The 229,983-nt window shown below is 60.8% G+C and carries 210 protein-coding genes, 8 tRNA genes and 1 other RNA gene (1 of these 219 running past the window's edge); 161 read left to right on the forward strand and 58 right to left on the reverse strand.

Features of this window, described 5'->3' with window-relative positions; translation table 11 throughout:
* Nucleotides 1-28: 28 nt before the first annotated feature.
* The 5 genes from ACR3YK_RS10545 to ACR3YK_RS10565 all read left to right on the forward strand — a co-directional run bounded on the left by ACR3YK_RS10545 (nt 29) and on the right by ACR3YK_RS10565 (nt 4,518).
* On the forward strand, nt 29-1,018 hold the full coding sequence (locus ACR3YK_RS10545; protein ID WP_486174831.1) for a methionine ABC transporter ATP-binding protein: 990 nt from the start codon (nt 29-31) through the stop codon (nt 1,016-1,018).
* Nucleotides 1,015-1,716, forward strand: coding sequence for a methionine ABC transporter permease (locus tag ACR3YK_RS10550; RefSeq protein ID WP_341619732.1), 702 nt, complete (start codon nt 1,015-1,017; stop codon nt 1,714-1,716). Before ACR3YK_RS10545 ends, ACR3YK_RS10550 begins: the two co-directional genes overlap by 4 nt.
* A 70-nt stretch (nt 1,717-1,786) precedes the next feature.
* Complete coding sequence (locus ACR3YK_RS10555) at nt 1,787-2,614, forward strand: MetQ/NlpA family ABC transporter substrate-binding protein (RefSeq protein WP_486174832.1); 828 nt, start codon at nt 1,787-1,789, stop codon at nt 2,612-2,614.
* A 210-nt stretch (nt 2,615-2,824) separates the two neighbouring features.
* Nucleotides 2,825-2,901, forward strand: a tRNA-Ala gene (locus ACR3YK_RS10560).
* 204 nt (nt 2,902-3,105) lie between these two features.
* Nucleotides 3,106-4,518 carry a DUF2130 domain-containing protein gene (locus ACR3YK_RS10565; protein WP_486174833.1) on the forward strand — a complete coding sequence of 471 codons (1,413 nt, stop codon included), beginning with the start codon at nt 3,106-3,108 and terminating at the stop codon, nt 4,516-4,518.
* Nucleotides 4,519-4,568: 50 nt separating this feature from the next.
* Here the strand turns inward: ACR3YK_RS10565 and ACR3YK_RS10570 are convergent, their stop codons facing one another.
* On the reverse strand, nt 4,569-5,354 hold the full coding sequence (locus tag ACR3YK_RS10570) for a FadR/GntR family transcriptional regulator (RefSeq protein ID WP_486174834.1): 786 nt from the start codon (nt 5,352-5,354) through the stop codon (nt 4,569-4,571).
* 153 nt (nt 5,355-5,507) lie between these two features.
* Between ACR3YK_RS10570 and ACR3YK_RS10575 the strand changes: the two genes are divergently transcribed.
* The 5 genes from ACR3YK_RS10575 to pxpA are packed head-to-tail and all read left to right on the forward strand — an operon-like array spanning nt 5,508 to nt 11,435.
* Nucleotides 5,508-6,587 carry a sugar ABC transporter substrate-binding protein gene (locus ACR3YK_RS10575; RefSeq protein ID WP_486174835.1) on the forward strand — a complete coding sequence of 360 codons (1,080 nt, stop codon included), beginning with the start codon at nt 5,508-5,510 and terminating at the stop codon, nt 6,585-6,587.
* A gap of 2 nt (nt 6,588-6,589) precedes the next feature.
* Nucleotides 6,590-8,158, forward strand: coding sequence for a sugar ABC transporter ATP-binding protein (locus ACR3YK_RS10580; RefSeq protein ID WP_486174836.1), 1,569 nt, complete (start codon nt 6,590-6,592; stop codon nt 8,156-8,158).
* Nucleotides 8,155-9,189: an ABC transporter permease gene (locus tag ACR3YK_RS10585; RefSeq protein WP_486174837.1), complete on the forward strand. Its 1,035-nt coding sequence runs from the start codon at nt 8,155-8,157 to the stop codon at nt 9,187-9,189. Before ACR3YK_RS10580 ends, ACR3YK_RS10585 begins: the two co-directional genes overlap by 4 nt.
* 13 nt (nt 9,190-9,202) lie before the next feature.
* Nucleotides 9,203-10,708 carry an amidase gene (locus ACR3YK_RS10590; RefSeq protein ID WP_486174838.1) on the forward strand — a complete coding sequence of 502 codons (1,506 nt, stop codon included), beginning with the start codon at nt 9,203-9,205 and terminating at the stop codon, nt 10,706-10,708.
* A 1-nt stretch (nt 10,709) separates the two neighbouring features.
* A complete protein-coding gene (pxpA, locus tag ACR3YK_RS10595; protein WP_486174839.1) occupies nt 10,710-11,435 on the forward strand; it encodes a 5-oxoprolinase subunit PxpA in 726 nt (241 codons plus the stop codon).
* Between the two features lie 121 nt (nt 11,436-11,556).
* Here pxpA and ACR3YK_RS10600 read toward each other — a convergent pair whose 3' ends face one another.
* The 4 genes from ACR3YK_RS10600 to ACR3YK_RS10615 all read right to left on the reverse strand — a co-directional run bounded on the left by ACR3YK_RS10600 (nt 11,557) and on the right by ACR3YK_RS10615 (nt 15,057).
* The gene (locus tag ACR3YK_RS10600; protein WP_486174840.1) at nt 11,557-12,756 is read right to left on the reverse strand and encodes a cation:proton antiporter; all 1,200 of its coding nucleotides are present in this window, start codon (nt 12,754-12,756) and stop codon (nt 11,557-11,559) included.
* Nucleotides 12,757-12,765: 9 nt separating this feature from the next.
* Nucleotides 12,766-13,260, reverse strand: a complete 495-nt coding sequence (locus ACR3YK_RS10605; RefSeq protein ID WP_486174841.1) for a cation:proton antiporter regulatory subunit — start codon at nt 13,258-13,260, stop codon at nt 12,766-12,768.
* Nucleotides 13,261-13,333: 73 nt separating this feature from the next.
* Nucleotides 13,334-13,573 (reverse strand): hypothetical protein, encoded by a 240-nt coding sequence (locus ACR3YK_RS10610; RefSeq protein ID WP_486174842.1) that lies wholly within the window; start codon nt 13,571-13,573, stop codon nt 13,334-13,336.
* A 5-nt stretch (nt 13,574-13,578) separates the two neighbouring features.
* Nucleotides 13,579-15,057 carry an SDR family NAD(P)-dependent oxidoreductase gene (locus ACR3YK_RS10615; protein ID WP_486174843.1) on the reverse strand — a complete coding sequence of 493 codons (1,479 nt, stop codon included), beginning with the start codon at nt 15,055-15,057 and terminating at the stop codon, nt 13,579-13,581.
* Between the two features lie 142 nt (nt 15,058-15,199).
* Here ACR3YK_RS10615 and ACR3YK_RS10620 point away from each other — a divergent pair, with 142 nt between their 5' ends.
* Entirely contained in the window at nt 15,200-17,749 is a 2,550-nt protein-coding gene (locus ACR3YK_RS10620) for a DEAD/DEAH box helicase (RefSeq protein ID WP_486174844.1), read from the forward strand.
* A 77-nt stretch (nt 17,750-17,826) separates the two neighbouring features.
* Complete coding sequence (locus ACR3YK_RS10625) at nt 17,827-19,212, forward strand: DHA2 family efflux MFS transporter permease subunit (RefSeq protein ID WP_486174845.1); 1,386 nt, start codon at nt 17,827-17,829, stop codon at nt 19,210-19,212.
* 4 nt (nt 19,213-19,216) lie between these two features.
* On the opposite strand, the gene ACR3YK_RS10630 is transcribed toward ACR3YK_RS10625, so the two are convergent.
* Nucleotides 19,217-20,038: a UbiA family prenyltransferase gene (locus ACR3YK_RS10630; RefSeq protein ID WP_486174846.1), complete on the reverse strand. Its 822-nt coding sequence runs from the start codon at nt 20,036-20,038 to the stop codon at nt 19,217-19,219.
* Nucleotides 20,039-20,106: 68 nt separating this feature from the next.
* Here ACR3YK_RS10630 and ACR3YK_RS10635 point away from each other — a divergent pair, with 68 nt between their 5' ends.
* Nucleotides 20,107-20,577 carry a hypothetical protein gene (locus ACR3YK_RS10635; protein ID WP_486174847.1) on the forward strand — a complete coding sequence of 157 codons (471 nt, stop codon included), beginning with the start codon at nt 20,107-20,109 and terminating at the stop codon, nt 20,575-20,577.
* 33 nt (nt 20,578-20,610) lie between these two features.
* Nucleotides 20,611-21,801 (forward strand): glycoside hydrolase family 3 N-terminal domain-containing protein, encoded by a 1,191-nt coding sequence (locus ACR3YK_RS10640; protein WP_486174848.1) that lies wholly within the window; start codon nt 20,611-20,613, stop codon nt 21,799-21,801.
* Here the strand turns inward: ACR3YK_RS10640 and ACR3YK_RS10645 are convergent, their stop codons facing one another.
* From ACR3YK_RS10645 to ACR3YK_RS10660, 4 genes are all read right to left on the reverse strand, one after another.
* A complete protein-coding gene (locus ACR3YK_RS10645; protein WP_486174849.1) occupies nt 21,802-22,845 on the reverse strand; it encodes an FUSC family protein in 1,044 nt (347 codons plus the stop codon).
* Entirely contained in the window at nt 22,842-24,638 is a 1,797-nt protein-coding gene (locus ACR3YK_RS10650) for a glycoside hydrolase family 15 protein (RefSeq protein ID WP_486174850.1), read from the reverse strand. The genes ACR3YK_RS10645 and ACR3YK_RS10650 overlap by 4 nt, the downstream gene beginning before the upstream one ends.
* Nucleotides 24,639-24,719: 81 nt before the next feature.
* Nucleotides 24,720-25,772 carry an App1 family protein phosphatidate phosphatase gene (locus tag ACR3YK_RS10655; RefSeq protein WP_486174851.1) on the reverse strand — a complete coding sequence of 351 codons (1,053 nt, stop codon included), beginning with the start codon at nt 25,770-25,772 and terminating at the stop codon, nt 24,720-24,722.
* A 59-nt stretch (nt 25,773-25,831) separates the two neighbouring features.
* Nucleotides 25,832-26,515, reverse strand: coding sequence for an SOS response-associated peptidase (locus ACR3YK_RS10660; protein WP_486174852.1), 684 nt, complete (start codon nt 26,513-26,515; stop codon nt 25,832-25,834).
* 132 nt (nt 26,516-26,647) lie between these two features.
* On the opposite strand from ACR3YK_RS10660, the gene ACR3YK_RS10665 reads away from it, so the two are divergent.
* The 5 genes from ACR3YK_RS10665 to ACR3YK_RS10685 all read left to right on the forward strand — a co-directional run bounded on the left by ACR3YK_RS10665 (nt 26,648) and on the right by ACR3YK_RS10685 (nt 30,562).
* Nucleotides 26,648-27,268 carry a TetR/AcrR family transcriptional regulator gene (locus ACR3YK_RS10665; RefSeq protein ID WP_486174853.1) on the forward strand — a complete coding sequence of 207 codons (621 nt, stop codon included), beginning with the start codon at nt 26,648-26,650 and terminating at the stop codon, nt 27,266-27,268.
* A 129-nt stretch (nt 27,269-27,397) separates the two neighbouring features.
* Complete coding sequence (locus ACR3YK_RS10670) at nt 27,398-28,225, forward strand: ABC transporter ATP-binding protein (protein ID WP_486174854.1); 828 nt, start codon at nt 27,398-27,400, stop codon at nt 28,223-28,225.
* Nucleotides 28,222-28,899 (forward strand): ABC transporter permease, encoded by a 678-nt coding sequence (locus tag ACR3YK_RS10675; RefSeq protein WP_486174855.1) that lies wholly within the window; start codon nt 28,222-28,224, stop codon nt 28,897-28,899. The genes ACR3YK_RS10670 and ACR3YK_RS10675 overlap by 4 nt, the downstream gene beginning before the upstream one ends.
* Nucleotides 28,896-29,648 carry an ABC transporter permease gene (locus ACR3YK_RS10680; protein ID WP_486174856.1) on the forward strand — a complete coding sequence of 251 codons (753 nt, stop codon included), beginning with the start codon at nt 28,896-28,898 and terminating at the stop codon, nt 29,646-29,648. Before ACR3YK_RS10675 ends, ACR3YK_RS10680 begins: the two co-directional genes overlap by 4 nt.
* Nucleotides 29,649-29,650: 2 nt before the next feature.
* Nucleotides 29,651-30,562, forward strand: coding sequence for an ABC transporter substrate-binding protein (locus tag ACR3YK_RS10685; RefSeq protein WP_486174857.1), 912 nt, complete (start codon nt 29,651-29,653; stop codon nt 30,560-30,562).
* Between the two features lie 83 nt (nt 30,563-30,645).
* On the opposite strand, the gene ACR3YK_RS10690 is transcribed toward ACR3YK_RS10685, so the two are convergent.
* Nucleotides 30,646-31,341: a DedA family protein gene (locus tag ACR3YK_RS10690; protein ID WP_486176405.1), complete on the reverse strand. Its 696-nt coding sequence runs from the start codon at nt 31,339-31,341 to the stop codon at nt 30,646-30,648.
* 58 nt (nt 31,342-31,399) lie between these two features.
* Nucleotides 31,400-32,164, reverse strand: a complete 765-nt coding sequence (locus ACR3YK_RS10695) for an aminotransferase class IV (RefSeq protein WP_486174858.1) — start codon at nt 32,162-32,164, stop codon at nt 31,400-31,402.
* 11 nt (nt 32,165-32,175) lie between these two features.
* Here ACR3YK_RS10695 and ACR3YK_RS10700 point away from each other — a divergent pair, with 11 nt between their 5' ends.
* The 5 genes from ACR3YK_RS10700 (at nt 32,176) to holA (ending at nt 40,461) form a co-directional block, all read left to right on the forward strand.
* A complete protein-coding gene (locus ACR3YK_RS10700; protein ID WP_486174859.1) occupies nt 32,176-33,594 on the forward strand; it encodes an anthranilate synthase component I family protein in 1,419 nt (472 codons plus the stop codon).
* A gap of 175 nt (nt 33,595-33,769) precedes the next feature.
* The gene (gene leuS / locus ACR3YK_RS10705) at nt 33,770-36,376 is read left to right on the forward strand and encodes a leucine--tRNA ligase (protein WP_486174860.1); all 2,607 of its coding nucleotides are present in this window, start codon (nt 33,770-33,772) and stop codon (nt 36,374-36,376) included.
* 62 nt (nt 36,377-36,438) lie between these two features.
* Nucleotides 36,439-37,029, forward strand: coding sequence for a ComEA family DNA-binding protein (locus tag ACR3YK_RS10710; protein ID WP_486174861.1), 591 nt, complete (start codon nt 36,439-36,441; stop codon nt 37,027-37,029).
* Nucleotides 37,026-39,401 carry a ComEC/Rec2 family competence protein gene (locus ACR3YK_RS10715; RefSeq protein ID WP_486174862.1) on the forward strand — a complete coding sequence of 792 codons (2,376 nt, stop codon included), beginning with the start codon at nt 37,026-37,028 and terminating at the stop codon, nt 39,399-39,401. Before ACR3YK_RS10710 ends, ACR3YK_RS10715 begins: the two co-directional genes overlap by 4 nt.
* 31 nt (nt 39,402-39,432) lie before the next feature.
* Entirely contained in the window at nt 39,433-40,461 is a 1,029-nt protein-coding gene (holA, locus tag ACR3YK_RS10720; protein ID WP_486174863.1) for a DNA polymerase III subunit delta, read from the forward strand.
* Between the two features lie 162 nt (nt 40,462-40,623).
* Here the strand turns inward: holA and rpsT are convergent, their stop codons facing one another.
* Nucleotides 40,624-40,884 carry a 30S ribosomal protein S20 gene (gene rpsT / locus ACR3YK_RS10725; protein ID WP_486174864.1) on the reverse strand — a complete coding sequence of 87 codons (261 nt, stop codon included), beginning with the start codon at nt 40,882-40,884 and terminating at the stop codon, nt 40,624-40,626.
* A gap of 148 nt (nt 40,885-41,032) precedes the next feature.
* On the opposite strand from rpsT, the gene ACR3YK_RS10730 reads away from it, so the two are divergent.
* From ACR3YK_RS10730 to ACR3YK_RS10745, 4 genes are all read left to right on the forward strand, one after another.
* Nucleotides 41,033-41,164, forward strand: a complete 132-nt coding sequence (locus tag ACR3YK_RS10730) for a hypothetical protein (protein WP_486174865.1) — start codon at nt 41,033-41,035, stop codon at nt 41,162-41,164.
* Nucleotides 41,165-41,292: 128 nt separating this feature from the next.
* Entirely contained in the window at nt 41,293-41,799 is a 507-nt protein-coding gene (locus ACR3YK_RS10735; protein WP_486174866.1) for a DUF4190 domain-containing protein, read from the forward strand.
* Nucleotides 41,800-41,908: 109 nt separating this feature from the next.
* Nucleotides 41,909-43,777: a translation elongation factor 4 gene (lepA, locus tag ACR3YK_RS10740; RefSeq protein WP_486174867.1), complete on the forward strand. Its 1,869-nt coding sequence runs from the start codon at nt 41,909-41,911 to the stop codon at nt 43,775-43,777.
* A gap of 4 nt (nt 43,778-43,781) precedes the next feature.
* Nucleotides 43,782-44,378 (forward strand): DUF1990 domain-containing protein, encoded by a 597-nt coding sequence (locus ACR3YK_RS10745; protein ID WP_486174868.1) that lies wholly within the window; start codon nt 43,782-43,784, stop codon nt 44,376-44,378.
* A 44-nt stretch (nt 44,379-44,422) separates the two neighbouring features.
* Here ACR3YK_RS10745 and ACR3YK_RS10750 read toward each other — a convergent pair whose 3' ends face one another.
* Nucleotides 44,423-45,094: an HAD family hydrolase gene (locus tag ACR3YK_RS10750; RefSeq protein ID WP_486176406.1), complete on the reverse strand. Its 672-nt coding sequence runs from the start codon at nt 45,092-45,094 to the stop codon at nt 44,423-44,425.
* 104 nt (nt 45,095-45,198) lie between these two features.
* Here ACR3YK_RS10750 and hemW point away from each other — a divergent pair, with 104 nt between their 5' ends.
* Nucleotides 45,199-46,449, forward strand: a complete 1,251-nt coding sequence (gene hemW, locus ACR3YK_RS10755) for a radical SAM family heme chaperone HemW (RefSeq protein WP_486174869.1) — start codon at nt 45,199-45,201, stop codon at nt 46,447-46,449.
* 32 nt (nt 46,450-46,481) lie between these two features.
* Here hemW and ACR3YK_RS10760 read toward each other — a convergent pair whose 3' ends face one another.
* Together ACR3YK_RS10760 and ACR3YK_RS10765 are read right to left on the reverse strand one after the other, a co-directional pair.
* The gene (locus ACR3YK_RS10760) at nt 46,482-46,856 is read right to left on the reverse strand and encodes a DUF4870 domain-containing protein (protein ID WP_486174870.1); all 375 of its coding nucleotides are present in this window, start codon (nt 46,854-46,856) and stop codon (nt 46,482-46,484) included.
* 91 nt (nt 46,857-46,947) lie between these two features.
* The gene (locus ACR3YK_RS10765) at nt 46,948-47,316 is read right to left on the reverse strand and encodes a DUF4870 domain-containing protein (protein WP_486174871.1); all 369 of its coding nucleotides are present in this window, start codon (nt 47,314-47,316) and stop codon (nt 46,948-46,950) included.
* A 211-nt stretch (nt 47,317-47,527) separates the two neighbouring features.
* Between ACR3YK_RS10765 and hrcA the strand changes: the two genes are divergently transcribed.
* The 9 genes from hrcA (at nt 47,528) to leuA (ending at nt 56,493) form a co-directional block, all read left to right on the forward strand.
* Nucleotides 47,528-48,550, forward strand: a complete 1,023-nt coding sequence (gene hrcA / locus ACR3YK_RS10770; RefSeq protein ID WP_486174872.1) for a heat-inducible transcriptional repressor HrcA — start codon at nt 47,528-47,530, stop codon at nt 48,548-48,550.
* A 23-nt stretch (nt 48,551-48,573) separates the two neighbouring features.
* Nucleotides 48,574-49,674, forward strand: a complete 1,101-nt coding sequence (dnaJ, locus tag ACR3YK_RS10775) for a molecular chaperone DnaJ (RefSeq protein ID WP_486174873.1) — start codon at nt 48,574-48,576, stop codon at nt 49,672-49,674.
* 6 nt (nt 49,675-49,680) lie between these two features.
* Nucleotides 49,681-50,412, forward strand: coding sequence for a 16S rRNA (uracil(1498)-N(3))-methyltransferase (locus ACR3YK_RS10780; RefSeq protein WP_486174874.1), 732 nt, complete (start codon nt 49,681-49,683; stop codon nt 50,410-50,412).
* A gap of 17 nt (nt 50,413-50,429) precedes the next feature.
* Nucleotides 50,430-50,780: a histidine triad nucleotide-binding protein gene (locus ACR3YK_RS10785; protein ID WP_486174875.1), complete on the forward strand. Its 351-nt coding sequence runs from the start codon at nt 50,430-50,432 to the stop codon at nt 50,778-50,780.
* Nucleotides 50,770-51,819 carry a PhoH family protein gene (locus tag ACR3YK_RS10790; RefSeq protein ID WP_486174876.1) on the forward strand — a complete coding sequence of 350 codons (1,050 nt, stop codon included), beginning with the start codon at nt 50,770-50,772 and terminating at the stop codon, nt 51,817-51,819. The genes ACR3YK_RS10785 and ACR3YK_RS10790 overlap by 11 nt, the downstream gene beginning before the upstream one ends.
* Nucleotide 51,820: 1 nt before the next feature.
* A complete protein-coding gene (ybeY, locus tag ACR3YK_RS10795) occupies nt 51,821-52,282 on the forward strand; it encodes an rRNA maturation RNase YbeY (RefSeq protein WP_486174877.1) in 462 nt (153 codons plus the stop codon).
* A gap of 6 nt (nt 52,283-52,288) precedes the next feature.
* Nucleotides 52,289-53,599, forward strand: coding sequence for a hemolysin family protein (locus ACR3YK_RS10800; RefSeq protein WP_486174878.1), 1,311 nt, complete (start codon nt 52,289-52,291; stop codon nt 53,597-53,599).
* Nucleotides 53,596-54,495: a GTPase Era gene (era, locus tag ACR3YK_RS10805; RefSeq protein WP_486174879.1), complete on the forward strand. Its 900-nt coding sequence runs from the start codon at nt 53,596-53,598 to the stop codon at nt 54,493-54,495. The genes ACR3YK_RS10800 and era overlap by 4 nt, the downstream gene beginning before the upstream one ends.
* A gap of 219 nt (nt 54,496-54,714) precedes the next feature.
* A complete protein-coding gene (gene leuA / locus ACR3YK_RS10810; RefSeq protein ID WP_486174880.1) occupies nt 54,715-56,493 on the forward strand; it encodes a 2-isopropylmalate synthase in 1,779 nt (592 codons plus the stop codon).
* A gap of 108 nt (nt 56,494-56,601) precedes the next feature.
* Here leuA and ACR3YK_RS10815 read toward each other — a convergent pair whose 3' ends face one another.
* Entirely contained in the window at nt 56,602-57,258 is a 657-nt protein-coding gene (locus tag ACR3YK_RS10815) for a trimeric intracellular cation channel family protein (protein ID WP_486174881.1), read from the reverse strand.
* A 411-nt stretch (nt 57,259-57,669) separates the two neighbouring features.
* On the opposite strand from ACR3YK_RS10815, the gene recO reads away from it, so the two are divergent.
* From recO to ACR3YK_RS10850, 7 genes are all read left to right on the forward strand, one after another.
* Nucleotides 57,670-58,398 (forward strand): DNA repair protein RecO, encoded by a 729-nt coding sequence (gene recO / locus ACR3YK_RS10820; RefSeq protein WP_341619780.1) that lies wholly within the window; start codon nt 57,670-57,672, stop codon nt 58,396-58,398.
* Nucleotides 58,395-59,207 carry an isoprenyl transferase gene (locus ACR3YK_RS10825; RefSeq protein ID WP_486174882.1) on the forward strand — a complete coding sequence of 271 codons (813 nt, stop codon included), beginning with the start codon at nt 58,395-58,397 and terminating at the stop codon, nt 59,205-59,207. Before recO ends, ACR3YK_RS10825 begins: the two co-directional genes overlap by 4 nt.
* A gap of 81 nt (nt 59,208-59,288) precedes the next feature.
* Nucleotides 59,289-60,005, forward strand: coding sequence for an NUDIX hydrolase (locus ACR3YK_RS10830; RefSeq protein WP_486174883.1), 717 nt, complete (start codon nt 59,289-59,291; stop codon nt 60,003-60,005).
* On the forward strand, nt 59,992-61,281 hold the full coding sequence (gene nadA / locus ACR3YK_RS10835) for a quinolinate synthase NadA (protein ID WP_486174884.1): 1,290 nt from the start codon (nt 59,992-59,994) through the stop codon (nt 61,279-61,281). The genes ACR3YK_RS10830 and nadA overlap by 14 nt, the downstream gene beginning before the upstream one ends.
* 2 nt (nt 61,282-61,283) lie before the next feature.
* Entirely contained in the window at nt 61,284-62,849 is a 1,566-nt protein-coding gene (nadB, locus tag ACR3YK_RS10840) for an L-aspartate oxidase (protein WP_486174885.1), read from the forward strand.
* A complete protein-coding gene (gene nadC, locus ACR3YK_RS10845; RefSeq protein WP_486174886.1) occupies nt 62,846-63,703 on the forward strand; it encodes a carboxylating nicotinate-nucleotide diphosphorylase in 858 nt (285 codons plus the stop codon). The genes nadB and nadC overlap by 4 nt, the downstream gene beginning before the upstream one ends.
* Nucleotides 63,703-64,911 carry a cysteine desulfurase family protein gene (locus ACR3YK_RS10850; RefSeq protein ID WP_486174887.1) on the forward strand — a complete coding sequence of 403 codons (1,209 nt, stop codon included), beginning with the start codon at nt 63,703-63,705 and terminating at the stop codon, nt 64,909-64,911. The genes nadC and ACR3YK_RS10850 overlap by 1 nt, the downstream gene beginning before the upstream one ends.
* On the opposite strand, the gene ACR3YK_RS10855 is transcribed toward ACR3YK_RS10850, so the two are convergent.
* On the reverse strand, nt 64,881-65,843 hold the full coding sequence (locus ACR3YK_RS10855; RefSeq protein ID WP_486174888.1) for a LysR family transcriptional regulator: 963 nt from the start codon (nt 65,841-65,843) through the stop codon (nt 64,881-64,883). The two genes, ACR3YK_RS10850 and ACR3YK_RS10855, sit on opposite strands and share 31 nt — an antisense overlap.
* An 81-nt stretch (nt 65,844-65,924) precedes the next feature.
* On the opposite strand from ACR3YK_RS10855, the gene ACR3YK_RS10860 reads away from it, so the two are divergent.
* The 5 genes from ACR3YK_RS10860 (at nt 65,925) to ACR3YK_RS10880 (ending at nt 71,144) form a co-directional block, all read left to right on the forward strand.
* The gene (locus ACR3YK_RS10860) at nt 65,925-66,971 is read left to right on the forward strand and encodes an aminotransferase class V-fold PLP-dependent enzyme (protein ID WP_486174889.1); all 1,047 of its coding nucleotides are present in this window, start codon (nt 65,925-65,927) and stop codon (nt 66,969-66,971) included.
* A gap of 55 nt (nt 66,972-67,026) precedes the next feature.
* Entirely contained in the window at nt 67,027-68,412 is a 1,386-nt protein-coding gene (locus ACR3YK_RS10865; protein WP_486174890.1) for a glycine--tRNA ligase, read from the forward strand.
* A gap of 508 nt (nt 68,413-68,920) precedes the next feature.
* Nucleotides 68,921-69,868: a hypothetical protein gene (locus tag ACR3YK_RS10870; protein ID WP_486174891.1), complete on the forward strand. Its 948-nt coding sequence runs from the start codon at nt 68,921-68,923 to the stop codon at nt 69,866-69,868.
* Nucleotides 69,869-70,321: 453 nt separating this feature from the next.
* Complete coding sequence (locus ACR3YK_RS10875; RefSeq protein ID WP_486174892.1) at nt 70,322-70,987, forward strand: DsbA family oxidoreductase; 666 nt, start codon at nt 70,322-70,324, stop codon at nt 70,985-70,987.
* Nucleotides 70,988-70,991: 4 nt separating this feature from the next.
* A complete protein-coding gene (locus ACR3YK_RS10880; RefSeq protein ID WP_486174893.1) occupies nt 70,992-71,144 on the forward strand; it encodes a hypothetical protein in 153 nt (50 codons plus the stop codon).
* Here the strand turns inward: ACR3YK_RS10880 and ACR3YK_RS10885 are convergent.
* On the reverse strand, nt 71,141-71,581 hold the full coding sequence (locus ACR3YK_RS10885) for a hypothetical protein (protein ID WP_486174894.1): 441 nt from the start codon (nt 71,579-71,581) through the stop codon (nt 71,141-71,143). The genes ACR3YK_RS10880 and ACR3YK_RS10885 overlap by 4 nt on opposite strands.
* Entirely contained in the window at nt 71,581-72,060 is a 480-nt protein-coding gene (locus ACR3YK_RS10890) for an aminoacyl-tRNA deacylase (protein ID WP_486174895.1), read from the reverse strand. Before ACR3YK_RS10890 ends, ACR3YK_RS10885 begins: the two co-directional genes overlap by 1 nt.
* 17 nt (nt 72,061-72,077) lie before the next feature.
* Between ACR3YK_RS10890 and dusB the strand changes: the two genes are divergently transcribed.
* The 14 genes from dusB to ACR3YK_RS10960 all read left to right on the forward strand — a co-directional run bounded on the left by dusB (nt 72,078) and on the right by ACR3YK_RS10960 (nt 87,258).
* Nucleotides 72,078-73,283: a tRNA dihydrouridine synthase DusB gene (gene dusB, locus ACR3YK_RS10895; protein ID WP_486174896.1), complete on the forward strand. Its 1,206-nt coding sequence runs from the start codon at nt 72,078-72,080 to the stop codon at nt 73,281-73,283.
* Nucleotides 73,273-74,517: a deoxyguanosinetriphosphate triphosphohydrolase gene (locus ACR3YK_RS10900; RefSeq protein WP_486174897.1), complete on the forward strand. Its 1,245-nt coding sequence runs from the start codon at nt 73,273-73,275 to the stop codon at nt 74,515-74,517. Before dusB ends, ACR3YK_RS10900 begins: the two co-directional genes overlap by 11 nt.
* 32 nt (nt 74,518-74,549) lie before the next feature.
* The gene (dnaG, locus tag ACR3YK_RS10905) at nt 74,550-76,457 is read left to right on the forward strand and encodes a DNA primase (protein ID WP_486174898.1); all 1,908 of its coding nucleotides are present in this window, start codon (nt 74,550-74,552) and stop codon (nt 76,455-76,457) included.
* A gap of 160 nt (nt 76,458-76,617) precedes the next feature.
* On the forward strand, nt 76,618-78,240 hold the full coding sequence (locus ACR3YK_RS10910) for an ABC transporter substrate-binding protein (RefSeq protein ID WP_486174899.1): 1,623 nt from the start codon (nt 76,618-76,620) through the stop codon (nt 78,238-78,240).
* A gap of 108 nt (nt 78,241-78,348) precedes the next feature.
* Nucleotides 78,349-79,443, forward strand: coding sequence for an ABC transporter permease (locus ACR3YK_RS10915; RefSeq protein ID WP_486174900.1), 1,095 nt, complete (start codon nt 78,349-78,351; stop codon nt 79,441-79,443).
* A gap of 2 nt (nt 79,444-79,445) precedes the next feature.
* Nucleotides 79,446-80,474 (forward strand): ABC transporter permease, encoded by a 1,029-nt coding sequence (locus ACR3YK_RS10920; RefSeq protein ID WP_486174901.1) that lies wholly within the window; start codon nt 79,446-79,448, stop codon nt 80,472-80,474.
* Nucleotides 80,471-82,150, forward strand: coding sequence for an ABC transporter ATP-binding protein (locus ACR3YK_RS10925; protein ID WP_486174902.1), 1,680 nt, complete (start codon nt 80,471-80,473; stop codon nt 82,148-82,150). Before ACR3YK_RS10920 ends, ACR3YK_RS10925 begins: the two co-directional genes overlap by 4 nt.
* Nucleotide 82,151: 1 nt before the next feature.
* Nucleotides 82,152-82,973 carry an ABC transporter ATP-binding protein gene (locus tag ACR3YK_RS10930; protein ID WP_486174903.1) on the forward strand — a complete coding sequence of 274 codons (822 nt, stop codon included), beginning with the start codon at nt 82,152-82,154 and terminating at the stop codon, nt 82,971-82,973.
* Entirely contained in the window at nt 82,960-83,982 is a 1,023-nt protein-coding gene (locus tag ACR3YK_RS10935) for a lactonase family protein (RefSeq protein ID WP_486174904.1), read from the forward strand. Before ACR3YK_RS10930 ends, ACR3YK_RS10935 begins: the two co-directional genes overlap by 14 nt.
* 51 nt (nt 83,983-84,033) lie before the next feature.
* A tRNA-Asn gene (locus ACR3YK_RS10940) sits at nt 84,034-84,106 on the forward strand.
* 125 nt (nt 84,107-84,231) lie between these two features.
* Complete coding sequence (locus ACR3YK_RS10945) at nt 84,232-85,536, forward strand: sensor histidine kinase (protein ID WP_486174905.1); 1,305 nt, start codon at nt 84,232-84,234, stop codon at nt 85,534-85,536.
* On the forward strand, nt 85,533-86,198 hold the full coding sequence (locus ACR3YK_RS10950; RefSeq protein WP_486174906.1) for a response regulator transcription factor: 666 nt from the start codon (nt 85,533-85,535) through the stop codon (nt 86,196-86,198). Before ACR3YK_RS10945 ends, ACR3YK_RS10950 begins: the two co-directional genes overlap by 4 nt.
* Before the next feature lie 11 nt (nt 86,199-86,209).
* A complete protein-coding gene (locus ACR3YK_RS10955; RefSeq protein ID WP_486174907.1) occupies nt 86,210-86,956 on the forward strand; it encodes an AzlC family ABC transporter permease in 747 nt (248 codons plus the stop codon).
* Complete coding sequence (locus ACR3YK_RS10960; RefSeq protein ID WP_486174908.1) at nt 86,953-87,258, forward strand: AzlD domain-containing protein; 306 nt, start codon at nt 86,953-86,955, stop codon at nt 87,256-87,258. The genes ACR3YK_RS10955 and ACR3YK_RS10960 overlap by 4 nt, the downstream gene beginning before the upstream one ends.
* 91 nt (nt 87,259-87,349) lie before the next feature.
* Here ACR3YK_RS10960 and def read toward each other — a convergent pair whose 3' ends face one another.
* Complete coding sequence (def, locus tag ACR3YK_RS10965) at nt 87,350-87,913, reverse strand: peptide deformylase (protein WP_486174909.1); 564 nt, start codon at nt 87,911-87,913, stop codon at nt 87,350-87,352.
* Between the two features lie 40 nt (nt 87,914-87,953).
* Here def and ACR3YK_RS10970 point away from each other — a divergent pair, with 40 nt between their 5' ends.
* Both ACR3YK_RS10970 and ACR3YK_RS10975 read left to right on the forward strand, forming a co-directional pair.
* On the forward strand, nt 87,954-88,895 hold the full coding sequence (locus tag ACR3YK_RS10970; RefSeq protein ID WP_486174910.1) for a DMT family transporter: 942 nt from the start codon (nt 87,954-87,956) through the stop codon (nt 88,893-88,895).
* 129 nt (nt 88,896-89,024) lie between these two features.
* Nucleotides 89,025-90,272 carry a glycosyltransferase gene (locus tag ACR3YK_RS10975; RefSeq protein WP_486174911.1) on the forward strand — a complete coding sequence of 416 codons (1,248 nt, stop codon included), beginning with the start codon at nt 89,025-89,027 and terminating at the stop codon, nt 90,270-90,272.
* A 53-nt stretch (nt 90,273-90,325) separates the two neighbouring features.
* Here the strand turns inward: ACR3YK_RS10975 and ACR3YK_RS10980 are convergent, their stop codons facing one another.
* Nucleotides 90,326-90,868, reverse strand: a complete 543-nt coding sequence (locus tag ACR3YK_RS10980; RefSeq protein ID WP_486174912.1) for a Dps family protein — start codon at nt 90,866-90,868, stop codon at nt 90,326-90,328.
* 177 nt (nt 90,869-91,045) lie between these two features.
* Here ACR3YK_RS10980 and ACR3YK_RS10985 point away from each other — a divergent pair.
* Nucleotides 91,046-91,119, forward strand: a tRNA-Ile gene (locus ACR3YK_RS10985).
* A gap of 9 nt (nt 91,120-91,128) precedes the next feature.
* Here ACR3YK_RS10985 and ACR3YK_RS10990 read toward each other — a convergent pair.
* The gene (locus tag ACR3YK_RS10990; RefSeq protein WP_486174913.1) at nt 91,129-91,797 is read right to left on the reverse strand and encodes an HAD family hydrolase; all 669 of its coding nucleotides are present in this window, start codon (nt 91,795-91,797) and stop codon (nt 91,129-91,131) included.
* 60 nt (nt 91,798-91,857) lie between these two features.
* A complete protein-coding gene (locus ACR3YK_RS10995; RefSeq protein ID WP_486174914.1) occupies nt 91,858-92,520 on the reverse strand; it encodes a Pr6Pr family membrane protein in 663 nt (220 codons plus the stop codon).
* 220 nt (nt 92,521-92,740) lie between these two features.
* On the opposite strand from ACR3YK_RS10995, the gene ACR3YK_RS11000 reads away from it, so the two are divergent.
* Nucleotides 92,741-92,866: a hypothetical protein gene (locus tag ACR3YK_RS11000; protein ID WP_268249120.1), complete on the forward strand. Its 126-nt coding sequence runs from the start codon at nt 92,741-92,743 to the stop codon at nt 92,864-92,866.
* Nucleotides 92,867-93,035: 169 nt separating this feature from the next.
* On the opposite strand, the gene ACR3YK_RS11005 is transcribed toward ACR3YK_RS11000, so the two are convergent.
* Nucleotides 93,036-93,224 (reverse strand): PLDc N-terminal domain-containing protein, encoded by a 189-nt coding sequence (locus tag ACR3YK_RS11005; RefSeq protein ID WP_100388830.1) that lies wholly within the window; start codon nt 93,222-93,224, stop codon nt 93,036-93,038.
* Between the two features lie 34 nt (nt 93,225-93,258).
* On the opposite strand from ACR3YK_RS11005, the gene ACR3YK_RS11010 reads away from it, so the two are divergent.
* From ACR3YK_RS11010 to ACR3YK_RS11020, 3 genes are all read left to right on the forward strand, one after another.
* Complete coding sequence (locus tag ACR3YK_RS11010; RefSeq protein WP_486174915.1) at nt 93,259-94,617, forward strand: CoA transferase; 1,359 nt, start codon at nt 93,259-93,261, stop codon at nt 94,615-94,617.
* A gap of 77 nt (nt 94,618-94,694) precedes the next feature.
* A complete protein-coding gene (locus ACR3YK_RS11015; RefSeq protein WP_486174916.1) occupies nt 94,695-95,522 on the forward strand; it encodes a DUF1684 domain-containing protein in 828 nt (275 codons plus the stop codon).
* Nucleotides 95,523-95,583: 61 nt separating this feature from the next.
* Entirely contained in the window at nt 95,584-97,266 is a 1,683-nt protein-coding gene (locus ACR3YK_RS11020; protein ID WP_486174917.1) for a bifunctional 3'-5' exonuclease/DNA polymerase, read from the forward strand.
* Between the two features lie 32 nt (nt 97,267-97,298).
* Here the strand turns inward: ACR3YK_RS11020 and ACR3YK_RS11025 are convergent, their stop codons facing one another.
* Nucleotides 97,299-97,937, reverse strand: coding sequence for a PadR family transcriptional regulator (locus tag ACR3YK_RS11025; RefSeq protein WP_486174918.1), 639 nt, complete (start codon nt 97,935-97,937; stop codon nt 97,299-97,301).
* 475 nt (nt 97,938-98,412) lie between these two features.
* Here ACR3YK_RS11025 and ACR3YK_RS11030 point away from each other — a divergent pair, with 475 nt between their 5' ends.
* The 3 genes from ACR3YK_RS11030 to ACR3YK_RS11040 all read left to right on the forward strand — a co-directional run bounded on the left by ACR3YK_RS11030 (nt 98,413) and on the right by ACR3YK_RS11040 (nt 100,098).
* Nucleotides 98,413-98,916, forward strand: a complete 504-nt coding sequence (locus tag ACR3YK_RS11030) for a DUF3145 domain-containing protein (RefSeq protein WP_100388847.1) — start codon at nt 98,413-98,415, stop codon at nt 98,914-98,916.
* Nucleotides 98,917-98,918: 2 nt separating this feature from the next.
* Complete coding sequence (locus ACR3YK_RS11035) at nt 98,919-99,074, forward strand: hypothetical protein (RefSeq protein WP_486174919.1); 156 nt, start codon at nt 98,919-98,921, stop codon at nt 99,072-99,074.
* Between the two features lie 286 nt (nt 99,075-99,360).
* Nucleotides 99,361-100,098, forward strand: coding sequence for an SDR family oxidoreductase (locus ACR3YK_RS11040; RefSeq protein WP_486174920.1), 738 nt, complete (start codon nt 99,361-99,363; stop codon nt 100,096-100,098).
* Between the two features lie 155 nt (nt 100,099-100,253).
* Here the strand turns inward: ACR3YK_RS11040 and ACR3YK_RS11045 are convergent, their stop codons facing one another.
* From ACR3YK_RS11045 to aceE, 6 genes are all read right to left on the reverse strand, one after another.
* Nucleotides 100,254-101,489, reverse strand: a complete 1,236-nt coding sequence (locus ACR3YK_RS11045; protein ID WP_486174921.1) for a beta-ketoacyl-[acyl-carrier-protein] synthase family protein — start codon at nt 101,487-101,489, stop codon at nt 100,254-100,256.
* Nucleotides 101,490-101,602: 113 nt separating this feature from the next.
* Nucleotides 101,603-101,851 carry an acyl carrier protein gene (locus tag ACR3YK_RS11050; RefSeq protein WP_010202791.1) on the reverse strand — a complete coding sequence of 83 codons (249 nt, stop codon included), beginning with the start codon at nt 101,849-101,851 and terminating at the stop codon, nt 101,603-101,605.
* Nucleotides 101,852-101,919: 68 nt separating this feature from the next.
* Nucleotides 101,920-102,924 carry a beta-ketoacyl-ACP synthase III gene (locus ACR3YK_RS11055; protein WP_486174922.1) on the reverse strand — a complete coding sequence of 335 codons (1,005 nt, stop codon included), beginning with the start codon at nt 102,922-102,924 and terminating at the stop codon, nt 101,920-101,922.
* Nucleotides 102,921-103,841: an ACP S-malonyltransferase gene (locus ACR3YK_RS11060; RefSeq protein ID WP_486174923.1), complete on the reverse strand. Its 921-nt coding sequence runs from the start codon at nt 103,839-103,841 to the stop codon at nt 102,921-102,923. Before ACR3YK_RS11060 ends, ACR3YK_RS11055 begins: the two co-directional genes overlap by 4 nt.
* A 98-nt stretch (nt 103,842-103,939) precedes the next feature.
* On the reverse strand, nt 103,940-105,088 hold the full coding sequence (locus ACR3YK_RS11065) for a PucR family transcriptional regulator (RefSeq protein ID WP_486174924.1): 1,149 nt from the start codon (nt 105,086-105,088) through the stop codon (nt 103,940-103,942).
* Between the two features lie 51 nt (nt 105,089-105,139).
* Entirely contained in the window at nt 105,140-107,866 is a 2,727-nt protein-coding gene (gene aceE / locus ACR3YK_RS11070) for a pyruvate dehydrogenase (acetyl-transferring), homodimeric type (protein ID WP_486174925.1), read from the reverse strand.
* A gap of 178 nt (nt 107,867-108,044) precedes the next feature.
* On the opposite strand from aceE, the gene ACR3YK_RS11075 reads away from it, so the two are divergent.
* From ACR3YK_RS11075 to rnpB, 7 genes are all read left to right on the forward strand, one after another.
* Nucleotides 108,045-108,518, forward strand: coding sequence for a redoxin domain-containing protein (locus ACR3YK_RS11075; RefSeq protein ID WP_486174926.1), 474 nt, complete (start codon nt 108,045-108,047; stop codon nt 108,516-108,518).
* A gap of 78 nt (nt 108,519-108,596) precedes the next feature.
* Nucleotides 108,597-108,669 (forward strand) — tRNA-Val (locus ACR3YK_RS11080).
* A gap of 107 nt (nt 108,670-108,776) precedes the next feature.
* Entirely contained in the window at nt 108,777-109,700 is a 924-nt protein-coding gene (locus ACR3YK_RS11085; RefSeq protein WP_486174927.1) for a DMT family transporter, read from the forward strand.
* 9 nt (nt 109,701-109,709) lie between these two features.
* Nucleotides 109,710-115,523: a purine-cytosine permease family protein gene (locus ACR3YK_RS11090; protein ID WP_486174928.1), complete on the forward strand. Its 5,814-nt coding sequence runs from the start codon at nt 109,710-109,712 to the stop codon at nt 115,521-115,523.
* Nucleotides 115,524-115,532: 9 nt separating this feature from the next.
* Complete coding sequence (locus ACR3YK_RS11095) at nt 115,533-116,351, forward strand: Nif3-like dinuclear metal center hexameric protein (RefSeq protein ID WP_486174929.1); 819 nt, start codon at nt 115,533-115,535, stop codon at nt 116,349-116,351.
* Between the two features lie 30 nt (nt 116,352-116,381).
* Nucleotides 116,382-117,122, forward strand: a complete 741-nt coding sequence (locus tag ACR3YK_RS11100) for a zinc ribbon domain-containing protein (protein ID WP_486174930.1) — start codon at nt 116,382-116,384, stop codon at nt 117,120-117,122.
* A gap of 32 nt (nt 117,123-117,154) precedes the next feature.
* Nucleotides 117,155-117,526: RNase P RNA component class A (rnpB, locus tag ACR3YK_RS11105), an RNA gene on the forward strand.
* Nucleotides 117,527-117,587: 61 nt separating this feature from the next.
* On the opposite strand, the gene ACR3YK_RS11110 is transcribed toward rnpB, so the two are convergent.
* Genes ACR3YK_RS11110 through map form a run of 3 tightly spaced genes read right to left on the reverse strand, consistent with a single transcriptional unit; the run spans nt 117,588 to nt 119,968 of the window.
* Complete coding sequence (locus tag ACR3YK_RS11110; protein WP_486174931.1) at nt 117,588-118,298, reverse strand: VIT1/CCC1 transporter family protein; 711 nt, start codon at nt 118,296-118,298, stop codon at nt 117,588-117,590.
* Nucleotides 118,299-118,300: 2 nt separating this feature from the next.
* Nucleotides 118,301-119,047 carry a polyphosphate--glucose phosphotransferase gene (ppgK, locus tag ACR3YK_RS11115; protein ID WP_486174932.1) on the reverse strand — a complete coding sequence of 249 codons (747 nt, stop codon included), beginning with the start codon at nt 119,045-119,047 and terminating at the stop codon, nt 118,301-118,303.
* A 54-nt stretch (nt 119,048-119,101) separates the two neighbouring features.
* Nucleotides 119,102-119,968: a type I methionyl aminopeptidase gene (gene map / locus ACR3YK_RS11120; RefSeq protein WP_486174933.1), complete on the reverse strand. Its 867-nt coding sequence runs from the start codon at nt 119,966-119,968 to the stop codon at nt 119,102-119,104.
* A 49-nt stretch (nt 119,969-120,017) separates the two neighbouring features.
* Here map and ACR3YK_RS11125 point away from each other — a divergent pair, with 49 nt between their 5' ends.
* Nucleotides 120,018-120,185, forward strand: coding sequence for a methionine aminopeptidase (locus ACR3YK_RS11125; RefSeq protein WP_341619839.1), 168 nt, complete (start codon nt 120,018-120,020; stop codon nt 120,183-120,185).
* 56 nt (nt 120,186-120,241) lie between these two features.
* Here ACR3YK_RS11125 and gdhA read toward each other — a convergent pair whose 3' ends face one another.
* A complete protein-coding gene (gdhA, locus tag ACR3YK_RS11130; RefSeq protein WP_486174934.1) occupies nt 120,242-121,591 on the reverse strand; it encodes an NADP-specific glutamate dehydrogenase in 1,350 nt (449 codons plus the stop codon).
* Nucleotides 121,592-121,637: 46 nt separating this feature from the next.
* Nucleotides 121,638-122,468, reverse strand: coding sequence for a 3-methyl-2-oxobutanoate hydroxymethyltransferase (panB, locus tag ACR3YK_RS11135; RefSeq protein WP_486174935.1), 831 nt, complete (start codon nt 122,466-122,468; stop codon nt 121,638-121,640).
* Nucleotides 122,469-122,619: 151 nt separating this feature from the next.
* Here panB and ACR3YK_RS11140 point away from each other — a divergent pair, with 151 nt between their 5' ends.
* From ACR3YK_RS11140 to ACR3YK_RS11160, 5 genes are all read left to right on the forward strand, one after another.
* Nucleotides 122,620-123,957, forward strand: coding sequence for a glutamine synthetase family protein (locus ACR3YK_RS11140; RefSeq protein WP_486174936.1), 1,338 nt, complete (start codon nt 122,620-122,622; stop codon nt 123,955-123,957).
* 16 nt (nt 123,958-123,973) lie between these two features.
* A complete protein-coding gene (locus ACR3YK_RS11145; RefSeq protein WP_486174937.1) occupies nt 123,974-126,907 on the forward strand; it encodes a bifunctional [glutamine synthetase] adenylyltransferase/[glutamine synthetase]-adenylyl-L-tyrosine phosphorylase in 2,934 nt (977 codons plus the stop codon).
* Nucleotides 126,908-127,455: 548 nt separating this feature from the next.
* Nucleotides 127,456-128,946: a glycosyltransferase family 2 protein gene (locus ACR3YK_RS11150; RefSeq protein WP_486174938.1), complete on the forward strand. Its 1,491-nt coding sequence runs from the start codon at nt 127,456-127,458 to the stop codon at nt 128,944-128,946.
* On the forward strand, nt 128,930-130,396 hold the full coding sequence (locus ACR3YK_RS11155; RefSeq protein ID WP_486174939.1) for a glycosyl hydrolase: 1,467 nt from the start codon (nt 128,930-128,932) through the stop codon (nt 130,394-130,396). Before ACR3YK_RS11150 ends, ACR3YK_RS11155 begins: the two co-directional genes overlap by 17 nt.
* Before the next feature lie 22 nt (nt 130,397-130,418).
* Nucleotides 130,419-131,870 carry a UDP-glucose dehydrogenase family protein gene (locus ACR3YK_RS11160; protein WP_486174940.1) on the forward strand — a complete coding sequence of 484 codons (1,452 nt, stop codon included), beginning with the start codon at nt 130,419-130,421 and terminating at the stop codon, nt 131,868-131,870.
* Between the two features lie 68 nt (nt 131,871-131,938).
* Here the strand turns inward: ACR3YK_RS11160 and glnA are convergent, their stop codons facing one another.
* Nucleotides 131,939-133,375, reverse strand: coding sequence for a type I glutamate--ammonia ligase (glnA, locus tag ACR3YK_RS11165; RefSeq protein ID WP_486174941.1), 1,437 nt, complete (start codon nt 133,373-133,375; stop codon nt 131,939-131,941).
* 152 nt (nt 133,376-133,527) lie between these two features.
* Between glnA and ACR3YK_RS11170 the strand changes: the two genes are divergently transcribed.
* The gene (locus ACR3YK_RS11170; RefSeq protein WP_486176407.1) at nt 133,528-133,917 is read left to right on the forward strand and encodes an RDD family protein; all 390 of its coding nucleotides are present in this window, start codon (nt 133,528-133,530) and stop codon (nt 133,915-133,917) included.
* A gap of 16 nt (nt 133,918-133,933) precedes the next feature.
* Here the strand turns inward: ACR3YK_RS11170 and ACR3YK_RS11175 are convergent, their stop codons facing one another.
* Entirely contained in the window at nt 133,934-134,650 is a 717-nt protein-coding gene (locus tag ACR3YK_RS11175; protein ID WP_486174942.1) for a DUF4191 domain-containing protein, read from the reverse strand.
* Between the two features lie 178 nt (nt 134,651-134,828).
* Here ACR3YK_RS11175 and ACR3YK_RS11180 point away from each other — a divergent pair, with 178 nt between their 5' ends.
* A complete protein-coding gene (locus ACR3YK_RS11180) occupies nt 134,829-136,334 on the forward strand; it encodes a hypothetical protein (RefSeq protein ID WP_486174943.1) in 1,506 nt (501 codons plus the stop codon).
* 11 nt (nt 136,335-136,345) lie between these two features.
* Here the strand turns inward: ACR3YK_RS11180 and sucB are convergent, their stop codons facing one another.
* The 3 genes from sucB to ACR3YK_RS11195 form a co-directional block, all read right to left on the reverse strand.
* Nucleotides 136,346-137,875, reverse strand: a complete 1,530-nt coding sequence (gene sucB, locus ACR3YK_RS11185) for a 2-oxoglutarate dehydrogenase, E2 component, dihydrolipoamide succinyltransferase (protein ID WP_486174944.1) — start codon at nt 137,873-137,875, stop codon at nt 136,346-136,348.
* A gap of 60 nt (nt 137,876-137,935) precedes the next feature.
* Nucleotides 137,936-139,309 carry a dihydrolipoyl dehydrogenase gene (gene lpdA, locus ACR3YK_RS11190; RefSeq protein ID WP_486174945.1) on the reverse strand — a complete coding sequence of 458 codons (1,374 nt, stop codon included), beginning with the start codon at nt 139,307-139,309 and terminating at the stop codon, nt 137,936-137,938.
* A 99-nt stretch (nt 139,310-139,408) separates the two neighbouring features.
* Nucleotides 139,409-140,896: a leucyl aminopeptidase gene (locus ACR3YK_RS11195; RefSeq protein ID WP_486174946.1), complete on the reverse strand. Its 1,488-nt coding sequence runs from the start codon at nt 140,894-140,896 to the stop codon at nt 139,409-139,411.
* 101 nt (nt 140,897-140,997) lie between these two features.
* Between ACR3YK_RS11195 and ACR3YK_RS11200 the strand changes: the two genes are divergently transcribed.
* From ACR3YK_RS11200 to ACR3YK_RS11210, 3 genes are all read left to right on the forward strand, one after another.
* Nucleotides 140,998-141,933, forward strand: a complete 936-nt coding sequence (locus ACR3YK_RS11200) for a proteasome assembly chaperone family protein (RefSeq protein ID WP_486174947.1) — start codon at nt 140,998-141,000, stop codon at nt 141,931-141,933.
* 211 nt (nt 141,934-142,144) lie between these two features.
* Complete coding sequence (locus ACR3YK_RS11205; RefSeq protein WP_486174948.1) at nt 142,145-143,485, forward strand: RNA polymerase sigma factor; 1,341 nt, start codon at nt 142,145-142,147, stop codon at nt 143,483-143,485.
* A 7-nt stretch (nt 143,486-143,492) separates the two neighbouring features.
* Nucleotides 143,493-144,191, forward strand: a complete 699-nt coding sequence (locus tag ACR3YK_RS11210) for a coenzyme F420-0:L-glutamate ligase (RefSeq protein WP_486174949.1) — start codon at nt 143,493-143,495, stop codon at nt 144,189-144,191.
* A gap of 47 nt (nt 144,192-144,238) precedes the next feature.
* Here the strand turns inward: ACR3YK_RS11210 and ACR3YK_RS11215 are convergent, their stop codons facing one another.
* Both ACR3YK_RS11215 and ACR3YK_RS11220 read right to left on the reverse strand, forming a co-directional pair.
* Nucleotides 144,239-145,240 carry a sugar-transfer associated ATP-grasp domain-containing protein gene (locus ACR3YK_RS11215; protein WP_486174950.1) on the reverse strand — a complete coding sequence of 334 codons (1,002 nt, stop codon included), beginning with the start codon at nt 145,238-145,240 and terminating at the stop codon, nt 144,239-144,241.
* A gap of 74 nt (nt 145,241-145,314) precedes the next feature.
* Nucleotides 145,315-145,533, reverse strand: a complete 219-nt coding sequence (locus tag ACR3YK_RS11220) for a DUF7455 domain-containing protein (RefSeq protein WP_100388879.1) — start codon at nt 145,531-145,533, stop codon at nt 145,315-145,317.
* A 219-nt stretch (nt 145,534-145,752) separates the two neighbouring features.
* On the opposite strand from ACR3YK_RS11220, the gene ACR3YK_RS11225 reads away from it, so the two are divergent.
* Nucleotides 145,753-147,831: a DNA gyrase/topoisomerase IV subunit B gene (locus ACR3YK_RS11225; RefSeq protein ID WP_486174951.1), complete on the forward strand. Its 2,079-nt coding sequence runs from the start codon at nt 145,753-145,755 to the stop codon at nt 147,829-147,831.
* Nucleotides 147,832-147,971: 140 nt separating this feature from the next.
* On the opposite strand, the gene ACR3YK_RS11230 is transcribed toward ACR3YK_RS11225, so the two are convergent.
* Nucleotides 147,972-150,431 (reverse strand): DNA gyrase/topoisomerase IV subunit A, encoded by a 2,460-nt coding sequence (locus tag ACR3YK_RS11230; RefSeq protein ID WP_486174952.1) that lies wholly within the window; start codon nt 150,429-150,431, stop codon nt 147,972-147,974.
* Nucleotides 150,432-150,443: 12 nt separating this feature from the next.
* Between ACR3YK_RS11230 and ACR3YK_RS11235 the strand changes: the two genes are divergently transcribed.
* Nucleotides 150,444-151,595, forward strand: coding sequence for an alkaline phosphatase family protein (locus ACR3YK_RS11235; RefSeq protein WP_486174953.1), 1,152 nt, complete (start codon nt 150,444-150,446; stop codon nt 151,593-151,595).
* A gap of 22 nt (nt 151,596-151,617) precedes the next feature.
* Here the strand turns inward: ACR3YK_RS11235 and sepH are convergent, their stop codons facing one another.
* The gene (sepH, locus tag ACR3YK_RS11240; protein ID WP_486174954.1) at nt 151,618-152,628 is read right to left on the reverse strand and encodes a septation protein SepH; all 1,011 of its coding nucleotides are present in this window, start codon (nt 152,626-152,628) and stop codon (nt 151,618-151,620) included.
* 200 nt (nt 152,629-152,828) lie between these two features.
* Here sepH and ACR3YK_RS11245 point away from each other — a divergent pair, with 200 nt between their 5' ends.
* Nucleotides 152,829-153,122 carry a DUF4193 domain-containing protein gene (locus ACR3YK_RS11245; protein WP_339620362.1) on the forward strand — a complete coding sequence of 98 codons (294 nt, stop codon included), beginning with the start codon at nt 152,829-152,831 and terminating at the stop codon, nt 153,120-153,122.
* Here the strand turns inward: ACR3YK_RS11245 and ACR3YK_RS11250 are convergent.
* The gene (locus ACR3YK_RS11250) at nt 153,097-153,552 is read right to left on the reverse strand and encodes a DUF3093 domain-containing protein (protein WP_486174955.1); all 456 of its coding nucleotides are present in this window, start codon (nt 153,550-153,552) and stop codon (nt 153,097-153,099) included. The two genes, ACR3YK_RS11245 and ACR3YK_RS11250, sit on opposite strands and share 26 nt — an antisense overlap.
* Nucleotides 153,553-153,621: 69 nt before the next feature.
* Here ACR3YK_RS11250 and dut point away from each other — a divergent pair, with 69 nt between their 5' ends.
* The 5 genes from dut (at nt 153,622) to dxs (ending at nt 160,507) form a co-directional block, all read left to right on the forward strand.
* Entirely contained in the window at nt 153,622-154,086 is a 465-nt protein-coding gene (gene dut / locus ACR3YK_RS11255; protein ID WP_486174956.1) for a dUTP diphosphatase, read from the forward strand.
* A complete protein-coding gene (locus ACR3YK_RS11260) occupies nt 154,083-154,691 on the forward strand; it encodes a DUF3710 domain-containing protein (RefSeq protein ID WP_486174957.1) in 609 nt (202 codons plus the stop codon). Before dut ends, ACR3YK_RS11260 begins: the two co-directional genes overlap by 4 nt.
* Nucleotides 154,688-155,419, forward strand: a complete 732-nt coding sequence (locus ACR3YK_RS11265; RefSeq protein WP_486174958.1) for a DUF3159 domain-containing protein — start codon at nt 154,688-154,690, stop codon at nt 155,417-155,419. The genes ACR3YK_RS11260 and ACR3YK_RS11265 overlap by 4 nt, the downstream gene beginning before the upstream one ends.
* A 181-nt stretch (nt 155,420-155,600) precedes the next feature.
* Nucleotides 155,601-158,417 (forward strand): aconitate hydratase AcnA, encoded by a 2,817-nt coding sequence (acnA, locus tag ACR3YK_RS11270; protein WP_486174959.1) that lies wholly within the window; start codon nt 155,601-155,603, stop codon nt 158,415-158,417.
* 143 nt (nt 158,418-158,560) lie between these two features.
* Nucleotides 158,561-160,507 carry a 1-deoxy-D-xylulose-5-phosphate synthase gene (dxs, locus tag ACR3YK_RS11275; RefSeq protein WP_486174960.1) on the forward strand — a complete coding sequence of 649 codons (1,947 nt, stop codon included), beginning with the start codon at nt 158,561-158,563 and terminating at the stop codon, nt 160,505-160,507.
* A gap of 106 nt (nt 160,508-160,613) precedes the next feature.
* Here the strand turns inward: dxs and ACR3YK_RS11280 are convergent, their stop codons facing one another.
* The 4 genes from ACR3YK_RS11280 to ACR3YK_RS11295 form a co-directional block, all read right to left on the reverse strand.
* A complete protein-coding gene (locus ACR3YK_RS11280) occupies nt 160,614-162,737 on the reverse strand; it encodes a 3-hydroxyacyl-CoA dehydrogenase NAD-binding domain-containing protein (protein WP_486174961.1) in 2,124 nt (707 codons plus the stop codon).
* Nucleotides 162,738-162,739: 2 nt separating this feature from the next.
* Nucleotides 162,740-163,936, reverse strand: coding sequence for a thiolase family protein (locus ACR3YK_RS11285; protein ID WP_486174962.1), 1,197 nt, complete (start codon nt 163,934-163,936; stop codon nt 162,740-162,742).
* A gap of 77 nt (nt 163,937-164,013) precedes the next feature.
* Nucleotides 164,014-165,273: an HRDC domain-containing protein gene (locus ACR3YK_RS11290; RefSeq protein ID WP_486174963.1), complete on the reverse strand. Its 1,260-nt coding sequence runs from the start codon at nt 165,271-165,273 to the stop codon at nt 164,014-164,016.
* On the reverse strand, nt 165,266-165,862 hold the full coding sequence (locus ACR3YK_RS11295) for a DUF3000 domain-containing protein (protein WP_486174964.1): 597 nt from the start codon (nt 165,860-165,862) through the stop codon (nt 165,266-165,268). The genes ACR3YK_RS11290 and ACR3YK_RS11295 overlap by 8 nt, the downstream gene beginning before the upstream one ends.
* Before the next feature lie 79 nt (nt 165,863-165,941).
* Here ACR3YK_RS11295 and ACR3YK_RS11300 point away from each other — a divergent pair, with 79 nt between their 5' ends.
* Nucleotides 165,942-167,138 (forward strand): alpha/beta hydrolase family protein, encoded by a 1,197-nt coding sequence (locus ACR3YK_RS11300; RefSeq protein ID WP_486174965.1) that lies wholly within the window; start codon nt 165,942-165,944, stop codon nt 167,136-167,138.
* Between the two features lie 76 nt (nt 167,139-167,214).
* On the opposite strand, the gene ACR3YK_RS11305 is transcribed toward ACR3YK_RS11300, so the two are convergent.
* Together ACR3YK_RS11305 and ACR3YK_RS11310 are read right to left on the reverse strand one after the other, a co-directional pair.
* Complete coding sequence (locus tag ACR3YK_RS11305; protein ID WP_100388894.1) at nt 167,215-167,652, reverse strand: SufE family protein; 438 nt, start codon at nt 167,650-167,652, stop codon at nt 167,215-167,217.
* 9 nt (nt 167,653-167,661) lie between these two features.
* On the reverse strand, nt 167,662-168,561 hold the full coding sequence (locus tag ACR3YK_RS11310) for a sulfurtransferase (RefSeq protein ID WP_486174966.1): 900 nt from the start codon (nt 168,559-168,561) through the stop codon (nt 167,662-167,664).
* A gap of 138 nt (nt 168,562-168,699) precedes the next feature.
* Here ACR3YK_RS11310 and zapE point away from each other — a divergent pair, with 138 nt between their 5' ends.
* Nucleotides 168,700-169,710: a cell division protein ZapE gene (zapE, locus tag ACR3YK_RS11315; protein ID WP_486174967.1), complete on the forward strand. Its 1,011-nt coding sequence runs from the start codon at nt 168,700-168,702 to the stop codon at nt 169,708-169,710.
* Between the two features lie 292 nt (nt 169,711-170,002).
* Nucleotides 170,003-170,878 carry an ammonium transporter family protein gene (locus ACR3YK_RS11320; protein WP_486176408.1) on the forward strand — a complete coding sequence of 292 codons (876 nt, stop codon included), beginning with the start codon at nt 170,003-170,005 and terminating at the stop codon, nt 170,876-170,878.
* Here the strand turns inward: ACR3YK_RS11320 and ACR3YK_RS11325 are convergent.
* Nucleotides 170,774-171,631 carry an EI24 domain-containing protein gene (locus ACR3YK_RS11325; RefSeq protein WP_486174968.1) on the reverse strand — a complete coding sequence of 286 codons (858 nt, stop codon included), beginning with the start codon at nt 171,629-171,631 and terminating at the stop codon, nt 170,774-170,776. The two genes, ACR3YK_RS11320 and ACR3YK_RS11325, sit on opposite strands and share 105 nt — an antisense overlap.
* A 77-nt stretch (nt 171,632-171,708) precedes the next feature.
* Nucleotides 171,709-171,784: transfer RNA gene (locus tag ACR3YK_RS11330), tRNA-Val, on the reverse strand.
* Between the two features lie 115 nt (nt 171,785-171,899).
* On the opposite strand from ACR3YK_RS11330, the gene ACR3YK_RS11335 reads away from it, so the two are divergent.
* The 18 genes from ACR3YK_RS11335 (at nt 171,900) to ACR3YK_RS11420 (ending at nt 188,918) form a co-directional block, all read left to right on the forward strand.
* Nucleotides 171,900-171,971, forward strand: a tRNA-Gly gene (locus ACR3YK_RS11335).
* A gap of 40 nt (nt 171,972-172,011) precedes the next feature.
* Nucleotides 172,012-172,082 (forward strand) — tRNA-Cys (locus ACR3YK_RS11340).
* A gap of 65 nt (nt 172,083-172,147) precedes the next feature.
* Nucleotides 172,148-172,219, forward strand: a tRNA-Val gene (locus ACR3YK_RS11345).
* Between the two features lie 126 nt (nt 172,220-172,345).
* Nucleotides 172,346-174,205, forward strand: a complete 1,860-nt coding sequence (locus tag ACR3YK_RS11350) for a glycosyltransferase (RefSeq protein ID WP_486174969.1) — start codon at nt 172,346-172,348, stop codon at nt 174,203-174,205.
* On the forward strand, nt 174,198-175,352 hold the full coding sequence (locus ACR3YK_RS11355; protein ID WP_486174970.1) for a hypothetical protein: 1,155 nt from the start codon (nt 174,198-174,200) through the stop codon (nt 175,350-175,352). Before ACR3YK_RS11350 ends, ACR3YK_RS11355 begins: the two co-directional genes overlap by 8 nt.
* A 96-nt stretch (nt 175,353-175,448) precedes the next feature.
* A complete protein-coding gene (thrS, locus tag ACR3YK_RS11360) occupies nt 175,449-177,362 on the forward strand; it encodes a threonine--tRNA ligase (protein ID WP_486176409.1) in 1,914 nt (637 codons plus the stop codon).
* A 3-nt stretch (nt 177,363-177,365) separates the two neighbouring features.
* Entirely contained in the window at nt 177,366-177,929 is a 564-nt protein-coding gene (locus ACR3YK_RS11365) for an HIT family protein (RefSeq protein WP_486174971.1), read from the forward strand.
* A gap of 50 nt (nt 177,930-177,979) precedes the next feature.
* On the forward strand, nt 177,980-178,882 hold the full coding sequence (gene pdxS / locus ACR3YK_RS11370; protein ID WP_486174972.1) for a pyridoxal 5'-phosphate synthase lyase subunit PdxS: 903 nt from the start codon (nt 177,980-177,982) through the stop codon (nt 178,880-178,882).
* A complete protein-coding gene (gene pdxT / locus ACR3YK_RS11375; protein WP_486174973.1) occupies nt 178,872-179,483 on the forward strand; it encodes a pyridoxal 5'-phosphate synthase glutaminase subunit PdxT in 612 nt (203 codons plus the stop codon). The genes pdxS and pdxT overlap by 11 nt, the downstream gene beginning before the upstream one ends.
* Nucleotides 179,484-179,501: 18 nt before the next feature.
* Entirely contained in the window at nt 179,502-180,116 is a 615-nt protein-coding gene (locus ACR3YK_RS11380; RefSeq protein ID WP_486174974.1) for a hypothetical protein, read from the forward strand.
* Nucleotides 180,117-180,167: 51 nt separating this feature from the next.
* Nucleotides 180,168-180,926 (forward strand): YebC/PmpR family DNA-binding transcriptional regulator, encoded by a 759-nt coding sequence (locus ACR3YK_RS11385; RefSeq protein ID WP_486176410.1) that lies wholly within the window; start codon nt 180,168-180,170, stop codon nt 180,924-180,926.
* A gap of 9 nt (nt 180,927-180,935) precedes the next feature.
* Nucleotides 180,936-181,565: a crossover junction endodeoxyribonuclease RuvC gene (ruvC, locus tag ACR3YK_RS11390; protein ID WP_486176411.1), complete on the forward strand. Its 630-nt coding sequence runs from the start codon at nt 180,936-180,938 to the stop codon at nt 181,563-181,565.
* Nucleotides 181,562-182,179, forward strand: coding sequence for a Holliday junction branch migration protein RuvA (gene ruvA / locus ACR3YK_RS11395; protein WP_486174975.1), 618 nt, complete (start codon nt 181,562-181,564; stop codon nt 182,177-182,179). The genes ruvC and ruvA overlap by 4 nt, the downstream gene beginning before the upstream one ends.
* Nucleotides 182,179-183,213 (forward strand): Holliday junction branch migration DNA helicase RuvB, encoded by a 1,035-nt coding sequence (ruvB, locus tag ACR3YK_RS11400; protein ID WP_486174976.1) that lies wholly within the window; start codon nt 182,179-182,181, stop codon nt 183,211-183,213. Before ruvA ends, ruvB begins: the two co-directional genes overlap by 1 nt.
* Nucleotides 183,214-183,278: 65 nt before the next feature.
* A complete protein-coding gene (locus ACR3YK_RS11405) occupies nt 183,279-183,698 on the forward strand; it encodes a preprotein translocase subunit YajC (RefSeq protein WP_486174977.1) in 420 nt (139 codons plus the stop codon).
* 108 nt (nt 183,699-183,806) lie between these two features.
* Complete coding sequence (gene secD / locus ACR3YK_RS11410) at nt 183,807-185,543, forward strand: protein translocase subunit SecD (protein WP_486174978.1); 1,737 nt, start codon at nt 183,807-183,809, stop codon at nt 185,541-185,543.
* Nucleotides 185,543-186,559 carry a protein translocase subunit SecF gene (gene secF, locus ACR3YK_RS11415; RefSeq protein ID WP_486174979.1) on the forward strand — a complete coding sequence of 339 codons (1,017 nt, stop codon included), beginning with the start codon at nt 185,543-185,545 and terminating at the stop codon, nt 186,557-186,559. The genes secD and secF overlap by 1 nt, the downstream gene beginning before the upstream one ends.
* 112 nt (nt 186,560-186,671) lie before the next feature.
* Entirely contained in the window at nt 186,672-188,918 is a 2,247-nt protein-coding gene (locus ACR3YK_RS11420; RefSeq protein WP_486174980.1) for a RelA/SpoT family protein, read from the forward strand.
* Nucleotides 188,919-188,925: 7 nt separating this feature from the next.
* Here the strand turns inward: ACR3YK_RS11420 and ACR3YK_RS11425 are convergent, their stop codons facing one another.
* From ACR3YK_RS11425 to ACR3YK_RS11435, 3 genes are all read right to left on the reverse strand, one after another.
* Nucleotides 188,926-189,489 (reverse strand): hypothetical protein, encoded by a 564-nt coding sequence (locus ACR3YK_RS11425; protein ID WP_486174981.1) that lies wholly within the window; start codon nt 189,487-189,489, stop codon nt 188,926-188,928.
* 81 nt (nt 189,490-189,570) lie between these two features.
* Nucleotides 189,571-190,800: a DUF349 domain-containing protein gene (locus ACR3YK_RS11430; RefSeq protein WP_486174982.1), complete on the reverse strand. Its 1,230-nt coding sequence runs from the start codon at nt 190,798-190,800 to the stop codon at nt 189,571-189,573.
* Between the two features lie 83 nt (nt 190,801-190,883).
* Nucleotides 190,884-191,678 (reverse strand): peptidylprolyl isomerase, encoded by a 795-nt coding sequence (locus ACR3YK_RS11435; protein WP_486174983.1) that lies wholly within the window; start codon nt 191,676-191,678, stop codon nt 190,884-190,886.
* A gap of 152 nt (nt 191,679-191,830) precedes the next feature.
* Here ACR3YK_RS11435 and ACR3YK_RS11440 point away from each other — a divergent pair, with 152 nt between their 5' ends.
* The 40 genes from ACR3YK_RS11440 to ACR3YK_RS11635 all read left to right on the forward strand — a co-directional run.
* The gene (locus tag ACR3YK_RS11440; RefSeq protein WP_486174984.1) at nt 191,831-193,162 is read left to right on the forward strand and encodes a replication-associated recombination protein A; all 1,332 of its coding nucleotides are present in this window, start codon (nt 191,831-191,833) and stop codon (nt 193,160-193,162) included.
* A gap of 253 nt (nt 193,163-193,415) precedes the next feature.
* Nucleotides 193,416-194,045, forward strand: coding sequence for a 30S ribosomal protein S4 (gene rpsD, locus ACR3YK_RS11445; protein WP_486174985.1), 630 nt, complete (start codon nt 193,416-193,418; stop codon nt 194,043-194,045).
* Nucleotides 194,046-194,162: 117 nt separating this feature from the next.
* Nucleotides 194,163-194,525 carry a DUF948 domain-containing protein gene (locus tag ACR3YK_RS11450; protein WP_486174986.1) on the forward strand — a complete coding sequence of 121 codons (363 nt, stop codon included), beginning with the start codon at nt 194,163-194,165 and terminating at the stop codon, nt 194,523-194,525.
* A gap of 57 nt (nt 194,526-194,582) precedes the next feature.
* Nucleotides 194,583-194,807, forward strand: a complete 225-nt coding sequence (locus tag ACR3YK_RS11455; protein WP_486174987.1) for a hypothetical protein — start codon at nt 194,583-194,585, stop codon at nt 194,805-194,807.
* A 50-nt stretch (nt 194,808-194,857) separates the two neighbouring features.
* Nucleotides 194,858-197,512, forward strand: coding sequence for an alanine--tRNA ligase (gene alaS / locus ACR3YK_RS11460; RefSeq protein ID WP_486174988.1), 2,655 nt, complete (start codon nt 194,858-194,860; stop codon nt 197,510-197,512).
* A 3-nt stretch (nt 197,513-197,515) separates the two neighbouring features.
* Nucleotides 197,516-197,977: a Holliday junction resolvase RuvX gene (gene ruvX, locus ACR3YK_RS11465; RefSeq protein ID WP_486174989.1), complete on the forward strand. Its 462-nt coding sequence runs from the start codon at nt 197,516-197,518 to the stop codon at nt 197,975-197,977.
* Nucleotides 197,978-197,980: 3 nt separating this feature from the next.
* Nucleotides 197,981-199,477, forward strand: a complete 1,497-nt coding sequence (gene mltG / locus ACR3YK_RS11470; RefSeq protein ID WP_486174990.1) for an endolytic transglycosylase MltG — start codon at nt 197,981-197,983, stop codon at nt 199,475-199,477.
* On the forward strand, nt 199,471-200,355 hold the full coding sequence (locus ACR3YK_RS11475; protein ID WP_486174991.1) for a shikimate dehydrogenase: 885 nt from the start codon (nt 199,471-199,473) through the stop codon (nt 200,353-200,355). Before mltG ends, ACR3YK_RS11475 begins: the two co-directional genes overlap by 7 nt.
* Nucleotides 200,356-200,398: 43 nt before the next feature.
* Complete coding sequence (gene aroC / locus ACR3YK_RS11480) at nt 200,399-201,604, forward strand: chorismate synthase (RefSeq protein WP_486174992.1); 1,206 nt, start codon at nt 200,399-200,401, stop codon at nt 201,602-201,604.
* Complete coding sequence (locus ACR3YK_RS11485) at nt 201,594-202,103, forward strand: shikimate kinase (RefSeq protein ID WP_486174993.1); 510 nt, start codon at nt 201,594-201,596, stop codon at nt 202,101-202,103. Before aroC ends, ACR3YK_RS11485 begins: the two co-directional genes overlap by 11 nt.
* Complete coding sequence (gene aroB, locus ACR3YK_RS11490; protein WP_486174994.1) at nt 202,100-203,176, forward strand: 3-dehydroquinate synthase; 1,077 nt, start codon at nt 202,100-202,102, stop codon at nt 203,174-203,176. Before ACR3YK_RS11485 ends, aroB begins: the two co-directional genes overlap by 4 nt.
* 26 nt (nt 203,177-203,202) lie before the next feature.
* On the forward strand, nt 203,203-203,658 hold the full coding sequence (locus ACR3YK_RS11495; RefSeq protein WP_486174995.1) for a type II 3-dehydroquinate dehydratase: 456 nt from the start codon (nt 203,203-203,205) through the stop codon (nt 203,656-203,658).
* A gap of 71 nt (nt 203,659-203,729) precedes the next feature.
* Nucleotides 203,730-204,293, forward strand: coding sequence for an elongation factor P (gene efp, locus ACR3YK_RS11500; protein ID WP_486174996.1), 564 nt, complete (start codon nt 203,730-203,732; stop codon nt 204,291-204,293).
* A complete protein-coding gene (gene nusB, locus ACR3YK_RS11505; RefSeq protein ID WP_100388927.1) occupies nt 204,294-204,707 on the forward strand; it encodes a transcription antitermination factor NusB in 414 nt (137 codons plus the stop codon).
* A 91-nt stretch (nt 204,708-204,798) separates the two neighbouring features.
* Complete coding sequence (locus ACR3YK_RS11510) at nt 204,799-205,620, forward strand: ABC transporter ATP-binding protein (RefSeq protein WP_486174997.1); 822 nt, start codon at nt 204,799-204,801, stop codon at nt 205,618-205,620.
* A gap of 47 nt (nt 205,621-205,667) precedes the next feature.
* The gene (locus ACR3YK_RS11515) at nt 205,668-206,708 is read left to right on the forward strand and encodes an aliphatic sulfonate ABC transporter substrate-binding protein (RefSeq protein ID WP_486174998.1); all 1,041 of its coding nucleotides are present in this window, start codon (nt 205,668-205,670) and stop codon (nt 206,706-206,708) included.
* The gene (locus tag ACR3YK_RS11520) at nt 206,695-207,546 is read left to right on the forward strand and encodes an ABC transporter permease (RefSeq protein ID WP_486174999.1); all 852 of its coding nucleotides are present in this window, start codon (nt 206,695-206,697) and stop codon (nt 207,544-207,546) included. Before ACR3YK_RS11515 ends, ACR3YK_RS11520 begins: the two co-directional genes overlap by 14 nt.
* A 100-nt stretch (nt 207,547-207,646) precedes the next feature.
* Nucleotides 207,647-208,174 (forward strand): bifunctional pyr operon transcriptional regulator/uracil phosphoribosyltransferase PyrR, encoded by a 528-nt coding sequence (pyrR, locus tag ACR3YK_RS11525; RefSeq protein ID WP_486175000.1) that lies wholly within the window; start codon nt 207,647-207,649, stop codon nt 208,172-208,174.
* Nucleotides 208,171-209,118, forward strand: a complete 948-nt coding sequence (locus ACR3YK_RS11530) for an aspartate carbamoyltransferase catalytic subunit (RefSeq protein ID WP_486175001.1) — start codon at nt 208,171-208,173, stop codon at nt 209,116-209,118. Before pyrR ends, ACR3YK_RS11530 begins: the two co-directional genes overlap by 4 nt.
* 58 nt (nt 209,119-209,176) lie before the next feature.
* Nucleotides 209,177-210,502: a dihydroorotase gene (locus tag ACR3YK_RS11535; RefSeq protein WP_486175002.1), complete on the forward strand. Its 1,326-nt coding sequence runs from the start codon at nt 209,177-209,179 to the stop codon at nt 210,500-210,502.
* Nucleotides 210,495-210,989, forward strand: a complete 495-nt coding sequence (locus tag ACR3YK_RS11540; protein WP_486175003.1) for a PH-like domain-containing protein — start codon at nt 210,495-210,497, stop codon at nt 210,987-210,989. The genes ACR3YK_RS11535 and ACR3YK_RS11540 overlap by 8 nt, the downstream gene beginning before the upstream one ends.
* Entirely contained in the window at nt 210,986-212,125 is a 1,140-nt protein-coding gene (carA, locus tag ACR3YK_RS11545) for a glutamine-hydrolyzing carbamoyl-phosphate synthase small subunit (RefSeq protein ID WP_486175004.1), read from the forward strand. The genes ACR3YK_RS11540 and carA overlap by 4 nt, the downstream gene beginning before the upstream one ends.
* Nucleotides 212,125-215,439, forward strand: a complete 3,315-nt coding sequence (carB, locus tag ACR3YK_RS11550) for a carbamoyl-phosphate synthase large subunit (protein ID WP_486175005.1) — start codon at nt 212,125-212,127, stop codon at nt 215,437-215,439. The genes carA and carB overlap by 1 nt, the downstream gene beginning before the upstream one ends.
* Nucleotides 215,432-216,274, forward strand: a complete 843-nt coding sequence (gene pyrF / locus ACR3YK_RS11555; protein ID WP_486175006.1) for an orotidine-5'-phosphate decarboxylase — start codon at nt 215,432-215,434, stop codon at nt 216,272-216,274. The genes carB and pyrF overlap by 8 nt, the downstream gene beginning before the upstream one ends.
* Nucleotides 216,274-217,203: a guanylate kinase gene (gmk, locus tag ACR3YK_RS11560; protein WP_486175007.1), complete on the forward strand. Its 930-nt coding sequence runs from the start codon at nt 216,274-216,276 to the stop codon at nt 217,201-217,203. Before pyrF ends, gmk begins: the two co-directional genes overlap by 1 nt.
* A complete protein-coding gene (rpoZ, locus tag ACR3YK_RS11565; RefSeq protein ID WP_100388939.1) occupies nt 217,196-217,456 on the forward strand; it encodes a DNA-directed RNA polymerase subunit omega in 261 nt (86 codons plus the stop codon). Before gmk ends, rpoZ begins: the two co-directional genes overlap by 8 nt.
* Nucleotides 217,457-217,467: 11 nt before the next feature.
* Nucleotides 217,468-218,667, forward strand: a complete 1,200-nt coding sequence (gene coaBC / locus ACR3YK_RS11570; RefSeq protein ID WP_486175008.1) for a bifunctional phosphopantothenoylcysteine decarboxylase/phosphopantothenate--cysteine ligase CoaBC — start codon at nt 217,468-217,470, stop codon at nt 218,665-218,667.
* A 29-nt stretch (nt 218,668-218,696) separates the two neighbouring features.
* Nucleotides 218,697-219,893, forward strand: coding sequence for a methionine adenosyltransferase (gene metK, locus ACR3YK_RS11575; RefSeq protein WP_486175009.1), 1,197 nt, complete (start codon nt 218,697-218,699; stop codon nt 219,891-219,893).
* Nucleotides 219,894-219,895: 2 nt separating this feature from the next.
* A complete protein-coding gene (locus ACR3YK_RS11580) occupies nt 219,896-221,872 on the forward strand; it encodes a primosomal protein N' family DNA-binding protein (protein ID WP_486175010.1) in 1,977 nt (658 codons plus the stop codon).
* Nucleotides 221,873-221,926: 54 nt separating this feature from the next.
* Complete coding sequence (gene fmt / locus ACR3YK_RS11585) at nt 221,927-222,847, forward strand: methionyl-tRNA formyltransferase (RefSeq protein WP_486176412.1); 921 nt, start codon at nt 221,927-221,929, stop codon at nt 222,845-222,847.
* Complete coding sequence (locus ACR3YK_RS11590) at nt 222,844-224,208, forward strand: RsmB/NOP family class I SAM-dependent RNA methyltransferase (protein WP_486175011.1); 1,365 nt, start codon at nt 222,844-222,846, stop codon at nt 224,206-224,208. The genes fmt and ACR3YK_RS11590 overlap by 4 nt, the downstream gene beginning before the upstream one ends.
* A 13-nt stretch (nt 224,209-224,221) precedes the next feature.
* The gene (rpe, locus tag ACR3YK_RS11595) at nt 224,222-224,890 is read left to right on the forward strand and encodes a ribulose-phosphate 3-epimerase (protein WP_486175012.1); all 669 of its coding nucleotides are present in this window, start codon (nt 224,222-224,224) and stop codon (nt 224,888-224,890) included.
* Between the two features lie 181 nt (nt 224,891-225,071).
* Nucleotides 225,072-225,446: an FKBP-type peptidyl-prolyl cis-trans isomerase gene (locus ACR3YK_RS11600; protein ID WP_100388945.1), complete on the forward strand. Its 375-nt coding sequence runs from the start codon at nt 225,072-225,074 to the stop codon at nt 225,444-225,446.
* Between the two features lie 59 nt (nt 225,447-225,505).
* Nucleotides 225,506-225,769, forward strand: coding sequence for a phosphoribosyl-ATP diphosphatase (locus ACR3YK_RS11605; protein WP_486175013.1), 264 nt, complete (start codon nt 225,506-225,508; stop codon nt 225,767-225,769).
* Nucleotides 225,770-225,812: 43 nt separating this feature from the next.
* Complete coding sequence (hisG, locus tag ACR3YK_RS11610; RefSeq protein ID WP_486175014.1) at nt 225,813-226,652, forward strand: ATP phosphoribosyltransferase; 840 nt, start codon at nt 225,813-225,815, stop codon at nt 226,650-226,652.
* 2 nt (nt 226,653-226,654) lie between these two features.
* Nucleotides 226,655-227,407 (forward strand): imidazole glycerol phosphate synthase subunit HisF, encoded by a 753-nt coding sequence (hisF, locus tag ACR3YK_RS11615; protein WP_486175015.1) that lies wholly within the window; start codon nt 226,655-226,657, stop codon nt 227,405-227,407.
* Nucleotides 227,404-227,781 (forward strand): phosphoribosyl-AMP cyclohydrolase, encoded by a 378-nt coding sequence (gene hisI / locus ACR3YK_RS11620; protein ID WP_486175016.1) that lies wholly within the window; start codon nt 227,404-227,406, stop codon nt 227,779-227,781. Before hisF ends, hisI begins: the two co-directional genes overlap by 4 nt.
* A complete protein-coding gene (locus tag ACR3YK_RS11625) occupies nt 227,774-229,300 on the forward strand; it encodes an anthranilate synthase component I (protein WP_486175017.1) in 1,527 nt (508 codons plus the stop codon). The genes hisI and ACR3YK_RS11625 overlap by 8 nt, the downstream gene beginning before the upstream one ends.
* The gene (locus ACR3YK_RS11630; protein WP_486175018.1) at nt 229,297-229,866 is read left to right on the forward strand and encodes a Trp biosynthesis-associated membrane protein; all 570 of its coding nucleotides are present in this window, start codon (nt 229,297-229,299) and stop codon (nt 229,864-229,866) included. The genes ACR3YK_RS11625 and ACR3YK_RS11630 overlap by 4 nt, the downstream gene beginning before the upstream one ends.
* 60 nt (nt 229,867-229,926) lie before the next feature.
* Nucleotides 229,927-229,983: the start of a DUF6704 family protein gene (locus ACR3YK_RS11635; RefSeq protein ID WP_100388952.1), read on the forward strand. It continues 174 nt past the right edge of the window; only the first 57 of its 231 coding nucleotides appear in the window; it begins with the start codon at nt 229,927-229,929; its stop codon lies beyond the right edge, outside the window.

Genomic DNA, 229,983 nt, shown 5'->3' on the forward strand with positions numbered 1-229,983 from the left:
CCGAGTTACCTTCTCACACTGGGGTTTCATGATTACGCTCAATTCCGTCACCAAGACTTTTGGTGATGCCGCGAACCCTGTTCGCGCTCTCGACGACGTCAGCCTGTCGGTAGCGAGCGGGGAGATCTTCGGCGTCATTGGCCAGAGCGGTGCGGGCAAGAGCACGCTCATCCGCACCGTCAATCTGCTTGAACGGCCGGATGCTGGCACCGTGACGGTCGGCGACCGTGAACTCACCGCGCTCAACGATCGCGAACTGCTTCAGGCACGTCGCGAAATAGGTATGGTCTTTCAGCAGTTCAACCTGCTTGACAGCCGAACGGTGCGCGGCAATGTTGAACTTGCTCTCGAAGTCGTCGGTGTCGACCGCCGGGAGCGCACTAAGCGCACCAACGAGATCCTCGAGCTAGTGGGTCTCGAGCACAAAGCTCAGCAGTATCCCGCTCAGCTCTCGGGCGGGCAGAAGCAGCGCGTGGGCATCGCCCGTGCTCTCGCATCACGTCCGCGGGTATTGCTCAGCGACGAAGCAACCAGCGCGCTTGACCCCGAGACAACGGAATCGATTCTGCAGCTCCTGCGCAGCATCAACAAAGAGCTTGGGCTCACGATCTTGCTCATCACCCACGAGATGGATATCGTCAAGAGCATCTGCGATTCCGCAGCGCTCATGAGCGGCGGCCGTATTCTCGAGCAGGGCCGTTTGGTGGACTTGCTCTCGCAGCCTGGATCGCAGCTTGCGCGCGGACTTTTCCCGCTGGGGGAGCTGCCGGAGGGTAATTCCACCGTCATTGACGTCACCTTCGTTGGGTTGTCGTCGGGTCGCCCCGTGGTGTCGCAGTTGGCGCGTACTCACCAGATTGATGTTGGTCTCGTGGGCGCCGCCATCGAGACGATTGCCGGTGCCCAGTCGGGTCGCACGCGGCTTGAGCTGCCGGGAACCGCTGACGCTAACGCGGCAGCGATCAACGACCTGCGTGCCCAGGGGCTCGTAGTTGAGATTGTAAGGAGCGGACGATGATTGATTCCACTGCTCCCGGCTTCTGGCCGCAGCTGTTCGAAACGCTTCTGAAGGCCACAGGGGAGACCCTGTACCAGGTCGGCGTCACGATGCTCATCACTCTCGTGCTGGGGCTCGCTCTTGGTACTCTGCTCGTGGTCACCGACCGCGGTGGCATCCTTGAGCGTCCGTTCGGCAGCCTCGTCGCTGGCCGCGTCATCAACGTGGTCACGCAAACGGTCGTCAACCTTGGTCGCTCGATCCCGTTCATCATTTTGATGATCGCGCTCATCCCGTTCACGCGCCTCATTCTTGGCTCGGCGTTCGGAGTGACGGCGGCCATAGTGCCGCTGACGGTCGCGGCCATCCCGTTTTACGCTCGCATCGTCGAGATCTCGCTGCGCGAAGTGAATGAGGGGCTCGTTGAAGCGGGTCACTCGCTCGGCGCGACGCGGTGGCAGTTGGTGTCGAAAGTAATTATTCCTGAGGCGGTACCGGGCCTCATCCGTGGCTTTACAACGACAGTGGTGTCGATTGTGAACTACTCGGCAATCGTGGGTGCGATCGGTGGTGGAGGTCTGGGCGATGTTGCTATTCGCTACGGTCACCAGCGCTACAGCGTCATCCACATTGTCGCGGTGATCATCGTGCTGGTTGCGATTGTGCAGATCGTTCAAGTGGTCGGCGCTCGCCTGGCCAACCGAATGTCTCACCGCTGACTTTGTCGGCGGCTGACCCTCACGTAGTTCTCTTTCTCCCTTCGTTTCACCCTTCACCAAAGGAATAGTTATGTCACGCTCCAAGTTCTTCTCCCTCTCCACCGTGGCCGCCGCTGGCGTGCTCGCGCTTACTCTGGCCGGATGCTCGGCTCCCGCTGAAGAGTCCGCACCGACTGATGGCACCCTCGGTTCGCTGACCGTCGGCGCTACGGCAACACCGGCTGGCGAGATCGTTCAGTTCGTCATCGACAGCGGCCAGGCTGAGGCTGCCGGTCTCGAGCTCGACATCGTTGAGTTCACCGACTACACCACCCCGAACCCCGCGTTGAGCGAGGGCAGCCTCGACGTCAACCTCTTCCAGCACGAGCCGTTCCTCGACCTGTACAACGAGAACACGGGCGACAACCTGTTCGTTGTCGGCCAGGTGTACCTGCCGCCGCTGGCGCTCTACTCGAAGACCGTTGACGACCTCGCTGACCTCCCGAAGGGCGCCAACATCGCTCTGCCGAACGATGCGAGCAACGAGGGCCGTGCGCTGCTGCTCCTCGCGGATGCCGGAATCATTGAAACCACGGATGCCCCGTCGACTGTGTCGGACATCACCGCGAACCCGAACGACTACAACTTCATCGAGATTGATGCAGCAAGCCTGCCGTCGGCGCTCGATGACCAGGACGCGGCGATCGTGAACTTCAACTACGCCGGTGCCGCTGGACTCTCGGGGGACCTGCAGCTCGTGACCGAAGGTACCTCCAGCGTGTACTACAACACGCTCGTCACTCGCGACGAACTCAAGAGCGACCCGCGCGTGACGAAGCTCTACGAACTGTTGACCTCCGACGAGACGAAGGCGTACATCAACGACTTCTACAACGGACTCGTCATCCCCGTTTCCTAAGCGATGACACGGCTAAGCGAGGACGCGGCTAACACCACCGTTCGCTTAGGCGAACGAAGGGCGGTCACCATCTTCACGGATGCTGGCCGCCCTTCGGGTTTTCCAAATATTTCGCACACTTTTCGCCGGGAATCGCTCAGATGGTTTTGGATGCGCTGAGCGTGTAGTAATCTTGTCAAGTTGCGTTTTCTACACGGAAACAAAACGAATGGGTCCATGGCGCAGCCCGGTAGCGCACCTGCATGGCATGCAGGGGGTCAGGGGTTCAAATCCCCTTGGATCCACCATTTAGCCCCGCAATCGTAAAGATTGCGGGGCTTTTTCGTTCTGTCTTCTGGCCTGCGTGAACCCAGCCGTGGGCGTTGCCGTGTCACAACTCCGTGCGGCAACCCCCGAGCGCTCAGTGCACCCGCTAGCCTGAGCGAGAACGATGTGGAGTGTGCCGCGCAAGTAACTGCAGCCGGCGGGCATCCACCTCACAGCAGAGCTGAATGGAAGACGCGCCGATGCACGAAGTTACCTGCCCCCACTGTGGCAAAGCGTTCACTATCGATGAGGCCGGCTATGCCGACATCGTGAAGCAGATTCGTGACCGCGAGTTCGAGAGTGAGCTGCACGAACGGCTCGACGCGGCCGAGGCGACGAAGAAGGCCGAGATAGAGCTCGCCGAGGCGAAGGTCGCGCGCGAGTTGCAGGCGGAGGCCTCGAAGAAAGATGCCGCGATTCAGGAGCTAAAAGCGCAGTTGGATGCGGGTGCTGTTTCCCAGAAGCTCGCGGTGGCCGAAGCGTTGAGTGTCGTTCAGGCCGAGCGTGACGCGCTGGCGAATGAGCTCGAGAAGACTCAGCGGGAGCGTCAAGCCGCGGCCGATCTTGCCGAAGCCAGACGGGTCAACGAGTTGCAGAAGGCCACGGCGGATAAGGAAGCTGAAATCCAGGCGCTGAAGTCGAAGCTTCAGGCGGCAGGCTCAGAACAGCAGTTGGCGCTCTCCGCGGCGGTGGGCGCCGTTGAAAAGGAGCGGGATGGGCTCAAGAGCTCTCTGGAGCGCATGGAGCTGGAGAAGAAGCTCGCCGAGACGTCGCTGAAAGACAAGTACGAGACTCAGATCAAAGATCGCGACGATGCGATTGAGCGGCTGCGCGATATGAAGGCGCGGCTCTCGACGAAGATGATCGGTGAGACGCTCGAGATCCACTGTGAGACCACGTTCAACCAGATTCGCGCCACCGCCTTCCCACGCGCCTACTTTGAGAAAGACAATGACGCGCGCAGCGGCAGCAAGGGTGACTACATCTTCAAAGAGGCGGATGAGTCGGGCACCGAGATCGTCTCGATCATGTTCGAGATGAAGAACGAAGCCGACACCACGGCCACGAAGAAGCGCAACGAAGACTTCTTGAAGGAGCTCGACAAAGATCGCAACGAAAAGGGCTGCGAGTACGCGGTGCTGGTGTCGCTGCTGGAGCCCGACAACGAGCTGTACAACTCGGGCATCGTGGATGTCTCCCACCGCTACCCGAAGATGTACGTGGTGCGCCCCCAGTTCTTCATTCCCATCATCACGGTGCTCCGCAACGCAGCCCTCAACTCCCTCACGTACAAGAACGAGCTTGCGCTCGTGAAGGCGCAGAGCATTGACGTGACGAACTTTGAGGAAGAGTTGGACTCCTTCAAAACAGGCTTCGCTCGTAACTTCGACTTGGCATCCCGCAAGTTTCAGACCGCGATCGACGAGATTGACAAATCGATCGATCACCTGCAGAAAACTAAAGACGCCCTGCTCGGTACCAACCGTAACCTGCGTCTCGCCAACGACAAGGCTCAAGACGTGACGATCAAGAAGCTGACCCGCGGCAACCCGACAATGGCCGAGAAGTTCTCCGACCTTGGTAAAGGGCGGAGCTAGCACGCTCGAACAATAAGCAGAGCACGCTCGTGCGAGATAGTACGAGACTACTAGCGGCGTTTGCTGGGGGAGAACGGCAACTGCGAAAGCGGTACGTCGTCCACTTCGAGAGCGAGGAGTGCATCTCTCCGAACGTCATTGAGATAGCCAACATGCGTTAGCAGCGCGCGTTCGGCCCGTGCAGGATCAGAATCTGCGATCGCCTCGCAAATTTCGTGATGTTGTTGAAGAACATCGTCGCGCCCGAGCAGATTCACGAAAACCGTGTTCGTTGCGGGGCGGCTGAGGTGCACAGACATCATTGCGAGTTCGAGAATCGGATTCTTCGTGGCGCGCGAAATCGCGGTGTGAAACGCGAGGTCCCACTCTAGCCATTCGTCGATATCCATTTCGAGATCACGCGCAGCATCCACCGCATGACGAATCGCAATGATGTCGTCGTCGGTGCGGTGCTGAGCTGCGAGACCGACGCACATCGTCTCGAGCTTTTCGCGCGCCTCATCGACGTTCTGGACTGTGACGTTCCCCACGCGAAACCACAGCCGGATCGCATCGCTGAGCTGGGCGGCAACTTGGTCGGCATCGGGGACTGTTACGAATGTACCGCCTTGGCCGCCGCGGGTGGATTGAACAAGGCCGGTCGCAGAGAGCAGCTTGAGGGCTTCGCGCGCGGTGGCGCGTGACACATCGAAAGTATCCGCCAGCTCTTTTTCGGTGGGTAGACGCTCGCCTGGCTCCCACACGTTGTCGTTGATCGCCTTGCGTAGCTGCAGTGCGATCTGGCCAGAGGCATCGCGGCGCGACAGCTCTGCAGGTTCGAACTCAGGCTGGGTCATCCGTGACTCCTTGGAAAGGCTCGGTGGTAAGGGTGCCGAAACCTCAGTTTCTGCGAAATCTAAATGTAACAACTAAAACCTTGTTGATCTAGGTCCAAGGTACTACGTTGAGTGTCAAACATTGAATGTCTAGCTTTCAACGAGGAGTAGATCATGCGAACCCGAGTGTTACTAAGTGCAGCGATGTTGGGTGTGATGGCGCTTGCCGGATGTACCGCCCCCAGCACAAGCGGAACCACCGACAGCGCCCCCAGCGATGCCGTCGCCTCGCAAACTGCGATGGCCACCACGCTCGACTACATCGAAGCCGGGCTTCCCGACCTCGATGGAGCGTCGATTGCCTACATCGCAGAATGCGCCACCGAGAACACGTTCTGCCAGGTGCGCTGGCAGGGTGCGCAGGATGCCGCAGCGGCAGTCAACGCGGAGATCACCCTTTTCAATGCCGCCTTTGACGCCAACGCTCAGCAGGGTCAGGTACAAGACGCTGTGTTGCGCGACTTTGACGGCTACATCTTTTCTCCCGTTGCCGATGCTTCGGGCTGTGCAAGCTTCGATGTTCTCGTCGAGTCAGGTGCTCCGGTAGCGACGATCAACAGCCCCATGTGCGGAAACGCTGACTTCACCGAAGGTTCCGTTGGATTCGTCGCTATGCAGACCGAATCTTTCTTCCTTGAGCACGTCAACAACGCCTTCGACTCCTGTGAAGGCGAGTGCGAGGCCATCGCCGTTGGCGGCTTCCTCGGTAGTGACCTCTACACGCGCTGGCAGAACGCGATTGAGCGCGCTGCTGCCGATCACCCCAACGTCACCGTCGTCACTGAACAGCCGGGCAACTTTGACCCCGCGACGTCGCTCAGCGTGGTGCAGGATGCTCTGCAGGCCAACCCCAACGCCGAGATCGTCATCTCTTCGTGGGACGACATGACTCGCGGCGTTGAAGAAGGCATCCGCGCCGCCGGGCTCACTCCCGGTGACGACGTACGGATCTACAGCGTCGGCGGCACGGAATACGGCGCGGAGCGCGTCGTCGACGGAGCCTGGACCTCGACGACAGTGCTCTTGCCCTACGAAGAGTCCTACTACGGCGGAGTTCAGCTCGCTCGAGCCCTTGCGACCGACGAGATCACTGAGGGCTTCACCTACCTCGCTGAATCGCCGGTAGTTATCGACGGCCCCGGCACCATCTTCATCGACAGCAGCAACGCTGCTGACTTCGACCCCGAGTACTAATCATGACTCTGAACCGCGAACCATCCATGGCACTGACCGTCTCCGGCCTCAGTAAGCAGTATCCGGGAGTACGAGCACTCAACGACGTCAGCTTCACCGTCGAGCCGGGCACAGTTCTCGCCGTTGTCGGAGAGAACGGAGCCGGCAAATCGACCCTCATGAAGTCGATCGCGGGCGCCGAACGTGCCAGCGCGGGTCAGATTGAAGTATTCGGAACACCAGTGATCGCTGGCAACCCCCGTTCCTCATCCGACGCGGGGGTTGCCATGATCTATCAAGAGCTCACGATCGTTCCGGAGCTTAGCGCCCAGGAGAACGTGTATTTGGGCCATGTCCCGACGTTGTGTGGCGTGGTGCGAAAGCAACAATTGCGGCGCAACTACACCGCGGTTGCCCAGCGCGTTGGCAGCGACATCCGTGCCGAAACTCGCGCGGGTAGCCTCTCCACCGCAAATCAACAGTTGCTTGAGATCATGCGTGCTATTGCTCACGGGCGCCGCCTCGTGATCATGGACGAACCCACCGCATCACTCGGCCCCGAAGACATTGAACGCTTGCACTCTGTAATTCGTGACTTGCGCGCCAAGGGATGCTCGGTGCTATACGTTTCCCATGATCTTGACGCGGTGCTCGACATCAGCGATGAAGTGATGGTTCTTCGCGAAGGTTCGGTAGTCTCGCGAGGTCCCGCTAATCACTGGAGCAAAACAGCGCTTGTGACGGCGATGCTCGGCCACTCGCCGTCGTCGGCGCCGACCGGTGGCCAGCGTACGAATATGGAGCCCGTCATTGCGGCGATCGACAACCTCACGGCACCGGGCGTCGATCTGGCGTCGCTCGCGATTCGTTCTCGCGAAGTCGTGGGAATCGCCGGACTCGTAGGCTCGGGGCGCACCCGCCTATTGCGCGCAATAGCAGGCGCAGATCCCGTACGCACAGGCGGTCTCCGGCTCGATGGCACAGAGAGGCGATGGCCGGCCACCCCAGCTCAAGCGTGGGCAACCGGAATCGCGTTGGCCCCAGAAGACCGTAAACATCAGGGTCTCGTACTCGATCGCGCCGCAGCCTGGAACATCGCTTTGGGTGGTTTCGCCCTCACGCGCCGAAAGGGCCGTGTCTCCGCGGGACTCATCGCACGCTGGGCAGAGCCGATTGCTCGCCGAGTGGCCTTCGCCGCATCGCGGCTGGGGGCGTCCGCCGGAACACTTTCGGGCGGTAACCAACAAAAACTGCTCCTTGGCCGCCTCTTTTCGCGGCCCCTGCGCCTCATGCTGCTCGACGAACCAACGCGCGGAATGGATATCGGCGCGAAGTCGGAAGTTTTCGCCTCGATGCGATCTTTCGCAGACGAAGGTCGTGCCGTGCTGTGGTCGTCAAGCGAGATCCAAGAAGTTCTCGATCACAGCGACCGAGTGATCGTGTGTCGCGCCGGAAAAGTCGTGGCAGAACTACCGCGCGGAGCGACTGTCCACGACGTGCTAGCTCAGTCTTTCGGAACGACCGAGTTGTCGACCATTCCCGTTTCCCCATCCACGTCGTCATCACCTCACGTTCAGGAGGCAACACTGTGAGCACACTAACCACCGCCCCGCAGCACCTAGCCAATCCGCTCACTACTCGTCTTCGCCGAGCCTTCGGCGAATACGGCGTGCTCTTGGCGCTTGCCGCCCTCGTGATAATCGTCGCGATCTTACAACCGGCATTTCTCTCGCTTGGCAACGTCAGCAACGTTCTCGCCCAGTGGGCGCCGGTGGCCATCATGGGCATCGGAATGACGTACGTCGTTCTCACAGGAGGTTTCGACCTGTCGATGGCAGCAACTTACGCTCTTGCCGCTGTTGTGGCGGCAACACTCGGCCAGACGATGCCACCACTGGTGGCATTCCTCGGGGCGATCGCCGTCGCCGGCATAGTCGGCCTAGTCAACGGGGTGATCGTGACTCTACTGAGAGTTAACCCGTTCATCGCCACACTCGGCTCGTCATTGATCATCACCGGCGTGGCATTGTTGCTGACTGGAAATCGTCCCATCCAAGTGGCTTTCGAGCCATTCACCGTGCTTGGACGAGGTTCTCTCGCGGGCGTGCCCCTCAGCGCGCTGCTCATGATTGCTCTCTTCATCGTGGGCGGCCTCATCCTGGCGTTCACTACATACGGTCACAACATTTACGCCGTGGGCGGCAATCGTGAGGCCGCGCGCCTTTCAGGAATTCGAGCCGACTGGATTGTCGCGAGCGCCTACCTCGTCGCGGGAATCTGCGCCGGAATTGCCGGCACGATTACCGCATCCCGATTGAGCTCAGCTCAGGCTGGACTCAGCGGGCAGCTCGTCTTCGACGTGCTCACGGTCGTGATCGTGGGAGGCACTACTCTCGCCGGCGGCAAAGGCTCCATGTGGCGCACCGCTGTCGGTGTCGCAATTCTCGCGACCTTGCAGAACGGCTTCAACCTTCTCGATATTGATGCCTACTACCAGAACATCATCAAGGGGGTGATCATCATTGCGGCTCTCACCTCTGTCGATTGGAGTCGCTTCGCCCGTCCCCGTAAAACCTCGTCAATCGAGTCCACCCAGAGCAGTATTAGTAAAGACACCCTCTAAAAGGAGCAAGATCATGTCGGAAAATTTTGATGTCCGTGAGATCACCATTAGCGAAGTTCAGGATGCCTACCGCGCAGGAACCGTCACAGTAGCGAACGTTGTGCAGGCCTACCTCGACCGCATCGAGTCCATCGACCGCAACGGTGCGGCCCTCAATTCGATCGTGGCGTTGTCGCCGTCGGCGGCTGCCGACGCTGCAGCGCTTGACGCGTACTTTGCCGCTCAGGGGGAGCTCTTCGGCCCGCTGCACGGTGTTCCCGTGCTCGTCAAAGATCAAGTTGAAGTCGGCGGAATGCCCACGAGCTATGGCAGCGAAATTGCGGCCGAGTTCGTGCCCGAGAAGGATTCCGCGGTTGTCGCACGACTGCGGGCTGCCGGTGCTGTCATCATGGGAACCACCACGATGCCGGACTTCGCGACCTCGTGGTTCAGCACCTCATCGCGCAGCGGAACCACAAAGAACCCCTACGATCTCGATCGCGACCCGGGAGGATCGTCATCGGGATCGGCAGCCGCGATCGCTGCCAATCTTTCTCTGGTCGGAATCGGTGGAGACACCGGCGGTTCGATCCGTTTGCCTGCATCCTTCTGCAACCTCGTTGGCCTGCGGGTTACCCCAGGGCTGATCAGCCGCGCGGGAATGTCTGCCCTGGTCAAGCCGCAGGACACGCCCGGTCCGATGACTCGCACGGTGGAAGACAGCGCCCGTGTTCTGGACGTTCTCGCGGGCTTCGACCCCGAAGATTCCTACACAAGTGTCAATCGGGTGGCGCGCCATTCTGGTTCGTACACTGATGGCCTCACCGATTCGACTATGACCGGCAAGCGCGTTGGGGTGCTCCGTGAAGCTTTCGGTGACGAAAGTGATGTCGATGGCGCCCGCGTCAACGTGGTGCTCGAAGACACGCTCGCCAAGTTGCGTAGTGCCGGGGGAGAGACCATTGACGTTCATGTCGACGATCTGATGCACTTGGTCGGGTTCACCTCGCTTTACAACACTCGTTCGCACGAAGACATGGACAAGTTTTTCGCGACTCGCCCGGGCTCTGGAGTTACGGGAATGAGCGATGTCATTGCAAGCGGCCGTTTCCACCCGAAGCTCGATCTGCTGATCGGAATCGCGGCGTCACCCGAGAACCCGGCCGACGACCCCGAATACGTTGAGCGCATCCTCGTGCAGCAGAAGTTCCAGCGCACGGTCGTGAGCTTGATGGAGGAACTGAACCTCGACGCAATCGTTTTCCCCGATGCCAAGCTCCCCGCGCCGACACGCGAGGATGTCTTTGCTGACCGCTGGACCTGCCTTACCTACCCGACCAATACGGTTATTGCCTCGCAACTTCACTTCCCGGCAATCACGGTCCCTGTTGGTTTCACCGACAACGGACTTCCCGTCGGACTGGAAATCATGAGCGCTCCCTACGACGAGCAGCGCTTATTGGTCGTTGCGGCCGCAGTAGAGAAGGCAACGGCCGCGCGTCGAAGCCCCGAGGCAACACTGACGGAGACTGATCACTGACATGGCGATTACGGTCAATGCCGACATGGGGGAGTCGGTAGGCATCCACCATTTCGGTAATGACGAACTCCTCCTTGAGTTTGTCGACAGCATCAACGTGGCGGGCGGGCTGCACGCCGGCGATCCCACCGCAATTTCTCGGATCGTTGCTCTCGCCCTCGACCGGGGCGTGACAGTGGGAGCCCACCCGGGCTTGCCTGACATTGCGGGGTTTGGGCGCCGTGAAATGGCGATCACGACCGAAGAAGCGCGCGACCTCATCCGCTATCAGACGGGGGCGGTTGCGGCGTTCGTTCAGGCAGAGGGTCTCGAACTGCATCACATCAAACCGCACGGTGCACTCTTCGGAATGCTCGCGCGAAATGCCGAGCTGATGGATGCCGCGTGTGACGTTGCAGTGCAGTATGGCGTGCCAATTTACGGGCTCGCAGGCACAGCTCACGAACGAGTGGCGGCGCAGAGGGGCGTGCCATTCGTTGCCGAGTACTACGTCGATCTCGACTATACGGATGACGGCATGATCGTCGTGAACCGTACAGGCGCCGTCAGGGACCTGAGCGAAGTCGCGGAGCGGGCGTTACGTGCCTTACGGGAAGGAATAACCATCAGCACAACGGGGAACGAGGTTCCCGTGCGCGCTGACTCCTTCTGCGTACACTCAGACCTGCCGAACGCGGTGGAGGTGGCGCGCACGGTGCGCGCTGCGATAACGCAAGTGGCGGTCTGACCCATAACGTGGCGGGTGGCGGCCTCATGGTTTTGCCACTCGTCGCGTCGTGGTGTGTCCCCGTGCGCTCCGCTGTCGCGGTGGGGTCGCTCGGGTTCTCGCCGCTCAGCTATGAAGATAACTAACGCGGAGCGATCGGCATCGTCGGCGGCGCCGATACGGGTTTGCGCACGCGCGCCTTGAACCACGCGGTATCGGGCACACGCGCCAACAGCGGGCCGGCGATGATCGTCATGAGAACGTAGGCGGTGGCTAGCGGGGCGAGCATCGGTTCGATGCCGGCGCCGACGGCGAGGCCGGCGATCACGATAGAAAACTCGCCGCGGGGCGTCAGGGCCAACCCGGTACGCCAACGGCCAGGTGCGGCGATGCCGGCGCGTTTCGCAGCCCGGTATCCGGAGAACGTTTTGGTGCCAATCGTGAGCACAGCGAGGGCGAAAGCCGGCAGTAGCACCGGGATGATGTCGGCGGGCGAGGTCGAGATGCCGAAGAAGACGAAGAACACGGCAGCGAAGAGGTCACGTAGGGGAGTGATGAGCTGGGCGGACTGGTGCGCTACAGGCCCTGAAATGGCGATACCCACGAGGAACGCACCAACTGCTGCGGAGACGTTCACCGCCTCGGCGAGACCCGCAACAAGCATCGTGAGGCCCACAACTCCGAGGAGCAGCGCTTCAGCGTTCTTCTGGGGGAGCAAGCGTGACAAGAACCGCCCGTGGCGAAGCGCTACGTAGAGGATGGTGACGACCACGGCAACTGCGATCGCCACGGTGATGGACCCCTGCAGTAACCCGGCACCGATTACGAGCGCAGACAAGACGGGAAGATAGAAGGCCATCGCGAGGTCTTCCATCACGAGGATCGACAAAATGACCGGCGTCTCGCGGTTACCGAGTCGCCCAAGGTCCCGGATGACCTTGGCAATTACTCCGGAAGAAGAGACCCACGTCACTCCAGCGAGAGCAACAATCGCGGCCGGTTCCCAGCCCAAAAGCATCGCGAACAGTGCGCCCGGGAGCGCGTTGAAGACACCGTCCAGAAGTCCCGAGACGCGCGAGGTTTTGAGGTTGGACACTAGCTCGTCGGCCGAATATTCGAGTCCGAGCATGGCCAGCAGCAAGATCACGCCGATCTGCGATCCGACTTCGAAAAATTCTTCGCTGGCCTGAAGGGGGAGTAGGCCGCCCTCGCCAACGGCGAGTCCCGCGAGAAGATACAGCGGGATCGCCGAGAACCCGAAGCGTGCGGCAACTCTGCCAAGCACACTCAGAACGAGCAGGAGAGCGCCAACCTCAATGAGTAGCTGCGTCGTCTCATGCATACGCGACCCTTAGCTGGGACCGCTATTGATGAGCGTGCCGAGAGCATCGAGCCCCTGGCGAGTGCCGACTGCGACAATAACGTCGCCGGGTTCGAATGCGACCTCAGGACCGGGGGAAGTGACAACGTCGTTGCCGCGCACGATGGCAACGATGGACGCACCAGTACGAGTGCGGGCTTTCATGTCACCCATGGGATGGCCGACGAAATCGGAACCGTTGGGCAAAGAGATCTCTTCGGTGAAGAGCCCTTCGGCTTTCTCCCCCAGAGCAGACAGCCGGCTGAGAGTAAGCGACGAGCCGAGGACCTCAGCGATGGCGGAGGCCTCGTCATCGCTGAGCGAGATCGACGCCGCGTTCGAATCGGGGTCATCAGCGTTGAAGAACGCAAGATCACGTTCACCAGAGCGCAGCGAGACGACGCTGATGCGGCATCCTGAGTTCGTGATGACGTCGTTGCGCACGCCAAACCCGGGAAGGTCAATTCGTTCGATTCTTACGCCCACTTGTTCAACTTACCCATTCGATTGTGGTCTTTAGTCCAGCGAGAACTCTACGCCTGTTATGCCGCATCCCCTACTATTCCGTGGTCGCAGTTCGGGGGCGGGGCGCTGGCGGCGGTGGCACTTCTTTTGCGGCGACAACTTTCGCGAGTTCAATGGTCTCGAGGCCACGCTTTGTTGCAACGACGCAGTGGGTGTCATCGGCGAGGTGAAAATAGCCGAGTGAGTCGGTCGCGCGGCCATCCTCGATGAGATGACGCACCACGACACGGGTTCCACTCGTGGTGGCTTTCAAAAACTCTGCCGGGGTAGTCATCGGCGTTACCATGAACTCTTGTCGTAGTCCTTGAGGAAGATGCCGAACAGATCTTCGCCATCCTCGCCGCGCACGATCGGGTCGTAGACGCGGGCCGCACCATCGACGAGGTCGAGCGGCGCATGAAAGCCCTCTTCTGCCAACCGCACCTTGGTGGGGTGAGGGCGCTCATCCGTAATCCAGCCGGTGTCGACACTCGTCATCAGAATGCCGTCGCTCTCGAACATCTCGCGGGCGCTCGTTCGGGTAAGCATGTTCACGGCGGCTTTGGCCATGTTGGTGTGCGGATGCCCGGGGCCCTTGTAACCGCGACCGAACACGCCCTCCATCGCCGACACATTCACGATGTATTTGCGACGGGACGCGGAGGCTGCCATCGAGGGACGCAACTTGGAGATCAGCACGAACGGTGCCGTAGTGTTCGCGAGCTGAACTTCGAGCATCTCGAGCGGGTCGACCTGATCGACGTGCTGAGTCCACGAGTTGATCGAGTCGAGGTCAGGCACGAGGCCACCGGCGTCGATCGCGGTTCCGGCAGCGAGTCGCTCCAGTGAGCTCGAGCCAGCGGTCATGGCTTGCTCGGTCAGCTCTTCGGCACGCGTAGCCGCGGCGGCCAGGATCGGATGCGCCGATACTGACTGCGCGAGGGCTTGCGGATGCGGGTCATTCGTATGCCCGAAGGTCACGAGTTCGGGCAGCGGGCCGTCGGGCAGGGGAGCGAGCTCACCATCGACGAGCGGCTGGTATGCCCCGGGGGAGCGACGTACGGTCTGCGTCGCATTGTTGATCAGGATGTCGAGTGGGCCCTGCTCAGCGACAGACTCGGCCAGACCGATTACTTGGGCAGGGTCGCGCAGGTCGATTCCAACCACGCGAAGGCGGTGCAACCAGTCTGCCGAGTCGGGCAGGCTCGAGAAGCGACGAACGGCATCCCGAGGAAAACGAGTCGTGATGGTCGTGTGCGCGCCATCCCGCAGCAAACGCAAAGCGATGTACATGCCGATCTTGGCGCGGCCACCGGTGAGCAGCGCACGCCTGCCCGTCAGGTCAGTGCGGGCGTCACGCTTAGCGTGATTGAAAGCCGCACAGCTCGGGCACAGCTGATGGTAAAACGCATCGACGGTGGTGTACGGCTGCTTGCAGATGTAGCACGGGCGAGCCTTAATTAGTTCGCCGGCGGTCGGCGCCGTCGTGCTGGTAGAGATGGGGATGCCGCGGGTCTCGTCATCAATACGGTCAGCCGCACCCGTAGCAGTTGCTGCAATAACTTGACGGTCGGCGTCAGCGATGGCCGCACGCTTCTCGAGGCGGCGCTCTTTCTTGACCGCCTTGAACATGGCGGCCGTCGCCCGCCGCACCGTCACGAAGTCGGGGTGCTCTTCATCCATGCCCACCATCTGGTCGAGAACCTTGAGGGTAATCTCGAGCTCGGTGGGGTCAAGACCGCTGGGGCCGTGATCGGAGGCGGGTGAAGAATTAGGCACACCCAATTCTACTCGCGCTGCGAGTGGGGAACGCTCGCGGAGGGTGCTGACGTTGTCCTCCGTGCCGGTGACTCGAATTCGCACCCCACTCGATCCGCGGTTCTCGCGCCGTGATGTCGGGCGACCCGGCTACGGTGGAACAATGCCCTCACTCTTGGATGCGCTTCCGACGCCCTTTGACGCAGACGCAACCTATGACGCTTTCGTCGGCTGGGCATCTGGCCGAGGCCTCGATCTTTACCCTGCTCAGGATGAAGCGGTAATCGAGCTCGTTTCGGGTGCCAACGTCATCCTCTCCACGCCAACGGGCACGGGAAAGTCGCTCGTAGCGATTGCCGCCCACGCGATTGCGCTTGCCCAAGGGCAGCGCACGTTCTACACCGCGCCCATCAAGGCTCTCGTGAGCGAGAAGTTCTTCGCGCTTGTTGAGGTCTTCGGCGCCGAGAACGTCGGCATGGTCACGGGGGATTCCTCGGTAAACGCCGACGCGCCCATCATCTGCTGCACCGCGGAAATCTTGGCGAATCTCGCGCTGCGCGAGGGGGCGGATGCTCGTGTCGATCAGGTTGTGATGGATGAGTTCCACTTCTACGCCGATCCCGATCGCGGCTGGGCCTGGCAGGTGCCGCTGCTGATCCTGCCCAAGGTGCAGTTTGTGCTGATGTCGGCGACGCTCGGCGACATGCAACCGCTGGCGGATGACCTGAGCCGCCGTACTGGCCGCGAAACAAGCCTGATCACGGGTGTCGAACGCCCCGTGCCGCTGCACTACTCGTGGGCCCTCACGCCCATCCACGAGACGGTGGAAGAGTTGCTCTCCACCGGCCAAGCGCCGATCTACATTGTGCACTTCTCGCAGGCCGCCGCTCTCGAGCGCGCGCAAGCGATGACCAGCATCAAGGTTGTCTCCCGCGAGCAGCGTGACCAGATTGCTGACGCGATCGGTGACTTCCGCTTCACAACCGTATTCGGCAAGACGCTCTCGCGCCTCATCCGCTCCGGTATCGGCGTGCACCACGCGGGCATGCTGCCCAAGTACCGCCGCCTCGTCGAGCAACTCGCTCAGCGCGGGTTGCTGCGCGTGATCTGCGGAACCGACACTCTCGGCGTCGGCATCAACGTGCCCATCCGTACTGTGCTGCTGACGCAGCTCACCAAGTACGACGGCACCCGGATGCGTCAGCTGACCGCGCGTGAGTTCCACCAGATCGCTGGTCGCGCCGGTCGCGCTGGTTTTGACACGGCAGGAACCGTTGTGGCTCAGGCTCCCGAGCACGAGTCGGAAAACGCCAAGCTCGTTGCCAAGGCCGGTGACGACGCCAAGAAGCTACGCAAGATCGTGCGCAAAAAGCCTCCCGAAGGGTTTGTCACGTGGAGCGAAACTAGCTTCGAGCGGATGATCGCCGCAGAGCCCGAACAGCTCACCAGCAACATGCGCATGAACCACGCGATGATCCTCAACGTGATCGCTCGCGGCGGCGACGTCTTCTCCAACGTACGCACCCTCGTCGAAGACAACCATGAACCCCGTCACAAGCAACGCGAACTCGCCAAACAAGCGCTCGCGATCTACCGCACCTTGCGCACCGCTGAAATCGTCGAAGAGCACCGCATTGCCGACACGATGATCGTGGATGGCGAGGAAGTTGAGAGCTTCGACGAACGCATTGAGATTCGCCTCACGGTCGATCTGCAAGCCAACTTTGCGCTCAACCAACCGCTCTCGCCGTTCGCTGTGGCGTCGTTTGATTTACTCGATCGCGAGTCGCCGACGTACGCCCTCGACATGATTTCTGTGCTCGAAGCGACGCTAGATGACCCACGCCCGATCCTCTCGCAGCAACAGTTCATGGCCCGCGGCGAGGCCGTCGCGGCGATGAAAGCCGAAGGCATCGAGTATGACCAGCGCATGGAGCTGCTCGAAGAAGTCACGTGGCCCAAGCCCCTCGAAGAGCTGCTGGATGCCGCCTTCGAGATGTACCGGGCGAGCCAGCCGTGGATCGGCGACTTCGCTCTCAGCCCCAAAAGCGTCGTGCGGGATCTCTACGAGCGCGCCATGACCTTTGCCGATTTTGTGGGCTTCTATGGTCTAGCTCGCAGCGAGGGCCTCGTGCTGCGTTATCTCTCCGACGCCTACCGTGCCACCCGTCAAACCATTCCGGATGACGCCAAAACCGACGAACTACTCGACCTCATCGAGTGGCTCGGCGAACTGGTTCGCCAGGTCGACTCGAGTCTCATCGATGAGTGGGAGGCCATGACGAACGGGGTCGACTCCGCCACTAGTGGTGAGCCAGTCTTGCCGCCTACTCCGGCATTCGTCGTTACGAATGCTCGCGCGTTTCGTGTTCTCGTGCGCAACGAAATGTTCCGTCGCGTTCAGCTCGCGGCACGTGACGACGCGGTCGCTCTCGGCGAGCTGGATGCCGCAGCCGGCTACGACGAAGAAGCGTGGGGCGAGGCGCTCGATCGCTACTTCGATGAGCACGACTCGATGTCCACGGCGGGTGACGCGCGGGGTCCCGCGATGATTGCCATCACCGAGGAGCCTGAGCAGTGGCACGTACGGCAGATTATCGACGACCCGGAAGGCAACCACGATTGGTCGATCAACGCGACCGTGGATCTCGCTGAGTCTGCTGCAGAAGGTATCGCTGTCGTGCGAGTGACAGCTTTCAGCCGGCTTGATTAGGTTCCAGACGGGGCAGGTGCTTTTCGCTAACCCACTGATTGGGCATAACGTGATGCTGCCCGGTGTTGAATAGCTGTATGACCCGGGATCAACGTTTTGTACTGACCATCGCGATTCTGGCGTCGTTTGTTGCCTTCCTTGATGGCTCCGTGATCAACGTTGCGCTTCCTGCAATTAGCTCTGAATTGGGCGGTGGGCTGAGCACTCAGCAGTGGGTCGTCGACGCCTACCTCATCACTCTTGGCTCGCTCATTCTGCTCGCGGGTTCCCTGTCGGACGTGTTCGGTCGACTCGTTATCCTGCGAATCGGTCTCATCGGCTTTGGCGTTGCATCGCTGCTCATTGCTCTTGCGCCCAACGCCGAATTGCTCATTGTGTTGCGCGGCGTTCAAGGCATCGCCGGCGCGCTCCTTGTGCCGAGCTCTCTCGCCTTGATCATGTCGACGTTCCGCGGCACGGCGCAGGCTCATGCCATCGGGCAGTGGACGGCGTGGACGAGCGCCGCGTTTATCGTGGGCCCCGTGCTCGGCGGCGCTTTTGTCGACCTGCTCAGCTGGCGCCTCGTCTTCGCCATCAACGTCATTCCGATCGCCATCACGTTGTGGTTGCTCGTGAGACTTGGTCACCGAGATGAACGCAAAGCCCACACGCGCATCGACTTCCTCGGCGCCGCCCTCGGAATCGTCGGGCTTGGCGGCCCGGTCTTTGCGCTCATCGAGCAGGGAAACTTGGGTTGGGGCAGCCCCGCCGTCTACGTACCACTCGTGGTCGGCATCCTGAGTTTCATCGCTTTTGTCGTGTGGCAGCGCCGCGCGACGCAGCCGATGCTGCCGCTCGAACTCTTCCGTCACCGCAATTTCAGTATGGGAAATATTGCGACGTTCTTCATTTACGGCGCGCTGGGCCTCGGCGGCTTCATCGTGGTTGTGTATCTGCAAGAGGTGGCTGGATACTCGGCGACCTTCGCGGGCTTTGCGTTCTTGCCTTCGTCACTCGGAATCATTCTGCTCTCCTCATTCTTTGGTCGTCTCAGCGGCAAATACGGCCCGCGCTTGTTCATGACGCTCGGCCCGTTGCTCGGCGGAGTCGGCTACGTGACGTTCCTAGGGCTGGGGGAGTCAGTCAACTACGTCACCGAAGTGTTGCCGGGCGTGCTCTTGTTTTCCGTGGGAATGTCGATGACGGTTGCCCCGCTCACGTCCGCCATCTTGGGGGCGATCTCGACAGAGCAAGCTGGAATTGGTTCTGCGGTAAACAACGCGGTGTCGCGCATTGCTGGTCTCATCACCGTGGCGCTCATTGGCGTGATCACGGTCGGTTCGCTTTCGCCTGAGAACTTCCACCGTGTGGTGATCGTCACGGCGATGCTGTTGTTCGCCGGTGCCGTGATCTCACTGGTGGGCATCCGCAATCCCGGCGCTGAAGCGAACGAACCGAGTGATGTCGCCCCGCCGTTGGCGTAGAGCGTCAGCTCAGTTGCGGTGCCGACAGCACGAGAAGCGCGGCCGTGATGGCGGCGGCGGCGATCGTTAGGCGGAAGAGCAATCGCTGAAGTGTTCCCCGCGCGATCAGCACCACGCTCACTCCCGCAATGGCGATGATGGCGATAAAGCCGATGAGGGCTAGCGCGCTCGGAGCGGTGCCGGGCCCAAACACCACAGCGATGCTCGCGCCGATCAGCCCGACGGCGATCGCAGTGGCGGAAAGCCGGGTGCCCAGAGCGTGCGGCAGCCCGCGCACCCCGGTGCGCGAATCGTCGTCTAGGTCGGGAAGTACGTTGCTGAAGTGGGCCGCAACCCCCACGAGCGCTCCCGCCGCAATCGCCCACGGTGCAGCAAACTGCGGAGTTCCGGCAGCAAGGGTCACGATGGCGGGCAGCGCTCCGAATCCCGCAATGTACGGCACAACGGAGAAGAGTGTCGCCTTAAGCCCTAGGTTGTAAAGCCAGCCGCTGGCAAGAAAGACTGCATGGGCAAGGGCAGCAAGCGGCCCGAGAAGCACCGAAAGAACAATGGATGTCGCGGCAAGCCCCATGGCGATGCCCGCAACCTGCGTGGCCGAGACTTCGCCTGACACGATGGGTTTGTCGGTACGACCGGAGGCGCGGTCGCGCTCAGCGTCAAGCCAGTCATTCGAGAGTCCTACCGACAACTGATTGGCCAGAATCGCGGCGGTCAGGGTGGCGATTCGCCACCCCTCAAGGCCATAACCCCACGCGAGTGCCAACACGATCACGGTCACCGCGGCAGTGGGACCGGGGTGGGACGACCGGAGGAGAGCGCGCATCATGCGCCAAGAGTAGTCGCAGACTCGAGTCGTGATGGGGACTATCAGCCGCGGTGATCTATGTTGAACTCGTGAGTGAAGTTTTTGATCTTTCGGTGCTAGCCGCCAAGCTGCCCGGCACTTGGTGCGTTGAGGCGACCAATTTTCCGATGTGGCTCGATGGAACGCGCCGTAACCCGGAGTTTAGCTACGAGACTGCCGAGGGTGACGAGCTGACTTTCGCTGACACCGTGAGCTACACGACTCGCGATGGCGAGCAGAAGACCATCGTCGGCACCGACCGTTTGCGGGGCGACGAATTCGTCTGGCGCGGTCAAGGTTGGTTGAAGGTGCTCACGAGTCGTTGGCAAGTTGTCGGGGCTGACGATGCTTTTGACACCATCGTGCTGCGGTTCTCACGATCGCGCCTCACGCCCGCCGGTATCGACGTTCTCACGCGCAAGGGCGTGGAGGTACCTGTCGTACGAACAACCGTCGCTCACGCCACCGATCAGTTCGGTCTCACCGCAGAAGACTTCGCTTCGTTGACCTGGCTCTCCTGACCCGCTCGAGTCGAAGCCGGGTACGATCGCTGCATGATGATCGCGCGACGAATCCCTGCGATCGCCGCCGCTGTAGCCGCGACGCTCGCACTCGCGGGGTGTACTGCCGCTGCTCACCCCGACGTCGTTCCTGCTCCGACCTTCGCGCCGCGACCTGAGGCGCAACCGGTAGATCCGATCGCTCAGTACGCGACTGACCGACTCTCCACCATGTCGCTCCGCCAGAAGGTGCTCAGCATGCTCATGGTGCACGTTCCCGGCGAATCACCGGCCGAGCGAGTGAGTAGCACTCTCGACGGCGTCGGCGGTTTCATTCTGATGGGGGATAACATCCCTGACAGCTTGGGCGAGTTGAAAGCCGATACGGCGGCGCTGAGCTCAGAGGCGGGCTTGCCTGTGCTGGTCGCCACTGACCAAGAGGGCGGCATCGTCCGCCGTGTTCCAACGGACGACGCAGCATCGGCGCTACAACTTCGCTCTCAAGCCCCCGACGCAGCCTTCGAGGCCTTCGCCCAGCGCGGTGCCTTGCTCGAATCTGTCGGCGTCTCAGTGAACTTTGGCATCGTCGCCGATATTGCCAGCGACTCGTCCAGCTTCATTTACGAGCGATCGTTCGGAGCAACGGGCGCGGATGCCGGGGCGCGCGTTGCGGAGGCCGTGCAGGGGGAGTCGATGGTGCTCTCCACTCTCAAACACTTCCCGGGCCACGGAGCGGCCGCGGGAGACTCGCACTCAAGCATCCCGACGACGTCGCTGTCCTTTGCCGACTGGGAGAAGACGCACGCGGTTCCTTTCGAGGACGGCATCGAAGCGGGAGCGCCCCTGGTGATGTTCGGCCATCTGAAATTCACTGCGGTGGATGAGGAACCGGCGACGTTCTCGACCCGCTGGCATGAAATTCTGCGTGACGATCTCGGTTTCGACGGCATCGCGATCACGGATGATATGGGCATGTTGGAGCGCTCCGGCGTCGCCGAATACTCCAACCAGATCAGCAATGCGGTGCGGGCGATTGAAGCCGGAAATACGATGCTGCTCTATGTCGGAGCGGTCGATACCGAAGGAATTGTCGCCGCCGTTACCCAGGCCGTTGACGAGGGCGAACTCGATGAGGCGCTCATTGACGATGCCGCGGTGCGATTGCTTGAGTTGCGGCGCGAACTCTCTGGTGAGACCGGGCGCTTCGTTGCCTGTCTCGCGCAGTGCAGCGCGCTCGTCGGCTAACTAGCTCGTGCCGTCGTCGCCCACGATTTCTTCATGAACTCGCCGCACATCCTCCAGTAGCGATCCGATCAAAATCCAGTGCTGTGGATGTGGAGTTAGCACCGTGAGCGGGGCAGTCAGGGTCAACAGTTCCCGCGTCGGTGGCGCGGCTTCTCGTTCGCTGGGGGATCGGCCGCGCAGCCGCAGGTCATGGGCGGCTCTTTCTAACTCTCTCGCGATCGAGAGCGCTACCGGATCGGTCGTGAGATCGGGGTCGTAGCGATCGTGGATCGCTCGTGCCATTCCTAGGGTGCGCGTCACGAGCACGCTGAGCATCGCGAATAGTTCGCGGTCGCGATGCAGCAGCCGATGATGCTTGCTGCGGCGAGGGTTCAGTGTCAGGCTGTCTGTTCCTTTACGCAGGGCAGCGGAGGCGGCATCGCGCAGTTCCTTGAGTTGGCGGGAGTCGGCGAGTAGAGCGTCGAGCTCCGCCTCTGTTTTTGGCACCCGCAGAGCAGACGCTAAGGACTCGAGAGCAGCAGCTGTGTGCTTTGTCAGTAGCGCCACCGCAGTACGGGCGGGACTGACGATGACGGGTGCCACGATCGCAAGATTCACGATCAGCCCAATCATGGCACCAATGATTGTTTCAATGATGCGATCGACCGCGTAGCCGGCGTTCTGGCCGCCGAGGGCGATTACGAGCATCGCGCTGATGGGGATCTGGTTTGCTGAGCCCGCACTTAGTTTCAGCGCCCACGCGAGGACAACCGCCAGAACGATCACCAACAGGATGACCCAACTTGAAGTGCCGAGAACCTGACCAGCCCCGAGTGCGATGACGACGCCAGCGACCACGCCGATACTGCGTTCGAGCCCCTTCTCGATCGATTGCGTCACACTCGGTTGCACGACAAGTAGCGCAGCGATCGCCGCGAAAATGGGTAGCGGTTGCTGCACGACGAAGCCGGCAACGACCCACGCAATCACCGCGGCGACCGATGTTTTGAGCACCTGAAGCAGCGGTGAACGACGCGCAATTACCAGCGTCGTTACGAACTTCACTTGGCTGTCTTTGCTTCCGAGATCGCATCGGCGGCGCGCACAAGGGCGAGGTGGCTGAGCGCTTGTGGAGTGTTTCCCGCCTGGCGATTGTTCGTCGTGTCGTACTCCTCGCTGATGAGTCCGACATCATTGGCAAAACCAACGAGGCGATCCATCAGGACTGTTGCATCGTCGACTCGCCCCGACGACGCATATTGCTCTACAAGCCAGAAGGAACACGTCAAGAAGGGGTTCTCGCCGTCGGGCAAGCCATCTACCCCGCTTTCCGTTCGGTACCGCAACACGAGGCCGTCATGGAGCAATTCGTCTTCGATCGCGGCGACGGTGCCGAGCATCCGCGGGTCGTCGGCCTTGAGGTAGCCGACCTGGGGCAGCTGAAGCAGCGACGCATCCACGCCGGTGCCGCCGTAGTACTGCGTGTAGGTGCCGCGTTCGGCGTCCCAACCTTCTCGTTCGATTTCTTCGCGAATCTCTTCGCGGATGCCAATCCACGTCTCGATGGGACCGTCGAGACCAAACTCTTCTACCGCTGTGATCGCGCAGTCCATCGCAGCCCACAGCATCACTCGAGAGTGCGTGAAGTGGCGCTCCGGTCCACGAATTTCCCAAATGCCATTATCAGGGCGATTCCAGTTGTCTTCGACGTAGTTCATGAGGGCGCGCTGAAGGGGCCACGAGAAGTCGTTCTCGTGAACGCCCGAACGACGCGCGGCCTGGAGTGCAATCATGACCTCCCCAAATACGTCGCCTTGAAACTGGTCGAAGGCACCGTTGCCCACACGCACCGGCGAGGCGCCTTCGTAGCCGGGCAAGGAGGTGAGTTCGCGCTCTTCAAGCCAGCGCTCGCCCGAAAGGCCATACATGATCTGCACATCAGCGGGGTCGCCGGCGATCGCGCGCAAGAGCCAACGGCGCCAGGCTTCCGCCTCCGCCACATAGCCGTGATCGAGAAGTACATGAAGAGTGAGGGCGGCGTCGCGCAGCCACACATAGCGGTAGTCCCAGTTGCGTGTTCCGCCGAACCACTCGGGCAGGCTCGTCGTGGCCGCTGCGACAATGCCGCCAGTGTCTTCGTGAGTCAGTACCCGCAGCACGAGCAGTGAGCGTTTGACGATCTCGCGGTACTGTTCGGTTGGTTCGCAGTGAGCGGACCAGTTGAGCCACCATCGACTGGTGGATTCGAGTACGGCGTCGACGTCGACTTCGGCCGGTGGATTGCGGTGTGCCGGGTACCAGGTCATGGTCAGATCTCGCGTTTCGCCTTCGCGAATCGTGAAATCGCCGCGGTGAGTGTGGTCTGCGGAGTGCATGTCGATTCCGCGCGCGATAATCGCGTCTGGTCCGGCAACACCGATGATCGCGTTTTCTCCGGCTTCGGGAGCCTGGCGCAACCAGGGCAATGCAGTGGCATATCCGAAGCGAATAAGAAGCTCTGTGTACATCGAAACGGTGCCGCGAATTCCCCGAACACGACGAATGACATCCGCGCGGCGGTTGCCGTGCGGCATAAAGTCCGTTACTTCAACTTCACCCGTTTCCGTCACCCACGTGGTGACGAGGATAAATGTGTTGGGTTGGTACTGGCGGGTCACCGTGACGGTGGCCGGGTCATCCACGCTCGCTCGAGGGGCTACTAGCCATCGGCCGTGATCTTCGTTTCCGAGGAGGGCTCCAAACATTGATGCGGAGTCGAAGCGGGGAAAGCAAAGCCAGTCGATGCTCCCGTCTTTTCCGATAAGGGCTGCAGTCTGACAGTCGCCGATAAGGGCATAGTCTTCGATTGGTAACGCCATTAGTCAATCATTGCAGCGTCGTAGCGCGTGTTCCTGAACATCGCCGCATTCGTGCGCCAAATTTAACAAAACTGTGGCGACTTAGTCGTTGATGAGACCCAGTTCTCGCAACTCGATGGCGAGACGGGCACCGTCGGGCGCATAGCGCCACGGAACGGATGACTCTCGCTCGCGTTCGGCAATTTTGCTGCGGCCACCGGCAAGTACCGCTTCTCCTGTCGAGAGCTGGCGGATCGCGACGGCAGCGACGTTGTCGGGATGGCTCGCGACAAACTCACCGTAAATTTCTTCGTCGTGCTGCCCGTCATCGCCCACCAGTAGCCACTTCACGTGAGGGAACTCGGACGCAAGGCGCCGGAGGTTGGCTCGTTTATGTTCCGCTCCGCTGCGGAACCACCGATCATGAGTGGGACCCCAATCAGTGAGCAGCATGGCGCCGCGCGGATAGAGGTTGCGGCGCAGAAAACGTGTCAGTGTGGGAGCAACATTCCATGCGCCAGTAGAAAGGTAGATGACGGGCGAGTGTGGGTTAGCGCGGGTGATGCGATCATAAAGAACTGCCATGCCGGCGACCGGGCGTCGCGCGTGTTCATCGAGAACGAAGGTGTTCCAGGCGGCGAGCAGTGGGCGTGGGAGCGCCGTCACCATGACTGTGTCATCGACATCAGAAATCACCCCGAATGTCGTGCTGGGATCCACGACGAAGATGTGCGCGGTTGTCGCGTCGGATCCAGCCGAATCCAGGGTGGCTGCTTGCCATCCCGGAGCTAAAGCAACCTTCACTTGTTCGTCAATAACGCCGCCGCGGCCCGGCGTTAACTGAACCCGTGCACCGCCGATAGTGACGGTGACAACTTCGGAGTTCACAGGAATGCTGAAGAAGCTCCGCCAGCCCCGCACCTTTTCAGCACGTTTCTTTGAGGCTTCAGTGCCGCGCGTCAGAACGACGCGGCACAGTACTCGGGCCCAGCCCTCCGTCGCGTAACTGCTGTAGGGGATGATCGTAGTGGTAAGGCCTCGCTTGCGGCCACGACGTTCGCGCCACCGGTGGAAAGCGTCCTCGATCCGGGCGGCGCGATGAAGGATCTCACCCGCTGTTTGGCCAGGGGAGTGGGACTTGCCGGTTCGAGCCATTACTCCAGCCTAGGCTTTCGTGCACCCCGTGCGTACCCGCCCCGGGGTGCGATGGGTACTCACGGCTGGGGTTCGGCGTGTAATTGTTCACTCAGTGTTGCTGACGCGGCTACCGTCGCTTCAACCAAAGCCCGGTCTCCGCGCGTGCGCGGATCAATCCAGTCATCGATCGAATCGCGATCAAGGATGACGGGCATCCGGTCATGGATCTCCGCAAGCGCTCCGGTTGCTTGTTGCGTCAGCATGGTGGTGGTGAGATGCCAGCGCTGGGGATCCTCAGGGTCGGCGGCGGGATCCTTCCACCACGAGTAGAGCCCGGCAAAGTAGAGGAGGCCTTCCTGTGGTGTGATGTAGTGGGGAACCGGCGTGGGCCCCGACTTCTGCGTTTCGAAGTAACCGATCGCGGGAAGCACTGCGCGTTGGCTGATGATCGCGGAGCGAAACGTGGCTTTCTCGGTGACGGTCTCGCTGCGTGCGTTGAATGTCGGGTACTTGCCGCGCAGGACAGGCGAGAAGGGAGGCGTCAGCCACCACTGCGCGAGCGCTGCGCGAGGGATCAACTCAGACGAAGGATCGTCGCGGGTTGACAGAGTCTTCAGCAGAATAGGGACCTGGTCGGTAGGGCGCACTATCGCGGTAGCGAGCCAGTCAGCTTGCCACTCTTCGGGAGGGCGACCGGTCGCAGTCACGAACTCCGCAATCATCTCGTTGACCGTGTCGTCCATTGCAAATCGACCGCACATATAACAATTTTACGGGTTTCTTTCAGAAAAGTGAGATTCTACCCATCGTAGAACAACCGTTCTAAAGGTTAGGATTGATCAGACACCAAGAAGGGGGCCATTGTGTCCGCACAAACAACAACCATTGAAAACGTGACTGAACCAGCAGTCTCGCTTCGCAACGAACCGGTGCAAGCACGGAGCACCGCTCGTCTGACTGCACTACTTGATGCAGCAGCATCCGTCGTCGACGAGGTCGGCATTGAGCGACTAACCACCGCTATGGTCGCCGAACGCGCAGGAGCGTCGATCGGTACCGTTTATCGCTACTTTCCTGACCGCATCGTTTTGCTGCAAGCATTGGGCTCGCGCAATTTTGAGCGTGTGATGGCACGCATTACCGATGCCATCAACGATCCGGCGCAGGCAGACTGGCGTGCGGCGCTGAGTCACGCGTTCACGGCCGTTATCGACACATACCGCACGGAGCCCGGTTTTCGAGGACTCCGAGTAGGAGACCAGCTCGACTTGCGACCACTACCCAACGGGCGCACCTTCAAGTCGCTGGTTGCTGAGCGAATTGTCGAAGCTCTCTCAGCACGATTCGGTGTGGAGAACTCAGCTGCTACACGCTTCACCCTTGAAGCAAGTCTAGAAATGAGCGATGCCTTGGTCGCGCGCGCGTTCTTGATGAATCCGCAGGGTGACGAAGAATTCATCTCGGTCAGCACGTCCTACGTTCGCGGCTTTATTGCGGAGAACATCGGCTGGTAGCTGATCTCGCTTCATGCGGATTTGCGGTAGTTATGCCCAATCGGGAATGACAGCGGCGTCGAATACTGTTTAGCTAGTAGTGCTGGCAAGTGTCGATCCGCGCATGGGCGCGAGGAATGAGCCGAAATCATGATTGAATTTCGTGCAGTAACCAAGCGTTTCCCCGACGGGACCGTGGCCGTCGAAGACTTTAATCTCGTGATTCCGTCGCGAAAGATTACGGTCTTCGTCGGGTCATCGGGAAGTGGTAAAACCACTTTGCTCCGGATGATCAATCGAATGGTCGATCCCACCGAGGGCGACATCGAGATCGATGGCGACAGCGTTATGGGCAAAGAGCCCGTAGCTCTGCGGCGCAGCATCGGCTACGTCATGCAGAACTCCGGGCTGCTTCCGCACTTCAAAGTGATAGACAACGTCACCACAGTGCCGATGCTTAATGGCGTGCCCAGAAAACAGGCTCGTGAACAGGCTCTCGGACTGCTCGATACCGTGGGCCTCAGCCGCAGCATTGCCGACCGCTACCCGAGTCAATTGTCAGGCGGCCAACAGCAGCGCGTGGGAGTGGCACGAGGCCTTGCCGCTAATCCGAACATCCTGCTGATGGATGAGCCGTTCGGTGCGGTCGACCCGATTGTGCGCGCGGAACTGCAACAGGAGACAGTCCGCCTGCAGCATGAACTCGACAAGACGATTGTCTTCGTCACGCACGATATCGACGAAGCCTTCTTGTTGGGTGATCAGGTCGTGATCCTAGAAAAGGGTGCCAAAATTGCTCAGGTTGGCAGCCCGAACGAAATCATGGCCGCTCCAGCGAGCGACTTCGTGGCGAACTTCATCGGTACCGACCGGGGGAAGCGCGCACTCACCCTCAAGAAAACGGAAGCGGGGACAATCCTGGTCGACAGCGAAGGCCGCGGCGCTGGCGTTCTCGTCGGGGGATCGGAGTCGGCGTGACCTGGATCATCAATAATCTTGATTTGATCTGGGGCCTCACGCTCGAACACATTCGGTTGAGCATTCCGCCGATTGTTATCGGCTTCCTCATTTCGATTCCCTTGGGCTGGCTGGCGTATCGCTTCAAGCTCACTCGCGGCATTTTGCTGACCCTCGCCGGTTTGCTATACACGATTCCGTCGCTCGCCCTGTTCGTGATCCTGCCGCCGCTTTTGGGCATCAGCTTTCTTAGCGAGCTCAACATCACTATCGCGCTCACGCTCTACGCCGTGGCCATCATGGCTCGTTCGGTAGCTGATGCTCTGAGCTCAGTCGATCCAGCGATCCGTCAATCGGCCACTGCTGTAGGTTTTGGCGGTTGGCGTCGGTTCTGGACTGTCGACTTCCCGCTTGCCGGCCCCGTGGTCCTCGCTGGTCTCCGTGTCGCCGCTGTCTCGACGGTGAGCCTCGTGACTGTCGGAATTCTCATTGGAGTGCAGAGCCTCGGTTACCTCTTTACTAACGGCTTTCAGCGCCGAATCTTGGAAGAGATCTTCGCCGGGGTCGTGATGACAGTGATTGTCGCGTTGTTGATCGACCGCGCTCTCGTGCTGCTGGGCCGGATGCTGATGCCCTGGACGACGGTCGCTAAGCGCAAGGCGACTGCTCCCGCGCTGGAAGGAGCACCCGCATGAATCTCCTCATAGAAGCAGTGCAATGGCTCTTCTCTCCAGAGCGACTCGAGGGCACTAATCCGATTCCACTCCGGCTCGAAGAGCACCTCTTCTACACCTTCTTTTCGGTGATTGTTGCGGCGCTCATTGCGATTCCCCTCGGTTTTGCCATCGGGCACACGGGTAAGGGGCGCGACTTCGCCGTCGGTTTATCGGGAGCTGCACGCGCCTTGCCCTCGTTTGGTCTCATCCTGCTTCTCGTGCTGTTGATTGGGGTAACTCAGGTTCAACTTCAGCTCGCCGCGATCACTGCGTTCGTACTTTTGGCCATTCCGTCGATTCTGGCGGGAGCGTATGCGGGAATAGAAGCGGTAGACCGCCGCGTTGTTGATGCTGCGCGAGCGGTGGGAATGACGGAGTGGCAGATCCTATGGAAGGTAGAAGTTCCGCTCGGGCTTCCGCTGCTCATTGGCGGCCTTCGCGCGGCAACGCTGCAGGTCGTCGCTACCGCGACGCTCGCGGCCTACGTAGGGCTTGGCGGTCTGGGAATTTACATTTTCCGCGGCCTCCCTCTCCAGCGTTATGACGAGATGTTGGGTAGTGCACTGCTGATCGCAGCCCTAGCTCTCGTTCTCGATGGAATATTTGCGCTCATCCAACAATTTGCGGTTCCCCGCGGAGTTTCGGCTGGGCGTGCTAAAGATGTCCGCACGTCATCAACTCGACGACGTGCGGTGGCAGCAAAATCTGCCCAAGAAAGAAGAGGATAGAAATGTTCACAGCTAAGAACAAAGGCCGGCTCGCGCTAGGCGCCGCCGCGGTCGGGGTTGCAATTGCCCTGTCAGGGTGTGCAACTGGTGATCCCCTGGACTCCGGTTCGAGTGACGAGAACACCAACAGCGACACCATCGTTGTCGGCTCGCAGGCTTACTACTCGAACGAAATCATTGCCGAAATCTACTCGCAGGCACTGGAAAACGCTGGCTTTGAGGTCGAGCGTCAATTCCAGATCGGCCAGCGCGATGCTTACCTACCCGCTCTCGAAAGCGGCGAAGTAGACATCATTCCCGAATACACGGGAAACCTCCTCCAGTTCTACAGCGCTGACACCACGGCAACGGCCTCAGAGGATGTCTACGCTGAACTCGCTGATGCGCTGCCCGAGGGCCTCACGGTTCTCGACCAGTCCTCGGCTACCGACCAAGACTCCTACAACGTGACCGCTGACTTTGCGGCAGCTAACTCGTTGACGAGCCTCGCGGACCTCGCTGACGTTGCGGACCTCAAGCTCGGTGGAAACGCTGAACTCGAAGAGCGCCCCTATGGTCCTGCCGGACTCAAGGACGTCTACGGCGCCACGGTCAGCTTCACCGCGACCGGTGACACCACCGTTGCGGCACTCGTCGAGGGAACCATCAACATGGCTAACGTCTACAGCGCCGACCCGCGCATCCAGACCGAAGGCCTCGTTACCCTTACCGACCCTGAGGGTCTGTTCTTGGCCTCGAATGTTGTGCCGCTGGTGAACGCAGACATCGCTGATTCGATCGCTGATGTCATTAACGCCGTCAACGCCAAGCTCACGCCGGAGGGCCTTGTTGCTCTCAATGTGGAGAGCACCGTTGACAAGATGTCGTCGGACGACATCGCCACCGCATGGTTGAGCGAGAACGGCCTCAGCTAACACGGGCGATAACAGAACACGCTGCTGGCTAGTCCAGCACCGAGGGGCGGATGCACGAGCATCCGCCCCTCGGCCGTTAAGGGTTACTCGGCGTCGTGGTATTCCATGTGACGCTGTTGCGAGCGATGCAGCAGCTTCTTAGCGATCACCGTGACGATCGCAATGGCAGCGACGATGGCGACGAAAATGTAGCCCGCGTAGTGCAACTGATCGAGCAGCTCCCGAAAACTGCCTGCAGTGAGGGCGCCGACAGAGACATACGCGATTGACCAAATGCTGGTAGCGGGAACGGTCCACGCCATAAACGTGCGGTACCGCATCGTGCTCATGCCGACGGTTACCGGGATGAGCGAGTGCAGCACGGGCAGAAAGCGTGAGATGAAGACGGCGATGCCTCCTCGGCGCCCCAGGTAGCGTTCGGCCTGCACCCAGTGCTGTTCGCCGATGCGCTTGCCGAGGCGCGAGTGCCGAATCTTGGGGCCAAAGTAACGGCCAAGGGCGAAGCCCACGCTCTCGCCGATCAAGGCTCCCACGATCACGACCGCGATGAGGATGGCCGCCTCGAAGACGCTTCCCACGGCGGTGCTCGCCACCAGCACCACCGTGTCGCCGGGCACGAGAAGCCCGACCAATATCGACGTCTCCAGCATGATCGCGACGCCCGCGAGAATCGTGCGGAGTACCGGATCGACCGACTGCACGGTGTCAAGAATGTAGCTCAGCGCATCGTTGACCCACTGACCAAAGCCGCCACTGGCAGCACTCGGTTCAGCGCTCAAAATGAGGTCGACGGGGTCCACGGAACGAGCCTAGCGAGCAAAACCGAAAGCTCACTGGCTAAATGGGGCGTGCCAAAGCGCCGAGTCGGGTGCGCCACTGCTCGAGACGACCAGGCTTCTCGGCAAGCTGCGGGCCATCGACCCACTTCGAGACAATGCGGATGCCGTGCAGCGCATTCACGACCCAGACTTCGGTGCCCGCGAGCTCCGCCGGGGTGACCGCTTCTTCGTGGGTGTCGAGCCCGAGCGCGCGGGCCAACGTCAGCACGCTGCGGGCGGTAACGCTATCAACACGTTCAAGCTCTGCCGGCGGACCGCAGAGAATCTCTCCACGCCACCACAGCACAGCGCTGTACGCGCCTTCGATGACGAATCCTTCGTCGGTGAGCAGAATCGCCTCGTCGGCACCGTGGGCACGCGCTCCTGCCTGCAGTGCACCCATCGCGTCGATATCGGGACCTTTGACCGCAGGCACGGTGCGCGGGTCGGCACCCCGAAAACTCACGGCCGTGGCCGAGCGCTTCAATTCGGGGTTCGCGCGCAAACGCAGAAAGAACTCGGCTCCGCGAAGCTCGACCCGCGGAAACCACGTACCGGCGCGGGGGAGAGCCGCGATCGCAGCGGTGAAGAACTGCTCGGCAGTTTCTTGTTGGGCGGCGGGTACGGCATCCAGAAACCGTTGGCGATGCAGATTGAGGGCGAGCACTGAGCCCGAGTTCACGAGCCAAGAATCGGCGACGGTCATCGGGGTTGTCGGCACCTCGTCGGGAGAGATCTCGAGAAGTTTGTCGTTCTGCCACCGATAAATTGCGTCCGCACTCATAGGCTTAGGTTATGCGCTCTCGCGTCTTGACTGCTGCCTTGCCGCGCTGGGTTGACCCCGCGGCGGTGTTTAGCGAACTCATGGCGCAGCAGGCGTCGGATGCCGCTGGTGCCGTCTGGCTCGACAGCGGAGCGGCGGCTGATTCGGGGCGCAGCTACCTCGCCGTTTCGACTCGGGCTGTGCTGAGCACGGAGCTCAACGAACCGGTCTTCGAGTGGATGCGCCGCGAGTTCGCAGCGACGGAGATCGATCACTCTGCTGCGCCCGCTGGCTTTCGACTGGGCTGGGTCGGGTGGCTCGGGTACGAGCTCCGCCGCGAATCGCTCGGCGTCGAGGTGACAACGCCTGCCGTGACCCCGGATGCCGCCTGGCTGTGGGTAGATCGTGTAATTGTTGTCGACCACGGGTCTCGTTCGCTCAGCGTGCTCGCGCTCGGCGACAGTTGGACGGGCGAGCTCGCGCAGTGGCGCGACAGTATCGCGGCGCTCGTGGAGGCAGCGGCAACCCGCACCGCACCCCCAACCGCACCCCCAACCGCGTCAGCCGTGCCGACGACCTCTCCCACCGCCTCCACCGCGCCCCAGCCCGCCCCCACCGCGGTCTGGCGCGACTCCGACGCCGACTACCTCGCGATGATCGCGGCGTGCCAGCGGTCGATCGTCGAAGGCGACGCCTACCAGTTGTGCCTCACGACGAGCGTGCACGTCGACCACGGCGACAGACCCGCGGATCCGCTCGCTACGTATCTCGCTCTGCGCCACGCCAACCCCAGCCATCACGGCGGCTTCATGCAGGTGGGCGAGATCTCGCTGCTCAGTTCCACTCCCGAGCAGTTCTTAGCGATTGATCCCTCGGGACTCATCGAGACGAAGCCGATCAAGGGCACGCGTCGCCGCAGCGCCGACTCCGCCGAAGACGAGCGCCTTGCCGCCGAGCTGCTGGCCAGCGATAAAGAGCGCGCCGAGAACCTCATGATCGTCGATCTCATGCGCAACGACCTTGGGCGCGTGTGCGAGGTCGGCTCGGTCACGGTACCGACACTGTTCTCAGTGGAAAGCTACGCGACCGTGCATCAGCTCGTCAGTACCATCCGTGGTCAGTTGCGCGCTGACGTGAGCGCCGTCGATGCCATCAAGGCTTCGTTCCCGGCGGGGTCGATGACCGGCGCCCCCAAACACTCCGCGACTCTCATTCTCGATTCGCTCGAGCGTGCCCCGCGCGGCATCTACTCCGGCGTCTTCGGGTACGTGGGGCTCGACGGCGCCGTTGACCTCGCTATGGTCATCCGCTCTATCGTCATGGATGCTCGGGGCTCAACGATCGGCGCCGGCGGCGGAATCACGGCCCTCTCGGTGCCCGAAGAAGAGCTGGCCGAGGTCAAGTTGAAGGCAGCAGCACTGCTGCGCGTGCTGGGTGTTTCGGGCGACTAAGCGGTCGCGCATCCACTCTCGGTCGTAGTGAACGACCGGTCTACCCTGTTGCTGTGTACTGTGAGATGCGTCAACTCATAGACAATGGAATAACCCGACACTTTTTGGCCCCCTCGAGCGCGGCCGTGAGTTGGGTAATCTTAGATCTTCCCTGTAACGAATTGAGAGTGTTTACGTGACTGAGCAGCCCAACTTTGCTGGTGCACACGACGACCGCGAGAGTGGCTCGGACTACGATGTAGCCGCCATTCACGCTAAGTGGCAAGCCAAGTGGGAAGAGCTTAAGCCGTTCGCGACGAGCGACCCCGAAGACAAGCGCCCGCGCAAGTACATTCTCGACATGTTCCCGTACCCCTCGGGCGACTTGCACATGGGGCACGCCGAGGCCTACGCCTTTGGTGACATCGCGGCGCGGTACTGGCGTCAGCGTGGCTTCAACGTTCTTCACCCCATTGGCTGGGACTCTTTCGGTCTTCCTGCGGAGAACGCCGCCATCGAGCGCGGCATTGACCCTCGCGGTTGGACGTACGACAACATCGACCAGCAGAAGAAGAGCATGAAGCTCTACGGTGTCTCCTTTGACTGGGACCGCGTTCTGCACACGAGCGACCCCGAGTACTACAAGTGGAACCAGTGGCTGTTCCTCAAGATGTACGAAAAGGGCCTCGCGTACCGCAAGGATTCCTGGGTCAACTGGGACCCGGTAGATCAGACCGTTCTCGCCAACGAGCAAGTTCTGGCCGATGGCACGTCCGAGCGTTCGGGCGCGATCGTCGTCAAGAAGAAGCTCACGCAGTGGTACTTGAAGATCACCGACTACGCCGACCGCTTGCTCGACGACTTGAACCAGCTTGAGGGCGCATGGCCGTCGAAGGTGCTTTCGATGCAGCGCAACTGGATCGGCCGTTCGGTTGGTGCGGATGTCGACTTCGAAATCGAAGGCCGTGACGAGAAGGTCACCGTCTTCACGACGCGCCCCGACACTCTCTACGGCGTCACCTTCATGGTCGTCGCCCCCGACGGAGACCTCGCCGCTGAACTCGTTGAGGGTACCGACGACGAGACTAAGGCTGCTTTCGCGAGCTACCTCGAGCAGACTCAGAAGCAGACTGAAATCGAGCGCAAAGATGCTACGCGTACCAAGACCGGCATCCCGCTGAACCGTTTTGCGATCAACCCGGTCACGGGGGAGCGCATCCCGATCTGGACTGCAGACTACGTACTGGCCGACTACGGCCACGGTGCCGTCATGGCTGTGCCCGCGCACGACCAGCGCGACCTCGAATTCGCGATCAAGTTCGACCTGCCTGTGCGTGTTGTTCTCGACACGAACGCGCCCATCACCGGTGCGATTCCTGTTCTGGAACTCGACGAAAATGGCATGGCGATTCTGCCGGATGACCTGCCGCCGCTGAACCCCCGCGACACCGGTCAGTCGTTGCAGGGCGATGGCCGCATGATTAACTCGGGTCCGCTCGACGGGCTCAGCAAGTCCAACGCGATCAAGAAGATCGTGGAACAGCTCGAAGCTGCCGGCACTGGCCGCGCCGCAAAGACGTATCGACTGCGTGACTGGCTGATCAGTCGTCAGCGTTTCTGGGGAACCCCCATCCCGATTATTCACGGTTCGGATGGCGAACTGATTCCGGTTCCCTTCGAGCAACTGCCCGTTGAGCTGCCGTCGACCGAGGGTCTCGACCTCAAGCCCAAGGGCAAGTCGCCCCTCGCGGCCGCCGAAGACTGGATCAACGTCGAAGACCCGCGCGATGGCAGCCCTGCCCTGCGCGACGCCGACACGATGGACACCTTCGTTGACAGCTCGTGGTACTTCTTGCGCTTCCTGTCACCGAACGATCCCGACAAGGCCTTCGACCCGGCTGAGGCCGAGAAGTGGGCTCCCGTCGACCAGTACGTCGGTGGCGTCGAGCACGCGATCCTGCACTTGCTCTACTCGCGCTTCATCACCAAGGTGCTCTTCGACCTCGGGTACGTCAGCTTCACGGAGCCCTTCAGCGCGCTGCTCAACCAGGGCATGGTTCTCTCTGAGGGCAAGAAGATGTCGAAGCGCAGCCGCAAGGCCGTCACGTTCTCGGGCGAAATTGCCGAGCACGGTGCCGATGCACTCCGCTTGACGTTGGCCTTCGCTGGCCCGCCCGAGGAGAACATCAACTGGGAAGACGTGTCGCCTGCGGCGTCGCACAAGTTCTTGGCTCGTGCGTTCCGTGTAGTGCGGGATGTCACGAGTGCTCCCGAGATCGAGTGGAAGACGGGCGACACCACGCTGCGCCGCGCCACCCACCGCTTCCTCGCTGATGGCCCAGGCCTCGCTGAGTCGCTGAAGTTCAACGTGCTCGTTGCTCGCATCATGGATCTCGTCAACGTCACCCGTAAGGCCATCGACACCGGTGCCGGCGGCGGCGACGCGGCAGTCCGTGAAGCAGCTGAAGTCATCACGATCGCCCTGAGCCTGTTCGCTCCGCACACGGCAGAGGAGATGTGGGAGAAGCTCGGCTACGAACCAACTGTCGCTCTCGCTGGCTGGCGCAAGGCCGACCCGTCGCTCCTCGTTGAGGAGTCGGTGACGGCCGTTGTTCAGGTGGATGGCAAGGTTCGGGACCGCCTCGAAGTTTCGCCCAAGATTGATGGCGCCGACCTCGAAGCTCTTGCCATGGCATCCGAAGCGATCAAGCGCACCGTCGGAGACCGCGAGATCGTCAAGGTGATCGTGCGCGCCCCCAAGCTCGTCAACATCGCGACTCGTCAACAGCCCTCCGAAGGCTAAGCAAGTCCACACGTTATAACTGAGCGCGCTCCGAGCAATCGGGGCGCGCTTAGTTTGTGGGAGTGGAAGAGTTTGAGCAGGCCCGTAAGGCGCGGCTGCGGGTGCGCGTCGGCGCTGTCATCGTGGTGGTGCTTGTGGCGCTCGGTTGCGCCGTGCTCGCGACCGCACTCACACGAAGCCCCACTGCCGTAGAGATCGCGCGCGGCGAATTGGGTACGGGCGACGATGCGTTCATCGTCGAGTCGCAGTCCCTCTTCGTGCACGTCACCGGGGCAGTGGAGCGCCCTGGGCTCTTCGAACTGGCCGAGGGATCACGCGTAATCGACGCTATCGCCGCGGCCGGGGGCTTCACGGGGGAGGCGAACCGTGACCAACTCAACCTCGCGCGTGTGTTGACCGATGGAGAACAGTTCGCCGTACCCGCAGCTGGCGACGAGGCAGTCGCGGCTACGACATCCGATGGACGTGTGAACCTGAACACCGCGGATGCCGCAGCCCTCGATACTCTGCCCCGTATCGGGCCAGCGATGGCCGCTCGCATTCTGGCGTGGCGTGAGGCAAATGGGCGCTTCACGAGCATCGACGACCTCCGTAACGTCGCCGGAATCGGAGACGCTACCTTCGACGGGTTGCGCGACCTGGTCACGGTATGAATCTCGACCTGCGTCTCAGTCTGCCCGTGGCGGCTGCGTGGCTTGTGGCCGTCGTCGTGATCGGGGTTCCAGCGTGGGCGCCTGCGGTCGCCATCGCGCTGTGGCTTGCTGCCGGGGCGTTCACCGCGGTTGCGCTGCTGAGCAAGCGGCGCTTTCTCGCGAGTGTGGCCTTGGGATGTGCTCTGGCCGCGTTGTGCTCCACGTCTGTCGCTGTTCATGCTGAGACCCGTCAACCCGAAGCGCTGGGTGAGCTGGCTGCGAAACACACGACAGTTACTGTCATCGCGACAACCACCTCTGCCGTCAAGGACGGCGCCGACTTCTTTCAGGCAACCATCACCACTCTCGAGGCTGACGGCGAATCGATCCAACTCGAATCGCCCGCTCTGATTTTCACGGAACGCGGCGGTTTTGGCGCGGTCGATGCTGAGCCTGATGAATCGGAGCCTGGTCTAGACCCCTCGAATACCGACGACGAACCGTGGGGGATCGGCGTCACATTCGCGGTTACGGGCACCTTGGCAAGCACTGCCCCGGGCGATGGGCGGGCAGTGCTGCTCTTCGCTACTGACCCGCCGGAATGGCGGGCCGATCCCGGCTGGCAATTCGACTGGGCAAATCAACTGAGACGCACGTTTGCGGCAGCCACCGCGTCCTTGCCGGGCGGTGGCGGGGAACTTCTGGGCGGGCTCGCCATCGGCGATACCAGCGCCGTGAGTGACGACTTGGACGCCGCGATGAAGACCAGCTCATTGAGCCACCTCACGGCAGTGTCTGGCGCCAACTGCGCGATCGTCGTCGGGCTAATCATGGCTCTCGGCGGCCGGGTCGGGGCCCAGCGTGCGGTGAGGATCGGCCTCTCCATTCTTGTACTGCTCGCCTTCGTAGTCGTGGTCACTCCCGACCCCAGCGTGTTGCGGGCAGCGCTCATGGCAACGTTCGTGTTGATCGCACTCGGCAGCGGCAGGCCGATCCGAGGAATGGCGGTGCTGTCACTTGCAACGATCGCCCTCCTCGTCTTCGACCCGTGGCTAGCGCGCAATTTCGCGTTCGTTCTCTCGGTGTTTGCTACGGCAGGTCTTCTACTCTTTGCCGAGCCGCTCGCGCAGTTTCTGGAGCGGTGGATGCCGCGGTCCCTGTCACTGGTGATCGCCGTGCCGTTGGCTGCTCAGCTGGCTTGCCAGCCCGTGCTGCTGCTCCTGCAGCCCTCACTGCCGACCTATGGTGTCATCGCCAATGTGCTGGCCGCACCGGCAGCGCCGATTGCGACCGTTGTCGGGCTCGCGGCCTGCGTGGCGTTGTCAGTGATCCCGGTCCTCGGGCTGGCACTGATGTGGGTCGCTTGGGTGCCCTCTGCCTGGGTCGCGGCCGTTGCTGATTTCTTTGCCGAGGCTCCGTGGGCGCGTATCCCGTGGTGGGAAGGCTGGGTGGGCGTGGTCACGCTCAGCGTGCTCACGGTTCTTCTCCTCGCGGCTCTCGTGACCAGTGGTGTCTGGCGCACGTACGCGCTTATGTCTCTCGCTATCGCTTCCACGCTCGCGTTGGCAGTCGTTGCAGGGTCTGCGGTCAGTGCTGCGTTGACGTGGCCAAGAGATTGGCAGTTTGCGCAGTGTGATGTTGGCCAGGGCGATGCGGTGATAGTGCGAAGCGGCGAAGAGGTTGCACTCATTGATACCGGCGCCGAACCAGACCTGCTGAACGCCTGCCTCGATCGGCTCTCGATCGACCACATCGACCTCCTCATCCTGACGCACTTCGATCACGATCACGTGGGAGGAACCGAGGCTGTTGTTGGACGCGCAGATGTAGTTCTGGTCGGCCCCACCGGCTCGCCAAGCGACGAAGCGTTACTGGGCAACCTCGCAGCGGGTGGCGCGCAGGTTCACCCTGTAAGCGCGGGGGACCGCGGCCAGTTCGGCGAGCAGCAATGGAGAGTGCTCTGGCCGCCGAACCAGCTCTCGGGCATCGACCCCGGCAATGACGCGAGCGTCGTCGTCGAGTTTCAGCCGCGCCCCGTTTGCCTGAGGCACTGTCTCAGCTCAGTATTCCTCGGAGACCTTGACGAAAGTGCTCAAGCTCGTCTCGCTGCGGCCAATACACTCAGGCAAGTGGATGTCGTGAAAGTCAGCCATCACGGTTCCGGAGACCAATACCCGGCCCTCTATGCCGACCTGCAGGCCACCCTCGGGCTCATCGGAGTCGGCGCAGACAACGGCTACGGGCATCCAACCGCTGATGCCCTCGCGATGCTCGACGATATAGGCACGGCGGTGGCTCGCAGCGACCTGCACGGCCTCGTGCTGGTATCGCCCACCGCCAAGCGTGGTGTCGTTTCAGTGTGGTCGGAGAGGGATGTGGGCGCCCGGCATTAGGCTGGGTTTGCAGTTCAAATAGAGGAGTCTTGTGGCCGCTAGAACCCCCGCCCGATCGCCGGCGAAGTCCAAAGTCACGATCCCGCAATTGGCATGGAACAAGGTGCGCCCCGCGCCCATCGTTCTCGTCAGCGGCACGGAAGGCTTTCTTGCCGACCGCGCTATCCGCATGCTGCGCGACACCCTCAAGGTCGAAGACCCCAGCCTCGAAATCAGCGACCTCGAAGCAGATCAGTACGCCCCGGGTGAGCTGATCAGTCTTGCAAGCCCGTCGCTCTTCAGCGAACCGCGGCTGATTCGCGTCACTAACGTCGAGAAATGCACCGATGCATTCATAGCCGAAACTCTTTCTTATCTCGAAGCACCCGCAGAAGACACCTACCTCGTGCTCCGGCATGCCGGGGGAGTGCGCGGCAAGAAACTGCTCGACGCTATTCGCGCGGGAAAGGGTGGCGGCATAGAAATCACGTGCTTGGAGCTCAAGAAGGATGCTGAGAAGTACGATTTCGCCTCCAATGAGTTCGCTGCTCAGCGCCGCCGCGTGACGCCGGGTGCGCTACGAATTCTGGTGTCTGCGTTTTCGGCAGACCTGGCGGAACTCGCCGCCGCGTGCCAGCAGCTTCTTGCCGACGATGCGGAAGAGATCAACGAAGCCACAGTGGCGCGGTACTACTCCGGTCGTGTCGAAACCAGCGCCTTCAAGGTTGCAGATTCGGCGATCGCCGGACGCTCCGGCGAGGCGCTGGTGCTCTTGCGCCACGCTCTCGCCTCCGGCGCGGACCCCGTGCCGATCGTTGCCGCCTTCGCTGCGAAGCTGCGCACAATGGCAAAACTCTCCGGCGGCTCAATGTCGTCGGGGCAAGCCGCCAAAACGTTCGGCATGGCACCGTGGCAGGCCGACCGGGCGATGAAAGACCTGCGCGGCTGGAGTGATGCCGGGCTGGGCTCCGCCATTGAGGCCATCGCCGATACGGATGCCCAAGTGAAAGGTTTGGGGCGCGACCCCGTCTTTGCGCTGGAACGCATGATCTCCGTGGTTGCCGCGCGCGGCAATCGCTAGATCACGGGCTCAGCGTTGCGATTGTTGTTGCATCGCAATCGCTGCCGTTTTTGGCTGCCGTCACCCGCAACGCCATCGTTTGACGCCGCGTAACGACACAAGCCCCTCACCGTGACCGGTGAGGGGCTTGTGGATGGTCGGCGTAGTGCCGATTAATGAGCCTTAGAGAGCTGCAACCTGCTTGGCGATGGCCGACTTGCGGTTTGCTGCCTGGTTCTTGTGCAGAACGCCCTTGCCTGCAGCCTTGTCGAGCGACTTGGATGCTGCCTTGAGACGCTCGATGGCGGTCTCTTTGTCGCCGGCCTTGATGGCTTCGCGGGTTGCGCGGATCGCGGTCTTGACCTGGCTCTTGACGGCACGGTTGCGGTCTTGTGCCTTCTTGTTGGTACCAATGCGCTTGATCTGCGACTTAATATTTGCCACGTGTATGTGCTTTCTTGTTTGTGGATCAGAGATGGTGGGCGGCCGTGGAAGAGAATCGATCTTCTGATTCCCGGCCGCGATGCGCATACTGTTCGACAAAGAACCATATGCATAAGCCAACAGGCAACATTACCAGCGCGGTGGAGCTATGGCAATTGCGGAGCAATTGCGCGACCCCAGCGCCGAACAAACTGTGTTTGTGCGGGTTGTGGGCTTTGCTCGGTTGTCGAAGCTGTCTATCGGCGACGTCAAGACTAGTGACCGTGGTGCGGTGCGTTGATCGCCACGCCCGACTTCCACGTTAAAGTCGCTGGCGCAGTGCCATCAAGCGTTGAGAAGGGGCGTCCCCCGGAGTTTTCGGGGGTTACCCCGATACCTGCGTCGTGGCGATTTTTCTACTTTGGATCCATGACCTCTTCACCCTCTTCAACTTCTTCTGTCCCTTCTTCTACTGCCGATTCTTCGACGTCGGTTGAAATGCCGGCTGCTGGTGTGACGTCGACTGCGCTTCTTTCTGACACGCGCATTGTTGACGAGCGGGCATCGTTTGCCGAGACTCCGGTAGTAAACGCGGCGGTTCCGACGAGCGGCGCCGGCGCCGACGCCGCATCCGAGTCCGCGGCCGCTGGCGCTGACCTGCCTGATGACGCCACGCCACGGCGCACGGCAAACCGCACTATGAGCGTGCTGGCGCTCAGTTTGGGTATCGCCTCGTTCTTCTTCGCTCAGAGCGTCGTGGTGCCGTTGGCAGCTGTGATTCTCGGTGTCTTCGGCCTACGCGACGAGCCAACGGGTCGCGGTTTCTCCATCTGGGGAATCGTGCTTGCCTGCGTTGCGACCTTCGGATGGGTTCTCGTGGTTGCCGCCGGAGCGTTGGCTGTACTGCCGTTCGTGTTCCTCGCGGCGGCGTTCTAACAGCTTTTCTGACCCGCAGGCGAGCCGCGCATCCGCCCCTTCTAGGCTTTTGGCCTGTCGTATGGGCGGGTGCGCGCAGGAACGCTCGCTTCATGGGAGAATTGGGCGGATGTCTCCTCGCGCCTCTTACACACTTGAGCCTGCTTCGACCGATCCTGCGTTTATCCGCAACTTTTGCATCATTGCGCATATCGATCATGGCAAGTCCACCCTCGCTGACCGCATGCTGTCGGTCACGGGGGTTGTTAGCGACCGCGATATGCGGGCGCAGTACCTCGACCGTATGGATATCGAGCGTGAGCGCGGCATCACCATCAAGAGCCAGGCCGTGCGGATGCCGTGGTCGCTTACCGATGAGAACGGTAAGGAACAGGCCTACGCGCTGAACATGATCGACACTCCCGGCCACGTCGACTTCACTTATGAGGTCTCACGGTCGCTGGCGGCGTGCGAGGGCGCAATTCTTCTCGTGGACGCCGCGCAGGGCATCGAGGCTCAGACTCTCGCCAACCTGTATTTGGCAATGGAGAACGACCTCACGATCATCCCCGTGCTGAATAAGATCGACCTGCCGGCGGCAGACCCCGACAAGTACGCCGAAGAAATCGCGGGCCTTATCGGTTGCGATCCCGCATCAGTTCTTCGAGTATCGGGCAAGACCGGCATGGGTGTCCCGGAACTTCTTGACGAGGCCACTCGCCTCATCCCAGCTCCGGTCGGTAACGCGGATGCTCCGGCCCGCGCTATGATTTTTGACTCTGTCTACGACGCCTACCGCGGCGTTATTACCTATGTGCGTATGGTCGACGGCCAGCTCTCGCCTCGCGAGAAGGTCATGATGATGTCGACTAAGTCGGCTCATGAACTGCTCGAAATTGGGGTGAGTTCGCCCGAACCGAGTCCAACGAAGGGGCTGGGGGTCGGTGAAGTGGGTTATCTCATCACCGGCGTGAAAGATGTGCGCCTCAGCAAGGTGGGCGACACTGTGACGAGTCACGCTAAGCCTGCGGAGACCCCGCTCAAGGGCTACTCCGAACCGAAGCCCATGGTCTTCTCGGGTTTGTACCCGATCGACGGCTCCGACTATCCAGTACTGCGCGAGGCGCTCGACAAGCTCAAGCTGTCGGATGCTGCCCTGGTCTACGAGCCCGAAACATCCGTGGCTCTAGGCTTCGGCTTCCGCTGTGGCTTCTTGGGTCTGCTGCACTTAGAGATCGTGCGCGAGCGACTCGAGCGCGAGTTCAACCTCGACATGATCGCCACCGCCCCCTCGGTTATCTACGAAGTCATGGGCGACGACAAGAAGCTCACGACTGTCACCAACCCAAGCGAGTTCCCCGGCGGCAAGATCGCCAGCGTGACGGAGCCGATGGTGAAGGCATCCATTCTGACCCCGAAAGACTTCGTGGGAACAGTTATGGAGCTCTGCCAATCGCGCCGCGGCACTATGCAGGGCATGGAATACGTCGGTACTGACCGCGTCGAGCTGCACTACACGATGCCGCTCGGTGAGATCGTGTTCGACTTCTTCGATCACCTCAAGAGCCGCACTCAGGGCTATGCGAGCCTCGACTATGAACCCAGCGGTGACCAAGAGGCAGACCTCGTCAAGGTCGACATCCTGCTACAGGGTGAAGCGGTCGACGCGTTCAGCGCCATCGTGCACCGCGACAAGGCCTACGCCTACGGTGTGCTCATGACCGAGCGTCTCAAGACCCTCATCCCGCGCCAGCAGTTTGAAGTGCCGATTCAGGCTGCCATTGGTGCTCGCATCATTGCGCGTGAGTCGATTCGTGCTATGCGTAAAGACGTTCTTGCTAAGTGCTATGGCGGTGACATCAGCCGTAAGCGCAAGCTCCTCGAGAAGCAGAAGGAGGGCAAGAAGCGTATGAAGATGGTAGGCAGAGTTGAAGTTCCGCAATCTGCATTCATCGCTGCACTTTCGGGTGAGGTCGAAGCTGGGAAAGATAAGAAGTAGGCCGATGGATGCGCGCACCTACCCGAATGCCCCCGTTACGTACGGGGCGGTCGGTGCTACGCGCGGAAGCACGTTCACTGTGCTGCCACCTGCCGGATTTCGTCGCGTGCAGCGCAGTGCTCGAATCGGTCACGGTGAAGCGCGCTGGGCATTTGCGCGCGAGCAGATTCTGACCTGGGGCGTCAAGCGACGCAGTGGATTCGGGGTGACGCTTCTTTCCCGTGACCCTCACGGCGAGAACCATGATCTCTCGACTGATAGCGCCGATCATCCGCACGTGCGCCCCGGCGACACGATCGTGCTTTCCATCCGCAGCGGACGGTTCACGGCCCACGAGCCCGTGCGCGTCGTGTATGTCGTTGATGACCCGGCTGTTGCCGGCTTTGCGTATGGCACACTCGAAGGTCATCCGCTGCGGGGCGAGGAATCCTTCATGGTGGAGCGTCGCGAGGACAATTCCGTGTGGATGACCGTGCGATCGTTTTCGCGCCCAGCATCGTTCAAGTGGATGCTGGTGTCTCCTGCGCTGCGCGTGTTCCAGTACATCGTGGTCGGGCGTTACCTTCGCGCTCTCGCCGGAGCGATTCCTGCTCAGAAGTAGCTGCCTAACTGCGCGCCGGAGCGCGATGGCGTCTGGGGCTGTACCTAACCGCGCTGAGCGAGCTCGGCGATCGTGCCAAGTACATCGTCGCGACCGGCGACTAGGTCCTCGACAACGACGAGAGCGCTTGTGTCGCGCAGCTCAGCAACGGTGTAGGCGCCGGTCGCGACCGCGATAAACGGGATGCGGGCCGAATCGGCAGCTAGACCATCGTTCGGGGTGTCGCCGATGATCACGCTGGGCTGCTCACCCAGAACGGGAGCGACGAGGGCTGTCAGGTGGTGACGGTCAGGAGAGTGGTCTCCAAAGAACGAGTTGGTCCAGTTGAAGTCGTCTTCGGCGTAGCCTGCGGCGGTTAGCTTTACGCGCGAATGCTGCGGGCCGTTTCCGGTGAGCAGCGCGTTGGTCCAACCTCGACCGCCAGCGTCTCGCAAGGCGTCGGGGCCGCCGACAACTGCTGTGCGAACGTAGCCCGTCTCGAGCAGTTTCTGGGTACGGGCATCCAACTCGGCCAGCACGTCGTCGAGCATGGTCGCAGGGTGGCCGTTGAGCTCGAGCAGGGCGGTAAGAATTTGACCTTCGGTCTGCCCGTGCGGGTTCGTGATGAACTTCTGCGGCTCTGTGCCCGTCACGTGGGTGAAGGCCTCGAGATAGATAGCAGCGCCGTCTTTGGAGTTGTGGATGAGCGTTCCGTCGATGTCCCAGAGGATGTGCATAGTCACCCATCAATGCTCCCACGCAAGAGGTGCGACAATTGACCAGTGCCCGTCGCTACAACAATGGGCACGTTTTCTTCACCGGTTGTTAAGGGGATTAGTTCGTGCCAGGTGCGTTGCCGATTGCTGATCCTGCCCCTCTTGACGGCGCATTGCCTGCCAGTGTTGCTGTGGGCTCCCAGGACCGTGACTGGAGCGTGTACATTCACGTTCCGTTCTGTCGCGTGCGCTGTGGCTACTGTGATTTCAACACGTACACGGGTGAAGAACTGCGCGGAGCTAAGCGTGCGGATTACGCCGACGAGGCGATCGCAGAGATCACGCAGGCAGCCACCGTGCTCGCGAATGCTGGTGTCGCGCCCCGCAAGGCATCAACGGTTTTCTTCGGCGGCGGTACGCCCACGCTTCTTCCCGTCACCGACCTCACACGCATGCTCGCCGCAGCGCGTGACACGTGGGGTTTCACGGATGACGTCGAAGTCACTACTGAGGCGAACCCTGATTCTGTCGACCGCGATTACCTTCTCGCCCTCAAAGAGGCTGGATTCACTCGCGTGTCTTTCGGTATGCAGTCGGCGGTGCCGCACGTTCTCGCCACGCTGGAGCGCACTCACGACCCCGAAAAGGTTCCGCATGTGGTGAAGTGGGCGCGCGAGGTTGAGCTCGACGTCAGTGTGGACCTGATCTACGGCACGCCGGGGGAGTCATTGGCCGATTGGGAGCGCTCGCTCGATCACGCCATCGCGCAGAACCCCGACCATATCTCGGCGTACGCGCTCATTATCGAGACCGGTACGAAGCTGGCGGCGCAGATTAAGCGCGGCGATGTTGTTCCAGTGGATGACGATCTGCAGGCAGACATGTATGAGCTGGCTGATAAGAAGCTCGCAGCGGCGGGCTACGACTGGTACGAGGTCAGCAACTGGGCGAAGCGCGACGAAGACCCTGCCATCAGCCACGCAAGCCGTCATAATCTTGGCTACTGGCTAGGTAATGACTGGTGGGGTGTTGGCCCAGGGGCTCACAGTCACGTCGGAGGCGTTCGCTGGTGGAACGTCAAGCATCCGGCCGCCTATGCCGACCGGATCGCTGCCGGGCACTCACCGGGAGCCGGGCGTGAGACACTCGCCGACTCGAGTAAGTATTTGGAGCACGTGCTTCTTCGGGCACGAGTGCGTGACGGTCTGAAAACGGCAACTCTCGATGCTGAAGGCCGCACAGCAGTCGCCGGGCTGATTGCCGATGAACTGGTGGATGCTCCCGCGGCGTTTAAGGGAACCCTCACCCTCACGCTGAAAGGGCGCCTGCTCGCGGATGCCGTCGTGCGGCGATTGCTAGCAGACGCCCCCGTGTAGAGCGAAAGTTCGCGCGAACGCGAAAGGTCGAGTTACTTGATGAACTCGATGGTCAACGGGTATTTGTACGCCTGACCGTTGTTAGCGGCGACGGCGGCAATGATGCTGAAGATGAGGATGACGATTCCCACGCCAATCACGAGCAACAGGCCGATGAAGATGACGCTGAGAATCATTCCAGCGACATAGCCGATTCCCATCGTGATCTGGAAGTTAAGCGCCGTTTTTGTGTGAGCGCGCACGAAAGGCCCGCGGTCTTTCAACACGAGGTAGCCGATGAGGGCAGGAACAAACCAGAAGAAGATTCCACCGACGTGGATCAGCGTTGCCCAGAGCTTCTCGTCGCTCGGACTCATCGGTTGGATCGGCGCGTACGGCGAGGCGGGGGGAGGCGTTGAATCTGACATGCCTCCATTAAAGCCCTACTTGGACAAAAAAGTAGCCTCGAGAGCAGAAGCTCCCGAGGCTACTCGCTATCGGCCTAGCCGATAAGCAGACTTACTTGATGAGGCGCAGAGCGAACGGGTAACGGTAGTTCGCGCCGTCCTTGGCTTTCGTGAAGCCGATGATCGAGAAGATCAGCGAAACAATGAATACGATCGGGAGCAAGATTGCGCCGATAACAACGGCGACCAAAATGTTCGAGATCACGTAGGCGATCGCGATGGTGATCTGGAAGTTCAGGGCTTCCTTTGCTTCAGTGTTAGTGAAGGCGCCGCGGTCTTTGAATACCAACCAGATAATAAGCGCGGGGAGGAATCCGATGATTCCACCAAGGTGAGCGAATGATGCCCACTGCTTGTCCTCAGCCTCGGTCAGTTGAGCTGCCGGCTGCGGTGCTGCGGGCTGCGGATTTGCGTCAGTCATGTGTTCGTGCCTTTCAGGTGAACGAGGGAACTTCCCGGGTTTCATCAAAGTGCTCGGTGTTACACCTGAGCATTTCCTCAAAAAGGTAGCGCCCAAGTACACAGACACGCTAGCGCTATGACTCGCGCGGTGCAACGGCTGTCTCGTGGTGTGTCGAGTAAGATTGGCAGTCGAACGGATTGAGTGCCAATCGAGAGAGGTGGGTGGTGGCATGGTTTCCGCCCGCGGACTTGACGTGCTTCGAGTCATCGTCCAGGACTACGTTGCTACGCGCGAGCCTGTCGGATCTAAGTCAATTGTTGAGCGGCATTCCTTCGGGGTGTCGGCAGCGACAATTCGAAACGACATGGTTTTGCTTGAAGACGAAGAGCTCATTACGGCACCTCACACGTCATCGGGGCGGGTGCCGACCGACAAGGGCTATCGCATGTTCGTCGACCAATTGGCCGATTTGCGCCCTTTGACGAGCGCGCAACGCCAAGCCATTGAATCGTTCCTCGGTCAAGCAGACGATTTAGACGATGTCCTCGCACGTTCGGTTCGCTTGCTCTCGCAACTGACAAACAGCGTGGCGCTTGTGCAGTATCCCTCGCTCGCGACGGCTCGCGTGCGGCATGTCGAACTCGTTCCGTTGCACGCCACGCGAATCATGACGGTTTTCATCACCGACTCCGGTCGCGTAGAACAACGGCTCCTCGACGTCTCCGAACCGCTGGATGAGTCATTCTTGGGTGAGGTTCGCGCCAAGCTGAACTCCGCACTTACCGGGCAGTCTCTCCCCGACGCTGCCGAGCAACTCGCCAGCTTCGCAGAAATTTTTCCCCCCGTGCGTCAGGCTTTTGTTGGCCAAATCGCTACAAGCTTGATCGAGCAGGTTCTTGCTAATCGCGCTGACAAGCTCGTTCTCGCTGGTACCGCAAACCTCGCTCGCACTGAGCAAGATTTCACTGGCAGCATTTTTCCTGTTCTTGAGGCAATAGAAGAGCAAGTAACGTTGTTGCGCCTCTTCGGGGAGATGGAAGTGGCAAATGGATCAGTTTCAACTCGCATTGGGCGAGAAAACGCAGAATTTGGTTTAGAAGAAACTTCGGTCGTCACGGGAGGGTACTCCTCCTCCGGCGGCGGTGTTTCGCGCTTGGGCGTGCTTGGCCCCACGCGCATGGACTATTCGAACAACATGGCGGCGGTTCGCGCAGTGGCGCGATACCTGTCGCGGCTTTTGGAAGACAACTGAGCTCGTAAGGAGCGATCGGAACTTTGGCAGATCACTACGAAGCCCTCGGCGTTGCGCGCGAAGCAAGCCCGGAGGAAATTAAGAAGGCCTACCGCAAGCTTGCGCGGGAATTGCATCCCGACGTCAACCCCAGTGCGGATGCGTCGGAGCGCTTCAAAACAGTTACGCATGCGTACGACGTGCTGAGCGATCCGCAACAGCGTCAGCAATACGACATGGGCGGCAGCGGCGGCTTCGGCGGCGGCGCCAACTTCGGTTTCGGCGACATCTTCGAGACGTTCTTCGGCGGTGGGGGCGGCGGTCAGACCGCCGGCCCGCGATCCCGTCGAGAGCGCGGTCAAGACGCATTGCTTCGCGTTGAGGTCAGCCTCAAAGACACCATGTTCGGCGTTACGCGCGACATTGAGGTCAACACGGCCGAGCTGTGCGAGACGTGTGAGGGCAGCTGCGCGGCTCCTGGCACTTCACCCGTGCGGTGCGATATTTGTCAAGGCACCGGCCAGATCCAGCGTCAGGTACGAAGCCTTCTCGGCAACGTCATGACGTCGAGCCCCTGTGGCACCTGTCGCGGTTACGGCAACATCATCGTCAACCCCTGCGCTACGTGTGCCGGCCAGGGGCGCGTTCGTGCGCAACGCACTCTCTCGGTCGACATCCCAGCCGGTGTTGAGACGGGGCTGCGTCTGCAGATGCCCGGTCAGGGTGAGGTTGGTCCCGCCGGTGGCCCCAATGGAGACCTGTTCCTCGAGATTAAGGTTCGCCACCACGACATCTTCAGTCGTGCCGATGACGATCTTCTGGCCACGGTCGAGGTCGAAATGATCGATGCGATTCTGGGCACCACGGTCAAGCTCGACGGCCTCGACGGAGAAATCGATGTCACCATCAAGCCCGGTACGCAGAGCGGCGAGGTTCTCACCATTCGCGATCGAGGCATTACGAGTCTGCGAGGTAATGGCCGCGGAGATGTGCGGCTGGGCATCCAAGTCGTCACTCCCACCAAGCTCAGCGGCGCCGAGCAGACACTCATTAAGCAGCTCGCGGCTGTGCGCAAGAGCAAGCAACCGCATTTTGCTGAGTTTCAACAGGGGCTTTTTGCGAAGCTTCGTGATCGCTTTCTCTAATAGCTCATGGCACATCTTTATTTCGATGAGGAGCTCGACAACGTTGGCGTCGGCGCTTCCGTTTCCCTGAGCAACGCTGAGGCACGGCATGCGGTGACGGTGTCACGCCTCAAAGTGGGCGAGACTATCGCGATCGGTAACGGTGCTGGTTTGGTCGTTTCCGGTCCGATCGTCACGGCCGAACACACCGAGCTCACCATCGAAGTAGCGGATGTTCGCCGGTCTCCTCGGCGCACCCCGGCAGTTTTTCTGGCGCAGGCGCTCGCCAAAGCTGATCGTGACGAGCTCGCAGTGCAGGTCGCCACTGAACTCGGTGTCGACGGCGTCATCCCGTGGTCTGCGGCGCGCAGTATTTCGCGCTGGCAAGGCGCGAAAGTTGCCAAGGGCCGCGATCGCTGGGCAGCAATCGTTCGTGAAGCGAGCAAGCAGTCGCTGCGCAGCTGGATCCCCGACGTCCTTGATCTCGTGAGCACGAAGCAATTGGCAACTTTTGCTTCCACGACGCGGATGCTCGTGCTCGAGCCCACGGCAACGGAAACGTTGGCCGAAGTCAAAGTCGACGACCGAGACATCCTGCTCGTGGTGGGTCCGGAGGGCGGGGTGGCAGATCACGAGCTCGAGCTCTTGACGGCGGCGGGAGCATCCACGATTCGACTGGGCAGTGAAGTGTTACGCACGTCGACTGCGGGCCCGGCGGCCATGGCAGCGTTGAACGTCAAACTTGGCCGTTGGAGCTAGAGGTTTAGGCTAGAGACATGTCTGATTCCCCATCGATCTTCACCAAGATCATCGCTCGCGAGATTCCCGCGGATATCGTCTTCGAGTCAGACGCGGTAATCGCGTTTCGCGACATCGCGCCTCAAGCACCCGTGCACTTGCTCGTTGTGCCTAAAACCGAAGAGTTCGCCAACGTTACGGAGCTTGCCGCAGGCAACCCGGCGCTACTGGCTGAACTTGTCGCGGTCGCCCAATCGCTTGCCGACGAACATGCAGGCGGGCAGTACAGACTGATCTTTAACACTGGCGAAAACGCTGGTCAAACTGTTTTCCACGTGCACGCTCATGTGCTCGGCGGAAACCTCGAGGAAGGCACCCTTGGCCACTAGTGACTCCGAGTCCGCAGGTTCGATAGAGCGCGAGAGCGTCTCGATTGAAGTAGACGGTGTCGCCATGGTGCGACTTCTTGGCCCTCACGATCGACTTCTCAAGGTCGTCGAAAGCAAATTTCCCAACGTGGAAATGCACGTTCGCGGTAACGAAATCACCCTCACGGGCGATGCGTCATCGGTTGAGGCAGCCCGACGACTCGTCGATGAACTCATCACGATGGTGCGCGGCGGCCACGACCTCGGCGAGATAGAAGTCGATGCCTCGGCAAAAATTATCCGCGGCAACCAGGGTAGCCCCCAACAGTTGCTCGGCCAGACCATCCTCACGGCGCGCGGCAAGGCCATTCGACCCAAGACCCTGGGTCAGGCGCAATACGTTGACGCAATGGATAACAACACCATCGTGTTTGGTATAGGACCGGCCGGTACCGGAAAGACCTATCTCGCGATGGCGAAAGCCGTGCAGGCTCTTCAACGCAAAGAAGTCGACCGGATCATCCTGAGCCGTCCGGCGATCGAAGCGGGGGAGCGTCTTGGGTTCCTGCCGGGCTCGCTCACCGACAAGATCGATCCGTACCTGCGTCCGCTCTACGACGCTCTGAACGACATGATGGATCCAGAACTCGTGCCGAAGCTACTCGCCGCGGGCACCGTCGAGGTCGCGCCGCTCGCGTACATGCGTGGTCGCACGCTCAACAACTCGTTCGTGGTTCTCGACGAAGCTCAAAACACCACTCCCGAGCAAATGAAGATGTTTCTGACGCGCCTCGGTTTCGACTCTCAGATGGTCGTTACGGGCGACATCACTCAGGTCGACCTTCCCGAGGGAGCGAGCGGGCTCAAGCTAGTCTCGAAGGTGCTGCGAGACATCGACGACATTCACTTTGCGGAGCTGTCGAGCGCCGACGTTGTTCGCCACACTCTTGTCGGCCAGATCGTCGACGCTTACACGACCTACGACGCCAAGAAACAGCGTGACGATTACAACCGCAACAACCGGCCGCCCAAGCGCAGCCGCAATCACGAGGGGCGCTAACGTGTCGATCGAAATCAACAACGAATCGGCCGTCGAGGTAGACGAGCATGCTTTCCAGCGTCTCTGCACATTTGCTTTGGACCAGCTACACGTGCATCCAGACGCCGAACTGGGCATTGTCTTTGTCGACGAGGCCGCCATGGAGCAGCTGCACGTGCAATGGATGGACGAACCGGGCCCCACAGACGTCTTGAGTTTTCCCATGGATGAACTGCGCCCCGGGACTGAAGAACGTCAAACGCCCGCCGGCTTGCTCGGCGATATCGTGGTGTGTCCACAAGTGGCGATCTCCCAAGCTGAGACCGCCGGCCACAGTCCGCTAGAAGAGATGCTGCTGCTGACCACTCACGGGCTGCTGCACCTGCTGGGCTTTGACCATGCGGAGCCCGAGGAAGAAAAAGAGATGTTCGGCCTTCAGCGTGAAATCTTGGCGCAGTTTGCTCAAGCAGAACGAAGCAAGTAGCTCGTCATGCTGATCGGTATCTTCATTACCGTCGCGATCCTGCTGGTGTCGCTCGGCGGTTTACTTGCGGCCGCAGACTCCGCGCTAACGGTGTTGAGCCGAAGCGATCTCGTCGAACTGGCCGGACGTAGCCGCGCCCAGAAGTCCATCCTGGCGATTTCGCACGACACCGGCGCTCACATCAATGCGCTCAACTTCATGCGAATCGTCGTGGAGACAACCGCGGCCGTGCTCGTTACGCTCGTCTTCGCCTCCGTCTTTGAGCAGTGGTGGCTTGTGCTGCTGTTCAGCGCCCTCATCATGACCGGCGCGTCGTTCGTGCTCGTCGGGTCGAGTCCCCGCAGCGTCGGGCGCGCCCACTCTCGCAAGGTGTTGCAGCTCTCGGCTCGGTTCGTTCGCGGCATCCGCGTCATCCTCGGCCCGATCGCGGACGCGCTCGTCGCGGTCGGCAACCGCGTCACTCCAGGCCGCCCGCGCACGGCGACCTTCTCAAGCGAAGAGCAACTGCTCAGCATGGTGGATGAAGCGACCGAGCACGAAGTTCTCGATCAAGATGACCGGGACCTCATCCACTCCATCTTCGACTTCAACAGCACAGTGGTGCGAGAAGTGATGATCCCGCGCACCGACATGGTGACGGTGGAGGCCGATGTCACGGCCAGCGCAGCGATGGGACTCTTCTTGAGCCGCGGAGTTTCCCGGGTGCCCGTAATTGGCGAGGACATCGACCAAGTGATGGGCGTGCTGTACCTGCGTGACATCGCGCGAGTCGTCTACGAGCAGCCGGCCGAAGCAGACAAACTCACCACCCAAGCGCTCGCTCGCCCCGCACTCTTTGTGCCGGAATCGCAGCGCGCCGACAGCTTACTTCGCCAGATGCAGCTCGAATCGAACCACTTGGCGATGGTTGTCGATGAATACGGCGGCATCGCCGGACTAGTCTCGCTTGAAGACCTTATCGAAGAACTCGTCGGAGATATATCCGATGAATACGATCGTGAAGTAGCCGAGTTCGAAGAGTTGGCGGATGGCTCGTTCCGTGTGAGCGCTCGCCTCCCGATCGACGAACTGGGTGACCTATTCGGTCTCGAGCTCGACGATGACGAGGTCGACTCCGTCGGTGGCCTCATCATGAAGACCCTAGGACGACTGCCCGAAAGTGGCGCAGTCGCGCACTACTCAGGCCTCGTTCTCACGGCCGAACGTACCGAGGGCCGTCGCAAACGCATCAGCACTGTACTGGTGTCGGTCGACCCCTCCGGCACTAGTCAGCACGACTCACGCACGAATGAACGAGAGAACGGTGAATCACAGTGACCGACACCAGTGAATTCAGAGCAGGATTCGTGACTTTTGTAGGCCGGCCCAACGTGGGCAAGTCCACGCTGACCAACGCGCTCGTGGGCGAGAAGGTCGCGATCACGTCGTCTAAGCCTCAAACCACGCGCCGCGCCATCCGGGGCCTCGTGCACCGTAATGACGGCCAACTCATCATTGTGGATACTCCGGGGATGCACCGCCCACGCACCCTGTTGGGGGAGCGCCTGAACTCAATCGTTCAAGACACTCTCGGCGAGGTTGACGTTATCGGGCTGTGCGTTCCGGCGAATGAGAAGATCGGGCCTGGCGACCGCTATATCAACGAGCAATTGGATGCTTTCCCGCGAGCCAAGAAGGTCGCCATCGTGACGAAGATCGATGCTTCCTCGCGCCCCGGAGTCGCAGAGCAGCTCAAGGCTGTGGCAGAACTGCGCGATTGGGACGAAATCATTCCGATCTCGTCGTTTGACGACATCCAGCTCGACATTCTCTCGACCGAACTTGTCAAGCTCATGCCGGTCTCGCCTGCGCTTTACCCGGATGACGCTGTTACCGATGAGTCGACGGAATCGCGGGTGGCAGAACTTATTCGTGAGGCTGCGCTTGAGGGCGTTATGGATGAGCTTCCGCACTCCATCGCGGTCACTGTCGATGACATGATCGAACGAGATGACAAAAACCTACTTGAGGTTTTCGCCAACATCTTTGTCGAACGTGACAGCCAGAAGGGCATCATTATCGGCAAGGGTGGCGAGCGATTGCAAGACGTCGGCGCTCGTGCACGTGCTGAAATCGAGAAGCTCGTCGGAAAGCAGGTTTTTCTCTCGCTGCGTGTCAAGGTCGCGAAAGAATGGCAGCGCGACGCGAAGCAAATGGGCCGTCTCGGGTTCTAGTTTCTGATCGCCGCGTCGCGGCAGCGCGGCAACAGTTGGAGAACCAGTCCTGCGAGGCGGCGCCCGCAGTGCTAGGGTGAAATTGTGTTCTTCGGTCTGCTCCTCCTTAGCTGCCGCGACGAGTCCTAATCCAGGCCTCACTCGTCGCGGGGTTTGTCATTGGCTGACCAGATTCGTGGCGAGTGGCTCACAAAGCCTTGAGAACAACAGGAGCACCAAATGAAGAACAATCAGTCCGCATCATCGATGCCGGTTCATAAGTACCGTCCATTTCACGAGATCATTTCTGTCGATCTCCCGGACCGCACGTGGCCTTCGAAGCGCATTACCGAGGCGCCCCGCTGGTGTGCCGTTGACTTGCGCGATGGCAACCAAGCGCTGATCGACCCGATGAGTCCCGAACGCAAACGGATCATGTTCGATCTGCTTGTGAAGATGGGCTACAAGGAAATCGAGGTGGGGTTCCCCTCGGCCAGCCAGACTGACTTCGACTTTGTTCGCTCGCTCATCGAAACGAACGCAATTCCGGATGACGTTACCATTCAGGTGCTCACGCAGGCTCGCGAAGAACTCATCGTGCGCACCTACGAATCGATCAAGGGTGCTAAGCAAGCGATCGTTCACCTCTACAACTCCACGAGCGTGCTACAGCGCGATGTCGTGTTCCGCAAAGACAAGCAGGGCATCATCGATATTGCCCTCAACGGAGCTCGCATCTGTAAGGCTTCCGAGGCGATGGTGCCGGAGACCGACGTGTACTACGAGTACTCGCCAGAAAGCTACACCGGCACCGAGCTCGAGTTCGCGGTTGACATCTGCAACCAGGTGCTCGAAGTTTTCCAACCCACGCCTGAGCGCAAAGTCATCCTGAACCTGCCCGCCACCGTCGAAATGGCCACCCCCAACGTGTACGCCGACTCGATCGAGTGGATGTCGCGCAACGTCAATCACCGTGAGAACGTCATTATTTCGTTGCACCCTCACAACGACCGGGGAACGGGAATCGCTGCGGCGGAGCTGGGCTACATGGCCGGTGCCGATCGCATCGAAGGTTGCCTGTTCGGAAACGGTGAGCGCACCGGAAACGTCGACCTCGTTGCTCTGGGCCTCAACCTCTTCACCCAGGGCATTGACCCGCAGATCGATTTCAGCGATCTGGACGAGATCCGTCGCACTGCCGAGCACTGCAACCAACTGAAGGTACACGAGCGGAGTCCGTGGTCTGGTGACTTGGTTTACACCGCTTTCAGCGGGTCACATCAAGACGCGATCAAAAAGGGTTTCGAGTCAATGGCGGCTCAGGCCGAGCGCGAGGGTAAGCACGTCAACGAGCTGGTTTGGGCGGTTCCTTACCTCCCGATTGACCCGAAGGATGTTGGCCGCGGTTACGAAGCGGTCGTGCGTGTGAACTCGCAGTCCGGTAAGGGCGGCGTTGCTTACCTGCTCAAGACGGACCACAGCCTCGACCTGCCACGCAAGCTACAGATCGAATTCAGCGGTGTCGTGCAGTCGAAGACGGATGCCGAGGGCGGCGAAGTTTCGAGCGAGCAGATTTGGACCACTTTCCAAGACGAGTACCTGCCAGCATCCGCCGAGCACGCCGAACACAAGTGGGGTCGCTACGAGCTGCTTTCTACTCGCACGACGAGCGCCAACGATGGTGAGGTCAGCCTCGAAGCACGCTTGCGTGTCGATGACACTGAGATCGACGCCAGCCACATCGGAAACGGCCCGATCGATGCGTTCCTAGGCATGCTGTCCGCGCAGGGTCAAGGTATCGGCGTGAAGCTCTATGACTACGTTGAGCACACGATGAGCGAAGGCAGCAATGCCCAGGCCGCCGCCTACGTCGAGCTCGACATCAACGGTCAACGCCTGTGGGGCGTCGGCATCGATGGTGACATTTCGCGGGCATCCCTCAAGGCGATTGTGTCAGCGGTCAACCGCTGGGTGCGCGCCTCGCAGAACGCTCCTGAATCTGAGCTGGTCGCTGGCTAGCACTCGATTTCACACATGCCCCGCAGCGAGAGTTGTGGGGCATGTGATCGTTAACGGCGTTAACGGCGGCGAACAGTGGCGAGGGCGACGGGGCGGGCCGGGCGCGAGTTACGGCCGGCGAAACTTGGGCAGGCGACTAATGGTTCGCTGCTCTGGCAAGGTCCAGTTGAAGAGGACGGCGAGCACTCGAACGCCCACCGTGATGCCGACACAAATTGATGCTGCGAGGAGAACTGGCACGTCGAAGCTGCGCATGATGACGAGACTCGTGGCGCCGGACACAGCGGCGACGGCATAGAGCGACCCTACGTGCATGAGCGCGATCGGCATTGACAGCAGCATGTCGCGCAGGATCGAGCCGCCGACGCCTGAAATGGCGCCGACGAAAATTGCTGGCACCTCAGGAAGACCCATCGCGAGTGCTTTAGTCGTGCCGATTGCGCCGAAGAGTCCGATAGTGAGCGCGTCGAGCACTGTGATGACTGGGCCCATCCGGGCGATCAGTCGCTCAAGGAGCATCCCGAATAATGCGGCGCCTGTGGCCACGATGAGATACCAGTTGGTCGTCAGCACGACCGGGACCTCGGAGAGCACGACGTCGCGCACGATACCGCCGCCGAAGCCCGACGCTAGGCCGATGATGGCGACACCGAGGAGGTCGAGGCGGCGATCGCGGAATTGAGCGGCGAACATCGCGCCCTGCATGGCGCCGACGCCCACCGCTAACAGCCCCGCCCACAGCGGAATCTCGAAAGTCTCATTCACTCACCATTCGTACCACGCGCGGCGCGGACGGCGCAGTTGTGCTCCGGGCAGGCTTGAGATCGTGGTGTCGTGGTGTCGTGGTGTCGTGGTGTCGTGGTGTCGTGGTGTCGCCCGCATTGGTGCCCGCGCTGCCTGGTGGGGCCCACCCTTCGGAAATTCAGGAAAAACGCCACGACTGAGCTCGGGCGCCTCTGTCTCTGCGGCTCACGCCGCTGTCGGCGTGCGGATTTCCTGAATTTCCGAAGCGGCTAGGGTTAGGGTTAGGGCTAGGGCTAGGGCTGTGGGCTAGAGCGCGGGGGTGCGGGAGGAGCGAAGTCAAAAGGGAGCGCGGGGCAGGCGGGCGCTCGACAAAACGTGCGTGGTGCGGGCCGTCGCTCAGCAAACTCGCGAGAAGCGGAGGATACTTGTCGGGTGCCTACCTATCGTGATGAAGCCGTCGTGCTGCGCACCCACAAGTTGGGTGAAGCCGACCGCATCGTGACGATGCTCTCGCGCGAGCATGGCAAGATCCGCGCGGTAGCCAAGGGGGTGCGTCGCACGGCCTCGAAGTTTGGGTCGCGACTGGAACCCTTTATGGTCGCTGACATCCAGTGTTATATCGGTCGCAGTCTCGACATCATCCAGCAAGCGGAGTCGCTTGGTTCGTACGGCTCGAACATCACGGCCGATTACGCGAGCTACACCGCCGCGAGCGTGATGGTCGAAACGGCTGACAAAGTCACGGATGACGATGGCTCGTTGCAGCAATACCTTCTGCTGGTGGGTGCGTTGCGGTCTCTGTCGCGGCGCGAGCACAACCCGAGCCTGACGCTGGACTCCTATCTGTTGCGCAGCCTGTCGATTGCCGGCTGGGCCCCCAGTTTTGTGGATTGCGCGGTGACCGGTGCTCCCGGGCCGCACTCCGTTTTCGTGGCGCAGATGGGCGGTGTGGTGGCTGATGAGGTTGCGCCACCCGGTTCACCCCGACTGAGCCCCGCGACTCTCGAACTACTCGGCGCTTTACTCGCCGGTCAGTGGGATGTTGCCGAGGCAGCTGACGAGCGGTCACGATCGCAAGCTAGCGGCGTTGTCGCCGCGTACACCCAGTTTCATTTGGAGCGCAGTCTTCGCTCCATTCAGCATGTGGATCGGAGCGCATGAGCCGCGTAGCAAAAACTCACAAGGATGCCGAGGAATTTCGTCCGCTGGACTGGACCGACATCCATCCTCCTGCGATGCCCACAGGGTCTGTTCCCGAGCACATTGCGCTCGTCATGGACGGCAATGGGCGCTGGGCCAACGCGCGCGGTCTCACGCGTGTCGAGGGCCACAAAGCGGGGGAGGCGAGCCTGCTGGATGTCGTGGCTGGCGCCATCCAGATCGGTGTGAAGCACATCAGCGTGTATGCGTTTTCGACCGAAAACTGGAGCCGTTCGCCCGAAGAGGTTCGCTTTCTCATGGGGTTCAACCGGGATGTTCTGCACCGTCGCCGCGATCAACTTAACGAGTGGGGTGTGCGTGTGCGCTGGGCTGGGCGACGCCCGCGCCTGTGGACCTCTGTGATCAAAGAGCTGCAGTTCGCCGAAAAGCTTACCGAGAACAACAGCACGCTGACCCTCACAATGTGCGTGAACTATGGCGGCCGTAACGAGATCGCGGATGCCGTGCGCTCCATTGCCGATGATGTTGCGGCGGGCAAGCTGAAGCCGTCCGCTGTCTCGGAGAAGCTCGTCCAGAAGCGTCTCTATCAACCGCAATTGCCCGATGTCGACCTGTTTGTACGGTCGTCGGGGGAGCAGCGGATGAGTAACTTCATGCCTTGGCAGAGTGCCTATGCCGAGATGGTCTTTCTCGACACTCTGTGGCCAGATTTCACCAGGGAAGACCTGTGGGAGGCGATTCGTATTTATGCGAGCCGCTCGCGCCGTTTCGGTGGCGCGGTCGATGCCCCCGCGCCATCTCCCGCCTAGCCTCGCCGCCCTTTTGGTCAGAGTGACTTTAAGGTGTATTCTGTGTTCAGGTCAGCATGACTCTTACTGAAGGGAGTGGCGATGGAACAGAGTGAACAAGCAATCTCGCTTGCGGTATCAACCGTGATTTTTGCCCTGCGTCCCATTCCCGAGTCGGGTCAGAGCGCGCTGTGGATTCCTCTCGTGCGCCGCACCCGCGAGCCGTATGCCGGCCAGTGGGCGCTGCCCGGCGGTTGGGTCGGCAACGACGAAAGTCTGGCGGATGCCGCAGCTCGCAACCTGCTCGAAACTACTGCGCTCGAACCCGCCTACCTTGAACAGCTCTACGCCTTTGGTGACGTGGAGCGGTCGATCGGTGGGCGTGCTGTGTCGGTCGTTTATTGGGCGCTCGTGCGCCAAGAAGAGGCCGATCGGGCCACCGAGGGCGAGAATGTGCGCTGGTTCCCTGCAGATGACCTGCCGGAACTTGCTTTCGATCACAACGTGATCATCGACTACGCCCTGTGGCGGCTGCGCACCAAAATGGAATACTCGCGCATTGCTCGCGCCTTCTTGGGCGAGACGTTCACTCTCAGCGAGTTGCGCATCGTTCATGAGGCCGTGTTGCAAAAGCAACTCGATCCCGCCAATTTTCGTCGTCAGATCGAGAACTCAGGTTCACTGGTTCCCACTGACCACGTTGTCTCGGGAGGGCGTCACCGGCCTCCGAGGCTGTACCGCTATGACGAGAGCGTTGAGCTCGTTGACAACGGCCCGCTCGGCCACCTAAAGACAGGGAGCACTCGTGTCATCCATTGATTCGACTATTCAGCGCATCACCAAGACGGGCGACGGGGAGACCTGCGCTCCTGAGTTGGCCGATGGCCCCTGGACCTTTGACCTCGGTGTTCCGAGCTACGGCCCCGGTGCATCCATGGGCGATGTGATTCCCACTGGCGCACCTCGTCAGGGTCAGTTGCCGCTGGAGTATCAGCAAGCCTCCAACGAAGACCTCCACGCCCGCATCATCGCCGCCAAGGCCACGCTGGGAGACCGTGCGGTAGTGCTCGGGCACTTCTACCAACGCGACGAGGTCGTGCAGCACGCCGACTTCCTCGGCGATTCCTTCCAGCTCGCCAATGCGGCGCAGACCGTGCCGAATGCCGAAGCGATCGTGTTCTGCGGCGTTCACTTCATGGCCGAGACGGCTGACATCCTGGCGCGCGAGGACCAAGCTGTGATTCTGCCGAACCTCGCCGCCGGCTGCTCGATGGCTGACATGGCCGACATCGATTCGGTTGAAGAGTGCTGGGAACAGCTCACCGAAATCTACGGAACCGAGCCGGATGCCGATGGCCGTGTGCCGATCATCCCCGTGACGTATATGAACTCGTCTGCCGCGCTCAAGGGCTTTTGTGGTCGTAACGGCGGCATCGTGTGCACGAGCTCGAACGCCGCGATCGTTCTGGAGTGGGCCTACGAGCGTGGTCAGCGTGTGCTGTTCTTCCCCGACCAGCACCTTGGCCGCAACACGGCAAAGAAGATGGGCATTTCGACCGATCTCATGCCGATGTGGAACCCGAATAAGCCTCTCGGCGGCAACGACGCCGAGACCCTCAACGAAGCGAAGGTTGTGCTCTGGCACGGTTTCTGCAGCGTGCACAAACGTTTCAACGTTGGTCAGATTGAGCAGGCTCGCGCTGAGCACCCTGGTGTGCGCGTGATCGTGCACCCCGAGTGTCCGATGCCGGTAGTGGATGCCGCTGACGAAGCAGGGTCGACCGACTACATCCAGAAGGCTGTTGCTGCGGCGACCGAGCCGACAACGTTCGCGATTGGCACCGAGATCAACATGGTCAACCGGCTCGCTGCCGAGTACCCGCAGCACACGATCTTCTGCCTCGACCCGGTTGTGTGCCCGTGTTCAACGATGTACCGCATCCACCCCGGCTACCTTGCGTGGGTGCTCGAAGGCCTCGTTCACGGCGAAGTTCTCAACCAGATTACGGTCGCTGACGATGTGGCGGAACCGGCACGGGTGGCCTTGGAGCGGATGCTCGCCGCGAAGCCACCGGTGACGACGAAAGAAGCGTAACCATGGCACGCGTCATCGTTGTCGGTACCGGTATTGCCGGTCTGATCACCGCCTACCGTGCGAGCGCTCACCACGAAGTGGTTCTTGTGACCAAGTCGGAGCTCGCGGAGAGTAACACCAAGTACGCCCAGGGCGGTATTGCCGCTGTTCTGTTTCCCGATGACACCGTGGCCAGTCACGTCTCCGACACAATGATCGCGGGCGCGGGACTGTGCGAGCGGGATGCCGTTGAAGTGTTGTGCAGCGAGGGCCCCTTGCGCGTGCAAGAGCTCATCTCTCTCGGGGTGGAGTTCGACCGCATTGCCAATGGTGAGCTCGCTCGGGGACACGAAGCGGCGCACTCCTCGCGGCGCGTCATCCACGCCGGTGGAGACGCCACGGGGCTCGCGATCGAAGTCGCCCTGCTGCGCGCCGTCCGCGCGCTGGCCGTCGAGACCTACGCCTACACGTTCATGCGCGATCTGGTGACCGAGACGGATGCCGACGGCACGCCGCGTGTCACCGGCATCGACGTAATTGCTCCCGACGGCAACTCCCGAGTGATCGACGGAGACATCGTCGTTCTCGCGAGCGGCGGTGCCGGCCAGCTCTACAAGCACACGACGAATCCGTTCGTCACGACAGGTGACGGTGTCGCTGCCGCCTACCGCGCTGGTGCTGCTCTCGCCGATGTCGAGTTCTTCCAGTTTCACCCCACTTCTCTTGCGGTGCCGGGCAATCCGCTCGTCTCCGAAGCCGTTCGCGGTGAGGGCGCAACGCTGCTCGATGAGAACGGCAAGCGTTTCATGTTCGACGTGCACCCTGACGGTGAACTCGCCCCGCGCGATGTCGTCGCTCGCGGAATCGCCCGCGCCATGGAGAAGCAGGGTGGGCGCCCCATCATGCTCGACGCAACGGCATTGGGCTCTGAGTTTCTCGCCAAGCGTTTCCCCGGCATCTCCGAAGTGTGCGAGGAACACGGCTTCGATTGGGGAACGCAGCCGATTCCGGTGACGCCCGCAGCGCACTACTGGATGGGCGGCATCCGCACCGACATCGACGGCCGCACGAGCGTGCGTGGTCTCTATGCGGTGGGGGAGGCATCCTGCACCGGGGTGCACGGCGCCAACCGCCTCGCTTCCAACTCGCTCCTCGAATCGCTCGTCTTCGCCTGGCGCGCCGCGGATGCCCTCAACCTGCCTCAGCGGGCGATCGAGGTCGACGCGCTTGAGCCCCAGTTCGAAATCACGGGCAAAGAGCCGTTTACGCGTGATCAGCTGCGCGAACTCATGTGGAGCCACGTCGGACTTGAGCGTGACGCGACTCGTCTCGAAGAAGCATCCGCGATCTTGGCTAGTTGGCACTCCGAGCCGAACACCGTCGAGGGCGCAGAGAACGCGAACCTGCTCGACCTTGCACGTCTCGTCGTTGTCGCTGCGCTCCGCCGCAAGGAATCGCGCGGAGCCCACGAACGCACCGACTACCCGGAGACCCGCGAAGAGCTCGCCTTCTCCACGCGCTGGGCAGCCGTCAACGTAGCGGGCGACTTCATCCCGGCAGAAGACCAAGCAGAAACGGCAACTCGATGAATCAGCAGCTCGTTGACAACGTGATCCTGATGGCTCTCGCCGAAGATGCGCCCTGGGGAGATATCACGAGCGACGCTTTTGTGCCCGCAGACGCCACCGCCACCGCCGTGCTCAATGCGCGAGAGGCCGGAGTCGCCAGTGGCCTCGATGTCTTCGCTCGAACATTCAAACTCGTGGATGCTCAGGCTGAGGTCACGCTGCAGGCCAGTGATGGCGACTCATTTACCGCCGGCCAGCAACTCGCTTCGGTTTCCGGTAACGCCCGCGCTGTTCTGCGGGCGGAGCGCATCGCTCTCAACCTCAGCCAGCGGATGTCGGGAATCGCCACGCAGACCGCGGCCTACGTCGCTCAAGTGGCGGGCACGCACGCGCGGGTCGTCGATACGCGCAAGACCACGCCGGGGCTGCGCGCTCTCGAACGTCACGCTGTGCGTTCGGGTGGTGGCCACAATCACCGCTTCAGCCTCTCGGATGCCGTGATGGCCAAAGACAACCACCTGGCGGTTCTCGCTGCGGCCGGTATCGAACTCGGCGAGGCCATTCGTCAGGCTCGTGCCCGGATCGGTCACACTACTCACCTCGAAGTCGAAGTCGACCGTCTTGACCAGGTCGAGACTGTCGTCTCGGCGCGCGTCGACACCATCATGCTCGACAACTTCTCGCTCGATGACCTGCGTGCCGGCGTCGAGCTCGTGGCTGGCCGCGCCATCGTCGAGGCCAGCGGAGGCGTGAACCTCGACACTATCGCCGCCATCGCGGCAACTGGCGTCGATGTCATCTCCGTCGGAGCCCTCACCCACAGCGTTCGTTCACTCGACCTCGGCCTCGATATCGCGGTGAGCGCCGCACACTAATGATCTTTCTCGACTCCGCAGCAACCACACCCGTGCGCCGTGAGGTGCTTGAAGCGATGTGGCCGCTGCTCACGGGAGACTTCGGCAACCCGTCCAGCCATCACGAGCTGGGGGAGTCCGCGAAGCGTGCCCTGGATGCCGCCCGCACGAGTGTTGCCGCCTCGCTGGGGTGCCGGGCATCCGATGTCGTATTCACATCGGGCGGTACGGAGTCAGACAACCTCGCCATCAAAGGCCTCGCGCTTGCGGAGCCACGTGGACGCCACATCGTTACGAGTGCGATCGAGCATGAGGCCGTGCTGGAGTCCGTTGACTATCTCGCGCGCATCCACGATTTCGAGGTCACGGTGTTGCCGGTGGACGCTCACGGTCTCATCAACCTTGACGAGGCTCGGGATGCGCTGCGCCCCGACACCACGCTCTGCACGGTCATGTACGCGAATAACGAGATCGGTGCCGTGCAGCCCATTGCTGCGCTCGCTGAACTCTGCCGCGCCCAGGGAGTGCCGCTGCACACGGATGCCGTTCAAGCCGCTGGCTGGCTTCCGCTTCACGTTGCCGGACTTGGTGTTGATGCCCTGAGCCTGTCCGGACACAAGCTCGGCGCGCCCAAGGGGATCGGTGTGCTGATGGTCAAGGGGCGTCGCAGCCTCGAGCCCGTATTGCACGGGGGAGGTCAAGAGCGTGGAAAGCGCTCCGGCACCGAGAACGTTGCGGGTGCTGTCGGGTTCGCCCATGCCCTTGCGCTCGCCGAAACCGACCGGGCTGAGCGTGCGGTCAAGATCGCGCAGCTACGGGATGACTTCGTCGCTGACGTGCTGACGCGGGTTCCCGCGGCGATCTTTACCGGGCCAGTGTTGGCGGGCGCTCAGGCCGGCGCTGACTCTCACGCTTGCGCCGACGGGGACGCTTCGGCACCCACACCCACCCGTCTCCCGAACAACGCCTCATTCTGCTTCCCCGGCACCAGTGGAGAATCACTCCTGCTCGAGCTCGGTCGGGCGGGCATTATCTGCTCTGCTGGTTCGGCGTGTGCCGTGGGGAGCGACGATGTCTCGCACGTGCTGACCGCGATCGGCATTGATGAAGCGATCGCCCACACGGCGGTGCGGTTTAGTCTCAGCGGGGATACGACAGCGGAACAGCTAGCCACGGTCGCCGCCGAGATCGAGACGGCCTATCGCGCGGTGCGCTCACTCTCCGGGTAGTCCTTCAAACCCCAGACGTCTCCGCCCAACGCGGTCAACGTTGCAATAGTCGTCGCCACGCTCGGGATCCGCGTTGCCCCCGGCTGAATCACGTACTGAATGGTGCGCTCACTCGAGGGCTGCGGGGCATGGATGCTCACGCCCTCCGGCAGCGTCAGTGACGACAGTGCCAGCTGGGGGAGAAGCGCCACCCCCAGCCCGCGTGAGACAAAGCTCAGAACCGCGAGAGCATTATCCGTCTCCAACCCGATCTCTGGCGCGAAACCCTCGATATTGCATAGGGCCAGCAAGTGACCGCGACACAGGGCGCAGCCCGCAATCCACGAGTCGTTGGCAAGATCGGCCAAGCTCACGCTGTCGGCCTTCGCCAGGGGGTGAGTGTCCGGCAGCACGAGCACTACAGGCTCCGTGAACAGCGGGACCGTCGTGTGGCTACCATCACGCGACAAATGCGGATCGGCGCGGTCCTCTGGGTACGAGAACGTAATCGCGAGATCCGCTGAACCGTCCCGCAACAACTGCAGCGCCTGTGGGGGTTCAGCCTCGACATAATTCACCGTCAAATTCGGATGCTGCTGCCGCAGCTGACGAATCAACCGCGGCACGAGCGTCGACGACGCCGTCGGGAAAGCCGCGATGCGGACAGTACCGCTCGAGAGACCGGCCAGTTCTGCGAGTTCGGCGCTCGCCGCATCCACCGCATTGAGCACGGTCACGGCATGGCTCGCGAGGGCGCGACCAGCTTCGGTGAGGCGCACCCCACGTCCAGAACGCACGACGAGCGCGAGTCCCAGTCGCGACTGGGCGCGAGTGAGGTGCTGGCTCAGGGCAGGTTGGCTGTAGCCGAGAACGCGGGCAGCTTCGCTGATCGTGCCGTGTTCAGAAATCGCACGAACGATGCGCAGCGAGAGAAGGTCTGGAGTGGTGTCCATGGAGCAAGCATAACTAAACGTGATCTTTGGTATCCCAATCATGCTCTTGTCGCATGTATCGCGACGCGGGAACATGAGGGCATGACCTCCCCAGCTCTGGCCAGCGCCATCGACAGCTTCGCGAACACCCGCGGCTACCTTTCCGCTGCCACCATGGGGCTCCCAACCTGCGCCGCCGTCACCGAGATGAAGGAAAAGCTCGGGCAGTGGGCTACCGCCACCTGCAACCCCATGAATTACGGAGACATCGTCGAGCGCACGCGTGGCCACTACGCCCGTCTTGTCGGCGTAGACACCAGCCGCGTCGCCATCGGTTCGCAAACCTCGGTTATGGCCTCATTGATCGCGTGCTCGCTGCCGGCTGGTTCCGAAGTGCTCGTCGTCGAATCCGACTTCACGTCGATCGTGTTCCCGTTCCTGCAGCACCGTGACCTTCAGGTGCGCGCCGTGCCGCTGGCCGAACTCGCGGATGCCATCACCGATACCACCGCGCTCGTCGCGTTCTCGCTCATCCAATCGTGCAACGGCAAGGTCGCCGATGTGCCGGCGATCCTTGCTGCTGCTGACCGTCACGGAGCTCGCACGCTCTGCGACGTAACCCAGGCCGCCGGCGTTCACCCCGTGGATGCCAGCCAATTCGACGCGACCGTATGCCACGCCTACAAGTGGCTGTGTTCGCCCCGCGGCGTCGCGTTTCTCACGATCTCCGAGAATTTCGCCGAGCACATCACACCCGTGCAAGCGGGCTGGTATGCCGGAGATGATGTCTGGGGCAGTGTCTACGGCACCGAGATGAACCTCGCGAAAGACGCTCGCCAGTTCGACGTGTCACCCGCGTGGCAGGCCTGGGTGGGAGCCGAGCATCCGATCGCCATGTTTGCCGATCTGGATATCTCCGAAGTCTGGAAACACTGCACGGGGCTCGCCAACCTGCTCTGCGACGAGCTCGGAATCGAACGTCAAAATCAAGCCATCGTCACGTGGCCGGATGAAACTGGTGCCGACCTCGCCAAGCTGACGGCGGCGGGAATCACAGCCTCCGGTCGCGCCGGACGCCTTCGCGCCGCATTCCACCTCTGGAACACCGAAGAGGACGTCGCGGCGGTTATCGTTGCGCTGCGCGTCTAGCTAAACTGGTCGTCCGCCGACCGTGCATCCAGCTCGGCTGACTATTGGAGTTTCTGTGGCTACGCCTAACCCCCTCGACGCCGTCATCAACCTCGCCAAGCGCCGAGGTTTTGTCTTCCAATCGGGAGAGATTTACGGCGGTTCACGCTCAGCTTGGGACTACGGCCCGCTGGGAACCGCCCTCAAAGAGAACATCAAAAAGCAGTGGTGGCAGACCTTCGTTCAGGGTCGCGAAGACGTCGTCGGGCTCGACTCGGCCGTTATCCTGCCCCGCAAGGTGTGGGAAGCATCCGGTCACGTCGAGGTCTTCTCTGACCCGCTCGTCGAATCGCTGCACACCCACAAGCGCTACCGCGCCGACCACCTTCTCGAAGCCTACGAAGAGAAGCACGGCCACCCTCCTGTGAACGGGCTTGCCGACATCCGCGACCCTGACACCGGTCAGCCCGGATCGTGGACCGAGCCGCAAAACTTCTCGGGACTCCTCAAGACCTACCTTGGCCCCGTCGACAATGAAGAGGGCATGCACTACCTGCGTCCCGAAACCGCTCAGGGTATCTTCACCAACTTCGCCAACGTCATGGGCGCTGCTCGCATGAAGCCGCCCTTCGGCATCGGCCAGGTCGGAAAGTCATTCCGTAACGAGATCACCCCCGGAAACTTCATTTTTCGTACGCGTGAATTCGAGCAGATGGAGATGGAATTCTTCGTCGAGCCCGGCACCGACGAAGAGTGGCACCAGACCTGGATCGACGAATCCATGAAGTGGTACACCGACCTCGGCATCAACCCCGTAAACCTGCGCTTCTACGAGCACGCTCAAGAAAAGCTGTCGCACTACTCCAAGCGAACGGTGGATGTTGAGTACCGTTTCCGCTTCGCCGGTAGCGAGTGGGGCGAGCTCATGGGTATCGCTAACCGCACCGACTTCGACCTGCGCACGCACTCCGAAGCATCCGGTGCCGACCTGTCGTACTTCGACCAGGCCAAGGATGAGCGTTGGACGCCGTTCGTAATCGAGCCCGCGTTTGGACTCACCCGCGCGCTGATGGCCTTCCTCATTGATGCTTATGCTGAAGACGAAGCGCCAAATGCGAAGGGTGGCGTCGACAAGCGCACCGTTCTGCGCCTCGACCGCCGCCTCTCGCCGGTGAAGGTTGCCGTTCTGCCGCTGTCGCGCAACGAGCGCCTCTCGCCGATGGCGCGTGGCGTTGCTGCTGACCTGCGCAAGTACTGGAACGTTGACTTCGACGACGCCGGTGCTATTGGCCGCCGCTACCGTCGTCAAGACGAAATCGGAACCCCGTTCTGCGTCACGATCGACTTCGATTCGCTCGACGACAACGCAGTTACGATCCGTGAGCGCGACACGATGGAACAGAAGCGCATGCCGATTGAAGAGCTGCGCGGCTACCTCGCGCAGGAGCTCATCGGCTGTTAACCCCGCGGTGAGGTTCTCGGCGTCCTTCGTCGAGAGCCAGCACTGCGCTAAAGCGGCCCCGGACACTCGTCCGGGGCCGCTTTTCTGTCTGCGGCTGCGGCTGCGGCTCTGGCCCTGGCTCTGGCTCTGGCCCTGGCTCTGGCTCTGGCCCCGGCCGCCTCCACCTCCACCGCCTCCTCCACCGCCTCCTCCGCCTCCGCCTCCGCCTCCTCCGCCGCCGCCGCCTCCGCCCAGCCGACGTCTCGCGGCTTCCCGCTGAACCTCGTTACGTAATCGCACGACTCGTTCGCGTTCCACCCCAAACCCCTTCGGAAATTCAGGAAATCTGCCTTAGTACGCGATCGTGTCAAAGCCTGTCCCGCGGAATCCCGGCACTCCATTGAAAAGCTCCTGCGGATCTCCTGAATTTCCACAGCGAACTGCTCATCCACATGGCTTCAGCGGTCGGTTAATCAACTGAAGCCGCCTTCGCAGACCCTGCCGGCGAACCCACGACGATGCTGTCGTCATGGTGGATGTGCGCGAATTGGTCGATGGACTGGGAGGGCTTGCGCAAAAACAGCAGTTGGTCGCGCGAGGAGTCCGCGATTACGATCTCACTCGTGCTGTCCGGCGAAATGAGGTTGTGAGAGCTCGCCAAGGCTGGTACTCCACGGCGGCTGAATCAGAACCGCGTTTGCGAGCGGTGCGCGTGGGCGGTCGTCTTACCGGGATTTCGGCAATTGCAGACTGGGGCGGTTGGGTTCTCGGCGACCACCCGTTGCACGTGTCCGTGGCGCAGAACGCGGCACGATTGCGGAGCCCCGGGAATCGACGTCGCCCGCTCAATGATCACAGCAGCGTCCAAGTGCACTGGGATCCGGCTGAAGTTAATGATCAGGGAACGAATTGGCACGTGAGTGTATTCGATGCGCTCAAGCGTACGATTCTCGATGAAAACCTAGAAACGGCGGTGGCCGCGGCGGATTGGGCGCTGCATACAGGCCGGATCGACGAATTCGATCTCGAACGCCTGATCCTCACCTTGCCGATTGGCAAGCGGAAGATCCGCTCGTGGATCGATGGGCGTTGCGAGAGCTTGCCCGAGAGTCTCGCGCGTACCCGCCTGAGACTGAGCGGCCACCGGGTCGAGATCCAGGTTCCTGTGGGCCTCAAGCGGGTCGATCTTGTGGTGAACGGAATCGTTGGCCTCGAGATAGATGGGCGCCAGTTTCACGCTCATACTTTCGAAGAAGACCGTCTCAAGGCGATCGAAATCACGATCGCTGGATTTCATGCCATGAGCATTAGCGCAAGGATGATCTTTAGCCAGTGGGAGTTGTTTCTTCGGGGCCTGAATAGCGCGCTGGCCTCCCATTCGCAGTCTGGCTTCGAGAATTCAGGAACTCCGACGTTTTCAGAAATGCGACGCCAACGAAAACGCGAGTGGGGAGGGCTGAGCTTGCGGATTTCCTGAGTTTCCGAAGGTTGAGGCACCACGAGCCCACGATCGGTCAGCAGATCAAGCTGGTCGCTGCAACAAGTCGGCCAGCACGACGCGCTGGACGCCACCAAGAGCCGGACGCCGTCCAAAGCCGGCCGCTGCCAAGAGCCGGCCGCTGCCAAGAGCCGGCCGCTGCCAAGAGCCGGCCGCTGCCAAGAGCTGGACCCCGCCCAAAGCCGGCCGCCGCCCAAAGCAGGCCACCATAGCGAGTTGGCCAGCAAAGCATGTCGGCCACCGCCAAAGCCTAACCACCGCCAAAAGCCGACCGCACGCGAGCCGGAAAGCGGCCGCACGCGAGCCGGAAAGGAGCCCCGCGGGAGCCGGAAAGGAGCCCCGCGGGAGCCGGAAAGGAGCCCCGCGGGAGCCGGAAAGCAGCCGCACCCGCACGAACGGGAATATTCGGGCCTCCCGCGCGTTGGGGCTGAGGTGAATAATTCAGCAAACCGGGTTGCCCCTGTCAAGATCGACATTTGGTCCGACGTTCAGTGCCCCTGGTGCTACATCGGAAAGCGTCGCCTTGAAGCGGCCGTTGAAAGCTCGGGTATCGCCGTTGACATCGAGTACCACTCCTTCGAGCTGGCTCCCGATACTCCGGTGGAGTACGAGGGGACGCCCACTCAGTTCTTGAGCGAGCGCAAGGGCTTGCCGATGCCGCAGGTGAAGGAGATGCTGACCCGCGTCACCGACATCGCCACGAGCCTTGGTCTTGACTATGACTACGACCATATTCACCAGACGAACACGATCAAGGCGCACGAGCTTCTGCATTTTGCGAAGGCTCAGGGGCGTCAACTCGAGATGAAGGAACGTCTGCTGGAGGCATACTTCGTGAAGACTGAGCATGTCGGCCGTGTTGAGGACCTCGCCGATATTGCGGCGTCCATCGGCTTCGATCGCGATGAAGTTGTTCGTGTTCTTGAGTCGAACGAGTACCTTCCCGCCGTGAAGGCCGACATGGAAGTTGCCATGCAGTACGGCATCCAGGGTGTGCCATTTTTCGTGATCGACGGCAAGTATGGAGTTTCGGGCGCGCAAGAAAGTGAAACCTTCGCTAACGTACTCACACAAGTACTTACCGAAAGAGACGCGTAACCCAATGGATGCCGCAACGAAGCCAATCCCGACCTTCGCCCTACAGCAGCTCGGTGACCCGAACGCGGTCGCCTGTGAAGGCGATACGTGTGTTGTCGTTGACGACCGTCACTCGCAGGCGCTCGTCAACCGCCAGATCGACGAAGGTCTGGTCTAACCGACAAAACCGCGCATCGACCATTCGATGAGTTCGGCGGCGCTGGCCTGTTCTGGCGCGGCTTTTGCGACCCGTGACGGTATGAGAGTGAGCGGCGCAGTGGTCGGGCGTGCGGGCAGCGACGCGTGCTGAGCATCCGGTGCGTTGAATCGCTTGTTGATCAGTGCGCCGATGATCGCCCCGCCACCAAAGCCCACTGGCAATAGCAAGAGGTAAAGCGTGGGGTCGAGGTTGGCGCCCGAGCCGACGGCGAGCACTCCCGCAACGCCTACGGCGGCTCCGATCGAGAACGATAGCCACCAGCGCTGCAGCCTGGCATTTTCTTTGTCCCAGGCGCGTTGGGCTCGCAGTTGTTCAAGCGCTTCGTCTCGCGGTGCGGGGCTCACCCACAGGCGTGCCTCGAAACGGAAGACATTCGGATGCTCGTCAAGGGCCATTAGTTGCTTCCTGCTTCGGTCGTGATGTCGGCAACGATCGCGTCGAGGCCGCTGATGAGGTCGTCGGACAGCACCCAGGCGGTGTGGCCGTGGTCGCCGGCACCCATGGAGACGCGCTTTCCGAGCATGCGTTCGTCGGCGTAGACGGGCCACGCGGTGGTGCTGCCGAGCGGGGTGATGGTGCCGCGGGCATAGCCGGTGGCGTCGAGGGCAACCTCGGCTTCGGGCATCCGGAGCTTATTGACGCCGACGAGTGCCCGAAGTTTGGGCCACGAAATCTGACGATCGCCGGGAACGAGCGCGAAGAGAAAGCTGCCATCACTGCGCTTGACGACCAGCGACTTCACGATTTCGGCGGGAGTGATGCCCAGCAGTTCGGCAGCGTGTTCGAGCGAGGTCGCGGGCGCACGTTCGATGATTTCGATGGGGATGCCGCGGCGTTCGGCATCGTCGCGAACGCGGTCAGTTCCTGCCGTCATTCGGGGCCTCCCGTGATATGCGGCAAGGTTCAGGCTCGCCGTGGGACAATTGCTACGTGACTATTCTTGCCCCTGCCGACCCGCGTGTCGCGCCACAGCTCTCTATTGGGAACCTCGACCTCGATGTTCCTGTCGTTTTGGCGCCCATGGCAGGCATCACCAACACCGCTTTCCGCCGCTTGTGCCGCGAGTATGGCGCTGGTCTGTACGTCAGCGAAATGATCACGAGCCGCGCTCTGGTGGAGCGCACGCCTGAGAGCATGCGCCTCATTACGCACCACGAGTCGGAGACGACTCGCAGCATTCAGCTTTACGGCGTCGACCCGAAGACGGTGCGCGAAGCGGTCACGATGCTGGTGGCCGAAGATCGTGCCGACCACATTGACTTGAATTTCGGATGCCCGGTGCCCAAGGTCACTCGCAAGGGTGGGGGAGCGGCGCTTCCGTGGAAGATCGATCTGTTCCGTGACATCGTGGAGGGCGCTGTGAAGGCGGCCGGCGATGTCCCGTTGACGATCAAAATGCGTAAGGGTATTGACGCTGATCACCTGACGTACCTTGAGGCCGCGCGCGTTGGCGCTGGTGCTGGGGTTGCCAGCATCGCACTGCACGCTCGCACGGCTGCTGATTTCTACTCGGGGCACGCTGACTGGTCAGCGATCGAGAAGCTCAAGAACACGATTACCGATACGCCCATTCTCGGCAACGGCGACATCTGGAGCGCCGCCGATGCCCTCCGCATGGTCGATGAGACCGGATGCGACGGGGTCGTAGTCGGGCGCGGTTGCCTCGGTCGTCCGTGGTTGTTCGGGGATCTCGCTGCGGCCTTCCGTGGTGAGACGCTCAAGGCTGAGCCCACACTCGGCGAAGTCGCCACGGCGTTTAAGCGCCATGCCGAACTTCTGGTCGAATTCTTTGGCGAAGAAGATCGCGCCTGCCGCGACATCCGTAAGCATGTTGCTTGGTACTTCAAGGGTTACTCGGTGGGTGGCGAATTGCGGGCCGGTATGGCTGCGGTTCAATCGCTCGCCCACATGGACGAACTGTTGGGCAACCTCGACTGGTCGCAGCAGTATCCCGGCATCGATGCCGAGGGGCAGCGCGGCCGTGCGGGGCGCCCGAAGAAGCCGACGCTTCCACAGGGGTGGCTCGACAGCCGCGAACTGCAGGAGTCGCACCGTTCCGAGCTGAATCACGCAGAATTGAGTACCAGTGGCGGTTAAGGGCTATACGGAAGCGGACGCTGAGCGTTGGCTTCCCGAGCAGCATTCGAGTCGCCGTAGTGATTTTGCGCGCGACCGGGCACGGGTTTTGCACTCGAGCGCGCTGCGTCGCCTCGCGGCCAAAACACAGGTTCTCAGCCCCACAATGGGCACTGACTTTGCCCGCAACCGTCTCACTCATTCGCTCGAGGTCGCTCAAGTCGGCCGCGAACTCGCCGACAGTCTGGGGCTTGACCCGGATGTCGTCGACACGGCTTGCCTTTCTCACGACCTCGGGCATCCGCCTTTCGGTCACAACGGCGAACGTGCGCTCAACGAGTGGGCGGACGACATCGGCGGCTTCGAGGGCAATGCTCAGACCTTGCGCCTACTGACGCGCATCGAGCCGAAGGTGTTTGGCCCCGACGGAAAAACTTACGGTCTCAATCTCACGCGGGCCAGCTTGGACGCGAGCACGAAGTACCCGTGGCCTAGTGCTCAGGGCATTCCTGACCCGAGCGGTCGCAGCAAGTATGGTTTCTTCGACGATGACACGGCCGCTTTTGAGTGGTTGCGGGCCGGAGCACCGGACCGTCAACGCTGCATCGAAGCTCAGGTCATGGACCTCTCCGACGACATCGCCTATTCCGTGCACGACTTTGAAGATGCCATTGTCGGCGACTTCATCGACGTCACGGCGCTCGGCGCCCGCGTTAATCACGACGATCTCGTGAAGTCGATGTTCGAGTGGATCGGCGGCGAGTTCACCCACGACGAGCTCATCGCGGCCTTTGATCGCCTTGACCTGCTGGACACGTGGATCGATCAATGGGATGGCAGTCGTGCCGCCCACGGTCGCCTCAAGAACCTCACTAGCCAACTGATTGGCCGTTTTGCCGGTGCGGCAGTTCAGGCCACGCGCGAAGCTCACCCGACGGATGCTCTTGCTCGCTTCGGCGGCAGCTTGGTCGTGCCCAAGGAGATTCAGGCGGAGATCGCGGTGCTCAAGGGCATCGTGGCGGCCTTCGTTATGTCGACGAACGCTCGCCGCCCGATCTATCAGCAGCAGCGCGACGTGCTCACCGAGCTCGCCGATGTCTTGCTCTGGACTGCTCCCGTGAACCTCGATTCTGGTTTCACGGCGGATTGGAATTCCGCTGAGAACGATCATCAACGCAAGCGCGCGGTAGTAGATCAGGTAGCTAGCCTCACGGATCAGTCCGCGATTGCCTGGCACGCACGACTCGTTGGCTAGAGTCGTCGGCCGGTCGGCCTAGAATTGCGATTGTGGCTGGCCTGATTAAACGAAGCGATATCGACGAGGTGCGTTCGCGCACCAACCTCGCCGACATCGTTGGCGACTACGTCACCCTCAAGAGCGCCGGTTCCGGCTCCATGAAGGGCCTGTGTCCTTTTCATGAGGAGCGCAGCCCCAGCTTCCACGTGCGACCCCAAGTGGGCTTCTATCACTGCTTCGGATGCGGTGAAGGCGGCGACGTCTACACCTTCCTGCAGCGCATGGACCACGTCTCGTTCTCCGAGGCTGTTGAGCACCTCGCAGCTCGCATTGGTTATGAACTTCATTATGAGGATGGTGGCGCGGCGAGCGATCACGGCAATCGCGCGCGCATTTTGGCTGCCAATCAGGCGGCATCCGAGTTTTTCGTCGCCCAACTCGCGAGCCCCGAGGCAGCACCCGCCCGCAGCTTCTTGGGCGAACGTGGTTTCGATCAGTCTGCTGCCGAGCGCTTCGGCATCGGCTTCGCGCCTCGCGGTGGCGTGCTCATGAAGCACCTCAACAAGCTGGGCTACTCTTCAGAAGAGCTCGTTGTTGCCGGCCTCATTGGCAAGGGGGAGCGGGGCGACTACTACGACCGTTTCCGCGGCCGTCTGGTGTGGCCCATCCGTGATGTCACCGGTCAGACCTTGGGCTTTGGCGCTCGGCGCTTGCTCGACGACGACAAGGGCCCCAAGTACCTGAACACTCCCGAGACGCCGGTTTATCATAAGAGCCAAGTGCTCTATGGCCTCGATCTTGCCAAGAAAGATATTTCGCGCGGCAAGCGGATTGTTGTGGTCGAGGGCTACACGGATGTTATGGCCTGCCACCTTGCGGGCGTCACGACCGCGGTCGCCACCTGCGGCACAGCGTTCGGTGTGGACCACATCAAGATCGTGCGCCGCATGATCGGCGACTACGACAACGCTGACACCACGGCCACGGGTGAAGTTATTTTTACCTTCGACCCGGATGAAGCGGGCCAGAAGGCCGCCAACCGCGCCTTTGCCGAAGAGCACCGTTTCGCTGCGCAAACCTTCGTCGCGGTGGCGCCCGACGGCCTCGACCCCTGCGATTTGCGCCTGAAGAAGGGCGATGGTGCGGTGCGCCGTCTTGTCACCACTCGTAAGCCCATGTTTGAGTTCAAGATTCGCCGCGAGTTGGCCGTGCACGACCTCGAAACTGTCGAGGGCCGCGTTGCGGCGTTGCGTGCTGCGGCCCCGGTGGTCGCGGGTATCCGCGATTCTGCTTTGGGTATTGGTTATGTGCGCAGTGTTGCGGGTTGGCTCGGTATGGAGCCCACCGAGGTGCAGAACGCTGTGACCGCCGCAAAACGCACTGCAGCCCCGTCAGGGCCGCCGAAGGCGCCGCAGCAGTCGCAGTCCGAGTCGTCCTCCCAGTCCCCGCCAGAGGGCTTCGGTGAGGCGCCAGCACAGGCTGGTCCCTCGATCATGAGCTTGAAGGTTGACGCGATTACGCGGCTTGAGCGAGACACCCTCATGGCGGTGCTGCAGCATCCGGATGTCGTGGGCGCCGAGCTCATCGGCAAGCTCACGCAGATCTCGATCGCCGAGCCGTCACTCGCGGTGGTGCGCGACGCCATTGCTTCTCTCGTGGATCGCGCGCTCGAACCCGGTTGGGTAGCCGCCGTTGCCGCTGAAGTTCCATCGTCCTTCTCGACTTTCGTCAAGCAGCTCAGCGTTGCACCGATTCCCGAGCGTGAAGAACGTATTGCGGTGTACTGCGTGCAAGTGACGACCGACCTGATCGAACGGGATCTTTTGCGTCAGAAGCGGGAGCTTCTTGGGGTGTTGCAGCGTATGGATCGCGAGCGTAGTCCGGAACGCTATGTGCAGACCCAGCGTGATCTTGTTCGTATCGAAGCGGACCGCCGCGCACTTCGCGAAGACGCTTGATCGGCGCCTTTTGGTTGCGTTCGTATAAACATCCCCCATCCGTGGGTATACGACCTAGTCTCGAAGGTTCCTCGTGTGTTACTACTAGGGAACTACGATGCGCGGCGTCTACAAACGCGCCGTCGCATTTTCTGCACGCAACAGGAAGAGGTAGACGGATATGACATCCGCATCCAAGAACAGCAAGCGAATCCTTGCTGTAGTTGCCGGCTCAGCAGCGTTCGCGCTCGCTTTGACTGGTTGCCAAGCTGGGGGAGACTCCAGCGGTGGCGGTTCCGAGTCGCTTATCGTGGGCACGACTGACAAAGTCACGTTCCTTGACCCGGCTGGTTCGTACGACAACGGTTCGTTTGCACTGATGAACCAAGTGTTCCCGTTCCTGCTCAATTCGCCGCTGGGCACCTCCGATGTCGAACCTGATATCGCCGAGTCCGCTGAGTACACGAGCGAAGACGAGTACACGGTTGTACTCAAGTCGGGTCTCAAGTTCGCCAACGGCAATGACCTCACCTCGTCTGACGTGAAGTTCAGCTTCGATCGTCAGATTGCGATCAGCGACGAAAATGGCCCTTCTGTTCTTCTGGGCAACATCGACAGCGTTGACGCCGTCGATGACACCACCGTGGTCTTTAACCTGAAGAACGGCAACGACCAGACGTTCGCTCAGATCTTGTCGAGCCCGGCTGCACCAATCGTCGATGAAGAAGTGTTTTCGGCTGACTCGGTGACCCCCGACGACGAGATCGTGGATGGCATGGCTTTCGCTGGCCAATACGTCATCGACAGCTACGACTTCAACAACATCGTCTCGTTCAAGGCCAACCCTGACTATCAAGGCGTTCTTGGTGCCGCGGCTACCGACAGCATCACGCTGAAGTACTACACCGACGCTTCGAACCTGAAGCTCGATGTTCAAGAGGGCAACATTGACGTCGCGCACCGCAGCCTGTCTGCTACCGACGTTGCTGACCTCGAGGGCAACGACAACGTCAACGTGATCGTTGGCCCCGGTGGAGAGATCCGCTACATCGTCTTCAACTTCGACACACAGCCGTTCGGCGCGAAGACTCCTGAGGCTGACGAAGCTAAGTCGCTCGCCGTTCGCGGTGCGGTTGCTGACCTTCTCGACCGTCAGGAAATCTCCGATCAGGTTTACAAGGGCACCTACCTGCCGCTGTACTCCTACGTTCCCGACGGACTGACCGGCGCTACCCAGGTTCTCAAGGACCTGTACGGTGACGGCGAGGGCGGCCCGAGCGTTGATGCAGCGCAGCAGCGCCTCGCTGATGCGGGTGTTGAAACGCCTGTGAAGCTCAACCTTCAGTACAACCCTGACCACTACGGTGAGTCCTCAGGAGACGAGTACGCCTTGGTTAAGAGCCAGCTCGAGGCTGAAGGAATTTTCGAAGTCAACCTGCAGTCGACGGAGTGGGTGACCTACGCCAAGGAGCGCACGGCGGATGCCTACCCCGCTTATCAGCTGGGTTGGTTCCCGGACTACTCCGACGCTGACAACTACCTCACGCCGTTCTTCGGTGACGGCAACTTCCTCGCAAACCACTACGCGGATCCTGAAGTCAACGATCTGATCGTGGCTCAGGCAACCGAGCTCGACCCTGCCACGCGCGAGGGAATGATCGAGGACATTCAGGCGAAGGTTGCCGCTGAGCTGTCGACCGTTCCGTTCCTTCAGGGAGCGCAAATCGCTGTGACGGGCAAGGACGTTACCGGAGCTACGCTCGACGGTTCGTTCAAGTTCCGCTACGGCAGCTTGGCCAAATAGGAGTAACTCGCTCCGGTTAGGCCTCGGCCTAGCGTTATGACGAACGGGGGTGGCCCGCACACAATGCGGGTCACCTCCTCGTCTTCGTTCTCTGCACGATAGGTAGGTATGTCGCAGTCCGCTTCCGCCGTGATCAATCCGGCACCGTCAGAACCACCCACCCGGCGTTCGTGGGGGATCACAAATCCTCTTGCTCGTTTTCTTGTAGTTCGTTTTCTCCTGATTTTTCCGACCGTGTTCATCCTTGTGACGATGGTGTTCGTGTTGATGCGCTCGATCGGTGACCCCATCACTGCCGCCCTCGGTGGGCGACTCACTGCGGCTCAGCTGGCAGAGCGCATTAGTTCCGCGGGCTACGATCGCCCGATTCTGGTGCAGTACTTCGAGTACTTGGGCCAGGTTTTCACCGGCAACTTCGGCACCGCCATCACCGACGGCCGCCCCGTGTCCGAGTTGCTCGTCACGTACGGCAGTGCCACGCTCGAACTCGCGTTCTACGCGGTCCTCGTGGCGCTCATCGTGGGTATCCCGCTCGGCATGGTGGCGGCTTATTTCCGTGACAAGTGGCCGGATGCGGTTCTCCGCGTCGCTGCGATCCTCGCGTATGCGACTCCGGTCTTTTTCGCGGGACTCTTGCTCAAGCTCGTGTTCGCCGTGTGGCTGAAGGTGTTGCCTGTCGCTGGCCGTGCATCCACGCGCACGGAACTGCAGTTGAGCACTCTCGACGACAAGACCGGCATTTATCTCATCGATGCATTCCGTCTGGGCAGCCCCGCAGCGATCGGTGATGTTCTCTCGCACGCCGTGCTTCCCGGAGTGGCCCTCGGACTGCTGACCGCGGGTATCTTTCTGCGCCTCGTGCGCACGAACGTCATCGGTACTCTTTCAATGGACTATGTGGATGCTGCTCGCTCTCGTGGCGTGAGCGAATACCGCCTCGTACGCAAGCACGCCTACAAGCCCGCGCTGATCCCGATCATCACGGTGATCGGTTTGCAGATCGCGCTCCTACTGGGAGGCGCGGTGCTGACCGAAACCACCTTCGAGTGGAAGGGGCTCGGCTTCAAGCTCGTCGAGTACTTGGGCGCCCGTGACTTCGTCGCAGTCCAGGGCATCGTGGTGCTGCTCGCGGTCATCGTTGCCCTCACCAACTTCATTGTCGACATAGTTGCGGCGATCATCGACCCGAGAGTGAGGTATTAGTCATGACAACGACACCCTCACGTTTTGTGGCTGTGTGGCGCAAGTTGCCGATTGTGCGGCAGGTTCGTCAGTCGGTTGGACTCCAGCGCGGCATGCTCGTTGCTGGGCTTATCTTGACCGGCATCTTCTTGCTGACGGCACTTTTCGCGCCGCTGCTCGCTCCCTACGGCTTCTCGCAATTGCGCGACGACGACGGTGCTTTCGGTGCGCAAGTACCTCCCGGTGGTGCGCACATCTTGGGTACCACAGTCGGTGGCTACGACGTGCTTTCGCGCGTGATCTGGGGATCGCGCACCGCGGTTCTCGTGATCGTCGTTGCGGTCGCCCTGTCGATCTTTGCCGGCGTGCTGCTGGGGCTCGTGTCGGGTTACCTCGGTAGCTGGATCGACCGCGTGCTCGTGGTTATCTCTGACGCTGTGTACGCGTTCCCGACTCTGCTCTTGGCCATTGTGGCCGCGATCGCGATTAGCGGTGGTCAATCGAGTTTCTGGGGCGGCGTGTTTGCGGCGGCCGTATCGATCACGGTTGTCTATATCCCGCAGTATTTCCGCGTCATCCGCGCCGAAACCGTGCGCATCAAGTCGGAGGCCTATGTCGAATCGGCGAAGGTCATTGGTTCCAGTACTCCGCGCATCATGTTCCGTCATGTGTTCCGCAACGCAACCCGCACGCTGCCGTTGATCTTCACGCTCAACAGCTCCGAGGCGATCCTGACTCTCGCTGGACTGGGTTTCCTCGGTTTCGGTATCGAGCCTTCGGCTGCAGCAGAGTGGGGCTACGACCTCAACAAGTCGATTTCGGATGTCACGAGTGGCATCTGGTGGACCTCACTGTTCCCGGGGCTCGCGATTGTTCTTGTCGTACTCGGCATCACTCTGGTGGGGGAGTCGCTCAACGACCTCGCTGATCCACGACTGCGCACTCGACGTCGTGCCGACCAGTCGGCGCCGGTTCTCGAAACCGCCGCTCTCTCGACGGTCGGCCTCGACGACGATGCGAATCCGATTGACCCGCTGGAGGCTCGCTCATGAGCAACATTGTCGAGATCAAGAATCTTGAAGTCACGTTCGCGACCGATGGTGGCGATGTCAAAGCAGTAGATGATGTCTCGTTGAGCCTCGCTCCCGGCGAAGTGCTCGCGATCGTGGGCGAGAGCGGCAGTGGCAAGAGCGTCACCGCCAAATCCGTTCTCGGGCTGTTGCCCGAGACTGCGGTGTCTCGCGGTGCCATCGTACTCAACAACAAAGAGGTCATCGGGATGTCGGGCAAGCGACTGCGTGAGCTCCGCGGCGTAGATGTGGCGATGGTCTTTCAAGAGCCCTCGACCGCGCTCAACCCGGTGTTCACCGTCGGCTGGCAGATTGCAGAAGGCCTTCGCGCGCACGGCAACGTGAGCAAGCGTGAAGCTCGCACCAAGGCAATCGAGATTCTGCGCAAGGTCGGTATTCCTGAGCCGGATAAGCGTGTCGATTACTATCCTCACCAGTTCTCGGGTGGGCAGAAGCAGCGCGTGGTCATCGCGATGGCGCTCGTGCTCGAGCCAGAGCTGATCGTGGCCGATGAGCCCACCACCGCGCTCGACGTGACGGTGCAGGCGGAGATCCTCGATCTCCTCCGCCGCTGCCGCGACGAGTTCGGGGCGGCGATCATCCTGATCACCCACAACATGGGAATCGTGGCCGACCTGTCTGACCGCGTTGCCGTCATGTACCAGGGCAAACTGGTGGAAGAGGCGCCAGCACAGCAATTGTTCGACGCTGCCCAGCATCCGTACACGCAGAAGCTTCTGGCCGCCGTTCCTCGCATCGGTTCGGGGGCATCCCGAGCGGCTGCTCGCGTGGCTGACCGTGCTGCCGCTGGCGGAGAGAAGGATGCCGACGCGATCGTCATCGCCGACAACCTTGAGATCGAGTTCCCCGGCCGTTTCGGTCGAGCTCCGTTCCGGGCTGTCGACCGCGTGAGCTTCACCATTTCACCGGGCGAAGTGCTCGGGCTCGTGGGGGAGAGCGGATCAGGCAAGACCACGATTGGTCGCGCTATCGGTGGGTTGAACAAGATCACCGGTGGATCGCTCTCGGTGCTTGGGCACGAAATGTTGGGATTCAAGGAGCGCAAGTTCCGGCCGGTGCGCAGCGATATCGGCTTCGTCTTTCAAGACCCGGCATCGAGTTTCAACCCGCTGCTCACGATCGCGCAGTGTGTCGCTGAACCACTGATCGTGCACGGCAAAGCGGAAGATGCCAATGACGCCCACGGGCGGGTCAACGAACTCCTCGAAGCGGTGCAGCTGCCGCGCGCCTTTGGAGATCGCTACCCGCACGAACTCAGCGGAGGTCAACGTCAGCGTGCGAGCCTTGCACGCTCTCTTGCCTTGCGGCCACGACTGCTGATCGCAGACGAGCCGACAAGCGCGCTCGACGTGTCGGTTCAGGCGAAGGTGCTCGAGTTGTTCGCCGAATTGCAACGAGACCTCGGCTTCGCGGCCCTCTTCATCAGCCACGATCTGGCCGTTGTTGACATGCTCTCGGATCGCATCGCGGTGCTGTACAAGGGGCAGCTGGTGGAAGAGGGTGTGGGTTCCGAAGTGCTCGGAAATCCGCAACATCCGTACACTCAACGACTTCTGGCATCGCTGCCGGTGCCCGACCCGCGGGAGCAGACTGAACGAAGGGAAGCGCTGCGAGCGCTGACTGCCGTAGATTATTGAGGTGACTTCCACTCAGCCCACGGTGAGCGCCCGCGATCTTTCGCTGCGCTACCCGTCTCGCAACCCTGAAACACGCTCGGTCGCCGTTAACGGACTGAGTTTTGAGATCGGTGCGGGAGAAGTGCTGACTGTCGTTGGCGAGAGTGGCTCGGGCAAGAGCACTCTCGCCAAAGCAGTCGCGCTGCATGCTGAGACCGGTGCGTACGGTTCGCCGCTGTTCAGCGGCGGAGAACTCACGGTGTTGGGCACTGACCTGCGAAAGGTCAGCCGTCGTAAGCGTGATCGTCTCAGCATCAAGGTGGGCTACCTGCCGCAGGATGCCGGAAATCATCTCAACGGTCGACTGACGGTGGGCGAAAACATTGCCGAGCCCATTTTTGTGCGCGATCGACGATTCAACCAGATCGAGGCTGCGGAGGCAGTCGCCACGCTCATCGACACCGTGCGTTTGCCGCTTTCGGTGATGAATCGCTACCCATTCGAACTCAGCAAGGGTCAGCGTCAGCGTGTAGCGATCGCCCGCGCCATGATCCTTGAACCCCGGTTGCTGGTGGCTGATGACCCGACGGCGGGCATCGACGTAAACGTGCGAGCTGCCATCCTTGACCTCATTGTCGATCTTCAAGCTCAGCGCTCGTTTTCGGCGTTGCTGGTCACCGCAGACCTCGCCGCTGTTCGCCGAGTCTCGACCAACGTCGCGGTGATGCACCGCGGAATTCTTGTTGGCATCGGTGAGTTAGATGCCGTTCTTGACAACCCCTGGCACCCCTATGTGAAGGGGCTAGCCGACTCACTCTTGGAGCTGCACCGTGATAACGCCTGACCTAACCCCTCGTACCGCTTCGACGTGGCTCGTTGGCGGTTTTGGCCCAGATATGGAATGTGAGTCTGAGGGGATTTCGGTCATGCACAGCCGTGCTGATGGTTCTCTCGAGTACTCGCACCTGGCCGCGGAGGTGCCTTCGGCATCCTTCCTCGTGGTCGAGGGAGACAAGGTGTACTCGACGCTTGAGGGATCGGGTCAGGTCGCGGCGTTCGACCGCGACGGCGAAACGCTCAGCGAAGCAACCGTGACGGGGAGCGGCGGGCAGTACCCCTGTCACATCACTATTAGGGGCGACGCGGTGATCGCCGCCAACTACGGAACCGGTACATTGGGCGTCATTGAGGCGGGTGCGGCTTCCGCAGCGCTGGAGACTCGTCAGGTTGTCGAAACCACTGGTCTGGGGCCGCGCCCGCAACAAGAGGGCCCTCACGCTCACTCATCGGTATTCGTGGACGACCACACCCTGTTCTCGCTCGACTTGGGCGCCGATCGCCTCCGCATCTTCAACTACAGCGACTTTGTTCTCGAACAGATCGATGAAGTCGCGTTGCCGGCAGGCTTCGGCCCACGGGACATTGTCGCGCGCCCGGGCAATTTGTTCTACGTGCTGGGAGAGCTCGGCTGCGGCTTCATGGTGTTCGAGTGGAAAAACCGCGAGCTGCACAAGCTGTGTTCCATAGCACTGCCCGGCGCCGTTGAGGGCGATCAGGCGTCAGCAATCGCGATTTCGGATGATGCCCGCCACGCGTACATTGGGGTGCGCCACAGCAACCTGATAGCCATTCTCGCTATCGCCGAAGACGGCCGCAGCGTCGCTCCGCTCACGTCCATTTCGTGTGAAGGAAACTGGCCTCGCCACCTTGTTCTCAGCGACGGTATTTTGCACGTCTGCAACCAATTCTCAAATGAAGTGGCGAGTTTCGCGATCGCTGACAACGGAATTCCTCAACTGATTGCTGCCCCCACGAAGGTTCTTTCCCCGACATACCTAGCTCGAATTGCCTGATGGTTTTTGAACTGCGAAATCATTTGCTAAAGTAGTTCCGTTGCACAGCGATCCTCGATAGCTCAATTGGCAGAGCAATCGGCTGTTAACCGGTAGGTTCTTGGTTCGAGTCCAAGTCGAGGAGCTTGTGAGTCCCGGTCACTTCGGTGGCCGGGACTTTGTGCTTTGCTGGCACTACTCCGCTGGGAGTAGGTCACAGTGCACCATCCACCCGACGCGACACCGGTGCTCGCCAACTAGCATCGAAGAATGCACTCGAGTTCCGGTCGCCGCGCACCTCGCGCGTCACGCGCGATGCTCGATGCGCTCGTGAACGGTACGAGCGTCAGCGCAGCGCAGTCTCCGCGTTCGCGTCGTTTGCGCCGCTGGATTCCTGTTGTGACCTCACTTCTTGTGCAGGTACCCATCACGATCGTGGGTGTCATGTGGACGGGTGCCTACGCCGCGTATGGCGACGCCGCTTCGGAGTTGCCATTCAATCGGGTTCTCGAACAGACCGATATCGGGTTCGGTGCGATCGCCGCTATCGTGCTGTCGATTGTTGGCCCGTTGTTGCTGTTGTGGATACGCCAGTACCCGAGGCCGCTGATCGCCGCGATTTCAGCCCTCGCTGCCGCAGATTTCCTCATCAGCTACTCGGTACTGTCCGCTCCGTATCTTGCTCTCGCATTTGCCATTGTTATTGCCATCTCCCACGGCGCTCGGACGTGGACCTGGGTGTCGATGATCGCGGTATGGGAGGCCACACTTCTTGCTGCACTCGTGGTGGGCATCGAACTGGACCCGCATCGTGTTGTTCCGACCACGATTGGGCTGTTGCTTGTCCTCGGATTCGCTGAGGCGAATCGTCGACGGCGGGAGCAACTCGAACAGTTCCATGCCGCCTTTGCGAGCCGTCGCGAAGAAGAGCTCAGGGCCGAGCGCACGAGGATCGCCCGCGAACTGCACGACGTGCTGGCACACTCTCTCAGCCAAATCAACGTACAAGCTGGTGTGGGTCTGCACCTTATGCACAAGCAACCGGCGCAGGCCGAAGCAGCATTGTCTAGCATCAAGCACTCAAGTAAAGAGGCGCTCGATGAAGTGCGATCGCTTCTCGGGATGCTGCGCAACGACGGTGCCGCAGCCAGCCAGAGCGAGGAGGGCGATGCTCCGCTGGTTCCCGAGCCTGATCTTTCTCGACTTCCGAGCCTCGTTGAATCAGTCCGGGCGCAGGGAATTGACGTAGATCTCAGTTCGGAGATCTCCGAGCACACAGCGGCTGCAGTTCAGCTCGCGCTCTATAGAATTGTGCAAGAAGCCCTCACCAACGTGGTGCGGCATGCCTCCGCGGCCTCTGCTGTCGTCTCGTTGACGGTCGAGGGCGACGACTATCTCGTTACCATTGCCGATGATGGTATCGGTATCGACACCGATGGCCACACGGAGGGGCGAGGGTTGCTGGGCATGCGAGAGCGAGCTGAATTACTAGGAGGCACGCTCTTTGTTGGCGAGCCAACCTCGTGCGGCACTGTGGTGTTGGCCCGAATCCCGCGCCGGTTGGGATCCTCATGATCCGCGTTGTCGTGGCAGATGATCAGCAGCTGATCCGTGCTGGATTTAGAAGTCTCCTCAACGCTGAAGAAGGCATCGAGGTAGTGGGCGAGGCCGCGTCGGGCGCGCAAGTGATCGAGGTTGTCCGGCGTGAACGTCCCACCGTTGTCTTGATGGATGTCCGGATGCCCGAGGGCGATGGACTCTGGGCCACAGAACAAATCGCGACCTATCCTGAACTGGCTGACACTCGAATCGTCGTGGTCACAACATTCGAGCTTGACGAGTACGTTGCGCGGGCGATTCGTGCTGGCGCGAGCGGATTTCTGGTCAAAGACACCGAGCCCGTAGAGCTGATTCGCGCGGTTCGCGTTGTTGCGTCGGGCGATGCGCTCTTGAGTCCGGGTATCACCAAGCGGCTGCTTGAGCGCTTCGCCCGCGGCGCCCACGTGGCCGTTGACAATTCCATCCTCGCAGCGATTACTGATCGCGAACGAGAAGTGCTCGCCCTTGTCGGTCAAGGGCTAACGAACGCAGAGATTGGCACACAACTCTTTGTGAGCCCCCTCACCGCGAAGACCCACGTCTCGCGCATCATGTCTAAACTTGCCGCCAGAGACCGCGTACAGCTCGTGGTGATCGCCTATGAGAGCGGGCTGCTGTCACTGGGGCGCACGGTGTGAGGGACGATACTGTGTCGGGCGCTAAACGCACGCCACGCGATCCAGAAGTAGCGGCGGCCATTCGGGCGAGCTTCGCCGTGGGTTTAGCCGTGGCCGCCTATGGAATCTCGTTTGGCGCACTCGCCGTCGCGGCAGGGCTGGATGTGTGGCAAACCTGCGTGTTGAGCCTGCTCATGTTTTCAGGCGGGTCTCAGTTCGCTCTCGTCGGTGTGCTTGCGACGGGTGGAACTGCTGCGGGTGGTGCCGCGATCGCGAGTGCCGTGCTGTTGGGCGCTCGTAACTCCTTGTACGCGCTGCGAGTGGCGCCGATGATCGGCCCGGGTCTGGCCAAAAGGCTGTTGGCCGGCCACTGGACCATCGATGAGAGTACCGCCGTGTCGACAGGTCAACCCACTCCCGCAAGCCAGCGTGCGGGCTTCTGGTGGACCGGTGCCATCATCTACGTCGGCTGGAATCTTACGACTCTGTTCGGGGCGCTCATCGGCGATCAGCTCGGCGACGTCAGCCAGTACGGGTTGGATGCGGCCGCCGCCGCAGCGTTCCTCGGGCTCGTGTGGCCGCGATTGAAGCAACTGCAACCCGTTGTGGTGGCAGTCGGTGCTGCAGTCGTCGCGGCGGTACTTATGCCGGTTCTGCCCGCGGGACTGCCCGTGCTTGCCGCGGCTCTCGTGGCTGTTGCCGTGGGCCTTACGAACTGGCTGGGAACCCGCGAAAGTGACCTCGCGGAAGCCGAACCCGATCCGATGGGGGAGCGATGACTGTCTGGCACATTATTTTGATCGCCTCGATTGCCGTGCTTGCTCTGAAACTCGTGGGTTTCACTATTCCTGCTGTGTGGGCAGAGAAGCCCACCGTGGCGAGGCTCGCGAACCTTCTGACGGTCTCGCTGCTGGCGGCGCTGATCGTTGTGCAGACGTTCGGTTCGGCTCGGGGCTTCGAAGTGGATGCCCGACTGCCGGCTGTCGCGGTCGCGGCTGTGCTCTTCACGCTCAGGGTGCCGTTTATCGTTGTGATCATTGCGGCCGCGCTGGTGGCGGCCGGCATTCGGGCGCTGACGTAGGGGTGCTGACGTAGGGGCGCTGACGTAGGGGCGCTGCAGACGGAGAGCGCTGTTCGGTGGCGCGGTTGCGTTGCCTTGCGCCGCGTCGCACTTAGGCGTCGAGCTGTTCCTCGGTCGGCAACCACGAGTGGCCGGGCTGGCCCCAGCCCTGCTTGCGGATCGCCTTCGCAGCGGCTTTGGCATCCGGAGGCTGTAAACGGTCGGCAAACAAGACGCCATCGAGATGGTCGTACTCGTGCTGGAAAATGCGGGCGAGCCAGCCAGACGCTTCAATCTCGAAAGGCTTCTGATCGAGATCAAGGGCGCGCAGGATGACGCGGTCGGAACGGATGAGCGGGAACCGTTCACCAGGGATAGAGAGGCAACCCTCTTCATCCGCTTCGTCAGCGTCGAGCACGGGGAGCGGGCTCTGCCACAACTCGGGGTTGATAGCAACGCCGCGCCAGAGCGTGTCGTTCTCGTCGGTCCAGTCGTACACAAAGACTCGTAGTGCTACGCCTATCTGCGGCGCGGCGAGACCAACACCCGGAGCTTCCTCCATCGTCTCGAACATGTCGGCCACGAGGGTCGCGAGCTCACTGTCGAAGGCCGTTACCGGATTCGCGGGAGTGTGAAGCACCGGTTCGCCGGTGATGATGATGGGAAGAACGGCCATGTGCCCAGAATATCCCGAGTTAACCCAGTACATTTGACGGGTGCCGCCAGACATTCTTGAGCTCACCGATCAGATCAGTCTGACCCCGCTTCAGGTTGCCGGAATTCCGCTGGCCCTGATCGGGGCGATACTGCTTTCGCTTGGCGCGCAGTTTCAGCACCGCGGCGTCGCCCGCATGGAAGAGACGCAAGGCAGCGAAGCCAGTACCGGTCTCAATTTTTCTCAGATCAAGGCGTTGCTTGCTCGCCCGTCGTGGGTGATTGGTACTGCGTTTCTCGGCCTCGCGATTGTTTTTCAGCTCTCGAGTCTCGCTATCGCACCCATCATGGTGGTTCAGCCGCTCGGTGCTGTTGCCCTCGTGATGACGGCCATCATGAACTCTCGCATCGCCAAAGTGCGACTGGATGCGATTTCCATCCGCGCAATTGTGATGTGCGTAGTCGGAGTGGGCGTCTTTGTCGGCATCGCTGCAATGTTTGCAAAGTCGACGGTCGTTACTCAGCGTGAACTCTCGCTCGTACTCATCATTCTGGCAGTCGTGTTGACCGCCTGGATTGTTCTGTTCCTCATCTTCCGCAAGAACGCCTCGCCAATCTTCTACATTTTGGGCGCGGGAATGCTCTTCGGTTTCGTGGCAACACTCGCGAAGGTTGTCATTGACCGCGTCAAAACGATTGTGATCTCAGGTTCCGGCTTCGAGAGCACAGACTTCTTGACGATCCTCTGCATCGTCGGTCTCATCGTCGCGTCATTGCTCGGTTCCTACTTTGTGCAGACGGCCTATGCTTCCGGCCCGCCCGATCTCGTTGTTGCTGGGCTCACGGTCGTTGACCCTCTCGTGGCGGTCACCGTCGGCATCCTCGTGTTGGGTGAAGCGGCGGATGCACCGCTCTGGGCAGTGATTGCATTCGTGATCACCGGCGCGATTGCCATTTTCGGCGTGTTTTCGCTCTCGAAGCATCATCCGCAGGTCAAGTCGTAGCATTTCGGAGTCTACGGCTCAGCGCCCCGCCCTCACGGGCGTCGTGGGGTACGTTATTAGATGCCGTTGACCTGACCGGGTCGTAAACGAGTGGCTCATAACGCACAACTGTTAAGGAAATCTTCGACTGTGACTTCCGCTGTGAAACGCTCGCCCCACGAGGGCAAACCGCGACTTCGCATCCTGATCGGCGCTGACACTTTTTGGCCCCAGATCAACGGTGCCGCGACGTTTATTGCGCGGCTCGCCGCCGGCCTTGCTGAGCGCGGCCATGACGTGCACATTGTGGCGCCGTCGTACTCCAACAAGACGTTGGGAACGATGGTCGAGGAACACGAAGGTCAGAAGATGACTCTGCACCGCCTGTACTCCTGGCGTTGGCCAGGCCACCCCTGGCTGCGCTTCATGATGCCGTGGCGTGTGAAGCAGAACTCGGCCCGGATTCTCGATCAAGTGAAGCCTGACGTCATCCACTTTCAGTCGCACATTATCGTCGGCCGCGGGATGACGCTCGAAGGCGGCAAGCGCGGCATCCGTCTCGTCGGCACGAACCACTTCATGCCCGAAAACCTGCTTGACCATGCCTACATCATCCCCAAGTTCATGCGCCGCAAGGCGATCCGGATGGGATGGGAAGCCGCCGGGCGGTCGTTCGCTCGCGCCGAAAGCGTCACGACTCCCACCCGCCGCGCCGCTGAGTATCTTGAGGCCAACACGAAGGTGCGCAACGTCGTCGCCGTCTCCTGTGGAATCGATGCGGACGGCTACAACGGCAACCTCGACCCGAAGCCAGAGAACCTTATCGTGTTCCTGGGCCGACTCTCGGAAGAGAAGCAAATTGATCGCCTGATCAAAGCTCTCTCGATCATGGATCCCGCGCTGAATGCGAAGCTCGAGATTGTGGGCGGGGGAGAGCTTGAGGGCAAACTTCGTGCTCTAGCCCAGTCACTCGGTCTGGAGGATCGAGTCACGCTCACCGGCTTCGTTGAGCAGGATCAGCTGCGGGATGCGCTCCAGCGCGGTTCTGTCTTTGCGATGCCCTCGATCGCTGAGTTGCAGAGCATCTCCACGATGGAAGCGATGGCCTCCGGCCTGCCGGTCGTTGCTGCTGATGCGATGGCGCTGCCCCATCTCGTGCACGACGGCGAAAATGGGTTCCTTTTCGAACCCGGCAACGTAGAAGACCTAGCCGCGAAGCTGACGACAGTGCTAACGATGGCACCGGAAGAAATCTTGAAGTTCAAGAAGGAAAGCTTGGCCATCGTGGCATCTCACGACATCCAACGGACGCTAGACACCTTCGAGAGTATGTACCGCGGGGAACAGGTCACGAACCCCGCAGCGTTCAGCACAAAGAACGAGAGCGCCTCCGAATAGGAGACGCTCTCGAGGGAGCCACAGCAATCGGCTCGTGGATGTAGGCGTGGAGCCTACTTCTTTGCGGGGGTACGGTTCTCGGCCGACACCATCCAGGCGTACTGTTCAAGCGTTTCGATGATGCCGTGAAGCAGATCGGCGCTTGTGGGGTCTTCGTCGTCAATGGGGTCGTGGACCTCACGGATGGTCGCCACGGTGCCTTCTAGACGTTCAGTGAGGAGGTCGATCGTGTCGGTGGTGCTAATTTCACCCGCGGGAAACTGGGGGAGAGTGGTTGTTTCGGCGACGGTGTCGCTTCGTCCGTCGGGCGTAGCGTGGAGCGCGCGCATCCGCTCAGCAACGGTGTCACTAAAGCCTCGAGCCGCCTCGATAATTTCGTCAAGCACAAGGTGAGTGTCTCGGAAATTCTTGCCAACGACGTTCCAGTGCGCTTGCTTGCCCTGAAGTTGAAGTTCCAGCAGCTCGACAAGTACCTGCTGCATGCGATCGGCTAAGCCTTTCGAAGCCGTGAAGCCGTGCTCGGCGTTCTGCTGCCGAGTTTTGCGAGCCCCAGATTTGGCTGGACTCGTGGTCTGCGCTTTCTGTGAATCAGTCATGACGCAACAGTACGAACATTGGTTTGATGCTCGCTCAACGTTGCTTGAGAGGAAACTGAGTGTCGCCGCCAAGTGCTGCTGGCTTGATTGAGGATCGCCACACTCGCACGAAGTGGCGTGCGTCGACTTCTTCGATTTGCCGGTAACGTAGATACGCGCCCGCAGTAGTGCGGGCTCGGGGCGGTAGCTCAGCTGGTTAGAGCAGCGGACTCATAATCCGTCGGTCACGGGTTCAAGTCCCGTCCGCCCTACTTGTGTGTCTACGCCAGGTGCGTGTGCAGCTGTTCGAGTGTTTCCGCTGTCACCGTGGGCGGGGTGAAATGGGCGGGGTACATCGCTCCCCGACGATTTACCCACACGGTTGAGAGTCCGGCCTCTGCAGCGCCGTGGATGTCCCAGGGGTGCACTGCCACGAGATAGGCAAGGCCGCTCGTGGCGGTACGAGTTAGCGCATCCTCGTACGACGCGCGTGCCGGCTTCCACGGGGAGTTGCCCTCGACCGAGAGAAAGCCAGCCATGGCATCCGCAACTCCGGCCTCGGTGAGCATGCGCTCAGCATTGCTCGCTGGCCCGTTCGAGAGCGTAAAGAGTCGGTGGCCTGCGTCGTGCAGGGCGCGGATGCCGGGCGCGACGTCGCTGTGCAGGCTCACGTTCGAGAATGCGGCGATCACCGCATCCACGGCCTCGTCGATGGGCATGCTCAGGGGGGAAGCGCCGAGGCTGTCGTGCGCATTCGTCGTCGCGATGTCGAGAAAGCGGGCCTCGGTGCCGACCGCTGTGAGTGCGAAACCATCACGCAGAATGCTCGCAAACCATGACGACGCGACCTCGCGGGTGGCGCCGACGGCCTCGAACGCATCGCCCACGGGTGAGAGATCAGAGAGAGTCTCGTTGACGTCGAAGAAGATTGTCGCTGGTGTGTTCGTCATGGCATCCCCACTCGGTGTGCGGCTCCGCACCGTAGCGGCGGACCCTAAACGTGTGGAGATCTACGGTACGCGCAGTACTGAGCGCTTTCCTGAGATCCAGAACACGAGCGAACCGAAGGCGAGCATGACAACGACGATGAGTCCAACGTAGAAGAACACGCTGGCGTAGCCGGTGTCCGGGTGCAGGAATGGGTAGGGGACCCAACCGTCGGTTGCGCCTCGCACGAGCACGACGACGACCCACACAATCGGGTAGATCAGCACGATCCACAGTCGGTTGAAGGCGATGCGGGCGCGGTCAGAGAAAAGGATCCAGTCGGCTAGCGCGAAGATCGGGGTGATGATGTGCAGCGCTGTGTTCGCCCACGCCACGGGAACGCCGCCGGCAGCCCCCAGTGGAGCGAGCAGAGTGGCATACACAACGCCGACAATGATGATGTACGTGGTGACCGAGGCGCGTGCGATGTTCAGCGCCGGTGACGCTGCTTCGCCACGCAAGGCGACCACGGCGATTACGGCATAGATGACCGCGAGGATGATGTTCGACTGAATCGTGAAGTACCCGAACATGTTGAACGGATTGATCACCGTGCGCCCCGCTGCCTCCGCAACGGTCGCAATCACCGCCGCTGTGACCAGCACGGTAATGGCGAGGCGCAGTACGGCGACGATCACGGTGCCGCTTCGGGTTTCGGGCGTAGCGGGTGTGGCGGCGTAGGTCATAGTTCCCCTCGAACTAAAGCGTGTGTGCCTGACTATAGCGGGGTGGATCGCCGGCTTAGGAGCGGGCGCGCGGTGGGGCGAAATGAGCGTGCCGCGACGGGATTCAGCGCTCTTCTCTGAGCGGATAAAAAAGCCGGTCAGAGCGGAAGTGCTTTCCTCTCAGGAATGGGCTATGGTCAAGGTGAACACGCCAACTGAGAAAAGGGGAAGCGGAGTAATTATGGCTGGAAAATCGCCTAGAGGAAGCACGAAAAAGGAAGCCAAGCTGTCGATCAAAGACAAGCGGGCGCAGAAGCGAGCCAAGCTCGAAGACACCGGCTTTATCAAGCCGCGTAAGGGCCAATAGCGGCCCACCAATCGAACTCATCAGATTCCACACTCAGATCCGATGAGTTCAGCGTGGCGGCGCGCAGTCGCAGGCACGGAAATCCCGTGTCACTTCAGCGCGCCCGCGCCGCCACGCACATCACAGCGCCGAACATCACCGCGCCGAAGACTGCTCCGCGGGCGCGCGGTTACTTGCGCACTTTGCCGCGACCGAAGATCAGCCACAGGATCGAACCGAAGATCGACAAGAAGAATGCCACCAAGATCCAGAGGAACTTGCCGACGACTCCATGGTTCGTGCTCTTGGCGATCGAGACGACGGTAATAATGAAGACGATCAACCCGACGATGCCGAAGCTGAAGCTAATAGGTTCCATGGTCTAAATCTACCGGGCATGGCACTATCAAGTTATGAGTTTGCTGGATGCTGCGTGGCATTCCCTTGGGGAAGATGCTGCCGCCCTCGCCTTAGTGCGCGAAAACGGTACTGCGGTACCTCTCACCGGAGTGGTGCCCACGGGTCGTTTTGTTCATGATGCGATTGCTGCGGCATCGTTTTCGGCGTCGCTCCTAGCCGCCCGTCGGGTGGGCTGTGCGGTGCCCGCTGTTGAGCTGAGCCCGCTCAAAGTGGCCACCGCCGTCACGAGTGACAAGCACTTCCGTCAGGATGGTGAACCCGTTGCGGCGTGGGCGGAGCTCTCGGGATTCTGGCCGTGCAGTGATGGCTGGGTGCGCACGCACGCGAACTACCCGCATCACCGCGAGGCGCTGCTCACGGCGTTGGGCTTGCCCGACGACACCGGCGCTGATGGATTCATGCTCGCGCTCCACACCATGAATGCCGCCGACGTTGAAGAGAAAGTTGTCGCCGCCGGGGGAGTCGCGACCGTGGTGCGTACCGCTGAGGAATGGGCCGAGCATCCGCACGCTCGCGCGCTGGCCGATCTTGCCGTTATTGAGATGACGTCGCTGGGGGATACCGAACAGTCTGTTCTCGGTGACACCACCATCGACGCGCCGCTCGCCGGGCTTCGCGTACTCGACCTCACGCGCGTGATCGCCGGCCCCGTCGCGTCGCGAACGCTCGGACTGTGGGGAGCTGATGTTCTTCGGATCGATAGCCCGCGGCATCCGGAAATCGGCTGGCAGCACCTCGACACCGGCGCCGGCAAGCGCTCGGCACTGCTCGACCTCGAGGTCGACGCCGACCGCGCCACGTTCGAGAAACTACTCGAGACCGCGGATGTCGTACTCACCGCCTACCGCCCCGGCGCCTTAGACAGGTTCGGACTTTCACCCGCAGCTCTCGCCGAGCGCCGCCCGGGAATCATCGTGGGCCGTCTTTCAGCGTGGGGAACAGTGGGACCGTGGGCAGAACGCCGTGGCTTCGACAGCATCGTTCAGGCCGCGACGGGAATTGCGCTCACGGAGGGTGAAGGCAAGGGAACGCCGGGCGCCTTGCCGGCTCAAGCTCTCGATCACGCGGCGGGCTATTTGTTGGCCGCAGCCGTCACCACGGCAGTGCGACGTCGCATCGATGTTGGGCACTCGTGGCTCGTTGAGGTGTCGCTCGCGCGCTTGGCAACTGAGTTGCTTCAGCAGCGCCGTCCGCGCCATGCGCCTACGGCATCCGCGAATTTCACTCCGACGGTGACGACGCACGACGGCATCACGAGCGCAGTACCCGCCCCGGCCTACGCCGGCAGCCCCGGACGATTTGGCGCTCCTGCTGTGGAGTGGGGCTCCAGCCCGGCGGAGTGGCGTGCATAGCTCGATCGATCTGGCTTTCCCGAAATAATCCCGTGTCGGCGGTGGTTGGCATGATGGACTTCAACAAGGATGGACTTATGACTGACACTGCCGCTCCCACACTCACGCCCGAAGCCAAGCTCGCGTTGTTTCGCGAACGTCGCGACCAGGCGGTCGTGCAGCAGAACGGTAACCTTGCGCTGACGAACACTCAGTGGGTTGACGCTGAGCAGACCATCTGGGGCGTTCCCGGAACCTGGGCTCCGCACGAGGATGGCCTCACGGTCACCGCTACCGCCGACGACAACATCGTGGTCGATGGCACGCTCGTGGATGGCAGCGCCGTAGTTCGCAGCAAGAGCCACGAAGACCCGAGCGCGATCGTCTTTGGCGAGACCGTGACGGGCTTCGTGATCAAGGCTCCCGAGGGCAACCACGCACTTCGGGTCTGGGACACTAACTCGCCGGCAATTCAGGAATTCGGCACTATCGACGCCTACCCGTACAACCCCGAATGGGTCATCACGGCCACCTTCACGCCCAACCCCGAGGGCACCACGCTCGGCTTCGAGCACATCAAAGACAACGGCCAAGAGCGCGAGCAGCCTATTCCCGGTGACATCTCGTTCACCAAGGATGGCGTTGACTACAGCCTTGCCGCCTTCAAGTCGGGTCGTGCCCTTCAGCTCGTATTTGCGGATGCCACCAGCGGTGTCGACACCTACAGCGTCGGTCGCTTCCTGTTCGTCGCGCCCAACCCCGACGGAACCATCGTTCTCGACTTCAACCTCGCGATTCTGCCGCCGTGCGCCTTCAGCTACAACTTCAACTGCCCGATGCCTCCCAAGCAGAACCGTTTCGCGGTCGCTATCGAGGCCGGCGAGAAGAACGTACTAAAGAAAGATGGCTCGCTGCTGCACGACTAAGTAGTCGTTACCTTGATCGCTCGAGGCGGCCACTGTCGGCGCAGCACGGCAGACTAGAGGCGTGTACCTCGTGCTCGCGACTAGCGGCCGCACCCACACCGCCACACGAGTGGATGCTGCGGGCGCGGTTATCGCCGAACTCCCGGTCGAGAATGTGGCGGCGTTTGTTGCGCAAACGCAGGCCGAGGAGCCCGCTGTTCGTTGGGTCTGGCACGACACCGCAGCATGGTATCCGGAGTTGCTCGAGGCGCGCGTGCGGGTCAACCGCTGCTTCGATCTGCGGTTGTGCCACGCGATCCTGCGCAGTTCGGTCTTCACTCGAGACTCGGCGTTAGCCCGGGCACGCGCGAGCCGCTGGGACGCGCTCGCTCAAGCCGGTCACGCGGCACCGGTGGATCCTCTGAGGCCGCAGCACTCAACGCTGTTCGATTTCGACGACGACGCTGATGCCGTGGCCGACGGCGACCTCGATGTTTTGGCTGAATTTCTTCGCCAGCTGGATGCGGTGGCAACGTCGTCGGAAGCCGGACGGTTGCAGAGACTGCTCTCCGCCGAATCCGCCGGCGCACTCATCGCTGCAGAGATGCGCTTTGCAGGCCTGCCGTGGAGTGCGCACGCCCACGACGAGATCCTCACCGAGATGCTGGGGCCGCGCCCGAGCGTCGAGGGTGAGAGGCCCGCACGGCTTCAAGCACTCGTTGATGAGATCCGGCTGCGGCTCGATTCGCCGCGATTGGCGCCCGAATCGCCCGCCGAACTTTTGCGGGCGTTGAGCGTCGCGGGCATTCAGGCGACCACAACCCGGTCGTGGGAACTCAAGCAGCTCACGCATCCGGTTATCGAGCCGCTTCTCGAATTCAAGAAACTTCAACGGCTGATGACGGCGAATGGATGGTCGTGGCTCGACGCTTGGGTGGTTGACGGGCGTTTCCGTCCCGACTACGTCCCCGGCGGTGTCGTGACCGGCCGTTGGGCGACGAGCGGCGGCGGCGCTCTGCAACTTCCGCACCTCATCCGTGGGGCGGTCCGGGCCGATCCGGGCTGGAATTTTGTCGTCGCGGACGCCTCGCAACTGGAGCCCCGTGTTCTCGCGGCGATGGCCGGTGACCGCGGAATGGTTGCGGCCGGAGCATCCGGTGATCTTTACGAAGGCATCGTAGCCAGCGGTGCCGTCGACACGCGCGCTCACGCGAAGCTCGCGATGCTCGGCGCAATGTACGGCGCGACATCGGGGGAGAGCGGCCGACTCATGCCTCGCCTCGCGCGGGCCTACCCGCAGGCGATTGCTCTCGTGGAGCAGGCGGCACGTGCCGGTGAACGTGGCGAAGTGGTGAGCACTCAACTTGGTCGCAGTTCGCCTCCCGGCACTCACGCGGTGGACTACGACGATTCCCAGACTCCAGCGCAGCGTGCGGCGTCACAAGAACGCGGGCGCTCCTGGGGCCGCTTCACGCGCAACTTTATTGTTCAGGGAACCGCTGCCGAATGGGCGCTGTGCTGGATGGCGAGCATCCGCAACCGCCTCGGCCAGCTTTCAGAAGGTGCCTGGCTGACCGACGCGCCCCACCTCGTGTTCTTTCTGCATGACGAGATCGTGGTGCACGCTCCTGCAGAACTCGCGGACAGTGTCGCTGAGCATGTGACGGCGGCAGCAGCGGATGCCGGGCGGCTCGTTTTCGGCGACATCCCGGTCACCTTCCCGCTCACGACCGCCATCGTCGATCGCTACGATCACGCCAAATAGCCTGTCGCTGTCGACTAGTCCCGCCGGCCGAACTATTCGTCGGACGAAAAGGCAGAGGCAGCGCCGCTAGCGGGTCGCCCGCGTTTGGGCTTCGTGGGATTCAGCGGAAAGGCATCAGCGAACCCCCGTGACTGTGCCGTGGTCAGTGCGGTCTCCACGCGATCGAGCCACTGCAGTTCAGCTTCGGCGTGCGCGAACAGCGAGTCGGTGACAAGTTGCTCCGCGAACTGGCTGGCGTCGCGGGCATCCTCTCGCACTTCGGCGGTGAGGGAGAGGGCGTCAACGGCGCCACGGGTGGCTTGCCGCTGGTGCTCGATCACGGCGTGGGCGTCGACGCCGGGCAACGTCACGGCGATCGCGAGCTTGATCGCAAGCTCATCGCGGCTGACGGAGTAGCTGTCGACCGGGGTCGCGAGCCAGTGCTCGACTTCGAGCTTTCCGGTATCCGTAATCGTGTAATAGGTGTGCTGTGATCCGTCTGAGTCGTCGTCAGCGGGTGCGCCGGTTTTGTGCACGAGACCATCGCGCACGAGTCGATCGAGCGTGTTGTAGATCTGGCCGACATTCAGCGGCCAGGTCGATCCGGTGCGCCGGTCGAACTCCGACCGCAACTGATAGCCGTAGCAAGGGCCCTGCGCCAAGATTGAAAGCAAGCTGTGGCGAATTGACATGCCAGACCTTCCGGGTAAGTCGATACTGAGTATGTAGTAGTTGACCCTAGCGAGGGCGTGGATGCTCGCCCGCTACTGTTCGGTGTGTCGAGTTCTTCGACCCCGAGTGGTGCCGCTCTGGCTATGTCGACGGCACCACGTCTATCAGGCCTCAATTGAGGTCAGCTACGTGCTTTGATCGCGAAAACGTACCTAGATCTGCTGATGTAGGAAAGGGCCTCCCGCGCAGATTTCGAGTCTGTCCGTGGCGGGGCGACCTTAGTCTGGAAGCCCCCGAAGAGTGGCGGATGACGATGCCTGAGGCTCTCAACCGCGTCTAATCCGCCTAAATGTAGTTACACGCTTGTATTTTCCCGGATTTGTCAGGGATAATGTCCCCAAGCGGTTCGCCGCACAATTTAATAGCCAAAAGTGCCGTCACAGGTGCCGTTCGTGGGTCGATGGGGAAGTCGCACCCAAACGGAACGGAGATATCGTGACTGCACACAACGCTCGCGGAGTGCTCTACGTGCACTCTGCTCCTCGCGCGCTCTGCCCACATATTGAGTGGGCTGCTGGACGCGCTCTCGAACGCGCCGTGAATTTCGATTGGGACAACCAGCCGGTGCTCAAGGGATCCCAGCGTGCCGAGTTCTACTGGGAAGGCCCGCAGGGGTCCGGTGCGGTGCTCGCTGCTGCGCTCCGCGGCTGGGAACACCTTCGTTTCGAAGTGACCGAAGACCCGAGCCCCGGCTCCGACGGCGGACGATGGATGCACACGCCCGATCTTGGAATCTTCTTCGCGCAGACCGATAGCGTCGGCAACATGGTGATCCCCGAGGATCGCCTGCGTTACGCGATGGAAGTTGCCGGTTCCGATGCGTTCGAACTGCATCGTGAACTCCGCTTGGCACTCGGCCAGGCTTGGGACGACGAGCTGGAGTCGTTCCGTCACGCCAGTCAAGACTCTGCAGTTGTGTGGCTCCACAAGGTAGGTTGACCATGATTTCCGAACGTACGCACAGTCCAGAAGTAGCGGTTGACACACGGATTCCCCTCATTGAGTGGCAAGACTGCACCGATGTGGTGCTCGACGCGATCGATTCGCCGTTCGATGGCGAGTGCACCCTCCACGACGGATGCCGCTCCATCCTCTGAATCGCTGCACTCGCTGACGCGCTGCACTCGCTGACGCGCTGCATCTTTCGACGGCGCTGCCTTTTCTGGATGCAGCACCTTCATTCCTGCACTGAAAGCCATCTGCACATTTGTGTTGCTGTTTGTTCGCTGCGAGCGTGCCGTTCAGCTCGCTTGCAGCAGACTCCCGGAGTAGCGTTAGAACGTGGCCGGAAGTATTCGGGCACGGTAGCCACAACGGGCCGTCCTCGGGCCCTTGAGTCATCTCCTTCCGGCTGAAACCGATTCAGTATTTGGAAGGAACATCATGTCTCGCTTTGACGGAAAAGTAGTTCTCATCAGCGGCGGCGCCCGCGGAATGGGCGAATCGCACAGTCGCGGAGTCGTCGCTGAGGGTGGCAAGGTCGTGATCACTGACGTTCTTGACGCCGAAGGGCAGGCGCTGGCCGACGAGCTGGGCGACAACGCCATCTACGCGCACCTCGACGTCACGAAGGAAGAAGAGTGGAACGCGGCGGTCACGCTTGCTGTCGAGACCTTCGGTGGCCTCAACGTTCTCATCAACAACGCCGGCATCGTGAACTTTGGAACCCTCGACGCGTACACCGAGAAAGACTGGGCGCTGATTATTGGAATCAACCTCACGGGCGCTTTCCTGGGCATCAAGGCAGCTACGCCTGAACTGGTGAAGAACGATAAGTCAGCAATCGTAAATATTTCCTCGACGGCGGGCATGCAGGGATACGCAGCACTGCACGGATACACAGCCTCTAAGTTTGGCCTGCGCGGACTGACGAAGTCCGTCGCGATGGAGCTGGGCTCCCAAGGTGTTCGTGTGAACTCGGTGCACCCTGGTGGGGTCCGTACGCCCATGACAGACGGTTTGGACAACGGGAACCCCGGAACGCCGATCAACCGACTGGGGGAACCGGACGAGGTCACCAAGATGGTGTTGTTCTTGGCCAGTGACGATTCGAGCTTCTCTACTGGTTCTGAGTTCATTATTGATGGCGGAACCCTCGCGGGTGAAGGTGCCGTCAACTAGCTCCAACGCAGCCAAAGGTGTGCAGTCCCAATCCTGAAGCTGTGACCTTGTGCAACGACACATCGCCCGTCTCGATCGAATGACCGAGACGGGCGATGTGGTCTTAGGCGCTCACCGGTACTGACCGGTGCTGACCGCCCGAATACTCGACATGCTTAGACCGAACGGAACGCTGCAACGGCGTTGTGGCCACCGAAGCCAAAGGAGTTGCTGATGGCCAGCTGCGGACCGGATCCGAGGTCGCGAGGCGACGTAACGACGTCCAGCGGGATCTCTGGATCCTGATTGGTCAGGTTGATCGTCGGGGGAGCCGTGCGGTGGTGCAGAGCCAAGACGGTGAAGATAGCCTCGAGCGCTCCCGTACCGCCCAAAAGGTGCCCTGTGGCTCCCTTCGTGGCGGAGACAGGAATGTTTGGCAGGCGATCGCCGAAGATGCGCAGAAGCGCCTTGTACTCGGCGATGTCGCCAACAGGCGTACTCGTTGCGTGCGCGTTGATGTGCGTGACTTCTTCTGGCGTCGCTCCGGCCGCTTCGAGAGCATCGCGAACAGCACGTGCCGCAGCGGTTCCTTCAGGGTCGGGAGCTGTGATGTGAAACGAGTCGCTCGTGACAGCGCCACCAGCGAGTTCAGCGTAGATCCGAGCGCCGCGAGCGAGAGCGTGTTCTTCGGTTTCGAGAACGAGGGTTGCCGCTCCTTCTCCGAGGACAAACCCATCTCGGGAGACGTCGTAGGGGCGTGAAGCTGTTGCGGGGTCGTCGTTACGCTTCGAGAGGGCTTGCATTGATGCGAAGGCTGCGATGGGAAGCGGGTGAACCACGGCTTCCGTTCCGCCGGCGATGACGACATCCGCAAGGCCCGCCTGAAGGTGAGTGTAGGCGTTCGCGAGAGCTTCGGTGCTGGAGGCGCACGCCGAGACGTCGGTGCGGGCGTACGCACGCGAAGGAATTGCCATGCTGATCGCGGCTGCAGCGGCATTAGGCATGAGCATGGGAATCGTCATAGGAAGAACACGACGGGGCCCCTTTTCGCGCAGGGTGTCCCAGGCATCGAGAAGGGTCCAGAGTCCACCAATTCCGGTGGAGTAGTCGACTCCAATGCGTACGGGGTCCACATCGGGGGAGCCGGCATCTGCCCAGGCTTCACGAGCGGAGATGAGAGCGAACTGGCTAGAGGGGTCGAGTCGCTTGTATTCAACGCGCTCGAGAATTTCCTCGGGCCGAACCTTGGCTTCAGCGGCGAAGGTTACGGGCAACTCGTGCTTGGCGACCCATTCGTGCTCGAGCGCTCGGGCGCCGGACTCGCCAGCGAGAAGGGCGTTCCAGGACTCGGTCGCGGTTCCGCCGATGGGCGTAGTGGCACCGATACCGGTGACAACGATCTTTTTGGTCATTTCGCGTTCCTTTAAACTGCATGGCTCAGAAAGTCGGCCAACGGCGGACTCCTGGAGTGCTGCGCGGAGGCCAACCACACCCAGTGCGGTTGGCCGTCCACGACGAGCGGGTGTTACGCCTGAGCGTTGGTGATGAAGCTCACTGCGTCACCGACGGTCTTGAGGTTCTTTACTTCTTCGTCGGGGATCTTGACGTCGAACTTCTCTTCGGCGTTGACAACGATCGTCATCATCGAGATCGAATCGATGTCGAGGTCATCGGTGAACGACTTGCCCATCTCAACAGTGTCGGTCGCAATGCCGGTCTCGTCGTTGATGAGCTCAGCCAATCCGGCCATAACTTCTTCAGTGGACAGTGCCATGTTTTTCTCCTTGGGATGTAAATTGACCGTTAGCCAGTGTAGGCCAGCAGCGGTGGTTCTTCGTGGTACTAGGGCAGAACGATTACTTGCGCGCCGAAGACAAGGCCCGCGCCGAAACCGATCTGGAGGGCGAGGCCGCCACTGAGTTGGGGGTTCTCTTCGAGCAGGCGGTGGGTCGCTAGCGGAATGGATGCTGCCGATGAGTTGCCCATGTCAGCGATATCGCGAGCAATTACGACCGAATCGGGCAGTTTGAGCTGCTTGGCGAACTCGTCGATGATGCGCATGTTGGCCTGGTGGGGGATGAAGGCGGCGAGGTCGTCTGCGGTGATTCCCGCAACATCCAGAGCTTCCTTCGCGACCTTGGCCATGTCCCAAACAGCCCAACGGAAGACCGTCTGGCCCTCCTGGCGCAGAGTCGGCCACGCGGCGTCGCCTTCGCGGAAGTCGACAAGAGTCGCGTTCATCTTGATCGCATCGGCCTTCGAACCATCCGAACCCCACACTGGGGCGGAGATTCCGGGGGTGTCGCTCGGGCCGATGACGACCGCTCCAGCGCCGTCGGCAAGAAGGAACGAGATACTGCGGTCGGTCGGGTCGACAATGTCGGAGAGCTTCTCGGCACCGACGACGAGTGCGAACTTGGCAGCACCCGCGCGAATCAGAGCATCAGCTTGAGTCACCGCGTAGCTGAAACCAGCGCAAGCAGCGTTGATGTCGTACGCCGCAGCGGGGTTAGCACCCACCCGGTCGGCGACAACGGCGGACATTGAGGGGGTCTGCAGAACGTTGCTGATCGTGGCAATAATCACGAGGTCGATGTCTGCGGGGTCGATACCTGACTTCTCGATCGCTTCGCGAGCCGCATCAACGGCGAGGTCGACAGCGAGGATGCCGGCGGATGCGCGGCGGCGCGTGATCATGCCAGTGCGCTGCTGAATCCACTCATCGCTCGAGTCAATTGCTTCGACGAGCTGGTTGTTGTCAACGACGAGGTCACCACGGGCGGCGCCGTAGCTGTAGATCTTCGTGAACTGTGACCCGGCGGACTGGGTGAGGGTGGGTGCGGTCATGCGTTGGCCTCCATCAGGTCAAATGCTGCGGATAGATCATCAGGGGTCTTCACTGCCACAGCAGGAATTCCGCGAAGGCCGCGCTTAGCGAGACCCGTCAGTGCGCCTGCGGGCGCAAGTTCGATGATGCCGGTGACGCCGGCATCCGCCAGCGAGTTCATGGTGAGGTCCCATCGAACCGGCGAAGAAACCTGGCCAACGAGAAGGTCAACGAAGTGTGAACCGCTTTCAATCAGCGAGCCATCGCGGTTCGTGTAGATCGACAGCGAAGGATCGTTCGCGGTGAGCTCGGCAGCAACGGTTTCGAGGTGCGCGACCGCGGGCTGCATGTAACGCGTGTGGAAGGCGCCGGCGACCTGCAGCGGCACGACACGCGTTCCCTTGAGTGGTTCTTCGGCGAGCTTGGCGAGTGCGTCGAGTGCTCCGGCGACAACGATCTGACCACCACCGTTGAAGTTGGCCGGCTGAAGGCCGAGTTCGGCGAGACGCTCGAGCAGCGCAGTTTCGTCTCCACCGATGACGGCAGACATTCCGGTGGTCTCGAGTGCCGCGGCGGCGGCCATAGCCGATCCGCGCTGCACGACAAAGCGCATCGCGTCGTCCTCAGAGAGGATGCCCGCAGCCGCTGCCGCCGTGATCTCACCAACAGAGTGGCCGGCAACGGCACCGATGTGCTTGCGCCGGTCTCCGGCAGTCAGTGCGCTGAGGGTAAGCAGACCGGCAGCCACGATGAGAGGCTGAGCCACCGCGGTGTCGCGGATCGTGTCGGCATCGGAAGTCGTGCCGTGTGCTATCAGATCGATACCGGCAGCCTCAGAGATCGCTCCTAGTTGTTCTCGCAGGGCGGGATCGTCGAGCCAAGGCTCAAGAAAACCGGGGGTCTGGGAGCCCTGGCCGGGCGCTACTACAACAATCACTTAGCTAGTCTGCCAATCTTTCGTCGATATCGCTTGGACGACCCCACCAAAGCTCGACGGGATCGTTGTGTGAAAGCACCAAGAGAGCGCGGTGAACTCTAACGGGAACGACCCGGCTCAGGGTCGGAGATGGATCCAACGATGAGCGCTGCCTGCAAGATCAACGCTTCGCGAGCGCCCGTGGCATCCCAACCGATCACCTCGCTTACTCGTTTGAGGCGGTAGCGAACGGTGTTGGGGTGCACAAAGAGCTCGCGAGCAGTGGCTTCGAGCGACCTGCCGTTGTCGAGATAGCACCACAGGGTGGTGAGCAAGTCGGTCGAGTGTGCTTGCAAAGGCTTATAGATCTTGTTGATGAGTGTGGAGCGCGCAAGGGGGTCTCCCGCAAAAGCACGCTCCGGCAACAGATCGTTTGCCAGCGTCGGGCGAGGAGCATTGCGCCACGAGCGCGCTACTGCGAAACCAGCCAAAGCTGCCTTGGCACTCTTGGAGGCATCAACGAGGCTCGGAACCTCCGGGCCGAGCACAAGGTGACCGCCACCAAAGCCCGGTTCCAGTTGCTCGGCGATAGTGATGAACGGCAGAGGTTCCTCGTCGTCGGCTTTCTCTGAGCGCGGGGCGGCGCGGCCAATAACGAGTACCAACCGTGAACCTTGCACTCCGATGAGAACGTCGGCATCGAGGTGACGCGCGGTACGACGCAATTGGTCGACGTCGAGCATCCGCGGCGACGTGCCCACGAGCACGCACACTTCGCCATGCCCGTTCCAACCCAGAGCTGCAATGCGGCTCGGGAGTTCGTTGTCATACTCACCACTGAGGATCGAGTCCACGACGAGAGCCTCGAGACGGGCATCCCATAGTCCCCGCGCTTCAGCAGCCCGGGCGTATACGTCGGCGGCGGCGAAAGCGACCTCTCGTGAATACAACAGAATCGCTTCGCGAAGTACGTCGTCGTCAGCCTTGACCCGTGCTTCAACGACTTCAACCGCAATACGAATGAGCTGCAAAGTCTGGAGCAGTGAGACCGACCGTAAGAGCTCGCGGGGAGCCGCGCCAAAAACGTCAGCCGCGATCCACGGGGTAGATGTGGGGTCCTCAAACCAGCTGATGAAGCTCGTGATTCCGGCTTGAGCAACGAGCCCGACGGCGGAACGCCGCCCTGGGGGGATTTCTCCATACCAGGGCAGCGTTTCCTCGAGACGCTTGAGCGTCGCCGTCGATAGTTCGCCCGAAATAACACGCAACCAGGCGAGCGTTTGCGCCTTAGTTTTCTGTACCGGGGGAATGGTTGTGACCTAGCTCTCGCCGCCGGCGGAACCGGTGGTACCAGCATTGACGTCGTGAAGGCTGTACTTCTCGATAGCTTGAGGGAGCACTGCGGGGTCCATCTCACCGCGCTTCACGAGCGACTGCAAGGTGCGAACAACCAGCGAGTGACTGTCGATCTTGAAGTAACGACGTGCTGCTGCGCGGGTGTCCGAGAAGCCAAAGTCGTCAGCACCGAGCGTGGCGTAGTCTCCGGGAACGAAGGCGCGCACTTGGTCCGGCACTGCGTGCATGAAGTCGCTGACGGCTAAGAACGGTCCCTGCGCGTCCGCAAGTTTCGAGGTGAGGTATGGAACCTTTGCCTCGGCGGTGGGGTTGAGGAAATTGTGTTCCTCGGCGGCAAGGCCGTCTCGCCGAAGTTCGGACCACGAAGTAACGGACCACACATCAGCCGCGACGCCCCAGTCGGATGCGAGGATCTGCTGAGCTTCGAGCGCCCAAGGAACGGCGACGCCCGACGCCATCAACTGAGCCTTGGGCCCGGTAATGGTCGGCGATGCCAAGTGGTAGATGCCCTTGAGAGCACCCTCCACATCGAAGTTCTCCGGCTCGGCGGGCTGCACGAGGGGCTCGTTGTAGAGCGTCAAGTAGTACATGACGTTGGGGTCGTCGTGCTTTCCGCCGTACATGCGCTCGATGCCAGCGCGAACGATGTGTCCGAGTTCGTAACCGTACGCAGCGTCGTAGCTGATCACTGCAGGGTTGGTGGATGCCAATAGCAGTGAATGACCGTCGGCATGCTGCAGTCCTTCACCGGTGAGCGTCGTACGCCCAGCGGTAGCGCCCATGATGAACCCGCGCGCCATTTGGTCGCCGGCAGCCCACATGGCGTCACCGGTGCGTTGGAAACCGAACATCGAATAGAAGACGTAAACGGGAATGAGCGGCTCGCCGTGCGTCGCGTACGAGGTGCCGATAGCGGTGAACGCTGCGAAGGCTCCCGCCTCGTTGATTCCCACGTGAACGATCTGCCCCTGGGGGCTTTCCTTGTAGGCCAGCAATTGCTCGCGGTCTACAGAGGTGTAGTGCTGACCGGCAGGGTTGTAGATTTTGGCACTGGGGAAGTACGCGTCCATGCCGAACGTGCGTGCCTCATCCGGAATGATCGGGACGATGCGGTTGCCCATCGACTTGTCGCGCAGGAGGTCCTTAAGTAGGCGAGCGAACGCCATTGTCGTGGCAATCTCTTGCTTGCCGGAGCCTTTCTTGACTACCTCATACGTTTTCGACTCGGGAAGCTCGATCTGCGTGTACTTACTGCGACGCTCGGGCACGTAGCCTCCGAGTTCGCGGCGACGCTCCTGCAGGTACTGGATGCCCTCATCGTCGTTACCGGGGTGGTAGAACGGCGGCTGGTAGGGATCGGCTTCAAGCGCAGCATCCGTAATCGGGATATGCATCTCGTCGCGGAACTGCTTGAGGTTCTCAAGCGTCATCTTCTTCATTTGGTGGGTCGCGTTGCGGCCCTCGAAGCTGGGGCCGAGGCCGTAGCCCTTAACCGTCTTCGCCAAAATGACAGTGGGCTGACCCTTGTGTTCACTCGCAGCCTTGAACGCCGCGTAAACCTTGCGGTAGTCGTGGCCACCGCGCTTGAGGTTCCAGACCTCGTCATCGCTGAGGTGCTCAACCATCTTGAGGGTGCGGGGGTCGCGGCCGAAGAAGTTCTCACGAACATAAGCGCCCGACTCAGCCTTGTAGGTCTGGTAGTCACCATCGGGAGTGCGGTTCATGAGGTCGCGCAGGGCACCTTCATGGTCGTTGGCAAGCAGGTCGTCCCACTCGCGGCCCCAGATGACCTTGATGACGTTCCAGCCGGCACCGCGGAAGAAACTCTCGAGCTCTTGAACAATCTTGCCGTTACCGCGAACAGGGCCATCGAGACGCTGCAGGTTGCAGTTGATGACGAAGTTCAGGTTGTCGAGCTTTTCGTTTGCGGCCCACTGGAGGGCTCCACGGCTCTCGACTTCATCCATCTCACCGTCGCCGAGGAATGCCCAGACCTGCTTGTCTGACACATCCTTGATGCCGCGGTTGCTGATGTATTTGTTGTTCTGTGCTTGGTAGATCGCGTTGATCGGTCCGAGACCCATCGAAACAGTCGGGAACTGCCAGAACTCCGGCATGAGGCGCGGGTGCGGGTAGCTCGAAATGCCGTTCGGTGCTTGCGACTTCTCTTGGCGGAAGCCGAGGAGCTGGTCCTCGCTCATCCGGCCTTCGAGGAAAGCGCGAGCATACATACCGGGGGAGGCATGGCCCTGATAGAAGATTTGGTCTCCACCACTTTCGTGGTCTGCACCACGGAAAAAGTGGTTGTGCCCAACTTCGTAGAGAGCGGCGGATGACGCGTACGTCGAGATGTGGCCGCCGACGCCAACGCCGGGGCGTTGCGCGCGGTGCACCGTGATCGCGGCGTTCCACCGGATCCATGCCCGGTAACGACGTTCAAGTTTTTCGTCGCCGGGGAAATCAGGCTCATCATCTTTTGCGATGGTGTTGATGTAGTCCGTCGTCGGAACCATCGGAACACCGAGGTGCAAATCTTTGGAGCGCTTGAGAAGGCTGAGCATAATCTCGCGACCGCGCTCGTGGCCTTGTGCTGCAACGAGGGAGTCGAGTGATTCGTTCCACTCGGCGGTTTCCTCCGGGTCCTTGTCGGTGTTGGTTACCGAGTATGGGTCCTGGTCGTTTACCGTCACCGTTGACCTCTTTCGTGTAGAGAACAGAGTCGTGCGAGTCGAGGCACTACCGGGTTGCGGATGTGATGGGATCGACTACGCCCATCGATTCTAGTTGTCGAATGCGGCAAGATTCGAACCGGGGCTGTTAAACCCGCAAACACGGGGCGTTCGCCCAGTTTTCTCAAGGAAGGGCTTCATGTCGATCACGCCGGGAGCGCATGCGCCGAGTTTCGCGCTGCGTAATCAGTACGGTCAAACCATCGTTGCGCAAGAACTTCTCTCACGTCGTGCGATCTTGGTTGTGTTCATGCCGTTGGCCTTCTCGCCGGTCTGCTCCGCCGAGCTCGCGCAGTTGAACGAGTGGAACGACATTGCCGCACGTGCGGGCGTCGAGATCCTTGCCGTTTCGGTTGACTCCACGGCTACATTGCGGGCGTGGTCTGAGGCGGCAGATATCCGGTTCTCGCTGCTGGCCGACTTTTGGCCGCACGGTGCGCTCGCACGGTCATTCGGAGTCTTCCTTGAAGATAAGGGCTTCGCGCGTCGCGCGAGTTTCCTCATCGATCAGTCAGGGATCGTGCGAGATGTCATCACTTCTGAGCTGAGCGAACCGCGCTCGTTTGCAGACTACGAACGGGCGATCGGGCGACTTTCTGTTGGTCGCCGCTGAGCGTTTACGTCTTCGTGTACAACCATCGCCAAAAACCCGTGTAACATTATCGAGCGCTGCTTCGCACTGCGTCGCTGCGGGCCTTTAGCTCAGCTGGTAGAGCGCCACGTTTACACCGTGGATGTCATCGGTTCGATCCCGGTAGGGCCCACTACACAATCGAAGCGCACAACGAAAGCCCCTGTCGCTGACAGGGGCTTTCGTTGTTCTGGCAAGCTGCGTTCGTTACGGTCTCCGCTTAATCGCTAGGCTCGAGCCGTGCGCCACTCCGCAATGCTCCGTCTCGGTCCTTCCGCGATTGTCGGCGCCGCAATTCTGTGGGGAACGACCGGAACCGCGGCAAACTTTTTCCCTCAGGACGTCGGCCCGCTCGCTATTGGGGCCGTCACCATGGCGGGCGGTGGCGTTCTGCTATTCGTTGTGAGGTTTCGGGGTGCACTCGCGGCTCTGCGCAGCAGAGCGACTCGCCTCTGGCTCATCGTGGGCGCCTTGGGTGTCTTCGCTTATCCACTCGCCTTTTACTCGTCGATGGAACTCGCTGGTGTCGCAGTCGGTAACGTGGTTTCTTTGGGGACGGGTCCTGTGTTTGCGGCGCTTCTTGAGCGCTTCATTGAGCGCAAACGCTTAAGTGTGCTGTGGAAACTCACGACCACCATCGCACTTATCGGCGTGCTCTTGCTCGCCGTGAGCGGAGGCCATAGCGCCGGCGGGCCTGAGGCCAACGCCGAATTGACGCTGGCCGGCATCGCGTGTGGGTTGCTCGCTGGCTTCTCCTACGCGCTCTACACTTACTGCTCGACCCGGGTGATTCGGGCGGGGCACGGTTCCGGGGCGACTATGGGGGCCATGTTTGGCGTCGGTGCCGTGGGGCTTCTGCCCGTACTCGCTATCTTTGGGGCGCCGCTCCTGCAGTCGGCGACGAGTGTCGGTCTCGCCGCCTATCTCATTGTGGGACCGATGTTCTTGGCGTACATTCTGTTCGGCATTGGGCTCCGAGACACGCCAAGCTCTACAGCGACCACGATCACCCTTATCGAGCCCGTCGTCGCCACTGTGCTTGCCGTACTGATCGTAGGCGAGGTCCTTGGACCACTTTCGTGGAGTGGACTCGTGCTCATATTTGTTTCGGTAACTGTGCTAACAACGGCTAGTCATACCCGCAAAAGATTGGTATCGCCTTAGGATTTGTGCATGGCATTCCACGACGACGTTGACGACGCGAACAGTGCGAACGACGAAACGTCTTCAGAGCATGAGTTCGAACTACGCTTCCCGCACGCTGCCGAAGCGGCTAAATCCGGTGCAGACGCTGCTGGAGAGAGGGACGATGACGGTCGCGTCGACCTCAGCGAGGCATCCACTGACCGCGTGATCGATCTTGACGCTGCCCTCAGTGAGGAACTGCCTGCGCCAGTCTCGGCGCGCGAGGAGGTTAGTGAATCGACGGGCGAAGCCGCGAGCTCCGCACCATTCGACCTCAACGAAGAATTCCAACGCTCAGACATCGCTGACGCTCTCGACCAGGGAATGCCTCCGTGGGCGATGGCACCCGCCCCGGACCCTGCACAAGCAGTGCCACAGCTTGATGCCCCAGAGTCGGCTGAGAGAACTGATTCCGAACTGAGTGCATCCGAGTCGAACGCACCTTCGGCGGACGCCGCGGCTAGTTCAGAGTCTCCCGAAACTTCCGCAGCATCGGCACCGCTCTCCGAAGATGATGACGATCCGTACCAAATCCCGGCTGATTACACGACACCTGACTTCTTCGCGTCCCGCATTAAACAGCGCCGCACGCCCGTTGAAGCCCCAGCAGTTGATGGTGCCGCTGACGCGGGTGATCTCGCAGGTTCTGAGCAAGAAGCACAGGCTAGTACGCCCGCATCCGGTGTTCCGTCGTCGAATGATGAAGCCTTCGATCTCGACGATGCTCCAGTCGACAGTCCAGAGTTCAGCTTCGAGTCGCTCTTCGCTACCGAACAGCCGACGGCTGCTCCCACACCCCCGGCGTCGGCCGATGACTTCGACGATTCCATGTGGGCCGATACTTCCGCCGATCTCGCCGACTACTCCGCCCCCACCGACGCCGCAGAGTCAGACGCGCCCGCGAATCAGATTTGGAAACTTGGCCCGTTAGAACCTGAAGTGGCGGGATCGCCTGCTACGCCAGCATCCGCCCCGCCGGCATCCGCACTGCCGAACGACGCTGCTGCGGACGCCGACGAGTCGCTTCCGATCGAAACTGTCGTCGAGGGCGCACCGATGTGGACCCTTGACGGAACGGACACGCCTTCTCCTGTTGAGACCCCGGTACTCGGGCGCGATGGCCTTCTGTCGCTCGATGATGCTGATGCTGATGCTGATGCTGAGGGCGTAGACAGCCCAGCACCTCATACCGCTCAGGCAGCGCAACCCGTTCAGGTTGCTAGTGAGAGTGAACCGGCTGCAGACTCTAACGCGGCGGGTGCTGAAGAGCAGACGCTGGGAAGTGTCGCCGCAATCGACCTCGACGCCGCCTTCCGATCAGCGTCAGGTGCCGCCAGCGCCGCAGAGGCAAGCGATAGCGATCTCGACGGCACCCACCGTGCCGCTTCGGACCCTCAAGCACCTCTTGTATCCATCGAGTCTGAAGTCTCCGATGACGATGCGCACGCGTCGGACTCAGCTCCCGCTCACTCCCTAGACGATGTCGAGGCCGCTCCGCCTTTTGCACCGTGGTCCTTGAGTGCTGAGATCGCCACCGACCAGAATCCAGATGAAGTCTCTGCTGACAGCGTCAGCCCGCAAGCCGACGAATTCGAATCTTCCTTCGCTCCACGTCAGTCCTTTGTCGCTCCAGCGTCCGAGGAACCTGCACCTCGCATCGAGGATATCTTTGCTCCTCGTGACGACGTCGCGCCGGCCGCAGAATCCGTAACCGCATCACCCGCAGTCTCGAGCTTTGCGCCACCGCCTCAGCCGACTACAGAGCAGGCCGCACCCGACGATGCATCCCCTGCGACAGGCGCGGAGCGTGCCTCGTACTCTGACGAACAGTCTTCGGCAGCCGACGGCGGAGCACCCGGCACGGAGCCGTCGCCCGATCTGGAGACGCCAGGGGAGTCTGCTGTCGCTCCTGTCGCTCCCGCAACTACCGAGCATTCAGATGCCGAGCAGAGCGCAGACAATTCTCGCGTTTCTGCTGACGCCGTGGTGAGTGGCCCCGCGCCTGAAGACGACGATGTGCCGACGCCGCCGACGCGTCGCTCAATGGCCGATGAAGAGCTGCTCAACTGGGCGGATAACCCAGAGAATCAGTCGACTGGAACTCTGAGCGTCATCGAGGTTCTCGAAGCCCAATTGCGACTTCGAGAAGAGGAAGCGCGTGAATATCGCGAGTGGGAAACTACTTTCCGATCGCGGGGCGGCCCGATAGCCGATCAGGTTATTGATCAAGTCCGCTCTGAGTTCGCTGACGTGGTTGACGACGGGAAAAAAGGTGTGGCTTCAGCGGCTCCCGCTGCGCCTTCCAAGCCTGTCGAAGACGCTGAGTTGTCGGAACCTAGTCTGCTCTCCGGGCCAGCCGATGAAGAGGAGCGTTCCAGGCTTGCTGATGCGGAGCAGGATGCCGGACATGCCGAGATGTCGCCCGACCCCTCGGCCAAATCTGCCACCCTGTACAACCACGAAGAATCTGCGGCCGCAGCCGAAGAAGCTGATCGCTCCACCCCGGCGCCGACGCCTCAACTGCCCGCATGGGAGGTACCGCCACCCAGCGATTCGTGGTCGCCGCCAGCAGATTTCGAGGACGAGATCCCCTTTGCTGCACACGCAGACCCAACAGGGGCAATAAATCTTCCTGCAGCCGCAGAGTCAGAGCCAGCCGCAGAGCCAGAGCCAGCCGCAGAGCCAGAACAGGGGCCAGCCGCAAGCGCGCCGGACGCAAGCAGCCAGACGGCTTCAACTCCGGTGTCTTCGCCGTCTCGCGAGTCCGAGGCGACGTCCGCTGAAGGCACGGCCGGTAGTTATGAAGCTGCGTTGTTGTCTGAGCCGGAGCGTGAAGAGGAAAGCGATTCCCCGGAGGAGTCGACCCGCGCGGCGGAGTCGTTCGAAGTCCACGAGGCTCCCGCTGCGCAAGCCGCCGACGAGCAACCGGCCGCCGAGGGAGAACCGGCCGACGAGAAACCAGCCGACGAGCAACCGGCCGCAGGTCAACCGGCCGCAGGGCAAGAGAAAGCGACGGCTGCGCCGCTATTCGACCCTGCCTCTGGTCTCTTGAGTTTCGGCGCGGCGGCCTCCGAAGCTCACTCTGAACCAACTCCCACGACGCCGTCGTCCGAGAACCTCCCCACGGCCGCCGCGGTGCCAGCCTCTGATCCCGTGCCCGGGTCGAGCGACTCCGCAGCCGAGGATGAGGCTCTCACCGCACAGGAGGCGCCCCTTCCGGCGGATGCTCGTTTCGGGCACGAAGACGCGACCTCGAATGATGCTCCGGCCGCTGTTGACTCTCCCACTACTTCGGTGGGGCACGCTGCGCCCGAATACCCGGCCGACGAAGAAGGCGACTATGACGAACTCCCGTTTGCGCCGCCGCCGCTCGTAGAGCCTGACGTCGCTCCTAGCATTCCCCGGGCGAACTTGGACGAGCACGTTTCGTTCGGCGATTTTGGATTCGCGCCGCCCCCAGCCGAAGCGGCCGGAGAGGTGCACGGAGAAACGCCTGCGCAAGGCGCCCAAGCGCCATTCGCGTTCGATTTGAGTGCTCACAACGATCCAGGTGAGTCCGTGTCGCACGTGGTAGATGATGCGGTGTCCTCCCCGGATGCTGCCGAGACTGACACCGACTCCGAGACCGACGCCGACGCCGAGACCGAAGCCGGCGACGATAAAGACAACGTCGTGCCATCGGCCGAAAGCTCTGATGCAGCTTCGCCGGCCGAGTTGAAGAATCCTGCGTCGTCGGAGGATGAGGCTGCGGCGACTCCTGCATTCAATTTCGCTTCCTCACAGAATCCGCACTACGTTGCGTCAACGCCTGTCGACTTTGACGAACTGCTGAAGACCGACGATATCGAGGACACGGCCATCGCGGTTGATGACTCTGAGGAAGACCCTCTGGTCGCATTGTTTACGGAAGCAGCTCCTCCCGTACAGGGCGACCCGCTGTCCGATATCCAGACAGGTTCGATTGCGGTGAGCCAAGAGAAGTTCGAGGCGGAAGCCGATGATGCGGTCGACGAGAGTGATCGTCTCACCTATCCGGCAGAACTCTCCGCAGGAGTGAGCGACACTCTGTCGCCGGGCCGTCCCTCGCACGACGATGAGATTCCCTTTGCCGCTGGTGCCGCTGGGGCTGCAGCGCTTGGTGGGGTAGCTGCGGCCGCCGTCTCCGCGTCACAACAGGCTCCGGCCGACACTGCTGCACCGCTCAACTCGCAGTCTCCCGGTTCTGCTACCCCTGCTAGTGCAAACGCCGTATCGGCACAGTCAGTACCGCAACCAGTTGCGCATTCGACTGCGGTGCTCGCTCAACAGCCTCTCGGACTCGAAGAAGTCGCACCGACCGCCCAGAAGGTCTTTAGCCTCGAAGAGAGCGGGCTTGAACCGACCCCTGTAGATCGTCGAATCGGGCACGCAGCTCGCTTGTTCTGGTTGTGGTTCGCTGCCAACTCGTCGATCGTCAGCGTTGGACTCGGTGCGGCAGTATTCGCCGTGGGGATGAGTTTGCGGCAATCGATCGTCGCAATCTTGGCCGGTGTGGCGCTATCCTTCATCCCTTTGGGGCTGACGACTCTCGCTGGCAAGCGCAGTGGCCAGCCAACGATGGTGGTTTCGCGAGCAGCCTTCGGGGTTCTCGGCAATATTGCCCCGTCCGTCGTAGCTCTCGTTGCTCGCCTCTTTTGGGGAGCGGTGCTGTTGTGGGTCTTGGCATCATCAGTGGCCATCGTCTTGGTCGGCTCAGGCCTCAACGGTGGACTTGGCGACCGACAGCTTCTGCTCATTGCCCTAGCTCTGTCGTTCCTCGTGGCGCTAGTGATTGCGTTCGCCGGATACCCGCTGTTTGCGCGCCTCCAGTTGATCTTGAGCATCATCTCGGGTGTTCTCGTCGTCGGTTTGATCGGGTTCACGGCGCAGTACATTGATATCTCTCAGGCACTGACGACGCCGGACGGTTCGTGGGTGCTCACGATCACTGGGGCTGTACTCGTGTTCAGTTTCCTCGGTCTGGTCTGGGCCTACAGCGGTGCAGATATCGCTCGCTACCAGCGTCCATCGTCGAGCGGCGGGGCATCCATGCTCTCCGCGACGTTCGGTGCTGCGCTGCCCGCCTTCGCGTTGATCGCCTACGGTGCGCTTCTCGCCGCATCCGACCCAGCAATTGCTCGTGGATTCTTGGCATCGCCGCTCGATACCCTGATGTTGCTCCTGCCGAGCTGGTACCCGGTCCCGCTGCTTCTTGCTGCAACGTTGAGTCTGCTCTCCGGCATCACCCTGAGCCTCTACTCCGGCGGTTTCGCCCTCCAAGCAATCGGGGTGCGTGTTGCTCGTCAGTGGTCGATCGTGATCGTCGCTGTCCTGCTCGGCGCTCTTTCGATTCTCTTCGCGTTCGGCGTCAACGGCGGTATCAACGAACTGTTCCGGGATGTCGCGACAACTCTCGCGGTACCCACTGCAGCGTGGGCCGGCATCTTTGCTTCGGAAACGATGATTCGCACTCGCAAGTTGGACAGTGCATCTCTGCTCAAGCGCGGCGGTCTCTATGGTGATGTGCGCTGGGTTAACCTCAGTGCCTTCATCGTGATCTCGGCTATCGGCTTCGCATTGACCAGCGCAACGATCGGTTGGCTTTCATGGCAGGGCTATGGCTTCACCGCTCTCGGCATAGATCTCACCTCGGATCTCGCTGGCACCGACCTGGGCGTACTCGTCGCCCTCGTCCTAGGGCTCCTGACGCCACTCGTCGCGGGAATTCCCGCCATTCGTCGTCAAGAGGCTCAGTACGCCGAACGTGCTCCGCGCGCGGCCTAGACTGAAAGGGTGTCTACTACCGTCGCTCACGTAATCGCCGCGGCTGAACAGCTCTGGCCCGTTTCCGGTGCCGAAGCATGGGATGCTGTGGGGCTCGTCTCCGGCGACATCGAAGCTCCGGTGTCGAGAATTTCGCTCGCTGTTGATGCCGTTCTCGATACCGTCGACGAGGCGATCGCCGGCGGTGCTGACATGCTCATCACTCATCACCCGCTCTTGCTGCGAGGCGTAACCTCGGTCGCCAGCGACTGCTACAAGGGCGCGGTGCTCTCCAAGCTGATCCGAGCCGACTGCGCTTTGCTCGCTGCCCACACCAATGCGGATGTCGTCGAAACCGGAACATCGGGTCGCTTCGCTTCGAAGCTGGGCTTGACTTCAATCGCACCCATCGCTGAAGGCGAGACTCCGGATCGTGGCATCGGCCGCACGGGGCAACTGCCGGAGGCGATGACGCTCGGTCGCCTCGCTCGCCTCATTGCTGAGATCCTGCCGCCGACGGCCACGGGCATCCGTGTCGCCGGTGATTTCGAGCAACTGGTTCAGTCGGTGGCATTGTGCGGGGGAGCGGGTGACGCATACTTGAACGACCCGGCCGTATTGGCGTCGGATGTATACATCACGAGTGACCTTCGACATCATCCGGCCTCTGAGGCTCGGGAGAATGCTCGGCTGCAGAATGGTCCGGCACTGATCGATGTGTCGCACTGGGCGAGCGAGTGGTTGTGGCTCGACGCCGCAGCCGACGAATTGCGTGCGCTGCTGCCAGACGTAACGATTACGGTGAGCGAACTGCGCACTGACCCTTGGGATTTTGCGGTTGTGCAGTAAGCGCACCGTTAGACAGAAAGAAGCATGACTATGGCGTTGACCGCTAGCCCCGCTGACCAAGCTTTACTCCTCGACCTGCAGGCCTTCGACACGAAGATTGCCCAGTTGGAGCACCGCGCTAAGAAGCTTCCCGAGCACGAGCAGTTGTCGGAGCTCAAGAAGCACCGCGACAAGCTTCAGCTGACGATTCTCGAAGAGCGTGGCATCAAGGAAGACATCGAGCTCGAAATGAGTCGCATCGAGTCTGACGTCAAGGTTGTCGAAGCGCGCATTGCTCGTGACACGTCACGCCTCGATGCTAGTTCGTCGCCCAAGGACGTTGCTGCCCTTGAGCAGGAGCTCACCGCTTTGCGCACGCGACTCAGCAACCTTGAAGACATTGAGCTCGCCGTTATGGAGAAGCTCGAAGCGCAGCAGAAGGTCGTAGACAACCTCCTGGAGCAGGGCGGAAACCTTACCTCTCAGTTCGCCGAACTCGAAGCCAGCCGCGACGAGGCTCTCTCCGTGATCGAAGCTGAGTTGGCCACGACTCGCACCGGCCGCACCGCGTTGCAGGGCACCATTCCGGAAGACCTTCTCGCTCTCTACGAACGTCAGCGCGAGCGTTACGGCGTTGGCGCTTCGTTGTTGCGCGGCGGAGTATCGCTGGCATCCGGAGTCAAATTGCTCGAGAACGAAATGCAGGAGATTCGTGCCGCCGCTCCCGATGCCGTGATTATGTGTGCCAGCAGCGAAGGCATCCTCGTCCGCACGAACGAGTCGGGACTCTAAGCGCTCTCCAAACGCTAAGCTAGACCGTTGAATGGGTCGGCAAGACGGTCGCGTTATCCGTTATGGATACCGAGGAACGTCCGGGCTCCGCAGAGCAGGATGGTGGGTAACACCCACCCGGGGTAACCCGCGAGAACAGTGCAACAGAAAGTAGACCGCCACAGACTTCGGTCTGGGGTAAGGGTGAAACGGTGGTGTAAGAGACCACCAGCGGCCGGGGTGACTCGGTCGGCTAGGTAAACCTCGTCCGGAGCAAGATCAGACAGAAGACGCTAAGGCTGCTCGCCAAGTCTTCGGGTAGATCGCTAGAGGTGTGCGGCAACGTACATCGTAGATAGATGACCGTCCAGCACGAGATTTCGGTTTCGTGTGAACAGAACCCGGCGTACTAGCCGGCCCATTCCCGCTCCCAGCCGTGCGCAGCGACCATCCCTGCGCAGCGTGCCTCCTCCGCTCGCGAGCGAGCTATACGACGCCGCTCGTACCCAAGAGCGTGCCGATCAAGAAGGTGGTCGCTAGTGCAAGAGCACCGCCGATCACTATTCGCAGGGTCGGTCGCACCCAGCTGTTTCCTCCGACTCGCGCGGAGAGCGCTCCCGTGATGACGAGGGCTGTGAGGACCGCGATGAAGGTCGCAGCAACTCGAATATCGTCGGCGGCAATGAGAATTGCCGCTAGCGGCAGCACTCCTCCGATCGTGAAAGCCAAAGCGGAAGCTCCTGCAGCCTGCCACGGACTCACGACGTCGTGCTCGGTGATGCCGAGTTCTGCTTCGAGATGTGCCGTTAATGCGTCGTGTTGTGTGAGTTCCTGCGCGACCTGTTGAGCAGTTGCCGCACTGATTCCTTTGGCTTCGTAGATTGCAGCCAGCTCCGCCAGCTCTTCAGCCGGAGCGTCAATAAGCTCCTGCCGCTCCTTTTCGATGAGCGCGCGTTGGCTGTCACTTTGGCTGCTGACGCTAACGTACTCGCCGAGGGCCATCGAGATCGCGCCACCAACGAGGCCCGCGATACCAGCAGTAATGAGCGGAGCGATAGCGGAGGTCGCCCCGGCTACACCCACGACGATCGCAGCCACCGACACGATTCCGTCATTCGCTCCCAGCACTCCGGCGCGTAGCCAATTTAGCCGGCCAGCGAGATCGCCCGCGTGAGGTTCGTTGTCGTGAAAGCTCATCGCTATTGCTTCACGGCGAGAGCGGCGGCGCCCATGATTCCTGCGTTGTTGCGCAACTCTGCTGGAACTATTGGCGCCCGCAATCGGAGCAGTGGCAGAAACTTCTCGTGGCTTTTCGACACGCCGCCACCCACAAGAATGAGGTCAGGGGAGAAAAGAAGCTCGAGGTGGCTGTAGTAGCGCTGCAGTCGCTTGGCCCAGGATTTCCAACTCAAGCGACGACGCTCCTTCGCTGCGAACGATGCGCCTTTTTCTGCATCGCGGCCGCCGATGAGCAAGTGCCCCAGTTCGGAATTAGGTACGAGAGTGCCGTTATAGATTAGAGCGCTGCCAATTCCTGTGCCTAATGTGGTCAGAAGCACGAGACCCGGCACGTCTCTAGCAGCACCGAAACGCACTTCGGCCACTCCAGCGGCATCCGCATCATTGACGAAGTGGATGTCGCGACCGAGGGCTTTCTCGAATAGTTTCTCGGCATCCAGCCCGATCCACTCTTTGGAGATGTTGGCGGCAGACATGGTCTTGCCGTTGCGAACGATCGCGGGAAAGCACACGCCAACGGGCATGCCTTCAGGGAGGCCGCCGAGCTTCTCGATCAGCTCGACAACGACGGCGATGATCTCTTTAGGCTTGCCCGACTTGGGTGTCGCGATCTTCATCCGCTCGCTCACGAGCTTGCCGGTATCGGTATCAACGATGGCACCTTTGATGCCGGTGCCGCCGATGTCGATTCCTAGTGCCTGAGTCATAGTGTCTACTTTCGCGTGCGTAGGGATGCGTCAGATCGTGTGCGAGCTATGTCGTTAGGGGAGTGTCAGAATTTCAGTGCCGCGTTCAGTCACAACCATTGTGTGTTCGAACTGGGCAGTCAAGCTCTTGTCGCGGGTGGTGACCGTCCAGTCATCAGCCCACAGATCCCACTCGTGGGTGCCGAGCGTCAACATGGGTTCGATCGTAAAGACCATTCCGACCTCGATCACATCGTTGAACTGCGGCGCGGAGTCATAGTGCGGAATGATGAGGCCGGAGTGGAAAGCTGAGCCAACCCCGTGCCCCGTGAAGTCTCGAACCACGCCATAGCCAAAACGCTTCGCGTACGACTCAATTGCGCGGCCGATTACGTTGACCTGGCGACCGGGCGCCACGGCCTTGATGCCGCGGTTGAGGGCTTCCTGAGTGCGCTCCACAAGGTTGCGGGCATCCTCTGACACGTCTCCGACAAGGAATGTCTTGTTGAGGTCGCCGTGCATGCTGTCTTTGTAGGCAGTGATATCAATGTTGATGATGTCGCCATCCTCAAGCACGGTGTCATCGGGGATGCCGTGACAGATCACTTCATTGATACTCGTGCAGCATGACTTAGGGAACCCGCGGTACCCCAGCGTCGAGGGGTAAGCGTCGCGCTCGAGCATGTACTCGTGAGCGATGACATCGAGCTCCGCCGTCGCGATGCCGGGGCGAATAGCGGCACCCACCGCTTCGACTGCACCGGCGGCAATCTTTCCCGCGGCGCGGATGCGGTCAACTTCTTCGGCGTTGTAGACGTCAGTCCCGGTGAAGGGGCGCGGCGCCGTCTTGCCAACGTACTCGGGCCGAGTTATCGACTTCGGCACAGCGAGTTGAGGTGGGATTACTCCCGGAACGAGGTGACCAGAATTATCCCGAGGCATTGGTCTAGTCTACCGGCGTAGTGTTACCGCGAGCGAAAGGACGAACCACATGGAGCAATGGTGGTACAACCACAAGACCGGTGAAGTCGAAGAGGGGCCGCAATCACTTGCGGTCGATCGCGACGGACCATTCGAAACGCGAGCAGAAGCCGAGCGAGCTCCGCAGATCATCGCCGAGCGTGCCCGCAAATGGGCAGCGGAGGAATCTGACGCCTAGAGCTCGCCTCAGCGGGCTCGGGCGCCGGCCCCTCGACAAGCCACACGCCGTGGCGCCTAGATGACTCCTTGCGCGAGCATGGCGTCAGCGACGCGCTTGAAACCGGCAGCGTTCGCGCCGACAACGTAGTCTCCGGGATGACCGTAGAATTCCGCGGCCTCCCACGCAGAAGCGTGAACGCCGCGCATGATCTCGTGAAGCTTGTCTTCGCTTGACGTGAAGTCCCAACGTTGGCGTGCGGCGTTCTGGCTCATCTCGAGCGCAGAAGTGGCGACTCCGCCTGCGTTGGCGGCCTTGCCGGGTGCAAACAGCACGTCTGCCGCTTGGAAAGTCTCGACCGCATCCGGAGTGCAGGGCATGTTCGCCCCTTCTGCGACGAGCGCGAGGCCATTATTCAGCAGGGTGCGGGCGTCATTGAGGGTGAGCTCGTTTTGGGTAGCGCAGGGGAAAGCTAACTCTCCCGGTACATGCCACACGGAACCTCCGGCGACATATCGCGCCGACGGGCGCCGCTCCGCGTACTCCGAAATGCGAGCGCGTTCGACCTCTTTCAATTGCTTGAGCAGTTCGAGATCGAGCCCGTTCTCGTCGACGATGTACCCGCCGGAGTCCGACGCGGTGATGGGTTTCGCGCCGAGCTGCTGAAGCTTTTCGATCGCGTAAATCGCCACGTTTCCGGAGCCCGAGACAATCGCGCGCTTTCCTTCAACGCTGTCTTGGCGCGTCGCCAACATTTCTTGTGCGAAGAAAACCGTGCCGTACCCGGTGGCTTCAGTACGAACTTCGGCGCCGCCCCACTGAACGCCCTTGCCCGTGAACATCCCTGATTCGTGGCGGTTCGTGAGCCGACGATACTGTCCGAAGAGGAATCCGATCTCTCGAGCGCCCACTCCCATGTCTCCAGCGGGAACGTCGGTGTGTTCGCCGAGATGGCGATAGAGCTCGCTCATGAAGCTCTGGCAGAAGCGCATGACTTCGGCATCCGATTTTCCATGCGGATCAAAATCTGAGCCGCCCTTTGCCCCGCCGATGCCTTGCCCGGTCAGTGCGTTCTTGAAGATCTGCTCGAAACCGAGGAACTTGACGATGCCTAAGTTGACGCTGGGATGAAAGCGCAGCCCGCCCTTGTACGGGCCGAGCGCCGAGTTGAACTGCACCCGAAAACCTCGGTTGACGCGAACGTTGCCCGCGTCGTCGTGCCAGGGTACCCGGAACATGATCTGGCGCTCGGGCTCAATCAACCGTTCGACAATTCCAGCGTCGACAAACTCGGGGTGGTTGTTCAGTACGGGTGAGATGGATTCAAGCACTTCGTGAAGCGCTTGGTGGAACACCGGTTCATGAGCATTGCGCTGAGTAGCTTCGTCGTAGACAGCGCGGAGGGCAGGGGAAAGTGCAGAAGTCATTCATCGCTTTCGCAAGTAGTGGTGAATCTAAGAAAAGGGTTGTGCCCTAGTAAGAGTGGTCCTCGGTCGGGTAAGAGCCGGAGGCCACATCAGCACGGTATTCGTCTACCGCGCCCGCGAGCGTCGCACGCAAGTCGGCGTACTGTTTGACAAATTTGGGGATGCGTCCCTTAGTGAGACCAGCCCAGTCCGTCCAGACCAAGAGCTGCCCATCAACGTGGGGGCCAGCGCCGACACCGATCGTCGGAATCGTGAGCGCTTCAGTGATCTTGGCTGCGGCATCCGCGGGAACCATTTCGAGCACGACCGCAAACGCGCCAGCCTCTTGAACGGCGAGAGCGTCGGCGAGAAGCTGCTCGAAGCCGTCTCCACGTCCCTGAATAACGTGGCCACCGAGGCCATGTTCGCTCTGCGGGGTGAAGCCGATGTGAGCCATCAGCGGGATTCCGGCATCCACGATGCGTCGAATCTGCTCGGCGCTGCGCACACCACCTTCCAGTTTCACGGCGTGGGCGCCGGTTTCCTTCATGAACCGGAACGCCGTGTGGAGCGCTTCGTCCGGTCCGGTTTCGTACGAGCCGAACGGCAAATCCGCCACAACGAATGCGCGCGTGACGGCGCCAGCAACAGCACGGGTGAGGGGGATGAGGTCGTCGATGCTCACTGGAAGGGTGGTGTCGTAGCCATAAACGTTGTTGCCGGCAGAGTCACCCACCAGCAAGAAGTCGATACCCGACTCGTCGAAGATTCCGGCGGTCAACTGGTCATAACTGGTGAGACCAACAATCTTGATCCCGTTCTCTTTCGCCGTCTGAAAATGGCGAGTGCGAACTCGTTTGAGCTTGGCTTGGGCGTCAGCGGCGGCGGAGTCAGTCATAGCCGTCAGTCTAACGATACCGGCGTGCGGCGCGATCGAGATCGGGCCGCGGCGAGTGCGCTGCGGAGACGCCCTCGAGCAAGTAACCTTAGAGCGGCAGAATCGATGTCGCAATTTCGCGGCAGGGCACGGATCGAGGGACTCAATGTCAATGGATAAGCAGCGCGATTTCGTTCTTCGTACTATTGAAGAACGCGGCATCAAATTCGTACGCCTCTGGTTTACGGACGTGGTGGGCACGCTCAAGAGCGTCGCTGTTGCTCCGGCAGAAATTGAGGGCGCCTTCGCAGAGGGCCTCGGCTTCGACGGCTCGGCCATTGAGGGCTTCACTCGGGCGTACGAAGCAGACATGCTCGCGCATCCCGACCCCACCACTTTTCAGATTCTGCCGTGGCGTGGAGAGATTGACCCCACTGCGCGTATGTTTTGTGACATCTCTACGCCTGACGGCCAGCCTGCAGCATCCGACCCTCGTAACGTGCTCAAGCGCACTCTTGAGAAGGCAGCCGAGCGCGGCTTCACCTTCTACACGCACCCTGAGATTGAGTTCTACTTGCTCAAGTCCAGCAAGCTTCGCAAGGGCCGTCCTGAGCCTGTCGATTCGGCGGGATTCTTTGACAATGTCCCCGGCGGAACCGCCCACGACTTCCGTCGCCGGTCGGTGCGGATGCTCGAAGATCTCGGTATCTCGGTGGAGTTCAGCCACCACGAGTCCGGCCCCGGTCAGAACGAGATCGACCTGCGCTACGCCGACGCTCTGACGACCGCAGACAACATCATGACGTTCCGTACCGTAATCAAAGAGGTCGCTATCGAGCAGGGCGTTTATGCGACGTTTATGCCGAAGCCGATGTCGGGTCAGCCTGGTTCGGGAATGCACACCCACATGTCTCTCTTCGAAGGCGACCAGAACGCGTTCTATGACGCAAGTGGTCACTACCAGCTGTCGAAGGTCGGTCGTCAGTTCATGGCCGGTGTCCTCAAGCACGCTCCCGAAATCACGGCCGTCACGAACCAGTTTGTGAACTCGTACAAGCGGCTCTGGGGCGGCGACGAAGCGCCGAGCTTCGTCACGTGGGGACACAACAACCGTTCCGCTCTCGTGCGCGTGCCGCTGTACAAGCCCGGCAAGGGACAGAGCGCTCGTATCGAGTACCGTGCTCTCGACTCGGCTGCCAACCCGTACCTTGCTTACTCGCTGCTGCTTGCTGCCGGGCTCAAGGGCATTGAAGAGGGCTACGAGCTTCCCCTTGAGGCTGAGGACGCCGTTGGTGATCTCTCCGAGCACGAGCGCCGCGCACTGGGTTACGAACAGTTGCCGTCGAACCTCAACCACGCGCTGAGCATCATGGAGAGTTCCGAGCTCGTTGCCGAAACGCTGGGCGAGCAAGTCTTCAACTTTGTGCTGCTCAACAAGCGTCGCGAGTGGAAGGAATACCGTGCTCAGGTAACGCCGTACGAGCTCGAGAGCAGCCTAGAGATCCTCTAGACCCCGCGGTCACGTTATGTCGACGCCTACCTACACTCTGACCGAACTCGCCAAACTGGGTTTTCTCGAACTCAGCGAGGCACGAGAGCGCCTTGTAGCGCTGGATCGGCCAGAAGTGCCGGCCTCGTTGTTCTCTCGCGCAGCAGACCCTGACCAGGCGCTTCGGCTGCTTCTTGAACTCTCCGAATCGGCACCTCAGCAGTTGGTGCCGCTGCTGCAGAACGATGAAGCCGCTGCGCGTCTTGTTCACGTGCTTGGGGCATCCTCCGGTCTCGGTGACTTTCTCGTTCGTCATCCCTCTGAATTGGATGCGATGTGCACGCCGATTGCGGCTCCATCTTCGCCGGAGGAATACGTCGAGTCCCTCACTGAAGTAACGCGCGAACTCGATGAGGAGGCTGCCTGGGTTGCGCTGCGCGTACGGTATCGCCGTGAGTTGGCCAAGATTACGGCGTGGGATCTGGCTCAAGACGATCCGCTTGCGGCCGTCGACCGTGTCGCGATGGCCCTCGCCGACCTTGCGGGGGCAGCCCTCGAGGCTTCTCTTTCGGTCGCCCGTCGTTCCGTCAACTTTCCCGAAGCGGATGTTGCGGCCACCCGCATCGCCATCATCGGCATGGGTAAGGCAGGCGCCCGAGAACTCAACTACGTGTCGGATGTCGACGTGATCTTCGTCACGGAGCCCGACGGCATCAGCGCCGACCGAGCGGTCACGATCGCAACGCCACTGGCAGTGCAGACAATTCGCGGCATCCAAGACCTCACGATTGAACCTGCTCTGTGGGAGGTCGACACGAACCTTCGGCCCGAGGGCAAAGACGGTGCTCTCGTTCGCACGCTCGAGTCTCATCTGGCGTATTACGACCGTTGGGCAGAGAGTTGGGAGTTCCAAGCCCTGCTCAAGGCGCGTCCCCTCGCCGGCGACCGCGAGCTCGGCCGTCGCTATATCGACGGGGTTTCGCCGCTGGTCTGGTCCAGCGCTTCTCGTGAAAACTTTGTCGCTTCAGTGCAGCGGATGCGGGAACGCGTCACCGAAAACATTCCTCCCCACGAGCGCGATGTGCAGCTCAAACTCGGCCCCGGCGGTCTGCGTGATATCGAGTTCACGGTGCAGCTACTGCAGCTTGTCCACGGACAAAACGATGACGACGTCCGCCAAACATCGAGCCTTCAAGCACTGATCGCCCTAGCAGAGCACGGCTATATCGGGCGGGTGGAGGCGGGGGAGTTCGCTCGGGACTATCGTTTCTTGCGGCTCCTCGAGCACCGCATCCAGTTGTCCCGCCTGCGTCGGACCCACCTCATGCCGCGCGACCCGGATGACCTCCGGGTGCTGGCGCGCGCAACCGGTATCGCAAAGAATGCTGCCGATCTCACGGAGCAGTGGCAGCGCACCAAGATTGCCGTGCGCCGCCTACACGAGCGTCTCTTCTATCGCCCCCTGCTCTCCGCGGTGGCGGCGCTGCCCGAAGAGGGCTTGGCGCTGTCGAGTGAGCAAGCGGCAGCGCGGCTCGCGGCGATTGGTTTTCTCGATCCCAAAGGCGCGCTCGCGCATATAGCGGCGCTCACCGGCGGCGTATCGCGAAGAGCAACGATTCAACGCGCACTGTTACCCGTCATGCTGCAATGGTTCTCTGAGGGCGCCGACCCCGATTACGGGCTGCTGGCGTTCCGTCGTCTGAGTGAGGCTCTAGGTGAGGCCTACTGGTTCTTGCGAATGTTGCGGGACTCCTCCGGGGCGGCTGAGCGGCTCACACACGTGCTCTCGGCATCCAAATATGTGGGTGGCTTGTTCGAGCGTATTCCGGAGGCGGCTGCATGGCTCGAGCACGAGAAGGAACTTCGCCCCCGACCTCTCGCGGTCCTTCGTGATGAGGCACGCGCCATCGTCTCCCGTCATAAGGGCCACGAGGATGCCGCGGCTGTCGCCCTGCGCACCGCACGTCGTCGTGAAGTGCTTCGGCTCGCGATTGGTTCCATTGTTGGAGTAATCACGATTCAGGAGCTTGGCCGTGGGTTGAGCGACATCACAACCACCATTCTTGAGGGAACACTCGCGGTTTTGCGTCCTGAACCTGATGGAATCGAGTTTGGCATCATCGCGATGGGGCGCTATGGAGGAGCCGAGTCCGGCTTCGGTTCCGACACTGACGTGATGTACGTTTATCGGGCGACCGATGCGACCGCCGAAGACGCCGCAAAACGGGCGACGGCTCTCGCGAAGGGTCTCACTCGCATTACCGAAGATGTGAAGCTGCCTCTCGACCTCGACCTCGACCTTCGTCCCGAAGGCAAGAATGGCGCTATTGTGCGCTCTCTCGAGTCGTACGAGGCTTACTACGAACGCTGGTCGCTCACCTGGGAAGCGCAAGCCCTGTTGCGTGCGCGCGGTGTTGCTGGCGATGACGCGTTACTCAGCGATTTCACCGAACTTGCCAATCGTGTGCGCTATCCGAAAGCGATTTCGCCGCAGAATGTTCGTGAGGTCAAGCGCATTAAGGCCCGGGTCGAGTCAGAGCGGCTTCCGCAGGCTGCAGACCCATCCCGTCACCTCAAACTCGGTCGTGGATCGCTGAGTGACGTCGAGTGGTTCGTCCAGTTGCTTCAGTTGCAGCATGGCGCAACCGTCGAGGGACTTCGCACAACATCGACTCTCGATGCTCTGGATGCTGCAGTCGAACACAAGTTTGTGACCGCCTCTGACGCCGCTCGTCTGCGCGAAGCGTGGATTCTCGCCTCCAGGGTGCGTTCAGCGATCACGTTGTGGACGTCTAAAACCTCAGATGTGCTGCCCACCGATCGCCTTCAGCTCGAAGGCATCGCCCGTATGTTGGAGTATCCGCCGGGATCGGCCAGTCAGCTCGAAGAGGACTACCTTCGCGCCACGCGTCGTGCGCGTCGAGTGTTCGAGCGGCGCTTCTACGGCGTCGCAAACGTTCCTCGTTCCTGAAGCGCGGGTCGGCTCAGCGCCGCGGAGTTCAAGCCGACTGGTGTGTGCGTTGCGGGGCTACTTTGTTTCGGCGGTGTAAAACCTGAAACCAAGTGGGCCGCGTCCAGATGCCGCTGTGTGCGCCCTTCATTCTTGTACCCCATTGTGGGGAGGGGCGGTGGCGAATGTGTGACTCAGATTCGGAACCGACGCCATCATAGCCGACCAGTTCTCCCCGCTCACGCGGAGCCTCCATCGTCTGAAAAACGCCCCGGACTAGCATTTTCTTCAAACCGGCTGCACCTCGGTAACGTTGCGTCGACGCGTCTCACACGACTTTCTTCAACCTCGCTCACGGGGCAGCGCGAGTTGATCCACAACGTCAGCAGAAAGGCCCACACGGCGACTGCGAGGTCGCTGCGATCGAGACCACTTAACGTTGCAACCTGCCGAAACCGCAGCCTTGCGGTCGGCAAAACCAGCGGTCAATAATCAAGCAACTCAGGGTCGAGAAGCATCCTCAGCGTCGCGGATGATCACCGTTCACAATGACAAAGTCGGGGGCATTCGTGTTTATTTTCATTCTGCAGCTTCGCCACATGATCGAGGGGCACCCCGAGATCTATATGTTCGCCATCTACTCATCGCTTATCTGGGCGCTCTGGTTACTCAAGGTCATATTGTCGTCGCGGTATCGACCGTATACCGGCACCTTTACGGGCACGACAAGTGTTGTCGTGCCCGTGCTGGACGAACCAGAGGACCTCTTTCGTGATGTTCTCGCTCGCATGGTCGAACAGCGGCCCTCCGAGATCATCGTTGTCATTAACGGTGCTCCGAACCCCACGCTGGAGCGGATCAGTGAAGAGTTTGCACCGTTGGTGCGCTGGGTGCACACCCCCATCCCGGGCAAGCGCAATGCCGTGATGATCGGTACGGAGTTGTCAACCGGCGACATCACGGTGCTCGTCGATTCCGACACAGTGTGGACAGACAACACGCTGTCAGAGCTTGTTCGTCCGTTCGCCGACGCCAAGGTAGGCGGGGTCACGACGAGGCAGCGCATCCTGGAGCCAGAACGAAGTTGGATTACCCGTTGGGCGGACTGGCTAGAGAATTCGCGGGCGCTTTATTCAATGCCGGCTCAGAGCGTGCTCGGCCAAGTGGGGTGCTTGCCCGGACGCACTATCGCGTTCCGCCGGTCGATCATGATGCGCGTGATGGATCGCTTCATGAATGAGCGCTTTATGGGCGTTTTCCTGGAGGTCAGCGATGACCGAACCCTCACTAACCTCGCGCTTCAGGAAGGTCATCGCACGGTGTACCAGCACACCTCGTTGGTCTATACCGATGCTCCGCTTGAGGTGAAGAAGCTATACAAGCAGCAATTGCGGTGGGCACGGGGCAGTCAGTACAACACGCTTCGGATGCTTCCCTGGATGCTGGGCCACGCTCCAGTGTTGGCCGTCTTCTTCGTGATGGACATCATCTTGCCTTTCCTGCTGGCGGGCGTCGTAGCGGGCTGGATCTACCGCGCCGTGAGCGGGCAGGGGTACAACTTCTACGAAGGCTTCCTTTCGGAATATGGAGTGCAGAGCGGCGTGCTTCTGGTGCTCGGCCTCATGGTCGTCTCCTCGGTAGTGAGCATGGCGATTCGACAAGTGCGCCATCTCTCTGAAAAGCCGATGGACTTCTTACGACTTCCGGCCTTCATCATCGTTTCGACGGCGTTTTTGATGCCCATCCGGCTCATTGGTTTCTTCAAGATGGGCCACGCCAGCGGCTGGGGCACCCGGGCAGGGGCGTACGCGGGTGGCAACTCCAATGATCTTCTCGTCGAACAACTCGATGCTGACCGTGAGGCTATCGCTGATCTGGATTTTCAGCCAGCGAGCCCTGCCGGGGCGGTGGCTGTACTTGAAGCGCCGCCACGACGCGCAACACGCGTGGCAGCGAAGGCAGCTCCTGCACCTCGGCTCAACCCCAAGGCCGCGTGGCCTTACGTCATCGGTATTTCGATTTTCGCAGTAGAGGCGGTATCCATTGTTTTCTTCTCGTAACTCCGCAATCGGTAGTAGCGCCGCAGCATGGTGGGCAGTCAGTAGCGCGCGAACACGCTGGACGGGCGTCGGAAGCGCCGCCCTAGTTCTCACGCTCGGCGCGACTAGTGCCTTCGTGTGGATCTCACCGACTAGTCCCGTCAATCAAACCCTCAGCAACGCCGCGAAGAGCGTGCTCGAAGCAGAGACTTTGGCGACTGAACGAGCCGCATGGGAAGAGGAGCGAAACGACCTACTCTCTGAGATCGATGGGCTCGAAGAATCCATCGACGTCGCGAAGAAGAATCTGACCGAGACCAACGCCCAGTCTGCGGCACTGCAGCAGGAACTGTGGTCGGTGGAGGGCACGCTCAAGGCCTTGCAGGCGAGTAGGTCGACAAACTCCACCGCACCAGCACCGTCGACCCCCAGCAAACCGCAGACTCCGCCCATCGCGGCAGGCATAACGGCGCCGACCAAAGCCGAGATCGTGAATCCTGCCTCGTCCTATCTGGGGCTATTTACGGAGCAAGCACCATTCAACTGGGCAACGTATGACTCGGTCTCAGCCGCATTGGGCAGCACCCCCAACACGGTGGGCTACTTCGGCGGCTGGGATGAAGACTTTAGGGCAAATGCGGTGACACGATCCTGGTCACGAGACACGCTTCCCATTCTGACCTGGGAGTCACGCCCGATCGGCGCGGCAAACGATCAAGTCGTCGAGCCCGATTACACCCTGCCGGCGATCATCGGTAACCCCGAGGCCGGAGTTGAGGGTGCGTTCGACGACTACCTTCACGAGTACGCGCGTGACATCGTTGCTACAGGGCTACCTCTCGGCATCCGCCTCAACCATGAGATGAACGGCGTCTGGTACCCGTGGTCTGAGACGGATGGGCAAGGCAACTCCATCAACTCCAATCGCGTCGGGGACTTCGTCACCATGTGGCAGCATGTCCACGACATTTTTGCCGAAGAAGGCGCCAATGATCTTGTGATCTGGATCTGGGCGCCGAACATTATCAACAATCTTCCCGCGACTCACCAACCATCGGAGTTCCTCGACGGGCTCTATCCCGGTGATGACTATGTGGACTGGGTCGGGCTTTCTGGCTACCTCAGGCCGCCCTACAAACCCGAGAACAATTTCACTTTCAGCTACACCTTCGACGCGAGCCTCGCTGAGCTGAGACGCCTCACTACGAAGCCGATCTTTCTCGCAGAGATCGGTGCCTCGGAAACGGGGGGCCACAAAGTCGAGTGGGTGACAAGCATGTTTGAGTCCTTGGCACAGCCAGAGAACGACGACATCGTCGGTATCTCGTGGTTCAACTTGGCGATCACGACCTATGTCGAAGGGGAGCGCGCCACCAACGATTGGCGAATCGAATCTCGTCCGGATTCGCTCGCCGCCTTTATCGAAGGTCTGGCGAGACCCGATAGCGACTTCACACTCACGACACGCTGAACCGATGAATAAGGAGAAGGATATGAACAGCACAGCGGCATCCGCAGCAGGGCAGATCATCGGTCAGTGGGGCGGCGCTGAGCGTCCGCGCTTGAGCGTCGTCGGCACCGGCTATCTCGGCGCAACCCATGCCGCAGCGATGGCCGAAATGGGGTTCGACGTCATCGGGGTTGACACCGATCCCGCCAAGGTGAAGCAACTCAGCGAGGGAAAAGTTCCCTTCTTCGAGCCGGGATTACCTGAGTTCATCCGCACGCACGTCGCGAGCGGGAGGCTTCGCTTCACGACCGACCTGGCAGAGGCCACCGCGAACTCCGACATCCACTTCATCTGCGTCGGTACCCCGCAGCAGCGGGGGAGTAACGCGGCGAACCTCGATTATGTTGAAGAGGCGACGCGACAGGTGGCGCGCTATCTCACGCACGACGGGCTCATCGTCGGCAAGTCGACGGTGCCGGTGGGCACGGGGGCACGCTTGCGCTCCATCGTTGCGGATGCGGCCCCTCTGGATGTCGCGGTCGAACTGGTATGGAACCCCGAGTTTCTCCGTGAGGGCAAGGCTGTCGAGGACACCCTGCGCCCGGATCGCATCGTGCTGGGTGGCGTCTCGCCCCGCTCGGAAGCGGCGCTTCGCCACGTGTACGCGATCCCGATTGAATCGGGCACACCCGTAATTGTGTGTGACCTTCCGACAGCAGAACTCGTCAAGGTGAGTGCGAACGCATTCTTAGCCACCAAGATCTCCTTCATCAACGCGATCGCGGAGGTGTGCGACTCTGCCGGCGCCGACGTGGCGGTCCTGGCGGATGCACTCGGTCACGATGTGCGCATCGGCCGGCAGTTCCTTAACGCGGGCCTCGGATTCGGCGGGGGCTGCCTGCCGAAGGACATTCGGGCTCTCATTCACCGCTCGAGTGAGCTCGGGGCGACGAAGGCTGCGGCGCTGCTTCAACAGGTCGATGAGATCAACATGTCGCAGCGGCTCCAGGTGATCGGTCTGGCCATCGACGCCTGCGGTGGCTCAGTGCTCAACCGGCGCATCGGAATCCTGGGCGCTGCTTTCAAGCCGCTCACCGACGACGTGAGAGACTCGCCAGCGCTCAATGTGGCGGCAGCGCTGCACCTGCGCGGGGCTCAAGTGGTGGTCTATGACCCGCAAGCTACTGAAACGGCGCAGCGGATGTTCCCTACTCTCACCTATGTGGATTCGGTTGACGAGGCGGCAGCCGGTTCCGATGCGTTGCTTGTGCTCACGGAGTGGGACGAGTTCGCGGCGAGCGATCCGGTTGCTCTGGGCGCTCTCGTCGGCCGCCGGGTCATGATCGATGCCCGAAACTGTTTGCCCGCTGCGACGTGGCGTGCTGCTGGCTGGTCATTCAGTGGACTCGGGGCGGCATCCTCGAAGGCTCCTGCTATCGACGGCAGCGGGGTCGACCTCACGCGTCGCACTCCGCAGCTGGCACCAGCGGGCTAGTCCGCATTCGTTAACGAAGTGGGGCCGCATCCCAAAAGATGCGGCCCCACTCTCTGCTGTGTGAGCGCTTAGACGCCGAAGTACAGTTCGTACTCGTACGGGTGCGGGCGCTGTGCGAACGGAAGCAGTTCGTTCGTGCGCTTGTAGTCGATCCACGTCTCAATGAGGTCCTTGGTGAAGACGTTGCCTTCCATGAGGAACTCGTGGTCGTTCTCCAGCGCGACGAGCGCATCCTCAAGCGAGGCAGGAACCTGGGGAATCAGACGGGCTTCCTCCGGGGGCAATTCGTAGAGGTCCTTATCGACGGGCTCGTGCGGCTCGATCTTGTTCTTGATGCCGTCGAGGCCAGCCATGAGCTGAGCAGCGAATGCGAGGTACGGGTTACCCGAAGCGTCAGGCGCGCGGAACTCGATGCGCTTGGCCTTGGGGTTGGTTCCCGTGATCGGGATGCGGATGGAAGCCGAACGGTTTCCAGCTGAGTAAACGAGGTTCACGGGCGCTTCGAATCCAGGAATCAGGCGACGGTACGAGTTGACCGTCGGGTTCGTGAACGCGAGAACAGCAGGAGCGTGCTTGAGGAGTCCACCGATGTACCAGCGAGCGGTGTCGCTGAGTCCGCCGTAGCCTTTTTCGTCGTAGAACAGAGGTGAACCGTCGTTCCACAGCGACTGGTGGGTGTGCATTCCCGATCCGTTGTCGCCGAAGAGTGGCTTGGGCATGAACGTTGCGGTCTTGCCCCACTCGTTCGCGGTGTTCTTGACGATGTACTTGAACTTGAGGATGTCGTCACCGGCGTGAACGAGGGTGTCGAACTTGTAGTTGATTTCACCTTGGCCTGCGGTGCCGACCTCGTGGTGGCTGCGCTCGACCTCGAGTCCAACATCGATGAGCTTCACAACGATGTCGTCGCGGAGGTCTGCGTGCTGGTCGACGGGGGAGACGGGGAAGTAGCCGCCCTTGAAGGGGGTCTTGTTGGCGAGGTTACCGCCTTCTTCGCTGCGGCCGCTGTTCCAGGCACCTTCGCTGGAATCCACTTCGTAGAAGCTCTTGTTCGCTTTCACTTCGTAGCGAACGTCGTCGAAGATGTAAAACTCTGCTTCGGAAGCGAAGAAGGCGGTGTCCGCAATTCCCGTCGACGCAAGGTACTTTTCGGCCTTCTTGGCAACCTGACGCGGGTCGCGAGCGTAGATCTCGCCGTTGCGGGGGTTGTAGATGTCGAAAATAATGATCAGGGTGCGCTCGACCCGGAACGGGTCAATGTAGGCGGTAGTGACGTCGGGGATCAGTTGAAGATCCGACTCGTGGATTGACTGGAAACCGCGGATCGATGAACCATCGAAGAGCTGGCCGACAGCGAAGAAGTCTTCATCGACTGAGGCGGCGGGAATGTTGAAGTGCTGCTGGATACCGGGAAGATCGGTAAACCGGATGTCGACGAACTTGACGTCTGTGTCCTTGATAAAGGCAAGAACCTCAGACGAATTGGAAAACTTCGGATGAGACATTGAGTGGAACTCCAAGGGGTTCATTTGATGATCGGCTGTCGTTACAGCCACCTCTTAGGGTACAGAACCCGAGTTTCGCCGTCACTTCAGTAATGTTTCCGGCATGTTACGCGCCCGCCGTTCGTTAGTCTTATGACGTGAATCAGCGAGCAATGAGCCCCGGTGAGTGGCCTGGCAAACGAATCGGACTCCCTGCGGAAGGCCCGCGTTCCATTGGCCGTCTCGGCCGCAGACTAGTGGCTCTCGCTATCGATTGGGGCTTTGCCGTGATCGTATCGATTGCCTTCTTCAACTACGAACCGTTTGCGACACTCGGTATTTTCGTCGCGGCCACCATTATTCTTTTGATTACGGCGAATGGAAGCTTCGGTCACCTCGTGGCAGGGCTGCGAGTGGTTCCCATAACAGGCGGCGTGCTCGCTGTATGGCGGCCCATCGTTCGCACGGTGCTCATGGCACTGGTCATTCCTGCCGTGATCTGGGATGCGGACCAGCGTGGAATGCACGATCGCATTGCGGGCACGCTACTGGTTCGTCGTTAGCCGCAATTCAGAGATTCTATGCGCGCTGAGACCGCTGCGCACGCGCCTTCATCGGGTCAATTCCCTTAGGAATCGGAAGTCCGTTCTTGTCGAGGGACTTCAATCTGTTGGTGATCGCGAGGATTTCCGGTTTGCGCAGTACGTTCTTGAGCTTCCCCAAGGCGGGCGCAAGCTTATGCAGCGCCACGGAGTCGGCATCCGGTCCCACATAGATAAAATGAACGGGAACATTGGGCAGGAAGCGGTTCATCTTTCGACGTTCGTCTTCGAGCATCTTTTGCGTGCGGCTCTGGGGCCCCTCACCGATCAAGGCAATGCCTCCCTTGCCCACAGCGCGGTATACCGCATCCTGAGTCTTGGGGCTAATGGCTACAGGCATCTCGCTCGCTGTCCACCCGCGGCGAAGCGAGCTTTTCAGTACCGCACCTACAGCACCCGGCTGGCCGGCGATCTGCGAGTAGGCAGCTCGCTCCGCGCGACGGCCGAGAACAATGAGGAAGGCCAGAAGTCCCGCCATAACGCCGGCAACGATGTACAGCACGAAGCCGAGCACATTCTCGGATGAGAGAAGGAACGCCAAAGCAAGCCCGACCAGAATTGGCAGAAGAAAAGCCAACAAGAAAAACCAGATCGCGAGATTGTCATACCGTCGTGTCATTTGGAACACCTGGTACATCTGCTTGATGCGACCGGGTTCTTTGGGAGCCTTAGGGTTTTTTTCGCTGCGTGCCATAGTTCTAGGATACGGCTTTCAGCGGCGTCATGATTGCGCTCGAACAATCGCCGCCATTTAACGCTGAGCGCCGGAGAAACTGAGCTCTCCTGTCCTCCCGTTCTTGTGAGGCGCGCCGTCTTCCCCACCCTCGCCTGACTTGCGGGGGACTCACGGCACTAGCGCCGATGCTGTAACAGTGAAAGATGACACCATTGCCGGCTACCACACGATTCGACCGCTGAGCGAAGGACTGCAGTCCCGAACGGCACTAGTGAGTGCGCTATCGTCATCCATCGACGACGCACCCTCAGAGTTGAAGGCCGTCAAGCGCTTTGATCCCGGAGTGCCTTTCACGCGCATACTGACAGAGATCGAGTGCTGCGCGAGAGCGCAGGGCGAGTCCACCCGCCTGATTGATGATGTCGCTGTTTCGCCCGACGGAGCACCGGCGATCGTCCTCGCGTGGCAGGGGGCAGTCTCGCTTCGGCGTCTGTTGCGAGAACGCGATTCGCTGCGACCGGGAGAGGCGATCACGATTCTGGCGCCGTTGAGCGCCGCGTTGGGCCGGATGCATCGGGCGGGCGTCTCACTAGGGGCAATCACCGTAGACGGTATCTGTTTCGATAGGGCGGGGCGCCCGTTCTTCGCCGACTGGGAAAGTGCCCACTATCGATCTGACGTACCCACGCCGCTGAATGTGCAACACGACGCCACGTATGGAGAAGACCGCGCCCAGTTTGCAGCAGTCACGTCCAGTGTGCTCGCCGCAGTCGTCGCTGATCGCGACGCAGAACGCCGCGTTGCTGAGTTCACGGCGTGGCTAGAAGATCACTCCAGCCACTGCGCTGTCGACTGGGACCTTCACTGGGAGCGACAACTCTTTGAGCTCGGCGCTGCCGAACCAGTAAGGTTCACATCGGCGGAGAACGATCGGCTCGACGAAGCTCTGTTATTTGTGCGAGAACACAGACCGCAATTGTCAGAACGTCCAGCCGGCGTTAACGCGCACTGGGGTGCGCTACTCGCTTTTTCTCCGGGTATTCAGGAGAATATCGGCAACGTGCTTCGCAGACTTAAACTCGCGGGCGAACATCTCCGGGAGGCGATCAAACGGTGGTGCTCGCCGGTCCCGAAACGTACCTGGGTGGTCGCTGTTGCGGGAGCAATCGCGCTCGTGCTTGCGGTAGCGCTCTGGCTGGCAGGCAACGCCGAGGCCGATGCGGGCACCGGGGTGAATTCATCCGGCGAGAAAGCTGTTTTTGAGCTCGACGAGGACTCGAGAACGGTTATGGCAGGCGCCGCGAGTGGACAAGGCACCGAAAGCGTCGAGGAGGAACACCCTCGTGCAGCCACGAAAAGTAGCGAGCTATCGGGTGATCCTCTCGATGCGCTCGCAACCCTTCTAAGAACCCGTGAACACTGCTTAGCAGATCTTTCGACCAAGTGCCTCGACGTGGTTGCGCAGCGTGATTCGCCTGCGTTCAGGGCGGATGCTGCAACGATCGCGGCGGTGCTCGGGGGCCAAGAGCTAGCGCCGGCTTTGCTCTTCGACCCGTCGGAGGCACACGAGGTGCAACGACTCGGGGACAGCGTTCTCTTCGAGTTCGACGCACCGGACGGCGCAAACAAACCGGCCTCGCTCCTTCTGGTGAAGGGCGAGGCCGGTTGGCGAATCAGGAGCTATACACTCCCTCAACAATGATGCGGGTTCGTTCAGATTCCGAGCTTGTCGGCGAAGTCGCCGCCCTCGAGACGCTTCTTCACATCGACGAGGAAGCCTGCAGCATCCGCTCCATCCACGATGCGGTGGTCGTAGCTCAGTGCGAGGTAGACCATCGAACGGATCGCGATTGAATCACCGTTGGCATCGCTGATGACCACAGGCTTTTTGGTGACAATGCCGGTGCCGAGGATTGCCGACTGCGGGAGGAACACGACAGGCGTGTCGAATAGTGCGCCACGCGAGCCGGTATTCGTGAGCGTGAAGGTTCCACCCGAGAGCTCGTCAGGGGTCAACTTGTTGTCGCGGGTGCGTGCTGCGAGGTCTGCAATTTCGCCAGCCAGACCTGCGATATCGAGCGATGCAGCATCTCGGATGACCGGGGTCAGTAGACCGCGCTCAGTGTCGACCGCAATGCTGATGTTCTCCTGTGCCGGGTAGACGATCGAGTTGTCTTCAATCGTCGCATTGATGATCGGGTGTGCTGTCAGCGCCTCCGCTGCGGCCAATGCAAAGAACGGAAGGAACGAGAGCTTATTGCCGGTCTTGGCAAGGAAGTCATCCTTTACCTTGTTGCGGAAGTTCGCTACCGCGGTGACGTCTACCTCTACGACCGAGGTGAGCTGAGCGGACGACTGCATCGAGAGCACAGCACGCTCGGCAATAACCTTGCGAAGTCGAGACATGGGAACAGTAGTTCCCCGCAGCGGTGAAACTTCTAGCGGTGCCGAGGTTGCAGTCGAGCTCTCAGCGGCAGGTGCAGCACTCGTGGACTGCTCGCTCGCAGCAAGGACATCCTGCTTGCGAATGCGGCCTCCGACGCCAGTGCCTGCGATGGTGCTGAGATCAACGCCGCGCTCCTTCGCGAGCTTGCGCACGAGCGGAGTGAGGTAGCCAGCCTGCGAGTCGTCGCTGTCGTCTGAGTCCGTAGCCGCGGGTGCAGCTTCTTCAGCGGGAGCGGCGGGCGCTTCTGCCTCGGGAACAGCGGCGGGCGCTTCCTGCGCGGCCGGAGTAGCGTCTTCGGCGGGATCCTCGGGGGCTACCGCAGGAGCCTGCTCAGTCGCGGCAGGAGCAGCGGACTCGGCAGCGGGTGCCGCCTCGGCTGCAGGAGCTTCCGCTGCTGGAGTTTCATTCGCCGGAGTTTCGGCCGCAGGAGCCTCCGTTGCGGGCGCAGCCTGCTCGGCGGGCGCTTCAGTAGCGGGCGCAGCCTGCTCGGCGGGCGCTTCAGTAGCGGGTGCGGCTTCTTCGGCGGGAGCTTCTTTTGCGGGAGCGTCGCCGCCACCCGAACCATCGCCGATCTTTACGAGCGCGGTGCCCACTTCTACTGTTTCGTCTTCGGCAACCAAGATCTCTTCGATGACACCGGCGACGGGAGAGGGAATCTCCGTGTCGACCTTGTCAGTCGAGACCTCGAGCAGGGGTTCGTCAACCTCTACACGCTCGCCGACTTGCTTCAGCCAGCGGGTCACCGTGCCCTCGGTGACACTCTCTCCGAGTGCCGGAAGGTTAACGGATTCGCTCATCAGTACTGCTCCTTTGTGATGCTTGTCATCAATAGCTTAGTTCCGTGGTTGAGGCGGAGCCTAGACCGCGTGAAGCGGCTTGCCTGCCAGAGCGAGGAATGCCTCGCCGAGGGCTTCATTCTGGGTGGGGTGTGCGTGTAGCAGCGGCGTGATGTCTTCGGGGTGTGCTTCCCAGTTGACAATAAGCTGTGCTTCACCGATCAGTTCGCCAACGCGAGCTCCGATCATGTGAACTCCGATAACGGGGCCGTCGACAACGCGAACAACCTTGATCGAACCAGCGGTGCCGATGATGGCGCTCTTGCCGTTGCCGCCCAGGTTGTAGTCGTACGCCTTCACGTTTTCAGCGCCGTGCGCCTCGATGGCCTTAGCTTCCGTCAGGCCGATCGATGCAACCTCGGGGTCGCTGTACGTGACCTTAGGGATGTTGAGGTCGTTGATCACGATCGGCTTGAGGCCGGCGATCTCTTCGACAACAAAGATTCCCTGCTGGAAGCCGCGGTGCGCGAGCTGGAGTCCGGGAACGATGTCTCCCACGGCGTAGACGCCGGGAACGTTGGTTGCAAGTCGTTCGTTCGTGAGTACGAAGCCACGATCCATCTCGATGCCGACCTCTTCGAAGCCGAGGCCTGCGGTAGACGGGCCACGGCCGACAGCGACGAGCAGAAGCTCTGCTTCAACGGTCTCGCCGTTTTCGAGGGTGACGACGACACCGTCATCGTTCTGCTCAACGCTCTTGAAACGAACGCCGGTGTGGAAGTTGATGCCACGGCGTCGGAACGCTCGCTCGAACTGCTTGCTGACCGACTCGTCCTCGTTCGGAACGAGGTTGGGAAGACCTTCGATAATCGTGACGTCGGCACCCCAGCTCTTCCATACGCTGGAGAACTCCACGCCGATGACGCCGCCACCGAGAACGGCGACCTTCTTGGGAACGAAGTCGAGCTCGAGTGCCTGCTCCGACGTGATCACGCGGCCGCCGATTTCGAGACCGGGGAGGCTTCGCGAGTATGAGCCCGTCGCTAGGATCACGTTCTTGCCCACGACAGTGTCTTCGCCGACCTGAACAGTGTTCGGAGAAACGAGCTTGCCTTCGCCCTCGATCACGGTGATGCCGCGCATCTTTACGAGGCCCTGAAGGCCCTTGTACTTGCTTGCGACGATGTCTTGGCGGTACTTGGTGACGCCGGCGATGTCGATTCCGTCAAGGGTGGTGGTGACGCCGTACTTTGCTGCCTCACGGGTAACATCAGCTACTTCTGCTGAGTGCAGGAGCGCCTTCGTGGGGATGCAACCAACGTGCAGGCAGGTGCCTCCGAGCTTGTTCTTCTCGATCAAGCCAACAGTCATACCGAGTTCTGCGGCGCGCAACGCTGCTGCGTAGCCACCACTTCCTCCACCAAGAACGACAAGGTCAAAATTGTGCTCAGCCAATACAGCAGCTCCTCTGTAAGGAATTTGTTCGCCGGAACGCATCGTGTGTGAACCGTGCGACCGGATGGTGCGGAAAGAATCCGCGTTTAAAAAACCTTACTACGGACGGGAAAATTCCTCGGCCAGTCCGATGAGTGTTCGAACACCGATTCCGGTTGCCCCCTTGCCGACGTAGCCCCAGCCACTGCCGCGGTTATCTGACGGGCCCGCGATATCGATGTGCGCCCACGGAATCGTCTCGGCGCTATCAGCACGCTTTCCCACGAAGTCTTTAAGGAAGGCGGCGGCGATGAGCATCCCACCGGCGGTGTTGCCGGGCTTGATGTTCGCGATGTCGGCAATGTCTGAAGCGAGCAAGGGACGCAGTTCGGGACTGATCGGCATCGGCCAGAACGGTTCGCCAACGCGATCCGCGACAGCGACGACCTGATTCACCAGAGCCTTGTCGCCCATGGTTCCGGCGTAGCGGTTGCCGAGGGCCACGACCGCGGCCCCGGTGAGCGTCGCGATATCGACGATGGCATCCGGGTTCTCTTCGCTAGCCGCTACGAGCCCGTCGGCCATGACCAACCGCCCTTCTGCGTCAGTGTTCAGCACTTCAACAGTCTTTCCGCCGCGAATGGTCAACACGTCGTTGGGGCGAATAGCACTTCCCGACGGCATGTTTTCGGCCAAGCAGAGCCACGCTGTGAGGCGCACGTTGGTGCCGAGCTTCGCGCAGGCCTCTATAACGGCCATCACGGTCGCAGCGCCACTCATGTCGAACTTCATGCCGATCATCGAAAGCCCCGGCTTGAGCGAGAGCCCGCCTGAATCAAAAGTGATTCCTTTGCCGACGAGCGCAAGGTGCTTGGCGGCGTCAGACGGGGTGTAGCTGATCTTGACGAGGCGTGGTCCTCGAGTCGACCCCTGGCCAACTCCTAGGATGCCGCCGAAGCCGCCTTCCTCAAGTTCCTTCTCAGCAAAAACTTCCACATCGACGTTGTCGAGTGCGGCGAGCTCGCTGGCGCGATCCGCGAAGGTGGCGGGGTAGAGCTCGCGAGGAGCTTCGTTAACAAGGTCGCGCGTCACGTGGGTCGCGTGGGCGATGATGCTGGCGCGCTCGATGAGAGCGGCATCCGACACGGGGCTGAGAACAGTGATGCTGCTCGCCTGGCTCTTCGCGGCCTCCGGGGGAGTGGAACGGTATGCATCGTAGGAGTAGGCGCCGATGGCCGCTCCTTCGAGTACGGCGAGTGTGTCTTCAGTCGATTCCGCGCCAAGAGCAAGGGCGATATCTGCGGCGCCGCGCAGTTGACGTGCGGCGGAACCGGCTGCATAGCGCAGGCTCTCAGCAGTGGGAGAGCTGTCACCGAGACCGATAAAAGCGATTGCGGGTGCAGCGATGCCGGTAGCAGGAATGCGGTGAAGCTCGTCAGCAGCCCCGGTGACGCCGATCACGCTCAGCGACTGCTCGAACGTTGAAAGCTCTGGCGACGCGTCGACGAGCTTGGGTCCAGAATCTGTCTTCATCACCCCGATTACGAGAACATCGGATTCCAGTTCGGAGGCGGACGAGGTGGACAAGTGCAACGTAGCAACGGTCATATCCTCATGATAGTCAGCAACTGCCTCAATGTTCGCTAGAAGCATGACGTTGTGGAAGCGTTTGACGAGGATGCTGTCGTGCCCGCGATTAGAGTGGAAGCATGCGAGATCCAGCCGGTTTATATGACATCGTGACCGATGTTTCTGGTGTGCCCCGCGGTCTACCGCTCGTCGCCGGCCTGACTGGCTTCGCGGATGCCGGTGGTGCTGTCAGCCAGTTCAGTCAGTACCTGCTCGATACTCTCGAGCGCACGGTCGTCGCCTCGTTCGATAACGATGCACTCCTCGACTACCGAGCGCGGCGCCCGACCATTTATTTCGATCAAGATCACTTGAGCGACTACCGACCGGCCAAGCTTGAGCTGTACTTGGCTAAAGATGAACTCGGGCAACCCTTCCTTCTGCTCACGGGATACGAACCTGATTTCCAGTGGGATCGGTTCTCTGCTGCGGTGTTGCGTCTGATTTCCAAGCTGGAAGTGAAGTCGACCACGTGGGTGCACGCCATTCCGATGCCCGTACCCCACACTCGCAGCATTGGGGTCACAGTGAGCGGCAATCGTCGGGAACTTATCGACTCAATGTCGGTTTGGAAGCCTCACACTCAGGTGCCAGCGAATGCGATGCATCTCATCGAGTTTCGATTGCAAGAGCTCGGGCATCCGACCGCGGGGTTTGTGCTGCTGATTCCTCATTACCTTGCTGAGACTGAATGGCCGACGGCCGCAGTGACTGCGCTTGAGAGTGTGAGCGCGGCAACGGGTCTCATCTTTCCTACGGACCGGCTACGTGAAGAAGGACGCGAGTTTGTGGCCAAGATCGATGGCCAGGTGGAAAGTAACCAGGACCTCGCGAAGCTCGTGGGCACCCTTGAGGAGCGTCACGACAATTACATGGAGGAAAACCCTGTGCGTTCGCCTCTCACGGACGAAGACGGGGAGTTGCCGTCCGCGGATGAGATCGCGGCAGAGTTGCAGAAGTTCCTCGCCATTCGGCGTGCCGGTGACGACGATGGCCCCCCAGCCGCGTCGCTATAGAGGAAGCTGCCGTCCGGTGGCGACGAATTTTCGCTGGTGCTGCGCTGGCGATGAGCGGAGGCTGTGAAGTCTGGTTCTGCGCACCAGAAAAGCGTGGCATAATGGGAGTAAGACCCGGTCTTGTTTCTGGTTCTGTTTCACCGTGCGGTGTGACAGCTAGCGACTTGACATGGGTCTTAGTACTGCCCGAAAACCTCGGAAAGGTGTTCACATGGCGACCCGAACGAAGACTGCGGAATCTGCATCCGCACCGAAGAAGGCCCCCTCGAAGGCGGCTTCAAAGGCAGGCGCGCGCGCTAAAGCTGTCGATGCGGTTGACGAAGTAGTGGTCGACGCGGAAGGAAATGAGGCCGCAGCTACGCAGGCCTCGACCAAGAAAGCCTCGACCAAGAAAGCCTCGACGACGAAGTCGAGTGCTGCCAAGAAGCCCGGGGCCAAGAAGGCCGCGACGCGGGGAAAGAAGGCTGCCGAGGAAGTCGACGACATCGTCGAGGCTGACGGCGAAGAAGCGAAGCCCGAAGACGAGAGCGATGAAAAGTCGAAGGGCAAAGATGAGGAACTGCCCACCGGTGCCCTCGTTCTCTCGTTGGTTGACGACGAAGACGATGTTCCCGTGTACTCGGCCGCTATCACTGGTGCCACGGCAGACCCTGTCAAGGACTACCTGAAGCAAATCGGTAAGGTCGCGCTCCTCAACGCCGCTCAAGAAGTCGAGCTGGCCATGCGTATCGAAGCTGGCCTCTTTGCAGAAGACAAGCTTTCTCAGATGGCACCGGGCGAGGTGCGTTCAACCCTCGGTCGCGAACTTCAGTGGGTAGCCAAGGACGGCCAGCGCGCGAAGAGTCACTTGCTCGGCGCGAACCTTCGACTGGTGGTATCGCTCGCAAAGCGCTACACCGGTCGCGGAATGCAGTTCTTGGACCTCATTCAAGAGGGAAACCTGGGTCTCATCCGTGCGGTAGAGAAGTTCGACTACACCAAGGGCTTCAAGTTCTCGACCTACGCCACGTGGTGGATTCGCCAAGCGATCACCCGCGCAATGGCCGACCAAGCCCGCACAATTCGTATCCCCGTGCACATGGTTGAAGTCATCAACAAGCTCGCACGTGTTCAGCGCCAGATGCTTCAAGACTTAGGCCGCGAGCCCACTCCAGAAGAGCTTTCGCGCGAACTGGATATGACGCCCGAGAAGGTCGTTGAAGTTCAGAAGTATGGTCGCGAGCCTATTTCGCTCCACACGCCGCTCGGTGAAGACGGTGACAGCGAGTTCGGTGACCTCATTGAGGACACTGAGGCTGTTGTTCCCGCCGATGCCGTTGGATTCACCATGCTGCAGAAGCAGCTGGAGAGCCTCCTCGACTCCCTCTCCGAGCGTGAAGCCGGCGTCATCCGCATGCGCTTCGGGCTGGGCGATGGAATGCCAAAAACTCTCGACCAAATCGGTGACACGTTCGGCGTCACGCGTGAACGCATCCGTCAGATCGAATCAAAGACGATGGCCAAACTGCGCCACCCGTCACGCTCGCAATCACTGCGCGACTACCTCGAATAGGCCAACAATGGGTGCTGAAGCGAACGCTGGGAAGAGTCTCACCGTCGAGGTCGATGGCGCCGTTTACGAACGGCTTCCCATCAAGACTCGACTGGTGGTTCGTGAGGACGACATTGTTCAGGTCGTTGTGGAGTACGCGGCGGATGTCGTGCGCGATGGAGACTTGCTCTTCGTCACGGAAAAGATTGTCGGAATCACACAGGGGCGGGCGTACCCGATCTCTGAGGTGGAGCCACGCAAACTTGCGACGTTCCTGTCGAAGTACGTGACTAAGACATCTCACGGCATTGGTCTTGGTATGCCCGAGACCATGGAGATGGCCTTACGAGAGTGCGGTACTCCGCGCATCCTGTTCGCTGCAGCCGTCGCTGCGGTCACGAAGCTCGTGGGCCGCCGCGGTGACTTCTACCGGATTGCAGGGCCGAAGGCTCGAGCGATCGATGGGCCCACGAAAAACACGATCCCGCCGTACGACTCTCACGTCGTACTCGGCCCGGCTCGTCCTGATGGCGTTGCCGCGGACATCGCTGCCGCGCTCGGCCGAAAGATCGACGTGCTCGTCGTTGACATCAACGACTTCGGTGGCAACATCCTAGGGTCGACCACCACTAAAGCAACGAATGAACTCGTTCTGAAGGTATTGAAGGATAACCCTCTAGGCCAGGATCACCAGAGCACTCCGCTCGGCGTCATTCGTCGCGCTTAGGGATTCTTCCGAAGAATGGAAGATCGGTGAGGGCTCTGTGTGAGCCTCTAGAAGTCGATTACCTCGCGGAATTTGGGGAGTAGTCCTGTTTTGATGCCTGTGAGACTCGGCTTCATCTGGAACACGCCAGTGTTGTAATTGCCTTCGATAATCGCTGGCCCGGTGGCGGAGATCGCGACATCCCAGCCTACGTACGGAATTTCCGGAATCACTCGGCCAACGGTGTCGAGGGTGGCAAGAACTTCGTTGTAGAGCGGCACTTGGAAACCGACGATCGGGGTGCCGGTCTGGGGATGTTCGGTGAACGTGTTGGCGTACTTGTCGAACGCTCCGTAGGGAGCGATGCCAGTCTTCTCGTCGAGAACCGTATACATGCCGCCGCGACCGTAGTTGTCGACATCGGCGCCATTTCCCATACGCAAGACAGCCTCCATGATGTGAACATCGGTGCCATCGAAGAAGGTGATCATGCGCAAAGAGTTGACGCTAGTGGGGCAGAGCGCCGACATGTCCTCGTGCTGCTCGATAAAGGCTTCAACGAGGAATTGCCGCTTCTCCATGAGCTCGCGATAGAGCGCATGAGCATCCTTGAGGTCATCGCCGCTGTGCTTCTCGATCCCCGCGCCGCTCATGCTGTCGACGACTTTAACCATGATGGGATCGTGGTTCTTCACGAATTCGACGAACTCTCCTTCGGAAGCGGTTCTGAGGTCGAGCCACGCACGCCCGAGCCACTTGTCGAAGGTCCTGTTGAAAGTGGGCTTGTCGTAAAACCGTTCGCGAAAATCGCGCTGGTTGTACTTGACGACGATGGAATTCGCGTTGCCGCTAGTGATCCAAGTGCGGCGCTCGGCGCGGCTTAGAACGTTGAATTCGAACTCTTCGTAGTCGAGGTAGCCGGCCTGGTAGACGAGTGAGCACCACACCATGTCGATCAGGATGAAGAACACGGGGGTGCGGCTTCGCGAGCTGATGGCGCGGGCCACAGCGAGCATGTTCTTTACGTCGAGCGAGACAAGACGCGACACGTAGTGTCGGATGCGCTTCACAGTTCTCCTACGAAGGTCACACCGACACACGTGCCGGCAAGCGAGCTAACTATCTGATGATGCTAAACGAAAGCTTAGGCAGTCAGACGGCTGGACTCGTCGTGCCACTTGAGCGCGGTGGGAAACAGCTTGTCTTTGAACTTAGCGCCGTGGTGGGCGCAAAAGAGGAGGTCGCCACTGGCGAGGGTCGCGCGGATGTACGCCTGCGCGCCACAACTGTCACAGCGATCGATCGCCGTGAGGGTGTAGTCCATCTCATCGACTGGGGTGTCTTCTGTTGCAATGTTCGACATGGCCTACTCCTTCTTCTTGCTTGCGGTTGTTATTCCGTACGCCTATACAAGCATGAGCGCCTGAAGATTCTTCCTACATTGCGGGCATTTCGCTCAGCGCGTACCGCATCCGGAAGGTCGGCCTCGGCCACAGCGGGATGGGTGTCGGTGAGCAGCAATGTCGTGCGGAGAACGTAGTCTTGAATGTGGCCTTCCGTTCTCAAACCCTAGGAGATTACTATGGCGAGCTCTGACTATTCAGCCCGTCACCTATCCGTGCTCGAGGGGCTTGAAGCCGTTCGCAAACGCCCCGGTATGTACATCGGGTCCACCGACTCTCGGGGACTCATGCATTGTCTCTGGGAGATCATCGACAACTCGGTTGACGAGGCTCTTGATGGTCACGGTTCTGAGATCAGCGTCATTCTTCACGCCGATGAGAGCGTCGAAGTGCGAGACAGGGCACGCGGAATCCCCGTAGACGTCGAACCCAAGACAGGCCTCACCGGCGTCGAGGTTGTCTTCACCAAGCTTCACGCGGGCGGCAAGTTTGGCTCCGGTTCCTATGCTGCGTCTGGGGGACTCCACGGCGTCGGAGCCTCGGTAGTCAACGCGTTGTCGGAGCGCCTCGATGTCGAGGTCGACCGTAACGGCAAGACCTACGCGATGTCGTTCCATCGCGGCGAACCCGGTACTTTTTCCGATTCGGGCGAACCGACTCCGGATGCTCCATTCACTCCATTTGTTTCGGGTAGCGAGCTTCGCGTGGTGGGCAAGGTCCCCAAGGGGCGCACGGGTACTCGGGTGCGTTACTGGGCCGATCGCCAAATCTTCACGAAGGGAGCTACTTTTCAGTCGGATGGACTGATTGACCGTCTACGTCAGACAGCCTTCCTTGTGCCCAATCTCACCTTGAATGTGTCGGATGAACGGGGCGACGAACCCCGTCACGAAACGTTCTCTTTTGCAGGCGGTATCTCGGAGTTTGTCGAACACCTCGCGGTGGACCCGCCCATCACAGATATCTGGCGGCTGAGTGGCTCTGGTGGCTTCACCGAGAGCGTGCCTGTGTTGCAAGACAACGGCCATATGGTCTCCACCGAGGTATCCCGGGACTGCATCGTGGATGTCGCCTTACGCTGGGGAACCGGCTACGACACAGTAATTAAGAGTTTCGTCAACATCATCGCGACGCCCAAAGGCGGAACCCACCTGGCAGGATTCGAGCAAAGTTTGCTCAAGTTTTTGCGGGCGGAAACCGAAAAGAACGCTCGCCGGTTGAAGCTCGGCAACGACAAACTCGATAAAGACGATGTGCTGGCCGGGCTCACCGTCGTGCTGACGGTGCGACTTCCGGAACCGCAATTCGAGGGGCAGACGAAGGAAATTCTGGGCACGCCAGCTGTGCGTTCGATTGTGGCGAAGGTGGTCGCGGCAGCACTGTCTGAACGCTTCACCTCCACCAAGCGCGATGATAAGTCGCAGGCAGCTCTCGTCCTAGACAAAGTGGTAGCGGAGATGAAATCGCGCATCTCTGCGCGAGCGCACAAGGAAACCCAGCGTCGCAAAAACGCACTTGAGAGTTCTAGCCTTCCAGCGAAACTGGTTGATTGCCGCTCGAATGATGTTGCGAACAGTGAACTGTTCATCGTCGAGGGCGACTCTGCGCTTGGCACGGCAAAGCTCGGACGAGACAGCGAGTACCAAGCGTTGCTCCCGATCCGGGGCAAGATTCTCAATGTTCAAAAAGCATCGATTAGCGACATGCTGTCGAATGCCGAGTGTGCGTCTATCATACAAGTCATTGGTGCAGGGTCTGGGCGCAGCTTCGACCTGTCGACTGCTCGCTATGGCAAAGTCATCATCATGGCCGATGCCGATGTTGACGGTGCCCACATTCGTACGCTGCTGTTGACGCTGTTCTTCCGCTACATGCCTGACATGATTCGCGATGGGCGCGTGTACGCGGCCGTGCCGCCCTTGCATCGCGTGGTAGTGATTAATCCTGGCTCTAAGCCGAACGAGACGATCTACACCTACTCGGAAAAGGAACTCAACGGAGTTCTTGCAGGTCTCAAGAAGTCCGGCAAGCGGTATCAGGATCCGATTCAGCGCTATAAGGGCCTGGGCGAGATGGACGCCGACCAACTGGCGACCACCACTATGGATCGCAACAACCGTGTTCTTCGTCGGGTCAACATTGCGGACGCTGAGAATGCCGGCACGGTATTTGAGCTGCTCATGGGCAACGAAGTGGCTCCTCGAAAGGAATTTATCATTCAGGGGCAAGGTCTTGATCGGGACCGTATCGACGTCTAGCTCGGGGCATCGGGGTGCGTTCATCACCCGATAGTGGTGGCGTGAGCGATCGACCTTCAACGAACCAGGGGCCGTTACCTGAACAGAACAGGTAGCGGCCCTCGCTCGTTGCGTGCGTGGTGTCGCGCGGGTGATTTCGGTTACGCCGTGAAGCCGATCGAGCCGACCACTGCGTCGAGCGGAGTACCGGAACCGTCGCGCTTTGTTCGCTCGGTGGGTAGTTGCCGAACCGTGCCATCCGGCCCCACTGCGATAGCGGGAACGCGTCCGACCCAGGCGAGGGTGAGTACGTCTTCGCCCTTGAGTAGCGAATGAGCTCGCACTCCGCCCGTGCCACGACCCTTGGCCGGGAACTGCGAGAACTCGCTGAGCTTCACGCGGCCGGGGTCGGTACCCGGGATCGTGACGCTGGAACCCGAAACGGTGACCACAACGTTTTCGGCTTCCGCATCGAGGACGTCAAAGAAGATAACCTCGGCGCCGGCACTCACCCGGATACCTGCCATCCCTCCAGCGCTGAGACCCTGTGGGCGCACCGCCGAGGCGGTGAAGTGCAGCAGTTGAGTGTCGGAGGTCACGAACGTGAGTTCTGCATCATCCACGCTATGAGCCGCGCCAACGAGCTCATCACCAGGTTTGAGGGAGATGATCTCGAATTCGGGCTTCGACGGCCACACGCCGGGCGTGACGCGTTTGACAGTGCCTTGGCGGGTGCCGAGGGCGATGGGCTCGTCGCTATCGAGAGACACGATCGCGAGAACACGCTCCTTCTTCTCGAGCGTGAGGTACTCGCTGATTTTTGCGCCAGCTCCAAGTTGAACTGAGCTAGTCGGAACGCTGGGAAGATCCACGGCGGTGAAGCGGATAAGGCGGCCGCGGTTGGTGATAGCGCCGATCTCGGTTCGTGTTGTCGTGGTCACACGCGAGCGGATGGCGTCATGCTTTGAGCGGCGAGAGGCCGCCAACACGGTGTCGCCTTCGCTGATGCCAACGCGGATGATTCGACCCGTCGTGGAGAGCAACACGATGCACGGCTCATCGGCGATCTCGAGCACGGCCTGGTTCTTCCGCGCAGCAGCTCTCGACGTCGTCGCAATCGAAGCGGGGGCCTCAGTAAGCAGCGTGCGGCGCGGGGTCCCAAATTTCTCCGCGACAGCTTCAAGCTCATCGGCGACGAGCGCCCGAATGAGTTTCTCATCAGACAACAACGCCTGCAGGCGGGCAATCTCTGCACGCAGCTTCTCAGCCTCGGCCTCCAGCTCGATCCGGCTAAACTTCGTGAGACGACGCAGGCGCAACTCGAGAATATACTCAGCCTGCAACTCGCTGAGATCGAAGACGTCACGTAGGCGAGTTCGCGCCTGATCGCTGTCGTCGCTCTGGCGAATCACCTGAATGACCTCGTCAATATCGAGGATCGCAATGAGCAGACCCTCAACAAGGTGAAGACGCTCAAGGTGTCGCGCAAGCCGGTACTTACTGCGACGCGTGACAACGTTCAGACGGTGCTTAAGGAAGACCTCAAGCAAAGCCTTGAGGCCGAGCGTCTGCGGACGGCCGTCAACCAGAGTCACCGCGTTGATGCTGAAGTTATCTTCCAACGGGGTCAGGCGGTAAAGCTGCTCGAGTACGGCATCCGGGCTGAAGCCGGTTTTGATGCCGATGACGAGGCGCAGGCCGTGGTTGCGGTCGGTGAGGTCGGTGACATCGGAGATGCCAACGATCTTCTTGTTGTTGACGCCATCCTTGATCTTCTCGATGACGCGCTCGGGGCCGACTAAGTAGGGCAGTTCAGTCACCACAAGGCCCATCTTTCGGGCGGTTATTGACTCGACGGCGACTTTGGCTCGGGTCTTGAAAGCGCCGCGACCGTTCGCGTACGCATCCTTCACTCCGTTGAGGCCGATGATGGTTCCTCCGGTGGGGAGGTCGGGGCCAGGAACGAACTGCATGAGTTCTTCGAGGGATGCGTCGGGATGAGAGAGAAGGTGCTGCGCGGCGCCGACGACTTCGATGAGGTTGTGGGGAGCCATGTTGGTGGCCATACCGACGGCGATGCCGCTGGCACCATTAACCAACAGGTTCGGGAACGCCGCAGGCAAAACCTCGGGTTGCGTGGTCGAGTTGTCGTAGTTGGGCACGAAGTCGACGACGTCTTCGTCGAGATCCTCCGTCATTGCGATAGCGGATGCCTGTAAACGAGCTTCGGTATACCGCGGCGCCGCGGGACCATCGTCGAGTGAACCGAAGTTACCGTGGCCATCGATGAGTGGCACACGCAGGATAAAGCTTTGCGTCAAGCGCACCATAGCGTCGTAGATGGAGGCATCGCCGTGGGGATGAAGCTTTCCCATGACATCGCCGACGACGCGGGACGACTTGACGTGTCCCTTTTCAGGGCGCAGTCCCATTTCGCTCATCTGGTACAGAATTCGGCGTTGCACCGGCTTGAGGCCGTCGCGTGCGTCGGGAAGCGCACGGGAATAGATCACGGAGTACGCGTACTCCAAGAACGAGCCCTGCATCTCGGTCGTGACATCGATGTCTTCGATGCGTTCGCCGGCAGGGGAGTCTGGGGTGGGTTTTGTGGGAGTAGCCATAGGATTGCCCTAATGTTACCGGCGCTCAACCCAGACTCAGCGAACCTTACCGATGTGTTGTCAAGTTCACTTCAGGCAATCTCCGGGGAGGCGAACCGACTGAGCCTTCCTCCCGTCCGACACGCTGTAGTGCTGCTGGTGGACGGTATGGGGGCTCACAATCTCAAGGCACGGCTGGGGCACGCCCGCACCCTCGCTAGCGCCTTCTCCAAGACGTCAGTCATTCAATCAGGTTTTCCTACGACTACGGCGTCAGCGATCGCCGGGCTGACGACCGGGCAGCGCTCTGGGCAGCATGGTTTGGTCGGGTACAGTGCCTTCGATCCCGTCAACACCCGAGTTCTTCATCAACTTTCCGGCTGGGATGCCCTCACAAATCCGGCAACGTGGCAGCGCGTGCCGACAGTTTTCGAACACGCCACGTCACGGGGTCTGAACGCGTTCGCGGTAGGGGCTGCGCGCTATCGCGATTCTGGATTCTCTCAAGCTGTACTCAGAGGTGCGCGTTATGTCGTCGCTGGCTCGCTGGCGGACCGCCTCTCGACGGCCATAACGGTTGGACCTGCCAGTGGTCATGCGTCGCTCACCTACGTGTATGTTCCAGAACTCGACATGGCTGGCCATGCCAATGGCTGGCAATCGTCTCAGTGGACCCATGCGCTCGAATCCCTCGATTCGGCACTGTCCGGTGCCCTAAAGCTCCTGAGCGCTGACCAGGGGCTGCTCGTCACAGCCGACCACGGAATGATCGATGTTCCGCGTGAATCGCACGTACTTTTCGATTCCGCACCTGAGCTACTCGAAGGCATCGCTCATATTGCCGGCGAGCCTCGTTGCCTGCAGTTGCACTACGACGCGGGACTTGGCGCGACCGAGCGCGATTCTGTGCTCGGCCGTTGGCAAGAGTTCGAAAGCAGCCGAGCCTGGGTGGTGAGTCGCGCTGAGGCGATCAAGGCGGGATGGTTCGGAAACGTTCACTCCGACGTCGAACCGCGCATCGGAGACATTATCGTTGCCGCGCGCAAGTCGATCGCCTACTACGACTCACGGGACCCAGCCGACAAGGGACGCAACATGGTCGGTCAACACGGCTCATGGTCAGATGAAGAACTCCGCGTGCCCCTGCTGCGGTACGGAGCTTTTGAGCGCGAGCGTGAGCACTAGTCCGATATCACGGTCGTTAGCTTTAGGCGGGATCGTCGTCGGGTTTAGTGCCAAAGACGATGTCATCCCAACTGGGCATCGCGACCCGGCGTCGACGCGATTTTGTCGTCGGTTGCGGCGCGGTCGCCTGAGGCGGAGCGGGAGCGTCGCGACGTTCTTCGGCTGCTGGCGGATCTAAGAGTCGCATCGATGGCTCGGTGCTCATCGGCGGCGCGGAGTCGTCCTCGTCGGCGTCGAAATTGGCAGGTTCACGCTCACCTCGGCGGCGACGCAAAGCATCGAGCAGATCAGCAGTCTGATTGCCGACACCGGTCTCAGCGCTGCGGTCGCGCATGACCGGGAGTTCTGCCGGTCGGATTGGAGCAGGCTCCTCGGTGATGTCATCGACATCAAATGCACCGCTATCGAAGCGTGCGGCATCCGGAGTTCCTTCGGTGGGGCTCACGGCGCGTAAGCGGGGGATGAGCGCCCCTGTGACCTCACCTTGCTGGGACAACGTTTTTGCTTCGTTGTTGAGCGGAGCGAGTGATTGGCGTTTGGGGTCGTACTGCCAACGCGCGTCGTGATCGATTGTATTCGCGTTGAAAGAAAGTTTGATGATCCATCCCGACTCGGGATCTTTCCAACTGGCCCATCGCTCATCGGCGGCGTTCATATCGACGAGCCGTTCGCGAATTGCGGATCCGAAGGTGCGACTGGAGGTCAACGAATCCGTTTCTCCAGCGACGTGTACGGGAACAGCAAGAGCTGACTTGACGACGAATTCTCGCTCCGCGACCACGGGGCCTTCGAAACGCTCGATGTACTCAAGGTCGGCGCCGGTCAGATTCGCAACGTCTTGGGCAGACATTCCGGCGCGGATGTGGGCCTGTATTTCGCGCGGGGCAAGCTTCGGTCCCGTTCCTGAGAGGGCGCGGCTTTGACGCAGTCGAGACTGCAACACGCTGTCAACAGCGAGACGATACCGTGTGCCGTCGTTACTCGACACGATCAGCGCACCGTCCTGTACTTCGATTACCCGAAGGTCTTCCATAGTGAACTTCTCCAGCCCTCACGATTCACCTTTAGGGTCGCACGCATTCGAGGGAAATCACGGGAATAACACGCCTCCATGAACAGTTGTCTCAGGCGCTGCACAGAGTTGCAGTTTCGGCGGTTTGCAATTCGGTTCGCTTTCATGCAAACTGTGCCCGCCGATTCCGGTGATTCAACGTAAAAAAGAAGTGGATGGGCATGGCCACCGACTACGACGCACCTCGTAAGACCGACGACGACTCTGAGTCGATCGAGGCTCTTAAAGAGCGTGTTCCTGACAAAATGTCGGGCTCGGTTGATGTTGAGGATTCAGACAACCCGGCGAACTTTGAGCTTGCCGGTGCCGACCTGTCAGACCTCGACCTCGATGTGGTTGTTCTGCCTCCCCAGGCTGACGAATTCACTTGCGTGAGTTGCTTCCTTGTGAAGCACCGCTCGCAGGTGGACCACACCACCAAGCTCGGCGCTATCTGCCTGGAGTGCGCAGCTTAACCTCTGCGATCGCTTCAGCAACCAATTCGGGAGTGCGGCTCGACAACAACCAATACGGTGTCGGGTCGCTCTCATCGAGTAGTTCAAAGCGCACGACAGGCGACACCCAGCCTCGAATCATCAACCAGGCCCGCGCATCCAGTCGCTGCCCGCGTTCGAGCGTCGCCTCGGTGCCGTCAAACGTCGTGACCTCTCCGATGATTTCAATCGGAAGGCGAGCACTTCCGGCGCGCAATTCTTTGTCATCAATCGTGATGAGCGGCGCCGACCACAGCAAGAAGCCGACAATCGCGAGATAGAGCACTGCGGCGGTGATGTAGCCGACGGTGATGTTAATCGGCAAGAAGACCAAAATGCTGGCCGGAATGATGAGTGCGGTGCTGAGGTACAGCCACGCGGTGGGCCACAAGCGTTCACGGTAGTAAGTCACTCATCCATTACACACTGATTTTGCGGTGTGCGTTTCGGCGAGTTGGGTCTTCTGCACTAGCCTCGACTCGTGATTGACAACGTAGAGGTCCTTATCTCCTCTGGCCAAACCCCAACGTACGCGCACCCTGGTGACGCCGGCGCGGATTTGTATTCCGCTGAGAGCTATTCGCTCGCTCCCGGCGCACGAGAGACTGTCGCTACCGGCGTTTCTATCGCCCTTCCCGATGGCTATGTTGCCTTTGTCGTGCCCCGGAGTGGCCTCGCGTCACGCCACGGCATCACCCTCGTCAACAGCCCGGGAACAGTGGATGCTGGCTACCGGGGTGAAATTCGGGTTACGTTGCTCAATACTGATGCTTCATCCACTTTCGAGATCGAGCCGGGCGATAGAATCGCGCAATTGATCGTTATGCCAGTTTCCCGAGCTCGATTCATCCCCGTATCGACTCTTCCTGGCAGCCATCGCGGTGAGGCGGGCTTCGGCTCGACCGGATTCCGTGCAGAGTCAACACAACAAGGAGCCACGTCGTGAGCGACACTACTGAGACCGAGCAGCCGCAGGATCACCCCAAATCGGCACCGGAGAATCGCGCCACCGATGGTCCTCTCGATGAGAGTGAAGCGAACGCTGTTCGCCCCTACGTCGATCTGGGTGGCGTCAAAATTCTTCCCCGCCAAGAGCTGCACCTTCGCCTTGAGGTAGAGGAAGCGAGCAAGCGCGTCGTCGCCGTGGGCCTTGATTACGCCGGATCGACGCTTCAAATTCAGCCTTTTGCTGCGCCTCGCTCGAGTGGACTTTGGCATGAGATTCGCCAACAGATTATCGACCAAGTGCACACACAGGGCGGCACAACGAAAGTCTCTGAGGGTCCCTTCGGGCCCGAGGTCTTCGCTGAAATTCCCGTTGCTGGTAAGCCGGGGGAGAAGCGAATCGCCCGTTTTGTCGGTGTTGACGGGCCACGTTGGTTCCTTCGCGGCGTGATTGCCGGCGAGGCATTGAACAGTGCGGATGCCGCCGCCAAGATCGAAGATCTTTTCCGCTCGATTGTGGTGATTCGCGGTAACACCCCGATGCCACCGCGCGACCTTATCCCGCTGCACATGCCGGCAACGGGTGATAAAGAAGCCAAGGCGTGAGTTCGGCTGACGAGCACGAGGGGGAGTCCGGCGCCGAAGGTGCCGGGGTCGAGCCCAGTGTTCGTGAAGCGCTAGCAGCCGCGGCTCGCCGGTCCGCCGTGGGTCAGGTGGCGCCAGGTGAGGCACCAACAACTGGTGCATTGCTTGCCGCGATGGGCGGCATCCGTGGCCTAGTGGAGTCGATTCTGCCCGGCCTCGCCTTTCTGGTCATCTTCACAATCACTCAGGAGCTCGTCGCTTCCGTTGTGGCACCAGTGATTGTTGCGGTGGGCTTCGTTCTCGCACGCCTCATCTCGCGTACCCCGGTATCTTCCGCCCTTGTCGGTGTCTTGGGTGTCGGGCTCTCGGCTGGCCTCGCGCTCATCACCGGACGAGCGGAAGACAATTTCGTGCTCGGTTTCATCATCAACGCTGTTTTTCTTGCCGCCATCATCGTCAGCGTGATTGCTCGACGGCCGCTCGTCGGGCTAATCGCGACGTTCCTCGTGCCGAGCGCTTCGGACTGGTTGGAAGACAAGGCCAAGTTTCGGGTCGCTTTGATCGCCACCGTGCTCTGGGCGGCTCTCTTCGCAGTTCGCCTCGCAGTCGAGTTGCCGTTGTACTTTGCGGAAGCGACGCAGGCCTTGGCTACGGCAAAGCTTCTTCTCGGAGTTCCGTTGTACGCGGGAGTGCTCTGGGTTACGTGGCTCTTGATGCGCACGGCCTACGGACGAAGCGCCTCTTCGTAGTTTGACGTTGTCGTCGTGGCGACCCGTTCGTCGTCATCCCGTGGTGTATATTTATCTCGACGTCAAGATACTTTTGGCGCAAGTCGCAGCGCAGTTTCTGCGATTGCGTCTTAGGCTTGCCTTGCTGGATGCAGCGCACGCTCCGCGCAAGGATTGAAGAACCGTAGCAAGGGAGATGACAGTGTCGACAGTCAATAGTTTTGGGTCGAAAGACACCCTCACAGTCGGTTCAGCCGACTATGAAGTGTTCCGCATCGACAAGGTAGCGGGATACGAAAAGCTACCGTTTAGCCTCAAGGTTTTGCTCGAAAACCTCCTGCGCACCGAAGACGGAAAGAACGTCACGAAGTCGCAAATCGAGTCTCTCGGATCATGGGTGCCCAGCGCAGACCCCGACACCGAAATCCAGTTCACCCCCGCCCGTGTGGTGATGCAGGACTTCACGGGTGTTCCGTGCATCGTTGACCTCGCGACCATGCGCGAGGCCGTCGCTGAGCTCGGTGGAGACCCCACCAAGATCAACCCGCTAGCCCCTGCGGAACTCGTAATCGACCACTCGGTCATCGCAGACCTCTTCGGTTCCGAAAATGCTCTCGAACGCAACGTCGAGCTTGAATACCAGCGCAATGGTGAGCGCTACCAGTTCCTTCGTTGGGGCCAGACGGCATTCGATGACTTCAAGGTTGTCCCTCCCGGAACAGGAATCGTTCACCAAGTAAACATTGAGCACCTTGCCCGTGTCACATACACGCGTGAAGTTGACGGCAAAAATCGCGCCTTCCCTGACACTCTCGTCGGCACTGACTCGCACACCACGATGGTCAACGGCCTCGGTGTTCTTGGGTGGGGCGTCGGCGGTATTGAAGCCGAGGCAGCAATGCTCGGACAGCCTGTATCGATGCTCATCCCCAAGGTCGTTGGCTTCAAGCTCAACGGCGAGATTCCGGCTGGCGTCACCGCTACCGACGTTGTGCTGACGATCACGCAGATGCTGCGCGAGCACGGCGTTGTCGGCAAGTTCGTTGAGTTCTACGGTGAGGGTGTGGGGGCAGTGCCGCTCGCCAACCGCGCCACCATCGGAAACATGAGCCCAGAATTTGGGTCGACGGCGGCAATGTTCCCCGTTGACGATGTCACGCTTGACTACCTGCGTCTGACTGGTCGCAGCGAAGATCAGGTGGCGCTAGTCGAGGCGTACGCGAAGCTTCAGTCGCTCTGGCACGACCCGAGCGTTGAGCCGAACTACAGCGAGTACCTCGAGCTCGACCTCGCCACTGTTGTCCCGTCGATCGCCGGCCCCAAGCGTCCCCAGGACCGCATCGAGCTCACGAGCGCGAAGAGCCAGTTCGAGATCGACCTGAACAATTATGCTTCCATGGACCACTCCAGGGTCGACGCTGCTGTTGAAGGAACCTTCCCGGCATCCGACCCGGTGGGTCTCACCCCGCAGGATGAAGATTCGGCTCACGAACGTTCCCACACGCACTCCAGTCATGCTCCGTCGACTGCATCGCAGCCGACCTCGGTGAGCGTCGATGGCGGAGACCCCTTCACTCTCGACCACGGTGCCGTTGCTATCGCAGCGATTACCTCGTGCACCAACACGTCGAACCCGTCGGTGATGCTCGCTGCAGGCTTGCTGGCTCGCAATGCAGCGGCGAAGGGCCTCAAGTCGAAGCCGTGGGTCAAGACGACCCTGGCTCCCGGTTCCAAAGTGGTCACTGACTACTACGCTAAGTCGGGTCTCGACGAGTCGCTTGAAGCTCTCGGTTTCTACACCGTTGGCTACGGCTGCACGACGTGTATCGGCAACTCGGGTCCTCTGGAGGATGAAATCTCCGCTGCGATCAATGAGAACGATCTCGCGGTCACTGCGGTTCTTTCGGGAAACCGCAACTTCGAGGGTCGCATCAACCCCGACGTAAAGATGAACTATCTCGCGAGCCCGCCGCTTGTTATTGCCTACGCTCTCGCGGGTTCGATGAACTTCGACTTCGACACCGATGCTCTTGGTCAAGACCACGACGGCAATGACGTCTTCTTGAAGGACATCTGGCCCGACGCTGCTGAGGTTCAGGCCACGATCGACTCGTCGATTGACCGTGACATGTTCGCTCACGAATACGCCGGTGTCTTCGACGGTGACGAACGCTGGCAGAACCTTCCGACGCCGACGGGTTCCACTTTTGAGTGGGATGACGAGTCGACCTACGTGCGCAAGCCCCCATACTTCGAGGGCATGACGATGGAGATCACGCCGGTGAGCTCGATTTCCGGTGCTCGCGTTCTGGCCAAGCTGGGCGACTCGGTTACGACCGACCACATCAGCCCTGCCGGGTCGATCAAGGGCGACAGCCCCGCTGGTATCTACCTCGCAGAGCACGGCATCGACCGTAAGGACTTCAACTCTTACGGATCGCGCCGTGGAAATCACGAAGTAATGATCCGTGGAACCTTCGCCAACATCCGCCTCAAGAACCAGCTCCTCGATGGCGTTGAGGGTGGTTACACTCGCGACTTCACCACGCCGGATGCCGCACAGTCGTTCATCTACGACGCGGCTCAGAACTACGCAGCGCAGGAAACTCCGCTCGTCGTTCTCGGCGGCAAGGAGTACGGTTCCGGTTCATCGCGTGACTGGGCTGCCAAGGGCACGAGCTTGCTCGGCGTGAAGGCTGTCATCTGTGAGAGCTTCGAGCGCATTCACCGCTCCAACCTCATCGGAATGGGTGTTCTTCCGCTCCAGTTCCCTGAGGGGCAGAGCTGGGAGACGCTGGGACTCGACGGTACCGAGAGCATCAGCATCACTGGTGTCGAGGAACTCAACGACGACCGCATCCCCAGCACGCTGCACGTCGTAGCGGAGCCAACTGCGCACTCGCCCGAGGGCAAGGCAACCATCGAGTTCGATGCGAAGCTTCGCATCGACACTCCCGGTGAGGCTGACTACTACCGCAACGGTGGAATCCTTCAGTACGTTCTGCGTTCGCTGGTCTAACTAGCGCGTGCGCAAAGGGCGCGCGGGAAGAGCATTTATACTCTCCCCGCGCGCTTTTTGCGTTGCTAGAGAAGACTGAGGGTCGGCTCAGAACCTCATGCACATTTGTTCACAGGGCAATTGAAGGAGCCTAGACTGAACGTATGAACATACTCGAGGGAATCAATGGTCCCCGAGATCTAGACGGTCTCTCTACCCAGCAACTCACTCAGCTATCGCAAGAGATCCGCGAGTTCTTGATCGAAAACGTGTCGCGAACGGGCGGCCATCTCGGACCCAATCTCGGGGTTGTCGAGCTCACTACGGCTATTCATCGTGTCTTTGACTCACCGCGAGATGCTGTGGTGTTCGACACCGGGCACCAAAGCTACGTTCACAAGATCCTGACGGGGCGCAAAGACTTCACGAAACTACGTTCGCAGGGTGGCCTCGCGGGTTACCCGCAACGTTCAGAATCAGAGCACGACATCGTAGAGAGCTCCCACGCCTCGAGTTCGCTCTCGTGGGCCGACGGAATTTCCCGCGCGTTTGAGATGACCGGCCAGGGCGACCGTCACGTGGTCGCAGTTGTCGGCGACGGGGCCCTCACGGGCGGGATGACGTGGGAAGCGCTCAACAACATCAGCGACGACAACAGTCGCAATCTGGTCATTGTCGTCAACGACAATGGGCGGTCGTATGCTCCTACCATCGGAGGAATGGCGCACTTTCTTAACAGCGTGCGCACCCGACGCTCCTACCGCTCGCTGCATGGATCGAGCGAGAAATTCTTCGGCACCTTTGGCGGGCCGGGAAGAGCGCTATATCGCGGCATCCGTGGCGGCGCACACGGGTTCCTTTCGCGCTTTAGCAACAACGAAGCTCTCTACTCCAATCTGGACATCAAGTACTTGGGCCCTGTGCACGGCCACGACGTCGGCGCGCTCGTCGAGACGCTCGAGCAGGCTAAGTCGTATGGCGCTCCGGTGATCGTTCATGCGATTACCGAGAAGGGCCGCGGCTACCAGCCTGCCTTGGCCGATGTTGCCGATCAGTTTCACGCCGTCGGTCAGATTGATCCGGCGACGGGGGAGCCGATCGAAACGGGCGGCGCTGCATCGTGGACCTCGGTCTTCTCCGAAGAAATCGTGAAGCTGGCGGATGCCAACCCGCGTCTCGTGGGAATCACTGCTGCCATGCTGCGCCCCACAGGCCTTCATCGCTTCGCTGAAAAGTATCCGGCGCGGGTTCACGACGTCGGCATCGCTGAACAACACGCGGTCACATCGGCGGCAGGACTCGCGTTCGGCGGACTTCACCCGGTTGTGGCGCTCTACGCCACGTTCGTCAATCGCGCTTTCGACCAGGTGCTGATGGATGTCGCGCTTCACCGCGCGGGCGTCACCTTCGTGCTTGATCGGGCGGGGGTCACCGGCCCCGACGGCGCAAGCCATCACGGCATGTGGGATCTCGCACTACTGCAGGTCGTCCCGAACATCCGTATTGCGGCTCCCAGAGACGCTGCACGCCTGCGTGAGGAGCTCGGCGAGGCCGTTGCGGTCGACGATGCACCAACCGTCATTCGCTTCGCTAAAGGCACCGTAGGGACCGAGTACGATGCGCTTCGTCGCACCGACGACGGTGTGGATGTGCTTCGCGAAGACGAGCAGCGCGATGTTCTCATCGTGACGGTGGGATCGATGGCCAAGACTGGACTGCAGGTTGCAGAGCTTCTCGCAGCCCAAGGAATCGGTGCGACCGTAATCGACCCTCGCTGGGTGGTTCCCGTTCCCCGGAGTGTCATCGATTTCGCCGCAGATCACCGCATCGTAATCACGCTTGAAGACGGTGTGCGCGTGGGCGGCATCGGAACGCGCATTCGTCAGGACATGCGTGCCCATGGCGTCGACACCGCGGTGAACGAGCTGGGACTGCCGGACACCTTCCTCGAACACGGCAGCCGGGACTACATCCTTGATCAGGTGGGCTTGACCCCCCAGCACATTGCTCGCGACGTTGTCGCCCAAGTGCTCGGCAGCAAGATCCCGATTGCTCGGCCGCTGGCTAAGAGCGACTCCGATGAGTATCGGCTTCCCGCCGAACGCAGCTAGCCACGGCGCCGCGCGGGTTACGCCGTGTGGAAACTTAACGACTCGAGGCCCTGTTCAGATTCTTTCTGAACAGGGCCTCGGTCGTTATATCGGTAGGGGTGCGTGCCTACTGAACGCCGCGGATGCGCGGGTCGTGGAAGGTGCTGCCGAATGCTCGCTCCGACGCTCCTGCGCGGTCGAGGTAGGGCGTGACTCCACCCATCTGGAACGGGTAGCCCGCCCCGAGAATGAGGCAGAGGTCGATGTCTTCTGCCGCAGCCACAACGCCGTCTTCCAGCATCCGATGAATTTCGTCGGCGAGACCATCTTCGATGCGGATCTGAAGTTCTTCCGCTGTCATCGGCGAGTTGCCGCCCTTGACGATCTCGACAGCCTTCTTGGAGACGCCCTTTGACTTGCCCTTGCTGTCACGGTCGAAGATGTAGCCAAGTTCCGCGAGCTTGTGGAGGTTCTTGCTCTCAAAGAAGCGCTCGGGGAACGCCGCATGATGTGTGTCCAGAACGTGGGCGCCGACCTTGAGCCCGACGAGTTCGAGCAGCTCGAACGGTGTCATCGGAAGACCGAACGGACGGGTGGACTCTTCGACGACCTCGAAAGGAGTTCCGGTGTCCACTGCGTGCATCGCTTCGCCGAGAACCTTCGCGAGGATGCGGTTCACTACGAAGCCAGGAGTGTCTGTCGTGATGACGGCATTCTTGCGTAGGTTCTTCGCAGTCACCATTGCGGTGGAGAGGGTTTCGTCGTTGGTGTGAGGCGTCTTGACGACCTCGATCAACGGCATGACGGCCACCGGGTTGAAGAAGTGGAATCCCACAACACGCTCCGGGTGCTTCAGTTTGGCGCCGATCTGCTCGACAGAAAGTGACGAGGTATTCGTGGCCAAAATAGCCTCTTCGGAGATGTACTGCTCGACCTCCGCGAAGACCGACTGCTTAGCACCGAGTTCTTCGTAGATCGCTTCGATAACCCAATCGCAGTCAGCGAAGTCAGCCTTGTTCGTGGTTCCCGTCACGAGCGCCTTGAGGCGGTTCGTGTCGTCAGAAGAGAGGCGGCCCTTCTCGTGGAGCTTGTCGATCTCCGCATGAATCGCGGCGACTCCGGCGTCGGTTGCGGCCTGATCAAGATCAGTGATGACAACCGGCACCTGAAGGCGGCGAACGAAGAGCAGCGCAAACTGGCGAGCCATGAGGCCGGCACCGATAACACCGACCTTCGTTACCTTGCGGGCAAGCTCTTTATCGGGAGCTCCCGCGGGGCGCTTTGCGCGCTTCTGCACGAGGTTGAAGGCGTAGATGCTGGCCTGGAACTGGTCACCCGAGATCATGTCGGCAAGAGCGTTGTCCTCGGCCTCGAAACCGGTCTTCTTGTCAGTGTTCTTGGCGGCCTTGAGAAGTGCAAGCGCAGTGTAGGGCGACTTGGCGACGCGACCAATGCGGTTTGCGAGCATCTTCTCGGCGATACCGATAGCCACATCCCACTTCACCGTGCGTTCGATCTTGCCCGGCTCATTCTTGCGCTTGACCTTCGTGGTGCCAGCGATGACACCATCTGCCCAGCGAATGGAGTCTTCGAGGAAGTTGGCGGGGCCAAACATGGCGTCGGCGATGCCCAGCTCGAACGCTTCGGGACCCTTGAGCATCCGGTTGTTCTTGAGCGGGTTCTCGATGACGACCTTGAGAGCATTCTCGATGCCGATGAGATTGGGGAGCAACCACGCTCCACCCCAACCTGGAATGAGCCCGAGGAAGACTTCGGGCAGCGCAAGCGCGGGAACCGAGCTGTCGATCGTACGGTAGTCGGCGTTGAGGGGAATCTCGACGCCACCGCCCAAAGCGAGACCATTAATGAACACGAAGGAGGGAACACCCAAGTCGCTGAGTTTGCCGAGCGCCCAGTGACCAAGTTCGGCCATCTTCTTCCCCGTTTCGCGGTCAGGGATTTCGCTGACCTTTGAAAGATCGGCGCCCGCAGCGAAGATGAAGGGCTTTCCGGTGACGGCGAGGCCGTGAATCTCGCCAGCGGTGGCGCGTTCCTTTTGCTCATCGAGAACCTTGGCGAACTCGAGAAGAGTGGCAGGGCCAAGCGTATTCGGACGGGTGTGGTCCTTGCCGTTGTCGAGCGTGATGAGGGCAAGTGTGCGGCCCGCCGAGAGCGGAACGTCGCGCACGTAGGAGTGGGTGACTACTTCGTCTTTGGCCAGATCAGCAAGACGTGCAAATTGCTGGGTCATTGTTACTTTGCTCCCTTGTAGTTGGGGTTCTCCCAGATAACGGATCCACCTTGACCGAGGCCGACACACATGGCGGTCAGGCCGTAACGCACCTCGGGGTGCTGTTCGAACTGTGCGGCGAGTTGGATCATGAGACGGACACCGGATGATGCGAGCGGGTGTCCCATTGCGATGGCTCCACCCCACTGGTTGACGCGGGGGTCGTCGTCATCGATGCCGTAATGGTCGAGCAACGAGAGCACTTGGACAGCGAACGCTTCGTTCAATTCGAAGAGGCCGATGTTGTCGATCGTGAGACCAGCCTTACGGAGCGCCTTCTCGGTTGAGGGGATGGGACCAATACCCATGATTTCGGGTTCCACGCCGGCGTAGGCGAAGCTCACCATGCGCATCTTGGGCTTGAGGCCGAGTTCACGAGCCGTGTCGCCGCTGGCGATGATGCTGGCGGTTGCTCCGTCGTTGAGCCCCGAGGCGTTGCCGGCCGTGATGCGGCCGTGCGGGCGGAAGGGCGTCTTGAGACCGGCAAGGCCCTCAAGAGTCGTTTCCGGGCGAAGCCCTTCATCGCGCGTAGCCAAACCCCAGCCGGACTCGCTCTTCGTCGCTACAGAGATCAAGTCGGGCTGGATGTTGTTGGCTTCGTACGCGGCCGCGGCACGCTGTTGGCTGCGCAGCGCGAATGCGTCGGCGCGGGCCTTCGTGAGGTGCGGAAACCGGTCGTGAAGCTTCTCGGCGGTGTTGCCCATGTTGAGGGCTTCAGGGTCAACCAGCTTTTCTGCGAGGAATCGAGGGTTTGGGTCTACGCCAGAGCCCATGGGGTGATGCCCCATGTGCTCAACGCCGCCAGCGATCGCCAAATCGTAGGCACCGAAAGCGATTCCGCCAGCCACGTTGGTGACGGCGGTCATCGCACCAGCACACATGCGGTCGATGGCATATCCGGGAACTGATTGGGGGAGTCCGGCGAGAAGAGCCGCACTGCGGCCGATCGTCAAACCTTGATCTCCAGTTTGAGTGGTTGCCGCGATGGCAACTTCATCAAAACGTTCCTTCGGAATCTGGGGGTTACGCTCCAGAAGTCCGATCATCGCCTTGACGACGAGGTCATCAGCTCTGGTATTCCAGAACATGCCCTTCTCGCCGGCACGTCCAAATGGAGTACGGACTCCATCTACGAACACAATCTCGGTTTTCTCGGCCACAATGCCTCCACTAAATCCTTGGATGTAGCACTGATCATAAGTGGCCGAGTTTAAGGTTAGGAATCCTTTGATTGTTCCTACGACTCGGTATCGACGGAGTCCTCAAGCGTTTGGTCGGCTTCCACAAAGGCTTGCGCAATTGACTGTGCAGATACGTCAAGTTGCCATTGACGTGCTCCGAGCGCGATGAGGGCTTCAGAAATGCTCTCCGTGGAGATTTCTGCGGGCGGGTTCCACGCAACTCGGCGCAGGTAGTCGGGCGTCAATAAGTTCTCGATAGGAATTGACATCTCTTCGGAGAACTCGGTCATGAGCGCGCGAGCAGCCTTTAAGCGACGATCCGCTTCGGGATTCTTGTCCGACCAGACTCGCGGGGGAGGCAGCGTGTCGCTAGCTACGCGCGAGGCAGGAATGTCGGTCGATGCAAGCCCCGCCTGGATGGCATCCCACCAGCGGTCAATCTGGGTGCGGCTTGCGCGCCCGCGGAACTCTTTCAAACTCGACAGCTGTCGCTTCGACTCGGGGAGGACCTTTGCGGCTGCGAGCAGCGCTGAGTCGGGCACGAGACGACCAGGGGCCGTGTCGACTTCTTGCGCGTACGCATCGCGAGCGAGCCAGAGCTCACGTGCCACGGCTAAGTTCTTGCCGCCGCGAATCGAGTGAACTCCGCTCAACCGGCGCCATGGTTCGGCTCGTACATTGCTGAGATCGCGTCCCAAGACCGATTCGAACTCTTGACGGGCGATCTCGCCCTTGCCGTCCTTATCGAGCAGCGCACCAAGCTCTTCGCGAAGATCGACGAGAAGCTCGACATCCAGCGCGGCGTACACGAGCCACGACTGTGGAAGCGGGCGGGTTGACCAGTCTGCCGAGGAATGTTCCTTCGCAAGGTGAATGCCCAGTAAGTGCTCGACGACCGTTCCGAGACCGACGCGGGGAAGACCCGCGATTCGAGCCCCGAGCTCCGTGTCAAAGAGGCGAGTGGGATTGAGGCCAACCTCGCGCAAACACGTGAGGTCTTGAGTGGCCGCGTGCAGGATCCACTCTTCTTCTGCGATGACATCGTTCAGTTCGCTGAAGTCACCAATGGCGGGCGGGTCAAAGAGAAAAGTGCCAGCGCCACGTCGAAAGATCTGAATGAGATACGCGCGCTGAGAGTAGCGGTAGCCGCTAGCGCGCTCGGCGTCGATACCGATGGGGCCGTGACCGGAAGCGATCGCATCGACGGCAGCAAGGTATTCGTCCCGATCGTCAATGACGTCCACGGGAGCGTGAGGGGCTTGGGTTGCAGCGTGCGACTGGCCCTCAGGGGCTGCACTCTCGGGGGCGCTACTCACGCCCAGCTCTACGGGCCGACAACATGGTGACTCCTTCAATCGTGGGCGGAAGTCCGGCAAGCATGCAGACTAACTCGCTCCAGCCTTCCACATGCGATGCGATATCGAGATCTTGAGGGCTCCACGAGGCTCGAAGTTCGATCTGCGCGCCGTCGGGCTGTGACTCAAGTTCGCCGAATCCTGTCGAGAGGATGCGAGTAGCAGTGCCGGAAACCTGGTCATACTTCGCTCCGCGGCTATCAAGCGCGTCGACGAGCCACGACCAGGTGACCGAGCTCAGAAACTCATCGACTCCGATGTCAGGTTCGAGCGGTGCCTGGGCGAAGCAGATGATCCTGAACTCGCCCTCCCATGCGTCGGGCGACTCGGGGTCATACAACAGAACGAAGCGGCCTGTGCCAAGGTCAGAATCCTCACCGTGGCGGCTGGGAGTGACATCCGCAGCAAGGGCGAATGACCATGGTGCGATCTGAGTCGGCGCCGAAATCTCAGTGATTGCGAGTTCGGGGCGAAGACTGGCCGCGCGGAGAGACTCGACCGCAGACGCAAAGATCGCGGGCGGCGTTGGTCCAGCTGGCGATTCAGGCACGTCAGAAGATTAGGCTTTAGCTGAACAATCGCTAGTAAGGCACGCCGCGCTCTGACGGCTACACGATGGAGGTTTTAGGATGCCGGTATCTTCTCAGCTCAGCGTCGCTGCCAAGGTCGTTGGTGGAGTTGCGGTTGCTGTTGTCGCCGTAGCAGGAATCGCCTTGGTCGGCGGAGCTGCGCTATCGGTCTATTTTGCGCGCAAAATCGTGACCCCGCCGGGGATCGCTGACAGCACCTTGCGTGTACTCGCCGTGGGAGAGTCGACGATTGTGTTGTCATCGTCGGCGGAAAGCCGGGCTCCCGGTCGCTTCAGCCTGTGGTTCGCAGACAACTCCGGACTCGCGCGAATTGGTCCGGTGGTTTCGCAGGGTGCTCAATGGGTGGCCCGCGAACTGATTGAGGTAGAGAAGGGCGTGCCGCAGCCGGGCGATAACGCTCGCACTAGTGGGTGGTTCTACGTCACGCCGGCTGGACTCGGACTCGAGTACTCCGAGGTGATGGTTCCCACAGAGTTGGGGCCAGCACCCGCGTGGCTGGTTCCTGCGGCGCGTCCTGCGGCGACGTGGGCCATCCACATTCACGGCCGCGGCGTGCAACGCCCCGAAACGGTTCGAGCTTTGGGCGAGTTCCACGCTGCCGGCGTTACCTCCCTTGCCGTGTCGTACCGCAACGACACAGAAGCCCCTAGCTCGTCCGACGGTCGCTACGGCTTGGGTTCGACGGAATACCGAGACGTTGACGCAGCGATTTCTTACGCTCTCGCGGCAGGCGCCGAACGAATCATCCTCATGGGGTGGTCAATGGGTGGGGCAACCGCCCTTCACACATTGATCCGTTCGAGCAACCGCGACACGATCATCGGGCTCGTTCTCGATTCACCGGTAATCGCCTGGGGGCCGACGATGGAGCTGCACGGCGACCTCAATCGCATTCCTACCCCGGTGCAACGAGCAGCCCAGTTCGTATTGAACAGCGACAAAGCTCCGTTGCTCGTCGGCATGGAGGGCCCACTCGATATCGCCGAGATGAACTTCGTCAACCGTGCGGATGAGCTTGATCGCCCCATCTTGTTGATGCACAGCGAAGACGACGGCTATGTGCCCGTAGAGCCGTCTCGCGCGCTGGCGGAAGCTCGACCCGACATCGTCACCTACGAAGAGTTCGATACGGCAGGCCACACTCGCCTGTGGAACTACGACAGCGATCGGTGGCTGACCGCGATTCGAGTCTGGCTAGCGGCGCAGCTCGGTGCGGATGCGGCATCCGTTGACTAGCTGCGACGTCGGCCGGGTCGACCCGACGGTCGAGGCGCCTCGATTGTGGCGCACACAGGCACCTACGCTGCTGCTCTTAGACCGCGGTCTTTAGCCGGATCTGTCGCTTGGCGCGCGCTAGCATGCCGGTCATGCCGCGCAGCCTGAGAGGGCTGACAGCTTGAGAGAGACCGAGGGTCTGCGGAAAGTCATCCGACAACTCGAGCACTTCGGCACTGCTGAGGCCGGAGAGGCCCTGTACCAAGATGGACGCGAAACCTCGCGTCGTGGGAGCCTCAGCTGGCGCTGTAGCAAACATGTGAACGATGTCGTTCTCGACTTCAATGAAGATGAAAACGGGGGACTGGCACTCCTCCACCCGTTCGAAGAGGTCGGGATGGTCGGCGTAGCGCGCCGGCAGCTCCGGAAGTTCATTGGCGAACTCCAGCAGAAGCTGCAGCCGATCCCTCAGCTCGAAGCCAAGAAAGTCGTCTCGAATTTCGGCTAACTGGCTGGGGATCTGCTGCTCACTCACTGCATCAGTCTAACGGGAAGGAACGTCACCCGGCTCAGTGCCGAGAGCGATCGGAACCCGTACGAGGGAACCCCACTCGGTCCACGATCCGTCGTAGTTGCGCACGTTCGGGAAGCCCATGAGGTAGTTGAGAACGAACCAGGTGTGACTCGAGCGCTCACCGATGCGGCAGTAGGCGACGATGTCGTCGCCATCCTTCAAGCCCGCACCCTCGCGGTAGATGGTGTTCAGCTCGCTGAGCGGGCGGAACGTGCCGTCTTCAGCGACAGCCTTCGACCACGGCACGCTCTGTGCGCTAGGGATGTGGCCGGCGCGAAGTGCGCCTTCTTCGGGGTAGCCGGGAACCGTTGTGCGCGCACCGCTGTACTCTTCCGGTGAACGGACGTCGATCAGCGGGTTACCGAGGTGGGCGAGCACGTCATCGCGGAACGCGCGAATCACCGAGTCGGAGCGTTCAACGATGGGGTACTCAGTCGGGGTCGGGGTGGGAACTTCGAGGGTGTACTCGCGGCCGTCGGCCTCCCACTTTGCGCGGCCACCATCCATGAGGCGGACGTCTTCGTGACCGAAGAGCGTGAAAACCCACAGCGCGTAGGCAGCCCACCAGTTGGTCTTGTCACCGTAAATTACGACGGTGCTGTCACGCGAGATGCCGCTGCGGGACATGAGCTTAGCGAAGCCTTCGCCGTCGATGTAGTCGCGGGTGACCGGGTCGTTGAGGTCTGTGTGCCAGTCGATCTTGACGGCGCCGCGGATGTGACCCGTTTCGTACAGAAGTACGTCTTCGTCGGATTCGACGACAACGAGTCCGGGTTCGCCGAGGTGTTCTTCAACCCACTGAGCAGACACCAAGCGTTCAGGGTGAGAGAACTCAGCAAATTGGGGGGCTGGGTCGCGTTCGATAGTCATAACTACCTCCGATTGTGGGTGGAAAAACTGGCGCGGGCTTCAAACTAAGCTTGATGGGTCCCTTGCCCAAGAAATTACGCATTCGCCGCTGATTACACCGCGTTGCCGTAACACTGCGAAAAATAACCGAGGCTGAGAATGAGCGCTACTGCGCCTACGACTCCTGAGCGTCTAGTCGATCGTATCCCGTCGTTGACCGGAGCGCAGATGCTCGCCGAACTTGTGCCGCCGCGCCAGTTCACCGGCGCGACCTTAGATTCATATCGTCCTGATCGTGACTACCCTTCGCAGGGCGCCGCAGTCGCAGCCATGCGGCATTTCGTCGCCGGCGCCAAGTCCGGAGGGTTGTTCTCTCGCAAAAAGACTCCTGCAGCAAAACCTGGGGTTTATCTCGACGGTGGATTTGGCGTGGGCAAGACTCATTTGCTCGCGGCGCTATGGCACCAGATGGCCGGACGAAAGTACTTCGGAACGTTCATTGAGTACACGGCGCTCGTCGGGGCCGTGGGGTACGCGCCTGCTGTGCAGTTGCTCAAGGGGGCGTCTTTGGTGTGCATCGATGAATTCGAACTCGACGATCCCGGCGATACCCGGTTGATTTCTCGCTTGCTATCTGAGCTGGTCGCTTCGGGCACCAAAATTGCTGCGACATCCAATACTCCACCTAATGCCCTCGGTGAAGGGCGCTTTGCAGCTCAAGACTTCTTGCGCGAAATCGACTCGCTCGCGGCGAAGTTCGAGACCATCCGTATTGACGGGCTCGACTACCGTCGCCGCGACACAGGAGCCCACGCCGTCGCGGTTCCGGATGCGGCGGCAGCTATTTCGACAGCGACCGGTGTGACAACACTCGATTCCTTCGACGAGCTGCTCAAGCATCTCGCTGGAGTTCACCCCTCGCGGTATGTGAAGTTGATCGAGGGGATTGACGCAGTTGGGCTTACCGGTGTGCACGAATTCGCTAACCAAACCGACGCGCTGCGTTTCGTGGCCTTTGTTGACCGGCTTTATGACGCACAAGTTGCCATCTACGCCGATGGCACTGCGCTGGATGCGGTGTTCCCCGATGACATGCTTGCGGGTGGTTACAGCAAGAAGTATCTTCGCGCGGTGTCGCGGCTTATCGCTCTGACTTCTAACGCAGCCTGATTCGATTACTGAGAAGCACTCGAACAATTGTGGCTTGAGTGTTGTGTAGGGGCCGATCGGGCACGAAACTGGTGCGGGGAGGGCAACAGTGACGGCAGAATTCACAGCGGCAAGCTTTGGGGCGGTCGCGCTATTCCTATTGTTGGCGGCGCTCATGGTTCTGTACGCGAGCACCTTGCCCTCCGCGACATGGACAGCGCTAACACTCACCTCGCTAGCTTGCGCCGCTCCGGGCGCGATTGCCTGGCTGGTGCTAGTCCCGGCGTTGTCCGTCAACGTCCGCGAGGTCATGATGCCTTCGCTCGCCGCTCTAGGCGCGGTCTGCTGTTTCCTCGTCACGTTGGTGTCACGAAGTTCTGGCGCGCCGTTATGGCGGAGCCTCTTCTATAGCTGTGTGTGGGGCACTGCCGTGTATGTCCCCATCGCGGTGCGCACGTTTGAGCCTTTCGGAGCGACGACACCGCTAGGCCTGAGCCCGATCGATCATGGTGGTGCTTTGGTCATGAGCGTCGCGGTGGGCGCCAGCATGCTCGCAGTGCTCGTCGTGGAGCGACGTTCTCTCATCCGTGGCGCCCGTAAGTCCGTTCCTGTTCCCGTTGGCATCGCCGCGCTCGCTCTGACCGTGCTGGCGTGGCTGGCATGGCTTGTGGGCGCCGAGTTCGCCTTCGACGACGTGGTGGGCCTCATCCTGGCGAACGGGGCCGTAAGCGCGAGCTTTGGCGCGCTGGGGTGGTGCATTGTGCAGCTGATCAATCACGGCACAATCAGGTTGAGATCGCTGGCCGGCGGTCTCATCAGCGGTCTCATCGCGGTCTCTGCTGGCGCACCGTTGTTCACTCCGGTGTCCGCGGCCGTCGCTGGCTTTATTGCGGGCGCCGTCGCGTGCGCATTCACCGTGCGCAAAGGCTCGCCTTTAGGGAACCAACTTCGGTTTCTGGTCAACACCCACCTCATTGGTGGGAGCATCGGCGTCGTATCGCTCGGAGTGTTGGCTACAGGCTCGGGGTTCCTCTTCACCGGTCAAACTTTTATCTTCGAACAGCAGCTTCAGAGTGTGCTCGCGTCAGCGGCCTTTGCGTTTATTGTCTCGTCGCTCGTGTGGTGGCTCTTGGGTCGTGTCGGTCGTCGTACCGAGGTCGTTGAGCCGCGCATCCTCGCCAAGAACTGAACGCGTCAACAGTGTCGCACCGGCAACCGCGGAGGGCATAGCGAGTACGGCCCCGAAGGGGATCAAGAAGACCACGTACGTCGCAGCTCCTAGCCCGAGAGCTCGCGCGCGTGACGCTCGCAGCGCGCGTCGCCGAGCCGTGAGGTGGAATCCACGGGACTCGAACGGGATGTTGCTGAGCTCGACCACCAGCAACCATCCACCCAGCAGCGCTCCGGCTGTGGCGGCGATGACTCCTCCCGCAACGGGGATGAATCCCAATGCGAATACGAGGACAGCGAGTCCCACGGTGGGGATCAATACCCGCAGTCCTTCCCCGATTCCACGACGGAGGTCGCGCCAGAAGCCTTGAGGCTGTTGTTCCGGGGGAGCACCGTGCACGGCGTCCACGTGCGTGGCGATCAATCGGTAAAACGAGTCGCCCACCATCAAGGTGACCGTGGTGTATGTGTTCACAATGATGAGGATGCTCGCCACGATGAGAGCCAGCCCCGCCCCGAAGTGAGTGGCAGCCTGCGCGACTTCACCCCATTCGCGGGCGAAAGGAGTAATTGATACGGCGATGGCCTCAATGTTGACGATCAAGGCAACGAGCACGGCAATCGCGGCGATGCCGACGATGGCGGCAGGGATCATTCCCAGCAACATCAACCGAGGGGCGGTGATCCATATTCGAAATCCGCGAAAAAGAAACCCGACGCCCGAGAAAAATTCTCGCAATACAGATGCGCGACGTGGAGAGGGAGCTGACATTCCTCAAGGCTATCGGGCAGATCGCCGAGGATAGCCTCTATAGTCCGGGGATTTCAGCCGTAAATGAAGAGAGAACTTGGTGGGCGATACCGGACTCGAACCGATGACCTCTTCCGTGTGAAGGAAGCGCGCTACCAACTGCGCCAATCGCCCGCACTGCAATCTTTGCATATCTCGACGACACGCTCGCGGCCGAATTGGAACTTCGCGCACTCTTCGTATACAGTCATCTAGCACGCGAAAACGGGGAACCGAATAGCTTGCAAATGCGGATGTGGCGCAGTGGTAGCGCATAACCTTGCCAAGGTTAGGGTCGCGAGTTCGAATCTCGTCATCCGCTCGAATGAGAAGTGTCAGCCTCGCCGGCACTTTTCATGTGCGGTGGAGTGGCCGAGAGGCGAGGCAGCGGCCTGCAAAGCCGTATACGCGGGTTCAAATCCCGTCTCCACCTCGTAGTGAGTGTTCGCCGGTTCGCCGGTTGGCGTTTGCAACTAGGTTTTTCTAAGTAAATAGCATGAGCGATTGGCGCAGCGGTAGCGCGCTTCCCTGACACGGAAGAGGTCGCTGGTTCGATCCCAGTATCGCTCACAGATGAAGCCCCGGTTCGCCGGGGCTTCTGCTTTTTACCAGACGAAAGCTGATTCTCGCGAGCGTAGCGGTTCGCTCTCCAGCGTGGCTCTCCTCTGAATGTCGCACATGCGCGAATATGGGCGCATGGGGAAAACTCGCACGCCGTCGAAACAAAGCGAGGCCTTCGTCAGGCTATTGCTTGACGAGGGGCTGGCGACACCCGCGCAGATCGCAGAGGCGCGAGACGTGAAGTCGCGCTCCGGTGTTCACATCGATCAAACTTTGGCGAGTCGCGGTTATCTCAACGATGCTGCGCTGGTCGATGTGATTTCACGCGCGTGGGGTATCGAACGAGCCCAGATGGAGGAGGTCGATGGGGAATTCGCGCGCCAGTGGCGCGGGCAGTTATACATCGCCGAGAACTGGATGCCCCTGCGTGAACTCACCGACGGTCGTGCTCTCGTCGCGACGGCTCGTGTTCCTGACGATGAACGTCGCGGCCACATAGCGACGACGCTTGGTCGAGATGTGGTGTTTGTAGCGGCAACATCCGCTCAGATCTGGCACGCGATCCTGGATGTCTTCGGCCCGGCCATTGCCGATCAAGCCGCGAATGAGCTGTGGAAGAGAAATCCGGTGCTCTCTGCCCGAACTGTGGCCTCGCGAGGACAAAAGGTGGGCCTCGTTATCCTCGTGTTCGTGTTCGTAATCGGGCTCGTATTGTGGCCAGCCGCGACCGTCATCGCGCTGATAGCCATCACTAGTCTCGTCTTTCTCGCGGGCACTGCCTTCAAGTTCTTCATTTCGCTGCGCGGTGCGCGCTTCGACCTCGTCGAACGAGTCTCACAAGGTGAGGTCGATGCACTCGATGACGATGAGTTGCCGCGGTACACCGTGCTTGTACCGGTCTTCAAAGAGGCAAATATTGTCGCGCAGCTCGTGAAGAACCTAGGCGATATCGATTGGCCGAAAAGCCGGCTCGAAGTTTTTGTACTCATCGAGGAATCCGACGACGAAACGAGAGCCGCGTTCGAGGCGAGTTCTCCTCCCGATTATTTTCAGATCATCACGATTCCGGCTGGGCATCCGCAGACTAAACCGCGCGCCTGCAATGTGGGACTCTTTTTCGCCACGGGGGACTACCTCGTCATTTTCGATGCGGAAGATACGCCTGAACCCGATCAGCTGAAGAAGGCGTACATCTCTTTCCAGCGCGGTGGTGAAAAGACCGTCTGTGTCCAGGCCGCCCTGAACTACTTCAATGCCAGCGAGAACCTGCTCACTCGGATGTTCTCGCTCGAATACGGCTATTGGTTTGACTACATGCTCTCGGGATTAGATTCGCTGGATTTGCCTATCCCACTCGGCGGCACGTCTAACCACTTCCGCACTGCGGCTCTTAAGGATTTGGGAGGTTGGGATCCCTACAACGTGACAGAGGATGCCGACCTGGGAATCCGCGCCAGTGCGCTCGGGTATCGCGTGGGAGTCGTCAACTCGGCGACTATGGAGGAAGCGAACAAGTCGATCCCCAACTTCATCCGGCAACGCAGCCGCTGGATCAAGGGATATATGCAGACGACTTTGGTCCATGCACGGCGCCCGCGCGCGCTGATGCGCCAGATCGGATTCTGGCGTTTCTGCAGTTTTGTTCTCCTGATTGCAGGAACCCCGGCGACCTTCTTGGGCGTGCTGCCCTTCTACATTCTTACCGTTCTGTCATTGGCACTGCCCACTGAGTTTGTCGCTCAGTTTTTCCCAGTGTGGTTGCTTTGGGTTTGCTTCCTCAACTTCGTGATTGGAAGTTCAGTCATGGTTTATCTGTCGATGATGGGCCCGTACAAGCGGGGCACTTTCGCGCTGGTGCCGTGGGCGCTACTCAACCCGCTGTATTGGGTTCTGCATTCGATAGCGTCGTACAAGGCACTGTGGCAACTCGTCACCAAACCGCATTACTGGGAGAAGACGGAGCATGGCCTGACGAGCCAGTCCAACCATGAGTGAGTCGTCGACCACTACCCGGGCGCTTCGAATCGCGACGCGACCGCCGCGCACGCGCCTCGATGCGTGGCCGCGCCGTACCCCTAGACGGTGGCTGCTCCGCGGCGTGTTCGCGCTGCCCTACGTGGCCTTCGCACTCGTTGTTTTCATGTTGGGGGCGGCTGACTCTCCGAATGCCACTCTCGTAGACCGCGCTACGCAAATTGACTGGGACCGAGCGGATGCTCAGTGGCTGGGGGAGATCTTCCCGCCCATCAGCACGCTGCTTGCCGGTTTCGTTCCCGGTGGCGCGCTCACCCTTTCGATCATCGGGGCGCTCAGCGCGGGCATCTTTCTCCAAAAGCTCATCGAGATTATGGTTCAGCGACGTTTCGCCCGCTCAACCATCGTGATCCTGATGATGGCGCTCGCCCTCAACCCGCTCTTCTTTTACAACGCGACACAAAACTATGCGGCATTCTTAGGTCTCTTGCTTTTCGGCCTAGGGCTCTCGCATATCGTGCGTTTCGTCACCTGGGGAAATACGGAGTCTGGTTTCCGTACGGGAATCTACTTCATGGTCGCGGTTCTCACCGACATCACAGCCCTTGTTTACGTCACGGCAGCAGCCCTGTCCGCGCCGTTCCTGCGGCACCGTCGCGCTGGCGTTGTGGGTGCCCGCCGGGCAAATGCGCTCGTCATTCTCTTTCCTGCCGCATCGGCATTGTTCTCTTTAGCCGCTTTGAATTCGATCTTTTTGGGGCGTCCGTTCGCCGGTGCCACTACGACAGCGTTCACCGGGTTTACTGACCGTCTGAATCTCGCGGGAGAGTTTTTCTCCACAATCGAGGGCATGATCGTGATCGCGCCGCTCGTGAGCGCGTGGATGGTCGCCCTGATAGTGCGTCGGCCGGGCGCGATCATCATCTCGACGCTCGTGTTTGCTGCTTTCGTCGTTGGATTCGCGCTCGGGTTACTTCCCAGTGGCTCGACTGGAAACATTTTCATGGCAATGACTCTTCTCGCGATCGCTCTCATCCCGACCGCGCGTACGGCCAGGGGTACCGTGATGATTGCCCTTGTCGGCATCTTCCAACTCGCCGTCGGTTGGGCCACCGCACTCACTAGCACTGTCTTTGCTCAGTGGCTCAGTCAGATCTTTGCTGGATAGCGGCGACGGATGACACGGGGTCGCCGCGAACGCCGCTAAAGTTGTCGTGTGAGTAACACTGGATTTGAGCTATTTACCGACCGCAACGTCGTCGCTATGCGCGTCAACGGTGAGTTGAAAGATCTCGCCGCGACAGTAACTGACACGGATGAGGTCGAGGCTGTCACTATCGACTCGCCCGATGGACTCAATATCCTTCGTCACTCGGCCGCCCACGTCGCGGCTCAGGCTATCCAGTCGATCAACCCGCAGGCTAAGCTCGGTATTGGCCCGCCCGTTATCGATGGTTTCTACTACGACTTCGACGTCGAGGAGCCGTTTACCCCGGAAGATCTCAAGGCCATCACCAAGGCGATGGACCGCATCATCCGCCAGGGCCAGCGTTTTCAGCGTCGTGTCGTGACTGAGGCCGAGGCTCGTGCCGAGCTTGCTGACGAGCCCTACAAGCTTGAACTGATCGGCCTCAAGGGCTCTGTCGATGACAGCGAAGTGGATGGCGACAACGAGTCCGTCGAGGTTGGTGGCGCCGAGCTAACCATTTACGACAATGTCGATGGCAAAACGGGCGAGGTTTACTGGAAAGACCTGTGCCGTGGCCCGCACCTTCCCAGCACCCGCATGATCGGCAACGGATGGTCGCTCACGCGCACTGCTGCCGCCTATTGGCGCGGCTCGGAAAAGAACAAGCAGCTTCAGCGCGTGTACGGAACGGCGTGGCCGACCAAGGACGAGTTGCGTGCCTACCAAGCGCGTCAAGAAGAGGCACTCAAGCGCGACCATCGCAAGTTGGGCGCCGAACTCGACCTGTTCTCGTTCCCTGACGAAATCGGTTCTGGCCTCGCGGTATTCCACCCCAAGGGCGGCATCATCCGTCACGAGATGGAAGATTACTCGCGCAAGCGCCACGCTCAAGAGGGCTATTCCTTCGTCAACACCCCTCACATCACCAAAGAGGCACTGTTCGAGACCTCGGGCCATCTGGGCTGGTACAAAGACGGCATGTTCCCGCCGATGCACCTCGATGAGGCTCGCAACGACGAGGGCGAAATCACGCGCCAAGGTGCTGACTACTATCTCAAACCCATGAACTGCCCGATGCACATCCTGATCTACCGGTCGAGTGGTCGTTCGTACCGTGATCTGCCGATGCGTCTGTTCGAATTCGGCACCGTCTACCGCAACGAGAAGTCGGGTGTTATTCACGGCCTCACGCGCGTTCGTGGTCTGACCATGGACGACGCGCACATCTTCACCACGAAGGAGGGGATGAAGCAGGAGCTCACCAACACGCTCAACTTTGTTCTCTCGCTGTTGCGCGACTACGGTTTGACCGACTTTTACCTTGAGCTTTCCACCAAGGACCCCGAGAAGTATGTCGGCGATGATGAGATCTGGGATGAAGCGACGCGAACTCTCGCTGAGGTCGCTGAGGAGTCAGGCCTTGAGCTCGTTCCTGACCCGGGCGGGGCCGCGTTTTACGGCCCCAAGATTTCGGTTCAGGCGCGCGATGCCATCGGCCGCACGTGGCAGATGTCGACCGTTCAGCTCGACTTCAACCTGCCGGATCGATTCGATCTGGAGTACACAGCGGCGGATGGTTCGCGCCAACGCCCTGTGATGATCCATCGTGCGCTCTTCGGATCGATCGAACGTTTCTTTGGCGTTCTCACCGAGCACTATGCCGGTGCCTTCCCCGTTTGGCTGTCACCTGTTCAAGTTGTCGGCATCCCGGTTGCGGAAGCGTACGAAGAGTACTTGGGCGGCGTCATCGACCAGCTCAAGGCCCTCGGCGTGCGTGCCGAAATGGATGCCTCGAGCGAGCGTATGCAGAAGAAGATTCGTACGCACACCAAGTCGAAAATCCCGTTCCAGCTCATTGCCGGAGAACAGGATCAGGCTGCGGGTTCAGTCAGCTTCCGTTTCCGTGACGGAACCCAAGAGAACGGCATCCCGATTGCGGATGCAGTTGCCCGCATCACTGACGCCATCGCGACGCGAGCGCAGGTTTAGTTCGTGCACGACTATGACGGTTCTGAGGTGCCCGCGGGGGAGTCGAGTTCTGACTTCGCCGCGGTGCCCGACGCTTTTCAGCGTTTGTGGACGCCGCATCGCATCGCGTACATCACGGATCAGACGCAACCGGATAAAGACGACTGCCCGTTCTGCGTGGCGCCCACGCTTGACGATGAGAAGGCGCTCATCGTTGCGCGCGGGACCCACGCCTACGTGCTACTGAACCTGTTTCCGTATAACAGCGGCCACCTTCTGGTCTGCCCGTACCGCCACGTGCCGCTCTACGACGAGGCGACTGACGAGGAGACCGCTGAGATCGCCTCTCTTACACAGTCCGCCATGCGAGTGCTGCGCGAGACCTCCAAAGCTCACGGCTTCAACATTGGTATGAATCAGGGCGCGTTGGCTGGGGCGGGCGTCGCCAATCACTTGCACCAGCATGTTGTGCCGCGGTGGGCCACAGACTCCAACTTCTTCCCGATCGTGGCGGGCACCAAGGCGATTCCGCGGCTGCTGGGTGAGGTTCGGGATGAACTCGCGAAGGCGTGGCCTGCGAACCACTGATTTCAAATTGGCTGCATTCTTTTGGTGGCTTCGGTCTTAGCGTTGAAGCTATGAGCGAGAACACTTCATCCAACGAATCGGGCACGAGCCGTGTTAAGCGCGGACTGGCAGAAATGCTCAAGGGCGGCGTCATCATGGATGTCGTCAACGCTGAGCAAGCAAAGATCGCGGAGGATGCCGGCGCCGTTGCCGTTATGGCTCTTGAGCGCGTTCCTGCTGACATCCGTTCGCAGGGTGGAGTCGCTCGCATGAGTGATCCAGACCTCATTGACGGGATCATTAGCGCAGTCTCGATCCCTGTCATGGCGAAAGCTCGTATCGGTCACTTCGTCGAAGCCCAGGTTCTTCAGGCTCTCAAGGTCGACTACATCGACGAGTCCGAAGTCTTGAGCCCCGCCGACTATGTGAACCACATCGACAAGTGGAACTTTGACGTTCCCTTCGTGTGTGGTGCAACCAACCTGGGCGAGGCGCTTCGACGCATCACCGAGGGCGCTGCGATGATTCGCTCGAAAGGTGAAGCAGGCACCGGCGACGTTTCTGAGGCAACCAAGCACATCCGTACCATCAACGGTCAGATCAACGAGCTTCGCTCGAAGTCGGTCGACGAATTGTATGTTGCTGCGAAGGAACTGCAGGCACCGTACGAACTCGTTCGCGAAGTAGCGCAGAGCGGCAAACTCCCCGTCGTTCTCTTCACCGCTGGTGGAGTAGCGACTCCGGCTGATGCCGCGCTGATGATGCAGCTTGGCGCCGATGGTGTCTTTGTCGGTTCGGGAATCTTCAAGTCGGGCAACCCGGCGCAGCGCGCCGCAGCGATCGTGAAGGCAACGACCTTCTTCGACGACCCCAGCGTGATCGCTGAGACCTCGCGTGGTCTAGGCGAGGCCATGGTGGGCATCAACGTTTCTGACCTTGCCGCCCCGCACCGCCTCGCCGAGCGTGGCTGGTAACTCTTCCGTCGATCAGCTGCCCATTGGGGTTCTTGCTCTTCAGGGTGATTTTCGCGAGCACCTGCAGGTGCTCCAGCAACTCGGAGAAACCGCTGTAGCGGTCAAATCTCCCGAGCAGCTGGAGCACATTGCCGCTCTCATTATTCCTGGCGGCGAGTCGAGCGTGATCGACAAACTTTCGCGGCTCTATGGTCTTTTCGAGCCCATTCGCGCAGCTATCCACGCGGGGCTTCCTGTCTACGGAACCTGTGCCGGGCTCATCATGCTGGCGGATACAGTTGAAGATTCGATCGAAGGTCAGCAGTCGTTCGGTGGCCTCGATGTGATTGTTCGCCGCAATGCATTCGGTTCTCAGACTGATTCCTTCGAAACCGATTTGAGCATCCCAGAACTAGGGGAGAACCCCGTGCACGCCGTGTTCATCCGCGCTCCGGTGGTCGAAAGCGTCGGCGCTCGGGCTCGAGCTCTCGCAACGTTGGATGACGGCCGAATTGTCGCGGTAGAACAGGGCGGCCTGCTCGGCACGTCCTTTCATCCCGAAATTACGGGTGATACACGATTTCACGAGTACTTCGTGCGTCGAGTCCGCGCCACGCAGTAGATCCTGCATCATGAGGGAATGCAACTGTATGCGGACCAGCCCTCCCGTCGAACTCGTCAAATCATCGCTGACGTGATTTCCCTCGGGTTCATCGCGGTGTGGATTGCACTCGGGGTGTGGGTGTACCAGCTCATTGCTGCCTTTCAGCAACTTGGCGTTCAGATGCAGGAGGCGGGGGCAGGATTCGAATCGACGATGGTCGAACTGGGCGACGCACTCGGCGCGGTACCACTGATTGGAGCGGGCATCCGGGCTCCGTTCGATGGTGCGAGTGAAGCCGGTGCAGCGTTGGAATCGGCGGGGCAGAGTCAGCAAGCTTCGGTCGAAGCTGCTGCCACGGCGGTCGGCTTGTTTATCGGAATTGTGCCGGTGGTATTTATCCTTCTCGTTTGGCTGCTGCCGCGCATCCGATTTGCTATACGGGCCGGCGAAGCGAAGCGGCTCTTGGCAACGCCCGGTGGGGCCGATCTGTTGGCGCTCCGGGCGCTCGCAACGCTCAATATGACGGAACTAGCGCGGGTTTCGGAGGCCCCGGCCGCGGAGTGGCGAGCGGGAAATAGCGCGACTGTGGCGCGACTAACACAATTGCACTTGGCGAAATTGGGGCTCCGCAGTTCGCTCGAAGAACGCTAGCGCGGGGATTCGCGCAGTCCAGCGAGCTTCGGACGCGTTAGAATGTCCCTTATGTCAGGGCATTCTAAATGGGCAACTACCAAGCACAAGAAGGCGATTATCGACTCTCGCCGAGCGAAGTCATTCGCGAAACTGATCAAGAATATTGAGGTGGCCGCCAAAATTGGTGGTGCCGACTTGGCAGGCAATCCAACCCTGGTCGATGCCATCCAGAAAGCCAAGAAAACGTCCGTCCCCAATGACAACATAGACCGCGCAGTCAAGCGTGGTTCAGGCCAGCTCGGCGATGCTGTCGAGTATTTGAACATCATGTACGAGGGTTATGGGCCGAACGGTGTGGCTCTCATGGTGGAGTGTTTGACAGACAACAAGAACCGCGCTGCGGCAGATGTTCGCACAATCATGAGCCGCAATGGCGGCTCACTAGCCGACCCAGGCAGCGTCGCCTACAACTTTGAACGCAAGGGTGTCATCTCGATCGCCAAAACCGACGAGGTCACTGAAGATGACATTTTAATGGCGGTGCTCGATGCCGGCGCGGAAGAAGTTAAGGATCAAGGCGCGGGCTTCGAGGTCATCACTGACACCGCACACCTTGTTCAGTCACGTGAGGCACTGCAAGCGGCTGGTATCGACTACGACTCGTCTGAAGCGGAGTTCGTGCCCAACCTCAAGGTCGAAGTCGACGCTGATACTGCACGTAAGGTTTTCAAGCTGATCGATGCGCTCGAAGAGTCTGACGACGTTCAGAACATTTACTCCAACTTTGAAATCAGCCCCGAGGTGCAAGCCGAACTCGACGAGGACTAGTCGATGACACTGCGGGTGATCGGGATTGATCCCGGTCTCACGCGCTGTGGTGTCGGAGTAGTCGACGTCGCTCCCAATCGGCGGGCAACGCTCGTCTATGTCGGTGTCGTTCGTACGCCGCCAGAGATGGCGCTTGAAGAGCGACTAAGGGTGATCGGCGAAGGTATTGACGCGGTGATCGGCCAGTACGAGCCAACGCAGCTCTCGCTCGAGCGAGTCTTCGCGCAGAACAATCTCAGCACCGTAATGGGAACTGCTCAAGCCAGTGGCGTCGCGATGTATGTCGCTGCGCGCCGGGGTCTTTCTGTCTCGCTACACACTCCGACAGAGGTCAAGCGTGCAATCACGGGATTCGGTGGAGCTGACAAGAAGCAAGTGGGCACCATGGTTGCCCGGGTTCTCGGTCTAGCCGAGGCGCCCACACCAGCGGATGCCGCAGATGCCTGTGCTCTAGCGATCTGCGGTGCGTGGAGGACTGGTCCGGCATTCTCCGTGCCGCCCCGTGCATCCGCCGCTGATGCTCTCGCTGGCGGGCCTCGTTCGTCCCCCGCGTCGTCCAGCAGCTCCGGTCTTACCCCCGCCCAGGAGGCGTGGCGGTCAGCAGAGAAGTCGGCGGGTGCTCGTAGGCTGAACTTATGATTTCTTCCCTTCGTGGCACCGTTCTCGCCGCGGTCGGAACCTCACTCGTTATCGAAGTTGGGGGAGTCGGGCTCAGTGTGAGCGTTACCCCCGAGCACGCCCTGTCGGTGCGAGTAGGTTCTGAAACCCAAGTCAATACCGCGCTCATCGTGCGCGAAGACGACCTTGCCCTGTACGGCTTCCGGTCATCCGAGGAGCTTGAGGTGTTCAACCTCTTGCGGGGAGTCACCGGCGTCGGCCCAAAGAGTGCGATGGGGGTTCTTGCTGCGCTTTCACCCGATGACGTTGCTCGCGCTGTCACTGAAGAAGAGGACTCTGCTTTTCGCAAGGTTTCGGGTATCGGCCCGAAAACTGCCAAGCTCATCGTGCTGAACCTGGCCGGCAAACTTGTCGTGCCGACGCGTCAGCCTGGAGCAGCCTCCGTTCGCGCTAACTCGGTTTCTGAGCAGGTGTCGATGGCGTTGCAAGGTCTGGGTTGGCCCGAAAAGCTCGCTCAACCGGCTGCCGAGAGTGCACTGCGTGATGCGAGCGCGGCGGAGTTTAACGACGTTCAAGCGATTCTTCGCCGGGCGATCTTGCTTGTCGGTTCGCGCAGTGGCAAGGCGGGTTCCTAATGTTCGACAACGGCGAGGAAGTGGTGGCAAACCCGACAGTTGAGTCGGATGCCGAACTCGCGTTCGAGGGAGCGTTGCGACCGGCCTCTCTCGCCGAGTTCGTTGGTCAAACCAAGGTACGCGGCCAACTGCAGCTTCTGCTGCGCGCTGCGGCGATCCAGAACCGCACTGCCGACCATATACTTCTCGCCGGGCCTCCTGGCCTGGGCAAGACGACGCTCGCGATGATTGTCGCCCATGAGAGCGAGCGGCCTTTGCGACTCTCGAGCGGCCCCGCGATCCAACACGCTGGGGATCTTGCGGCAGTGCTGTCCTCGCTGCTGCCCGGCGAAGTACTCTTCATCGACGAAATCCACCGCATGGCGCGCTCCGCCGAAGAGATGCTCTATCTCGCGATGGAAGACTTCAGAATCGACATCATGGTTGGCAAGGGGGCCGGAGCGACATCGATCCCTCTGGAGATCGCTCCCTTTACTCTGGTCGGTGCGACCACCCGCTCGGGGCTGCTTCCTAATCCGCTCCGCGATCGCTTCGGGTTTACCGCTCACCTTGAGTTCTACGACGAGGCCGAGCTAGAGCGCGTCATTGCGCGCACGGCAGGGATGCTCGATCTTGACATCGATAAAGAGGCCGTCGCGGAGATTGCCGGGCGCTGCCGGGGCACTCCCCGTATCGCTAACCGATTGCTGCGACGCGTCCGCGACTATTCGCTTGTCAACGAAACGGTCGCGAGCAAGGATGCTGTGCGTGCTGCGCTTGAACTTTACGACGTTGACGAACGGGGACTCGACCGCCTCGACCGGGCGGTCATGATGACTGTGCTCGAACGCTTCGACGGCGGACCAGTAGGCCTCAGCACTTTGGCGGTATCTGTCGGCGAAGAGGCTGAGACTGTCGAGTCGGTTGTCGAGCCGTTTCTCGTACGCATTGGGTTGCTCACCCGCACGCCGCGCGGACGGGTAGCGACTCGGGCGGCGTGGGATCATTTCGGGATGACCGACAGGAATTCGAGCCCGGCTAGCGATGAACTATAGTTTTACTGGCTTAATACGCGCCTCAGCTTGAGCGCCAGGCCCACAGACCAACCGAAAGGTACCTTATGGATCCGCTTTCTCTCGCGATGCTCGCCATTCTCGGCGTTCTCATCTTCTTCATGTTCCGCAACAGCCGCAAGCGTAAGCAGCAGCTCGAAGAGCTTCGCGATCAGATGGTTCCTGGCGTAGAAGTCATGACGAATTTCGGCCTCTTCGGAACGCTCATCACGATGGACACTGCCAAGAATGAAGCTGAGATTGAGATCAGCAAGGGCGTCATCGTCAAGGTGCACAGCCAGACACTGGCGAAAGTGGTCACCGAGGACGCCGTGGAGGACGGAACACCTCGTTCCGTTGAAGAAGCAATGGAAATCGCTAACCGCGAGGCCGCAGAGCGCGAGGCCGCAGCAAACAACTCGCCCGGCTCTGAAACGCCGGAATTAGACGAGCTCTCCGATTCGAAGGACGATAAGTCCTCAAAGTAGAGGCACGTCGCTCGTAACCCACTAGTGTTGAGAGTCGTCCTACCCGAGGGTGGCTGTCCAACGGCGTGCGATTCTGCACTGCTCTGTCAAGAAAGCTGAGTCAAATAGGTGGCAAGAACAACCCCTGTGAAGAACGCCTGGCGGGCCATAGTCTGGCTCACAGCAATCACGGTGGGATTCACCGTCTCAGTTGGCGCTGGCTCCATCTTCGGTACGGCATCCTGGGCTCCCAAGCTCGCCCTTGACCTTCAGGGCGGAACGCAAATCGTTCTCGCCCCGCAGCTCGAAAGCGGCCAGACCGTAACGGGGGAGCAGCTTGCTCAGGCAGTCTCCATTATTCGTGACCGCGTCGACGCAAGTGGTGTAGCTGAAGCTGAAGTGACGACGCAGGGCGACCGCAACGTGGTGGTTTCAATTCCCGGCACTCCGGACGATGAAACTCTCAAGCGCATTCAAGCGTCGGCCAAGCTCGAGTTCCGTCCGGTGCTCTATACCGAGGTCGCGGGCACTGCCACCGCGGAAGAGACACCCGATCCGGCCGCGACGGATTCCCCGGAGGGCGAGACAGCCACTCCCGAGCCCACGCTCGCGACTACTCCTACAGCGGCGCCGACCGACGCCAGCGACTTGAACTGGATTACTGAAGCTCTGTTTGATGAGTACAGCAACTTTGATTGCTCGTCGCTCGACAACTTCACCGTCGCGCCGGCGGATGAAGCGCTGATCACATGCGAAGCCGACGGTTCGTTCAAGTACATCCTCGGCCCAGTTGAGGTCGAGGGCAGTACCATCACCGATGCTTCCGCTGGCTTGGTATCCAACTCTCAGGGCTTTAGTACAGGCGAGTGGGGAGTGTTTCCGACATTCAATGCTGAGGGAACAACCGAGGTCGCCGAAATGACGACCCGTCTCTTCGGCTTCGACCAAACTGATCCTCGCAACCGCTTCGCAATCGTTCTCGACGGCCAAGTGATTTCGGCACCAACCACTCAGGGCATCATCACCGGAGGTAATCCGCAGATTTCGGGAAGCTTCACGCAGGAGTCAGCGGAGATTCTGGCTGATCAGTTGAAGTTCGGTGCGCTTCCGATCGGCTTTGAGGTTCAGAGCAGAGAGAACATCTCTGCCACGCTCGGTACCGCGCAGTTGAACTCGGGTCTTATTGCGGGTCTTATTGGTTTGCTGCTCGTGGTCATCTACTCGCTCTTCCAATACCGCCTCCTTGGTCTGGTCACCGTGGCATCACTGATTGTGGCCGGTGTCCTCACCTACCTCGTGATTGCGTATCTCTCTTGGCGTCATGGATACCGTCTGTCTCTGGCCGGTGTCGCCGGTTTGATTGTCGCTATCGGTTTCACGGCCGACTCGTTCATCGTGTATTTCGAACGAATTCGCGACGAGTTGCGCGATGGACGTTCGCTGACAGGGGCTGTTGAAGCGGGCTGGAAACGTGCGCTGCGCACGATTTTTGCCGCAAAGGCGGTCAACCTTCTTTCGGCTGTCGTTCTCTTCATCCTTGCAGTGGGCAACGTGCGCGGTTTCGCGCTCACCCTCGGCATCACGACCGTTATTGACGTTTTGGTCGTGGTGCTGTTCACTCATCCGATGTTGCAGCTGTTGGCGACTACACGATTCTTCTCGAGCGGACACCCGCTGAGCGGTCTAGATCCCAATGCTCTGGGTGCTGTCTACCGTGGGCGTGCACAGTTCCGCACGCCGGTGGCGGCAAAGAACAAGGCCGGGGCAAGTCGCGAAGCTGCTCGCCGTCAAACAATTGCTGAACGTAAAGCTGCTGAGCTGGCGGGCGATGCCCAGGATTCCAGTTCAGATGGAAAGGACTCCTGATGGCTAGCTTCTCTAAGTTTGGCAACGACCTCTACACCGGCGATGTCTCGATCAACTTCATCGGTCGCCGCAAGATCTGGTATGTCCTCGCCGCCGTTCTGGTCACTCTCTCGATCGTCATTCCAGCCTTACGCGGCGGTTACGTATTCGGCATCGAGTTCACCGGTGGTTCGCAATTCCAAATCGATTCCGTCGAGGCACTCACCGACCCTGAGACGAGTGTTGAAGCGCAGAACCTCGCAACCGAGACTGTGATCAGTGTCGTCGGGGACGCGGAACCTAAAGTTACCGTCATTGGCACAAGCTCGTTGCGCGTTCAGACCGAGCAACTCGAGACAGACGAGTCCAACCAGGTTCGTGACGCGCTTGCGGGTGCCTTCGATGTTGACGTGGACCTCGTCGCTGCGTCATTCGTGGGTCCGTCGTGGGGCGCTGACATCACTGGATCTGCCCTGCGCGCGCTCGTTGTGTTCATCGCCCTTGCTGCCATCATGATGGCGATCTACTTCCGTACGTGGAAGATGTCTATCGCGGCGATGATCGCGCTGCTTCACGACATCGTTATCACGGCGGGAGTCTACGGAATCTTCGGTTTCGAGATCACCCCGTCTGCGGTCATCGGCTTCCTTACGATCCTCGGATTCTCGCTCTATGACACCGTGGTGGTCTTCGATAAGATTCGGGAGAACACATCGGAAGATGGCTCAGAATCTCGTCGAACTTTCGCAGAATCTGTCAACTTGGCTGTCAATCAGACGCTTGTTCGATCGATCAATACCGGAGTTGTTGCAGCGCTCCCGGTTGCCGCCATCCTCTTCATTGGCGCGTATGTTCTGGGCGCAGGCACCCTGCGCGACATCGCATTAGCTCTGTTCATCGGTATCGTCGTCGGCACGTACTCGACCATCTTCATCGCGGCCCCCTTGTACGCGCAGTTCCGTCAGAACGAGCCAGAGATCCTCAGTCGCACGAAGCGACTGACGGCTGCCCGCGCCGCTGACAAGGGCAACAAGTAACCACGATGGGCGAACGGCAGTGTGTGCGTTCGCAGGCGGTTGAGTCCGCCCTGAACGACTGTGTCCTCGCTCGCCCCGAATACTACCTAGAATCGAGCTAGGGGGTGGAGGGATGAGCGAAGCGCAACAGTCATCAGCTTCTTTTCGTGCGCTACTTCCGCGCCTGTTCTCTCGAGCTCAGCCGGCGGGTTCCGTCGAGAAACTACTGCGCACGGTAAAGACGAGCCATCCGAAGGCGAATCTTGCGCTTATCGAGCGCGCCTATGCTGCGGCTTTTCGAGCTCACGATGGCCAGAAGCGAAAGAGCGGCGAGCCGTACATCACTCATCCGATCGCTGTTGCGCAGATTCTTGCGGAACTGGGAATCGGTGAGAAAACAATTGCGGCAGCACTGCTGCACGACACCGTCGAAGACACGGCCTACTCGCTCGACGAGCTGCGCCTCGAGTTCGGCGATGAGATCGCGATGCTCGTGGATGGCGTGACGAAACTCGACAAGGTCAAGTACGGAGACAGTGCCCAAGCTGAGACCGTACGAAAGATGATCGTCGCGATGTCGAAGGACATCCGCGTGCTGGTGATCAAGCTTGCCGATCGCCTCCACAACGCGCGCACGTGGGGCTTCGTTCCTCGTGAGTCCGCATCACGCAAGGCTCAAGAGACTCTAGAGATATACGCGCCGCTCGCGCACCGCCTCGGTATTCAAGCGATCAAGCTCGAACTTGAAGATCTTTCTTTCGCGGTGCTGCATCCGAAGATCTACGTCGAAATTGAAAGTCTCGTTACCAAACGGACTCCACAGCGCGACGAGTTCGTCAAACAGGTCATCGCTTCCGTGAAGGATGACCTACGATCGTCCCGGATCAAGGGCGTCGTAGCGGGCCGGCCGAAGCAGTACTACTCGATTTACCAGAAGATGATCGTGCGCGGTCGCGAGTTCGACGAGATTTATGATCTCGTAGGCATTCGGGTTTTGGTCAACTCGGTGCGCGATTGCTATGCCGTCCTCGGCTCGATACACGCCCGCTGGAATCCAATCCCTGGCCGCTTCAAGGATTACATCGCAACGCCGAAGTTCAATCTCTATCAGTCGCTTCACACCACCGTAATCGGTCCGCAGGGGCGTGCCGTGGAAATCCAGATTCGAACGAATGAAATGCACCACCGCGCAGAGTTCGGTGTCGCGGCGCACTGGAAGTATAAAGACCGTGCTGCGGGCAAGGCAGTGGAGTCCGGCCCCGCGGACAATGACATGGCTTGGCTCGCGCACATTACTGACTGGCAAGCGGAGACCTCTGACCCCAGCGAATTCCTCGAATCTCTGCGATTCGAAATCGGCGCCAAAGAGGTGTACGTGTTCACGCCGCAGGGCAAGGTTATTGGGCTACCTGCGGGTGCAACTCCCGTCGACTTTGCGTACGCCGTGCATACCGAAATTGGTCATCGCACCATGGGCGCTAAGGTCAACGGCCGGCTCGTCCCGCTGGAGACTGCTCTCACCAGTGGCGATTCCGTGGAGGTATTCACGTCGAAGAGTCCGGATGCTGCGCCCAGCCAGGACTGGCTAGGGTTCGTCAAGAGCACCCGAGCTCGCAATAAGATTCGAGCGTGGTTCACCAAAGAACGCCGCGACGAAGCTATCGAGCAGGGTAAAGACGCGATTGCTCGTGCGATGCGCAAGCAAAATATGCCGCTTCAAAAGCTCATGAGCCAGGAGTCTTTTGCCGAGCTCGCCGCCAACATGAGGTACGAAGATGTTTCGGCTCTGTACGCAGCAGTCGGCGAAGGGCATGTCTCGACTCAGTCGGTCATCGAAAAGCTCGTCGGTTCGCTCAGTAGCAGCACGGAAGAAGACGACGGCGAGCTCACGTTCCCCGCTGCAGGTAAGTTGCGCCCGTACAAGCACTCAGATTCCGGCATTCTCGTTCGCGGAGCGCCTGACATCCTCGTGAAACTCGCACGGTGCTGCACTCCAGTTCCCGGCGACGGTGTTGTTGGCTTCATCACTCGCGGCGCGGGCGTCTCTGTCCACCGAGACGATTGCAAGAACGTCCAGTCGCTCTTGGATGAGCCAGAGCGAATGATCGACGTCGAGTGGGCACCTACATCGAAGAGCCTTTTCTTGGTGCAAATTCAAGTGGAAGCCCTCGACCGCGCAGGACTGCTCTCTGATATCACCAAGGTGCTGAGCGAAACGCACGTCAATATCCTGTCAGCGACAGTGAACACCTCGACGGCTCGGCTTGCGATCAGCAAGTTCGTGTTCGAGATGGGCGACACAACGCACCTCGACCGTGTGCTCAACGCGGTACGTCGCGTGGATGCTGTCTACGACGTTTACCGCGTGAACAGCGGCTAAGAGGCTGTCACGCCGCGGTCGCTGGTTTGCCCAGCGCCGCTAGTCGCTCGAGCGCGACGCGCTTTTGGGGCAAGTTTCGGCGTGCGTTCAAAACGGTAGCGCACTCCTCGTACCCGAATCCGCCGTCCGCCATTAGGGTGCTGACCGCGGTTTTCTCGCGAGGCCCGAAGGGTTCGCTGAAGCGAGCAATATCGAGCACCGTTCGTAGTCGAGAGGTCACGTTGATGCCGGAGACCGTATCAATGTCCTCCGTGCCAATGACCACTTCTCGTACTACCGCGTTGAGAGTACCGTGCGGCCGCATCCGCGCACCGATGTCCACGCACAACTCATGCCGTACCGGGGGCTGCGGCGAGGCGGCCCACACCCATGCTGCGGTCATCCGTTCCGCGATAATTCGGCGGTCAAGGACGACAGCGAGAGCCCGGGCACGCAAGTGAATCGTGTCGAACTCGTCTATCGGGCAAAAGCAACTGTCGAGGGGGTACAGCTCGCCATCGAGGGTTGCACACTGCAACTCTGCCAGAGGCAAGTCGCGAGCACTGAGGACGGAGGGCAATCGAGGTGTCATACCTCAATGGTGCGTCCGCAGCGGCGGCCTCGGCCGACAGAATCTGGTTCGGTGGAGAATCGGAACCCTGTGGACAGATGATTACTTGAGGGCGCCCAGCCAGGCTTTGCGAGCCTTAAGCGCGTCCTCGGCGGCGGCGATCTTCTTCGCATCCTTGGTGGACTTGGCCTCGGCAAGTTCCGCTTCAAGTTTTTGGATTGCTTCGTTGAGCTGCCCGACGAAGCCCTCGGAACGCTCTTGGCGTTCGGGGTTGTTTTTGTTCCAGTGATCTTCGTCGAGTTTGCGAACAGCGGCCTCGACCTTGCGCAGTCGTTCCTCGGCAACCTTAATCTTGTCGCGAGGAACCTTACCGATCTCATCCCAACGCTTCTGGATCGAAAGCAGTGCCTTCTTTGCCTGCACGCGGTCTGTCGCGGTGAGCAGCGGTTCAGCTTCTTCGAGAAGCGCCTTTTTCAGTTCCCAATTGGCGGTGAACTCTACGTTGTCTTGTGCATCGATTTCCGACTTCGCAGCGTAGAGAACATCGCCAGCCTGCTTGAACTTGGCCCAGAGCGCATCATCGAATTTCTTGCCAGCACGGCCAGCGGCTTTCCACTGGTCAAGCAGCCGCCGATACGCGGGGATGCCGTCAGCACCCTGCGATACCAGCGCCTCGGCTTGTTCAACGAGAGCTTGTTTGTCGGCACGAGCCTTTTTGTGTGCAGCGTCGAGCTCGGCGAAAAACGCTCGACGGTGTGTATCAATTGTGCTGCGAGCAGCGCGGAACCGTTTCCACAGTTCATTGGCTTCGTTCTTCGGGAGACGAGGTCCTTCGGCCTGATGTGACTTCCAGCGCGCAAAAATATCGTCCATGTGCGCGGTAACTTGTTTCCACTGCGCTTTGGCGGGATCTGCAGCGGCAAGTGTCTCCGCTTCGACTACGAGCGCGCTCCGAATGGCAATAGCCTCGGCCAGCGCGGCCTTTGCTTCTTCGCTTTGCTTTTCGGTCAGTTTGGAGACCGAACCGCCGAGCGATTCGACACGGGAGTGAAGTGCTGCGAGGTCCCCAACCGCGTTGGCCGTGGAGATTGACTCGGTGAGCGCTGCGACAGCTTTCGCTACATCGGACGCGGGTGCACCGTTCTTCACCCGCTGTTCGAGCAGAGTCACTTGACCTGCCAACTCATGGTATTTCCTGGTGAAGTAGGCAAGAGCCTCCTCGGGCGTTCCATCGGGATACTGGCCAACCGCACGTTCGCCGTTTGCCTCTCGGACGAAGACGGTACCCGTCTCGTCAACGTATCCCCACTCGTTCTGCTCTTGTGTAGCCAATTACTTCACCTTGCTGCTTATGCCGGAAGTCGCTGCCGGGTCACCCAAGCTTAGGACAACCGCGCTATCGGTCGCTGACGCTGTTACTGGATCGTGAAGCCAGTGATGCTTGTGGCAATCACTGGTGCTCCGTCTTGGGCATCATCCACAATGCCGCCAGCGACGATCTCTGATTGGAGAGCGTCGAGCCCTGAGGTGACTTGACCGACGATGCTGTATCCGCCGGCGTTGTCATCTGGAATGATTGCATCGTTGTAGACGATGAAGAACTGTCGCCCGTTGGAGAACGCGTCGTCTCCGGTACGAGCCATGGCGATCGTGCCGGCAGGGTAGAACCCGCCGACTCCCGCATTCTCGATCGGGCCGTATGCGTAGTTCGGGTCGCTAGCGCCAGTGCCATCGAGTGAACCGCACTGAATGAGGCCGGCAGTTTCGGTGTCGACCATCCGGTGGCATGTGGTGCCTTCGTAGTAGCCCGAGGCTGCGGAATCCACGAGGGACGATACCGCTTGGGGCGCGGAGGCTCCGTCGAGCTCGACACCGAGAACGACATCGTTCAACGTCAGTTCGCCGGTCCACGTGCGTGCTTCGGCAAGGGTGAGATCGGGAACGTCGCCAATATTGCCGGGTTCGGTCGCTTCGGCTTCGGGGGTGAACGACGGCGCTGGCTCTGGCATACCGGGGCCCGAAGAGAAGTAGAAGACCTGAGCAGTTGCGACGAGAGCGATGATGACGAGACCCACGCCGACAGCGAGCACGTTGTCGCGCTTGCGTCGTGCGATGGTGGCTTCGTGAACCGAGGCACGAGCCGTGTACTGGCGCAGTCGTTCCCGAGCTTCTCGTTGCTCGCGTGAATGCTTCTTGCTGGATGCCACCATTACTCCTTGAAGAATCGCGGTTTTCGCCGCTGTCGTAGGAACGCCACAATGAACCTTACGGTCTGGTGGGAACCTCGACCAAACGCCACGACGAGCACGCGTAATGAGGGCGTGCTGTGCGGATGGTCGGTGCAGCCGATTACGATTGCTTTATGGACGGTTCCGCATCTCTGCACAGCGGAGCAACACCTCTCGCAGTGCGCATGCGGCCGGTCACTATTGACGAGATAGTCGGCCAAAAGCATTTGCTGCAGCGGGGGTCACCGCTCATGCGTTTGGCTTCGGATGCTGAGGGCAGCCACGGTTCGGCATCCATTATTCTCTGGGGCCCGCCTGGCACGGGCAAGACCACCATTGCAAAGGCGATCGCCCGCGGATCGCAGCGCAAGTTCGTCGAGCTCTCTGCTGTAACCGCCGGTGTTAAGGATGTTCGCCAGACCATGGAGGAGGCGTTGACCGCTCGCGACCTCTATGGCGTTTCGACGGTGCTATTCCTTGACGAGATTCACCGTTTCACCAAGGCGCAACAGGATGCGTTGCTTCCTGGCGTGGAGAACGGCTGGGTCATCCTTATCGCAGCCACTACCGAGAACCCGTCGTTCTCCGTGATTTCTCCTTTACTGTCGCGGTCGTTGCTCCTTACGCTCAACCAGCTCGACGACACCGATCTTGGAGAACTCGTCGACCGCGCGGTCAGCGACCCCCGCGGGCTTAACGATGCGGTCGTGCTCGACCCCGAGGCGCGCGCACTGCTAATCCGGCTGTCGTCGGGCGACGCGCGCCGAGTCTTGACGGCGCTCGAAGCATCCGCGGTCTCGGCGGCCAACGACGATGACGCGGCCTCACCCGCCGTGGTGACGGCTGAACATGTCGCCAACGCGGTCGATAGAGCCTTGTTGCGATACGACAGGCAAGGCGACGAGCACTACGACGTGATTAGTGCGTTCATTAAGTCGGTCCGTGGCTCTGACGTCGACGCGGCGCTGCATTATTTGGCTCGCATGATTGAAGCGGGGGAGGACCCTCGCTTTATCGCGCGCCGCGTGATCATCAGCGCTGCTGAAGACGTAGGCGTTGCCGACCCGCAAGCGCTCGTCATCGCTGTCGCCGCCGCCGAGGCCGTGCAGCTCATCGGCATGCCCGAGGGCCGCATTCCGCTAGCCGAAGCTGTCGTCTATCTAGCGACTGCGCCGAAGTCGAACGCTGCTTACTCTGCTCTGGATGCCGCGATCGCCGATGTACGCGCCGGCAAGATCGGTCGAGTTCCGAAGCCTCTTCGTGACGCGCACTATCCCGGGGCGAAGCGTCTCGGGCATGGAAAGGGCTATCGCTATTCCCACGATTCCGAGTTCGGAGTGGTGAAGCAGCAGTATCTTCCTGACGTGCTGAAAGGCACCGAGTATTACACGCCGACGAACAACGGCAACGAGCGTGAAGTGTCGGCGCGCTTGGCCAAACTGCGCGAGATTATTCGCGGCGAGTGATCGAGCGCGACGCCGTGCGGTTGAGGCGTGGCGATTCGTCGCTTGGCAGAGCTTGGCGTGGTAGAGTTATGTGTCCCAACGATACGGTTTCGGCGCGCGGCTGCAATGAAATCGAATATCGCGGAACACAGGTCTGTAGCCGACCAGGTTCCCTAGGGTCATCCCTCTTCTTTCGTCTGGTGTGTTGTGCACGCGCGTTCGCGTGCGAGTGATCACCAGATTGTTCTTACTTGAATCAATCGAAAAGGATCCTGTGTCTACTAAGTCACGTACCCGTAGCAAGACTCGCCTTTCGCGTGCACTGGGCATCGCCCTCACGCCGAAGGCAGCTAAGTACCTCGAAAAGCGCCCCTACGCTCCCGGTGAGCACGGCCGCACCAAGCGCAAGCAGGACAGCGACTACGCTGTTCGTCTTCGCGAGAAGCAGCGCCTACGTGCCCAGTACGGCATCCGCGAAGCTCAGCTGAAGATTCAGTTCGAGGAAGCTCGCAAGACTGCTGGCCTCACCGGTGAGAACCTGGTTGAGCAGCTTGAAATGCGTCTCGACGCACTGCTCGTTCGTTCGGCGATCGCTCGTACGACCGCTCAGGCTCGCCAGATGATCGTTCACCGTCACATCTTGGTTGACGGCCAGCTCGTTGACCGTCCCTCGTTCCGCGTCAAGCCCGGGCAGCTCATGCACGTCAAGGCTCGCAGCGAAGGCATGGAAATCTTCCAGGTCGCCGCAGCAGGCGGACACGTTGATGTTCTTCCCAAGACCCCCGGCTACCTCGAGGTAGAGCTCGACAAGCTGCAGGCACGTCTCGTACGTCGCCCGAAGCGCGCCGAGGTTCCTGTGACCTGTGAAGTTCAGCTCGTTGTTGAGTACTACGCAGCACGCTAACTAGCGAAAGAAAGGGCCGGAGCATGTGCTCCGGCCCTTTCTCGTTTTCCGGCGCCGTTCGATGCCAATGTCGAATAGCGTGTACATGTACATTTCTTCAGAGTGATCGGAGTAGCCATGACTGGCGGAGATATCGCAGGGCTCATCGCGGCCGGAGTGTTCGCAATTTTGGTCGGGTTGCTGGCCGTGCCACTGCTGAAGTTGGGCAAAGTGTTCGATGAGACGAGCACAGCCATTCGCGGCGTGAGCGACAACCTTGACCCCATGCTGAGCGAAGCGACAACGACGATCTCGGAAACCAATCGACAGATCGCTCGGGTCGACGCGATCACACGCAACGTGGAAGAAACGACGGGCAACATCTCGGCGCTGGTCGCCCTTGGGGCGGCCACGGTTGGCGGCCCACTGATCAAGCTCGCGGGCTTCAGCGCCGGCGTTCGTGCCGCTGTTCTGGGTCTTCGCCCTAAGAGCCGCCGCTGAGCCCGCTCGACCACCTAAACTAATACGGTTCGTGTATCCCCAATCTGAAGGAGAAATATGAAAGGCGCAGTCCTTTTCGTCGCAGGAATTGCCGTCGGGTTCGTGGCAGCACATCAAGTGGCCAAGACTCCTGAGGGCAAGCAGTTCTTCTCGGATGTCGACTCCAAGGCTCGCGAGTTCACGAGTGCCGTCGTTGAAGGCTACCGTGAGCGTGAAGCAGAGCTTCGTGATGCCGTAGCGGATGTCGAAGAAGCGGTTTCCGAGTTCACGAAGCGTTCTTAGCACCACCATCAGGGCCCTTGGGCCGCAGTATTTAGTTCCCCGGGGATCCCATGCAAACCGCAGAAATTCAGAAACGTTGGCTGACCTATTTTGGTGAGCGCGGCCACACCGTAGTGCCGTCGGCTTCGCTCGTCAGTGACGACCCGACATTGCTCTTTACCGTGGCCGGCATGGTCCCGTTTGTCCCGTACCTGACGGGGCTTGTTCCCGCGCCGTACGATCGCGCAACAAGCGTTCAGAAGTGCATTCGCACCTTGGACATTGAAGAGGTTGGCAAAACGCCACGCCACGGCACGTTCTTCCAAATGAACGGCAACTTCTCCTTCGGCGACTACTTCAAGAAGGAAGCTATTCAGTTCGCGTGGGAGTTCCTCACCAGCGCGGAAGACGAAGGCGGACTCGCGTTCCGTCCCGAAGACCTCTGGGTCACCGTGTACGAAGATGACGACGATGCTGTGGCGTACTGGAAAGAGACCGCAGGGTTGCCCGACGAGCGCATCCAACGTCTGGGCATGGACACCAACTACTGGTCCACCGGACAGGCCGGTCCCGCCGGGCCGTGCTCCGAGATCTTCTTCGACCGCGGGCCCGCCTATGGTGCAGACGGTGGCCCCGCCACCGACGACGACCGCTACGTCGAAATCTGGAACCTCGTGTTCATGCAGTACCTGCGTGGCGAAGGCAAGGGCAAACAGTTCCCCATTCTTGGCGAGCTGCCCAAGCAAAACATCGACACCGGCATGGGTCTTGAGCGCGTTGCGTTCTTGAAGCAGGGCGTCGAGAACATGTACGAAATTGACCAGGTTCGTCCGGTGCTCGACAAAGCAGCCGAACTTTCCGGTCGACGCTACGGAGATGACCACGATGCGGACGTTCGACTGCGAGTAGTGGCTGATCATGTTCGCTCAAGCCTCATGCTCATCTCGGATGGTGTGACCCCCAGCAACGAAGGCCGCGGCTATGTGCTGCGTCGACTGCTCCGCCGCACCGTGCGGGCAATGCGCTTGCTCGGCGTTGAAGGTGCGACGTTCGCCGATCTTTTCCCCGCGTCACGCGATGCAATGAAGGCGGCTTACCCCGAAGTTGAGAAAGACTATGACCGCATATCGCGCATTGTCTTGGCTGAGGAAGAGACCTTCCTGCGAACGCTCGCAAGCGGAACAACGATCCTTGATAGTGCCGTGGAACACACCAAGCAATCGGGGCTCGTTGAACTTCCCAGCGACACCGCTTTCCTCTTGCACGACACTTTTGGGTTCCCGATCGACCTGACGCTTGAAATGGCGGCAGAGGCGGGCCTCAGTGTTGACCGCGAGGCGTTTGACACGCTCATGAAGCAGCAGCGCGACCGTGCCAAGGCCGATGCGAGTTCGAAAAAGCAGCACCTCGCCGATCTTTCCGTGTACAGCGCCTTCCGTGCGCTCGGCGAGACAACGTTCACCGGATACGAGAATCTCGAAACAGAGTCCAGCGTCATCGGCATCATTGTTGATGGCGTGTCGGTAAACCGCGCGACCACGGGTCAAACAGCAGAAGTGATCTTGGCTGAGACTTCGCTCTACGCTGAGTCCGGTGGGCAAGAAGCCGACGCGGGAGCGATCGTCGGCGCTAGCTTCCACCTTGAGGTCCTTGATGTGCAGCGTCCGGTGAAGGGACTCATCAGCCACAAGGTCACCGTCACTGCCGGCGAGGTCGGAGTCGGAGATCCAGCGAGTGCGCTCGTGGATGCTGACTGGCGTCGCGGCGCTACTCAAGCGCATTCGGCGACCCACGTCATCCACGCAGCGCTGCGCCAGATTTTGGGTAAAGACGCTCACCAGTCGGGTTCGTACAACAAAGCTGGCTATATGCGTCTCGACTTTTCGTGGTCGCAGGCACTGTCGACCGAGACAAAAACCGAGATTGAAGAAGTTGCGAACACTGCGGTGCGCGACAACCTCGAGGTCTCGACCCGCATCATGGCTTTGGACGATGCCAAGGACCTTGGTGCCATGGCGCTGTTCGGCGAGAAGTACGGCGACACGGTGCGCGTTGTAGAAATCGGTGGCCCTTGGTCGCTCGAACTCTGCGCGGGTACCCACGTTGCGCGCTCGTCGGAGATCGGCCTCATCTCGCTTGTGGGAGAGTCATCGGTCGGCTCTGCAAACCGTCGTATCGAATCTCTCGTGGGCATGGATGCGTTCCGTAACTTTGCGACAGAGCGCGCCATCGTGAGCGAGCTCACCACCAACTTGAAGACGCCGCGCGAACAATTGCCCGACCGCATTTCGGAGCTTCTGGCCAACCTCAAGGCTGCCGAACGAAAGATCGCTCAGCTCGAAGCCGGTCAACTTTCGCAGCGCGTTCCTGCTCTCGTCGAAGCGGCTCAGGTGGCAGGCCACGTGAAGGCTGTCGTCGAGAACGTGGGCGAACTGCCCTCTACCGACGACCTGCGTGGTCTTGTTCAGTCTGTTCGCGAACGACTTGGCTCCGAAGCGGCGGTGGTGGCGCTAGCGGCAACCGTTGGCGAAAAGCCCGCCGTGATCGTGGCTACGAATGATGCGTCGCGCGCTCACGGCTTCGCTGCCGGCGCTTTGGCTAAGGCAGCGGCTGGCGTACTGGGTGGTGGCGGTGGCGGCAAGCCCGACATCGCGCAGGGTGGTGGCGCTAACCCTGCCGCTATCCCGGATGCTCTCGCTCTAATTCTGTCGACACTGTCGGAGTAGTAGATGCGTTCCGGTACCCGGATTGGCGTTGACGTCGGCACGGTGCGAGTGGGAGTTGCCCGGAGCGACCCTCATGGGATGCTGGCAACGCCGGTAGAAACAGTGCAGCGCGCCAAGGCCAGCGTGAAGCGTGTGCTCAAGTTGGCTGTGGAGTACGACGCTGTGGAGATCGTGGTGGGCCTTCCCATCGCGCTCTCTGGGCGCGACACCGCATCCACGGGGGACGCGCGAGCGTTTGCGCAACAGTTGGCGGACCGTTCTGAGGTGTCCGTGCGCTTGGTCGACGAGCGGATGACCACGATGTCGGCACAGACGGCGCTGCGGACATCCGGTCGTACGACAAAGAACTCACGGTCGGTCGTCGATCAGGTTGCCGCCGTTATAATTTTGCAACATGCCCTCGACTTCGAGCGTTCGGCGGATCGACCGCCGGGAGAACTCGTAGAACCGACGCAAGGATCGTAAATCATGGCCGATGAACCGAGCTGGGACGACATCTTCAGCGATCAACCCGGTGCGGGCGCGCCGAAATCGGCTCGCGATGCTGCCGCCCATGGCACCGAGGGTTCACCTGAAGAATCCGCCGCCGCTTCGAACGCAGAACAGGTCACTCCAGCGGGTGCGAGGAATGCGGGTGAGGCCCCGGCAGCCCCGAGCAGCGGCCAGCCGATGACCCGGCGTGAGGCCCGCGCGGCTCAAGAAGCTCGCGAGGCTCACCAGAACCAGGCGTCACAGTTGCCGGCGGTGACTCAAGCCGCACGGGAAGCTGAATCGCTCGTCACTTTCGAAGAGCTGACGGCGGGCACGGATTCTGCTCGCGACGATCACGCGGCCGCGCCGGCGGCGGCTGCTGCTGGTGGCGGTCGTCGTCAGGATCCTCCGCGAAAGAAGCGTCGACTCGGCCTGATCATTGGCTTGCCGCTGCTCATCATTGCGCTAATCGGCGCTGGTGTTGCGGCATACGGCTGGGTCAACTATGAAGACAAGATCCGCGAAATTATGGGCTGGGAACTCGCCAACGACTTTGAGGGTTCGGGCAATGGAGAAGAAGTCATCGTTACGGTGAACTCCGGCGACATCGGCTCCGATATCGCTCGCAGTCTTAACGTTGCTGGTGTCACGATGTCGTTTGATGCTTTCTATGACCTTTTGCTCGAACAAGAGAGTGATCCTGCCTTCTTCCCTGGCAACTACGCGTTGCAGAAGGAGATGAGCGCGCAATCAGCACTCGATGCGTTGCTTGATCCAGAGAACAAGGTGACTGACCGGTTGCTGATTACCGAGGGCACCACTCTGCCGAACGCGCTTGAGATCATCTCTGAGACCACCGGGATTCCGTTGGCTGAGGTGCAAGCAGCTTCCGAAGACCTCGAGCACTTCGGCCTGCCCGCCGAAGCGATCAGCCTCGAAGGTTACCTCTTCCCGGCAACCTACGAACTTGACGGCGGTCAAGACCCGTATGCCGTGCTCGATCTGATGGTCAACACGATGTACGAGAAGTTGGATGCCGCCGGGGTGGCGGTAGAGGATCGCTACCGAATCCTTACGATGGCGGCGCTCGTGCAACGTGAGGCAGGCCCGAACACCGACGACTTCTACAAGATTTCGCGGGTGTTCTATAACCGTCTCGATCAGGACATGCTCCTGCAGTCGGATGCGACCGTCGCCTACGGAACAGGCAATCTGCACACGGTATGGACGACCGATGCCGAACGCGCCGACGCCAGCAACCCTTACAACACGTACGCGAACCCTGGACTTCCCGTAGGACCGATTGGCCTCCCGGGCGAACTGGCCATCGATGCCGCTATTAACCCCGCCGCGGGCGACTGGCTGTTCTTCGTGCCGATCAACCTCGCCACGGGCGAAACCGTGTTTACAACGAATGTTGACGACCACGAGGCTGCAGCTCAACGTCTGCGCGACTGGTGTGCCGAGAGTGACGAAAATGGAAGCTATTGCTAGACAGTTCTGAACAGGCCGAGACCTCATCCGCGCGTTCTCGGCTCGCTGTGTTGGGATCGCCCATCACTCATTCGCTGAGCCCAGTCATCCACCGTGCCGCGTATGCCACGCTTGGTTTTGACTGGGAATACGATGCCGTCGAGCTGTCGGGGGAGTCGTTGCCCGCTTTCATGGCCGCGCTCGACGGTCGCTGGCGTGGTCTTTCTCTCACGATGCCTCTCAAAAGGGACGTTGTGCCCTTGCTCGATTGGGCAGATCCGCTGGTCGAGCTCGTAGGCGGCGCCAATACCGTCGTCATGACCGATGAAGGCCTTCAGGGCTACAACACGGATGTCGAAGGCGCGATGCGCAGCTTTCTTGACGCTGGTCTCTCTGAGCTCGATAGCGTGTGGATTCTCGGCGCAGGCGCTACCGCTGCCTCACTTCTCGTCGCCGCGACTCGGATGGGTGCGACAACGGTGACGATCTTTGCGCGTACGCCTCAGAAGGCCGCCCCGCTGCAGCAGCTGGGTGAATCCCTCGGGGCGACAGTGGTGCTGCGGCAGTGGGCGGAAGCGGCGGAAGAAACCGAAGCTCCCACGATCATCATCACGACGGTTCCCGGCGGTGCGATGGATCTGAGTTTTTCAGAGAGCATCCGCACAACCGCGGCGCTGTTTGACGTGGCCTACGACCCGTGGCCGAGCGCGGTTGCGCAAAGCTGGTTCGACGTTGGCGGTACCGTGATCTCTGGCCACGATTTGCTGATCAATCAGGCGATCGCCCAGGTGCGTATCTTTGCGGCGGGCACAGCCGATGTTCCGCTGGATCGAGAAGCGGATGCTATCGATGCCATGCGCGCCGCTATCGAAGCACCTCACGGCCACGATCACTCGTAGTCACGCGCACAAGCCGCCTCCGCTGATGTGGGAGGATTGAAGAATGCTTCGATGGTTAACGGCCGGGGAATCGCACGGCCCCGAATTGGTTGCAATTCTTGAGGGGATGCCTGCGGGCGTTCCCATCTCTCCTGAACAAATTCAGGCTGATTTGGTGCGTCGCACTCTCGGCTACGGCCGCGGTGCCCGCATGAAGTTCGAGCAGGACGAGCTCACTCTCAGCGGCGGTATTCGCTTCGGACTCACGATGGGTAGCCCCGTCGCTCTGCGCATCGGCAATACCGAATGGCCGCGCTGGGTCGACGTCATGAGCCCTGTCCCGGTTGATCCGGAGACGCTGCCGAAGGGACGTGGTGCCGCGTTGACGCGCCCCCGTCCTGGTCATGCTGATCTCGTCGGCATGCAGAAGTACGACTTTGCCGAGTCTCGCAATGTCCTTGAACGCGCTAGTGCGCGCGAGACCGCTGCGCGCGTCGCACTCGGTGCTGTCGCCCGCGCGTTCCTCGAGGGGCTTGGTATCCGTCTGGTGAGCCACACGCTCTCCATCGGCACCGTGCGTTCGCCCGAAAGTAGTGCCCTGCCAGCGCCTGGCGACGTTGCGACGCTGGATGCTGATCCGCTGCGGTGTTTCGATCCTGAAACTTCCAAGCGCATGGTCGCAGAAGTCGATCTTGCTCACGAAGATGGCGACACTCTCGGCGGCGTCGTTGAGGTGCTTGCCTACGGTCTTCCTCCCGGGTTGGGCTCTTACACCCACTGGGATCGTCGTCTCGATGCTCAGCTTTCGGCGGCCCTCATGGGCATTCAAGCGATCAAGGGTGTCGAGGTCGGTGACGGCTTTGAGACCGCCGCACGCCGCGGTTCCGTGGCGCACGACGAACTCGTTCGCGACGATGACGGCATCTCTCGACTGAGCGACCGTGCTGGCGGTATCGAAGGTGGCATGACCACCGGTACCGTTCTGCGGGTTCGTGCGGCGATGAAGCCAATCTCTACGGTTCCGCGCGCTCTTCGCACCGTCGACGTCGCGACTGGAGAAGCGGCGGTTGCTCACCACCAGCGCTCCGACGTGTGTGCGGTTCCCGCCTCCGGTGTTGTGGCTGAAGCCATGGTCGCGCTGACGCTCGCCAACTCAGTTCTTGAGAAGTTCGGTGGCGACTCTCTCGGCGAGACCAAACGTAATCTTGACGCGTACGTCGCGGCCATCCCGGACTCGCTCAGCACCACTCAGGCGTCCCGTGCTGAATGACGGCGGCGCCCTCGTAGTGATCATTGGCGCCCCCGGATCGGGTAAAACCAAGGCAGGCAAAAAACTTGCCAAGATGTTGGATGCGCCGCTCATCGACACCGATAAGGTCGTCGTAGCCTCGCACGGCCCGATCCCGGAGCTTTTCGCTGAGTTCGGGGAAGAGTATTTCCGTGAACGGGAACGCGAAGCGGTGGCGAATGCCTTGCTTGAGCCCGCTGTCGTCACGCTGGGCGGGGGAGCTGTGCTCAACCTTGAGACCCGCGCCGACCTTGCATCGCATCGCGTCGTTCAACTTACGATGTCCAAGGCAGCCGCTCGGCTGCGCATCGCCGGTACAAAGCGTCCCCTCGCGAAGAACGCGGACGAATGGGAAAAGCTTGTCGAAGCGCGACGCCCGATCTACGACGAGCTTTCGTCGCTCACGATCGACACCTCACTGAAGCCAATGGAAAAAGTCGCGCGCGAAATCGCCGACTGGTTGGGAACCCAACAGCAATGACTGAAACCACGATCATCCCGGTCGCCGGCGCCAATCCCTACGACGTTCTCATCGGACGTGGCCTGTTGCCGCAGCTTTCGGAACAGCTCGGCCCGCGGGTAGCGAAGGTGCTCATCATTCACCCGCCGACGCTCGGTGCGCGCGCAAATGCACTGCGCGAGTCGCTCTCGGAGAAATACGAAGTCCTTCTGGCTGAGATTCCGGACGCCGAAGACGCCAAGCGCGTCGAAGTAGCCGCGTTTTGCTGGCAGATCATGGGCCAAACCGACTTCACTCGCACGGATGCCGTCATCGGTTTCGGAGGCGGAGCAGCGACCGATCTGGCCGGTTTCGTAGCCGCGACCTGGCTGCGGGGCGTGAAGCTCATTCAGTGCCCGACGAGCGTCGCAGGCATGGTTGACGCCGCCGTCGGAGGCAAGACAGGAATCAACACCGCTGAGGGCAAGAACCTCGTGGGTGCGTTCTATGCGCCAAGCGCAGTCGTCGCCGATCTCGATGTGCTCGAAGATCTCCCGCGCAACGAGATCTTGGCGGGGTTCGCCGAGATCGTTAAGTGCGGTTTCATCGGTGAGCCCGAGATCCTCGATCTGATCGAGGCTGATGTGGATGCTGTCACCGATCCTCACTCGGATTCCTTCCGTCGCGTCGTGGAGCTCTCGATCGGTCTCAAGGCTCGCGTCGTTGGAGAAGACTTCACAGAGACCGGTCTGCGCGAAACGCTCAACTACGGCCACACGCTGGGCCACGCCATCGAGCATGCCGAGCGCTACCGTTGGCGCCATGGCGCTGCGGTATCGGTGGGAATGGTTTTTGCCGCAGAACTCGCACACCTCGCTGGCTCGCTGAGCTCGGAGGTCGTTGACCGCCATCGCAGCATCCTGCAATCTCTGAGTCTTCCCATCGACTACCCGCTTGGCCGCTGGAACACGCTTCTCGCCACCATGCAGCGGGACAAGAAGGCCCGTGCTGGAATGATCCGCTTCGTGGTTCTCGATGCTGTAGGGCGCACCTCGATGCTCAACGGTCCTGACGAAGCAATGTTGTACTCGGCGTACCAAGAAGTCGGGGTCTAGCGGGCCTGCCTCGCTAGAGTGGAGCGGTGACTACAGTATTCGTGCTTAACGGGCCCAACCTTGGTCGGCTCGGCAGCAGAGAACCCGATGTGTACGGCGGGGGAACGCTCGTCGATCTTCAGGCTCAGCTTGAATCCCACGCCCAGACACTGCCCAACGCGGCATCCATCACTCTCGATTTTCGCCAGACAGACAGCGAAACCGAACTGATTTCGTGGCTGCACGAAGCGGTGGATGCTGGCGCGCCGGTCATCCTGAACCCCGCTGCTTTCACGCACTATTCGTACGCGCTGCGGGATGCGGCCGCTCAGGTCTCCAGCGCTGGATTGCCGCTGATCGAAGTTCACATTACGAACCCGCACACGAGAGAAGAGTTCCGCCATACGAGTGTGATCTCGGGTGTGGCTACTGGCGTGATCGCGGGCTTCGGCTTTGAGTCCTACGTTCTCGGGATCGACGCAGTTATGCGGCGACTCGGTTAGACTCGAACGTTGGATTTTTCACCGCGGTGTTATAGCCGTGCTTTTGATCGTTAACAGAAACGGATTTACGAATGGCCTCTACCGCTGACATCAAGAACGGCGTCGTTCTCAACATGGACGGTGGACTGTGGTCCGTTATCGAGTTCCAGCACGTCAAGCCGGGTAAGGGCGGAGCATTCGTTCGGACCAAGGTGAAGAACGTGCGTACGGGCAAGATCGTAGACCGCACCTTTAACGCGGGCGCGAAGATTGAGACTGAGACCGTCGACCGGTCCGACTTTCAGTACCTTTACAAGGACGGCGAGAACTTCGTGTTCATGAACACGAGTGACTATGACCAAATCACCTTGAGCGAGGCAGCTGTCGGCGATGCCGCCAACTTCATGCTGGAGAACCAGAACGTCACAATCGCGCTGCACAATCAGGAGCCACTGTACGTCGAGCTTCCGGCATCCGTAGTTTTGGAGATCACCTACACCGAGCCTGGACTGCAGGGCGACCGTTCGACCGGTGGCAGTAAGCCGGCAACGGTCGAGACCGGGTATCAGATTCAGGTACCGCTGTTCGTTGAGCAGGGCACCAAGGTTAAGGTCGACACCCGTGATGGCAGCTACCTCGGTCGAGTGAACGACTAAATGGGAGCTCGCACCAAGGCGCGTAAGCGCGCGCTTGACGTTATGTATGGCGCAGACGTTCGCGGCGAAAGCATCAATGCTGCTCTCGCCGCAGAATCGACGCGTGCGATGGGTGAACCCGCACGGGCCACTGCCTGGGCTTACGCGCAGGACATCGTCGTAGGTATCACTGAGCACGGCGAAGAAATCGATGAGCTCATCGAAACGTATTCGCAGGGCTGGCCGTTGAACCGGATGCCGGCAGTCGACCGTGCGCTGCTGCGCATCGGCCTGTGGGAGATCATGTTCAACGATGAGGTTCCTGCGGGAGTCGCTATTTCCGAAGCTGTCGAATCGGCCAAGGTTCATTCGACAGAGGATTCAGCTGGCTTCATCAATGGACTGCTTGGTCGCATCGCGGCCAGCTTCGAATAGGCATTCTTATGTGACGTAGCGTTACGCGATTGCGTGACGCTACGTTACGACCTCGGTAGCCATCGTGTGACCCGGGTCTTAGCGTTCAGGGATGAGTTCTTTTTCCCTCCGCGACAGCATCACTTCTGATGCCCTCTCGGTCAGCATCCGCGGCCTCGCTCGTAGTTTCGGCGAGCGCCGGGTGCTCAACGATGTCTCGCTTGAGATTGCTCAGGGCGAGATCGTTGCGCTCATTGGTCCCTCTGGCTGCGGCAAGTCGACTCTATTGCGGCACATCGGGGGCTTGGATACCCCAACCGCGGGTTCCATCACCATCGGTGACGCTCCTGTAACGGGGCTGGATGAGCGGTCAGCGATCGCGTTTCAAGAGCCTCGGTTGCTTCCTTGGCGGTCGCTTACGCGCAACGTTGAGGTTGGGTTGCCGCGCACTCGTCGTACGGCAAGTGACCGCGCGCGCGTGTCGCATCTTCTGGAGCTCGTCAAACTTTCTGAGTCTGCGCATTTGCGGCCTCGAGAGATCTCGGGTGGCATGGCTCAACGTGTCTCCCTCGCGCGCGCTCTGGCACGCCAGCCAGGGGCGCTTCTGCTTGATGAGCCGTTCGGCGCCTTGGATGCGCTGACGCGGCTCGCGATGCAAGATCTGCTTCTGGAACTCCACGCCGCAGAGCCCGCGACCATTGTGATCGTCACGCACGATGTCGACGAGGCGCTCTACCTCGCCGACCGCGTCATCCTCTTGGGTTCGAACCCCGCCGATTCCGCGGATGCTGTCTCTAGCGTGCGCGCGACCGTGACGGTCCCGGGGCATCGCCCCCGTGACCGGGGCAGCGCAGACCTTGCTGAATTGCGAGCTGAGCTGCTTGAGGGTCTCGGCGTCGCCACCCACCACCTCCCGGTGACGAGTAGCAGTTAGCTCCCTCGCCCGTTTTCACTGTTCTCCCCACACCCCTAAAGGAAATTATGTCTCGCCGTTCTCTTTCATCACTTCTCACCGCGGGCGCTGTAGCGCTCACCCTCGGACTCTCCGGTTGCGTAGCGGGCGAAGGCTCAGGTCTCGCCCCCGAAGCCACGGATAACGAGGGTGGCTGGAGCAGCGACACCCTTGCGGTCGACTTTGCGACCTACAACCCGCTCAGCTTGATCATTAAGGAAGAAGGGTGGCTGGAATCGACGCTCGGCGATGACGTTGAGGTGACATGGCTTCAGTCATCCGGTTCTGCCGCAGCAAACGACGCCTTGCGGGCGGGTGCTCTGGATGTCGGGTCTACAGCCGGTTCTGCCGCGTTGCTCGCGAGGGCCAACGGTTCGCCCATTAAGACCGTCGACGTGTACTCTCAGCCCAATTGGTCTGCCATCGTCGTCGCCGCAGACTCACCCATTCAGTCTGCCGAGGATCTGCGCGGCAAGAACATCGGCGCGAATGCCGGTACCGACCCCTACTTCTTCTTGCTTCAGACCCTTGAGGAGTTCGACATTGGGCTTGATGAGGTCACGATCACTCAATTGCAGCACGCGGACGGTAAGACGGCGTTGGAGTCGGGCGCCGTGGATGCGTGGGCTGGCCTTGATCCGCTCATGAGCGCATCCGTCGTGAATGCAGGGTCGCGCATCGTGTACGACAACCCCGACTTCAATAGCTATGGCTTCCTCAACGCCACGGAGAGCTTCCTGAAGAAGTCTCCCGATCTGGCTCAAGTAGTCGTCGACGCCTATGAGAAGGCGCGGCAGTGGGCTGCGGAGAACCCGGATGACGCTGCGGCGATCTTTGCGGATGTCGCCGGTATCGATCTCCCGATTGCTAACTCGGTACTGCTGGAGCGTACGAACTTGGCTATCGACCCCGCTCCGGGACAGAAGCAGCTCGACGTGCTCGGTGTGATTGGTCCGATTTTCGTTGACTCGGGAGCCGTTGCCGAGCAATCCCAGATCGACGATGCTCTTGAGACGCTGTTTGAAACGACGTACGTCGACAGTGCGGACCCCAGCCGTGTCGCTGAATAGCCCGTCAAGCCTGTTAGAGCGGCCTGTCGTTACTAAGGTCGAGGCCGCTCCGGCACCCGTGGAAACCAGTACACCGCGTCGTCGACGCTGGGGTCGCCCTCTTCTCCTGGGCGCGGTGCTTCCGCTGGCGCTGATCGCTCTCTGGCAACTCATCGCCACCTCGGGCCTTGTCGCCAGCTACCGGCTACCGACACCGCTCAGTGTGTGGGCAGCCGGTGTGGACCTCTACGAGCGTGGTGTTCTCTACCAACACGTTGCGATCTCCACCCAGCGGGTGCTCCTAGGATTCGTGATCGGGTCGGGCGTCGGCCTCGCGTTGGCATCCGTTGTGGGGCTTTCGGCTCGCGTGTCAGAGTTCTTTGCTCCCACGTTGGGTGCTCTGCGTGCGGTGCCCTCTCTGGCTTGGGTGCCCCTTCTCGGGCTCTACCTCGGCTACAACGAGGATTCCAAGGTTGCGCTGATCGCCATCGGCGCCTTCTTCCCGGTGTACACGACAGTGGCGTCAGCACTTCGCCATGTGGATGCCCATCTGGTCGAACTGGGCCGAAGCTACGGTTATTCGGGCCCCGCGCTGCTCGGACTGGTTCAGCTGCCGGCCGTTGTGCCGGCAGTGATCTCGTCGCTGCGGTTAGCGCTGGCACAGGCGTGGCTGTTTCTCGTGGCGGGGGAGTTGTTGGGCGCTTCGCTCGGCCTTGGCTTCTTGCTTGTCGATTCGCAGCAAAACGGACGCATTGACCGACTGTTCCTCACGATCATCCTGTTGGGTGTTCTGGGAAAACTAACCGATACCGCGGTTGGCGTGCTCGAACGTTTTCTGCTCAAACGCTGGGGCTCATAACTCTCGGTGCTGAAGTGTGAACTGTGCGGCGAGGTGCGCTAGAGTCGTCGAAACAGATTTCCTTTAAATTCCGTCCAGAGAGGCGGGGAAGGAGGTCAGAATGCCTGTGCGCACAGTGCTACAGCATGCTGATATCACCCGAGCATTGACTCGTATTTCACATGAGATTCTTGAGTCCAATCGCGGTTCAGACGATCTCGTTATTCTCGGTATTCCGACGCGCGGCGTCACGCTGGCCACCCGCATCTCGGCGATCATCCACTCGGTTGATTCTGCTGTGATCCCGGCAGGGGCGCTCGACGTCACGATGTATCGCGACGATCTCGCTCAGAACCCCACCCGCGCTACCGGCCCGACTGACATCCCCAGCGGGGGCATTGACGGCAAGACCGTCGTTCTCGTCGATGACGTGTTGTATTCGGGCCGCACGATTCGCGCTGCGTTGGATGCGCTCGGCGATCTCGGGCGCCCCCGCGCCGTGCGCCTCGCCGTGCTTGTTGACCGCGGGCACCGGGAGTTTCCGATTCGCGCCGACTTCGTGGGTAAGAATCTTCCGAGTTCGGCTGACGAACGTATCAACGTACGCCTCGAGGAAATCGATGGCCTAGACGAGGTGACCATCGGATGAGAAATCTCCTCACCACTCAGGGACTGTCTCGCGAGGAAGCGATTGCGATACTCGACGTTGCCGAAGACATGGCGAGCGTCTCGGAGCGCGAAGTCAAAAAGCTGCCCACCCTGCGCGGCAAGACGGTTATCAATCTCTTCTTCGAAGACTCCACGCGCACTCGCATTTCCTTCGAGGCTGCGGCCAAGCGCTTGAGCGCCGACGTCATCAACTTTGCCGCCAAAGGATCGAGCGTTTCTAAGGGCGAAAACCTCAAGGACACCGCGCAAACTTTGGCGGCGATGGGCGCAGACGCGGTAGTCGTACGTCACTGGGCATCCGGAGCACCGAAGACGCTGGCAGACAGCGGTTGGATTGACGCCGGAATCGTGAACGCCGGCGACGGCACGCACGAGCATCCGACCCAGGCTCTTCTCGACGCTTTCACCATTCGTCGCCGCCTGCACGGAACAGCGGCTCGAGGCAAAGGGCTAGACGGAGTGACCGTCACCATCGTCGGTGACATCGTTCACTCGCGAGTCGCGCGATCCAACGTCTGGCTGCTGACGACGCTCGGCGCTCACGTGACTCTCGTTGCCCCCGCCACCTTGCTTCCCGTGAACCTCAGCGGCTGGCCCGTTAAGGTCTCGTATGACCTTGACCACGCCATCGCGCAGGGGCCCGACGTCATCATGATGCTGCGCGTGCAGGCCGAGCGGATGGCCGCAGCATTCTTCCCCAATGCTCGCGAATATTCGCGACAGTGGGGACTCAACGACGAGCGACTGTGTGCCCTGCCAGCCAGTAGCATGGTTATGCACCCTGGGCCGATGAACCGCGGCCTCGAAATCTCGGCTGCCGCCGCAGATTCGCCACAATCAACAGTGCTTGAGCAAGTGGCGAATGGCGTCTCCGTGCGTATGTCGGTGCTGTATCACTTGCTGTCCGGAGCTGTGGAGCGGTGAGTGCGGGAATGCTGCCCGCCGCCCCTCAACGTGAACTAATCCAGAGAAGAGGACTCTCGTGAGTATCAGAATCGTCAACGCCACTCTGCCGAATGGCGAGCGCGGAGATTTCACGATCGATCGCGGCGTCTTCACGGATGCAACCTCTGCCGACCGCACGATCGACGCAGCCGGTCTGCAGGCACTTCCGGGGCTCGTTGACCTTCACACTCACTTGCGGGAGCCTGGCTTCGAGCAGAGCGAGACCGTTCTTTCGGGAACACGTGCTGCGGCCATGGGCGGTTTCACCGCTGTGTTCGCGATGGCCAACACGATGCCTGTTCAAGACACCGCCGGTGTTGTTGAGCAAGTGCAGTCGCTTGGCATTGACCACGGGTACGCCAGCGTGCGCCCAATCGGGGCGGTAACGGAGGGCCTCGAAGGTGTGAAGCTTTCTGAGATTGGCGCAATGGCTAACTCTCGCGCCACCGTGCGCGTCTTCTCAGATGACGGCAAATGTGTCCACAACGCCTTGCTGATGCGTCGGGCGCTCGAGTACGTCACAACCTTTGACGGCGTCGTTGCGCAGCACGCTCAAGAGCCCACGTTGACCCTCGATTCCCAGATGAACGAGGGTGCCGTCTCTAGTGAGCTGGGGCTCGCTGGCTGGCCCGCGGTCGCGGAAGAGTCGATTATCGCCCGCGACGTTTTGCTCGCCGAGCACGTGGGTGCCCGTCTTCACATCTGCCACCTTTCCACCGCCGGTTCTGTCGATGTGATTCGTTGGGCGAAGGCTCGTGGAATCGCCGTTACCGCAGAGGTGACGCCTCACCACTTGCTGCTCACCGAGGAACTCGTTCGCGGCTACGACGCCCGCTTCAAGGTGAACCCTCCGCTGCGTCGCGACGAAGATGTTCACGCTTTGCGTGCAGCCCTCGCCGACGGCACGATCGATATCGTCGCCACTGACCACGCACCGCATCCGCCCGAGGCTAAGGAATGCTCGTGGCCTGAGGCGGCATTCGGTATGGTCGGGCTTGAATCCGCGCTCAACGTTGTCCAGCAGGCTGTCGTCGACACCGGCCAGCTTAACTGGGCGGATGTCGCACGCGTGCTCTCGCAGAAGCCCGCGGAGATCGGTCGCCTCGACGGCTACGCCACTCCGTTCGCGCTGGGAGCCCCGGCCAACATCGTGCTGGTCGACCCGAGCGCTCGTTCCACATTCTCCGCGGAATCCCTTCGCGGCAAGAGCACGAACTCGCCCTACCTCGGGCGCGAACTGCCTGGTCGAGTCATGACCACCATCCATAACGGCTACGAAACCGTGCGGGATGGTGACGTCGTTGACGCTGCCGAAGTCGCTCAGCAAGCGCGGGCCGCCGAGAGCGAGGCCGCTCGTGGCTAAAGAAATCTCGATCGTCATCGTGCTCATCATCGTGGCTCTCGCTCTTACCGCGATGGTCGTCGGCTGGCGTGCGCGTAAGCGACGACAGTCCCACATCGCCGCGCCGCTCGCGCCGCCCGCTGATCTCGACGACACCGACCTCCGTTTCAGCGGCAAGTACGTTGCGACCACTGTGGCCGGAGATCAACTCAATCGCATCAACGTGCACGGCTTGGGTTTCCGGGCGAACTGCCTTCTCGAAGTGCACCCCGAAGGCATCGTGGTTTCGCGTGCTGGCTCGCCCGATTTCTGGCTCTCTCGCGCTGATGTGCGCGGCATTACCCGCGCAACCTGGACCATCGACCGTGTGGTCGAAAGCAACGGGCTGCAGGTGATCGAGTGGAATCTCGATGACACTGCAGTCGATAGTTATTTCCGAATGGATGACCCCGAGACGTGCGAACGCGCCCTCAATAGTGTCGTCGGCAACGAAAGGCAGTCCCAGTGACCTTTGAACCCGCAGTGCTCGTCCTTGAAGATGGCTCGCGCTATCTCGGTCAGGCCTATGGTGCCCGCGGCCAGAAGATCGGCGAAGTTGTCTTTGCGACCGGCATGACCGGGTACCAAGAGACCATTACCGATCCCAGCTACGCCGGACAGATCGTCGTCATGACGGCACCCCACATCGGCAACACCGGTGTGAACTCCGAAGACCCCGAATCCTCACGAATTTGGGTGTCGGGCTTTGTCGTTCGCGATGCCAGCCGTGTCGTGTCCAACTTCCGTGCGGAAGAGTCGCTGGATGCCCAGCTCGCCGAGCAGCGAATCATCGGTATCAGCGGCGTAGACACCCGCGCGATCACCCGTCGTTTGCGTGATGCCGGTTCAATGCGTGGCGGAATCTTCTCCGGTGAGGCCGCGAGCCTCAGCACCGAAGAGCAGCTCGCCTCCATCACCGCTGCGGCTGAGATGGCGGGCCAAAGCTTGTCTTCTGAAGTGTCAACGTCTGAGGCGTACGTCGTCGAGGCGCAAGGCGAGAGCATTGGCCGTCTCGCCGTTCTCGACCTCGGTGTGAAGACATCGACTCTCAACTACCTTGCGGAGCGGGGATTTGAGGTACACGTTCTTCCTCAAACCGTCACCTTCGACGACATGCTCGCGATCGAACCGGTCGCCGTCTTCTACTCGAACGGCCCGGGCGACCCCTCGGCATCCGATGGTCACGTTGCTCTGTTGACCGAGGTTCTCAAGAAGGGCCTCCCGTTCTTTGGAATCTGCTTCGGCAACCAGCTCTTGGGCCGTGCGCTCGGCTACGGCACCTACAAGCTGCCGTTTGGCCACCGCGGTATCAACCAGCCCGTTATAGACGTGCAGACCCTGCGCACGGAGATCACGGCGCACAACCACGGCTTCGCGGTCGACGCTCCGGTCGGCGAGATCAGTCAGTCACCGGCAGGATTCGGTCGCGTAGAAGTGAGCCACGTCAACCTCAACGACAACGTGGTCGAAGGACTTCGCGCCCTCGACATCCCCGCCTTCTCCGTTCAGTATCACCCCGAGGCGGCTTCAGGCCCCCACGATGCCAACTACCTCTTCGACAGGTTCCGCGACCTTGTTCTCGAGACCGCAAAGGACTCCAAGTAATGCCCAAGAGAGACGACATTTCATCGGTACTCGTTATCGGCTCCGGCCCGATCGTTATCGGTCAGGCAGCCGAGTTCGACTACTCCGGCACCCAGGCGTGCCGCGTGCTGCGTGAGGAGGGCATCCGTGTCATCCTCGTGAACTCGAACCCGGCCACGATCATGACCGACCCCGACTTCGCAGACGCCACCTACATTGAGCCGATCACGTGGGAAGTCATCGAGTCGATCATTGCTAAGGAACGTCCGGATGCGCTGCTTCCGACTCTTGGCGGCCAGACAGCTCTCAACGCGGCTATCGAGCTCGACGCTCACGGCATCCTTGAGAAGTACAACGTCGAGCTGATCGGCGCCAACCTCGAAGCCATCAACAAGGGGGAAGACCGCCAGATCTTCAAGCAGCTTGTTTTGGACTGTGGAGCGGATGTTGCCAAGTCACACATTGCTCATACAGTCGAAGAAGCTGTGGCGTTCGCTGAAGACCTCGGGTATCCGCTCGTGATCCGCCCCTCGTTCACGATGGGTGGCCTTGGCTCCGGATTCGCGTACTCGCGCGACGAGCTCGTGCGCATGGTTACCGATGGTCTGCACCAGAGCCCCACCACCGAGGTTCTGCTCGAAGAGAGCATCCTCGGGTGGAAAGAGTACGAACTCGAGCTCATGCGCGATACCTCGGACAACACGGTTGTTGTGTGTTCCATTGAAAACGTTGACCCGGTTGGGGTTCACACGGGGGATTCGATCACCGTTGCTCCGGCGCTCACCCTGACCGACCGTGAGTACCAGAATCTTCGCAACATTGGCATCGAAATCATCCGGGCTGTCGGGGTCGATACCGGTGGCTGCAATATCCAGTTCGCGATCGACCCGACTAATGGTCGCGTCATCGTCATTGAGATGAACCCGCGAGTGTCGCGTTCAAGTGCGCTGGCGTCGAAGGCAACGGGTTTCCCGATCGCGAAGATCGCAGCCAAGCTCGCGATCGGCTACCGCCTCGATGAGATTCCCAACGACATCACCAAGGTGACTCCGGCAAGCTTCGAGCCCACCCTCGACTATGTCGTCGTCAAGGTTCCTCGCTTCGCGTTCGAGAAGTTCCCCGCCGCCGACACCCGTCTGACGACGACGATGAAATCGGTCGGTGAAGCTATGGCTATCGGCCGTAACTACTCGACCGCCTTGCAGAAGGCACTCCGTTCGCTGGAGAAGCGCGATTCGAGCTTCCACTGGAACGGCGAAGTCGGCAATAAGGATGAACTGCTCACGCTGTCGTCGGTCGCCACCGATGGTCGCATCATCACGGTGCAGCAGGCTATGCGTGCCGGTGCCACCTCAGAAGAAGTCTTCGACGCCACCAAGATCGACCCCTGGTTCATCGACCAGATTGCGCTCATCAATGAAGTTGCGGCTGATGTCGCGGCGGCCCCTGAGCTGACGGCGGCGCTGCTGACCCACGCGAAGAACCACGGCTTCAGCGACGTTCAGATCGCTGATCTGCGCGGGCTGACTGAGGCTGAGGTGCGCGATGTGCGCTGGAACCTTGATGTGCGTCCCGTCTTCAAGACGGTCGACACGTGTGCTGGCGAGTTCCCGGCTCTGACGCCGTACCACTACTCGAGCTATGACTCCGAAACTGAGGTCGTTCCCAGCGACAAGAAGAAGGTCGTCATTCTTGGGTCAGGCCCGAACCGTATCGGTCAGGGCATCGAGTTCGACTACTCGTGTGTCCATGCTTCGTTCGCGCTGTCGGATGCCGGCTACGAGACGATCATGATCAACTGCAACCCGGAGACGGTTTCTACCGACTACGACACGAGCGATCGACTCTACTTCGAACCGCTCACGCTTGAGGATGTGCTGGAGATCATTCACGCCGAGAGTGGTCGTGGTGAGCTCATGGGCGTCATTGTGCAGCTCGGTGGCCAGACGGCGCTCGGGCTTGCTCAAGGATTGAAGGATGCCGGCATCCCCATTCTCGGCACGAGTCCCGAAGCTATCGATCTTGCCGAGGAACGTGGACTCTTCTCCGCGATTCTCGACAACGCTGGTCTGCTCGCTCCGAAGAACGGCACGGCAACCAACCAGTCCGAAGCGATCTCTATTGCGGAGAACATCGGCTACCCCGTGCTTGTGCGTCCTTCTCACGTTCTCGGTGGTCGCGGTATGGAAATCGTGTACGACTCCGAAGCGCTGGCTGACTACTTCGAACGCGTTCGTGACCTCGTGATCATTTCGGAAACGTCGCCGCTGTTGGTTGACCGTTTTCTGGATGACGCCATCGAGATTGATATTGACGCTCTCTATGACGGTTCAGAGCTTTACGTCGGCGGGATCATGGAACACATCGAAGAAGCGGGAATTCACTCCGGCGACTCGGCGTGCACCTTACCCTCCGTCACTCTCGGTCGCGACGTTCTCAACCGGGTTCGCGAAGCGACGCTCGCTATTGCTGAAGGCATCGGCGTTCGAGGTCTCCTCAATGTTCAGTTCGCCATCGGCCAGGGCATCCTCTACGTGCTCGAAGCCAACCCGCGCGCGAGCCGCACCGTTCCCTTCGTGTCGAAGGCTCTGGGCATTCCGCTCGCTAAGGCTGCCGCGCTCGTGATGGCGGGCTCAAGCATTCGTTCTCTCGTCGAGAGCGGTCTCTTGCCGGTGCTCGATGGTTCGCAGGTTCCATCGACTTCGCCGGTATCGGTCAAGGAAGCAGTGTTGCCGTTCAAGCGGTTCCGTACCGTTGAGGGCAACGTCGTCGACTCGGTTCTCGGCCCGGAGATGCGCTCTACCGGTGAAGTCATGGGCATTGACTCCAATTTCCCGAAGGCGTTCGCTAAGAGCCAGGAGGCTGCGTACGGCGGTCTTCCCGATGGGGGATCGGTGTTCGTCTCTGTCGCCGACCGCGACAAGCGCGCTGTCATCCTGCCGGTATTGCGGTTGAGCCAGCTCGGCTTCACGATCCTGGCTACTGAAGGCACCGCCGAGATCCTTGCCCGTAACGGTATCGAGGCTCACGTCGTGCGCAAGTACTTCATGGGTCAAGAGTTGGATGCGGCCGAGCCGTCGATCGTGGAACTCATCAACGACGGCAAGGTGGACGTTGTGATCAACACGCCGAGCGGTCGAAGCGCTCGGGCCGACGGCTACGAGATTCGCACCGCAACGGTTGCGGCGGACAAGCCGATCTTCACGACGATCGCGCAACTCGCCGCAGCAGTCGCGTCGTTCGAGGCGATCCGTGACGGCTTCGACGTTCGCTCGTTGCAGGACTACGCCCTCGACCGCGCCGCTGAGCTCGAGAAGGTAGCTAACAATGCCTAATTTCGCTTCGCGGCTGGCACAGACCTTCGACGAGTTCGGGGGAGTGTGCATGGGAATCGACCCCCATCCGTTTCTCCTCGAAAGCTGGGGTCTGTCCAACGACGCTCACGGCGTTCGCGAGTTCGCGCTGCGCGCTGTGGATGCCGCAGCCGGCAACGTAGGAATGATCAAACCCCAGGTGGCGTTCTTCGAGCGCTTCGGTTCCGCCGGCTACGCGATTCTCGAGGAGTCTTTCGCTCTGGCGCGCTCCGCCGGGCTGCTCGTTATCGCCGATGTGAAGCGCGGCGATTTGTCGTCGTCGGTCGATGCTTACGGCCAAGCGTGGCTCACTCCCGGCTCGCCGCTAGAAGCTGATGCGATGACCGCTGTGGCCTATCAGGGCGTTTCCGAGCTGTCGGGGCCTTTCGCATTGGCGCGGTCGGCGGGCAAGGGCATCTTTGTGCTTGCGGCGACGTCCAATGCCTCGGCTCGCAGCATGCAGACGGCCCGAATCGCTGAGGGGGAGCACAAGGGCGCTACCGTCGCGGCGAGTGTTGTTCGTGATGTGACCGCGCTGAACACCGAAAGCGGTTTGGGATCCTTTGGTGTGGTGATTGGCGCTACGGTGGCGGTCGCCGACTATGGCATCACGAGCGGTGAGCTCGTTGATGTGCCCATTCTGGCTCCCGGTTTCGGGGCTCAGGGTGCACAGGTTGAACAGGCTCGCGAACTGTACGGCGATGCAGTGTCGAACACGATCGTGACGGTATCTCGAAGCGTTCTTCACGAGGGCGCGAGTCAGATTCCGGCTGAACTTCGTTCGCTGCGTTCCCAACTTCGTGAGCAGGTGCGCTAATGGCGCCCCGTCCCGCACCTCCTGCGGTTGATCGTGCGGCTGCCTCGCGCGCGGCGATCGCGGCGCGACGCGCCCGGGCTGCAGTGAAGCGCGAAGTCGCCGAACGCGCGCGGACCGCTCTCAGCGTTGCGCGCACCGCTTGGGCTCAGCCCGACAGTGCTGAAGCCCGGCTTCTCGTTCGTGAACTGCTCATGAGCGTCCCTTCGCTCGGCCCGACCCGGGTCGAGTCGATCCTGGCCGACCTCGCAATTGCCGACCGTAAACGAGTGGGCGGGCTTGGCCCAAAACAACGGCAGCGATTAGCTGATTACCTTGCGGGTCGCCAAGGCCCGGAGCCGACGCGCCTTGTTGTGCTCGCCGGCCCTACCGCCGTGGGGAAGGGAACTGTTTCGAGTTACATTCGGGAGAATCATCCGGATGTTCTGCTCAGCGTTTCTGCGACCACTCGCAAGCCGCGCCCGGGCGAAGTCAACGGCGTTCACTACTACTTCGTGAGCGACGACGAGTTCGACTCGATGATCGCCAACAACGAGTTGCTGGAGTGGGCCGTCGTGCATAACTCGTACCGCTACGGTACGCCGCGCCCGCCCATCGATGCCGCGTTGGCCGAGGGCAAGCGCGTGCTGCTCGAGATTGACTTGCAGGGCGCCCGCTCAGTTCGTACGGTCATGCCCGAGGCGCTGTTGGTCTTCTTGCTGCCACCTACGTGGGAAGAATTGGTGCGCCGCCTCATCGGCCGTGGTACCGAAGAAGCCGCCGAACAGTCTCGCCGTTTGGAGACCGCGAAGGTCGAATTGGCGGCTCAAGACGAGTTCGATGTGAAGGTAGTAAACACAGAAGTAAGCCAAGCGGCTCAAGAAGTCGTAGAATTGATGGATGCGCCCGCTGGCGCGACCACTTCCGACTCCAAGGAGCACCCTTATGGCTGACAAGAACTCGGGCATCATTGATCCCCCCATCGACGAACTTCTGTCGAAGGTTGACTCCAAGTACCAGCTCGTTATCTTCGCTTCGAAGCGCGCTCGTCAGATCAACGACTACTACGCAGACCTTCACGAAGGCAGCCTCTTCGACAACGTGGGGCCTCTCGTAGACTCCACGATCGACGACAAGCCTCTTTCCGTTGCTCTCCACGAGATCAATGAAAACAAGCTCGAACTCAAGCGACTCAGCGGCGAATAGAACGTTTCTCGGTGACCGCGCTCAACGTTGTCGTCGGAATTTCTGGCGGAATAGCTGCTTATAAAGCAGTCTCTGTTGTGCGCGAGCTTGTGCTTGCTGGCCACGACGTTCATGTCGTGGCCACAAGCAACGCCCTCAAATTTGTGGGGCTACCCACTCTTGAGGCAATTAGCCGCAACCCGGTGCACACCGACCTCTACGAGGGGGTGGACGAGGTTCGGCACGTCTCCGTCGGCCAAGCCGCAGACGTCATCGTCGTCGCCCCGGCTACGGCCAATACGATCGCCAAGATCGCGACCGGCCAAGCCAATGATTTTCTGGGCAACACGATTCTTGCGAGCACAGCTCCTGTGCTTATCGCTCCGGCGATGCATACGGAGATGTGGCACAACGCTGCGACGGTGGCCAATGTTGAAACGCTGCGTTCTCGCGGCATCCGCATTATTGGCCCCGAATCGGGCCAGCTGACTGGTTCTGATAACGGACCGGGCCGGATGTCTGAGCCCAGCGACATTGTTGCCGCGGTTCTCGATGCGGTGGCCGTCACTCGCGACCTCGCTGGCCGCTCTGTGCTGGTCACGGCCGGGGGCACGCGGGAGCCTCTCGATCCAGTGCGCTTCATCGGTAATCGCTCGAGTGGTAAGCAGGGTGTCGCGTTGGCGATGGCTGCGGCGACCCGCGGTGCCGCTGTGACGCTGATTGCGGCGAACCTTGAGGTTCCGTTGCCGTCGGGAGTGCGCTGCGTGGAAGTAGGAACGACTCTCGAGTTGCAGACGGCGGTGACGGCTGAAGCGGCATCCGCCGACCTCGTCATTATGGCAGCGGCCGTCGCGGACTACCGCCCGGCCGAAACATCGCCATCGAAGATCAAGAAGCGCAACGATTCAAGCACGCTCGAGCTGCGGCTCGAAGAGAACCCAGACATTCTTCGCGGACTCTCTCGCGACCGTCCACGCGAACAAACGATTGTGGGCTTCGCCGCAGAGACCGAACGCGACGACGCTGCGCTGCTCGAACTAGGCCGCGGCAAGATCTCCCGCAAGGGCTGCGACTACTTGGTGATCAACCGTGTCGGCTGGACCGAGGGATTCGCCACAGACAGTAACACTGTCATCGTCATCGACGATGGCGGCGCTAGAGTGGGCGAGGCAAGCGGAAGCAAGTTGTCGGTGGCTCACCGCATTCTGGATCTTGTGTCCGCAGCCCGCTGACATCCATTCATCACTACCGGAGACGGCTTATGACTTCGCCCCTGCGCACCTTCACCTCGGAGTCCGTTACCGAGGGTCACCCCGACAAGATTTGTGATCAGATCAGCGACGGCATCTTGGATGCGCTGCTCGGCGAAGACCCGAACGCGCGCGTTGCCGTCGAGACTCTCGTGACAACCGGGCTCGTTCACGTCGCCGGCGAGGTCACCACCACCGGCTATGCCGACATTCCCGCCATCGTGCGCGAGCGTATCTCTGAGATTGGGTACAACTCCTCAGACGTCGGGTTCGATGGTCGCTCCTGCGGAGTGTCGATCTCGATTGGCGCGCAGTCTCCCGACATCGCTCAGGGCGTCGACCGTGCGCTCGAAGCGCGCGAAGAGCACTCCAACGACGCTTTGGATGTGCTGGGCGCCGGTGACCAGGGGGTCATGTTCGGGTACGCGACCAATGAAACCCCACAACTCATGCCCGCTCCTATCTGGTTTGCGCACCGCATGGCCGAGCGTCTCGCCGAGGTTCGTAAAGAGGGCCTCGTCGATTACCTGCGCCCCGATGGCAAGACTCAAGTGACGGTCGGGTATGAGGGTTCCGTGCCCCGCAGCATCGAGACCGTGGTGCTTTCTACGCAGCATTCGCCCTCCGTTTCGACCGCGCAACTGCGTCAGGAGATCGAAGAGCTAGTCGTTCGACCGATCGCCGAAAGTTCAGGTCTCGACCTCTCGAACCTGCAGGCGATCGTGAACCCTAGCGGCCGCTTCGAGATCGGTGGACCTCAGGGCGATGCCGGCGTCACTGGCCGCAAGGTCATAGTCGACACTTACGGTGGCGCTTCCCGTCACGGTGGAGGAGCGTTCAGCGGAAAAGATCCCTCGAAAGTCGACCGCTCGGCAACCTACGCCATGCGCTGGGTCGCGAAGAATGCCGTTGCGGCTGGCCTTGCCGATCGTGTTGAGGTGCAGATCGCGTATGCAATCGGCCGGGCGGCGCCCGTGAGCCTCTACGTCGAGACTTTCGGCACCGGCCATGTCTCTGATGAGGCACTGTTGAGAGCGATCCACGAGGTGTTCGATCTGCGTCCCGGTGCGATCATCCGGGATCTGGATCTGTTACGCCCCATCTACGCCAAGACTGCGGCCTACGGTCATTTCGGCCGCGAACTTCCCGAATTCACCTGGGAGCGTCTCGACCGTGTTGAGGCACTTCGCCAGGCGGCCGGCCTGTAGCGATGGCTGACGCATCCATCGCTCGGGTGCTCATTGATTCGCCGCTGCCGCAACTCGACAGACTCTTTGATTACGCGATTCCCGAGAAGCTACGTGCTGACGCGAGGGCGGGCGTCCGCGTTAAAGTGCCGCTCAGAACACTCGGCAGACTCGTCGAAGGCTGGATCGTCGAGCTCACCGACACTGTCGATTACGCAGGCAAGCTGAGCGAACTCGAGACGGTGATCTCGCCTTTTCCCGTGCTCACACCTGAAGTGTGGAGACTCGCGCGCACCGCAGCGGACCGCGCCGCGGGCAATGCGGCCGATGTCTTGCGGCTGGGTATCCCGAAACGCCACGCACGCGCCGAAAAATCACTTCCCGATCCCTCAGCGACCACTTTCGAACCATCGGGGCAGCCGACGGCAGTTGCCTTCTTCGATGAGGGCGCGATCACGACGCTCGTGTCGCAGCACAAACGCGCTGCTCTTGCCGCGCCAACGGGAGTGACCGAGGTTGCTCCGGGAGTCTGGGTCGGCCGCTGGGCTGTCACAATGGTTCAATTGGCTGCTCAAGCTCTCGCTCGGGGTACGACCGCGATCCTCGCGACCCCGGACTTCCGCGATCAAGAGCAGGTTCAAGCCGCCGCCGCGGCTCTACTACCAGCAGACCGAGTGTTGCGGTTGGATGCCCGCCAGAGTGTTCAGAAGCGCTACGGGAACTTTCTGCGTGCTCACGATGGAACTCCCTACGTCATCATCGGTAATCGGTCAGCGGTCTACGCCCCGGCAGCCAATCTCGGGCTCATCGTGGTGTGGGATGACGGAGATCCGCTCTATAGCGAAAACCTTTCGCCCTATATCCATACACGGGATGCCGCGCTGCTTCGCCAAGAACAGCAGCAGTGCGCGCTGGTCTTTCTCAGCCATTCGCGCAGCACCGAAGTGCAACGCCTCGTGGAGGTGGGCTGGTTGGTGGCGCTCAGCCCCGGCGGTCTTCGCACGCCCAAAGTGATTCCCTCGGCCAACCAGGTCAGTCACGACCGGCTCGCCGCGATCGCGCGTATTCCGTCGTCCGCCTGGAGGGCCGCACGGGCAGGTCTCGATGAGGGCCCGGTTCTTGTTCAAGTCGCGCGCCCCGGCTATGCGCCACGGCTTGCCTGTTCCGACTGTATGCAGACGGCTCGCTGTACTACCTGCGCCGGACCGCTGGCGCAGCGGTCGGCATCCGCGACCCCCAGTTGTGTCTGGTGTGGGGCACTTGCCGTCACATGGCGCTGCCGAGAGTGCGACGGTACGAAACTGCGCATGGTGGGCTCGGGCAGTGCTCGCACCGCCGACGAGTTAGGGCGCGCGTTCCCGGGCTATCGTGTGATCGTTGCAGATGGTGACCATCACGTGCTTACGGTCCCGAAGGAGCCTTCGCTCGTGATTGCGACGCGCGGGGCTGAGCCGGTAGCCGAAGGTGGCTATCGAGCGGTGCTGCTCCTCGATGGTGCTGGCATGCTGGCGCGCGAGAGCCTGCGGGTGGCGGAAGACTGTCTACGCTGGTGGTCGAACGCGATCGCGTTGGCCGCGGACGGTGCGCCGACGGTGATCGTGGGCGTCGGTGGTGCACTTGCCACGTCCCTCGTGACCTGGCGCCAAGAGGATTTCGCCCAAACCGAGCTTGCGGACCGCCGAGAGCTCCGTTTTCCGCCAGCTGTCCGCGTCGCAACGCTCACCGGAAAGGTTGAACTCATTGATGATGCGATTCGCCAGCTCTCCGTCGCGCCGCTCGATGTTCTCGGACCGGTGGACCTTGCCGATGGACTGGTTCGCACAATTGTTCGTTTCGATTACAAAGACGGTGCTGCCGTCGCTGAACAACTCAAAGCGCTCGTGGTAGCGGCCACGACAGTGGCGCGTCGCAGTCGCAAACCGGGCACACCGCGAGCCCAACAGCCGCCGCCGGGACTGCGGGTTCACCTCGATGACCTCGAACCCTTTGTCGATCTCTAGTCGCTCAGTGCGTATCTTTGAGCGATTTCACGAGAGAATTGGTGGATGACTTCCTTGCGACTCCTTTTTGCCGGTAGCCCCGAGGTCGCTGTTCCCAGTCTCGACGCGCTGCTGACCTCCGAGCACGAGGTAGCCGGAGTGCTCACGCGTACCGATTCGCCCCAGGGGCGACGCCGCGTGATGACCCCCACGCCGGTGGCGGCGCGCGCGCACGAGGCTGGGGTGAGCGTTATTCGTGCCAACCGGCTCGACACGGCTGCGGCATCCGCCATTGACGATCTTCAGGTCGATCTCGGCGTGATTGTGGCTTACGGCGGATTGGTACCCGCGAACGTTCTTACGATTCCTCGACTCGGTTGGATCAACCTGCATTTTTCGCTGTTGCCGCAGTGGCGAGGTGCGGCCCCCGTGCAGCGCGCGATTATGGCGGGGGATACCGTGTCGGGCGCGACGGTGTTCCAACTTGTCGAGCAACTCGACGCGGGCGATGTCTTTGCCACGATGACCGAACCGATCGGTGCCCAGCAAACCGCGGGTTCGCTGCTGCAGCAATTATCGCTATCTGGTGCCGCGCTGCTGTCGGAGGTGGTCGACTCGATTGCTGCCGGTAGAGCTCATGCTGAGCCGCAGGTCGGTGAGGTGACGTTGGCTCCGAAGCTCACTCTCGACGACGGCCGCATCGACTGGGCTGAGCCGGCGCCGTCGGTGCACAACCGTATTCGCGGCGTCACGCCCGAGCCCGGCGCTTCGACGTCGATTGACGGCAGCCGCCTCAAGGTGCTCGAAGCGGCGATTGCGCGTGACACCCCGTCACTTGCTCCCGGTCACTTCCAATTTGCCGGTAAGAGAGTCTTGGTCGGCACCGCAACCGACCCTCTAGAACTTCTCCGGGTCCATCCCGAGGGACGCAAGGCAATGGATGCCGCAGCCTGGTGGCGCGGCCTGAATTCAGAATCAGAGGTGGTGGCTTCATGAGCTACGCACAGTCAGCCCGTCGGGTAGCGCTCGACGTCATCATGGCGGTGCGCGACTCGGACGCGTACGCCAACCTACTCCTTCCCGTTCAACTCGAACGCGCCAAACTGTCGAGTGCCGATGCGGGGCTCGCCACCGAGCTCACCTACGGCACGCTGCGCATGCAGGGTTATTACGATGCCGTGATCGCACAAGCGGCCGGCCGCGCGGTGGCGAAGATCGATCCACCGGTGCTCGATGTGCTGCGCCTTGCGACCCACCAACTCCTGTCGATGCGCGTGCCGTCTCACGCGGCCGTCGATGAATCGGTACGGCTGGCCAAGACCATTGGCTCTCGTTCAGCGGTCGGCTTCGTCAATGCGGTGCTGCGCGCCATCACGAAGCACGATGCCGAGACCTGGCGCGAACGTGTGATTGGTGCTGCGGGCTCTGGCGAAGAAACTCTCGCGCTGGCGTACTCGCATCCGCTGTGGGTCACCCGGGCTTTCCGCCAGGTTCTCGTCGCCGAGGGGCGCGAAGCTGAACTCGAAGGGCTCTTGGCCGCCGATAACGTGCCCGCTCGGGTGTCGGTTGCAGCGTTGCCGGGTTTCTCGGAAGCTGCGGACATTGACGTCACTCCGTCTGAGTACTCGCCGATTGGCGGCTCTCTCCGCGAAGGTGACCCGGCCAAGAACGCGGCGATCGCCTCCGGTCGCGCCCGCGTGCAAGACGAAGGCTCCCAAATCGCCGCGCTCGCTCTCAGCCGCGCTCGCCCCGTCGAGCCGGGGGAGTCATGGCTCGATATGTGCGCTGGCCCCGGCGGCAAGGCGGCCTTGCTCGCCGCGGAAGCCCTGCAGGGTGGTGCGACGCTCACCGCCAACGAACTGGTTCCCGCTCGCGCCAAGCTTGTCCGCAATGCGCTGGCCGTCTTCGATGCTCCGCCCGAGGTATGGGAGAAGGATGGCGTAGACATTGGCGAAGATTTTCCGAATCAGTTCGACCGCATCCTGCTCGACGCTCCCTGCACCGGTCTCGGCGCCCTCCGGCGTCGTCCCGAGGCTCGTTGGCGCAAACAGCCCGGCGATGTCGCGCAACTCGGGGCTATTCAGACGGCGCTGCTGAAGTCCGCGCTTACGGCGTTGAAGCCGGGTGGTGTCTTGGCGTACGTCACGTGCTCGCCGCACGCCGCTGAAACGAAGGCGATCGTCGGGTCGGTGCTGCGTAAGGTCGAGGGAGTGACCAAGATGGATACGCCTGCGGTGGTGCGGGGCTTCTCCAAGGCAGAGCTTGACCTGCCCGAAGCAGCCCACGTTCAGTTGTGGCCGCACCGTCACGGAACTGACGCCATGTTCATTCAACTGCTTGTCAAGGCTGACGCTTAGAGAGGTTTCGGTTATGTCTGTACGCATCAACCCCAGCATTCTGGCGGCGGATTTCGTCAATCTCGAACGGGATATCGCCAAGATCTCGAACGCTGACCTCGTCCATGTCGACATCATGGACAATCACTTCGTGCCGAACCTGACGTTCGGTCTTCAGATGACGGAGCGCATCCAGCAGGTCTCTACGATCCCGCTCGATGTGCACTTGATGATTACGGACCCTGACCGCTGGGCGCCCGACTACGCCGACCTCGGCGCTTACGGCGTAACGTTCCATGCTGAGGCTGCAGCGGATGCCTTGGGTCTCGCCCGCACGCTGCGGGCGAAAGGCGCTCGTGCCGGCATCGCGGTCAAGCCCGGTACTCCGATTGAGCCGTATCTCGAACTGCTCGAGGAGTTCGACCAGGTTCTCGTGATGACGGTCGAGCCGGGTTTTGGTGGCCAGAGCTTCATGGAAGAGACGATGCCCAAGCTCACCCAGCTTCGTGAACTCGTCGACAAGCGCGGGCTCGATGTCTGGCTCCAAGTCGACGGCGGAGTCGACGAGCGCACGATCGAGATCGCGGCAGCGGCCGGGGCCGATACTTTTGTTGCTGGTTCTTCGGTGTACCGAGGCGACGACCCTTCACTGCGGGTGTCAGAACTGCGCGAGAAGGCTAGCGCTCACCGTCATGCTCACTGACGTTCTGTAGAGGTCCCACGCTCTGTAGCGCTCCCACGCTCTGTTCGGAATGCGATCGAACCGCTAGCACCCAGGTGCAAGCCCAGCCGAATAAGCGCGTGTCTTGCTGCCCACAGCGAACACGGCCACCTTTGGCGGTGCGAGAAGCGGGGCATCCGGAGTCATCTGGTTGACTAGTCCAATGACTGATTCAGGAAAAACTAAGCCAGAGGTCGAGTTCTATGAGGGCCCTGCGCCCACTGAACTCGTCATCATCGACATTGAAGAGGGAACCGGCGCAGAGGCAACTGCGGGTTCCACGGTTGACGTGCACTACTTGGGCGTCGACTTCGAGACTCTCGAAGAGTTCGACTCCTCGTGGAGCCGCGGCGAGTCCATCAACTTTCCGCTCATGGCGCTCATTAGCGGTTGGCAGGAGGGAATTCCGGGCATGAAGGTGGGCGGCCGTCGCCAGCTCATCTGCCCGCCGCACCTCGCCTACGGTCCCGCCGGTGCTGGTCACCAGCTCTCCGGACGCACTTTGACCTTCGTGATCGACCTGCTCGGCACGAACTAGTCACACCTCGTTCAAGTCATGCGGCAAGGGACCGCCCTCCGGGGCGGTACCCTTGACGTGTGAAAGACTTCGACGCACTTTTTGCTGAGCTAAGCCGCAAAGCGGTAGAACGTCCCGCCGACTCTGGTTCGGTTGCCCTGTGGGATGCCGGAGTGCATTCGATCGGCAAGAAGATTGTGGAAGAGGCTGCCGAAGTATGGATGGCAGCTGAGTACCAGTCGGACGAAGAAACCGCAGAAGAGATCTCTCAACTCATTTACCACCTCCAAGTTCTGATGGTTGCTAAGGGTCTGAGCCCCGAGGACGTGTGGCGACATCTTTGATGCGCCTCCGACCACTTATCGCACCAATCGACTGAGAGTTGACATGTTAAGAGTTGCTGTGCCCAACAAGGGCTCACTGAGCGAGATCGCTTCCGAGATGTTGTACGAAGCCGGCTATGCGGGCCGACGGGATCCTCGAGCATTGAATGTGCGCGATGAGCGCAATGGCGTGGAGTTTTTCTACCTCCGTCCGCGTGACATTGCCACCTACGTGGGCTCGGGCGCCCTCGATGTTGGAATCACTGGTCGAGATCTTCTCTTGGACTCGGGATCACCGGCCGTGGAGATCGCGGCCTTGAATTTCGGTGACTCGACGTTCCGTTTCGCGGGGGAGCCGGGACGGTTCACCGAACTTTCCGACCTCAACGGAGTTCGGGTTGCCACGAGCTATGCCGGCCTCGTTGGAGGGTTTCTTGAGCGTCACGGCGTCACGGCAGAGCTCGTGAGCCTCGACGGAGCTGTGGAGTCCGCGATCCGACTCGGAGTGGCGGATGCTGTGGCCGACGTGGTGTCGACCGGTTCCACGCTTCGCGCTCAGGGTCTCGAAATCTTCGGCCCCGTTATTCTCGACTCGACTGCTGTGCTCATTAGTTCCGGCACAGATGTCGAAGGTAGCGCTACGCTGCAGCGTCGCTTGCAGGGCGTTCTTGTCGCTCGCCAGTACGTTCTCATCGACTACGACGTGCCGGTCACGCTGCTCGAAGCAGCGACGAAGGTGACCCCGGGCATCGAGAGCCCCACCGTTTCTCCCTTGCAAGATCCTGCGTGGGTCGCTGTGCGTTCAATGGTTCGTCGGGTCGATACCAATCAGGTCATGGACGAACTGCACGCTGTCGGCGCTCGGGCCATTCTGGTCAGCGCGATTCACGCAGCGAGGATCTAGTTATGACGGTCGCTGTACGGGTCATTCCGTGTCTCGATGTTGCCGACGGCCGCGTAGTGAAGGGCGTCAACTTCAAAGATCTTCGCGATGCTGGAGATCCCGTGTCTCTCGCGCGTCTGTACTACGAGCAGGGGGCCGACGAGGTTACCTTCCTCGATGTGACGGCAACGGTCGAAGGCCGCGCCACGATGTACGAGGTAGTGCGTTCCGCAGCCGAGCAGATCTTTATTCCGCTCACCGTCGGTGGCGGGGTTCGCCAGCCTGACGACGTGTCGAAGCTGTTGGCTCACGGCGCCGACAAGGTAGGCGTCAATAGCGCCGCTCTGGCGCGGCCCCAACTGATTGATGACATTGCTCACCGTTTCGGTGCTCAGGTTCTCGTGCTCAGCCTCGACATTAAGCGGCGCGGAGACGGCTGGATTGTCACGACGCACGGTGGCCGCACCGAGACGGATCGCGACGCGCTCGAATGGGCGCGTGAGGCCATGGAACGTGGCGCCGGAGAGTTGCTCGTCAACTCCATCGATGCCGACGGTACGAAAGAGGGTTTCGACCTCGAACTCGTCTCGGCGATCAGCGAATTCGCCACTGTGCCGGTTATCGCCAGTGGTGGAGCCGGCAAGGTCGAGCATTTCGCTCCCGCCATCGATGCTGGCGCGGATGCCGTACTCGCAGCATCCGTCTTCCACAACCGTCAGTTGACGGTTGGCGATGTCAAGGCTTCACTCAACAGCCAGGGATTGGTTACACGATGAGCGATGAACTCACTCTCGAGACCGTGAACGACGTGCTGGAACGCGCTCAGTTCGCTGCCGACGGTTTACTGCCGGCGATCATCCAGCAGTGGGACACCAAAGAGGTGCTCATGTTGGGTTACATGAACGCCGAAGCACTCACGCGAACCCTCACTGAGGGGCGTGTGACGTTCTACAGCCGCAGCCGTCAGGAACTCTGGCGCAAGGGCGACACGAGCGGGCACCGCCAGTACGTGCGCACTGCGGCCCTGGACTGCGACCGGGATGCGCTGCTCGTGGGTGTAGAGCAGATCGGCCCCGCGTGCCACACCGGCACTCACTCTTGTTTCGACGTAGATCCGCTCGTTCCCCGTCAAGGATTCTCTGATGAATAGCACCACCACTCGCGAAGAGTTCGATCAGCTCGTCGCTGCCCGCCACCGTGTCGTTCCGGTCATCCGCCAACTCTTCGCTGATGGTGAGACTCCGGTCGGGGTTTACCGCAAATTGGCGAAAGCAAATCCGGGCACGTTCTTGCTTGAGTCGGCCGGGCAGGGCGGCATTTGGGCACGCTTCTCGTTCGTCGGTGTCGCAAGCTTTGGCGTTCTCACGCAGCACGAGCATGGCGTCGAGTGGATCGACTACGGGATGCCGCGAGAGCGCATTCTGGGCGACGACTGCCCGACGGCTCCGCTGGAAGCACTCGCGCATCTCAACGAGCGCTGGAAGACTCCGCGCGTTGAGGGGCACCCTCCGTTGACCGGTGGTCTCGTCGGCTTTGTTGGCTGGGAAGCCGTTCGAGAGCTCGAAAACCTTCCGGATGCCCCTCCTGCTGACTTCGAGGTCCCGAGCCAAGCGCTTAGTTTTGTATCCGATCTCGTGGTTCTCGACCACCGTTTCGGCACGGTTTTGCTGATTTCGACCGCGCTCAACGATGCTCACCAGTCTGCCGACGATATGTGGGCGGAGACGCAATTGCGTCTCGACTCCCTCCAGACGGGCCTAGCCCAGCCGACGGAAGCCTTTCTGGCCGATGTCGACATCGAGATCGAACCGCAGCCCGCCCCGCGCACCACTCCTGCCGAGTACGCAAACGCCATTGAGAAGTCCAAAGAATTTATTCGTGATGGCGATGTCTTCCAGGTCGTAATCTCTCAACGTTTCGACCACGAGGTCTCGGCGACGCCGCTAGACGTGTACCGCGTGCTGCGCACTCTAAACCCGTCGCCGTACATGTATCTGCTCTCGCTCGTCGGTGTGGATGGACGACCGTACTCCATCGTGGGCGCGAGCCCCGAGGCGCTCGTGAAGGTCAGCCACAAGCGTGTGCACATGCATCCGATTGCGGGTTCGCGTCCGCGGGGCACTGACACCGAACGCGATCGTGAACTTGCTGAGGAATTGCTTGCTGATACCAAGGAACTAGCCGAACACCTGATGCTTGTCGACCTTGCTCGTAACGACCTCCTGAAGGTGTGCACTCCGGGCACGGTCGCGGTGACGGAATTCATGCAAGTCGAGCGCTTCAGCCACATCATGCACCTTGTTTCGTCCGTAGAAGGCGATTTGCGCCCTGACGCAACCGCGGTCGATGTGTTCCGCGCAACGTTCCCCGCCGGCACGCTCTCGGGCGCCCCGAAGCCGCGAGCACTAGAGATTATTGACGAGCTCGAACCCGCTCAGCGCGGTGTGTACGGGGGAGTCGTGGGTTACTTTGACTTCGCCGGTGACGCCGACCTGGCAATTGCTATCCGCACGGTCACGATTGTTGACGGTATGGCTCGGGTGCAGGCGGGTGCCGGGCTCGTTGCGGATTCAGATCCCGCTGCAGAGCACCAAGAAGCGCAAAATAAGGCTGCAGCGCCGTTGCGTGCTGTTGCGGTCGCCAATGCGATGACACAGTTGAGCTCATGAACGGTAAGCGGTCTCGAACGGTAGTTCTCGCGGGGCTCGTACTTCTCGCCGCTCTGGTCATGCTCACGTGGACCCAGCGGTGGTTCACCATCACGCTGCCGGATGACGTCACGGTCGAGGTGCTCGGCAGCGATGCAGCCGGGGCGCTGGCTGCGCTCGCACTTTCCGTGTTCGCGCTGGTTGCTGCTCTGAGTATCGCGTCGGTGTTTGTGCGACGGATTCTGGGTGTCGTGGCGGCAGGGGTAGGTGTGGCAATTGTCGTCGTGAGCCAAGCGACCATCGCCGACCCCGCTCTGGCGTCGTCCGAACTGGTGACCCAGTCCACGGGCATCAGTGGCATCGATTCTGTTCGGGCGCTCATCGTCGCGGTTGAGGGCAGTATGTGGTCGTATACCGCGCTCGTTGCAGGGGTGCTTCTTATCCTTGTGGGTTTGCTTGCAACGATCACCGCTCGCCGGTGGCCGACTGCCACGAAAAAATACGAGCGAGCAACCGGCACTGTCGCGGATGATCCCGCCTCGCAGTGGGACGCGCAAAGTCGTGGAATCGACCCGACTGAGCGCTAATTGGCAACGCCGAGCGGCTTACTCCCGCTACAATTTAGGATCAGCAAAGAATGGAGCCTGATGAGTACTGATAATGACCCCGGCCACGGAAACTCCCCGGCGGCATGGACCGCTGTA

The organism is Salinibacterium sp. 10G20-15 (assembly GCF_057365065.1).

Excerpts from the sequence above, each read along its gene's own strand:
- ACR3YK_RS10545 (WP_486174831.1), top strand. The coding sequence starts at position 29 with ATGATTACGCTCAATTCCGTCACCAAGACTTTTGGTGATGCCGCGAAC.
- ACR3YK_RS10550 (WP_341619732.1), top strand. The coding sequence starts at position 1,015 with ATGATTGATTCCACTGCTCCCGGCTTCTGGCCGCAGCTGTTCGAAACG.
- ACR3YK_RS10555 (WP_486174832.1), top strand. The coding sequence starts at position 1,787 with ATGTCACGCTCCAAGTTCTTCTCCCTCTCCACCGTGGCCGCCGCTGGC.
- ACR3YK_RS10565 (WP_486174833.1), top strand. The coding sequence starts at position 3,106 with ATGGAAGACGCGCCGATGCACGAAGTTACCTGCCCCCACTGTGGCAAA.
- ACR3YK_RS10570 (WP_486174834.1), bottom strand. The coding sequence starts at position 5,354 with ATGACCCAGCCTGAGTTCGAACCTGCAGAGCTGTCGCGCCGCGATGCC.
- ACR3YK_RS10575 (WP_486174835.1), top strand. The coding sequence starts at position 5,508 with ATGCGAACCCGAGTGTTACTAAGTGCAGCGATGTTGGGTGTGATGGCG.
- ACR3YK_RS10580 (WP_486174836.1), top strand. The coding sequence starts at position 6,590 with ATGACTCTGAACCGCGAACCATCCATGGCACTGACCGTCTCCGGCCTC.
- ACR3YK_RS10590 (WP_486174838.1), top strand. The coding sequence starts at position 9,203 with ATGTCGGAAAATTTTGATGTCCGTGAGATCACCATTAGCGAAGTTCAG.
- pxpA (WP_486174839.1), top strand. The coding sequence starts at position 10,710 with ATGGCGATTACGGTCAATGCCGACATGGGGGAGTCGGTAGGCATCCAC.
- ACR3YK_RS10600 (WP_486174840.1), bottom strand. The coding sequence starts at position 12,756 with ATGCATGAGACGACGCAGCTACTCATTGAGGTTGGCGCTCTCCTGCTC.
- ACR3YK_RS10610 (WP_486174842.1), bottom strand. The coding sequence starts at position 13,573 with ATGACTACCCCGGCAGAGTTTTTGAAAGCCACCACGAGTGGAACCCGT.
- ACR3YK_RS10620 (WP_486174844.1), top strand. The coding sequence starts at position 15,200 with ATGCCCTCACTCTTGGATGCGCTTCCGACGCCCTTTGACGCAGACGCA.
- ACR3YK_RS10625 (WP_486174845.1), top strand. The coding sequence starts at position 17,827 with ATGACCCGGGATCAACGTTTTGTACTGACCATCGCGATTCTGGCGTCG.
- ACR3YK_RS10630 (WP_486174846.1), bottom strand. The coding sequence starts at position 20,038 with ATGATGCGCGCTCTCCTCCGGTCGTCCCACCCCGGTCCCACTGCCGCG.
- ACR3YK_RS10640 (WP_486174848.1), top strand. The coding sequence starts at position 20,611 with ATGATGATCGCGCGACGAATCCCTGCGATCGCCGCCGCTGTAGCCGCG.
- ACR3YK_RS10650 (WP_486174850.1), bottom strand. The coding sequence starts at position 24,638 with ATGGCGTTACCAATCGAAGACTATGCCCTTATCGGCGACTGTCAGACT.
- ACR3YK_RS10655 (WP_486174851.1), bottom strand. The coding sequence starts at position 25,772 with ATGGCTCGAACCGGCAAGTCCCACTCCCCTGGCCAAACAGCGGGTGAG.
- ACR3YK_RS10660 (WP_486174852.1), bottom strand. The coding sequence starts at position 26,515 with ATGTGCGGTCGATTTGCAATGGACGACACGGTCAACGAGATGATTGCG.
- ACR3YK_RS10670 (WP_486174854.1), top strand. The coding sequence starts at position 27,398 with ATGATTGAATTTCGTGCAGTAACCAAGCGTTTCCCCGACGGGACCGTG.
- ACR3YK_RS10680 (WP_486174856.1), top strand. The coding sequence starts at position 28,896 with ATGAATCTCCTCATAGAAGCAGTGCAATGGCTCTTCTCTCCAGAGCGA.
- ACR3YK_RS10685 (WP_486174857.1), top strand. The coding sequence starts at position 29,651 with ATGTTCACAGCTAAGAACAAAGGCCGGCTCGCGCTAGGCGCCGCCGCG.
- ACR3YK_RS10695 (WP_486174858.1), bottom strand. The coding sequence starts at position 32,164 with ATGAGTGCGGACGCAATTTATCGGTGGCAGAACGACAAACTTCTCGAG.
- ACR3YK_RS10700 (WP_486174859.1), top strand. The coding sequence starts at position 32,176 with ATGCGCTCTCGCGTCTTGACTGCTGCCTTGCCGCGCTGGGTTGACCCC.
- ACR3YK_RS10715 (WP_486174862.1), top strand. The coding sequence starts at position 37,026 with ATGAATCTCGACCTGCGTCTCAGTCTGCCCGTGGCGGCTGCGTGGCTT.
- ACR3YK_RS10730 (WP_486174865.1), top strand. The coding sequence starts at position 41,033 with ATGGCAATTGCGGAGCAATTGCGCGACCCCAGCGCCGAACAAACTGTG.
- ACR3YK_RS10735 (WP_486174866.1), top strand. The coding sequence starts at position 41,293 with ATGACCTCTTCACCCTCTTCAACTTCTTCTGTCCCTTCTTCTACTGCC.
- lepA (WP_486174867.1), top strand. The coding sequence starts at position 41,909 with ATGTCTCCTCGCGCCTCTTACACACTTGAGCCTGCTTCGACCGATCCT.
- ACR3YK_RS10745 (WP_486174868.1), top strand. The coding sequence starts at position 43,782 with ATGGATGCGCGCACCTACCCGAATGCCCCCGTTACGTACGGGGCGGTC.
- ACR3YK_RS10750 (WP_486176406.1), bottom strand. The coding sequence starts at position 45,094 with ATGCACATCCTCTGGGACATCGACGGAACGCTCATCCACAACTCCAAA.
- ACR3YK_RS10760 (WP_486174870.1), bottom strand. The coding sequence starts at position 46,856 with ATGTCAGATTCAACGCCTCCCCCCGCCTCGCCGTACGCGCCGATCCAA.
- ACR3YK_RS10765 (WP_486174871.1), bottom strand. The coding sequence starts at position 47,316 with ATGACTGACGCAAATCCGCAGCCCGCAGCACCGCAGCCGGCAGCTCAA.
- hrcA (WP_486174872.1), top strand. The coding sequence starts at position 47,528 with ATGGTTTCCGCCCGCGGACTTGACGTGCTTCGAGTCATCGTCCAGGAC.
- ACR3YK_RS10780 (WP_486174874.1), top strand. The coding sequence starts at position 49,681 with ATGGCACATCTTTATTTCGATGAGGAGCTCGACAACGTTGGCGTCGGC.
- ACR3YK_RS10785 (WP_486174875.1), top strand. The coding sequence starts at position 50,430 with ATGTCTGATTCCCCATCGATCTTCACCAAGATCATCGCTCGCGAGATT.
- ACR3YK_RS10800 (WP_486174878.1), top strand. The coding sequence starts at position 52,289 with ATGCTGATCGGTATCTTCATTACCGTCGCGATCCTGCTGGTGTCGCTC.
- leuA (WP_486174880.1), top strand. The coding sequence starts at position 54,715 with ATGAAGAACAATCAGTCCGCATCATCGATGCCGGTTCATAAGTACCGT.
- ACR3YK_RS10825 (WP_486174882.1), top strand. The coding sequence starts at position 58,395 with ATGAGCCGCGTAGCAAAAACTCACAAGGATGCCGAGGAATTTCGTCCG.
- ACR3YK_RS10830 (WP_486174883.1), top strand. The coding sequence starts at position 59,289 with ATGGAACAGAGTGAACAAGCAATCTCGCTTGCGGTATCAACCGTGATT.
- nadB (WP_486174885.1), top strand. The coding sequence starts at position 61,284 with ATGGCACGCGTCATCGTTGTCGGTACCGGTATTGCCGGTCTGATCACC.
- nadC (WP_486174886.1), top strand. The coding sequence starts at position 62,846 with ATGAATCAGCAGCTCGTTGACAACGTGATCCTGATGGCTCTCGCCGAA.
- ACR3YK_RS10850 (WP_486174887.1), top strand. The coding sequence starts at position 63,703 with ATGATCTTTCTCGACTCCGCAGCAACCACACCCGTGCGCCGTGAGGTG.
- ACR3YK_RS10855 (WP_486174888.1), bottom strand. The coding sequence starts at position 65,843 with ATGGACACCACTCCAGACCTTCTCTCGCTGCGCATCGTTCGTGCGATT.
- ACR3YK_RS10860 (WP_486174889.1), top strand. The coding sequence starts at position 65,925 with ATGACCTCCCCAGCTCTGGCCAGCGCCATCGACAGCTTCGCGAACACC.
- ACR3YK_RS10870 (WP_486174891.1), top strand. The coding sequence starts at position 68,921 with ATGGTGGATGTGCGCGAATTGGTCGATGGACTGGGAGGGCTTGCGCAA.
- ACR3YK_RS10880 (WP_486174893.1), top strand. The coding sequence starts at position 70,992 with ATGGATGCCGCAACGAAGCCAATCCCGACCTTCGCCCTACAGCAGCTC.
- ACR3YK_RS10885 (WP_486174894.1), bottom strand. The coding sequence starts at position 71,581 with ATGGCCCTTGACGAGCATCCGAATGTCTTCCGTTTCGAGGCACGCCTG.
- ACR3YK_RS10890 (WP_486174895.1), bottom strand. The coding sequence starts at position 72,060 with ATGACGGCAGGAACTGACCGCGTTCGCGACGATGCCGAACGCCGCGGC.
- dusB (WP_486174896.1), top strand. The coding sequence starts at position 72,078 with ATGCGGCAAGGTTCAGGCTCGCCGTGGGACAATTGCTACGTGACTATT.
- ACR3YK_RS10910 (WP_486174899.1), top strand. The coding sequence starts at position 76,618 with ATGACATCCGCATCCAAGAACAGCAAGCGAATCCTTGCTGTAGTTGCC.
- ACR3YK_RS10915 (WP_486174900.1), top strand. The coding sequence starts at position 78,349 with ATGTCGCAGTCCGCTTCCGCCGTGATCAATCCGGCACCGTCAGAACCA.
- ACR3YK_RS10920 (WP_486174901.1), top strand. The coding sequence starts at position 79,446 with ATGACAACGACACCCTCACGTTTTGTGGCTGTGTGGCGCAAGTTGCCG.
- ACR3YK_RS10925 (WP_486174902.1), top strand. The coding sequence starts at position 80,471 with ATGAGCAACATTGTCGAGATCAAGAATCTTGAAGTCACGTTCGCGACC.
- ACR3YK_RS10945 (WP_486174905.1), top strand. The coding sequence starts at position 84,232 with ATGCACTCGAGTTCCGGTCGCCGCGCACCTCGCGCGTCACGCGCGATG.
- ACR3YK_RS10950 (WP_486174906.1), top strand. The coding sequence starts at position 85,533 with ATGATCCGCGTTGTCGTGGCAGATGATCAGCAGCTGATCCGTGCTGGA.
- ACR3YK_RS10960 (WP_486174908.1), top strand. The coding sequence starts at position 86,953 with ATGACTGTCTGGCACATTATTTTGATCGCCTCGATTGCCGTGCTTGCT.
- def (WP_486174909.1), bottom strand. The coding sequence starts at position 87,913 with ATGGCCGTTCTTCCCATCATCATCACCGGCGAACCGGTGCTTCACACT.
- ACR3YK_RS10980 (WP_486174912.1), bottom strand. The coding sequence starts at position 90,868 with ATGACTGATTCACAGAAAGCGCAGACCACGAGTCCAGCCAAATCTGGG.
- ACR3YK_RS10990 (WP_486174913.1), bottom strand. The coding sequence starts at position 91,797 with ATGACGAACACACCAGCGACAATCTTCTTCGACGTCAACGAGACTCTC.
- ACR3YK_RS10995 (WP_486174914.1), bottom strand. The coding sequence starts at position 92,520 with ATGACCTACGCCGCCACACCCGCTACGCCCGAAACCCGAAGCGGCACC.
- ACR3YK_RS11000 (WP_268249120.1), top strand. The coding sequence starts at position 92,741 with ATGGCTGGAAAATCGCCTAGAGGAAGCACGAAAAAGGAAGCCAAGCTG.
- ACR3YK_RS11005 (WP_100388830.1), bottom strand. The coding sequence starts at position 93,224 with ATGGAACCTATTAGCTTCAGCTTCGGCATCGTCGGGTTGATCGTCTTC.
- ACR3YK_RS11010 (WP_486174915.1), top strand. The coding sequence starts at position 93,259 with ATGAGTTTGCTGGATGCTGCGTGGCATTCCCTTGGGGAAGATGCTGCC.
- ACR3YK_RS11015 (WP_486174916.1), top strand. The coding sequence starts at position 94,695 with ATGACTGACACTGCCGCTCCCACACTCACGCCCGAAGCCAAGCTCGCG.
- ACR3YK_RS11025 (WP_486174918.1), bottom strand. The coding sequence starts at position 97,937 with ATGTCAATTCGCCACAGCTTGCTTTCAATCTTGGCGCAGGGCCCTTGC.
- ACR3YK_RS11035 (WP_486174919.1), top strand. The coding sequence starts at position 98,919 with ATGATTTCCGAACGTACGCACAGTCCAGAAGTAGCGGTTGACACACGG.
- ACR3YK_RS11040 (WP_486174920.1), top strand. The coding sequence starts at position 99,361 with ATGTCTCGCTTTGACGGAAAAGTAGTTCTCATCAGCGGCGGCGCCCGC.
- ACR3YK_RS11045 (WP_486174921.1), bottom strand. The coding sequence starts at position 101,489 with ATGACCAAAAAGATCGTTGTCACCGGTATCGGTGCCACTACGCCCATC.
- ACR3YK_RS11050 (WP_010202791.1), bottom strand. The coding sequence starts at position 101,851 with ATGGCACTGTCCACTGAAGAAGTTATGGCCGGATTGGCTGAGCTCATC.
- ACR3YK_RS11055 (WP_486174922.1), bottom strand. The coding sequence starts at position 102,924 with ATGACCGCACCCACCCTCACCCAGTCCGCCGGGTCACAGTTCACGAAG.
- ACR3YK_RS11075 (WP_486174926.1), top strand. The coding sequence starts at position 108,045 with ATGTCGATCACGCCGGGAGCGCATGCGCCGAGTTTCGCGCTGCGTAAT.
- ACR3YK_RS11090 (WP_486174928.1), top strand. The coding sequence starts at position 109,710 with ATGGCATTCCACGACGACGTTGACGACGCGAACAGTGCGAACGACGAA.
- ACR3YK_RS11100 (WP_486174930.1), top strand. The coding sequence starts at position 116,382 with ATGGCGTTGACCGCTAGCCCCGCTGACCAAGCTTTACTCCTCGACCTG.
- ACR3YK_RS11110 (WP_486174931.1), bottom strand. The coding sequence starts at position 118,298 with ATGAGCTTTCACGACAACGAACCTCACGCGGGCGATCTCGCTGGCCGG.
- ppgK (WP_486174932.1), bottom strand. The coding sequence starts at position 119,047 with ATGACTCAGGCACTAGGAATCGACATCGGCGGCACCGGCATCAAAGGT.
- map (WP_486174933.1), bottom strand. The coding sequence starts at position 119,968 with ATGCCTCGGGATAATTCTGGTCACCTCGTTCCGGGAGTAATCCCACCT.
- ACR3YK_RS11125 (WP_341619839.1), top strand. The coding sequence starts at position 120,018 with ATGGAGCAATGGTGGTACAACCACAAGACCGGTGAAGTCGAAGAGGGG.
- gdhA (WP_486174934.1), bottom strand. The coding sequence starts at position 121,591 with ATGACTTCTGCACTTTCCCCTGCCCTCCGCGCTGTCTACGACGAAGCT.
- panB (WP_486174935.1), bottom strand. The coding sequence starts at position 122,468 with ATGACTGACTCCGCCGCCGCTGACGCCCAAGCCAAGCTCAAACGAGTT.
- ACR3YK_RS11140 (WP_486174936.1), top strand. The coding sequence starts at position 122,620 with ATGGATAAGCAGCGCGATTTCGTTCTTCGTACTATTGAAGAACGCGGC.
- ACR3YK_RS11145 (WP_486174937.1), top strand. The coding sequence starts at position 123,974 with ATGTCGACGCCTACCTACACTCTGACCGAACTCGCCAAACTGGGTTTT.
- ACR3YK_RS11160 (WP_486174940.1), top strand. The coding sequence starts at position 130,419 with ATGAACAGCACAGCGGCATCCGCAGCAGGGCAGATCATCGGTCAGTGG.
- glnA (WP_486174941.1), bottom strand. The coding sequence starts at position 133,375 with ATGTCTCATCCGAAGTTTTCCAATTCGTCTGAGGTTCTTGCCTTTATC.
- ACR3YK_RS11170 (WP_486176407.1), top strand. The coding sequence starts at position 133,528 with ATGAGCCCCGGTGAGTGGCCTGGCAAACGAATCGGACTCCCTGCGGAA.
- ACR3YK_RS11175 (WP_486174942.1), bottom strand. The coding sequence starts at position 134,650 with ATGGCACGCAGCGAAAAAAACCCTAAGGCTCCCAAAGAACCCGGTCGC.
- sucB (WP_486174944.1), bottom strand. The coding sequence starts at position 137,875 with ATGAGCGAATCCGTTAACCTTCCGGCACTCGGAGAGAGTGTCACCGAG.
- ACR3YK_RS11195 (WP_486174946.1), bottom strand. The coding sequence starts at position 140,896 with ATGACCGTTGCTACGTTGCACTTGTCCACCTCGTCCGCCTCCGAACTG.
- ACR3YK_RS11200 (WP_486174947.1), top strand. The coding sequence starts at position 140,998 with ATGCGAGATCCAGCCGGTTTATATGACATCGTGACCGATGTTTCTGGT.
- ACR3YK_RS11205 (WP_486174948.1), top strand. The coding sequence starts at position 142,145 with ATGGCGACCCGAACGAAGACTGCGGAATCTGCATCCGCACCGAAGAAG.
- ACR3YK_RS11210 (WP_486174949.1), top strand. The coding sequence starts at position 143,493 with ATGGGTGCTGAAGCGAACGCTGGGAAGAGTCTCACCGTCGAGGTCGAT.
- ACR3YK_RS11220 (WP_100388879.1), bottom strand. The coding sequence starts at position 145,533 with ATGTCGAACATTGCAACAGAAGACACCCCAGTCGATGAGATGGACTAC.
- ACR3YK_RS11225 (WP_486174951.1), top strand. The coding sequence starts at position 145,753 with ATGGCGAGCTCTGACTATTCAGCCCGTCACCTATCCGTGCTCGAGGGG.
- ACR3YK_RS11230 (WP_486174952.1), bottom strand. The coding sequence starts at position 150,431 with ATGGCTACTCCCACAAAACCCACCCCAGACTCCCCTGCCGGCGAACGC.
- ACR3YK_RS11235 (WP_486174953.1), top strand. The coding sequence starts at position 150,444 with ATGTTACCGGCGCTCAACCCAGACTCAGCGAACCTTACCGATGTGTTG.
- sepH (WP_486174954.1), bottom strand. The coding sequence starts at position 152,628 with ATGGAAGACCTTCGGGTAATCGAAGTACAGGACGGTGCGCTGATCGTG.
- ACR3YK_RS11245 (WP_339620362.1), top strand. The coding sequence starts at position 152,829 with ATGGCCACCGACTACGACGCACCTCGTAAGACCGACGACGACTCTGAG.
- dxs (WP_486174960.1), top strand. The coding sequence starts at position 158,561 with ATGAACATACTCGAGGGAATCAATGGTCCCCGAGATCTAGACGGTCTC.
- ACR3YK_RS11280 (WP_486174961.1), bottom strand. The coding sequence starts at position 162,737 with ATGACCCAGCAATTTGCACGTCTTGCTGATCTGGCCAAAGACGAAGTA.
- ACR3YK_RS11300 (WP_486174965.1), top strand. The coding sequence starts at position 165,942 with ATGCCGGTATCTTCTCAGCTCAGCGTCGCTGCCAAGGTCGTTGGTGGA.
- ACR3YK_RS11310 (WP_486174966.1), bottom strand. The coding sequence starts at position 168,561 with ATGACTATCGAACGCGACCCAGCCCCCCAATTTGCTGAGTTCTCTCAC.
- zapE (WP_486174967.1), top strand. The coding sequence starts at position 168,700 with ATGAGCGCTACTGCGCCTACGACTCCTGAGCGTCTAGTCGATCGTATC.
- ACR3YK_RS11320 (WP_486176408.1), top strand. The coding sequence starts at position 170,003 with ATGCCTTCGCTCGCCGCTCTAGGCGCGGTCTGCTGTTTCCTCGTCACG.
- ACR3YK_RS11325 (WP_486174968.1), bottom strand. The coding sequence starts at position 171,631 with ATGTCAGCTCCCTCTCCACGTCGCGCATCTGTATTGCGAGAATTTTTC.
- ACR3YK_RS11350 (WP_486174969.1), top strand. The coding sequence starts at position 172,346 with ATGGGGAAAACTCGCACGCCGTCGAAACAAAGCGAGGCCTTCGTCAGG.
- ACR3YK_RS11355 (WP_486174970.1), top strand. The coding sequence starts at position 174,198 with ATGAGTGAGTCGTCGACCACTACCCGGGCGCTTCGAATCGCGACGCGA.
- thrS (WP_486176409.1), top strand. The coding sequence starts at position 175,449 with ATGCGCGTCAACGGTGAGTTGAAAGATCTCGCCGCGACAGTAACTGAC.
- pdxS (WP_486174972.1), top strand. The coding sequence starts at position 177,980 with ATGAGCGAGAACACTTCATCCAACGAATCGGGCACGAGCCGTGTTAAG.
- ACR3YK_RS11380 (WP_486174974.1), top strand. The coding sequence starts at position 179,502 with ATGCAACTGTATGCGGACCAGCCCTCCCGTCGAACTCGTCAAATCATC.
- ACR3YK_RS11385 (WP_486176410.1), top strand. The coding sequence starts at position 180,168 with ATGTCAGGGCATTCTAAATGGGCAACTACCAAGCACAAGAAGGCGATT.
- ruvA (WP_486174975.1), top strand. The coding sequence starts at position 181,562 with ATGATTTCTTCCCTTCGTGGCACCGTTCTCGCCGCGGTCGGAACCTCA.
- ruvB (WP_486174976.1), top strand. The coding sequence starts at position 182,179 with ATGTTCGACAACGGCGAGGAAGTGGTGGCAAACCCGACAGTTGAGTCG.
- ACR3YK_RS11405 (WP_486174977.1), top strand. The coding sequence starts at position 183,279 with ATGGATCCGCTTTCTCTCGCGATGCTCGCCATTCTCGGCGTTCTCATC.
- secF (WP_486174979.1), top strand. The coding sequence starts at position 185,543 with ATGGCTAGCTTCTCTAAGTTTGGCAACGACCTCTACACCGGCGATGTC.
- ACR3YK_RS11420 (WP_486174980.1), top strand. The coding sequence starts at position 186,672 with ATGAGCGAAGCGCAACAGTCATCAGCTTCTTTTCGTGCGCTACTTCCG.
- ACR3YK_RS11425 (WP_486174981.1), bottom strand. The coding sequence starts at position 189,489 with ATGACACCTCGATTGCCCTCCGTCCTCAGTGCTCGCGACTTGCCTCTG.
- ACR3YK_RS11435 (WP_486174983.1), bottom strand. The coding sequence starts at position 191,678 with ATGGTGGCATCCAGCAAGAAGCATTCACGCGAGCAACGAGAAGCTCGG.
- ACR3YK_RS11440 (WP_486174984.1), top strand. The coding sequence starts at position 191,831 with ATGGACGGTTCCGCATCTCTGCACAGCGGAGCAACACCTCTCGCAGTG.
- ACR3YK_RS11450 (WP_486174986.1), top strand. The coding sequence starts at position 194,163 with ATGACTGGCGGAGATATCGCAGGGCTCATCGCGGCCGGAGTGTTCGCA.
- ACR3YK_RS11455 (WP_486174987.1), top strand. The coding sequence starts at position 194,583 with ATGAAAGGCGCAGTCCTTTTCGTCGCAGGAATTGCCGTCGGGTTCGTG.
- alaS (WP_486174988.1), top strand. The coding sequence starts at position 194,858 with ATGCAAACCGCAGAAATTCAGAAACGTTGGCTGACCTATTTTGGTGAG.
- ruvX (WP_486174989.1), top strand. The coding sequence starts at position 197,516 with ATGCGTTCCGGTACCCGGATTGGCGTTGACGTCGGCACGGTGCGAGTG.
- mltG (WP_486174990.1), top strand. The coding sequence starts at position 197,981 with ATGGCCGATGAACCGAGCTGGGACGACATCTTCAGCGATCAACCCGGT.
- aroC (WP_486174992.1), top strand. The coding sequence starts at position 200,399 with ATGCTTCGATGGTTAACGGCCGGGGAATCGCACGGCCCCGAATTGGTT.
- aroB (WP_486174994.1), top strand. The coding sequence starts at position 202,100 with ATGACTGAAACCACGATCATCCCGGTCGCCGGCGCCAATCCCTACGAC.
- efp (WP_486174996.1), top strand. The coding sequence starts at position 203,730 with ATGGCCTCTACCGCTGACATCAAGAACGGCGTCGTTCTCAACATGGAC.
- nusB (WP_100388927.1), top strand. The coding sequence starts at position 204,294 with ATGGGAGCTCGCACCAAGGCGCGTAAGCGCGCGCTTGACGTTATGTAT.
- ACR3YK_RS11510 (WP_486174997.1), top strand. The coding sequence starts at position 204,799 with ATGAGTTCTTTTTCCCTCCGCGACAGCATCACTTCTGATGCCCTCTCG.
- ACR3YK_RS11515 (WP_486174998.1), top strand. The coding sequence starts at position 205,668 with ATGTCTCGCCGTTCTCTTTCATCACTTCTCACCGCGGGCGCTGTAGCG.
- pyrR (WP_486175000.1), top strand. The coding sequence starts at position 207,647 with ATGCCTGTGCGCACAGTGCTACAGCATGCTGATATCACCCGAGCATTG.
- ACR3YK_RS11530 (WP_486175001.1), top strand. The coding sequence starts at position 208,171 with ATGAGAAATCTCCTCACCACTCAGGGACTGTCTCGCGAGGAAGCGATT.
- carB (WP_486175005.1), top strand. The coding sequence starts at position 212,125 with ATGCCCAAGAGAGACGACATTTCATCGGTACTCGTTATCGGCTCCGGC.
- pyrF (WP_486175006.1), top strand. The coding sequence starts at position 215,432 with ATGCCTAATTTCGCTTCGCGGCTGGCACAGACCTTCGACGAGTTCGGG.
- gmk (WP_486175007.1), top strand. The coding sequence starts at position 216,274 with ATGGCGCCCCGTCCCGCACCTCCTGCGGTTGATCGTGCGGCTGCCTCG.
- rpoZ (WP_100388939.1), top strand. The coding sequence starts at position 217,196 with ATGGCTGACAAGAACTCGGGCATCATTGATCCCCCCATCGACGAACTT.
- metK (WP_486175009.1), top strand. The coding sequence starts at position 218,697 with ATGACTTCGCCCCTGCGCACCTTCACCTCGGAGTCCGTTACCGAGGGT.
- ACR3YK_RS11580 (WP_486175010.1), top strand. The coding sequence starts at position 219,896 with ATGGCTGACGCATCCATCGCTCGGGTGCTCATTGATTCGCCGCTGCCG.
- ACR3YK_RS11590 (WP_486175011.1), top strand. The coding sequence starts at position 222,844 with ATGAGCTACGCACAGTCAGCCCGTCGGGTAGCGCTCGACGTCATCATG.
- rpe (WP_486175012.1), top strand. The coding sequence starts at position 224,222 with ATGTCTGTACGCATCAACCCCAGCATTCTGGCGGCGGATTTCGTCAAT.
- ACR3YK_RS11600 (WP_100388945.1), top strand. The coding sequence starts at position 225,072 with ATGACTGATTCAGGAAAAACTAAGCCAGAGGTCGAGTTCTATGAGGGC.
- hisG (WP_486175014.1), top strand. The coding sequence starts at position 225,813 with ATGTTAAGAGTTGCTGTGCCCAACAAGGGCTCACTGAGCGAGATCGCT.
- hisF (WP_486175015.1), top strand. The coding sequence starts at position 226,655 with ATGACGGTCGCTGTACGGGTCATTCCGTGTCTCGATGTTGCCGACGGC.
- hisI (WP_486175016.1), top strand. The coding sequence starts at position 227,404 with ATGAGCGATGAACTCACTCTCGAGACCGTGAACGACGTGCTGGAACGC.
- ACR3YK_RS11625 (WP_486175017.1), top strand. The coding sequence starts at position 227,774 with ATGAATAGCACCACCACTCGCGAAGAGTTCGATCAGCTCGTCGCTGCC.
- ACR3YK_RS11630 (WP_486175018.1), top strand. The coding sequence starts at position 229,297 with ATGAACGGTAAGCGGTCTCGAACGGTAGTTCTCGCGGGGCTCGTACTT.